216 protein-coding genes, 1 tRNA gene and 1 pseudogene (1 of these 218 cut by a window edge) are annotated in these 229,288 nt (G+C 61.5%); 96 read left to right on the top strand and 122 right to left on the bottom strand.

The window, feature by feature from the left end:
• On the bottom strand, nt 1–767 hold the 5' portion of the coding sequence (locus AC2ETI_RS16335; protein WP_483634129.1) for an LLM class flavin-dependent oxidoreductase. 586 nt of this gene lie to the left of the window's left edge; 767 of the gene's 1,353 nt are visible here — the first part of the coding sequence; its start codon is at nt 765–767; its stop codon lies beyond the left edge, outside the window.
• A 91-nt stretch (nt 768–858) separates the two neighbouring features.
• Between AC2ETI_RS16335 and AC2ETI_RS16330 the strand changes: the two genes are divergently transcribed.
• Entirely contained in the window at nt 859–1,857 is a 999-nt protein-coding gene (locus AC2ETI_RS16330) for a GNAT family N-acetyltransferase (protein ID WP_269578057.1), read from the top strand.
• Here the strand turns inward: AC2ETI_RS16330 and AC2ETI_RS16325 are convergent.
• The 5 genes from AC2ETI_RS16325 to AC2ETI_RS16305 form a co-directional block, all read right to left on the bottom strand.
• Entirely contained in the window at nt 1,820–2,527 is a 708-nt protein-coding gene (locus AC2ETI_RS16325) for an alpha/beta fold hydrolase (RefSeq protein WP_483634128.1), read from the bottom strand. The two genes, AC2ETI_RS16330 and AC2ETI_RS16325, sit on opposite strands and share 38 nt — an antisense overlap.
• An 11-nt stretch (nt 2,528–2,538) precedes the next feature.
• Complete coding sequence (locus AC2ETI_RS16320; protein ID WP_003944321.1) at nt 2,539–3,660, bottom strand: glycoside hydrolase family 76 protein; 1,122 nt, start codon at nt 3,658–3,660, stop codon at nt 2,539–2,541.
• A 57-nt stretch (nt 3,661–3,717) separates the two neighbouring features.
• Nucleotides 3,718–4,410: a TrmH family RNA methyltransferase gene (locus AC2ETI_RS16315; protein ID WP_019749442.1), complete on the bottom strand. Its 693-nt coding sequence runs from the start codon at nt 4,408–4,410 to the stop codon at nt 3,718–3,720.
• Nucleotides 4,410–5,009 carry a DUF6636 domain-containing protein gene (locus tag AC2ETI_RS16310; protein WP_020968805.1) on the bottom strand — a complete coding sequence of 200 codons (600 nt, stop codon included), beginning with the start codon at nt 5,007–5,009 and terminating at the stop codon, nt 4,410–4,412. Before AC2ETI_RS16310 ends, AC2ETI_RS16315 begins: the two co-directional genes overlap by 1 nt.
• 67 nt (nt 5,010–5,076) lie before the next feature.
• A complete protein-coding gene (locus AC2ETI_RS16305) occupies nt 5,077–5,859 on the bottom strand; it encodes an SDR family oxidoreductase (RefSeq protein WP_483634127.1) in 783 nt (260 codons plus the stop codon).
• A 34-nt stretch (nt 5,860–5,893) separates the two neighbouring features.
• On the opposite strand from AC2ETI_RS16305, the gene AC2ETI_RS16300 reads away from it, so the two are divergent.
• Nucleotides 5,894–6,337 (top strand): hypothetical protein, encoded by a 444-nt coding sequence (locus AC2ETI_RS16300; RefSeq protein WP_428691260.1) that lies wholly within the window; start codon nt 5,894–5,896, stop codon nt 6,335–6,337.
• A 4-nt stretch (nt 6,338–6,341) separates the two neighbouring features.
• On the opposite strand, the gene AC2ETI_RS16295 is transcribed toward AC2ETI_RS16300, so the two are convergent.
• Complete coding sequence (locus AC2ETI_RS16295; protein WP_021343244.1) at nt 6,342–7,055, bottom strand: lysoplasmalogenase; 714 nt, start codon at nt 7,053–7,055, stop codon at nt 6,342–6,344.
• Nucleotides 7,056–7,104: 49 nt separating this feature from the next.
• The gene (locus tag AC2ETI_RS16290) at nt 7,105–7,785 is read right to left on the bottom strand and encodes a lysophospholipid acyltransferase family protein (protein ID WP_003944312.1); all 681 of its coding nucleotides are present in this window, start codon (nt 7,783–7,785) and stop codon (nt 7,105–7,107) included.
• 63 nt (nt 7,786–7,848) lie between these two features.
• On the opposite strand from AC2ETI_RS16290, the gene AC2ETI_RS16285 reads away from it, so the two are divergent.
• Genes AC2ETI_RS16285 through AC2ETI_RS16275 form a run of 3 tightly spaced genes read left to right on the top strand, consistent with a single transcriptional unit; the run spans nt 7,849 to nt 10,169 of the window.
• On the top strand, nt 7,849–8,412 hold the full coding sequence (locus AC2ETI_RS16285; RefSeq protein WP_283384562.1) for a TetR/AcrR family transcriptional regulator: 564 nt from the start codon (nt 7,849–7,851) through the stop codon (nt 8,410–8,412).
• A gap of 33 nt (nt 8,413–8,445) precedes the next feature.
• Nucleotides 8,446–8,889 (top strand): MarR family winged helix-turn-helix transcriptional regulator, encoded by a 444-nt coding sequence (locus AC2ETI_RS16280; RefSeq protein WP_019749435.1) that lies wholly within the window; start codon nt 8,446–8,448, stop codon nt 8,887–8,889.
• A gap of 23 nt (nt 8,890–8,912) precedes the next feature.
• Entirely contained in the window at nt 8,913–10,169 is a 1,257-nt protein-coding gene (locus AC2ETI_RS16275) for an MFS transporter (protein WP_020906634.1), read from the top strand.
• 50 nt (nt 10,170–10,219) lie between these two features.
• Here the strand turns inward: AC2ETI_RS16275 and pyrE are convergent, their stop codons facing one another.
• The 6 genes from pyrE to AC2ETI_RS16245 all read right to left on the bottom strand — a co-directional run bounded on the left by pyrE (nt 10,220) and on the right by AC2ETI_RS16245 (nt 18,864).
• Nucleotides 10,220–10,753, bottom strand: coding sequence for an orotate phosphoribosyltransferase (gene pyrE / locus AC2ETI_RS16270; RefSeq protein WP_019749433.1), 534 nt, complete (start codon nt 10,751–10,753; stop codon nt 10,220–10,222).
• A 50-nt stretch (nt 10,754–10,803) separates the two neighbouring features.
• Nucleotides 10,804–11,604, bottom strand: a complete 801-nt coding sequence (locus AC2ETI_RS16265) for an SDR family NAD(P)-dependent oxidoreductase (RefSeq protein ID WP_029254745.1) — start codon at nt 11,602–11,604, stop codon at nt 10,804–10,806.
• Between the two features lie 46 nt (nt 11,605–11,650).
• A complete protein-coding gene (locus tag AC2ETI_RS16260) occupies nt 11,651–12,538 on the bottom strand; it encodes a type III secretion system chaperone family protein (RefSeq protein ID WP_020968800.1) in 888 nt (295 codons plus the stop codon).
• 86 nt (nt 12,539–12,624) lie between these two features.
• Complete coding sequence (locus tag AC2ETI_RS16255) at nt 12,625–13,596, bottom strand: hypothetical protein (protein WP_029254744.1); 972 nt, start codon at nt 13,594–13,596, stop codon at nt 12,625–12,627.
• 158 nt (nt 13,597–13,754) lie between these two features.
• Nucleotides 13,755–16,307 (bottom strand): ATP-dependent chaperone ClpB, encoded by a 2,553-nt coding sequence (gene clpB, locus AC2ETI_RS16250; RefSeq protein ID WP_020906630.1) that lies wholly within the window; start codon nt 16,305–16,307, stop codon nt 13,755–13,757.
• A gap of 718 nt (nt 16,308–17,025) precedes the next feature.
• Nucleotides 17,026–18,864, bottom strand: a complete 1,839-nt coding sequence (locus AC2ETI_RS16245; RefSeq protein WP_134998291.1) for a DUF262 domain-containing protein — start codon at nt 18,862–18,864, stop codon at nt 17,026–17,028.
• A gap of 249 nt (nt 18,865–19,113) precedes the next feature.
• Between AC2ETI_RS16245 and AC2ETI_RS16240 the strand changes: the two genes are divergently transcribed.
• Entirely contained in the window at nt 19,114–20,310 is a 1,197-nt protein-coding gene (locus AC2ETI_RS16240; RefSeq protein ID WP_046379818.1) for an FAD-binding oxidoreductase, read from the top strand.
• 16 nt (nt 20,311–20,326) lie between these two features.
• Nucleotides 20,327–21,073: an FAD-binding oxidoreductase gene (locus AC2ETI_RS16235; RefSeq protein ID WP_003944435.1), complete on the top strand. Its 747-nt coding sequence runs from the start codon at nt 20,327–20,329 to the stop codon at nt 21,071–21,073.
• Between the two features lie 3 nt (nt 21,074–21,076).
• Here AC2ETI_RS16235 and AC2ETI_RS16230 read toward each other — a convergent pair whose 3' ends face one another.
• On the bottom strand, nt 21,077–22,237 hold the full coding sequence (locus AC2ETI_RS16230) for a globin domain-containing protein (RefSeq protein WP_047888744.1): 1,161 nt from the start codon (nt 22,235–22,237) through the stop codon (nt 21,077–21,079).
• Nucleotides 22,238–22,472: 235 nt separating this feature from the next.
• Here AC2ETI_RS16230 and AC2ETI_RS16225 point away from each other — a divergent pair, with 235 nt between their 5' ends.
• Nucleotides 22,473–23,660, top strand: a complete 1,188-nt coding sequence (locus AC2ETI_RS16225; RefSeq protein WP_020906627.1) for a nitric oxide synthase oxygenase — start codon at nt 22,473–22,475, stop codon at nt 23,658–23,660.
• Between the two features lie 6 nt (nt 23,661–23,666).
• Here AC2ETI_RS16225 and AC2ETI_RS16220 read toward each other — a convergent pair whose 3' ends face one another.
• Nucleotides 23,667–25,052, bottom strand: coding sequence for a CitMHS family transporter (locus AC2ETI_RS16220; RefSeq protein ID WP_003944372.1), 1,386 nt, complete (start codon nt 25,050–25,052; stop codon nt 23,667–23,669).
• Between the two features lie 93 nt (nt 25,053–25,145).
• On the bottom strand, nt 25,146–26,153 hold the full coding sequence (locus tag AC2ETI_RS16215) for a Bug family tripartite tricarboxylate transporter substrate binding protein (RefSeq protein WP_483634126.1): 1,008 nt from the start codon (nt 26,151–26,153) through the stop codon (nt 25,146–25,148).
• A gap of 201 nt (nt 26,154–26,354) precedes the next feature.
• On the opposite strand from AC2ETI_RS16215, the gene AC2ETI_RS16210 reads away from it, so the two are divergent.
• Together AC2ETI_RS16210 and AC2ETI_RS16205 are read left to right on the top strand one after the other, a co-directional pair.
• The gene (locus AC2ETI_RS16210) at nt 26,355–28,007 is read left to right on the top strand and encodes a sensor histidine kinase (protein ID WP_483634125.1); all 1,653 of its coding nucleotides are present in this window, start codon (nt 26,355–26,357) and stop codon (nt 28,005–28,007) included.
• Entirely contained in the window at nt 28,004–28,687 is a 684-nt protein-coding gene (locus tag AC2ETI_RS16205; RefSeq protein ID WP_020906624.1) for a response regulator, read from the top strand. The genes AC2ETI_RS16210 and AC2ETI_RS16205 overlap by 4 nt, the downstream gene beginning before the upstream one ends.
• A gap of 24 nt (nt 28,688–28,711) precedes the next feature.
• Here AC2ETI_RS16205 and AC2ETI_RS16200 read toward each other — a convergent pair whose 3' ends face one another.
• On the bottom strand, nt 28,712–30,286 hold the full coding sequence (locus AC2ETI_RS16200) for an AMP-binding protein (protein ID WP_151531070.1): 1,575 nt from the start codon (nt 30,284–30,286) through the stop codon (nt 28,712–28,714).
• Nucleotides 30,287–30,508: 222 nt separating this feature from the next.
• Between AC2ETI_RS16200 and AC2ETI_RS16195 the strand changes: the two genes are divergently transcribed.
• The 5 genes from AC2ETI_RS16195 to AC2ETI_RS16175 all read left to right on the top strand — a co-directional run bounded on the left by AC2ETI_RS16195 (nt 30,509) and on the right by AC2ETI_RS16175 (nt 35,554).
• Entirely contained in the window at nt 30,509–31,054 is a 546-nt protein-coding gene (locus tag AC2ETI_RS16195; protein WP_021334254.1) for a hypothetical protein, read from the top strand.
• A gap of 126 nt (nt 31,055–31,180) precedes the next feature.
• Nucleotides 31,181–32,377 carry a 3-ketosteroid-9-alpha-monooxygenase, oxygenase component gene (locus AC2ETI_RS16190; RefSeq protein WP_020906621.1) on the top strand — a complete coding sequence of 399 codons (1,197 nt, stop codon included), beginning with the start codon at nt 31,181–31,183 and terminating at the stop codon, nt 32,375–32,377.
• Between the two features lie 51 nt (nt 32,378–32,428).
• Nucleotides 32,429–33,610 carry an acyl-CoA dehydrogenase family protein gene (locus AC2ETI_RS16185; protein ID WP_182261674.1) on the top strand — a complete coding sequence of 394 codons (1,182 nt, stop codon included), beginning with the start codon at nt 32,429–32,431 and terminating at the stop codon, nt 33,608–33,610.
• Between the two features lie 39 nt (nt 33,611–33,649).
• A complete protein-coding gene (bphC, locus tag AC2ETI_RS16180; protein ID WP_020968791.1) occupies nt 33,650–34,561 on the top strand; it encodes a biphenyl-2,3-diol 1,2-dioxygenase in 912 nt (303 codons plus the stop codon).
• Between the two features lie 210 nt (nt 34,562–34,771).
• Nucleotides 34,772–35,554, top strand: a complete 783-nt coding sequence (locus AC2ETI_RS16175; protein ID WP_020968790.1) for an IclR family transcriptional regulator — start codon at nt 34,772–34,774, stop codon at nt 35,552–35,554.
• 1 nt (nt 35,555) lies between these two features.
• On the opposite strand, the gene AC2ETI_RS16170 is transcribed toward AC2ETI_RS16175, so the two are convergent.
• Nucleotides 35,556–36,257, bottom strand: a complete 702-nt coding sequence (locus AC2ETI_RS16170) for a PadR family transcriptional regulator (protein WP_020968789.1) — start codon at nt 36,255–36,257, stop codon at nt 35,556–35,558.
• Between the two features lie 238 nt (nt 36,258–36,495).
• Here AC2ETI_RS16170 and AC2ETI_RS16165 point away from each other — a divergent pair, with 238 nt between their 5' ends.
• The 3 genes from AC2ETI_RS16165 to AC2ETI_RS16155 all read left to right on the top strand — a co-directional run bounded on the left by AC2ETI_RS16165 (nt 36,496) and on the right by AC2ETI_RS16155 (nt 37,743).
• A complete protein-coding gene (locus AC2ETI_RS16165; RefSeq protein WP_020906617.1) occupies nt 36,496–36,996 on the top strand; it encodes a flavin reductase family protein in 501 nt (166 codons plus the stop codon).
• A 115-nt stretch (nt 36,997–37,111) separates the two neighbouring features.
• Complete coding sequence (locus tag AC2ETI_RS16160) at nt 37,112–37,498, top strand: nuclear transport factor 2 family protein (RefSeq protein ID WP_020906616.1); 387 nt, start codon at nt 37,112–37,114, stop codon at nt 37,496–37,498.
• Complete coding sequence (locus tag AC2ETI_RS16155; protein ID WP_020906615.1) at nt 37,498–37,743, top strand: hypothetical protein; 246 nt, start codon at nt 37,498–37,500, stop codon at nt 37,741–37,743. Before AC2ETI_RS16160 ends, AC2ETI_RS16155 begins: the two co-directional genes overlap by 1 nt.
• On the opposite strand, the gene AC2ETI_RS16150 is transcribed toward AC2ETI_RS16155, so the two are convergent.
• Complete coding sequence (locus AC2ETI_RS16150) at nt 37,716–38,201, bottom strand: flavodoxin family protein (RefSeq protein ID WP_020906614.1); 486 nt, start codon at nt 38,199–38,201, stop codon at nt 37,716–37,718. The genes AC2ETI_RS16155 and AC2ETI_RS16150 overlap by 28 nt on opposite strands.
• A complete protein-coding gene (locus AC2ETI_RS16145) occupies nt 38,198–38,398 on the bottom strand; it encodes a hypothetical protein (RefSeq protein WP_483634124.1) in 201 nt (66 codons plus the stop codon). The genes AC2ETI_RS16150 and AC2ETI_RS16145 overlap by 4 nt, the downstream gene beginning before the upstream one ends.
• A 92-nt stretch (nt 38,399–38,490) precedes the next feature.
• Between AC2ETI_RS16145 and AC2ETI_RS16140 the strand changes: the two genes are divergently transcribed.
• From AC2ETI_RS16140 to AC2ETI_RS16130, 3 genes are all read left to right on the top strand, one after another.
• Nucleotides 38,491–38,925, top strand: a complete 435-nt coding sequence (locus tag AC2ETI_RS16140) for a nucleotidyltransferase domain-containing protein (RefSeq protein ID WP_084325722.1) — start codon at nt 38,491–38,493, stop codon at nt 38,923–38,925.
• The gene (locus AC2ETI_RS16135; RefSeq protein ID WP_483634123.1) at nt 38,922–39,533 is read left to right on the top strand and encodes a uridine kinase; all 612 of its coding nucleotides are present in this window, start codon (nt 38,922–38,924) and stop codon (nt 39,531–39,533) included. Before AC2ETI_RS16140 ends, AC2ETI_RS16135 begins: the two co-directional genes overlap by 4 nt.
• Before the next feature lie 404 nt (nt 39,534–39,937).
• Nucleotides 39,938–41,380: an FAD-dependent oxidoreductase gene (locus AC2ETI_RS16130; RefSeq protein WP_046378130.1), complete on the top strand. Its 1,443-nt coding sequence runs from the start codon at nt 39,938–39,940 to the stop codon at nt 41,378–41,380.
• A 1-nt stretch (nt 41,381) separates the two neighbouring features.
• Here AC2ETI_RS16130 and AC2ETI_RS16125 read toward each other — a convergent pair whose 3' ends face one another.
• From AC2ETI_RS16125 to AC2ETI_RS16110, 4 genes are all read right to left on the bottom strand, one after another.
• A complete protein-coding gene (locus AC2ETI_RS16125; protein WP_020906608.1) occupies nt 41,382–41,684 on the bottom strand; it encodes a hypothetical protein in 303 nt (100 codons plus the stop codon).
• Between the two features lie 82 nt (nt 41,685–41,766).
• Nucleotides 41,767–42,597 (bottom strand): mycofactocin-coupled SDR family oxidoreductase, encoded by an 831-nt coding sequence (locus AC2ETI_RS16120; RefSeq protein ID WP_020968781.1) that lies wholly within the window; start codon nt 42,595–42,597, stop codon nt 41,767–41,769.
• 4 nt (nt 42,598–42,601) lie between these two features.
• A complete protein-coding gene (locus AC2ETI_RS16115; protein WP_483634122.1) occupies nt 42,602–43,399 on the bottom strand; it encodes a mycofactocin-coupled SDR family oxidoreductase in 798 nt (265 codons plus the stop codon).
• The gene (locus tag AC2ETI_RS16110) at nt 43,396–45,021 is read right to left on the bottom strand and encodes a flavin-containing monooxygenase (RefSeq protein WP_483634121.1); all 1,626 of its coding nucleotides are present in this window, start codon (nt 45,019–45,021) and stop codon (nt 43,396–43,398) included. Before AC2ETI_RS16110 ends, AC2ETI_RS16115 begins: the two co-directional genes overlap by 4 nt.
• Nucleotides 45,022–45,239: 218 nt before the next feature.
• On the opposite strand from AC2ETI_RS16110, the gene AC2ETI_RS16105 reads away from it, so the two are divergent.
• Nucleotides 45,240–45,680, top strand: a complete 441-nt coding sequence (locus tag AC2ETI_RS16105) for a hypothetical protein (protein WP_019749394.1) — start codon at nt 45,240–45,242, stop codon at nt 45,678–45,680.
• 7 nt (nt 45,681–45,687) lie between these two features.
• Here the strand turns inward: AC2ETI_RS16105 and AC2ETI_RS16100 are convergent, their stop codons facing one another.
• On the bottom strand, nt 45,688–46,347 hold the full coding sequence (locus AC2ETI_RS16100) for a response regulator (RefSeq protein WP_019749393.1): 660 nt from the start codon (nt 46,345–46,347) through the stop codon (nt 45,688–45,690).
• Between the two features lie 176 nt (nt 46,348–46,523).
• Here AC2ETI_RS16100 and AC2ETI_RS16095 point away from each other — a divergent pair, with 176 nt between their 5' ends.
• A complete protein-coding gene (locus tag AC2ETI_RS16095) occupies nt 46,524–46,985 on the top strand; it encodes a hypothetical protein (protein ID WP_019749392.1) in 462 nt (153 codons plus the stop codon).
• A 91-nt stretch (nt 46,986–47,076) separates the two neighbouring features.
• On the opposite strand, the gene AC2ETI_RS16090 is transcribed toward AC2ETI_RS16095, so the two are convergent.
• The 9 genes from AC2ETI_RS16090 to dnaK form a co-directional block, all read right to left on the bottom strand.
• Nucleotides 47,077–48,252, bottom strand: a complete 1,176-nt coding sequence (locus AC2ETI_RS16090; protein WP_483634173.1) for an NADH:flavin oxidoreductase — start codon at nt 48,250–48,252, stop codon at nt 47,077–47,079.
• 132 nt (nt 48,253–48,384) lie between these two features.
• Nucleotides 48,385–49,104, bottom strand: coding sequence for an ABC transporter ATP-binding protein (locus AC2ETI_RS16085; RefSeq protein ID WP_020723665.1), 720 nt, complete (start codon nt 49,102–49,104; stop codon nt 48,385–48,387).
• Entirely contained in the window at nt 49,104–50,954 is a 1,851-nt protein-coding gene (locus AC2ETI_RS16080; RefSeq protein WP_355334015.1) for a branched-chain amino acid ABC transporter ATP-binding protein/permease, read from the bottom strand. Before AC2ETI_RS16080 ends, AC2ETI_RS16085 begins: the two co-directional genes overlap by 1 nt.
• Before the next feature lies 1 nt (nt 50,955).
• On the bottom strand, nt 50,956–51,813 hold the full coding sequence (locus tag AC2ETI_RS16075; RefSeq protein ID WP_019749388.1) for a branched-chain amino acid ABC transporter permease: 858 nt from the start codon (nt 51,811–51,813) through the stop codon (nt 50,956–50,958).
• Nucleotides 51,810–53,024 carry an ABC transporter substrate-binding protein gene (locus AC2ETI_RS16070; RefSeq protein WP_019749387.1) on the bottom strand — a complete coding sequence of 405 codons (1,215 nt, stop codon included), beginning with the start codon at nt 53,022–53,024 and terminating at the stop codon, nt 51,810–51,812. The genes AC2ETI_RS16075 and AC2ETI_RS16070 overlap by 4 nt, the downstream gene beginning before the upstream one ends.
• A gap of 334 nt (nt 53,025–53,358) precedes the next feature.
• A complete protein-coding gene (locus tag AC2ETI_RS16065; protein ID WP_003944355.1) occupies nt 53,359–53,769 on the bottom strand; it encodes a heat shock protein transcriptional repressor HspR in 411 nt (136 codons plus the stop codon).
• Nucleotides 53,766–54,938, bottom strand: a complete 1,173-nt coding sequence (gene dnaJ / locus AC2ETI_RS16060; RefSeq protein WP_019749386.1) for a molecular chaperone DnaJ — start codon at nt 54,936–54,938, stop codon at nt 53,766–53,768. The genes AC2ETI_RS16065 and dnaJ overlap by 4 nt, the downstream gene beginning before the upstream one ends.
• A gap of 22 nt (nt 54,939–54,960) precedes the next feature.
• Nucleotides 54,961–55,557, bottom strand: coding sequence for a nucleotide exchange factor GrpE (gene grpE, locus AC2ETI_RS16055; protein WP_019749385.1), 597 nt, complete (start codon nt 55,555–55,557; stop codon nt 54,961–54,963).
• Nucleotides 55,554–57,407 carry a molecular chaperone DnaK gene (gene dnaK, locus AC2ETI_RS16050; RefSeq protein ID WP_019749384.1) on the bottom strand — a complete coding sequence of 618 codons (1,854 nt, stop codon included), beginning with the start codon at nt 57,405–57,407 and terminating at the stop codon, nt 55,554–55,556. The genes grpE and dnaK overlap by 4 nt, the downstream gene beginning before the upstream one ends.
• Nucleotides 57,408–57,669: 262 nt before the next feature.
• Here dnaK and AC2ETI_RS16045 point away from each other — a divergent pair, with 262 nt between their 5' ends.
• Nucleotides 57,670–58,245, top strand: coding sequence for a hypothetical protein (locus AC2ETI_RS16045; protein ID WP_021343221.1), 576 nt, complete (start codon nt 57,670–57,672; stop codon nt 58,243–58,245).
• The gene (locus AC2ETI_RS16040; protein WP_021334267.1) at nt 58,242–59,246 is read left to right on the top strand and encodes a TIGR03617 family F420-dependent LLM class oxidoreductase; all 1,005 of its coding nucleotides are present in this window, start codon (nt 58,242–58,244) and stop codon (nt 59,244–59,246) included. The genes AC2ETI_RS16045 and AC2ETI_RS16040 overlap by 4 nt, the downstream gene beginning before the upstream one ends.
• Before the next feature lie 19 nt (nt 59,247–59,265).
• Here AC2ETI_RS16040 and AC2ETI_RS16035 read toward each other — a convergent pair whose 3' ends face one another.
• The 5 genes from AC2ETI_RS16035 to AC2ETI_RS16015 all read right to left on the bottom strand — a co-directional run bounded on the left by AC2ETI_RS16035 (nt 59,266) and on the right by AC2ETI_RS16015 (nt 67,380).
• A complete protein-coding gene (locus AC2ETI_RS16035; RefSeq protein ID WP_019749381.1) occupies nt 59,266–59,910 on the bottom strand; it encodes an FMN-dependent NADH-azoreductase in 645 nt (214 codons plus the stop codon).
• 23 nt (nt 59,911–59,933) lie between these two features.
• Nucleotides 59,934–61,517 carry an MFS transporter gene (locus AC2ETI_RS16030; protein ID WP_020968776.1) on the bottom strand — a complete coding sequence of 528 codons (1,584 nt, stop codon included), beginning with the start codon at nt 61,515–61,517 and terminating at the stop codon, nt 59,934–59,936.
• Nucleotides 61,518–61,621: 104 nt separating this feature from the next.
• Nucleotides 61,622–63,106: a dynamin family protein gene (locus AC2ETI_RS16025; protein ID WP_141487635.1), complete on the bottom strand. Its 1,485-nt coding sequence runs from the start codon at nt 63,104–63,106 to the stop codon at nt 61,622–61,624.
• The gene (locus AC2ETI_RS16020) at nt 63,103–64,971 is read right to left on the bottom strand and encodes a dynamin family protein (RefSeq protein WP_019749378.1); all 1,869 of its coding nucleotides are present in this window, start codon (nt 64,969–64,971) and stop codon (nt 63,103–63,105) included. The genes AC2ETI_RS16025 and AC2ETI_RS16020 overlap by 4 nt, the downstream gene beginning before the upstream one ends.
• A gap of 123 nt (nt 64,972–65,094) precedes the next feature.
• Nucleotides 65,095–67,380 carry an IniB N-terminal domain-containing protein gene (locus AC2ETI_RS16015; RefSeq protein WP_483634120.1) on the bottom strand — a complete coding sequence of 762 codons (2,286 nt, stop codon included), beginning with the start codon at nt 67,378–67,380 and terminating at the stop codon, nt 65,095–65,097.
• Nucleotides 67,381–67,715: 335 nt separating this feature from the next.
• On the opposite strand from AC2ETI_RS16015, the gene AC2ETI_RS16010 reads away from it, so the two are divergent.
• The 5 genes from AC2ETI_RS16010 (at nt 67,716) to AC2ETI_RS15990 (ending at nt 76,254) form a co-directional block, all read left to right on the top strand.
• Nucleotides 67,716–69,437 carry an Hsp70 family protein gene (locus AC2ETI_RS16010; RefSeq protein WP_483634119.1) on the top strand — a complete coding sequence of 574 codons (1,722 nt, stop codon included), beginning with the start codon at nt 67,716–67,718 and terminating at the stop codon, nt 69,435–69,437.
• A gap of 14 nt (nt 69,438–69,451) precedes the next feature.
• The gene (locus AC2ETI_RS16005) at nt 69,452–71,887 is read left to right on the top strand and encodes a LuxR C-terminal-related transcriptional regulator (RefSeq protein WP_021333823.1); all 2,436 of its coding nucleotides are present in this window, start codon (nt 69,452–69,454) and stop codon (nt 71,885–71,887) included.
• Between the two features lie 111 nt (nt 71,888–71,998).
• On the top strand, nt 71,999–73,270 hold the full coding sequence (locus AC2ETI_RS16000) for a hypothetical protein (RefSeq protein WP_483634118.1): 1,272 nt from the start codon (nt 71,999–72,001) through the stop codon (nt 73,268–73,270).
• Nucleotides 73,271–73,379: 109 nt separating this feature from the next.
• Nucleotides 73,380–74,720, top strand: coding sequence for a S1 family peptidase (locus AC2ETI_RS15995; protein ID WP_019749373.1), 1,341 nt, complete (start codon nt 73,380–73,382; stop codon nt 74,718–74,720).
• Nucleotides 74,721–74,943: 223 nt separating this feature from the next.
• Nucleotides 74,944–76,254, top strand: coding sequence for a S1 family peptidase (locus tag AC2ETI_RS15990; protein ID WP_483634117.1), 1,311 nt, complete (start codon nt 74,944–74,946; stop codon nt 76,252–76,254).
• A 95-nt stretch (nt 76,255–76,349) separates the two neighbouring features.
• Here AC2ETI_RS15990 and AC2ETI_RS15985 read toward each other — a convergent pair whose 3' ends face one another.
• Nucleotides 76,350–77,000, bottom strand: a complete 651-nt coding sequence (locus AC2ETI_RS15985) for a DUF8020 domain-containing protein (protein WP_092764958.1) — start codon at nt 76,998–77,000, stop codon at nt 76,350–76,352.
• Between the two features lie 359 nt (nt 77,001–77,359).
• Between AC2ETI_RS15985 and AC2ETI_RS15980 the strand changes: the two genes are divergently transcribed.
• The gene (locus AC2ETI_RS15980) at nt 77,360–80,542 is read left to right on the top strand and encodes a (Fe-S)-binding protein (protein WP_483634116.1); all 3,183 of its coding nucleotides are present in this window, start codon (nt 77,360–77,362) and stop codon (nt 80,540–80,542) included.
• 177 nt (nt 80,543–80,719) lie between these two features.
• On the opposite strand, the gene AC2ETI_RS15975 is transcribed toward AC2ETI_RS15980, so the two are convergent.
• Together AC2ETI_RS15975 and AC2ETI_RS15970 are read right to left on the bottom strand one after the other, a co-directional pair.
• Complete coding sequence (locus AC2ETI_RS15975; protein ID WP_031331720.1) at nt 80,720–81,175, bottom strand: hypothetical protein; 456 nt, start codon at nt 81,173–81,175, stop codon at nt 80,720–80,722.
• Nucleotides 81,176–81,243: 68 nt separating this feature from the next.
• On the bottom strand, nt 81,244–82,521 hold the full coding sequence (locus tag AC2ETI_RS15970; protein ID WP_483634115.1) for a DUF6745 domain-containing protein: 1,278 nt from the start codon (nt 82,519–82,521) through the stop codon (nt 81,244–81,246).
• Nucleotides 82,522–82,766: 245 nt separating this feature from the next.
• Between AC2ETI_RS15970 and AC2ETI_RS15965 the strand changes: the two genes are divergently transcribed.
• Nucleotides 82,767–83,699: a hypothetical protein gene (locus AC2ETI_RS15965; protein ID WP_477993619.1), complete on the top strand. Its 933-nt coding sequence runs from the start codon at nt 82,767–82,769 to the stop codon at nt 83,697–83,699.
• Here AC2ETI_RS15965 and AC2ETI_RS15960 read toward each other — a convergent pair.
• Complete coding sequence (locus AC2ETI_RS15960) at nt 83,689–85,629, bottom strand: S9 family peptidase (RefSeq protein WP_483634114.1); 1,941 nt, start codon at nt 85,627–85,629, stop codon at nt 83,689–83,691. The two genes, AC2ETI_RS15965 and AC2ETI_RS15960, sit on opposite strands and share 11 nt — an antisense overlap.
• 76 nt (nt 85,630–85,705) lie before the next feature.
• Between AC2ETI_RS15960 and AC2ETI_RS15955 the strand changes: the two genes are divergently transcribed.
• Nucleotides 85,706–86,959, top strand: a complete 1,254-nt coding sequence (locus AC2ETI_RS15955) for a pyridoxal phosphate-dependent aminotransferase (protein WP_019747413.1) — start codon at nt 85,706–85,708, stop codon at nt 86,957–86,959.
• A gap of 488 nt (nt 86,960–87,447) precedes the next feature.
• Nucleotides 87,448–88,710: a YibE/F family protein gene (locus AC2ETI_RS15950; RefSeq protein WP_030535944.1), complete on the top strand. Its 1,263-nt coding sequence runs from the start codon at nt 87,448–87,450 to the stop codon at nt 88,708–88,710.
• A gap of 9 nt (nt 88,711–88,719) precedes the next feature.
• On the opposite strand, the gene AC2ETI_RS15945 is transcribed toward AC2ETI_RS15950, so the two are convergent.
• Nucleotides 88,720–90,396: a DUF7159 family protein gene (locus AC2ETI_RS15945; RefSeq protein ID WP_483634113.1), complete on the bottom strand. Its 1,677-nt coding sequence runs from the start codon at nt 90,394–90,396 to the stop codon at nt 88,720–88,722.
• A 149-nt stretch (nt 90,397–90,545) separates the two neighbouring features.
• Entirely contained in the window at nt 90,546–91,865 is a 1,320-nt protein-coding gene (locus tag AC2ETI_RS15940) for a UDP-glucose dehydrogenase family protein (RefSeq protein WP_080910172.1), read from the bottom strand.
• A gap of 108 nt (nt 91,866–91,973) precedes the next feature.
• Here AC2ETI_RS15940 and AC2ETI_RS15935 point away from each other — a divergent pair, with 108 nt between their 5' ends.
• Nucleotides 91,974–92,498 carry an arsenate reductase/protein-tyrosine-phosphatase family protein gene (locus AC2ETI_RS15935; protein WP_020906582.1) on the top strand — a complete coding sequence of 175 codons (525 nt, stop codon included), beginning with the start codon at nt 91,974–91,976 and terminating at the stop codon, nt 92,496–92,498.
• On the opposite strand, the gene AC2ETI_RS15930 is transcribed toward AC2ETI_RS15935, so the two are convergent.
• The 24 genes from AC2ETI_RS15930 to AC2ETI_RS15815 all read right to left on the bottom strand — a co-directional run bounded on the left by AC2ETI_RS15930 (nt 92,470) and on the right by AC2ETI_RS15815 (nt 122,087).
• On the bottom strand, nt 92,470–93,894 hold the full coding sequence (locus AC2ETI_RS15930; RefSeq protein ID WP_019747418.1) for a tyrosine-protein kinase domain-containing protein: 1,425 nt from the start codon (nt 93,892–93,894) through the stop codon (nt 92,470–92,472). The two genes, AC2ETI_RS15935 and AC2ETI_RS15930, sit on opposite strands and share 29 nt — an antisense overlap.
• A 130-nt stretch (nt 93,895–94,024) precedes the next feature.
• Nucleotides 94,025–95,350: a UDP-glucose dehydrogenase family protein gene (locus AC2ETI_RS15925; protein WP_020906581.1), complete on the bottom strand. Its 1,326-nt coding sequence runs from the start codon at nt 95,348–95,350 to the stop codon at nt 94,025–94,027.
• Between the two features lie 53 nt (nt 95,351–95,403).
• Entirely contained in the window at nt 95,404–96,372 is a 969-nt protein-coding gene (locus tag AC2ETI_RS15920) for a GDP-L-fucose synthase family protein (protein WP_029254711.1), read from the bottom strand.
• The gene (gene gmd / locus AC2ETI_RS15915) at nt 96,369–97,400 is read right to left on the bottom strand and encodes a GDP-mannose 4,6-dehydratase (RefSeq protein WP_019747421.1); all 1,032 of its coding nucleotides are present in this window, start codon (nt 97,398–97,400) and stop codon (nt 96,369–96,371) included. Before gmd (AC2ETI_RS15915) ends, AC2ETI_RS15920 begins: the two co-directional genes overlap by 4 nt.
• Nucleotides 97,401–97,497: 97 nt before the next feature.
• A complete protein-coding gene (locus AC2ETI_RS15910) occupies nt 97,498–98,295 on the bottom strand; it encodes a WecB/TagA/CpsF family glycosyltransferase (RefSeq protein ID WP_019747422.1) in 798 nt (265 codons plus the stop codon).
• Between the two features lie 5 nt (nt 98,296–98,300).
• Complete coding sequence (locus tag AC2ETI_RS15905; RefSeq protein WP_021343206.1) at nt 98,301–99,467, bottom strand: glycosyltransferase family 4 protein; 1,167 nt, start codon at nt 99,465–99,467, stop codon at nt 98,301–98,303.
• The gene (locus AC2ETI_RS15900) at nt 99,464–100,360 is read right to left on the bottom strand and encodes a glycosyltransferase family 2 protein (protein ID WP_019747424.1); all 897 of its coding nucleotides are present in this window, start codon (nt 100,358–100,360) and stop codon (nt 99,464–99,466) included. Before AC2ETI_RS15900 ends, AC2ETI_RS15905 begins: the two co-directional genes overlap by 4 nt.
• Nucleotides 100,357–101,568, bottom strand: coding sequence for an MATE family efflux transporter (locus AC2ETI_RS15895; RefSeq protein WP_069146126.1), 1,212 nt, complete (start codon nt 101,566–101,568; stop codon nt 100,357–100,359). Before AC2ETI_RS15895 ends, AC2ETI_RS15900 begins: the two co-directional genes overlap by 4 nt.
• Entirely contained in the window at nt 101,565–102,776 is a 1,212-nt protein-coding gene (locus AC2ETI_RS15890; RefSeq protein WP_069146279.1) for a glycosyltransferase family 4 protein, read from the bottom strand. The genes AC2ETI_RS15895 and AC2ETI_RS15890 overlap by 4 nt, the downstream gene beginning before the upstream one ends.
• Before the next feature lies 1 nt (nt 102,777).
• Entirely contained in the window at nt 102,778–104,088 is a 1,311-nt protein-coding gene (locus AC2ETI_RS15885; RefSeq protein ID WP_021343202.1) for an O-antigen ligase family protein, read from the bottom strand.
• Nucleotides 104,075–105,598, bottom strand: a complete 1,524-nt coding sequence (locus AC2ETI_RS15880) for a sugar transferase (RefSeq protein ID WP_483634112.1) — start codon at nt 105,596–105,598, stop codon at nt 104,075–104,077. Before AC2ETI_RS15880 ends, AC2ETI_RS15885 begins: the two co-directional genes overlap by 14 nt.
• A gap of 835 nt (nt 105,599–106,433) precedes the next feature.
• Nucleotides 106,434–106,802: a GNAT family N-acetyltransferase gene (locus AC2ETI_RS15875; RefSeq protein WP_372461248.1), complete on the bottom strand. Its 369-nt coding sequence runs from the start codon at nt 106,800–106,802 to the stop codon at nt 106,434–106,436.
• A 418-nt stretch (nt 106,803–107,220) separates the two neighbouring features.
• A complete protein-coding gene (locus AC2ETI_RS15870; protein ID WP_019747429.1) occupies nt 107,221–108,666 on the bottom strand; it encodes a tyrosine-protein kinase domain-containing protein in 1,446 nt (481 codons plus the stop codon).
• Nucleotides 108,667–109,348: 682 nt separating this feature from the next.
• Nucleotides 109,349–110,674, bottom strand: coding sequence for a UDP-glucose dehydrogenase family protein (locus AC2ETI_RS15865; RefSeq protein WP_099698604.1), 1,326 nt, complete (start codon nt 110,672–110,674; stop codon nt 109,349–109,351).
• Nucleotides 110,675–110,726: 52 nt separating this feature from the next.
• A complete protein-coding gene (locus AC2ETI_RS15860; RefSeq protein ID WP_483634111.1) occupies nt 110,727–111,695 on the bottom strand; it encodes a GDP-L-fucose synthase family protein in 969 nt (322 codons plus the stop codon).
• Nucleotides 111,692–112,723 carry a GDP-mannose 4,6-dehydratase gene (gmd, locus tag AC2ETI_RS15855; RefSeq protein WP_042951020.1) on the bottom strand — a complete coding sequence of 344 codons (1,032 nt, stop codon included), beginning with the start codon at nt 112,721–112,723 and terminating at the stop codon, nt 111,692–111,694. Before gmd (AC2ETI_RS15855) ends, AC2ETI_RS15860 begins: the two co-directional genes overlap by 4 nt.
• A 48-nt stretch (nt 112,724–112,771) precedes the next feature.
• Nucleotides 112,772–114,124: a lipopolysaccharide biosynthesis protein gene (locus AC2ETI_RS15850; protein ID WP_019747433.1), complete on the bottom strand. Its 1,353-nt coding sequence runs from the start codon at nt 114,122–114,124 to the stop codon at nt 112,772–112,774.
• The gene (locus tag AC2ETI_RS15845) at nt 114,121–115,047 is read right to left on the bottom strand and encodes a glycosyltransferase family 2 protein (RefSeq protein WP_483634110.1); all 927 of its coding nucleotides are present in this window, start codon (nt 115,045–115,047) and stop codon (nt 114,121–114,123) included. The genes AC2ETI_RS15850 and AC2ETI_RS15845 overlap by 4 nt, the downstream gene beginning before the upstream one ends.
• The gene (locus AC2ETI_RS15840) at nt 115,037–115,828 is read right to left on the bottom strand and encodes a glycosyltransferase (protein ID WP_019747435.1); all 792 of its coding nucleotides are present in this window, start codon (nt 115,826–115,828) and stop codon (nt 115,037–115,039) included. Before AC2ETI_RS15840 ends, AC2ETI_RS15845 begins: the two co-directional genes overlap by 11 nt.
• Nucleotides 115,825–116,793 carry a glycosyltransferase gene (locus tag AC2ETI_RS15835; RefSeq protein WP_483634172.1) on the bottom strand — a complete coding sequence of 323 codons (969 nt, stop codon included), beginning with the start codon at nt 116,791–116,793 and terminating at the stop codon, nt 115,825–115,827. The genes AC2ETI_RS15840 and AC2ETI_RS15835 overlap by 4 nt, the downstream gene beginning before the upstream one ends.
• 77 nt (nt 116,794–116,870) lie before the next feature.
• Nucleotides 116,871–118,193, bottom strand: a complete 1,323-nt coding sequence (locus AC2ETI_RS15830) for an O-antigen ligase family protein (protein WP_019747437.1) — start codon at nt 118,191–118,193, stop codon at nt 116,871–116,873.
• Between the two features lies 1 nt (nt 118,194).
• Nucleotides 118,195–119,346 carry a polysaccharide pyruvyl transferase family protein gene (locus AC2ETI_RS15825; protein ID WP_308372105.1) on the bottom strand — a complete coding sequence of 384 codons (1,152 nt, stop codon included), beginning with the start codon at nt 119,344–119,346 and terminating at the stop codon, nt 118,195–118,197.
• Nucleotides 119,318–120,415, bottom strand: coding sequence for a glycosyltransferase family 4 protein (locus AC2ETI_RS15820; protein ID WP_031332980.1), 1,098 nt, complete (start codon nt 120,413–120,415; stop codon nt 119,318–119,320). Before AC2ETI_RS15820 ends, AC2ETI_RS15825 begins: the two co-directional genes overlap by 29 nt.
• A gap of 151 nt (nt 120,416–120,566) precedes the next feature.
• Entirely contained in the window at nt 120,567–122,087 is a 1,521-nt protein-coding gene (locus AC2ETI_RS15815) for a sugar transferase (protein ID WP_019747440.1), read from the bottom strand.
• Between the two features lie 872 nt (nt 122,088–122,959).
• Here AC2ETI_RS15815 and AC2ETI_RS15810 point away from each other — a divergent pair.
• From AC2ETI_RS15810 to AC2ETI_RS15800, 3 genes are all read left to right on the top strand, one after another.
• Nucleotides 122,960–124,429: a hypothetical protein gene (locus tag AC2ETI_RS15810; RefSeq protein WP_228117920.1), complete on the top strand. Its 1,470-nt coding sequence runs from the start codon at nt 122,960–122,962 to the stop codon at nt 124,427–124,429.
• A 29-nt stretch (nt 124,430–124,458) separates the two neighbouring features.
• Nucleotides 124,459–125,895, top strand: a complete 1,437-nt coding sequence (locus tag AC2ETI_RS15805) for a glycosyltransferase (protein ID WP_031332976.1) — start codon at nt 124,459–124,461, stop codon at nt 125,893–125,895.
• Between the two features lie 262 nt (nt 125,896–126,157).
• The gene (locus AC2ETI_RS15800; protein ID WP_223258030.1) at nt 126,158–126,484 is read left to right on the top strand and encodes a helix-turn-helix domain-containing protein; all 327 of its coding nucleotides are present in this window, start codon (nt 126,158–126,160) and stop codon (nt 126,482–126,484) included.
• Here the strand turns inward: AC2ETI_RS15800 and AC2ETI_RS15795 are convergent.
• The 4 genes from AC2ETI_RS15795 to AC2ETI_RS15780 all read right to left on the bottom strand — a co-directional run bounded on the left by AC2ETI_RS15795 (nt 126,478) and on the right by AC2ETI_RS15780 (nt 132,859).
• Entirely contained in the window at nt 126,478–127,401 is a 924-nt protein-coding gene (locus AC2ETI_RS15795) for a UTP--glucose-1-phosphate uridylyltransferase (RefSeq protein ID WP_019747444.1), read from the bottom strand. The genes AC2ETI_RS15800 and AC2ETI_RS15795 overlap by 7 nt on opposite strands.
• 571 nt (nt 127,402–127,972) lie before the next feature.
• Nucleotides 127,973–129,121 (bottom strand): beta-mannosidase, encoded by a 1,149-nt coding sequence (locus AC2ETI_RS15790; protein ID WP_483634109.1) that lies wholly within the window; start codon nt 129,119–129,121, stop codon nt 127,973–127,975.
• A 46-nt stretch (nt 129,122–129,167) separates the two neighbouring features.
• Entirely contained in the window at nt 129,168–130,901 is a 1,734-nt protein-coding gene (locus AC2ETI_RS15785) for a glycosyltransferase family 39 protein (protein ID WP_046378102.1), read from the bottom strand.
• Nucleotides 130,898–132,859, bottom strand: a complete 1,962-nt coding sequence (locus AC2ETI_RS15780; RefSeq protein WP_205907559.1) for a hypothetical protein — start codon at nt 132,857–132,859, stop codon at nt 130,898–130,900. The genes AC2ETI_RS15785 and AC2ETI_RS15780 overlap by 4 nt, the downstream gene beginning before the upstream one ends.
• A gap of 306 nt (nt 132,860–133,165) precedes the next feature.
• On the opposite strand from AC2ETI_RS15780, the gene AC2ETI_RS15775 reads away from it, so the two are divergent.
• The gene (locus tag AC2ETI_RS15775) at nt 133,166–133,888 is read left to right on the top strand and encodes a hypothetical protein (RefSeq protein WP_019747448.1); all 723 of its coding nucleotides are present in this window, start codon (nt 133,166–133,168) and stop codon (nt 133,886–133,888) included.
• 33 nt (nt 133,889–133,921) lie between these two features.
• Here the strand turns inward: AC2ETI_RS15775 and AC2ETI_RS15770 are convergent, their stop codons facing one another.
• The 9 genes from AC2ETI_RS15770 to AC2ETI_RS15730 all read right to left on the bottom strand — a co-directional run bounded on the left by AC2ETI_RS15770 (nt 133,922) and on the right by AC2ETI_RS15730 (nt 137,647).
• Nucleotides 133,922–134,119, bottom strand: a complete 198-nt coding sequence (locus tag AC2ETI_RS15770) for a CsbD family protein (RefSeq protein WP_019747449.1) — start codon at nt 134,117–134,119, stop codon at nt 133,922–133,924.
• Nucleotides 134,120–134,219: 100 nt separating this feature from the next.
• Nucleotides 134,220–134,483 carry a GlsB/YeaQ/YmgE family stress response membrane protein gene (locus AC2ETI_RS15765; protein ID WP_003943661.1) on the bottom strand — a complete coding sequence of 88 codons (264 nt, stop codon included), beginning with the start codon at nt 134,481–134,483 and terminating at the stop codon, nt 134,220–134,222.
• Nucleotides 134,484–134,892: 409 nt separating this feature from the next.
• On the bottom strand, nt 134,893–135,477 hold the full coding sequence (locus AC2ETI_RS15760) for a hypothetical protein (protein WP_020968732.1): 585 nt from the start codon (nt 135,475–135,477) through the stop codon (nt 134,893–134,895).
• Nucleotides 135,474–136,043 (bottom strand): DUF6286 domain-containing protein, encoded by a 570-nt coding sequence (locus tag AC2ETI_RS15755; RefSeq protein WP_020968731.1) that lies wholly within the window; start codon nt 136,041–136,043, stop codon nt 135,474–135,476. Before AC2ETI_RS15755 ends, AC2ETI_RS15760 begins: the two co-directional genes overlap by 4 nt.
• The gene (locus tag AC2ETI_RS15750) at nt 136,040–136,432 is read right to left on the bottom strand and encodes an Asp23/Gls24 family envelope stress response protein (protein WP_019747452.1); all 393 of its coding nucleotides are present in this window, start codon (nt 136,430–136,432) and stop codon (nt 136,040–136,042) included. Before AC2ETI_RS15750 ends, AC2ETI_RS15755 begins: the two co-directional genes overlap by 4 nt.
• Nucleotides 136,425–136,604: a hypothetical protein gene (locus AC2ETI_RS15745; protein ID WP_003943629.1), complete on the bottom strand. Its 180-nt coding sequence runs from the start codon at nt 136,602–136,604 to the stop codon at nt 136,425–136,427. The genes AC2ETI_RS15750 and AC2ETI_RS15745 overlap by 8 nt, the downstream gene beginning before the upstream one ends.
• Nucleotides 136,605–136,642: 38 nt before the next feature.
• Nucleotides 136,643–136,831 (bottom strand): hypothetical protein, encoded by a 189-nt coding sequence (locus AC2ETI_RS15740; protein ID WP_230544068.1) that lies wholly within the window; start codon nt 136,829–136,831, stop codon nt 136,643–136,645.
• A 70-nt stretch (nt 136,832–136,901) separates the two neighbouring features.
• The gene (locus AC2ETI_RS15735; protein ID WP_021343181.1) at nt 136,902–137,186 is read right to left on the bottom strand and encodes an Asp23/Gls24 family envelope stress response protein; all 285 of its coding nucleotides are present in this window, start codon (nt 137,184–137,186) and stop codon (nt 136,902–136,904) included.
• A complete protein-coding gene (locus AC2ETI_RS15730; protein ID WP_355335088.1) occupies nt 137,183–137,647 on the bottom strand; it encodes an Asp23/Gls24 family envelope stress response protein in 465 nt (154 codons plus the stop codon). Before AC2ETI_RS15730 ends, AC2ETI_RS15735 begins: the two co-directional genes overlap by 4 nt.
• 186 nt (nt 137,648–137,833) lie before the next feature.
• Here AC2ETI_RS15730 and AC2ETI_RS15725 point away from each other — a divergent pair, with 186 nt between their 5' ends.
• Together AC2ETI_RS15725 and AC2ETI_RS15720 are read left to right on the top strand one after the other, a co-directional pair.
• Nucleotides 137,834–138,412, top strand: a complete 579-nt coding sequence (locus AC2ETI_RS15725) for an RNA polymerase sigma factor (RefSeq protein WP_020968728.1) — start codon at nt 137,834–137,836, stop codon at nt 138,410–138,412.
• The gene (locus AC2ETI_RS15720; RefSeq protein ID WP_202023085.1) at nt 138,409–138,900 is read left to right on the top strand and encodes a hypothetical protein; all 492 of its coding nucleotides are present in this window, start codon (nt 138,409–138,411) and stop codon (nt 138,898–138,900) included. Before AC2ETI_RS15725 ends, AC2ETI_RS15720 begins: the two co-directional genes overlap by 4 nt.
• Before the next feature lie 219 nt (nt 138,901–139,119).
• Here AC2ETI_RS15720 and AC2ETI_RS15715 read toward each other — a convergent pair whose 3' ends face one another.
• Nucleotides 139,120–139,368 (bottom strand): hypothetical protein, encoded by a 249-nt coding sequence (locus AC2ETI_RS15715; RefSeq protein WP_019747457.1) that lies wholly within the window; start codon nt 139,366–139,368, stop codon nt 139,120–139,122.
• 165 nt (nt 139,369–139,533) lie between these two features.
• On the opposite strand from AC2ETI_RS15715, the gene AC2ETI_RS15710 reads away from it, so the two are divergent.
• The 4 genes from AC2ETI_RS15710 to AC2ETI_RS15695 all read left to right on the top strand — a co-directional run bounded on the left by AC2ETI_RS15710 (nt 139,534) and on the right by AC2ETI_RS15695 (nt 142,399).
• Nucleotides 139,534–139,722 (top strand): PI-type proteinase, encoded by a 189-nt coding sequence (locus tag AC2ETI_RS15710; protein ID WP_228117918.1) that lies wholly within the window; start codon nt 139,534–139,536, stop codon nt 139,720–139,722.
• Between the two features lie 259 nt (nt 139,723–139,981).
• Nucleotides 139,982–140,401, top strand: coding sequence for an STAS domain-containing protein (locus AC2ETI_RS15705; RefSeq protein WP_019747460.1), 420 nt, complete (start codon nt 139,982–139,984; stop codon nt 140,399–140,401).
• The gene (locus AC2ETI_RS15700) at nt 140,398–141,885 is read left to right on the top strand and encodes an alpha,alpha-trehalose-phosphate synthase (UDP-forming) (protein WP_019747461.1); all 1,488 of its coding nucleotides are present in this window, start codon (nt 140,398–140,400) and stop codon (nt 141,883–141,885) included. Before AC2ETI_RS15705 ends, AC2ETI_RS15700 begins: the two co-directional genes overlap by 4 nt.
• 136 nt (nt 141,886–142,021) lie before the next feature.
• Nucleotides 142,022–142,399, top strand: a complete 378-nt coding sequence (locus AC2ETI_RS15695; RefSeq protein ID WP_019747463.1) for a hypothetical protein — start codon at nt 142,022–142,024, stop codon at nt 142,397–142,399.
• Between the two features lie 24 nt (nt 142,400–142,423).
• Here the strand turns inward: AC2ETI_RS15695 and AC2ETI_RS15690 are convergent, their stop codons facing one another.
• Nucleotides 142,424–142,726 carry a MerR family transcriptional regulator gene (locus AC2ETI_RS15690; RefSeq protein ID WP_003943719.1) on the bottom strand — a complete coding sequence of 101 codons (303 nt, stop codon included), beginning with the start codon at nt 142,724–142,726 and terminating at the stop codon, nt 142,424–142,426.
• Nucleotides 142,727–143,084: 358 nt separating this feature from the next.
• On the opposite strand from AC2ETI_RS15690, the gene AC2ETI_RS15685 reads away from it, so the two are divergent.
• The 5 genes from AC2ETI_RS15685 to AC2ETI_RS15665 all read left to right on the top strand — a co-directional run bounded on the left by AC2ETI_RS15685 (nt 143,085) and on the right by AC2ETI_RS15665 (nt 145,303).
• Nucleotides 143,085–143,243, top strand: coding sequence for a hypothetical protein (locus tag AC2ETI_RS15685; protein WP_003943664.1), 159 nt, complete (start codon nt 143,085–143,087; stop codon nt 143,241–143,243).
• An 84-nt stretch (nt 143,244–143,327) separates the two neighbouring features.
• Nucleotides 143,328–143,873 carry a Dps family protein gene (locus AC2ETI_RS15680; RefSeq protein ID WP_019747464.1) on the top strand — a complete coding sequence of 182 codons (546 nt, stop codon included), beginning with the start codon at nt 143,328–143,330 and terminating at the stop codon, nt 143,871–143,873.
• A 73-nt stretch (nt 143,874–143,946) separates the two neighbouring features.
• On the top strand, nt 143,947–144,081 hold the full coding sequence (locus AC2ETI_RS15675; RefSeq protein ID WP_020968725.1) for a hypothetical protein: 135 nt from the start codon (nt 143,947–143,949) through the stop codon (nt 144,079–144,081).
• Between the two features lie 48 nt (nt 144,082–144,129).
• On the top strand, nt 144,130–144,801 hold the full coding sequence (locus AC2ETI_RS15670; protein WP_020968724.1) for an ANTAR domain-containing protein: 672 nt from the start codon (nt 144,130–144,132) through the stop codon (nt 144,799–144,801).
• Nucleotides 144,802–144,985: 184 nt separating this feature from the next.
• The gene (locus AC2ETI_RS15665; protein ID WP_020906545.1) at nt 144,986–145,303 is read left to right on the top strand and encodes a WhiB family transcriptional regulator; all 318 of its coding nucleotides are present in this window, start codon (nt 144,986–144,988) and stop codon (nt 145,301–145,303) included.
• Between the two features lie 9 nt (nt 145,304–145,312).
• On the opposite strand, the gene AC2ETI_RS15660 is transcribed toward AC2ETI_RS15665, so the two are convergent.
• Nucleotides 145,313–145,750: a hypothetical protein gene (locus AC2ETI_RS15660; RefSeq protein WP_029537813.1), complete on the bottom strand. Its 438-nt coding sequence runs from the start codon at nt 145,748–145,750 to the stop codon at nt 145,313–145,315.
• Nucleotides 145,751–145,986: 236 nt separating this feature from the next.
• Here AC2ETI_RS15660 and AC2ETI_RS15655 point away from each other — a divergent pair, with 236 nt between their 5' ends.
• The gene (locus AC2ETI_RS15655; protein ID WP_019747468.1) at nt 145,987–146,421 is read left to right on the top strand and encodes an ATP-binding protein; all 435 of its coding nucleotides are present in this window, start codon (nt 145,987–145,989) and stop codon (nt 146,419–146,421) included.
• Between the two features lie 95 nt (nt 146,422–146,516).
• Nucleotides 146,517–147,236, top strand: coding sequence for a SigB/SigF/SigG family RNA polymerase sigma factor (locus AC2ETI_RS15650; RefSeq protein ID WP_223258034.1), 720 nt, complete (start codon nt 146,517–146,519; stop codon nt 147,234–147,236).
• A gap of 15 nt (nt 147,237–147,251) precedes the next feature.
• Here the strand turns inward: AC2ETI_RS15650 and AC2ETI_RS15645 are convergent, their stop codons facing one another.
• Nucleotides 147,252–147,500 (bottom strand): modification methylase HgiDII, encoded by a 249-nt coding sequence (locus AC2ETI_RS15645; RefSeq protein ID WP_483634108.1) that lies wholly within the window; start codon nt 147,498–147,500, stop codon nt 147,252–147,254.
• 317 nt (nt 147,501–147,817) lie between these two features.
• Between AC2ETI_RS15645 and AC2ETI_RS15640 the strand changes: the two genes are divergently transcribed.
• The 3 genes from AC2ETI_RS15640 (at nt 147,818) to AC2ETI_RS15630 (ending at nt 149,839) form a co-directional block, all read left to right on the top strand.
• On the top strand, nt 147,818–148,255 hold the full coding sequence (locus tag AC2ETI_RS15640) for an STAS domain-containing protein (protein WP_269577938.1): 438 nt from the start codon (nt 147,818–147,820) through the stop codon (nt 148,253–148,255).
• 86 nt (nt 148,256–148,341) lie between these two features.
• Nucleotides 148,342–149,319, top strand: a complete 978-nt coding sequence (locus AC2ETI_RS15635) for a YihY/virulence factor BrkB family protein (protein ID WP_003943713.1) — start codon at nt 148,342–148,344, stop codon at nt 149,317–149,319.
• Between the two features lie 316 nt (nt 149,320–149,635).
• A complete protein-coding gene (locus AC2ETI_RS15630) occupies nt 149,636–149,839 on the top strand; it encodes a cold-shock protein (RefSeq protein WP_003943666.1) in 204 nt (67 codons plus the stop codon).
• A 128-nt stretch (nt 149,840–149,967) separates the two neighbouring features.
• On the opposite strand, the gene AC2ETI_RS15625 is transcribed toward AC2ETI_RS15630, so the two are convergent.
• Nucleotides 149,968–150,207 (bottom strand): CDGSH iron-sulfur domain-containing protein, encoded by a 240-nt coding sequence (locus AC2ETI_RS15625; RefSeq protein WP_113682265.1) that lies wholly within the window; start codon nt 150,205–150,207, stop codon nt 149,968–149,970.
• Between AC2ETI_RS15625 and AC2ETI_RS15620 the strand changes: the two genes are divergently transcribed.
• Nucleotides 150,208–151,257, top strand: coding sequence for an iron-containing redox enzyme family protein (locus tag AC2ETI_RS15620; RefSeq protein WP_046378098.1), 1,050 nt, complete (start codon nt 150,208–150,210; stop codon nt 151,255–151,257).
• Here the strand turns inward: AC2ETI_RS15620 and AC2ETI_RS15615 are convergent.
• Nucleotides 151,214–151,912, bottom strand: coding sequence for a HemK2/MTQ2 family protein methyltransferase (locus AC2ETI_RS15615; RefSeq protein WP_019747474.1), 699 nt, complete (start codon nt 151,910–151,912; stop codon nt 151,214–151,216). The genes AC2ETI_RS15620 and AC2ETI_RS15615 overlap by 44 nt on opposite strands.
• Before the next feature lie 110 nt (nt 151,913–152,022).
• Between AC2ETI_RS15615 and AC2ETI_RS15610 the strand changes: the two genes are divergently transcribed.
• The 5 genes from AC2ETI_RS15610 to AC2ETI_RS15590 all read left to right on the top strand — a co-directional run bounded on the left by AC2ETI_RS15610 (nt 152,023) and on the right by AC2ETI_RS15590 (nt 156,026).
• Nucleotides 152,023–152,790: an ANTAR domain-containing protein gene (locus tag AC2ETI_RS15610; RefSeq protein ID WP_483634107.1), complete on the top strand. Its 768-nt coding sequence runs from the start codon at nt 152,023–152,025 to the stop codon at nt 152,788–152,790.
• A 233-nt stretch (nt 152,791–153,023) separates the two neighbouring features.
• Nucleotides 153,024–153,728 carry a glycosyltransferase family 2 protein gene (locus AC2ETI_RS15605; protein ID WP_020968717.1) on the top strand — a complete coding sequence of 235 codons (705 nt, stop codon included), beginning with the start codon at nt 153,024–153,026 and terminating at the stop codon, nt 153,726–153,728.
• Nucleotides 153,725–154,663, top strand: a complete 939-nt coding sequence (locus AC2ETI_RS15600) for an acyl-CoA dehydrogenase family protein (RefSeq protein ID WP_019747477.1) — start codon at nt 153,725–153,727, stop codon at nt 154,661–154,663. Before AC2ETI_RS15605 ends, AC2ETI_RS15600 begins: the two co-directional genes overlap by 4 nt.
• A complete protein-coding gene (locus AC2ETI_RS15595; protein WP_030535919.1) occupies nt 154,657–155,415 on the top strand; it encodes a PIG-L deacetylase family protein in 759 nt (252 codons plus the stop codon). Before AC2ETI_RS15600 ends, AC2ETI_RS15595 begins: the two co-directional genes overlap by 7 nt.
• Nucleotides 155,412–156,026: a class I SAM-dependent DNA methyltransferase gene (locus tag AC2ETI_RS15590; RefSeq protein ID WP_483634106.1), complete on the top strand. Its 615-nt coding sequence runs from the start codon at nt 155,412–155,414 to the stop codon at nt 156,024–156,026. The genes AC2ETI_RS15595 and AC2ETI_RS15590 overlap by 4 nt, the downstream gene beginning before the upstream one ends.
• 52 nt (nt 156,027–156,078) lie before the next feature.
• Here AC2ETI_RS15590 and tatA read toward each other — a convergent pair whose 3' ends face one another.
• Genes tatA through AC2ETI_RS15575 form a run of 3 tightly spaced genes read right to left on the bottom strand, consistent with a single transcriptional unit; the run spans nt 156,079 to nt 158,546 of the window.
• On the bottom strand, nt 156,079–156,255 hold the full coding sequence (gene tatA, locus AC2ETI_RS15585; protein ID WP_019747480.1) for a Sec-independent protein translocase subunit TatA: 177 nt from the start codon (nt 156,253–156,255) through the stop codon (nt 156,079–156,081).
• The gene (locus AC2ETI_RS15580) at nt 156,255–156,926 is read right to left on the bottom strand and encodes a Rid family hydrolase (RefSeq protein WP_020968713.1); all 672 of its coding nucleotides are present in this window, start codon (nt 156,924–156,926) and stop codon (nt 156,255–156,257) included. Before AC2ETI_RS15580 ends, tatA begins: the two co-directional genes overlap by 1 nt.
• Nucleotides 156,927–156,965: 39 nt before the next feature.
• Entirely contained in the window at nt 156,966–158,546 is a 1,581-nt protein-coding gene (locus AC2ETI_RS15575; RefSeq protein ID WP_483634171.1) for a flavin monoamine oxidase family protein, read from the bottom strand.
• A gap of 238 nt (nt 158,547–158,784) precedes the next feature.
• Between AC2ETI_RS15575 and AC2ETI_RS15570 the strand changes: the two genes are divergently transcribed.
• Both AC2ETI_RS15570 and AC2ETI_RS15565 read left to right on the top strand, forming a co-directional pair.
• Entirely contained in the window at nt 158,785–160,296 is a 1,512-nt protein-coding gene (locus tag AC2ETI_RS15570; protein ID WP_151530598.1) for an APC family permease, read from the top strand.
• Nucleotides 160,296–161,048 carry an IclR family transcriptional regulator gene (locus tag AC2ETI_RS15565; protein WP_029254678.1) on the top strand — a complete coding sequence of 251 codons (753 nt, stop codon included), beginning with the start codon at nt 160,296–160,298 and terminating at the stop codon, nt 161,046–161,048. Before AC2ETI_RS15570 ends, AC2ETI_RS15565 begins: the two co-directional genes overlap by 1 nt.
• A 3-nt stretch (nt 161,049–161,051) precedes the next feature.
• Here AC2ETI_RS15565 and AC2ETI_RS15560 read toward each other — a convergent pair whose 3' ends face one another.
• The 4 genes from AC2ETI_RS15560 to dcd form a co-directional block, all read right to left on the bottom strand.
• Nucleotides 161,052–162,575 carry a hypothetical protein gene (locus AC2ETI_RS15560; RefSeq protein WP_483634105.1) on the bottom strand — a complete coding sequence of 508 codons (1,524 nt, stop codon included), beginning with the start codon at nt 162,573–162,575 and terminating at the stop codon, nt 161,052–161,054.
• Between the two features lie 29 nt (nt 162,576–162,604).
• Nucleotides 162,605–162,811 carry a hypothetical protein gene (locus tag AC2ETI_RS15555; protein WP_019747486.1) on the bottom strand — a complete coding sequence of 69 codons (207 nt, stop codon included), beginning with the start codon at nt 162,809–162,811 and terminating at the stop codon, nt 162,605–162,607.
• Nucleotides 162,812–162,902: 91 nt separating this feature from the next.
• Nucleotides 162,903–163,187, bottom strand: coding sequence for a hypothetical protein (locus AC2ETI_RS15550; RefSeq protein ID WP_019747487.1), 285 nt, complete (start codon nt 163,185–163,187; stop codon nt 162,903–162,905).
• Between the two features lie 25 nt (nt 163,188–163,212).
• Nucleotides 163,213–163,782, bottom strand: a complete 570-nt coding sequence (dcd, locus tag AC2ETI_RS15545; protein ID WP_019747488.1) for a dCTP deaminase — start codon at nt 163,780–163,782, stop codon at nt 163,213–163,215.
• 306 nt (nt 163,783–164,088) lie between these two features.
• Between dcd and AC2ETI_RS15540 the strand changes: the two genes are divergently transcribed.
• The 4 genes from AC2ETI_RS15540 (at nt 164,089) to AC2ETI_RS15525 (ending at nt 168,460) form a co-directional block, all read left to right on the top strand.
• A tRNA-Gly gene (locus tag AC2ETI_RS15540) sits at nt 164,089–164,162 on the top strand.
• 2,266 nt (nt 164,163–166,428) lie between these two features.
• The gene (locus AC2ETI_RS15535) at nt 166,429–166,791 is read left to right on the top strand and encodes a GntR family transcriptional regulator (protein ID WP_019747490.1); all 363 of its coding nucleotides are present in this window, start codon (nt 166,429–166,431) and stop codon (nt 166,789–166,791) included.
• Nucleotides 166,788–167,723, top strand: coding sequence for an ABC transporter ATP-binding protein (locus tag AC2ETI_RS15530; RefSeq protein WP_483634104.1), 936 nt, complete (start codon nt 166,788–166,790; stop codon nt 167,721–167,723). Before AC2ETI_RS15535 ends, AC2ETI_RS15530 begins: the two co-directional genes overlap by 4 nt.
• Nucleotides 167,720–168,460, top strand: a complete 741-nt coding sequence (locus AC2ETI_RS15525) for an ABC transporter permease (RefSeq protein WP_205907552.1) — start codon at nt 167,720–167,722, stop codon at nt 168,458–168,460. Before AC2ETI_RS15530 ends, AC2ETI_RS15525 begins: the two co-directional genes overlap by 4 nt.
• A gap of 142 nt (nt 168,461–168,602) precedes the next feature.
• Here the strand turns inward: AC2ETI_RS15525 and AC2ETI_RS15520 are convergent, their stop codons facing one another.
• Both AC2ETI_RS15520 and AC2ETI_RS15515 read right to left on the bottom strand, forming a co-directional pair.
• Complete coding sequence (locus tag AC2ETI_RS15520) at nt 168,603–169,094, bottom strand: FBP domain-containing protein (protein WP_019747493.1); 492 nt, start codon at nt 169,092–169,094, stop codon at nt 168,603–168,605.
• 225 nt (nt 169,095–169,319) lie between these two features.
• Nucleotides 169,320–169,937: a hypothetical protein gene (locus tag AC2ETI_RS15515; protein WP_029537817.1), complete on the bottom strand. Its 618-nt coding sequence runs from the start codon at nt 169,935–169,937 to the stop codon at nt 169,320–169,322.
• 182 nt (nt 169,938–170,119) lie between these two features.
• On the opposite strand from AC2ETI_RS15515, the gene AC2ETI_RS15510 reads away from it, so the two are divergent.
• From AC2ETI_RS15510 to AC2ETI_RS15495, 4 genes are all read left to right on the top strand, one after another.
• Complete coding sequence (locus AC2ETI_RS15510; RefSeq protein WP_019747495.1) at nt 170,120–171,784, top strand: hypothetical protein; 1,665 nt, start codon at nt 170,120–170,122, stop codon at nt 171,782–171,784.
• A gap of 46 nt (nt 171,785–171,830) precedes the next feature.
• Nucleotides 171,831–173,108 (top strand): wax ester/triacylglycerol synthase domain-containing protein, encoded by a 1,278-nt coding sequence (locus AC2ETI_RS15505; protein ID WP_483634103.1) that lies wholly within the window; start codon nt 171,831–171,833, stop codon nt 173,106–173,108.
• Nucleotides 173,109–173,387: 279 nt separating this feature from the next.
• Complete coding sequence (locus AC2ETI_RS15500) at nt 173,388–173,849, top strand: Hsp20/alpha crystallin family protein (RefSeq protein ID WP_031331751.1); 462 nt, start codon at nt 173,388–173,390, stop codon at nt 173,847–173,849.
• Between the two features lie 58 nt (nt 173,850–173,907).
• The gene (locus tag AC2ETI_RS15495; RefSeq protein WP_019747498.1) at nt 173,908–174,051 is read left to right on the top strand and encodes a hypothetical protein; all 144 of its coding nucleotides are present in this window, start codon (nt 173,908–173,910) and stop codon (nt 174,049–174,051) included.
• A 375-nt stretch (nt 174,052–174,426) separates the two neighbouring features.
• On the opposite strand, the gene AC2ETI_RS15490 is transcribed toward AC2ETI_RS15495, so the two are convergent.
• The 4 genes from AC2ETI_RS15490 to AC2ETI_RS15475 all read right to left on the bottom strand — a co-directional run bounded on the left by AC2ETI_RS15490 (nt 174,427) and on the right by AC2ETI_RS15475 (nt 179,082).
• Nucleotides 174,427–174,843, bottom strand: a complete 417-nt coding sequence (locus AC2ETI_RS15490) for a hypothetical protein (protein ID WP_030535916.1) — start codon at nt 174,841–174,843, stop codon at nt 174,427–174,429.
• A 13-nt stretch (nt 174,844–174,856) separates the two neighbouring features.
• Complete coding sequence (locus tag AC2ETI_RS15485) at nt 174,857–175,618, bottom strand: pentapeptide repeat-containing protein (RefSeq protein ID WP_021333876.1); 762 nt, start codon at nt 175,616–175,618, stop codon at nt 174,857–174,859.
• A 243-nt stretch (nt 175,619–175,861) separates the two neighbouring features.
• The gene (locus tag AC2ETI_RS15480) at nt 175,862–176,686 is read right to left on the bottom strand and encodes a peptidoglycan DD-metalloendopeptidase family protein (protein ID WP_483634102.1); all 825 of its coding nucleotides are present in this window, start codon (nt 176,684–176,686) and stop codon (nt 175,862–175,864) included.
• A 698-nt stretch (nt 176,687–177,384) separates the two neighbouring features.
• Nucleotides 177,385–179,082, bottom strand: coding sequence for a 3-ketosteroid-delta-1-dehydrogenase (locus AC2ETI_RS15475; RefSeq protein ID WP_020906521.1), 1,698 nt, complete (start codon nt 179,080–179,082; stop codon nt 177,385–177,387).
• Between the two features lie 187 nt (nt 179,083–179,269).
• Here AC2ETI_RS15475 and AC2ETI_RS15470 point away from each other — a divergent pair, with 187 nt between their 5' ends.
• The 5 genes from AC2ETI_RS15470 (at nt 179,270) to AC2ETI_RS15450 (ending at nt 183,794) form a co-directional block, all read left to right on the top strand.
• A complete protein-coding gene (locus AC2ETI_RS15470; RefSeq protein ID WP_483634101.1) occupies nt 179,270–179,728 on the top strand; it encodes a hypothetical protein in 459 nt (152 codons plus the stop codon).
• Nucleotides 179,729–179,792: 64 nt separating this feature from the next.
• Entirely contained in the window at nt 179,793–180,341 is a 549-nt protein-coding gene (locus AC2ETI_RS15465) for a hypothetical protein (protein WP_030535912.1), read from the top strand.
• Nucleotides 180,342–180,463: 122 nt separating this feature from the next.
• Nucleotides 180,464–181,858 (top strand): FAD-binding oxidoreductase, encoded by a 1,395-nt coding sequence (locus AC2ETI_RS15460; protein WP_080910141.1) that lies wholly within the window; start codon nt 180,464–180,466, stop codon nt 181,856–181,858.
• Between the two features lie 164 nt (nt 181,859–182,022).
• Nucleotides 182,023–182,445: a hypothetical protein gene (locus AC2ETI_RS15455; RefSeq protein ID WP_029537826.1), complete on the top strand. Its 423-nt coding sequence runs from the start codon at nt 182,023–182,025 to the stop codon at nt 182,443–182,445.
• A gap of 98 nt (nt 182,446–182,543) precedes the next feature.
• On the top strand, nt 182,544–183,794 hold the full coding sequence (locus AC2ETI_RS15450) for an amidohydrolase (protein WP_019747511.1): 1,251 nt from the start codon (nt 182,544–182,546) through the stop codon (nt 183,792–183,794).
• A gap of 57 nt (nt 183,795–183,851) precedes the next feature.
• On the opposite strand, the pseudogene AC2ETI_RS15445 reads toward AC2ETI_RS15450, so the two are convergent.
• Nucleotides 183,852–184,958, bottom strand: a pseudogene (locus AC2ETI_RS15445) (MFS transporter); the annotation flags it as partial.
• Nucleotides 184,959–185,084: 126 nt separating this feature from the next.
• Here AC2ETI_RS15445 and AC2ETI_RS15440 point away from each other — a divergent pair.
• The 10 genes from AC2ETI_RS15440 (at nt 185,085) to AC2ETI_RS15395 (ending at nt 197,499) form a co-directional block, all read left to right on the top strand.
• Nucleotides 185,085–185,534 carry a winged helix-turn-helix transcriptional regulator gene (locus tag AC2ETI_RS15440; RefSeq protein WP_197941431.1) on the top strand — a complete coding sequence of 150 codons (450 nt, stop codon included), beginning with the start codon at nt 185,085–185,087 and terminating at the stop codon, nt 185,532–185,534.
• A 23-nt stretch (nt 185,535–185,557) separates the two neighbouring features.
• Complete coding sequence (locus AC2ETI_RS15435) at nt 185,558–186,160, top strand: hypothetical protein (RefSeq protein ID WP_483634100.1); 603 nt, start codon at nt 185,558–185,560, stop codon at nt 186,158–186,160.
• Nucleotides 186,161–186,661: 501 nt separating this feature from the next.
• Nucleotides 186,662–187,888, top strand: a complete 1,227-nt coding sequence (locus AC2ETI_RS15430) for an aminotransferase class I/II-fold pyridoxal phosphate-dependent enzyme (protein WP_020968692.1) — start codon at nt 186,662–186,664, stop codon at nt 187,886–187,888.
• Nucleotides 187,885–189,084: an MFS transporter gene (locus tag AC2ETI_RS15425; protein ID WP_020968691.1), complete on the top strand. Its 1,200-nt coding sequence runs from the start codon at nt 187,885–187,887 to the stop codon at nt 189,082–189,084. The genes AC2ETI_RS15430 and AC2ETI_RS15425 overlap by 4 nt, the downstream gene beginning before the upstream one ends.
• A complete protein-coding gene (locus tag AC2ETI_RS15420; RefSeq protein ID WP_020968690.1) occupies nt 189,071–190,672 on the top strand; it encodes a carboxyl transferase domain-containing protein in 1,602 nt (533 codons plus the stop codon). The genes AC2ETI_RS15425 and AC2ETI_RS15420 overlap by 14 nt, the downstream gene beginning before the upstream one ends.
• Before the next feature lie 4 nt (nt 190,673–190,676).
• A complete protein-coding gene (locus AC2ETI_RS15415; RefSeq protein WP_151531403.1) occupies nt 190,677–192,644 on the top strand; it encodes an acetyl/propionyl/methylcrotonyl-CoA carboxylase subunit alpha in 1,968 nt (655 codons plus the stop codon).
• A gap of 61 nt (nt 192,645–192,705) precedes the next feature.
• Nucleotides 192,706–193,536, top strand: coding sequence for a sulfurtransferase (locus tag AC2ETI_RS15410; protein ID WP_042950994.1), 831 nt, complete (start codon nt 192,706–192,708; stop codon nt 193,534–193,536).
• Nucleotides 193,533–194,837 (top strand): NtaA/DmoA family FMN-dependent monooxygenase, encoded by a 1,305-nt coding sequence (locus AC2ETI_RS15405; protein ID WP_317558210.1) that lies wholly within the window; start codon nt 193,533–193,535, stop codon nt 194,835–194,837. Before AC2ETI_RS15410 ends, AC2ETI_RS15405 begins: the two co-directional genes overlap by 4 nt.
• A gap of 14 nt (nt 194,838–194,851) precedes the next feature.
• On the top strand, nt 194,852–196,462 hold the full coding sequence (locus AC2ETI_RS15400; protein WP_483634099.1) for an ABC transporter substrate-binding protein: 1,611 nt from the start codon (nt 194,852–194,854) through the stop codon (nt 196,460–196,462).
• A gap of 59 nt (nt 196,463–196,521) precedes the next feature.
• Complete coding sequence (locus tag AC2ETI_RS15395) at nt 196,522–197,499, top strand: ABC transporter substrate-binding protein (RefSeq protein WP_483634098.1); 978 nt, start codon at nt 196,522–196,524, stop codon at nt 197,497–197,499.
• A 30-nt stretch (nt 197,500–197,529) separates the two neighbouring features.
• On the opposite strand, the gene AC2ETI_RS15390 is transcribed toward AC2ETI_RS15395, so the two are convergent.
• The gene (locus tag AC2ETI_RS15390; protein WP_483634097.1) at nt 197,530–198,981 is read right to left on the bottom strand and encodes an APC family permease; all 1,452 of its coding nucleotides are present in this window, start codon (nt 198,979–198,981) and stop codon (nt 197,530–197,532) included.
• Nucleotides 198,982–199,137: 156 nt separating this feature from the next.
• On the opposite strand from AC2ETI_RS15390, the gene AC2ETI_RS15385 reads away from it, so the two are divergent.
• A complete protein-coding gene (locus AC2ETI_RS15385; RefSeq protein ID WP_029254655.1) occupies nt 199,138–199,758 on the top strand; it encodes a TetR/AcrR family transcriptional regulator in 621 nt (206 codons plus the stop codon).
• A gap of 23 nt (nt 199,759–199,781) precedes the next feature.
• On the opposite strand, the gene AC2ETI_RS15380 is transcribed toward AC2ETI_RS15385, so the two are convergent.
• The gene (locus tag AC2ETI_RS15380; RefSeq protein ID WP_483634096.1) at nt 199,782–201,395 is read right to left on the bottom strand and encodes an amidohydrolase; all 1,614 of its coding nucleotides are present in this window, start codon (nt 201,393–201,395) and stop codon (nt 199,782–199,784) included.
• 122 nt (nt 201,396–201,517) lie between these two features.
• On the bottom strand, nt 201,518–201,739 hold the full coding sequence (locus AC2ETI_RS15375; protein ID WP_019747515.1) for an RGCVC family protein: 222 nt from the start codon (nt 201,737–201,739) through the stop codon (nt 201,518–201,520).
• A 238-nt stretch (nt 201,740–201,977) separates the two neighbouring features.
• On the opposite strand from AC2ETI_RS15375, the gene AC2ETI_RS15370 reads away from it, so the two are divergent.
• The 3 genes from AC2ETI_RS15370 to AC2ETI_RS15360 all read left to right on the top strand — a co-directional run bounded on the left by AC2ETI_RS15370 (nt 201,978) and on the right by AC2ETI_RS15360 (nt 204,978).
• Nucleotides 201,978–202,322, top strand: coding sequence for a PNPOx family protein (locus AC2ETI_RS15370; protein ID WP_019747516.1), 345 nt, complete (start codon nt 201,978–201,980; stop codon nt 202,320–202,322).
• A gap of 234 nt (nt 202,323–202,556) precedes the next feature.
• Nucleotides 202,557–203,288 (top strand): response regulator transcription factor, encoded by a 732-nt coding sequence (locus AC2ETI_RS15365; protein ID WP_046379799.1) that lies wholly within the window; start codon nt 202,557–202,559, stop codon nt 203,286–203,288.
• Nucleotides 203,278–204,978: a sensor histidine kinase gene (locus tag AC2ETI_RS15360; protein WP_483634095.1), complete on the top strand. Its 1,701-nt coding sequence runs from the start codon at nt 203,278–203,280 to the stop codon at nt 204,976–204,978. Before AC2ETI_RS15365 ends, AC2ETI_RS15360 begins: the two co-directional genes overlap by 11 nt.
• Before the next feature lie 3 nt (nt 204,979–204,981).
• On the opposite strand, the gene AC2ETI_RS15355 is transcribed toward AC2ETI_RS15360, so the two are convergent.
• Nucleotides 204,982–205,362 (bottom strand): VOC family protein, encoded by a 381-nt coding sequence (locus AC2ETI_RS15355; protein WP_020906510.1) that lies wholly within the window; start codon nt 205,360–205,362, stop codon nt 204,982–204,984.
• A 198-nt stretch (nt 205,363–205,560) separates the two neighbouring features.
• Between AC2ETI_RS15355 and ctaD the strand changes: the two genes are divergently transcribed.
• Complete coding sequence (gene ctaD / locus AC2ETI_RS15350; protein WP_020906509.1) at nt 205,561–207,303, top strand: aa3-type cytochrome oxidase subunit I; 1,743 nt, start codon at nt 205,561–205,563, stop codon at nt 207,301–207,303.
• Nucleotides 207,304–207,536: 233 nt separating this feature from the next.
• Nucleotides 207,537–208,388: a universal stress protein gene (locus AC2ETI_RS15345; RefSeq protein WP_046378072.1), complete on the top strand. Its 852-nt coding sequence runs from the start codon at nt 207,537–207,539 to the stop codon at nt 208,386–208,388.
• Nucleotides 208,389–208,405: 17 nt separating this feature from the next.
• Here the strand turns inward: AC2ETI_RS15345 and AC2ETI_RS15340 are convergent, their stop codons facing one another.
• From AC2ETI_RS15340 to AC2ETI_RS15325, 4 genes are all read right to left on the bottom strand, one after another.
• Complete coding sequence (locus tag AC2ETI_RS15340) at nt 208,406–208,879, bottom strand: NUDIX domain-containing protein (RefSeq protein ID WP_020906507.1); 474 nt, start codon at nt 208,877–208,879, stop codon at nt 208,406–208,408.
• A 79-nt stretch (nt 208,880–208,958) separates the two neighbouring features.
• Nucleotides 208,959–211,181 (bottom strand): catalase/peroxidase HPI, encoded by a 2,223-nt coding sequence (gene katG / locus AC2ETI_RS15335; protein ID WP_047890138.1) that lies wholly within the window; start codon nt 211,179–211,181, stop codon nt 208,959–208,961.
• Between the two features lie 36 nt (nt 211,182–211,217).
• Nucleotides 211,218–211,661 (bottom strand): Fur family transcriptional regulator, encoded by a 444-nt coding sequence (locus AC2ETI_RS15330; RefSeq protein WP_483634094.1) that lies wholly within the window; start codon nt 211,659–211,661, stop codon nt 211,218–211,220.
• Nucleotides 211,662–211,777: 116 nt separating this feature from the next.
• Nucleotides 211,778–212,110 (bottom strand): hypothetical protein, encoded by a 333-nt coding sequence (locus tag AC2ETI_RS15325; protein ID WP_060938297.1) that lies wholly within the window; start codon nt 212,108–212,110, stop codon nt 211,778–211,780.
• A 73-nt stretch (nt 212,111–212,183) separates the two neighbouring features.
• Here AC2ETI_RS15325 and AC2ETI_RS15320 point away from each other — a divergent pair, with 73 nt between their 5' ends.
• Nucleotides 212,184–212,492: an amphi-Trp domain-containing protein gene (locus tag AC2ETI_RS15320; protein ID WP_024487387.1), complete on the top strand. Its 309-nt coding sequence runs from the start codon at nt 212,184–212,186 to the stop codon at nt 212,490–212,492.
• A 27-nt stretch (nt 212,493–212,519) separates the two neighbouring features.
• On the opposite strand, the gene AC2ETI_RS15315 is transcribed toward AC2ETI_RS15320, so the two are convergent.
• From AC2ETI_RS15315 to AC2ETI_RS15270, 10 genes are all read right to left on the bottom strand, one after another.
• Nucleotides 212,520–214,817, bottom strand: coding sequence for a serine/threonine-protein kinase (locus AC2ETI_RS15315; RefSeq protein WP_020906502.1), 2,298 nt, complete (start codon nt 214,815–214,817; stop codon nt 212,520–212,522).
• An 84-nt stretch (nt 214,818–214,901) separates the two neighbouring features.
• Nucleotides 214,902–216,314, bottom strand: coding sequence for an FAD-dependent oxidoreductase (locus AC2ETI_RS15310; RefSeq protein ID WP_483634093.1), 1,413 nt, complete (start codon nt 216,312–216,314; stop codon nt 214,902–214,904).
• A 76-nt stretch (nt 216,315–216,390) separates the two neighbouring features.
• Entirely contained in the window at nt 216,391–217,170 is a 780-nt protein-coding gene (nagB, locus tag AC2ETI_RS15305; protein ID WP_020968669.1) for a glucosamine-6-phosphate deaminase, read from the bottom strand.
• The gene (gene murQ, locus AC2ETI_RS15300) at nt 217,171–218,088 is read right to left on the bottom strand and encodes an N-acetylmuramic acid 6-phosphate etherase (protein WP_070797291.1); all 918 of its coding nucleotides are present in this window, start codon (nt 218,086–218,088) and stop codon (nt 217,171–217,173) included.
• Between the two features lie 71 nt (nt 218,089–218,159).
• Nucleotides 218,160–219,035 carry a MurR/RpiR family transcriptional regulator gene (locus tag AC2ETI_RS15295; RefSeq protein WP_042950990.1) on the bottom strand — a complete coding sequence of 292 codons (876 nt, stop codon included), beginning with the start codon at nt 219,033–219,035 and terminating at the stop codon, nt 218,160–218,162.
• Entirely contained in the window at nt 219,032–220,225 is a 1,194-nt protein-coding gene (locus AC2ETI_RS15290; RefSeq protein WP_020906499.1) for an anhydro-N-acetylmuramic acid kinase, read from the bottom strand. Before AC2ETI_RS15290 ends, AC2ETI_RS15295 begins: the two co-directional genes overlap by 4 nt.
• Before the next feature lie 46 nt (nt 220,226–220,271).
• A complete protein-coding gene (locus AC2ETI_RS15285) occupies nt 220,272–221,603 on the bottom strand; it encodes an MFS transporter (RefSeq protein ID WP_355334968.1) in 1,332 nt (443 codons plus the stop codon).
• Between the two features lie 104 nt (nt 221,604–221,707).
• On the bottom strand, nt 221,708–222,688 hold the full coding sequence (locus AC2ETI_RS15280; protein WP_019747534.1) for a linear amide C-N hydrolase: 981 nt from the start codon (nt 222,686–222,688) through the stop codon (nt 221,708–221,710).
• Nucleotides 222,689–222,705: 17 nt separating this feature from the next.
• Complete coding sequence (locus AC2ETI_RS15275) at nt 222,706–224,613, bottom strand: alkyl/aryl-sulfatase (protein ID WP_046378066.1); 1,908 nt, start codon at nt 224,611–224,613, stop codon at nt 222,706–222,708.
• A 96-nt stretch (nt 224,614–224,709) separates the two neighbouring features.
• Entirely contained in the window at nt 224,710–226,116 is a 1,407-nt protein-coding gene (locus tag AC2ETI_RS15270) for an MFS transporter (RefSeq protein ID WP_070385427.1), read from the bottom strand.
• A 110-nt stretch (nt 226,117–226,226) separates the two neighbouring features.
• Between AC2ETI_RS15270 and AC2ETI_RS15265 the strand changes: the two genes are divergently transcribed.
• Nucleotides 226,227–226,829 (top strand): helix-turn-helix domain-containing protein, encoded by a 603-nt coding sequence (locus tag AC2ETI_RS15265; protein WP_019747537.1) that lies wholly within the window; start codon nt 226,227–226,229, stop codon nt 226,827–226,829.
• On the opposite strand, the gene AC2ETI_RS15260 is transcribed toward AC2ETI_RS15265, so the two are convergent.
• A complete protein-coding gene (locus tag AC2ETI_RS15260) occupies nt 226,826–227,605 on the bottom strand; it encodes an IclR family transcriptional regulator (RefSeq protein WP_069146093.1) in 780 nt (259 codons plus the stop codon). The genes AC2ETI_RS15265 and AC2ETI_RS15260 overlap by 4 nt on opposite strands.
• A gap of 167 nt (nt 227,606–227,772) precedes the next feature.
• Here AC2ETI_RS15260 and AC2ETI_RS15255 point away from each other — a divergent pair, with 167 nt between their 5' ends.
• Nucleotides 227,773–228,540, top strand: a complete 768-nt coding sequence (locus AC2ETI_RS15255) for a CoA transferase subunit A (protein WP_153211317.1) — start codon at nt 227,773–227,775, stop codon at nt 228,538–228,540.
• Nucleotides 228,537–229,199 carry a 3-oxoacid CoA-transferase subunit B gene (locus AC2ETI_RS15250; protein WP_483634092.1) on the top strand — a complete coding sequence of 221 codons (663 nt, stop codon included), beginning with the start codon at nt 228,537–228,539 and terminating at the stop codon, nt 229,197–229,199. The genes AC2ETI_RS15255 and AC2ETI_RS15250 overlap by 4 nt, the downstream gene beginning before the upstream one ends.
• The last annotated feature ends 89 nt before the right edge of the window (nt 229,200–229,288 follow it).

The following is a 229,288-nucleotide window of genomic DNA, read 5'->3' as shown; positions in this document are numbered from 1 at the left end:
GCCCTCGACTTGATGTCGGTGTAGAACGCCTGCGCATCGGAAAGTCTCTGGTGCGCTGTGAAAATCGCCTCCGCATACTGACCGGCAAACGCGCGACCGTCGTTGGACGCCCCGGCCTGCACCAGCACCGGGTATCCCTGCGGCGTTCGCGGTGCGTTGAACGGCCCCCGCACCCGAAGATGCCGGCCGACGTAGTTGATCTCGTGAATCTTGTTTCTGTCCGCGTAGATTCCGTTCTCCCGGTCCAGACTGATCGCGTCGTCCTCCCAGCTGTCCCACAACCGCACCACCGCGTCGACGAATTCCCTTGCACGCGAATACCGGTCGCCGTGGTCCGGATGCTTGGCCAGCCCGAAGTTGGCGGCAGCCAGATCCGTACCCGTGGTGACGATGTTCCACCCAGCGCGTCCGTTCGAGATGTGGTCGAGTGAGGCGAACAGGCGAGCCAGGTTGTACGGCTCGTAGTACGTGGTCGACGCCGTCGCGATCAATCCGATCCGCTCGGTTGCCACTGCAATGGCCGTCAACAAGGTGATCGGCTCCAACGTCCCTGCGGGACCGTGCTCGACGTCGCTGCGCAACGCGGGACCGTCGGCGAAGAAGATTCCGTCGAACTTCGCCGCCTCAGCAGTGCGAGCGATCTCCTGGAAATACGTGACGTCGAACAGACGTTCCGGTGTTGTCCACGGATGACGCCACGCCGCTTCGTGATGACCGGCGGGGTGGATGAACGCGTTGAGGCTCAGTTGGCGCGGAGAATCAGACATGCCTGAATGCTGGCAACTGCCGCCGCAGTCCGACAGGGTTAGGGTTCGCGTGATTCCAACTCGGGGTTGGCAGCTCGGTATCGTCACATGGGTGAGCCGCGTAGTTGTAGCCGAGTTCGTACCGTCCGGATCGACAGCATCGGTTCTTCACCAGTGGTGTGAGGTCTTCGCCGAAGGCCAGCGTCACCTGTCCGGAACTGCGCCGACAGCGACGGCGCTGATGGAAATGATCGAGGCCGAGGACGGTTCGGCCGATGTATGGCGTTGGATCGCACGCGACGGCGGAACGGACGAGGTCCTCGGTATCGCCCAGGCGCGACGCAACTCGGCGGAACCTGATCTCGCAGAGTTTCGGATGTACGTGACACCCCACGCGCAGCGACGAGGGGTAGGACGAGCGCTTGCCGAACTCGCCGAAGTCGACATCGCCGGGTTCGGCGTGCGAAGAATCAGAGTGACGGCGCTCGTCGGAAGCGCAGCCGAGCATTTCCTGGGATCGTTCGACGGCCACCGTGTGTTGCTTCGGTTGGCCAACCAGGTTCAGCACCTCAGCCCTCCCACCGCACACAGCGCCCGCCCCGGCTATCGAATCGTCAGTTGGCGCAACCGAACCCCGGACGAGCTGGTCCACTCCTTCTCGGAGGCATTGAACCGACTCCTCGACGCGCCGGGCGCCGAACTGCAGATGCCCGAACGTAATTGGGGAGCCGACGAGGTCAGATCGTGGGAACAGAAGATGACGGGTGGCTCTCAAGTACTCCTGGTGTGCTGCGCGGTCGACGACAGCGTCGGCGAAGTAGCCGCAGCGACAGTGGTGACGGTGGACGAACATGACAGCACCCACGCATCACAGCACGACACCGTGGTACTTCCCCAGCACCGCGGACACGGTCTCGCTCGGTGGGTCAAGGAGCAACAAGCGTCTGTGTTGGCAGCTGAATTTCCCTCGCTGCAAAAGATTTACACAACGGTGAACGCGGAAAACCACCCGATGCTGACCGTCAATCGGAGCCTGGGATACCAGACCGTTGCGGAGCGGATCCTGGTGGAGATCAGGAGAGTCGAGAGTGCGTCGCACAAGCCTCGGTGACGATCTTCCTCCACAGGAGCGGGTGAGACTGCCAGAAGTTGTGCGCGACACCGTCGACGACCTCGAAACTACCGTTAGGCACGAGCTCGGCCAGTTGCTGCAACGGCCACGACGGGCGAATATCGTCGGCCGCCGCGAGAAATGTCATGGGCACGGGTGAGTCGGCCAACTGCCGAAACAGCTGTGGTTCATGGATCCATTCGATGAACGATTCTTGAAGCGATTGCCAGACAACAGGTTCCCAAGGTATCTGCGGGTCCGGCTCGATTCCCGCTTCGTACTGCTTCGACCAGGTCCGGTCCTTGTGGAGGCCGTGCCCCGCGATGCCGACGACGCCGGACACCGATTCCGGACAGTCGAGTGCGTACCGCACCGCCAAGTCGGATCCCCACGAGTGCCCCAACACGACCCAGCTGTCGATCTCGAACGTGCGTCGGACGAGTTCGAGGTCCGCAACCGCCTGCGCCATCGTATGAGCGCCGCCACCGGACCGGCCGACTCCGCGTGGCTCAGGGCACCACGCGCGCATTCCTTCCGGAACCAGCTCGTCGTGATCAAGATAGTGAACGCATCCCGGGCCGCCGGAGAGAACCAGAACGTCCGCCCCTGCCCCACCGGCATCGATGTGAAGACGTACGCCGTCCGTGTCGACCACGTGCCGGGATTCCATGAGGGAAAAGCCTAACGCTTACGCGGGTATCCAGCCGCCGAGACGACAAAGGCCGCCTCCATGAGCATCCACCCACCCACCTGCACCGAGAGGTCTCGCTCGGGCACGCTCGACGAGCGCACCGTTCCGGCGGCGAAGGTGGCGATGTCGCCGGACAGACTCGGCAACTGAGCATCCTTGGTCCAGTCGTGCCCGAACAGCGGCAGACCTTCGATCTGCAGTCTGTTGTTCCAGGCCGCTTCCGCGGAGGACAGAACGATCTGCGCTGCGAGTTCGCGCGCTCGCAGGTCCTCGTGAGTCTCCCAGGACAGGTTCACCACCACGAACGCCAGGTAGCGAGCCAGGATTGCGTTGAACAGCCCGCCGTCGCCTCCGCCACCGCCCGTGATGACTCCGTACTCGGTCATTCCGTCGTACACCGCGTCGACGAGTTTGTGGACTCGCTCGCGGTGACGCGGCTCGCCCAATCGCGTCGACAACTCGGTTTCCAACCCCAGCGTGACGCCCTGACAGTACGAATAGATCGCGCGCTCGAGGGTGCCGTCGCGGCGGATACCGTCGAAGATCAGTCCGGAGTCCGGATCCCGCAGCGTCTCGTCGATCCAGTCGGCCGTTGCCTGCGCGCGCCAGAGTTTTCCGGTGCGCGCCAGCATGATTCCGGCGGGTCCGTTTGCCGGGGTGTTGTAGAAATCGGAACCTTTGCACCACGGAATACCGCCGCCGTCGGCCGGGGACCACGAATCGAAGAGTTGCGATTCGAGCGCCTGGACCGCGGTCCGGTGATCGACCGAGAACATACGTTGAGCACGTTCGAGCGAGAGGCCCAGCCACGCCATGTCATCGTAATAGTTGTTGGTCCACGCCGAGACGTTGCGGACCCGCACACTGCGGGCGACCTTCGCCACCCGGCGACGACGCTTGGGCGTCGGGTCACGTTCGAGCGCGTCGATTGCAGTGTCGAGCAGGTGTGCTTGCCACCAGTAGTGCCACGGCTTGAACATCCGCTCGCGCCGAACAGCGGGCCAGGCAACCACGCCGAGTGCTGTCCGGGGCATTCCCCACAGGCGCCGAAGGTGACGACTGACTATCGCGCCCTCAGCCGCATCGGCTCGCTCTGCCCACACTTCCTGCATAACTACCTATCCTGTCTGGTCGAGGCGCTACGCGCTAGCCGGAATTCGCGAGCGAGATCAGCGGGAATCGGCGAGATCGGCATGCTCACGTACCCACGCGTGCATCGCAATGCCGGCCGCGACACCGGCGTTGATACTGCGAGTCGACCCGAATTGTGCGATCGAGACCGTCATGGACGCAACCTCTTTCGCATGATCGGTCACTCCGGGCCCTTCTTGACCGAACAGCAGGATGCACTCTCGCGGCAGGCTTGCCGTTTCCAGCGGCACCGACCCCGGGGTGTTGTCGACGGCAACGATCGTGAGTGAATTCTCACGGGCGTACTCGACGAGCTCGCTGATGTCGGCGTGGTGAACGATGTGTTGGTATCGATCGGTCACCATGGCGCCCCGCCGATTCCAGCGCCGACGCCCCACGATGTGGACCGCGGCCGCAGCAAACGCGTTTGCCGTGCGGACCACCGTGCCGATATTGGCGTCGTGCGCGAAGTTCTCGATGGCGACATGCATCGTGTGACGGCGCGAGTCGATGTCCTCGACTATCGCTTCCCGCGTCCAGTACCGGTACTCGTCCAAGACGTTTCGACGATCACCCTCGGCGAGGAGTACGGGGTCGTAGCGCTCGTCTGTCGGCGGTTCCGTGTCGTGCTCCTCGGCCCACGGCCCGACGCCGTTGGGGTTCTCGCCCCACTCGGTGGGTCCCGGTTCACCGGCCCCACCGGAGACGTCGTCGGCTGCGACTTCGGTCATCAGTACACCTCGTTGGAATCTGCAGCCACCGTGAAGCCGTGCGTGGTCTGATCGTTGACACACGAGACGTCTGTCGCGGTGGTCGTACAGGTGAAACCCAGTTTGCTCAGCGGTTGACCGGCCGCCAACACCGGATCGGCGTCGGGACCGCCCGAGGTGTACACCTCTCCGCCCGAACACATGAAAGCACCCTCACCCTCGTCGGTGACGCGAATACCGTTGCCCCAGTTGACCATGCAGCTCTCCGGCCGCGGCGGAACCGGAGTGGTCGTTCCCTCGCACCCGGCTTCGATTCTGGTGGGCAACTTGATGATGCCGCACTGGAAGTTCCCGTCGGGAGTGGTGAAGTAGTACGACTCGTTGCGCTCGAACTGCACGTCCGTGAGCGTCGTCGTCGGTGGCAGCGTCGTGGTCGGTGGTTCGGTGGTCGTGGGGACGACGGGCGCGACGGTGGTGGTTGTCGTCGGCACTGCGGTAGTGGTGGTCGAACTTGGCTGCGCCGCTACGGTCGGCGCTGAATCCGCCTCCCCGCCGCACCCTGCGAGCACGAGCGCCGACCCGACGCCCAACAAGACGAACCCCACCCGAACACGAACCACCCGACTACCTCCACACACGTCATCTTGGCCCAGCAACAGCCGACAGTGCACTCTATCGTGTGGTCGACTAAGTGCTGGTGACGCGCTTGTTCATCAGCCGTGAGAGCCACGCGGGCGAGAACCGCGACGCACTGAGAAAGAGCTTCGCCTGCGTTCCGACCGGGTAGTGAACCTTGTGTAAGCGTCCGGCGCCGCGTGTGGCCGCCCACAGTTCCTTCGCGACGTCGGTGGCAGTCAGCTTGATACCCAACGATCTGGTGGCTCCGGTGTCCATTCCAGTGACCATCGCGGTCTGGACGAACAACGGCCAGAGCGCGAGAACACGGATGTCGTGCTGTGCCCATTCCAGATCGAGTGCCTCGGTCAGGCCGCGGATCGCGAACTTGGTTGCACCGTACGTCGCCAGTTCGGGCTGGCCGTAGATCGCCGAAGCGGAGCACAGATTGACCACCTGAGCGCCGACGGTATCGCGGAGGTACGGGAAAGCCGTGTGCGTGCCGTTGAGGGTGCCGGTGATGTTGATGTCGACCATTCGGCGATGCGCCGCAAGAGAAATATCCTCGAACCGTCCCGAGGAGAGCACGCCCGCATTGTTGATCAGGATGTCCAGACGCCCGGACTCCCCGGCAAAATCGGCCAGACACTGCGCCCATCCGGCCGGATCGGTGACATCCAGGACACCCGTCACGACGCTGCCACCGAAACCGTCGATCTCGGCCTTCAAGGAGGCAAGGCCGGCGTCGTCGATGTCGAACGCGCCGACGCGGTATCCGTTGCGCGCGAACAACAGCGACGTCTCCCGCCCGATTCCAGCCGCAGCACCGGTGATGAAGACGTTCGGTTCGCTCATCCGGTCAGGCTATCCTGGATGTGGAGGAAATCTGATGAATCACCGTCGCGTCGTACACACCGTATGTTTCATCGCGGTGGGATATCTGATCGTGCTCGCGGTGTGGCTCGGATGGCTGGTCGAGCACACCCCACCCGGCACTCTGCCCTATCAGATCGGCGGACTACTCGCCGCCTTCGGCTCGGTACTCGGATTCGGAATGGCCTGGGCCAATCGACCGACCCGCGCCGAGCGCAAACTCGAAAAGCACGGCCTCGAAGGGTGGGCACGAATCGACAAGGTCACGCCCCTGCGCCGAACCGTCGACGGCGAGTTGGCCAAGCTCGCACTCCGCCTCACGGTTCCAGGTTCCGATTCGTACTCGGGCCGGATCGAGTACGAGATCCGACCCGAGTACAAAGACAAGATCACTCCCGGATCCACGGTCACCGTCATGGTGGACCCGAAGAACCGAGACCGAATCATGCTGTGCCCGTGAAAAACTAGACGCTCTTCTTGCGTCCCAGCGCCAACATGCCCTCCACCAGCATCAGTTGCGCTCCCGCGTACGACGCCAGGATCACACCCTCGGCAGCGGCACGGCCGGCGGTCCCGCGGATGAACAGTCGACGCACCACGATCAGCCCGTCGGACGCGGTGAAGAGCACTCCGCCCAATCCGAGCCAGGAGCGTCGATCCTTGTTCGGGACGACAACGTCGAGCACGGCCTTGGACTGCGGTGCCAGAGCGGGGTCCGCCGACAACGTCGAGGTGGTTCCCAACATCAATCCGTACCCGGTGAGCGGCGTCGACACGCTCGGTGCCTTGGCACGGAGCAGACCGGACGCCGTCGACCAACCGCTGATGCGGGGTTTGAGGGCAGCACGGGTCGGCCGTGCCCCGCGGCGCAGGAGAAGAGCCGAGTAACTGGCCTGCATCACCGCGAACGACGACGCGCCCTTGATCAGACGAGCATCGTTGTCCGGGTCGATCATGAACACGTCGCCGACGGTCGCAGCGGCGAGGCCGGCGAGAAGCAGTGCGGTATCGGCAGTTTCCGTCTCCGAGCGCTTGCGCAGCACTCGGGCGGCCAGGGCGGGTGCGATCAACGGCTTCGCGATCTGCTGAACCCGCTCGTTACCGACTACAGCCCCGACCACGGTCGCTGCCGTCGCCGCCGCAAAAACTGCGTGCTCGATGCCCCACTTGCCCGCCATCACAATCCTCCTGTTGGTTACACGTCCAACAGCGACCGTACTGGGTCACTCAGGCAGCGTCGCCGGATTTGACGTCCGCGCCGTAGACATCGACGTATTCCTGCCCCGACTGGTCACAGAGCACCGCCATCAATTCGTCCGTCGCCGCGCGCACGACGGCCTGGTAGCCACGAAGTTCGCGGTACCGAGAGAAGTCGATCGGCTCCCCTACCGTGATCCGGACCTTGCTGAAGCGCCACATCCGCGTACCCGGCGGGTTGACTGCGTCGCCGCCGTGCACGACGACGGGAATGACCGGCGCCCCGGTTTCCAAGGCGACACGAATCGCTCCGGTCTTTCCCTTGTACAGGCATCCGTCGGGCGATCGCGTTCCCTCGGGATAGATCCCCCAGACGCCGCCTTTGTCGAGAATTCCGATGGCCGTGTCCAATGCCGCACGGGAGGCATCGGCGCCACTACGGTCAATCGGCACCTGACCCGCCCCACCGAAGAACCAGCGCTGCATCGCGCCCTTCACACCGGTCCCCGTGAAATATTCACTCTTCGCGACGAAGGTGATGCGTCGGCGCACCATGAGGACCAGGAAGAACGAGTCGACGACTGCCCGATGGTTTCCGGCGAGAATCACCGGCCCTTTCTTGGGGATGTGGTGCTGCCCCTCGATCGTCGGCCGCCCGAACAGCCAGAGGACCGGGCCGATCAGAACGTATTTGAACAGCCAATAGAGCACAGGGCATCACCTTTTCCGTCTAGTAGACAGTGTCTACGTCCAGAATAATAGACACTGTCTTCCATGACTGTCAGCAGCCTTCGCGAAACACTCGTCGCCACCGGCGTCGAGATTCTCGATGCCGACGGCGCCACAGAACTGACGCTACGGGAGATCGCGCGTCGGGCGGGCGTGTCGCACGGCGCCCCGCGGAGATACTTTCCGACCCACAACAGCCTGCTTGCCGCAATTGCCTCACACGGCCTGCGCGATCTCACCGAAAGACTCCAACCGGCACTTGTCGGCAAACAACCCGCTCGTAGCCGATTGATATCGGCAGCAATCGAATACGTGTCATTCGCCCAGGAGCGGCCGGCGATGTTCGAGTTGATGTTTCGCCACGACCTCCTCGAAGCCACCGGCAGCAACCTCCGAGAGTCTTCACTCCCGCTCTTCGCCGCCCTGCAAGCCTTGACCGAAGAGGCCGACGCGTCCGATCCCACCACTTCTGCAGTGACCATCTGGACCGGAACCCACGGCATCGCAGTGCTGGCGGCAAATCGAAGCCTCGCGCTCGTTGCACCCGGCCTCGACATCGCGGCACTGGTCACCACGAGTGTGACGGACCACCTTTTACGGACTCGTTGATTTACATAGTTACCCTATGCAATAATATTTTTCGTGACAGATGAAGAGCAGCAACTGCACGAACTACTCGTCAACCTCGTGAGCAACACGCACCGCTTCGCGAAGCTGGCAGGTTCTTTCGCGTCCGATCAGTACCCACGCGCCTGGCTGCGCGCGCTCTCGCTCCTCGAGGAATACGGCGAAATGCGGATCAGCGATTTCGCTCGACTCGACAGAAGCTCGCAGCCCTCTGCCACTGCCCTACTGCGCAAACTCGGCGAGAACGGTTACGTCGAACGCCGCGCCGACCCGGAGGACGCCCGCGCAGTGCGCGTCGCCATGACCGAGAAGGGTCGAAAGATCCTGAACGACGGCCGAAACGAGATCGCCGACGCTCTAGTCCCCCACTTCGTCGAACTCGGGCCCGAGCAGATCAAGAAACTGGCCGACGGATTGGCCGAATTGCGGTCCATCATCAAGACTTCCGACCCCAGCTGAAATACCCACCACTGAAAAAGGAGGTGGCCGTGAGCAACACGACCGCGACATCAACGCACCAGAACGAGGCTCCGCCGAGCCTCCTGAAACAACCGAAAGCGGTGTGGGCGGTAGCCTTTGCCAGCGTCATCGCCTTCATGGGCATCGGATTGGTCGATCCGATCCTCAAGCCGATCGGCGAACAACTCGACGCCACACCGTCGCAGGTTTCGCTCCTGTTCACCAGCTACATGCTCGTCACCGGCGTGGCCATGCTCATCACCGGTGTGGTGTCCAGCCGCATCGGCGCCAAGAAAACACTTCTTGTAGGCCTTGCCATCATCATCGTGTTCGCCTCTCTGGCAGGCGCTTCCAGCACCATCGGCCAGATCGTCGGATTCCGTGCCGGCTGGGGACTGGGCAATGCACTCTTCATCGCAACGGCACTGGCGGCCATCGTCGGCGCGGCCAGCGGCGGCGTCGCACGGGCAATCATCCTCTACGAGGCTGCACTGGGCATCGGTATCGCGGTCGGACCGCTGGTCGGCGGCGTTCTCGGTGACATCAGCTGGCGCGCACCGTTCTTCGGCGTCGCAGCCCTGATGGCGGTTGCTTTCATTCTCATCGTCGTGATGCTTCCGAGCGCACCCAAGCCCGAACACCACACGTCCATCGCTGCACCGTTCCAGGCGCTGCGACACCGCGGGCTACTCACCGTTGCCATCACCGCGCTGCTCTACAACTACGGATTCTTCACGCTGCTCGCGTACACACCGTTCCCCCTCGACATGGGGGCGTACCCGATCGGATTCATCTTCTTCGGATGGGGCCTGATGCTGGCGATCTCGTCGGTCTTCCTCGCCCCTCGACTGCAACGACGCTTCGGCACACTACCGATGATGATGCTGGCGCTGACACTGTTCGCACTCGACCTCGGCATGATGGCGCTCTTCACCGAGAACAAGATCGTCTTGATCGTGGGTGTCGTCCTCGCCGGGTTGTTCCTCGGCGTGAACAACACACTCATCACCGAAACCGTCATGATCTCGGCTCCCGTGGAACGGTCGACCGCCTCGGCTGCTTACAGCTTCGTTCGATTCGTCGGCGGCGCCGCAGCTCCGTGGGTAGCCGGCAAGCTCGGTGAGTCCAACGTCCACATGCCGTTCTGGGTCGGCGCGGTGCTCACCCTCGCCGCCGTGTTCGTCCTGTCGAGCGGACGCAAGGTCCTCGCACACGTCGACGACCACGATCCCGCGCCGCACAGCGTCGACGAAGCACTCGCCGTCACCGTAGGCGACTGACCCTGTGAGTGGTTGAGGAGTGCAGGGACCCCTTAACCACTCACGGGGCGTCAGCTCAGGTTCAGATCTTCCAGGCCCAGCAGCGATCGGTACTCGACGCCCTCGGCGCCGATAATCGCGTCCGCACCCGTCGCGCGATCGACGACGGTAGCGACTCCGACCACTGTGGCCCCTGCCTCGCGCAGAGCCTTCACTGCTGTCAACGGAGAATTGCCCGTCGTGGTCGTGTCCTCGACAACCAGGACACGCTTGCCCACGATGTCCGGGCCCTCGATCTGACGCTGCATCCCATGAGCCTTCGCAGCCTTGCGAACGACAAACGCGTCGATCGGGCGTCCGGGAGCGTGCATCACCGCCATCGCAACCGGATCGGCGCCCATCGTCAAACCTCCGACGGCGTCGAAATCCCAGTCCGCGACCAGTTCACGCAGCAGCGAGCCGATCAGCGGCGCCGCCTTGTGGTGAAGTGTCGCGCGGCGAAGGTCGACGTAGTAGTCGGCTTCCTTGCCCGAGGACAACGTCACCTTTCCGTGTACAACAGCCAATTCGCGCACCAGCGCAGCCAAATCCTCACGATCGCTCATGAGTGCTCAGCCTACCGACCACTGGCTTATGTTCGGCTTCTGCCTCTGGGCTACGTGCGCCCGCGGCCTCGTCCGACGATGTTGGTCAACCGGCGAACCAGCCCCTTGGGAACCAGACGCCCAGCCGTCGTGAGGACCTTGTACTGAATTCCCGGAATGCTGATGACCTTGTCGTCACCGAGATCCTTCATCGACGCCGCAACCACCTGGTCGACGCTCAACCACATCGGCTTGGGGATCGTGGACATCTCGATGCCCGCACGCTCGTGGAACTCGGTGCGGATGAAGCCCGGGCACAGCGCCTGAACGCGCACTCCCGTCCCGGCCAACCCGCCGGAAAGCCCTTCGGTGAACGAGATGACATAGGCCTTGCTTGCCGAATACGTCGAACCCCGTCCGGACAGCAGGCCCGCGACGCTCGCCACATTGACAATCGTTCCGTGCGCCGACGCGATCATGCTGGGCAGCGCCGCGCGGGTCAGCCGCATCACGGCGGTGACGTTGACGTCGAGTTGAGATTGAAGAAGCGCCGGATCTGCAGTCCAGAACTCGCCGGAGGTACCGAATCCGGCGTTGTTCACCAACACCTCGACGCCCTTCTCCAGACGAAGCGCGACGGTGTCGCGTCCAGCCTCCGATGCGAGATCGGCAACCAGAATCTCCGACTCGGTGCCGAACATCGTCTTCAACTCGGACGCGAGGTCGTGCAATCTGACCTCGTCACGTGCGACGAGAACCAGGTCGTATCCGAGGGAGGCGTATTTCTTGGCGAAACCGGCGCCGAGACCAGAGGTAGGTCCGGTCACCAGGGCAACGGGACGCACAGGGCGATCCGAGTGGGAAGTCGACATACCGGCCACGCTAGTGGTTATCGCGGCTGGACGGGAACCTTAAAGGTCAGTCGACCGGGCGAATTGTGCCCGAGCGCTGCGACGCCGGACGCTGAGCCGGCTTGTCAGCCGCCTCGGGCTTGCGCAGCGATTGATCCGGACGTGGCGCAGATTCCCGCGGTGCAGGCTCACGCGGTGCGGACTCACGCGGGGCAAATTCACGCGGCGGAGCTTCACGGGGCGGCTGCTCTTGACGCGAACGGGGCTGTTCTACCGGATCCGGAGTTGGGCGAGACTTCTCGGCGCCCGGCCGCGGGCGGCTCGGATCGTGATCGACCTCGAGTTCGTTGGGATCGGTGACGGGAGGCAGGACATGCAGAATGCCGGACAGGCGCGCAACCGACTCGATTGCAGCGTCCCAATCCCGGCCGTTACTGGTCACCGGAAGCGAACCGAGTGTCCACTGCCCTTCGCTCCACAGCATGCTGATCGACGGCGGAACCGATTCGGTGAACGCCACCATGCGCTGATCACAGACACGACGTGCGATCTCGAGATCGGTCGCGAAGACGACTCGTGAACCGATCGCACCCAGCAGGTTCAGGTCGCCGTCCTTGGGCGGAGCCGTCGATTTCAACCGAAGATCGATGTCGACGTCCGACCCGATCTCGCGGCGAACGGCGACGATGGTTGCGGTCTCTTCCAGGTCGAACAGCACGAACTGCTCTCCGCGACGACGGCCTCGGACGACGTCGGTGGCAGTCAGGTAGTCCTGCTTCGCCATGACCGCGCGATGCCATTCGCCCGCCAGCTGATCGTCAGTGGCCGTGTACGTGTATCCCTGCGCCTTGGCCCAGATCTGACGCACTCGCCCGGATTGATCTCGCCTCGTCCTGTCGACGTACAGGAGCGCACCCGCGCCTGCGAGTGCAATTGCTGCCAGTCCGAACCACATTCCAGTCATCACCCTCCAGGGTAGCGACTCGCGGCCTCAACCTCCCGCGACACCCTGGTGGACTCGCCTGATGTGTCGTGAACGACTCAGTTGCCGAACTTCGGCAACGACGTACTCAGAATCGTGTTGGCGGTCATCGTGCCGTTCTCCACCGGAGTTCCGTCGACGACGATGTTGTCTCCCGGTTGCAGATCGGCAATCGTGGCGCGGTTGAGCGCGATGAGGGTGGTGTCGGCTGTGGTCAGAACCGTCACCTGCGATCCACCGATCGAATCGATGACCAACGTGCCGCCGTCGTTCGACTTGACGGTGCCGACGGCTCCCCCGGCGTCGCCGATGACTTCGCCGAGCCCGCCCGGGAGCTGGCTGAGCGGGGAATCCGTCGTCGGAGTCGGCGCCGTGGTGCTCGCCTTCGGCGGTGTGGTGGTCGGCGCCTGCGTCGTGGTGGTCGGCGGAACGAAAGCGGTCTGGGTTCCCTTGTCGTTCGAACCGAACGCCGAGAACGCGACGATCGCGATCACGGCGACCAGGATCCCGACCACACCGGCAGCCACCCACGTCGCGAGCTTGCGCTTCTTACCGCCGCCCGACGACCCGTCTTCGATGAACGGCTGTTCCGGCGGAACTCCCCCGCCACCACCGGCAACCGGATACTGCTGTGTGTTTCCGTACTGCTGTGTATTCCCGTACTGATCCGGGTTCCCGTACTGCTGGGCCGTGTACGGCGGATATGCCTGCGTCGCACCCGGCGGCGGGGCCTGCGGATCGAACTGCGGGTTGTAGGCGGGGAAGGCCTGCGTGGGATTCGGCTGCTGCCCCTGCTGCCCCAAGTACTCCGTGTTCTGATCCGGGCCACCGTAGGGATACTGCTGTGCCCCCGGGAACTGCCCCGCCCCCGGCTGCTGACCGAAGTACTCCGTCGGCTGGTTCGGATTCTGGCCGGACACCGTCCCGTACTGCTCTGTCGGCTGGTCGGGTGTACGCCCCCAGACCTCGGTGGCCTCGGGATCCTCACGGCGCGGCCCACCCGAGTTACGCGGATCGTTCTGATCGGTCATGCCTGGCTCACCTTCGGTTGGGACGAAAGAGCGTCGAAGTCGTTCGGAGAGGCGCGGGTGCAGACATCCCCGGTTCGAGCATCCAGCCATCCAGGGTAGAACAAAATGCGAATGCCCCGCCGATCCAAGTGGATCGACGGGGCATTCCGCTTACCGAATCAGGAGAGAACCAACTGATCCGCGTCCTCGCTGACACCGACGTGCACGGTGTCGCCGTCCTGGACCTTGCCGGCCAGGAGCAGCTTGGCGAGCTGGTCGCCGATCGACTGCTGAACGAGTCGACGCAATGGCCGAGCGCCGTACAGCGGGTCGTAGCCGCGCACCGCGAGCCACATCCGAGCCGCACCGTTCACCTCGAGGGTGAGACGACGCGCAGCCAGACGCTTCTGCAGCTGCTCGAGCTGAATGTCCACGATGTGCTCCAACTGCTCTTCGGAGAGCGAGTCGAAGACGACCACGTCGTCGAGACGGTTGATGAACTCCGGCTTGAACGCGTGGCGTACCGCGTCCATGACCTGCTCCCGCGTGCCACCGGATCCCAGGTTGGAGGTCAGGATCAGGATGGTGTTGCGGAAGTCCACCGTGCGGCCTTGACCGTCGGTGAGTCGGCCTTCGTCGAGCACGGCGAGCAGGACGTCGAACACGTCGGGGTGTGCCTTCTCGACCTCGTCGAAGAGGACCACCGAGTACGGGCGTCGCCGAACTGCTTCGGTGAGCTGGCCACCGGCTTCGTAGCCGACGTAGCCCGGAGGGGCACCGACGAGTCGGGCCACCGAGTGCTTCTCACCGTATTCGCTCATGTCGATACGGATCATCGCGCGCTCGTCGTCGAAGAGGAAGTCCGCCAAGGCTTTGGCGAGCTCCGTCTTGCCGACGCCGGTCGGGCCGAGGAACAGGAAGGAACCGGTGGGCCGATTGGGGTCGGCGACACCTGCTCGGGCACGGCGAACCGCATCCGAGACGGCGACGACGGCGTCGGTCTGGCCGACGACGCGCTTGCCGAGTTCGGACTCCATGCGGAGCAGTTTCTCGGTCTCGCCTTCCATCATCCGGCCGGCCGGAATGCCGGTCCAGGCTGCGACCACGTCTGCGACGTCGTCCGGCCCGACCTCTTCCTTGAGCATCACGTCACCGTCGGAGGCGGCTCCGGAAGCGACTGCTGCCTCTTCCAGTTCCTTCTCCAGCGCCGGGATGCGGCCGTAGCGCAACTCGGCTGCCTTGCCCAGATCGCCGTCACGCTCAGCGCGCTCGGACTCTCCTCGCAGGGTTTCGAGCTGTTCCTTCAGCACGCGCACCGAGTCGATGGCCTGCTTTTCGTTCTGCCAGCGGGTGCTGAGCTGATTGAGCTTTTCGCGGTCGTCGGCGAGTTCCTGACGCAGCTTCTCGAGCCGAGCCTTGGACGCGTCGTCTGTCTCCTTCTCGAGTGCCACTTCTTCGATTTCGAGTCGGCGAACAGTGCGTTCCACCTCGTCGATCTCGACGGGTCGCGAGTCGATCTCCATACGAAGTCGCGATGCGGCTTCGTCCACGAGGTCGATGGCCTTGTCCGGCAGGAACCGCGAGGTGATGTACCGGTCCGACAGCGCGGCAGCAGCCACCAACGCGGAGTCGGTGATGCGTACGCCGTGGTGAACCTCGTAGCGCTCCTTGAGACCGCGCAGGATGCCGATGGTGTCCTCGACCGAGGGCTCACCGACGAGCACCTGCTGGAAACGACGCTCGAGTGCTGCGTCCTTCTCGATGTACTTGCGGTACTCCTCGAGCGTGGTGGCACCGACCAGTCGCAGCTCACCGCGGGCGAGCATCGGCTTGATCATGTTGCCTGCGTCCATCGCGGATTCACCGGTGGCTCCGGCGCCGACGATGGTGTGCAACTCGTCGATGAAGGTGATGACCTGTCCGGCACTGTTCTTGATGTCGTCGAGAACTGCCTTGAGGCGTTCCTCGAATTCACCGCGGAACTTGGCACCGGCGACCATGGACCCGAGGTCCAGGGACACGACGGTCTTGCCTCGAAGCGATTCCGGGACGTCACCCGCGACGATGCGTTGGGCAAGGCCCTCCACGATCGCGGTCTTGCCGACGCCGGGCTCACCGATGAGTACCGGGTTGTTCTTGGTACGACGCGAGAGCACCTGCACGACACGGCGAATCTCGGTGTCGCGACCGATCACCGGGTCGAGCTTGCCGCTACGTGCAGCTTCGGTGAGGTCGGTGGAGTACTTTTCCAGCGCTTGGTAGGTGCCTTCGGGCTCCGGACTGGTGACGCGAGCGCTGCCGCGGACGGTGGTGAAGGCTTCACGCAATGCGTCCTGGGTAGCGCCATGACGTACGAGCAACTGCGCGACGTCGGAGTCGCCGCCGGCCAGTCCGTAGAGGACGTGCTCGGTGGAGACGTACTCGTCGTCCATCTCGGTGGCGAGGTGCTGAGCAGCAGTGAGTGCCGCGAGTGCCTCACGCCCGAGTTGCGGGGTGGAGCTTGCGCCGGTTGTCTTGGGCAGGCGATCGACGATTGCCTGTGCTTCACGGTGTACGACCGTGGGGTCGACGCCTACAGCTTTGAGTAGTGGGGCAGCGATGCCGTCGGTCTGGTCGAGCAATGCGACCAGCAGATGGGCAGGCCGGATATCGGGATTACCCGCCGACGACGCCGACTGCAGTGCAGCCGTCATCGCAGCCTGGGTCTTGGTTGTTGGTGTGAACGAGTCCACTTGTCACCTTTCTGGCGAAGTCGAACGGGAAGAGCCGCGACCGGTTGGTATTGCGACTGTGTCAATATGCTCAACGCGGACAAACTTGAGTCTATTCCGCTCAAGTTTGTTTTCGCCAGGCCGAGTTGGTTTCGTAGGTCACATTTTCGGTCTTAGTAGGCAGGACCCCGCAATCGAAACGGAAGTCCAGAATCGTGAATAATGTCGATCACAACTTGAAGACGTGTGAGATCCCGATCGAGTATTCGAGTCGCGGACTCTGAATATTTCAACTCAGTTCGGCAGCCGACCGGACCGGTATCACGCGTGTGTACGACCATGCACTGTTTCAGACAGGGGCCGGTTGACCGACGGAACTAATCCGACCGAACGAGCAGCCGACCTTACGTGCCCGCACCAGACGTCCAGGCTGTTAGACATAACTGACGGTTACGACATAGCTGAGTTTCACCTCAGCGCGGCAGCCCACCTCGAGCAAGGTGAGGTCCACCAGCAACGGGTCGGAGACGACGCTGATCCCCTCGACTTCAGCGACCAGATCAACGGCTATGCGGCCGTGAATACACCGCGCCAGCAGCCAACCAGAGGACAGCAAACAACACGAAGTAGGTCTATTCCAACCGAATATGCTTCGGCTAATGGTCTTTTCACAGATGAAAGAGGCCTGCATTCACATCGGGTGGTTCGCCAGGGCAACTCGTGTCATCGCCCACCCAGATCACTCGGCTTCTTCTGGGAGTTCTTCAATCTCCGCCAATTGGAACTGAGCCGAGTCCTCTCCGGCATCGTGACCGACGTCCCGAGGCACCGCCTTTCCCATGGCTTTCTCCACCATGTCGCACAGGCGCGATCGCCGCTCGACGAAGTAGGCGTCGAAGTCATTGGAGCGAAGATGGGCTGCGGGCACAAGGTGAGCCTCCACCAGTTCGTCGAGCTTCGCCGAACCGATCTGCGCCTTCTTCTCGATCTGAGCCAGGTAGGCGGAGGGCGCCGCTCCCCCGATCGTGCGATTGGTGACAGCCGAGATAGCGGTCTTATTTACCACGCTCTCGCGATGTTCGTCGTCGATCTTGTTGTCGTTGCACCACTTCTTCGGAAAAATATGATGAATGTCAACAGCGAGGCTGACGTACTGCACCTTGTCCAAGGCCTTGTCTTCCATCCAGTCTCGGGCTTCGTTACCAAGCAAGAGCGCATAAATGCCCTTGTATGCCGCAGCTTGGCGCGTGCGAAGTGAATGGAGTCGAGACTCGACAAATGTCGCGTCGTTCACGCTGTTCGGCGTTGCGGCGCTGTCCAGTCCGCGCGCCCAGGCCGGTACCTGTTCGAGGTCGCGGACGAACCGGGTCTCGATAGCCCCGCCGTAGAGTTCGCCGAGGATTCCACACCAGAACCACCGGACAAGCTTCTCGCGAGGGCCGAACAAGTCAGCGTCGCTGCCCATGACAACCCGAATCGCCGCAAGTGGAACGAGTTGCTTCGGGTAGGGAAGAAAACGGGTGTCGAAGATGTGGCGGTCGGCGAGAAAGTCCGATGCCCAAATGAACGCCTCACGTAGCGGCCCTACCCATTCCAGGTACTCATCCAACGTCAGCTTCAGCACGTCCTCGCGCTTGGCAGAGATTGCCGGAGGCCGTGTACTGGTGTCGGCAAGGTTCCGTTTCCGTGTTGCAAGTAGCGTGACGGCTTGAAGGAAGTCCGTGTTCTCCAAACCCGCGAGGACCGGATATGGCACGAACTTGGCCTTCGACTCCTTCCAATCGTCGTTCAGACGAAAGTCAGTCCCATGCTCGGCAAAGTACGCAGCGTCACCGGCAAACGTAGCGGTCAGCAGTTCGAAGACATTCAGGGGCAGACCACCCACATTGACCTTCTCGAAAACTGTCGCTACGGCCGATTTGCTGGTATCCCTTCCGAGCTCGATCGCAGGAATGTTGTAGGAACCAGCTGGTTTCAAGATATCTGCGTTGAACCTTTTCGCAAGTTCACGGTCATCAAGACCAAACAGCCACGACATTGCGTCTCCAAACAGGAGACGCACCGGAAACAGGCCGCCGGCCTGCTCTTTCTCAGGTGTGGAAACGTCGCGAACGATGTCTTTGCCGAAATTGGTCCGTTCGATGCCATCGCCAGGGACCGACAAGACCGCTTCATCGATGCGATCCTCGCCCTGCACGGCCAACTGCATGTCAATGTAATAGCGACGATTCATTAGCTTGCCGCGGCTGTCCATTGTGCGCACCACCCCATCCCCCGTAAGGGCCTGAGTGAGTGACGTCAATCGTTGTTGCCCATCGAGCAAAAGTAGATCAGCGGTGGTGCCGTCCGAAACGGACGTACCTTCGATCGGGCGCGGCTTGAAACGAATCTGATCGTTGCCGGTATTCAGCAGCATCACCACGCCAAGCGGGTGTCCACGCAAGATCGTCACGAGCAACTGACGGATCCGCTCGTCCTCCCACTTGTAGCCACGCTGGAAATCTGGGAGCTGAATCTTTCCGCTCGTGGTCCACTTCAGGTATTCGCTCAGCTCATACAGCGGTGTCTGAAATCCCATCGGCAAGTCTCCAACTCAGGCTAGGCGGCTATGTCATCGTCCCAGGGAGCGGGAGACAACCACCGAGAAGTTCAGGGAGGAGTATGTCATGACGCCTCCATTTGCTCGCCGATTCTTCGTCGACCAACGCTGCCTGCACGGCTGGTCGGTCAGAAACAGCAGCGTCGGATGCTCACCGAACACACTCGAAAAATAATGACTCAGGTCACATTTTCAGCCGTACTAGAATTGTGGCGAGAGTTGCAGCTGGTGCGAAAGGGGGATGGATTGGATCCGACAGTGATCGCCCGTCTGCAATCCAGCCTCGATTCTCTGACCGACGACGAAGAGAGCCGTGCGCACTTCTCGGCAGTGTTCTACACCGGCCTCTTTGCGGAACATCCTCTGTACCGCTCATTGTTCCCGGCCGGGATGGAATCGCAGGGGCACCGTTTCTTCAGAGCGATCGAGTTCGTCGTCAAGAACCTTCCCCAGCATCGTCGGATCCGGAAGTTCCTCACCCAACTCGGCCGCGATCATCGCCGCTACGGCGTCGAGCGTGAGCACTACGAGGCTGCCGGTGTTGCACTCGAGCGCGCGGTTCGGTCGATGTACGGAACCAGCGCGCACAGTCGCTACAAGTGGACGCCGGAACTGGAGGACGCCTGGTCTCAGTTCACCGACCTCGTCGTGAGCACGATGGCCGACGGCGCCGAGTCCGATACGACCCCGGCACTCTGGGGCGCAACCGTGGTCAGCCACGAACGAGTCCTCGACGATCTGGCGATAGTGCGCCTCGAAGCCGACCCACCCATTCCGTACGGGGCGGGACAGTACGTCGGCGTTCAGATTCCCCAGCGCCCGAAAATGTGGCGGTACTACTCACCGGCGATTCCGACCAACCCTTTCGGTCAGCTCGAGTTCCACATCCGCAAGGTGTCGGGAGGATGGGTCAGCCCCGCGATCGTCAGCGAGACCAACGTCGGTGACCGCTGGGTCATGTCCACTCCCCTCGGCGGTCTCGAGGTCGATTTCACCAGCGACCGTGACGTTCTCATGATCGGATCCGGCACCGGCATCGCCCCACTGCGGGCACAGGTGATGGAAATGTCCCAACGCGCGCACAATCCGCGCGTGCACCTGTTCGTCGGCGGCCGGTATCCGTGCGACCTCTACGACCTCGAAACGCTCTGGCACATCTCGCTCAGTAATCCGTGGTTGACCGTCGTACCGGTTTCCGAAGAACCCGAAAACCCTTGGTGGCACAACGGACCGGTGCTGGAGCCACCCTTCGGAATGCACAGCCGACTGATCGGACCGATCGGAAAAGTGGTCTCGCAGTTCGGCTCGTGGGCCGACCGTCAGGTGCAGATCTCGGGGTCACCGTCGATGATCAAGACCACCGTCTACGCCTTGCGTGCCGGCGGAACTCCGCTCGACCAGATCCGGCACGACCCGCTCTACTGACTACAGGAGAACTTTCATGGCCCAGCGAACCTGGTCGAGCACAGTCGTCGAACATCACCGCCTCCGTGAGGATCTGGCGGTTGTCCGCTTGGTCGGCGATGTCGTCCCCTTCCGCCCCGGCCAGTACGTCGATGTCAGCGTCCCGCAGAATTCGCGGTTGCTCCGTCGACTCTCCCCCGCACTGCCTCCCTCACACGACGGGAAGTTGGAGTTTCACGTCAAGACGGTTCCCGGCGGTTGGGTCAGCGGTTCGATAGTCAAGGACACCCAGCCTGGTGACGTCTGGCAGATCCTCGACCCGCGCGGCAACCTGTCCGTCGACGAGAACGGCCCCACCGTCATCATGGTCGCGGGCGGAACCGGCTTGGCCCCACTCCGGTCGATCATTCTCGATCTGGCTCAGACCCCGAACCCGCCGCAGGTGTACCTCTTCTTCGGTGGCCGAACGCTTCGCGATCTTTACGCAGCGGACATGTTGTGGCTGCTCGCCGACCAGTTTCCGTGGTTGCAGCCCATTCCCGTCGTCGAAGATCTCTCCGACGGCGGCCCGCCCGACGGGTGGTTCGACCGTTTGAACGTCGACATCGGATTCGGCGACGACCATCTCATCGAAGGCACGCTCGCCGACGTCGTCGCGTCGTACGGTGCGTTCACCGAACATCAGGTCTTGGTGTGCGGATCAGCGGCCATGGTTCGATCGACGCGTGATCGATTGATCGAGGCCGGAACGCCGGCCGAGGTCATTCAGTTCGATCCGTACTGACGGTCAGTACGTCGGATCATTGCGAACGGTGTCGACGTCGATGCCCACCGCGCGAAGCCTGAATTTGGTGCTGTTGACCATGGATTCACTGCCGACGACCTGGATGTCGTAGCCCGCCCAGTCCCCGAACGAGGTCACGACCTTACCGACCTTGCCGACGATGCGCCTTGCCATGCCGATCGGCGGCAGCGGTTCCGGTTCGGTGTGCCACCACGGATTCTCGTCTTCTTCCGAGACCGGGATGATCGTGAGCCACGGGTGCTTCTCGGCCAGCTTCCACAGATGCGGAAGGTCGTAGAGATCGCACGGATGCTGTCCGGAGTAGAACAGTTGGACCTTGCGAGTGTTGCCGCGTCGGATCAGTTCGAGGATCTGAGCGCGAAGAGGCGCGACACCTGTTCCCGACGCGATCATCAAAAGGTCCTTGGAGTTCTCCGGAATCCCCAGGGCGCCGATGGGCGAACCGACCACCCAGGTGTCACCGACAGCGGTTTGGTTCACCATGACCGGGCTGACCCACCCGCCGGTGACCTGACGAACGTGGAACTCGAGGACTCCAGTCCCGTCGTACGGCGTGGCCGGTGAGAGGTAGCGCCACATCCGCGGCCTCGCGGCGACCTGCACGCTGACGTACTGACCGGCGCGGTATTGCATAGTCTGGTCGAGTTGCAGCTTGACGACGGCGACGCCCTTGATGACCGGGCGGCATTCGATGACGGTGGCACTCCAGGCGGGCGGGCCGTCCTCCGCGTTGGCGGCGTCCATCATCGCTGCCGAGATGATCGCGAGCGCGTTGCGCCATGCGCTGTCGACCTCGTCTGTCCACATTTCGGCGCCACCGAAAGTCTCGAGTGCTTCGATCAGGGCATTGCCGACTGCCGTGTAATGCTCGTCGGTGACGCCGTACTTGCGGTGATCGCGGCCGAGCTGCGCGAGGTACTCGAGTATCGCGTCGGACTCGTCGAGGCGTTCGACGACGTGAGCGATAGCGCCGACAAGCCGGTCCCGCTGCACATCCATCGCTGCCGGAAAGAACTCCCGGGTTTCGGGCGATCGAGCGAACAGGATCGAATAGAAGGTACGGGCGAGCCGTTCCGGACCATCTTCTACCGCAGCGACGGATTTGAAGCTCGACCGGACCAGAGAGATTGCTTGCGAATCCACGCTCATCCTCGTCCCGACTAGACGCGGCAAGACCCGCCGCGGAATTTCGTCTGCAGCTTATGTCACAAATGTCTGACTCGTAAATCATTCTGGACAAGTGTCACAATGCGACCCCATTTCGCGGTGTGACCGTCCCTTTCTTATTCTTGCGTGCAAGATAAACAAGAGCTTCGACACTCTCAATCGCCGAGCTAACGTTCAGCGAAATCTCAACCAGCCAAACAGGAGTCGTGCCGTGGATTTTGTTCGACAGGACGAATTGCCCACCGATAGCGGGCTTACGTCCCAGATCGCCTCCACCACCCCGACGCTGACCGAGCTTCAACGTCGGGAACTCGAGTGCGTCGAATTTTTCGACTCTCCGGAACTGGGCCACCTCCCGACGTCTCGGCGGCGCGAGGCCTTGCGTGAGCTCCACCGGACCGGTACCTACACGCACACAGCGGAGGAATTGCTCGTCGGCGCCAAACTCGCCTGGCGAAACCACGCCAGGTGCGTCGGTCGCGCGCATTGGCGGACCCTCAAACTCATCGACGCGCGCGACGCCGTCACGGCTTCCGCTCTCGCAGAAGCGTGCTGGGAGCACCTGCGACTGTCGACCAACGGCGGCGCTCTGCAGTCCGTCGTGACGGTCGGGCCGCTTCCCCGCGAGGACGGCCAGGAGTACCGCATCCTCAGCCCGCAACTGATCCGCTACGCCGGCTACCGGCAACCGGACGGCACCATCCTGGGCGACCCGTGGCACGTCGATCTCACCGCTCAGGTCACCGCGATGGGATGGAAGGGCGCCGGCACGGCGTTCGACGTTCTCCCCGTGCTGATTTCGGTTCCCGACGAACCCCTGCAGTACTTCGACGTCCCGACCGACCTCGTTCTCGAGGTCGAGATCGAGCATCCCGAATACAGCTGGTTCGCTGATCTGGGGCTTAAATGGCATGCCGTTCCCGCGGTCTCGGACATGAACCTCGACATCGGTGGAATCGTTTATCCCTGCACACCGTTCAGCGGTTGGTACGTCAGCACCGAGGTCGGTGCACGCAACTTCAGCGACACCGATCGCTACAACATGTTGCCGACCATCGGGGCGATGATGGAGCTCGACATGAGCCACGACCGCACGCTCTGGAAGGACCGTGCACTGGTCGAACTGAACCGTGCAGTTATCCACAGCTACCGCAAGGCCGGCGTCATCATGGTCGACCATCACACTGTCGCAAAGCAATTCATCGATCACATCGCGCGTGAGGACAAGGCCGGGCGCAAGTGCCCGACCGACTGGTCATGGGTGAACCCGCCCATGTCCAGCTCGCTCACGCCGACGTTCCACCGCCTGTACGACGAGCCCGATCTCGACATCCGGCCCAACTTCGTGACCAAAAAGAAGAAGGGCACCGACCAAGGCCGGTGCCCCTTCCACAACTGATCGCACTCAGAAGGGGATCTGCCCCAATCCGACACCGACCACGAGCATCGTGATCGAGATCAGGCCTGCTCGCCACAGGACCTTCTTGTGGTGATCCGCCAGAGAAACACCGGCGAGCGTGACCAGCAGCAGGATCGCCGGGACCAGCGGACTCTGCATGTGCACGGCCTGCCCGGTGATCGAAGCGCGCGCCATCTCCACCGGCTCGATGCCGTACTGGGCTGCCGTCTCGGACAGCACCGGCAGCACACCGAAGTAGAACGCGTCGTTGGTCATGAAGAACGTGAGCGGAATGCTCAGGACGCCCGTGATGACGGCCAGATGCGGGCCCATCGCGTCGGGAATGACCTGGAGCAGCCACTCTGCCATCGCCTCGACCATGCCGGTTCCCTGGAAAACGCCGGTCAGCACCGCTGCTGCCAGGACCATCGCGACAACGGAGACGATGCTCGACGAATGGCGTGCGATTGCTTCGCCCTGATCCTTGACCGCCGGGAAGTTGACCGCGAGAGCGATCGACGACGCAATCATGAACAGCACCGGGATGGGCAGGATGTCCATCACGAGCACGACGAGAAGGATCGTCGTCAGCGCGGCGTTGAACCAGAGCAACTTCGGTCGCAAGGTGTCCCGCTTGGGGTCGAGGCCGTCGATGAATCGTCCGGTGTCGCCGCCGTCGTCTTCGGAGTCGTTCGAGCCGCCGGTGCCGGCGCTACCGGTGCTGGAACTTCCACCGTTTCCGACCTTTTCGAGGATGCGCTCAGAAGTCAGGACCAAAGTCCCGATCCTGCGACGCTCCATGATCCCGAGGTGAATCGCGAATCCGAGCACCATGATCAGGCCGACGATCAACGACGGCACCATCGGGACGAACACGTCGGAGGGCGAGAGTCCCAGCGCGCTAGCCGCCCGCACGGTCGGGCCACCCCACGGAATGATGTTCATCGTCGCGTTGGACAAGCCGGCGATCACCGTCAGTACAACGGGACTGACACCGAGTTTGAGGTAGAGCGGCAGCAGCGCGGAGGTCACGATGATGAAGGTCGTCGAACCGTCTCCGTCCAGCGAAACCACCATCGCGAGCACCGCGGTGCCGACCACGAGCCGCATCGGATCGTCTCGCACCATCCGCAAGATGAGTTTGACCAGCGGATCGAAGAGGCCGACGTCGATCATGATTCCGAAGAAGATGATCGCGAAGAACAACAGCGCCGCGGTGGGTGCGAGCGACTTGATGCCGTCGGTGATCATGTCGCCGATGCCGAGGCCCGCTCCGGCGAGTAGTCCGAAGGCCACCGGCACCAGGGTCAGTCCCACCACCGGGGTCGCGCGTTTGGTGAGGATCAGGAACATGAACACCGCAACCATGAGGAAGCCGAGTGTGACGAGCATGATGAACTCCTTTTGTGCTGAGTTGCCGAGAAAAACGGCACGGCAAATCGAGCCGGTGGCCTTCGTGGAGATGAAACGAAACTTCGGTTGTGCTCAGTTGGTGCCGGGCGGATCGAGTGTCGCGTCGACGAACCGGGATTGTTCGGCGAGGAAGGCAGAGAACTCGGGTTCGGTGAGAACTGCGCTGTTCCAACCATTTCGGTCGGACAGCTCGTTCCACCGTGGACTTGCCGCCAGATCCCGCACTAAATTCTGTAAATGCTGACGCTGGTCGTCACTCAATCCGGGGGGCGCCATGAGACCCCGCCAGTTGGTGAACGTGACGTCGACGCCCGACTCCGCCATGGTCGGTGCATCCACCGCCGGAGTGCGCTCCGGCGAACTGACCGCAAGGACCCGAACCGTGCCTGCCGCAATCTGATCCAGGTACTCACCGATACCGGTGGCGGCGACGTCGACCTGCCTGGTCAGCAGCGCAGGAAGCAGTTCTCCGCCGCCGTCGTAGATTCGGTAAGGGGACAGCGACGGATCGACGCCGACCGCCCGTGCGAACAGAAGGCGGAACAGCCCGTCCGGTCCGCCTTCACTCGAACCACCACCGATCGAGATCGACCACGGATCCGCCACCCAGGACTGCGTCAGATCTGCCAGAGTTTTGTAAGGCGAATCTGCTGGGACCAGTACAGCTTCCGGCTCTTCGACCAGTCTCGCGATCGGTGTCACGTCGGAAAGGGTGTGCTCGGACGGCAGTATCTCGAGCGACCCGAGAACGCCGAGTCCCATGACCATGAGTAGATCGGGATTTCCGCGTTCGAGAGCCAACCGGTTGAGTCCGACGATGCCACCCGATCCGGGCAGAACAACGACGTCGGCGTCGACGGTCCCTTCGTCGGCCAGTGCCTGCACCATGGTCCGGGCGGTCAGGTCGTAACCACCACCGGCCACCGAGGGCACCAGTACACGCAGTTCTTCGGAAGTCTCACCCGCTCGACCACCTGCGAAGAAGGACTCGACCGGAGTGCATCCGGTCGAGAGCACGAGAGCCATCGCGCAAGCACCGAGCAGGGCGATATGCCTGCTCAGTCGCTTCGATGTCCTCATGGCCTTGTCCTTGTCTGCTGGCTGTCTGCTGGCTGTCTGCTGGCTGTCTGCTGGCTGTCTGCTGGTACCGCTGTGTGAACAGGTTTCATACTGACGCACTTTGTGACTGGGGTCACCATTGGGAAAGCAAATTGATTTGTGCTCATTGTGCTCACGAACAACTGCTTTCCCGGCATCGAACCGAAGGCTAGGGTCTGGCTGGTGTCCTCAGGAAACGAGCAGGCCGAGCGAGAGCGCAAGTCGCCTCTGCGTGAGCGCCTGTTTCGGCGCCGGCACACTCTGGCGACCCAACTTCTCGAACTGCAACTTCTGATCGTCGTCGCAGTTCTCGTCTGTGTCACCGCCCTCTCCCTCGCTCAGTCGTCTGCGAGTTTCCAACGCGAGGAGGGACGTCGCGCACTCTCGGCAGCGGAATCACTAGCAGCCAATCCAGCGGTACGTGAACTACTCCCCCAGGCACAGACTCGTCTCCGCTCCGGACTACAAGGTTCGGTCGACTCGGTGCGCGCCATCTCGGGCGTCACCTACGTCTCGCTTGCCGACGCCGACGGCAGTGTCGTCATTTCGACGCGTCCCGGTGATGTCGGCGTCGACGCACGTCAGACACAGGATCGGTCATGGACGGGTTTGGTCGACACGTCCTCCGGCAAGGCAGTGGAAGCGCACGTTCCGATTCTCGGCAGCGAAGGAGGGATCACCGGAACCGCGATCGTCGGCATCGAGTACCCCTCGATCTGGACGCGGCTGCTGCAGTCTGCACCGAACCTCCTGGTATACCTCGCGGTGGCCTCGCTTCTCGGGGGCGTCGGTTCGATCCTGTTGGCCCGCAGGGTCAAACGGCAGACTCTCGGCATGGAGGCTCGCGAGATCCTGGACCTGGTTCGCCAACGTGAGGCGATGCTGCGTGGCCTCAAGGAAGGTGTCATCGCATTCGACGCGCAGAGAAAGGTGGTGCTGATGAGCGACAGTGCCCACCAACTCCTCGATATCCCACGCGGGAGTGCCGGTAGATCTGTGCGGGACCTCGGTCTCGACGACCGACTCCAGAGTGTACTGACCTCCGGCACAACCGAATCCGATCAGTTGGTTCTTGTCGGAGATCGACTACTCGTCCTCAACACCGTCTTGATCGAATCGAAAGGCCGCACCATCGGGTCGGTCACCACCTTCCGCGACCGCACCGAATTGCGCTCCGTGGAAGAAGAACTCGACGTGACCAAAACCAGCACGGACGCGCTACGCGCCCACATCCACGAGTTCGACAATCAGTTGCACACCATTTCCGGCCTCATCCAGCTCGGCGAGTACGACGAGGTGGTCGGCTACGTCGAGGGCCTGACCATGGAGCGCGCACAGGTCAGTGCAGCCGTGACCGACAAGATCGCCGACGTCGGCACTGCCGCACTCGTGATCGCCAAGATAGGTGCCGCTGCACAGGGATTGGTCACCGTGGAACTGACATCGGACACGCACCTGGACTCGGTTGATCGCCGACTCGGCCGAGACCTCGTGACGGTGGTCGGAAACCTCGTCGACAATGCCGTCGACGCTGTCGGTGAGATGCCGGAAGCGTCGCGCCGCAAGGTTCGATTGTCGATTCGGGGCCGTGGCACCGCCGTCGAAGTACGGGTCGAGGACGCCGGCCCCGGTATCGCGCCGGAGAATCGCGACAGGGTTTTCGGCCAGGGCTGGAGCACCAAGGGACAATCGAGCGACGGACACGGTTTCGGCTTGGCACTGGTACGCCTGACGTGTCGTCGACGCGGTGGCGACGTCACCGTGAGTAGTCGTTCGACAGAAGGCATCGAATGGACTGTCTTCACCGCAGTCCTACACGACGGAGAGGGCGCATGATCCGGGTACTGGTGGTCGACGACGACTTCATGGTGGCGAAGGTGCACAGCGGATTCGTCTCGCGGATAGACGGTTTCGAAGTGTGTGGCGTCGCCCATTCGGCCGAGGCCGCGCTGGCCGCAGTCGGTGAGTTCCAACCCGACCTGGTGCTTCTCGACGTCCACCTGCCTGGCACCACCGGACTCGATCTGATCGCCCCGTTTCGCGAGCTGGCACCGGAGCTGGATGTTCTTGTCATCACGAGTGAGCGCGAGGCCGGCTCGGTCAAGAAGGCGCTGCGCAGCGGCGTCGTGCATTACCTGATGAAGCCATTCACGTTCGAGGTTCTCCGTGAGCGTCTCGAGCGTTACCGATCGACATACGCGAATCTCGACAGCTCCGGCGAAGCAGAACAGACAGCAGTGGACGAGGCCTTCGGTGTTGCAGGTGGCGCACCAGGGGCGTCGTCCCACAAAGGTTTACCCAAGGGACTCAGTCCCGAGACTCTTCTGTTGGTCGAGACAGCTCTGCGAGACGACACCGAACCCGCCTCGGCAACAGACATTTCCGAGAGAGTCGGTATCTCGCGCGCGAGCGCGAGGCGCTACCTCGAGTACCTCTACGAGTCCGGGCGGTCCACCACCTCGCTGAAATACGGAGTGGTGGGCCGCCCGGAGCGTCGTTACGTCTGGAAACGCTGACCCTTCGCTACACGACGCTGGTTCCTAGACTGCGCGGGCGCTGGTCTCCCAGTACCGCGCGCGCAGTGCCTTCTTGTCCAGCTTGCCCAACGGCGTCAACGGGAGTGAATCCACGAAGTCGATGCTCTTGGGAGCGTGAACCGAACCCTTGGCTGCCTTCACCTTGTCGACCAGTTCCTCGGTGTCCACGGTCAGTCCGGCACGAAGCACCACGCAGGCCTTGACGGCTTCGCCCCACTTGTCGTCCGGCACACCGACTACCGCCACCGATGCGACGGACGGGTGCGCCGAGATCACGTCTTCGATCTCGCGCGGGAACACGTTGAAACCACCCGTCACGATCATGTCCTTCTTGCGATCGACGATGGACATGAACCCGTCCTTGTCCTTACGTGCGATGTCGCCGGTGTGCAGCCAACCCCCACGGAACGCCTCGGCGGTTTCGGCCGGCTTCTTCCAGTAGCCCTTCATGATCAGCGGGCCCCGCACGCAGATCTCACCGAGCTCTCCCTGCGGCACCTCGTTGAGGTCGTCGTCGAGCAACCGGACGTCGAGCCATGGCACCGGCCGCCCACAGGTCGCGAGGCGGGCCGGATCGTCGGCGAGGTGTTCTTCCTTGCGCAGCACCGAGATTGTCATGCCGCACTCGGTCTGACCGTAGAACTGGAAGAAGATCTGGCCGAACTTCTTGATGCCCTCTTGCAATCTGGCCGGGGACATCGCGGACGCTCCGTAGAACAGCGTTTGCAGACTCGATACGTCACGCTTGGGCAGATCGGGGTGGTCCATGAGCATGTAGATCATGGTGGGCACCAACATGGTTGCCGTGATCTTGTGCTTCTCGATCGCCTCGAGCACGGCCCCCGGTTCGAAGGCGGGCAGGACGATCAGAGCGCCGCCACGCAGCAAAGTCGGGATGAAGAACGCCGCACCTGCATGTGAGAGTGGCGTGCAGATGAGAAAGCGGTTGTCCTCGGGCCACTGCCACTCCGACATCTGGATCTGATTGAGCGCTGCACCCGAACGGAACGATCCCACAACACCTTTGGGCTTGCCGGTCGTTCCACCGGTGTAGACCATGCTGCTGGCGTCTTCGGCATCGACGTGCGCTGCCTTCAGCGGCGCAGGCTCGAATGTGGCAGCCAGCGCGAGGATGTCGATCCCCACTTCGGACGGACCCATCGAGAGCACGTTGGTCAGCGAAGGCGACGACGCCTTCAACTCGGCGGCACGCTCTTCGAAGGCATTGGGATCGAAGATGAGGGTCTCGATCTCGGCGTCGTCGACGATGTACTTGTGGTCGTCGAGCGATCCCATCGGGTTCAGGGCGCTCGCCCGGCAGCCGGTGATCATGGTCGCGCCCATGCTGATCAGCACCTCGGGGCGGTTCTTCGACAGCATTGCGGTGCTGGTGCCCTGACTGATTCCCAGCGACGCGAGAGCCTGGGCGAAGCAGCTGATCTGATCGCGCATCTGCCCTCCGGTGAGGATCACGTCTCCGAGGTACAGCGCAGGCTTGTCGTGATTGCGTTCCAGAGCGGTGATGAGCAGGTCCGGACCGTATACCGGTCGGTGCAGGTCAGCGAACTCGTCTGTCATCTGGTCTTCCTTCTGCTCGGCGCGTGCAGTCATCGAGATGTGCTCCCGGTCACGGATACGATATCCAGAATTGCACAAAACTGGAACAGGTTCCACCTCTTCGATCGAATCCGAGAATGCTCCCGATCAGCGGGAAGCCTGTCGTCACCCACGAGAGCGGTGGTTAGCGTCGATGTACCCACCGAGACGACAGCGTCTCGGTCGCGTCCAACGGAGAGTGTCATGACTACCAACCTCGGTACCGCCCACTTCACGGCATCTGCTCCCCGTACTGCCACCACGCTCCTCTCGGATTTCGACTCGCTGTACGGCACCGTGCGCTCGGCACCCGACGGGTCCGTCGTCGAACAGGACGTCGTGTTCTTCGGGCGCCCTGATCCGGGCGCACTGCTCACCGGATCCGTGAGGCCGCTGGGCTCGACTCTCGAGCGGATCACCGAATACCACGACCAGACCGGGCATCTGGTTGCCGAGGTCTTCGTCCGGGAAGCCCCGACAGCGGGCACCGGAACCGATTCCGTTGCTGCCCTTGCCGATTTCGCCGCTCGTCGTTACGGTTCGGCGTCGCTACGACGGTTCCGCGGACGTTGCACCGCAACTTCCGCGGGAGCAGATCTGAACTGCTCCGTGACGGTGCTCGCTACGTACGAGAAGGACCACGAGAGCGTCGCCGACGTAGCTCTGGTCGCCACCGATCCCACCGGGGTCGTCACCGCTCGGGCTTGGGCGACTTACGCGATCGACGATGTGGCGACACTCGCGAGCTGAATCTCTGCAGGTCACCGAGCGGGTGTTCCATCCAGCGGGAACTGCCGTATCTCCAGAGGACGCTTCGTCGTTGTATGAGACGGATCACATCACTGGAGCGTCGCAAGACGCGGCTCGGAGGAAGACATGGCACTCGGAACCGGCCCACTCACCACTACGGACGCCTCGACGCAGTCGGGCGCCGGCGAGGAAATTCGAGAAATCGAAGCGGCAGCGCCCCCGGCGCGGTTCGCGCGTGGATGGCACTGCCTCGGACTGAGCAATACCTATCGCGACGGTCAGCCCCACCAGATCGAGGCATTCGGCACCAGCCTTGTCGTCTTCGCCGACAGCAAGGGCGACATCAAGATTCTCGACGCCTACTGCCGCCACATGGGTGGCAACCTCGCTCACGGAACCGTCAAGGGCGATTCGATCGCCTGCCCGTTCCACGATTGGCGTTGGGGCGGTAACGGAAAATGTACGGCGATCCCCTACGCACGACGCGTTCCGCCGCTGGCCAAGACGCGGGCGTGGACCACACTCGAGAAGAACGGTCAGCTGTTCGTCTGGCACGATCCCCAGGGAAATCCCCCGCCCGCCGAGGTCACAATTCCCGACATCGAGGGCTTCGGAAGCGATGAGTGGAGCGACTGGAGCTGGAACACGCTCACCATCGAAGGCTCTCATTGCCGCGAGATCGTGGACAACGTCGTGGACATGGCCCACTTCTTCTACGTTCACTACTCGTTCCCCAAGTACTTCAAGAACATCTTCGAAGGTCACGTAGCGAGCCAGTACATGGAATCGGTGGGACGCGAGGACATCATCAGCGGCACCAACTACGGCGATCCCAACGCTGTTCTTCGTTCGGATGCTTCGTATTTCGGTCCGTCGTACATGATCGACTGGATCAAGAGCGAAGCCAACGGGCAGATCATCGAAACTGTATTGATCAACTGCCACTACCCCATCTCGAACAATGCCTTCGTGTTGCAGTACGGCGCGATGGTCAAGAAGCTTCCCGGTATGGACGACGAGTCCACTGCCGCGATGGCCGCGCAGTTCACCGAGGGCGTCGAGATGGGATTCCTTCAGGACGTGGAGATCTGGAAGAACAAGGCCCCGATCGACAACCCGCTGCTCTCGGAGGAGGACGGCCCGGTTTACCAGTTGCGGCGCTGGTACAACCAGTTCTACACCGATGTCGAGAACGTCACGGAAGACATGACGAAGCGCTTCGAATTCGAGATCGACACTACCCGCGCAGTGGAGAGCTGGAAGCGGGAAGTCGCCGAAAACGTTGCCGCACGTGACGCCCAGGCGCTCGAGACAACCTCCTGATTCGCAGTCGAAAACACTGCTGAGACAACCTGACTGAACGCAAGGAACAACATGACGTACGAAGTGCTCGAACAGATCAACGCGATGGCCGACGACATCTTCGCCGAAGGCATCGAGGCCGAGCAGATCGGCCGGGTGGCCGACGACACCGCCAAGAAGATGAAGGCAATCGGTTCCATCCGCATGCTCCAGCCCAAGGAACACGGCGGAATGGAGGCGCATCCTCGCGAGTTCGCCGAGACCGTGATGCGCATGGCTTCGCTCAATCCCTCGGCCGGCTGGGTACACGGGATCGTCGGAGTTCACCCGTGGCAGCTCGCGTTCGCCGATCCCAAGGTGCAGCAGGAGATCTGGGGATCGGATCCCGACACCTGGATGGCATCGCCGTACATGCCCGGCGGAATGTGTATCCCCACCGACGGCGGCTACAAGTTCTCCGGCCGCTGGCAGTTCTCTTCCGGCACCGACCATTGCGACTGGGCTTTCCTCGGTGCGATGGCGTGCGACAAGGACGGCAACATGGAGATGCCGCCGCGCATGCTCCATGTGATCATTCCGCGCACCGACTACGAAATCATCGAAGACTCGTGGGATGTCATGGGACTTCGCGGCACCGGCTCCAAGGACCTCGTGGTCAAGGATGCGTACGTCCCCGATTACCGCGTCATGGACTGCGACGAGGTCATCGACGGAACGGCGGTGCGCAAGTACGGGCGCACCGAGACGCTGTACCTGATGCCGTGGTCGAACATGTTCCCCCTCGGTATCACCGCCGCCACCATCGGCATCTGCGAGGGAATGCTCTTCCACGCCAACGAGTACCAGGCCGATCGCATCAACGCACAGGGCACGGCGGTCAAGGACGACCCGTACACCTTGTTCGCCATCGGTCAGGCAACTGCCGACATCCGGGCAGCCCGCGACACCCTGCTGGCCAACGTCGACCGCATGTGGGATCGAGTGGATGCCGGCAAGGAAGTCACCTTCGAGCAGCGCGCCGAGGGACGTCAGACTCAGGTGCAGGCAGCGTGGCGCGCAATCAACGCGATCGATCAGGTCTACCCGCGCTGCGGCGGCAACGCACTGCGGATGGACAAGCCGCTTCAGCGATTCTGGCGCGACGCCCACGCGGGACAGCACCACGCAATTCACGTGCCGGGCACTGTATTCCACGCCGCCTCGCTGAGCCGTCTCGGCGCAGATCCGCAGGGTCCGCTGCGGGCGATGATCTGATCAGACTTCGACACAAGAAATCGACAGGAACAGAACACGATGACACACACTGACATCAAGGGACTTGGCTACGTCAAGATCTCGACCAACGACATGGCACGTTGGCGCACTTTCGCTTTCGATGTTCTCGGATTCGCCAAGGGCAGTGGGCCGGACGAGAACGCTCTCTACCTACGACTCGACGAGCGTGCTGCTCGCATCGTCGTCGTCGAGGGTGAGCGCGACGAGATCGTCAACATCGGTTGGGAGGTCGCCGATCACGCCGCACTGCGCCGCGTTCAGGAGTCCCTCGAAAAGAACGGCACCGAGGTGGAGCAGCTTTCGCTCGCCGAAGCGGATGCTCGACGGGTCGAAGAGGTCATCGCCTTCACCGATCCCGGTGGAGCAGCCATCGAGGTCTTCCACGGCGCGATCCTCGACCACAGCCCCGTGGTGACGCCCTTCGGCGCTCGATTCGTCACCGGCGCACAGGGTCTCGGCCACGTCGTGCTCCCGGTGATGGACAGTGCTGCGAGCTTCGACTTCTACACCGAGGTGCTCGGCTTCTACCCGCGCGGCGCCTTCCGCCTGCCGGCCCCGCCCGAATTCGGGCCGCTGCGAATCCGTTTCATGGGCGTCAACGAGCGTCACCACAGCTTGGCCCTGTGCCCGGCACCGCACGGCGGCGCACCCGGCCTGATTCACATCATGGTCGAGGTCGACACCCTCGACGCTGTCGGCCAGGCTCTCGACCGAGTGATGAAGGACGGATTCTCCGTGTCGTCGACCTTGGGTCGCCACACCAACGACAAGATGATCTCCTTCTACGTCCGCGCACCCGGCGGCTGGGACATCGAGTTCGGCACCGAGGGCGCGAAGGTGGATCAGGACTCGTACTCCTCCGAGGAGATCACCGCTGACAGCTACTGGGGCCACGACTGGTCCGGAAGCGAACCGCTGGCAGCTATGTAGTACCTGCCGGTGACGATGTAGTACCCGCCGGTAGTAAACAGACGAAGGGGCTTGCGCGAGCATTCGCGCAAGCCCCTTCGTCGTTTCCACCGTGACGCGCCCGAAAACAGACCGGTGATCCACTTCACAAATCCGGAACTCTATGACACTATTTCTAATTGAAATAGCCAGTTCACTGGTTGTGGAGCTCTAAGAGAAGTGAGGTACACGATGACACTGCAGGCTGTGGATGCTTTAGGCGCCGATTCGGCCCCGACAGCAATTCTCGATCGCGTCTCGCTGGTTCTCGACGCCTTCGACGGTCCCGGCAGGTTGACGCTCGCTCAGGTCGTTCGGAGCACGGGCCTGCCACGCTCGTCTGCCCACCGCATGCTCGAACGTCTCGTCTCGATGCGTTGGCTGCGCCGCGACGGCCGCGACTACGAACTCGGTATGCGCCTCGTCGAACTGGGATCGCTCGCGGTTCATCAAGACCGCCTCCACGCTGCAGCCATGCCGCTCCTCCACGAGCTCTACCGCGTCACCGGCTTCGTGGTTCACCTCGGCATCCTCGACGGGCCCGATGTGGTCTACATGGAGAAGATCGGCGGACGCCTCGCTGCCGCGGTGCCGACGCGTGTGGGTGGTCGACGCCGGGCCGAGACCACCGCGATCGGTCAGGCACTGCTTGCATTCGGTTCGCCGAAGTCCTCGGGCTACGCACTGCCCCACCTCGCCAGGATTCGCGAATCAGGGGTGGCATTCGAAACCGGAAACGGCCTACCGGGATTCAGCTGTCTTGCGGCACCGATCGGCCCCATCGGCCGCGCTGTTGCCGCGGTATCCATCTGCGCGCCGTCGAAGGCTCTCCGACTCGACCACGTCAGCGCAGCGCCGGTTCGGATGGCGGCCGCTGCCATTTGGCGCGGCATCGACGGCGGATCGCTGAGCGTCACTCCGACGTTGCAGCGTCGTCACCTGTTGCGCAACATGCCGACCGCAGCCGGGGCCTGACTCAGATATTCGAGCCGTTGCCGGTGAGCCCGGCTTGCTCGAGTGCCAACACGTATTCCTCGACGTTCTTCCATCTGCCGGGCGTCGAGGGCAACGGCGATCCCAGTCGGTCGTGCTCGGCGACGTTCGCGAACTCGGCGGATGCACGGTCGATGTCTTCGAGTAGTTCGCGAGCAAGGTCGATCTCGGCTCGGAAGTACCGTTCCGACCAGCGCAGTGTCATGACCGGGAACGACCAGGCCGGCTCGTTCTCGGCATGATCTGCGTGAAGTTTCGCGCGTCGAATTTGCTCTTCGACGTTGGCGATATGGGCTTCGACCAGTGCCTTCAGTCGCTCGGGTTCGTTGAGGTGTCCCATCCACAGACGCAACATGACGCCGTGCTTGAGCACCGGGACTTCCACCGGCGCCTCCCGTGACCACGTCCGGACGGCGTCGGTTCCTGATTGGGTGATCGAGTAGAGGCGCTTGCCCCGCACCCCGGGCTCGGAAACGACCCGGGACTCCACGAATCCGATGCTTTCGAGCTTCTTCAGCTCTGCGTAGACCTGGCTGATGGACGGGCTCCAGTAGAAGAAGCCGACACTCCAGTCGGCCCACTTCTTCAAATCGTTTCCGGTCAGTTCCTCCCCGAACGTCAGCATCCCGAGCACTGCCCAGCTGGTAGCGGGAAGTCCTCGGGACACGTCATCAGGTTCGGACATGCCCGAAGTCTAACAATCACTGGTGATTTGCTGGTTTCGTAGAATCCGAACGGACCGCTGAGCGGGATCAATTTGCCCGAGACCCCTCCACCTGACACTCGGTCGGTCCGAACCCGTGGCGAGAAGCCATTGCTGCCATTGAGTGGGACTGCCGCTGGATTACGACCGCGGCGCCACACATCGTTGCTTCTGAAGCTGTTTGCAGAGTTTTGAACAGAGATTTGAACAAGGAGACGACATGACCGTGGAAAACGCCGAGCCGCCAGTTCTGGACGGACGCACACTTCGCAACGTGATGAGCAATTTCTGCACTGGCGTCACCGTCATCACCGCTCACGATGGAGATTCACCCCTCGGCTTCACCTGCCAGTCTCTGGTCTCGGTATCGCTCGATCCCCCGTTGCTTTCGTTCTGCCCGGCGAAGACGTCGACAAGTTGGCCGAAGCTTCGCGAATCCGGAACTCTCTGCATCAATGTTCTCGCCCACGATCAGCAGGACATGTGTTCGGCGTTCGCTCGCGGCGGGACCGACAAGTTCCTCGGCGTCGAGTGGGACGCGGCCGGCAACGGTGCTCCGGCGCTCAGCGGCGCACTCGCTCGCATCGAGGCCACCGTCGAGCAGGAGCACGACGCCGGTGATCACACCATCGTCGTCGCACGCATCACCGATCTGAACGTGCTGCGCCACGACGGTCCGCTTCTGTTCTACCGCGGCGGCTTCGGACGCTTCGACGCCTGAATTTCTTGCGGGCCGTCCCGCTGCGTGGGAGATTGCGACGCCGAATCGAGACGGCACCGATAGCGTCCGAAGTAGTTGTCAGACCCTGAACTTCTCGACTGATCGGACTAACTCGATGACCACTCTCGAACCAGACACCACGGCCGCGATCACGGCGACGGTTACCACCTACCTCGACGCCGTGGCTCGCGGATCGTCAGCGGACATCGCCGCCCTCTACGCCGAGAACGCGACACTCGAAGACCCGGTCGGCAGCGAACCCCGTGTCGGCAAAGCTGCGATCACCGAGTTCTACGGCGCTCTCGAGGGCGGTTCGCAAGAGACGGAGCTTCTCACCTTGCGGGTGAGCGGATCCAGCGCGGCCTTCCACTTCCGCGTCGTCACACCGGTGGGCGATCAGGTCTACGAGGTCGAACCGATCGACGTCATGACTTTCGACGCGGACGCCAAGATCACGAGCATGCGCGCGTTCTGGTCACCGGCCGATCTGATTGCACGCTGATGCGTCAGGTCAGCTGTCGGAACTGCGGAAACCGCGTTCTGGTCGAGAAATACAGCGAAGCGCACACCAGCGTTCAATGGCTCGAAGAGTCGCAAGTGGTGTGCCCGGAACTGGGGCGTGAGAACGGTCGAGCCAACGCTCAGCGGACGTGTGGCGCTCTGCGTCAGACGATCAACGACCTTGCCGACGCCGGTGAGCTGGAGATGAGCCTGCGCAGCTACCCGGTGCCGGGCAAGCTGTCCTGAACGCTACCGCGTAGGACTTCGGCGAACGTGCGCGCCGATTCCAAGTCGTCGGCGTTCGGCCGCCCCTTCCGGATACCTCCGAACGGCTTGAACGGAAAATACGTATCCCACGCGCGGGACGAGAAGGCTGCGACCACATCGAAGCCCTTCTGCTCGAGCAGCTGAACCAGTGGACGCGAGAAGCGATGAATCCCCTTGTCGGGAAAACCACTGGTGGCGAAGACAAAAGCCTTGGATCGCCGTTCTTCGGGGAGTGCCTCGATGAACGAGCGTAGATCTTCGTGGTACGAGCGTAGGTAGATGCCGGAGCCGAAGCCCACCAGGTCGTAGTCGGCGAGCTGCGCGGCGTCGATGTCACCGGGCTCGACCACGCGAGCATCGAGAACTTCTCCGATGACGTCGGCGATACGCTTCGTATTGCCATGGGAGACAGAGGTACACACGATGATTGCCTTCATCGACTGCCTTCTTTCGTCGCTGTGTATGGGACGCCATCTACGTTCTCGCGCAGGTAGATCCAGGTGATGAATCCCCCGCAGATTGCAAAAATCACGGCGACAACCGAATATGCGTCGAGCGGAAACCCAGTCCAGATCAAGCCTGCAACAAGGACCATCGCACCAACAGCCGGACCTGCCGATACTTCCTTGGACATACGCATCCCTCCCCTGGTTCATCACTGACAGTTCCAGGATAGAGGTACCAGCGAAGCTACGGACAGCGGTGACGGTGGGGAATGATGCCGGTATGTCAGCACGATTGAAGGGACGTAGGCGCGCGGTCAACGCTTTGCTCGTCGACGTCGAACAATGGGCCGGTGAACACGACGGAGTCAAGGCTGTAGCGCTGGTCGGGTCCTACGCGCGCGGCGCGGAGCGTATGGCGAGTGATCTTGATCTGATGATCCTGGCCGACGACGCGAACGCGCTCGCAAATGAAGACTGGTTCGTGCGGCTCCGCCCCGACGCGCGATTCATCGGAGCCGCAAACTGGGGGCCAGTTCGAGAACGACGCTTCCGCCTACGGTCCGGCCTCCTCGTCGAGCTGAATTTCGCGAGCGAGAGCTGGGCGGACGTTCCGCTCGACGCGGGCACTCGACGTGTTCTCGAAGACGGACACCGAATCCTGTACGACACGGGGCCTCTTCGTGTCGCTGCGAGTGCAGTAGGAATTGATCGATGAGCACTGCGTCGGTCTTCGAAACCTTAGCCGCCGAAATATCCGCGTTGCGCGGCTCGCCTCTCGTCGCGATCGACGGTGTCGATGGGATCGGCAAGACGACATTCGCGAAAAGCCTTACAGCGCAGCTGAATGCACGCACAGCCATCGTGATTCACGTCGATGCCTTTCTGAATCCGCCGGAGATTCGTCATCGTAGAGGTCGGCAATCACCGGAAGGCTTCTGGCTCGACAGCTACGACTACGACGCCCTCGAACGACATGTTCTCGATCCGTTGGGGCGGGGCGGGAGCAGAAGGTACCGACAACGGCGGGACAGCGACGCGTACCTGCATGCAGCCGATGGAGCGATAGTCCTTGTCGAAGGACTCTTCCTGCATCGAGACGAACTCGCCGAACGATGGGACTATTCGATCTTCCTCGATGTGCCCTTCGAGGAGACCGCGCGGCGAATGAACCTTCGCGACGGAACGAACGCGGATCCGGATCATCCTTCGATGAACAGATATGTGGGCGGGCAACGGCTTTACTTCGCCGCTGCAAAACCCTGGACCCGAGCCGACTGCGTCATCGACAACTCCGACCCGGGCATGCCGCGCATCCACTCCTGATATCGCGTCGAGATCGCGAGCGATACTAGTATTCCGCCATCCCTCCCGGCCTGGGAATTCTCCCGAACGGTCGCGAGAAGTCGCGTAGGGTTTCTCAATGACGTCACCAACTGCCTCCCGCATCAGAACTCTGAACTGGATCGCATTCGGGATCGGGATTCTGCTGACTGCCCTCGCAATTTACGATCTCGTTCAAGGCGAGCGTTCAACCAGTGTATGGATCGCCGTTGTGTGTTGGCCGATTGTCGCAACACTCAGTGCGGTCCAGCTATTCAAGTCGAGACCCAACAGCTGAGTACCTGATGTGCACCCACTGATCCTCAGGCGAATGTCCGGAACAGGCCTTCTCTCGCTCACCGGGAAGGCACGTATGAGGCGCCACCATCCGACCATAGCTTTGTGACATGGACAACAACGTCGATGTCATTGTCATCGGATCGGGCGCTGCCGGATCCGCCGCAGCACTCCAAGCACACGCTGACGGCGCGTCGGTGGTGATTCTGGAGAAGAGTGGACGCGATACCGCGGGCGGCAACACTCGACTGTCCGGTAGTGGATGGTTCGTCAACCAGGACCCGGCTGCCGCCCGAACCTTCCTGCGTTCGTTGAACGGATCGTTCATCGTTGCCGACGACGTCATCGACGCCTGGGCAGAGAATACGCAAGGACTGTCCGACTGGCTCCGCAGGCTGGGTGCAACTGTAGCGATGACCGGCGATTTCCATTCCACGGCGGAGTACGGCGAACTCGACGGAAGTTCTTGTTACGCAGGGATGGATACCATCGAAGGGAAGATGGGCAATGAACTTCTCTACCGCTTCCTCGTTTCCGCTCTCGCTGAACGCGGCATCACAACTCTTTTCGACACCGAAGCCACCAGACTCTTGACGGATGAATCCGGAGCGGTGACCGGAGTCGAGATCCGTTCGGGTGAACAAACTTCGCAGATCCATGCGCGCCGAGGTGTCATCCTTGCCACCGGAGGTTTCGAAGCAAATCCGGCCATGGTGCGCGATTACCTACGCCTGGAGAATCCGAAGATCTGGGGCTCACCTTCGGCAACCGGCGACGGCCACCGGATGGCACAGGCAGTGGGCGCGGATCTATGGCACATGAACAACATGATGACCATTACGGGAATCCCCGGCGACCTCGAAAATCCGACTGGATTCTTCCTCGCACTGTGGAACGCGCACAACTATGTGTTCCTCAGCCGGGAAGGTCGACGCTTCACCGACGAGTCAGCCGAAATGCGGCACGGTCATGTGTTCAGAGAGGGTTCCTACCAACACTTTCCGGTGCAACCGATGAACATTGTGTTCGACGAGACGATGAGGTTGGCTGGGCAGCTGAGCCCCGGTCGCGACGCACTGCCCGTCGGACACATGGTCCTCGACGAAGGGTACGAGTGGAGTTCGGACAATCAAGCCGAGATCGACAAGGGTTGGATCGTCAAAGCGGACACGCTTGCCGAACTCGCCGGGAAGCTCGGCTTGGACCCCGCCGTCGTGGAAACAAGTGTGCACCGCTACAACGAGGCGTGCGCGGACGGCGTAGACCATTCCTTCGGCCGCAACCCGGAAACTTTGGCCCCGGTGGCAACCGCTCCGTTCTACGCCGTCTCCGGGCCACCGCTGCTGGGATGGAGTAGCGGTGGGCCGCGCCGCGACGGTCATTCCCGCGTCCTCGACACCGCCGGTAGCCCGATTCCGGGGCTGTATGCGGCGGGCGCAGTGAGTTCCACCTACAGCGCGGCGAAGGACGGTGGATTCCATATTGCCGACGCCTTCGCGTTCGGTCGTGTTGCCGGCGCCCATGCTGCCGCGCGCGCGACAGCGGGCGACTGAGTCACGTACGAGCGGCCTTGACCTCGTCGAAGAACGCGACGACGGCGGCTTCGTTCTCCGGCGGAACGGTGAGCGATGCCCGTGGACCCGCTACCGCGATGGAGTCGTCGGCGAGCCGGTTTCCAATGGTGAGCTTCAATCCCGATTTCGACGGTTTCGCCTTCACCGCAATGTGTTCGACATGCCAGCGAGCCACTTCGCTCGTGCTCGCGGCGGTGCGGTCGAAGACCTCCACCGTGCGGTGGTCGAGGACCATGACGATGTTGGTCCCGACGGTGACTTCCAGATAGCGTCGTTCCGCCACGGTGTGCGCCTTTCGGTTAGGTGAAACCGACGCTACACACCGTGGCGGAACCCAGCGCGACAAACCTCAGCTATTCAAAACTTCAGCGGGACGAACTCCCCGCATCCACCGGCAGGGCGACCGACGTGATGTAGCGGGCCTCGTCGGAGGACAGGAACAGTGCCGCATTCGCTACGTCCACCGGTTCGATCCACGGAATGGCAAGCATGTTCATCGTCATCGCGGCCGCAGCGAATTCCTCGCGCGTCGGGTTCTCGAGATCGGGGCGGAACTTGCCGCGCACCAACGGGTTCTGAATCATCAGAGTGTCGACGTTGGTGGGATGAACGGTGTTGACCCGCACGTTGTGCGGCGCCAATTCCTTTGCCAGCGAACGCATCAGACCAACGACTCCATGCTTGGCTGCGGTGTAGTGCGCAACTCCGACCAGCCCCCGCAGTCCGGCGATGGAACTGGTGAGTGTCATCGATCCCCCACCTCGCGCGATCAAGTGCGGCGCCGCAACCGTCGTGGTGTGCCACACCCCGGTCAGGTTCACGTCCAGCATGGTCTGCCACATCGTTTCCGACATCGTCAGAGCCCCGTCGGAAGACGTGATACCAGCTGTAGCGCACACGATGTCGAGTCCGCCGAGCGCTTCGACCCCCGAGTCCACCGCGCTGCGTAGTGCCTCGAGATCCCGAACGTCCACTACCGCAGATTCGACCTTTCGCCCCAGTGCCTCGATCTGGGCTACCGTCTCGGCGAGATCGGATTCCGACGCGGGCGGGGTGACTGTCGTTTCCACCGACGCGCACACGTCGATCGCGATGATGTCCGCACCCTCTTCGGCGAATCGCACGGCCTGAGCCCTGCCGATTCCTCGTGCCGCACCCGTGATCAGCGCGATCTTGCCTTCCAATCGAGAAGTCATCAATTCACACTTTCTGGGTCAGGCCGGCGTCGACCACCAACTGACAGCCGGTCATGTAGCGGGACTCCACGGATGCGAGAAACAGGACGGCATTGCTGACATCCACCGGATCGACCCAGGGAACAGGCAGCAGGTTGCGTGCGCTCAGTACTGCAGCGGCGTCTGCTTCCGTGGGATTCTCGATGTCCGGGCACAGGTTCGCGAACACTCGCTCGTTGATGATCATCGGGGTACGTACCGAACCCGGATGCACGGAGTTGACGCGAATACCCTCCGCGCCCAACTCGTTGGCCAGCGTTCTGGCCAGGCCCACCACGGCGTGCTTGGCGGCGCTGTAATGACTCGCTCCGGCAATACCTTTGATTCCCGCTGTCGAGCTGACCAGAACGACGGATCCACCGTCGCCGAAGTGCGGAACACAGGCCTTGACGGTGTGCCACGCCCCGGTCAGATTGACGTCGAGCGAGCGGTTCCACACTGCAGGATCGACGGTCCACGACGGTCCCGGCGTGTCGTACACGCCTGCATTCGCGACCACGACGTCCAACCCGCCGAGTCCGGCGACACAATCGGCGACTACCGCGGCGAGATCTTCGAAGTCACGAATGTCCGCGACGCCGGTGACCGCCACGCCTCCACGCTCGCGTACCGCCTGGGCGGTCTCCTCCAGCTCGGACTTTGCCTGCACGACATCCAACGCGATCACGGACGCGCCTTCGTCGGCGAGACGCTCGCAGTGTGAGCGGCCCATCCCGCCGGCCGCACCTGTCACCAGTACACGAAGACCCTCGAGGCGACTCATGCGTGCACCGCACTGTTCAGTTCGAAGCCTCGGTATCCCGCTGCTGCCACGTCTGCACAGATGTCGGAGTAGACACCGAATCCTCCGATGAATGGCATGAATATCCTCGGCTTTCCCGGAATGTTGGCTCCCATGTACCAGGAGTTCGCGGATGGAAACAGCGTCGCCGACGCCCGGCATGAGCATTCGTCGAGCCAGTTGTCCACGGCTTCGGCACTCGGTTCGATGGTGTCGATGCCCGCCGAATCGAGGTGGTTGATCGCGCCCGCGATCCAGTCCACGTGCTGCTCGGCAGCGAGAATCATGTTGGACAGCACACTCGGGCTACCCGGCCCGGTGACGATGAACAGGTTGGGGAACCCGTGTACTCCGAGGCCTAGATACGTCCTTGGACCCGCATGCCAGTTCTCGCGCAACGTCTCGCCATTGCGGCCGCGGATGTCGATGCGATCGAGCGCTCCCGTCATCGCGTCGAACCCGGTGGCAAACACCAGCGCATCCAGTTCGTAGTGCGCATCGGCCGTCTTGATTCCAGCCTCGTCGATCGCCTCGATCGGTGCGGACTTGAGATCTACCAGGCTGACGTTGTCACGGTTGTAGCTCTGGTAGTAGTTCGTGTCCGTGACAATCCGCTTGGTTCCGATGGGGTGGTCGTTCGGAATGAGCAGGTCGGCGATCGCCTGATCCTGGACTTCCGAGCGAATCTTGCGTTCGGCAAACGCTGCCGCTGTCCCGTTGGCCTCGATGTTGCTCGTCTGGTCTGCGAAGGTCTTGGCGAACAGGACACCGCCGAGCTTCCACCGCTCCTCGTATGCCGCGTTTCTCTCGGCCTCCGAGACCTCGAGGGCGCTGCGAGGATCCGAAACGAACGGCGATCCACCGCCACTGCGCTTGGACAGCGCTCGACGCTCTGCGTAGCCGGCCTTGATCTCGGCGCGGCGCTTGTCATCGAGAGGCGTGTTTCCTGCCGGCACACTGTAATTCGCGGACCGCTGGAACACGTAGAGATGATCGGCCTGCTCGGCGATCAACGGAACGGACTGGATGCCCGAGGATCCGGTGCCGATCACACCGACGCGTTTGCCGGTGAAGTCGACGCCCTCGTGCGGCCAGAAACCGGTGTGGAACACATCGCCACCGAAGGTCTCACGGCCCGCAATGTTCGGAACGTTTGCGGTCGAGAGGCTGCCCGTGGCGCACACGACGAAGCGTGAGGTGACGTCGTGACCGCCGTCGGTCTGTACTCGCCACGTGGCAGTACCCTCGTCGAACTGTGCGCTCAGAACGCGTGTGTCGAAGGTGAAGCCACTGCGAAGGTCGAAGCGATCAGCCACGTGATCGAGGTACGAGAGGATCTCCGGTTGCGCGGCGTACTTCTCGCTCCAGTCCCAATCCTGTTGCAGCTCTTCGGAGAACGAGTAGGAGTAGTCGAAACTCTCGACGTCACAGCGTGCGCCGGGGTAGCGGTTGAAATACCACGTGCCGCCCACTCCGGAGCCCGCCTCGAAGCCGTGGACACGCAGCCCCTGCTCGCGAAGTCGGTGCATGGCGTACATGCCAGCGACGCCGGCGCCGATGACTACGACGTCGAGTGGTGCGGTGGAGAAGTCAGGATCGGTCATGGTGGTCACGCTACGAGTGGACTGGTTGGTAGAGGAACGGGTTCTCCCGCTGGGTGGGCTACGGCAGTGGAGAGCGTTGGTGTCCACCGATCGGGGGACACCGATGTCATCCAGCACTCGGACCCGTAGGTGGACAGACCCGAAGGGATTTCGGGGCCATAGTTGTCTCATCACCGAAACACACGGTCACCGAGACCGACAAATCGAGGAGAAACATCATGGCTACCAACACAATTCGACCCGAAGCAATTTCCTTCTCCGGCCTCAGCATGGCAGCTCTGGTCGCCCGCGCCGCCGGGGCGAACGCTGTGAAGTCGATAACCGACACTTCCGTCACGACGGCGATGATCAGCAATTCGGGCTTCGGGGCCCTGTATCTGGTCGACGCATCCAATCCGAACGGTGACTGGATCGTCCCGCCGGCCGACTACATCCTGCCGAACATGAACGTCAACGTGGTCGCCACGAGCAAGAATCAGAACGACTTTCCCGTCGTGCTGACGTACCGCTCCGACGACGGTGGAGTGTTTGTCTTCAGCGCCACCAACTCGAAGACCAGGGCGGATGCCGGCGGAACGTACGCCCCCGACGGCCACGACGTCACGGTGACGATGACCTCGGGTTACCCGGCCATGAACGTCACGTACGTACTGCGGTGACTCCCGTTCACTCCAACAGACCCTGCCGCATCGCGGCGGCGACGGCGGCGCCTCGATCGTTGACTCCGAGTTTCTCGTAGAGGCGCTGCACGTGGGTTTTGACGGTCGAAGGCGCAAGAAAGAGTTGGGAGGCGATGGTGGGGATACTGGCGCCCTGTGCGATCAATCCGAGGACTTCACGCTCACGGGCGCTGAGAGTCGGGCCGGACGGCTCGCTACGGCGACGCACCTCGCCTACCAGTCCGGCAGCGATGCTGGGCGGCAACACATCTCGGCCCGCGGCGCAGTCGAGCACGGCGCTCACGATCTCGGCCCTGGTGGATTCCTTCGGCAGGAATCCGGCAGCACCCGCCTGCAGAGCCTGATACACGACGGACGATTCGTCGTGAGCACTGAGCAGGAGCACCCTGGTCGGCAACTCGTCTCGAACCACTGCTGCTGCCACCTGGGTCCCGTCCAGGTGGGGCATCCGGAAATCGATCAGCGCCACCTTCGGACGTAATTCCCGAATCATTGCGAGCGCAGCTGCGCCGTCGTCGGCCTCGCCCAGAACGTCGATGCGGTCACTGCCGGTCAGGGCCCGAACCACGCCCTCACGAAACAACGGGTGATCGTCGCCGACCACCACGGAAACCTTGCCGACCACCGGCTTCGTGCCTTCTCGCATTGCTCACTTTCTCACGCCCGTACCAGCAATGCGAGCACTTGCGCCTCCCCCGATCGGGGGACACGCGATTCAACCCCGCCACGGCCCCGTCGGCGGACATACAGCAGCCCTGATTCGCGACAAGATTGATTCATCGCCGAGAACGGCAACCACACACCAGCCCAGGAGCAGACATCATGCGTACCAACACCACTCGCTTCGTAGCAGTCACCGCGATCGCCCTCGCTCTCGGCGGAACCGCACTGGGAACCGCGGCGGTCGCCAACGCCGGCACCATGCCGACGGACGGCCCGACGGTTGCCATGACCATCACCAACAACACCGACAACCCGATGCTGCTGGACAGCGCGTCCAACCCCTACGGACAGTGGATCAACGGCCCCCGCTCCTACCTGGCTCCGCACACGACCGAAATCGTCACCGCCTACAGTAGCGATCCGCGCGGCATCGGTGTCGACGTCACCTACAACGTGGCCGACGGAGTCCAGACCGTCATGGCGGCTAACAACTACGCCGGCAACCCCACCCTCGACGGGACCCGCATCATCGGTGACCCGACGCACGTCATCCTCACCGACTACATGGCTACCGGCTACCCCACGATGAACGCCTCCTACGACGTCTTCACGCAGAACTGAACCGAGCGTTGAAGCAACCACGAACTTGATCCGCTACGGCCCACGACCCGGTATCCGCATGGATGTCGGGACGTGGTGTGCGCTGACCAGCTCAGACGCGTTGGACCAACACGCAGCGGGCACCACTGAAGATCGTAGGCATGCACTTGTTGCAGTGGATGCACAGTGATTGGGTATCGGATTCGGCTGCGATCCGATTGATCAGATCCGGTTCTCTGAGCAGTGCCCGTGCCATGGCGACGAACTCGAACCCTTCCGCCATTGCGGTATCCATGCCCGCCTTGTCCGTGACACCGCCGAGCAGCACGAGCGGCAGCTTCACCGCAGCACGGATCTGCCGAGCCTCTTCCAGCATGAACAGCGGCTTGTACGGATAGGCATGCAACATGCTCTTGCCCACCAACTGCACACCGAGCCGAACAGGCTGCGGCATCGCGGCGGCAAACTCGCGGATCGGCGCATCGCCCTTGAACAGGTACATCGGGTTGAGCAGTGAGCTACCCATCGTCAACTCGAGCGCATCGACACTTCCGGATGCCTCGAGCCACTGCGCCACCTGGATTGCTTCGTCCACCCAGAATCCGCCTGGCACACCGTCGTCCATGTTCAGCTTGGCCAAGATCGCGATCTTGTCGCCGACGGCGTCGCGCACACTGCGCGCAGTTTCGAGTACGACGCGAGCCCGGTTCTCGAGCGATCCGCCGTAGGAGTCCTTACGACGGTTGAGTTTCGGACTCAGGAACGAGCTCGCGAAATAGTTGTGACCGAAGTGGATCTCGACGGCGTCGAATCCTGCCTCGACGGCAAGTCGCGCAGCGCTCCCGTGCGCCGCCGCAATTCTGGTGATGTCCGCTGTGGTGGCAGTGCGAATCATCCTCATGCTCAACGGATTGAACGAACTCGACGGTGCCAGCGCAGGCAGTCTGGTCGACTTCTGATTCGCGACGGGGCCGGCGTGCCCGAGCTGCGCCGATGCTGCTGCCCCTTCGGCGTGAATGGCATCGGTGAGTCGTCGCAGTCCGGGGAGGGCATCGGGCCGCATCCACAGCTGGCCGTATTCGGTGCGCCCTTCCGGTGCGACGGCGCAATACGCGACGGTGGACATCCCGACTCCGCCGGCTGCCGGGCGGCGATGGAACTCGATCAGCTCGTCGGTGACCAGGGCGTCGGGAGTTTTGCCTTCGAATGTCGCGGACTTGATGATTCGATTTCGCAAGGTCACCGGGCCCAGCTTTGCCGGGGCGAGCACGTCGGGAGCAGTCATCAAGTTTGCCTCTCGCAGGGGTTGTTTGCTGGACGGTAGATCGATGGTCCAGAGCTGGCCAGCCCCCGTGCCACGGAGCGGGAAAACAACTTCAGCCCGGCCTACGTGGCCGGGCTGAAGTGACATCGCTGCAGATCAGATGCGTCCGAAGTACGCGTCCTTGAGCACTGCCAGGTCGTCGATGTCCTTGGCGTCGGCGTCGAGGACCACCTTGCCGATGTCGAGGACCGTCACGTGATCGGCGACGCTCATCGCGGCCTCCACTGCCTGCTCCACCAGCAGAACAGCCAGGCCGGTTTCCTTGAGCTGCTGGACGCGGTCCATCACCTCACCGACGATCACCGGAGCCAGCCCGCCCGACGGTTCGTCGAGAAGGAGCAACCGCGGCTGCGCCATCAGCGCTGCGCCGATCGCGAGCATCTGCTGCTGACCGCCCGACATGGAACCGGCGGGAAGCGCACGCTTCTCCCCCAGGATCGGGAACATCTCGTACATGGACTCGACGGATTCCATCAGCTCGCCGCGCTTTGCCTTGCGGGTGTACCCGCCCAGCAGAAGATTCTGCTCGACGGTCTGCTTGTGAAAGACCCGCTTACCCTCCTGCACGTACGCCATACCCTGCCGCACCCGCTTGTGCGCGGGAACTCCGGTGATGTCGGCACCGTCCATTTCGACGGTTCCAGAGGCCACCTTGTTGAGGCCGGACAGAGCACGGAGCGTGCTCGTCTTGCCTGCACCGTTGCGTCCGAGCAGGGCTGTCACCTGACCGGGATAGACGTCGAACGAGACATCCCAGACGACGCGCAGATCGCCGTACCCGGTCTGCAGGTTACGGACCTTCAGAATCGGTTCCATCACTTCACCTCGCTGGTCTGATGGTCTACCGCGCCGATTTCTTCGAGCAGCGCATCCTCATCACCGGACTTGACTCCGAGGTATTCGCTCAACACGCGCGGGTGATGTTCGATCGTCGCCGCATCGCCGGTGGCGATCACCTGCCCCTGCGCCAGTACCACGATCTCGTCGGCCAGCGAGAGCACGAGGCGGAAGTTGTGCTCCACCAACACCACTGTGGCCCCGGCATCTCGCAGTACCCGGATCAGGTCTGCCAGGCGTTCGAGTTCGTCCTCGTCGAGTCCGGACGCAACCTCGTCGAAGAGTACGACCCTCGGCTCGGCGATGACGGCGCGAGCAACTTCGAGCATGCGACGCATCCCCAGGGGCAGCGACGTCGCGATCTCGTTGCGCAGGTGCGACATCCCCACGAGCTCGAGAACACGCTCGGCCTCGACGATGTCGGCCTTCGCGATCCTGCGGAAGCTGGGCAGGCGAAGCACAGCCGACGCCATCGACGCGCGGTGCACCGAATAACGTCCGGATGCAACAGCTTCCAGAACCGTGATGTTCTCCGGAATCGTCGGAGTTTGGAACGTGCGCGCCACACCCACGCGCGCTACCTTGTGCGGCGACGACTGCGAGACCACCGTGTCACCGATTGTGATCACGCCGGCGTCCGCGGTGTAGAAGCCGCAGATCATGTTGAGCATGGTCGTCTTACCCGAACCGTTTGGCCCGATCAACGCGGTGACCTTACCGGCCTCTGCGGTCAGGGTTGCCGCATTGAGAGCCTGGTTGCCACCGAATGCCTTGGACACTCCGTCGACCACCAACCGTGCACCGTTGATCGGCGCCAGTTCCAATGTTCCGCCGCTGTTTTCCTTTGCGGTGACTACGCCCAGGCCGGCCCTGCGATCGAGTTTCGAGACGATCGCTCGCCCGACCTTGGTCAGCCCACCGGAGAGCAGCACACCGCCGATGATCAGGAAGCCTCCGTAGAAGATCAGCGAGTATTCCTGAAATGCCGTCGACTGGTTGGGACCGAGCTGCATGATCGCGGCACCGACTACGGCGCCGTACACACTTGCCGCACCGCCCAGGATCGACGCCGCCAGAACCGCTGTGGCAAAGGTGAACCCGAAGGCTTCCGGCGAGATGAACAGGTCGGTATTGGCGAACAACGCACCCGCCAGACCGGCCGGGAACGCACCGATCGCATAGCCGAGCAGTTTCATCCGGAACACCGACACACCCTGCGACGACGCCAGCACCGGCGACTGCTTGAGCGTGCGGAACGCGATGCCGTGGCGCGAGACCACCAGGTTGCGCATCACCGCGAACCAGAGGACGGTCACCACGACAACCACCATGTAGTACTGCTGGGTGTCGAGTTCGGAGCCGAAGAGCGTCGGCGGCTCCATACCGGTGAGGCCGTTTCGGCCGCCGGTCTTGCCGCCGAAGATCGCCAGTACGTCCGGTACCAGCAGCACCAGGAAGAACGACGTCATCGCCAGGGACCAGTTGCCCAGTCGCAGACCGGGAACGCCAGTCAAGATGCCGACGCCCAATGCCACGGCACCGGCCGCAGCGAGCTGGACCAGGATGTCGGTGTGACCGGCCTGGGACATCAGACCCGCGGTGTATGCACCCGCCGCGTACATCGCGGCCTGGCCGAGCGCCAGTTCACCGGCAAAGCCGAGGCTCAGGTTCAGGCCGCTGACCACAAGTGCCAGGATGCAGGCCAATTGAATCTGCCGTGATGTCGACAGGTCGAGCCCCATCACGGGCAGCAGCAAGATCACTACCGCCAGGACCAGCGGGATGATCCAGCTCGGAAGGGAACGGAAAGTCCGCCACGCGCTTACCATTTCACACCACCCGTTCTCGGACGTTGCCGAACAAGCCGGCAGGTTTGACCATCAAGATGATGATCAGCACCGTGAAGACGGCGATATTGCTGTACTGACTTCCCGCCCACAGGGCGGTGAACGATTCCACCAGGCCGACGGTCAGGCCGCCGATCAAAGCGCCTGGCAGAGAGCCGAACCCGCCGATCGCCAACGCCACGAATCCCTTGAGGGCCAGCGCGGCACCCAACGTCGCAACTGCAAACGTCTTGGGGCCGACAAGGAGTCCGAGGACACCGGCCAATGCACCCGAGAAGGCAAACGCACCCAGCGCCAACCGTCGTACATTGACTCCTCGCAGCATCGCCGCTTCACGATCCTCGGAGATGCCGATCAGAGCCAGACCCGTCATGGTCTTCTTCGAGACGTAACTCAACCCGATGACCAGTGCAATAGCCGCAACAAGCAGAGCGATCTCTACCGGGTAGGTACGGCCGCCGAGTAGGGTGATCGGTTCGTTCGATCCGAAGAACGGAACCGTGAGAGGTTCACTACCCCAAATCAATTGAGTTGCACCATTGAGCAGAGTGGCAACGCCAAGCGTGGTGACCAGCTGGTTCTGGTGATCGGCCACCGGTCTGATCGCGACGATCTCCTCGACCGAGGCGAGGAGCATCACGGTCACGGTTGCCATGACGGCCACCACGAGAACGGGAAGTTTCAGGGTTACGAGACCCGTGTAGGCGACGAAAGTGCCCACCATCATCAGCTGAGCTTGAGCGAAGTTGAAAGTGTTGGAGGAAACGAAAACGATGTTGTACCCGATGGCAACCAGCACGTAGACCGCGCCGAGCGCCAATCCGGACCACAGAATGGTCATGACGCAGCCGGGTTTCCGAACTGACCGTTGAGGATCTTCGTCGGGCTGATGAACTTCAGCTCACTGGTATCCGGGTTCGGGCCGTGGTTGTCAGAGCTGAAGTTGTAGCGCGAGAGGAATGCGGTCTTGGCATTCTCCTGAACCTCTGCGGTTTCCAGTGCTTCGGCGAGCTTCTTCGGATCGGTCGAACTGCCGACCTTCTCCGCTGCTGCCGCGACGAGGGGGAATGCGTCGTAGTTGTCCGCGAGGATCAGCGTCGACGGGATCGAGCCCAGCGACGCCATCGTGTCCACCATCGTGTTGACGAGCGCGTTGTTCGGATCGAACACCGTGCTGGTGAACACCTGCGTCACCAGGTTCTTCACCTGCGGGGTGCCGAGCACACCGGCGGGCGGATCATTGGCGATGAGGTTGGTGGCAGAGACCGACGTGTTGCCGATCAACGGCACGTCCCAGCCGAGTCGCTCCAGGCTCTGCAACACGTATCCGAGCGGGGCGCCGTACGCGTCCAACGCGATTGCCGTTGCACCGGCATTCTTGAGGGACTGCAACTGCGCCGTCATGTCCAGAGCAGCGGCGTCGTACTCTTCGTTGCCGGCAGCCTTCAGACCGACCTTCTCGAGCGCACCGGTCATCTCCTCGCCGAAGAGTTCACCGTAAGCGGTACTACCGTGCAGGACTCCGACGCTGCTGTAGCCCTTGGTCTTTGCATACTCGGAGATGCCGCGAGCGGTGTCGGTCGCGCCCGGAGCCAGGTCGAAGTTCAGCGGGAACTTCGAGGGGTCCGTGGAATCGGGAGAAGGCGCCATGCTCAGCGAGAGGATGTTGTTCTGCTTGAGGATCGGGAGAACCGCAGCCGCGATCGACGAAGGACCCGAGTTGAGGTAGAGGTCAGGCTTGTTCCCCGAGTTGATGGCTTCGCGCAGCTTGGTGACGGCGATGGTTGCATCACCCGCGTCATCGACAGTGGTGAGCTCGATCTGGCGGCCGCCGATGCCCCCGGCCTCGTTCTGGACCTGAACGCCGGCCTTCGTGGCCAGCAGGGAAGTCTGCGAGTTCGCCGCGAGAACACCCTGCGCACTGATCCCGCCGGTCAGCAGGACGCGGTACGGCGAATCCGCGCCACCTTCGGACTCCGAAGAACCACTACACCCCGCGAGAGCCAGAGCCGTCACGGCAACTGCCGCAACAAGAATGGGCCGACGATTCATGTCTGCACTCCTAGAACACATGTATGCACCGAACGTCAGGCGAATACCTGACGAAAGAAGGATCGGCCGGTGGGAACGCCTGATTTCGAGCACCAGCCAACCAAGCACCCGCTTGATGATCTAGCAAGCAGTTGCTTGGGTTGGAGCATAGAATGTGATCTGGATAACGTCAAACGCACAAAAGAGGAGTCATGGAAGCGGACGCTATGCATATTCGGGCGGCCTCGACAGACCGATTCCCGCTGGGTGGAAACGCCAAAACGGCCCCACGCCCGGCGGGATTCGATGAGGTGAATCCGAGCAGGGCGTGGAGCCGTTTGCGTAAAGGTCTGAACTATCGCTGGTTTCGTGGCTTCCAAACCACCAACGCGTTGTTGCGTGGGATCGGAACGAGGTCCCGGCGATAGCCCGCATGGACTTTCGCGATTTCCTCGGCCAGTTCGCGGACGCGATGCTGCAGAGCCTCGACCTGGTTGGTCAGTTCGATGATCCGTTTGATTCCGGCGAGGTTGACGCCCTCGTCCTGCGAAAGCCGTTGCACTTCACGCAGAAGCGCAACATCACGCGGGGAGTAGCGTCGTCCGCCACCAGTGGTTCGGTGAGGGGTGACCAAACCGAGTCGATCGTAGTTACGCAAGGTCTGCGCATGCATTCCGGCCAACTCGGCTGCCACCGAGATCACGAAGATCTGGGCGTCAGGATCGACCGTCGCATCCCATTGATTCTGCGGTCGTTCGGTCATCATGCACCGGCCCACCCGGCCCGTGGATCGAACCCGCTCGCCTTCTCGGCTTCGAGATAGGTCTTCAGCGCTTCGATCGCCGGGTCGTCCAACTTCTGCGGGACGGATACCTTGACGGTGACCAGAAGGTCGCCTGCCCCCTCGGGACGCTTGGGGATGCCGCGTCCGCGAACTCGCAGAATGCGTCCGTCCACCGTTCCGGCCGGAACCTTCACTCCGACACGGCCGTCCAGGGTCGGCACGGACAGCGTCGTCCCGAGCACCAGTTCGCCGTAGCTCACCGGAACCGTCAGCGTCAGATCGTCGCCGTTACGGCCGAAGACATTGTCCGGCTTGACGCGGATGTTGACGAACAGGTCACCCGCCGGAGCTCCGCGGAGACCCGCTTCGCCCTTGCCCTTGAGTCTGATTTTCTGACCGTCGCTCACGCCTGCCGGCACGCGAACCGTGATGGTCCGTGTCCGGTTGGTGACGCCGCTACCGTGGCAGTCCTCGCAAGGCGAGTCGATGATCGAGCCGGTTCCCCGGCAGTCGTCACACGGCTCACTGAATCCGAATGCGCCCTGGTTGCGGCTGACCACGCCGGTTCCGTTGCAATGCGGGCACACTCGCGGGCTGGTGCCCGGCTTTGCGCCGCTGCCGTGACACGTGGTGCACGACGTCGGGCTGGTCAGACGAAGTGGGACGGTGACACCGAGCGCCGCTTCGCGGAAGGCGAGCGTCGTCTCGGTCTCGAGGTCCTTGCCTCGACGCGGGCGGTTGGGCGCAGCGGTGCGCTGGCCCGCTCCCCCGCGATTGAACAATCCGCCGAAGATGTCTCCGAGACCCGAGTCCTGCCCGCCGGCACCGCCGCCGAACAGGTCGTTGATGTCGAAACCACCAGCGCCGGGGTTGAATCCACCGCCACCTTGCGCACGGGGACCGAAGCCTCCGCTGGCAAAGAGACGCCTGGCCTCGTCGTACTCCTTGCGCTTGTCCGGATCAGACAGAACGGCATGAGCTTCACTGACGGACTTGAAACGCTCTTCGGCCTTCGCATCGTCAGGGTTGGCGTCGGGATGAAGATCCCGGGCCAGCTTGCGATACGCCTTCTTGATTTCGTCGGCCGTCGCGGTGGACGAGACGCCCAGCTCCTTGTAGAAGTCCTTCTCGATCCACTCCCGTTGACTCACTGGGCGTCTCCTCCTCTCACTCTTACTTCGCTTCTTGTTCTGAACCGTCTGCAGGCTTGTCGCCTACCCGGTCCGTCACGGCCACCATTGCGGTCCGAAGGACCCGGTCGCCGAGCTTGTAACCCTTGCGCATGACCGTCCCGAGTACGGGGTCGTGGCCTTCGCCTTCATGCTGCACCGCTTCGTGAAGTGCGGGATCGAAATCGTCGCCCTCGTTACCGAAGTCGGTCAAACCCAGACCCGTCAGGGTCGTGTTGAGCTTGTCCGCGAGTGCACGCAGTGGACCTGATTCGAGGTCACCGTGTGCCCGAGCGCGATCCAGGTCGTCGAGGATTCCGATGAGTTCGGTGATGACCGAAGCTCGCGCGGTTTCCTTGATGACCTGCTTGTCACGCTCGACGCGACGACGGTAGTTGGTGAACTCCGCCTGAAGTCGCTGCAGATCCGCAGTTCGTTCGGCGAGCTGATCGGTGGCGGATGCTTCCTCCACGATCGACTCTGCTTCCTGAACTACCCCTGTGTCTTCCGAGTCGAGCGGCGGCAGGGATTCCCCCGCCGCCTCTCCCTGTGCACCGGTCTCGGGGTCGACCGGGTTGTTCTCGGAGTTGTCCGAGGTCACTTCTTGTCCGAGTCGGTGGGCTCGTCGACAACCTCGGCGTCGACGACGTCGTCGTCATTGCCTGCGCCGTCGGTGTTTCCGGCCTCGTTTGCAGCGGAAGCCTCGTAGATGGCCTGGCCCAGAGCCTGCGACTCGGTGCCCAGCTTCTCCACTGCGGTCTTCACTGCAGCGATGTCGGTGCCTGCCAGGGCGTCGTTGACGTCCTTGACCGCTGCCTCGACCTTGGTCAGGATCTCCTCGGAGACCTTGCCCGCGTTCTCACCTTCACGCTGCTCCTTGACGAACTTCTCCGTCTGGTGGACCAGCGACTCGGCCTGGTTGCGGACCTCTGCCTCTTCGCGACGGGCCTTGTCTTCCTCGGCGTGAGCCTCGGCGTCCTTGACCATGCGCTCGATCTCTTCCTTGGACAGACCGGAGCCGTCCTGGATCTTGATCGTGTTTTCCTTGCCGGTGCCCTTGTCCTTCGCCGTCACGTGCACGATGCCGTTGGCGTCGATGTCGAAGGTGACCTCGATCTGCGGAACGCCACGCGGGGCGGGCGGCAGATCGGTGAGCTCGAAGGAGCCGAGCAGCTTGTTGTGCGAAGCGATTTCGCGCTCACCCTGGAAGACCTGGATCTGCACCGAAGGCTGATTGTCGTCAGCGGTGGTGAAGGTCTCGGAACGCTTCGTGGGGATGGTGGTGTTGCGCTCGATGAGCTTGGTCATCACGCCACCCTTGGTTTCGATACCGAGGGAAAGCGGCGTGACGTCGAGGAGCAGAACGTCCTTGACCTCGCCCTTGAGCACGCCGGCCTGGAGTGCGGCGCCGACTGCGACGACCTCGTCCGGGTTGACACCCTTGTTGGGCTCACGGCCACCGGTCAGTTCACGAACCAGATCGGAGACTGCCGGCATACGGGTGGAGCCACCGACGAGCACGACATGGTCGATGTCCTTGACGGCGATTCCGCTGTCCTTGATCACTGCCTGGAACGGCGCACGGGTGCGATCGAGCAGGTCCGAGGTGATCTTCTGGAACTCGCTGCGGGAGAGCTGCTCGTCCAGGAAGAGCGGGTTCTTGTCCGCGTCGACCGTGATGTACGGGAGGTTGATGGAGGTGCTCTGCGAGCTGGAGAGCTCGATCTTCGCCTTCTCCGCAGCCTCACGCAGACGCTGCAGGGCCATCTTGTCCTTGGTCAGATCGATGCCGTTCTGAGCCTTGAACTTGTCGACCAGCCAAGCGACGACGCGCTCGTCCCAGTCGTCGCCACCGAGGTGGTTGTCACCGGAGGTTGCGCGAACCTCGACGACGCCGTCGCCGATTTCGAGCAGGGAGACGTCGAAGGTGCCGCCACCGAGGTCGAAGACCAGAATGGTCTGCTCGGTGTCACCCTTGTCCAGTCCGTATGCCAGTGCAGCCGCGGTGGGCTCGTTGACGATACGAAGGACGTTGAGGCCGGCGATCTGGCCGGCTTCCTTGGTTGCCTGACGCTGTGCGTCCTCGAAGTATGCGGGGACGGTGATGACGGCGTCGGTGATGTCTTCGCCGAGGTAAGCCTCCGCGTCACGCTTGAGCTTCATGAGCGTGCGGGCGCTGATTTCCTGCGGCGTGTACTTCTTGCCGTCGATTTCCACGTTCCAGTCAGTGCCGATGTGGCGCTTGACGGAGCGGAGGGTGCGGTCGACGTTCGTGACTGCCTGGTTCTTCGCGGGCTGACCGACGAGAACCTCGCCGTTCTTGGCAAATGCGACCACCGAGGGGGTGGTACGTGAGCCTTCGGCGTTGGCGACCACTACGGGCTCGCCGCCCTCCAGCACTGCAACTACCGAGTTGGTCGTACCGAGATCGATACCGACTGCACGAGCCATAGTGTTCCTACCTTTCGTTCTGCGGTTCTCTGCCCGAGTGGTTGATCTCGAACATGACCGCGAGTTTTTCGCTTGGTGAGCGTCCTCCGCTCAAGTTTGCCTCCGACCGTGGCCGGGAGTCAACTTGAAGTTGAGCCGAGGGCGCTCAAGCTTGTCGAAATGGTCAACTACAGCCCACGTAGATTTGTTCCCGCCTTCCCCGAAAAGCCGAAAAAGTGCGCCACATCACGTCCGAATCTCTCCGAATGGCTACGATCGGCCGGTGACCGATCCCGACAATTCTCCCGTTCGACCTGCTCGACCGGCGCCGGCGCGCCCGGCACCCGAGCGACCCGACGTCTCGGTTCGGCCGCTCCGACCTGCAGCGAACGACGAGATACCCAAGGCCGTGACCTTGTCCACCTCTGCCTGGATCGGCTCGTTCGTCGTCCTGGCCGGTATCGCCGGAGTGGTAGTCACCAGCCTCGACGACGTCCGGTCAGCCCTCGAAGAATCGACTGCGCGCGACAATCCCGGATACTCGTCCACCGACATCTCCGATGCCGTGACGGTCGTCCTGGCCGGCAGTGGCGGCGGCGCTCTCGTCCTGATCCTGCTCGCACTCATGAGCCTTCAACTCCTCCGTGCCCGCAAGAACGCCGGGCGGGTGATGACGGCGATCGTCGGAGCCCTCAGCATCGCGGCCGGACTCGGCTTCATGTCTCTGGTCGACGGCGCCGCGGATATCGGCGCCGGAGTTCTGAGATGGGGTCCGATTCTCTACTGCGTCCTTGTAGCAGTGGCGGCGATCGCTCCGTTTGCTCCCGGTGTCAGCACCTGGCTGCGAGTACGCCGATGAAGGTTCACGTACAACTCGACTCCGCGCCGGGCGCGGGCGCTGCTCGCAGCCGTGAACTCGCGGACACCGGCGCCGGTGGCCTGTTCACCTTCGAGGGACCACACGACGTGTTCTTCCCGCTCGTCGAAGCGGCATCGGCCGTCGACCTCGACCTGATGACCAACGTCGCCATCGCATTCCCCCGCAGTCCCATGCATCTGGCGCATTCGGCCAACGACCTACAGTTGCTCAGTCGCGGCCACTTTCGCCTCGGTCTCGGATCGCAGATCAAACCGCACATCGAAAAACGCTACAGCGCAACGTGGTCGCGTCCAGCGGCCCGCATGAAGGAGACGGTCGCAGCGGTCAAGGCGATCTTCACGGCGTGGGAGAACACCTCGACGCTGAACTTCCGCGGCGAGTTCTTCACCCACACTCTGATGCCCCCGACGTTCGATCCAGGCCCCAATCCCTATGGACCGCCGCCCATCCTGATGGGTGCGCTCGGACCGGTGATGACCCGGACGGCGGCGGAGGTGGCCGACGGACTACTGGTCATGCCGTTCCACACGCAACGCCATTTCCTCGAACGCACACTTCCGGCCGTCGATGCCGGCCTCCGTGAATCCGGCCGCACCCGAGACGAATTCACGATCATCCCGCAGGTCATCGTCGGCGTCGGCCGCGGCGACGATCAACTTGCCGCGGCCGCCCGAGGCGTTCGAGCCCTGCTCTCGTTCTACGGTTCGACGCCCGCATACCGTCCGGTGCTCGACGTCGAAGGGTGGGGCGAGGTCCAACCGGAACTCAATGCCCTGTCGAAGCGAGGTGGTTACGCCGACATGGCATCACTGATCACCGATCCGATGCTGACAACACTCGCCGTCGTCGGCACCCCCGAAGAGTGTGCTGCCGAGATTCGGCGGCGGTTCGGCGAGCATGCCGACGAAGTGTGCTGCTACTTCCCGGGTTACGACGTAGAACCGTCAGACGTGGCGTCGATGATCTCGCTTCTCACCTGAACCTGGTCGAACTTCCTGATCAGGCCCCCAAGGTACGGGCCAGCTCGGTCAACGACTCCCGGGCAGCACGCAGGCTCGCGTCACCCTGCTCGATCAGCGGTGCCATCGCCGGAATACGCTGCGCCAAAGTCAGTTCCGCGGTGATGACGGAGACATCCATTCCCATCGACACCCCGAGCACCTGAACGAGTGGCGGGACGGTGTGATCGTTGGCCTCGTTCCCCGAGCCCGGCGCATAGGTGTTCCCACGGCTGGACACGATCACCACGGGCTTACCTGCGAGCGGCTGAGTGCGCGTGTCGAAAGGCACCGTAGTCCCCAGGACGTGCACGTAATCTATCCACGCCTTCAACGTGGACGGGATCGACCAGTTGTACATCGGCGCGCCGATCACGACTACGTCTGCAGCGGTAAGTTGCTCGATAACCCGAGCCTGTAGTGCTTCCGCGGCGGGATCCGGAATCTCTCCCTCGACCCGCAAGCGTGGTGCATAGTGCAAGGCCGCGTCCGCGAGGTGCGGCAAGGGATCCCGGTGCAGGTCCACCGTCACCGTCGTGTGATCCGGACTGTTGTTCGACCACTGCTGAGCGAACAGGGCGGTGAGATCACGAGAGGTCGAGTTGTGGAGTTCGGCAGACGAATCGATGTGAAGTAGCTGTGGCATCCTTCATCAGTACCAGAGCGCGCTCAACTCTTCTCCGCGGCGAGATCGGATTCTGCCGCGTACTGCGCCAGCAGGACACGTTCGCGCTCGCGGCGCGGATAGAAGAACGTCACCACCGCGGCACCGGCACACACGATGATGATCGCCGCGATGTAGGCGTTTGTATCCCCGTCCAGGAAGGCGCTTTTGGCGGCGGTCATGATTTGGTCCGCGTATTGCGGGTAGCGTTCCGCGAGAACTTCGGCGCTGGAGAAAGATTTGGTGAGCGCGGCCTGAGTTTCGGGAGTCACCTCGGATGCGTTCGGCGAGGACGAGATCGCATTCCCCAACGATTTTGCGTACCCGGCCGTGAGTATTCCGCCGAGAATCGACTGCATGATGGCGCCGCCCAGGTCGCGTTGCAGGTCCGAGGTTCCCGACGCCATACCAGCGCGGTGCACGGGAACGGATCCGGTCAGCGAACGCGATGCCGGTGTGCCTGCCAGGCCGACCCCGATCCCGACAAGCGCATAGGCCAGCGCGACCTGCCAATACTGTGTGCTTTCGTTCCACAGGAAAAGCGCGACAAACAACCCGAGAACCACGAACAGGTAGCCGGAGAGCAGCGTGACGCGGGCGCCGTACCTTTCGATCATGGTCGCCGAGCGCGGCGCAACGATCACCATCGCCAGCGCAGCCGGAATGATGGCCGCACCGGCTGCCAGCGTCGAGTAGCCGAGGACGTTCTGCAGGAACTGCTGGCCGATGAACATCGCGCCCATGAGCGAACCGAACACGACCAACCCGCCCACCGCCGCGACCCAGAAGGTCGGGCGCGCAGCTACGTGAAGATCGAACAGCGGATTGACCGCGCGTCGCTGTTGCAGGAAGAACCCGATACCCGCGACGACCGCTATCGCCCCGAGCACCAGAGCCAACGTGCCCGAACCCTTTACCGGCGCAAAGTTGATGGACAGCACCAGCGCCCCGATGAAGACGATCGACACTATGCCGCCGAGGTGATCAACTCGCTCGGTCGTCTCGTTGACGTGCGCGGGCACCAACACCAGCGAACAGATCAGTGCCACGAGAGCCAACGGAAGGGTGACGAAGAAGACCGAACCCCAGTGAAACTGCTCGAGCAGCGCCCCCGAGACGATCGGACCGAGTGCTGAAATCGCGCCACCGATTGCGGACCACATGGCAATCGCCTTGGTCCGTGCCGGTCCGGCCCACAGCGCCGTGATGATCGCCAGCGTGGTCGGGAATGCAAGACCTGCCGAGACGCCTCCGACTATCCGAGCAAGGAACAGCACTTCGAAGTTCCCGGCGAATCCAGCCACGATCGACGCCGGAATAGACAGCGCCATGCCGGTGACCAGCAGCATCTTGCGGCCGTATCGGTCTCCCAACGCCCCAAGGTAGAGCACCGTTCCGGCCAGGCCCAACGAGTACCCGACCGCGATCAGGTTCAGTTGCGTCTGGCTGGCGTCGAAGGCCCGCCCGATGTCCGGCAGCGCGACATTCGCGACCGAGAGATTGAGATTCGCGACCGCAGCGACCAGGATGAGCGTCCCCAGGACGAGGGTGGCTCGATCCGGTGAAGCGGACTTGATGTCACTCGCCATGCGCGTGCTCCCATCGAGGTGGGACCCGAACCTGGGAGTTATGTCCGGGTCATCCCGAACTCAAGATAGAACCCTCTCCAAGCGCTCGCACAGTGAACGGGTCCCTATTCGGGCACAATTTCAGCCAAGACGCCCTCGGCGCTGCGGGCAGCAACCAGGCAGGCGCGGGAGGTGAACCTGTCGAAGAGCGGATGCCTGGACAACTCGCGCCATCGCCGGACAGCCGCGGTAGCCCGCGCACGCTGCACCTCCGGCGATTCTTCCGGTTCGCAGCCCAACCGGTCACTGGCCCGGATTCCGTAGCCACCGATCAGCCTTTGCAGTTGTGCCAGGTCGTCGGGTGGCAGATCTGTGTGTACCGAACGAAGTCGCCCGAGCAGGCGAAGTTCGTGGAAACCGTGAACGTCGGCGAGCAACCGTTGTGCCTCCGCCGCGATCTGATCGCCTTCCTCACTCGGATCGGCTTCGAGGATTCGGCCCAACGTCACCAGCGCGGTGTGCGATTTCAGTTGATCCGCGCGCTGCCCGAACTGAACGTCGATCACCTGACGAAGTTCGTCCAGTCCGCTTCGCTCCAGCAATTCCGCGGCCAGAGACGGTGAATCAGTGGCCCCCAGCTTGATCGACGTCACGGCGAGGCGAATTCCGAAGAGCCCGAACCGATCGGCCAATTGCGCCCGCATCGCCGCGTCGACCGGGAGCGGACTGTCCTGCCTGGCAAAACGATCCGCGGAGAGCAAGGCCAGGCTCAGATCCTCGGATGGAACCTGCGCGAGCGCCGAGAAGGCAGCGAACTCGCTCTGCCGCATCGTCCGTGCGGCGAGTGCCAGCAGACCTGCCACGGGAACCACCGACTGGCACAGGCCGGTTCGCTCCAATTCCTCGGCAAATCGTGCCGCGACGTCCTTCGCCGAAGACAACGCGTCGAGCCTGCCTGCGCCGACCTCGTCGGCACGCGAGAGAACACCGATCACTCCGAGCGGGCCGGATTCTCCGCCGACATGATCAGCGATCTTCCCGAGGAACTGCATGTCACTGGCGTTCAGGGCGCGCAGCAGGTAGACCACCGCGTCCGCGCCGGGCGCACCACCATCGGGAACCAGCATGTCCCAGGTTCGGGCCGAAACCTCGGTCGAGAGCGACGACGTACCTGGGGTGTCGATGATCGTTGTACGAGCCAATGCCGAAGACGGCCAGTCGACGTCGATGCGGTCCACCGAGTCTGCGGTGTACTCCCCCAGATCGAACGTGAGCCTGCCGTCGCGGCGCGTCACCGGCACGTTGAACTCGGCACCGTTCTCGGCCGTCGCAGTCACCTGGGGCGTTGTCCCGTTCCGATACCAGGTGACGACGCGCGTGCACTCCGTCGCGTCGGTAGGCGCTATATCCTGTCCGACAAGCGAATTGAGCAGCGTCGACTTCCCCGCCTTGAGGGAGCCGGCGAGCGCCACCCGGAGTGGCTCGCCGAGTCGGGCAGCGCATTCGTCCAACTGGGCTCGCGTCTGCGGCTGGTCCGCGTAGACCCGTCTGGCCTGGTCGATCAGAGCATGTGCCGACTCCACAGCGGTCACGGCGGTCGTGGCACTCATGCGTTGCTCACCTTTGCCGAAGCAGGAGCCGGAGTTTCGCCGATCAGCTTTCCGGCAACGGTGTCAAGCTCTGCGACGACGCGCATGTCGGTCTCCAGACGCTTGATACGAGCGGCGTGTTCGCTCGACTCCAACTGCGCAGCTTCCTGCGTGGCGCGGAGGGATTCGTTGATCGAGCGCAGCGCCTGCTCGGCGATGTCGGTGAAGTGATCCCGCAGGAGCCGCTGCACCAGGCGGAGGCGGTCCTTCGACTCCTTGCCCACCTGGAAGCTGACGTCGTCGGCGAACCGTCGGATAGCCGCTTTCGCCTCGGCCCGACGCTTGAGCACCTGTGCTTGTTTGTCTTCGCGATAAGCCTTGGTGCCCAGCAGAACCCCGGCTCCGATGGAGATCGGGTTGACCAGTGCCATGCCCATCATCGTGGTGATCAAGCCGAACATCAAGACGCCGCCGTACGAGCCGCGCATGCCGACAAGGACCTTCTGAGTGATGCCGATACGGCCGGATTCGAGGTCCGACAACGCGCCAACCGGTTCCAGGAAACCGTCGGTGTCGGCGACGTCGAGATGCGGGAGCGCGACGTCGCCGGTCTCCGCAAAGTGCTGCGCCACAACTTCTGCCAACCATTGAGCTCGATCGTGAGCCCACACGAAGTTGTCACCGATAGCGGTGGCGATCTCCTGTTCGAGCCACTCCCCCACTACGTCCCAGTCCTTACCTGGATCGCCTTCGTCGACCGTCTCCTCGGCCTGGCGGGTGACTCGGCGCAACCGGTCCCGGAGGTCGTGATCGATGTCGGCGGCGAGGTCTGCAATGCCGTCGCCGAGGCTCTGTTGCCAGAGCGAGGTCTTCTTGTGCAGTTCCTCGGCCGCTGCCCGGGCACGCTGCAGGCCGGCGACCGCCGCTTGAGCGGTGGACGGATCCTTCAGCGCCGCAAGCTCACTGCCCATCTCCAACGTCAGATGTGCTGCCGAGGAACGCACGTCCATCGCAACTGCGCGTCGCGTGTTCGACTCGGCACGCGCAACCACGTTGTCCCGCAGGAACTGATAGAGGTCCAGAAATCCGGATTCCGCCTCGAGTTCCTTGTCCCCCAGCCTCAGTGCGTGCGACCGCAGTACCGAGGAGATCGGAATGAGCGGCAGGTCCAACCCGGCGCGCTGGAGATGTCCGCGATCGGCGTCGAGGATCTGTCGCCAGTGCGGGTACAGATCGGTCTTGCTGATCAGACCGGCCACCGCAGGACACAGATTGACGACCTGGCGGATGAATCCCAGCTCGGGTTCGGTGAACTCCTGACTGGAGTCCGACAGAACCAACACGGCATCGGCCGCAGTGATCAATCCCAATGTTCCTGCAGCATGCGGATTTCCATGACCACCGACACCGGGGGTGTCGATCAGAACCAAACCGTCGGCCAACAGCGGACTGGGAACACCCACTTCCACACGCAGAACTTCACGCCCTTCGGCGCGCGGCGTGGCCGGGGTGATCCCCATCAGTTCTTCGAGCGGGAGGGGCACCCGGATGGGCGCCGCACCCGGATCGGCGAGAATCAATTCGGCGACCGCGGTCTCCGCGTACTGCACGACCGTCGCCACGGCAGTGGTCTCGTCGTCACCGACCGAACACACGTCGATGCCGAGCAGAGAATTGACGAACTGGCTCTTGCCCTGTTTGAGGGGACCGACCACCACGATACGAATACGCGGATCATTGACTCTGACCTGAGCATTCTCGAGTCGGCGCACCAGATCCGTGCGCCCGAAATCCTTCGCCACGACGGCTGTTCGTTCGAGCAACGACGCCGTCGACGACGCGACGCGCGCCTTCCGACTGCTTACCTGACTCGCTGAATCACTCATGAGCTACGTTGACCCGCAATTCTTCCCGACTCGAATATCCGGCCCTGCGAACGCATAGCGCACGCAGGGCCGGATTTGTTACATCAGGTCATTTTGACCGATTTCAGTTCCTGCGTCAGCAGATCAGGGATGCAGGTGATCGACAACCGCAACCGGGTCGATGTGATCGACCGGTGCTGCAACCGAATCCTCGGCGAAGAGCGAGTGTCCGGTATCGGCGCTCAGTCCCGAATCGGAGCCCGCACCGAAAGCGTCGGTCGCATCGATCGACGACCACGGGTTCAGCGCACCCGTCAAGGAACTTGTCAGGTCGGACACGCCGCTGACTGCTCCACCGAGGGATCCACCCAGGTCAGCGACTCCGCCGCCGCCAACGGTACCGCCACCGTCGACGGTGCCACCGGCAGCCGCGGCTGCGTCGGCACCGATCGAACCTGTCACGTCGGTGACTGCTCCGACAGCCCCGCCGAGCGATCCACCGAGATCGGTGACGCCGTTCAGTGCTCCGCCGAGCGACCCACCCAAACCGGCCGCAGCGTTCGTGGCGGCGTCGAGACCTGCTGTTGCGTCGAGACCTGCTGTTGCGTCCAGAGCACCGCCCACCGTTGCTCCGAGGTCGCCGGTCACACCGCCGAGGTTCAGGCCGTCTGCCGCGATGCTTCCGAGGTCGACGGAAGGCAGTTCAGCGGAGATCGGGCCAAGGTTCACTGCGCCGAGGTCGACGGAGGGCAGGTCGGCGCCGATCGAACCGGTGTCGATTCCGCCGAGGTTCAGTGCCGTGTCCAGCGCTCCACCGAGTGCGCCTTCGGCACCGAGAACGCTGTCGAGAGAGCCCCCCAGCCCGAGGCCGGCGCCCAGCGCACCATCCAGCGCGCCGGTGAGGTCCGTGCCCACCGAACCGACAGCACCCAAGCCGCCTGCACCTGCGAGAGCGGTGTCGAGAGCCGCAGCCACACCGGCTGCCAAGCCTGCTTCGCCGCCCAGGCCGAGTGCACCACCGAGGTCGATTCCGGTAAGTCCGCCTGCGCCCAGCGCTGCGTCGAGTGCGCCGCCGAGACCGCCCGCCAGCCCGGCATCGACGCCGAGCGCCGAACCGAGGACACCTTCGAGAGCCGTCGACAGATTCGCACCGCCGCCCAGAGCCGCTGCGAGGTCTGCGCCGAGACCGCCTTCGAGGTCGAGTGCTCCCCCGAGCAGTCCACCGAGTGCGCCGCCCAGGTCGGCTCCGACCGTTCCGCCGACACCGAGGGCGCCGGAGAGTGCCGCGCTGAGCTGCGCGCCCAGGTCTGCACCCCCGCCGAGTACGGCGTCGAGGTCGAGTCCTCCGCCGAGGCCCAGTGCTGCGTCGAGTGCGCCGCCGAGTGCAGTTTCCAAGCCGCCGCCGACGCCGAGTGCGCCGCCGAGTGCGCCGCTCAGGGCTGCACCGAGATCGAGGCCGCCCGCGATATCGGTGAGAACGCTGACATCCGTGATCGCTCCGAGGACGCCGCCGAGTGATGCACCCAGATCGGCGCCGATCGTGCCGCCGGCTCCCAGGACACCGGAGAGCGCGCCGGACAACGCCGTGCTGAGGTCGCCCGTCAGAGCGCCGGCCAGATCGAGGCCGCCGCCCAGTGCAAGGGCGGATTCCAGTGCGCCGGTCAGGCTCGCGCCCAGTTCGCCGCCGATGTCGAGGAGTCCGCTGAGGTCTGCTGCGCCGCCGAGGAGTCCACCGAGAGCCAGTCCGAGGTCGGCTCCGAGGTCGCCACCGATGGCAAAGACCGGTGCGAGGGCTCCGCTGAGCCCCGCCGTCAGGTCGAGTCCGCCGACCACACCGATGGCGGCGTCGAGGGCTGCGCCCAGTTCCGCGGTCAGACCGCCGGTCACTCCGAGGGCGCCGCCCAGAGCCGCGCTGAGCTGTGCGCCCAGATCGAGAGCTCCTTCGAGATCGAGTGCACCTCCGAGGCCCAGGCCGGCTTCGATGACGGCGCCGAAGGCTGCGCCGAGGTCGGCACTGATCTCGCCGCCGATGGCAAGCGCAGCGCTGAGGGCTGCTGCGAAGTCGCCGACCAGGTCGAACTGGCCGCCGAGGGCGCCTCCGACTCCGAGGCCTGCACCGGCACCGAGACCCAGGCTGCCGCCGAGGCCGCCACCTAGTCCACCGGTGAGACCACCACCGATTCCGAGACCGCCGCCGATGGCACCCGCAGCGGACGCGCCGGCGTTGACGATCGCGGACAGGTCGGCGCCGCCACCGGCAAACAGTCCGGACTCGGCAACCAGCGGAGCGACGGCGACGATGTCGGCGGGGCTGACGTCGCACAGACCGGCAGCGTTGAGTGCCGCGGTCGGGTTGGCGCAGTAGTTGGCAGCTGCCTCGTCGTCACGAAGTAGCCCGAGGATGAATTCGAGTACGGCGTTCGTTGCCATGGCGGGTTCTCCTGAAGTTCGTTGACCGGGTTGTTGCCGGTGGGTTGTTGCCGGTGATCCGGAAACTGGTGCGCTGCCAGAGGTAGCGAGTGGAATCAACGCTAAGAACTTTTGCGACTGGGGCCAACGGGGAGCACCCCCCTCTTCTGCGTGGACAGACGGGGAAGCCCCCTACGGGGTACGCCCGCTCGGAATAGGGGGATTTGCTCCGATTAGGGGATCGGTCCCCTACTTCGCCGCGACGCCTCCGATCCGGTAACGATCTAGGTCCTGAAACCGACATCGCAGACAACCGCGACAGTCCTTCTGTCGCCCACGACCAGGGGAGTTCGTTCATGGCGGCAGGGCTCGGCATCAGCATCGGTTCGGCCACTCTCGTAGCTGTCACCGACGGCTCGACCGGTGAAACGCAACAGGTCCGCTTACCCAGTGCGCTGCAATTGGACGACGGAACCGTCATCACCGGATTTGTCGAGCGCGTCGGAGACCCGATCCCGATACTTGCCGCCGACGGTACCGAGTACCGCGGCGAGGCTCTCGCAGCGACAGCGGTAGGCGCGCTCGTCGGCCAGGCTGGCGGCGAAGAAGGTCCAACTGTTGTCCTGGCTCACCCGGTGGGGTGGAATCGTCACACAGCACGCACCATGGAGTCCGCGCTGGACGACGCCGGGGTTCACGGGGCTACTCTCGTCGCCGAACCCGCGGCCGTCATGGCGTGGCTCGCCGCTTCCGGAAACGCTGCCAACGACGGTCTGACCGTCGTCTACGACCTCGGCGCTCGCTCGCTCGACGTCACGATGATGTCCACGACCGGCGGACGAAGCGAGATCTTCGGAAAGCCACTGCGCAGCGAGGACATCGGCGGCGACGAATTCGATCACCTCGTCACCGTGCACCTGCTCGATGCGGTTTCCGACCACTTCGCAGCCCTTGATCCCTTTGCTCCCGAGACGATTGCAGCGCTGGAAACTCTGCGCGAGCAAGCCCGCGCAGCCAAGGAGGAACTTTCCACCGAGACGGAAACCGTTGCTCGCGTGACGCTTCCCGGCGCCGTCAGCGACATTCGACTGGTTCGTTCCGAGCTCGAGGATCTGATCAGGCCAGCCCTCACCGAATCGGTGGCCTTGGTTCGCGAAAGCCTGCGATCTGCCGGCGTCGAGTCCAGTGATGTCAATCAGGTTGTTCTGGCCGGCGGAAGCTCGTCCATTCCCCTTGTCGCCGAACTACTGTCCGCGGAGCTTCGTGTTCCGGTGATCGCCGACGCCGATCCCGCGTCGTGCGCGGCGTCCGGCGCCGCGGCACTCGCCCTCGACGCCCGAGACTCGCACGTGCCGGCCGCCGCCACTGCAGTGATTCCCGCCGAGCCGTCGCGCAAGCCCGCACCGGTTCCTGCCTTCTCCACTCCGTTGCTTGCCGAGCCGACAGAGGAAGAGAACACGGCGACTCGACGCTCGTCGAGGGTGGGCGTCGTTGCTGCGGTGGTAGGAGCGTTCATCGTGCTCGCCGCAGGCGGACTCGGAATCGGAACGGCCATGGACAAGATCAACGTTCCGTCCAGTTCGGCGGACACCACCAGTGAGTCCACCTCGTCCACCGCTTCGACCACGCCGGGCTCTACCCCCGGCAGCACCACGGCAGCCGAAGCAGCAGGCACCGGATCCACGACTGCGAACAACGTTACTCAGAACAATCAGCCCGGCTCTCCTGCTGCCGCAGGCGGTTCGACGACGGTACCAGGGGCAGTTCCGGTTGCCGGCGCACCAGCTGGATCTGCTCCCGCACCAGGTGAGACCGCCCAGTCGGCGCCTGCACCTGCCGCACCCGGCGCCCCGGCGCCCGCACCGGCTCCCGCCCCGGCACCGGCGCCCGCGCCCGGAGCAGGCGTCGGAACCGGTATCGGTGATGCTGCGACCGGCATCGGCAACGGTGTCGGCGGTTTGGTCGACGGCGTCGGGGACGGTGTCGGCGGCGTGGTCGGAGGTCTCGGTAACGTCGTCGGTGGTGTCGGAAACGTGGTCGGTGGTGTCGTCGGCGGCGTCACCGCGCCGATCCGCTGACCGGCAGACTTTCGATGAACCGTGACAGCGGCACCGAATCGTCTTACATTGCAGGACTTTTGCGCGGCATCGACCTGACTGCATCGCCACTGCGCCTGTTCGTCACCGGGACCGACGCCAGCGCTCGGCCCCAAGTGACGAGGGCGGTGCGCAAGAGGATCGAATCTGGTGACAGACCTGTGGTCACCGTCGTCACGCATGACGCCCCGGCCGATGCGATTGTGGTGATCGCAGACGCACAGGCTCTGACCTCCGATGAAATCCGTGCCCTGAACGAACTGGTTCAACGTGACGACCTCGGAGTTGTCATCGCCTCCGATCGGATCGATCCTCCACTCGCACCGATCTACTCGAACATCTCGAGTTTCGGTACCGTCCTACATCTGAACCCGTTGAACCGGTCAGATATTCGGAAGATCGCCGCGGAGCGAAGAGTTCCGCTCGACGATCGTGCCGTGCTGACGCTCGAGCATCTGGCCGGTGGTTCCTTCGGGGCCGTCGAAGCGTATTTCGCCGCCGCCTCGGCGGGCCGCCCGGAAATGGCGACAGCCGTACGCACACACATCCTCCATCAGGTCACCGCTCTGCATCCGATCGAGCGTGAGATCATCGAGGTTTCATTCGCCGTCCCGGACATCGACGCTTTCGAGCTCGATCTGGGACAGGAGAAGTTCAGCCTCACAGCGGCATTCGACCGAGCACTTGCCACCGGACTGTTCGGTTCGCGATCACCTCTCGTCGCGAGCGTTGTGGCAGAGTCGACCAGCACAGGACGTATCCGCAGCGAGCTGATCAGAATCGTCGAATCACGAGCGAACGCGAGAACCCTCGATATCGATACAGCACGAAGACTTTTCGACTCCGGCATCCGCCACCGCGATCTCACGGCTGTACTACGAGACGCAGTCGACGCGAGCACGCCGACGGTCGCGGCAGATCTTTTTCGTCGTGTGAATTCGATCGAGCCTCTCGGCGTGGCGGACACGCTGCTGTACGCCCAGGTTTCGGCTCGGAGTGGTGACCTCGACACTGCCTGCCGCCTGGCCGATTCCGTCATCGCCGAACCCGATCTCGACAACGCGAGACTGGCTGCGGCGGTGCGAATCCGCGCAGCTTCGTCCGCAGCATGCGGCCAACTCCGCGCCGCCGCAGATCTCTACACCTGGCTCGGGCCAGGGCGCACCGAAACCGAATCCCCCTTCGCCGCAATCACCTTCCTCGGCATCGGCAACGTCGACGACGCGAACGCGGCGCTCGCCGGGCATACTGGATCACCGTCGAGCTCCACGGTCGGCGCTGCCACACTGGCCAATGGACTGATGCAATCGGTCACGGGGAGTGCACCGAGTGCGCTCAACACGATGTCGCGCGCACTTTCGCTCCCCGGCGGCTCCGGCACATCTGAATTCCAGCCTGATTCCGCCCCGGCGCTGGTAGCTCTTGCACTCCTGCACAACGGCGCCCATGAACGGGCCGCCGCTGTCGTCGCGGCCGCGATCGCCGCCGACGACGCAAGCAGTCACACGTGGGCGCGGCTTCACCTTCTCGACGCGTGGATCGCGATGACCCGTGGGCACGACACTGCTGTCGAAGATCTACCGGAGGAGGTAGTCCGCGGCCCCCTCCGTGAGCGTGACGCACTGTTTCTGCATGCCATGATCGTGGGTCTCGCTCGACGCTCCGGCGATCTCGCCCAGCTGCGGCGCGCCTGGTCGGGCGCAGCCGGCACCCTCTCGTCCTGCAGCGTGGATCTCTTCAATTTGCTTCCCATCGGCGAACTGTGGCTTGCGGCAGTACGACTCGACGAGGCCGAGCAGGTCGAGCATCTGGTCGACGACGCACGCACGCTCCTCCGAGCACTCGGCGAGCCTCCGCTGTGGTCTTCGCCGCTGCATTGGTACGGCGTCCAGGCGTCGATCCTCTCGCAGTCACCGGCCGATCTCCTTCCACACGCCCATACACTCGCGGAATCAGCCAAAACCCACACTTACGCAGCCGGTTTGGCGACCGCCGGACGCCAGTGGCTTCTACTCATGCAGGGCAGCGTCGACGCAGACGACGTGGAAGCTGCAGCGCGAACGCTCAACCGCATCGGGCTGCCCTGGGACGCGGCCCGCTTGGCGGGCGAAGCAGCATTGCGCACACCGGACACCAAATCGGCCACCGCATTGCTCCACGTTGCGCGCTCGCTACGCACAACGTCGACGGCCGAGACCAATGCAACCGATTCGACCGACAGCGCGGCACCACCGTCGGTACTGACCGAGCGCGAACAAGAAGTTGCCGAACTCGTCGTCGTCGGCCTGACCTATCGGGAAATCGGCGAACGCCTCTACATCTCCGCAAAAACCGTCGAGCACCATGTCGCACGCATCAAGCGGCGCGTCGGGGCGCAGTCTCGTTCGGAACTACTCACCATCCTTCGCAGCATGACACCGCCGAACAAATAGTTAGCTGCATATTGTCCGGAGGGTTGCGTATATCCGTTTAAGTGATAGTTTTCACAGGAATCAGGACATGCATGCCGAGCAAAGTTCGGTAACTGCGAAACGGGGATCGCTATGAAGTGGGGAGTCGAACTCGCCGTCGGCAATAAACGAAGCATTGCTGCGATCGCGAAACCCGACTCGGAACCAGTGATCCTCGAACGCGAATCGGTGCTGCACCACGCTCCTGACGGCACCGTGCAGCTAGGTGAAACCGCGTTGGGGTCAACCGGCTTGCGCGGGTTCCTCGACAGGGTCGGAACTGACGATACCGACAACTTCTCCGAGCACATGACGCGAGGAGAGGAACTCGTAGCGACAGCAATGTATTGCCTGGTCAAGGAGGTCCGAACACTCACTGATCAGAACCTGAACATCTCTGCGGTGATCCCGGCAGGTTGGTCGAGCGATTCCGTCGACGCACTGCGCGGCGCACTCGACAGCATGGATCTCGACGGCGTCGAACTGATTCCGGAAGAGAAAGCCGAACTGATTCCGGAAGAGAAAGCCTCTGCGGCCTGGCTCGCGGATCCGGATGCCGACGACAGTGCAGCCCGCGGAGCCGCAGCGTTGGCCGCGCCTTACTCGATCACCTCTACCTGTTCCGAACCCGAGCCAACCGATCTTGCCGAGCCAGAGGACACCATCGAGGAGTTTCCGCCGTTCGTCCTGATCGAACCGGAGCCGGAATCCGGCGTGGAAGTACCGGGCACGAAAGCACCGAGCGTCGACGGTTGGCTGAATCGTCAGTGGCGATCGGAGCGCCGACCGATCATCGCCGCAGCCGCCGCCGCAGTCTTTCTGACGGTGTCGGGGTGCGCGGCCGCGGTCATCATCGGACACACTCCGACCATTTCAGCGCCCGGGATTCTCGACGCACAATCTCCCCTGCCCACCGGCACCACGCCCGCCACTGCGGCGAGTCAGCCCGGCACGGTTTCGCACTCAGCGACCTCGCTCCCGTCGGAAGTACCCGCTCTCGGCGCGCAGCCGACGGCGCAGTCGTGGTCATCCGACGCGGAATCGACCTCATCCGAATCCCAGCCCATCCCGGCGAGTCCGGGCACCGGTACCGAGAAATCCACTACGGCGAACGTCCCCGCGCAACAGGGATCGCCGATCACCATCCAGCTCGACCCCCTTCGGATCGAGAACCTGCCGCCGGTCGTCGGACCGCTGAATCCGGTCGATCCGGCTACCCCGGACACTCCCGCCGTGACCGACCCCACTGATACACAGACAACGCCGACGCAGCCCTCCAACCCGACCGACACAACCGATCCGGTGGTGCCGAATCCCGACATGCCCGTCATGCCATTGGCCCCGAGACCCGGAATGCCAAGTTAGACAGAAAGATTGAACAGCCAGACAGGAGGCGCATATTCCTCGTCGAAACTTTTCCCCTATGGTGGGTGCGGTACCTACCGGCTCGGTGCCGGGGACTTGAAGGGATTTCATGCGTAACTCGTTGGCGATCCGCACCGCTGTGGTCGGCGCCTCGGCACTACTGCTCGCAGCTCCATTCACCACGACGGCATCGGCAGAGCCCGCCTCCGACACGCATGTCGAACAGCTCGAAGCCGACCAGCTTCCGGCTGAGCTGGTCGAGGCGATCACACGCGATCTGAAGATCTCCCCACAGGAGTATCTCGACCGCGCTGCCAAAGCTCAGGAACTCGGCGCGTACGCCCAGGAATTCAAGTCCGAGCGCCCCGGCGACTACGCCGGATCGTGGATGGGACTCGACGGTCAACCCGTCGTAGCCGTCACCACCACCGAAGCTGCTCGAATCGCGGCCGACGACGGATACCGCACCCACGTCGCCCCCGTCTCCGCCGACACCCTCGAGAAGACGCTGGCCGACGTAAACGGATGGATCGCCGGGCTGCCCAAGGAAATATCACGCGCAGTCAATTCGGCGACCATCGACGTCTTGAACAATCAGGTCGTCATCGACGTTGCGAACAGCCCCGTCGGGCAGGCACTCAATCTTCCGACCCTGCTCGAGAACACCAAGATCGTTCTCAGCCCGGACGGTGGCGGATCGGTTGATCCCGGAGCGCTCGGCGGCGACACCTACATCACGTCGACGGGACCCATTCGCGAGACGCCGACCGAGAACATCTCGGTCTGCTCGTTCGGGTTCAACGCCGTCGACGATCAGAACAATGCACTCAATATCAGTGCCGGACACTGCAATCCGGCCGAGGGCTCGAAGTCGCCGGTCTACCTGCCGAATCACGCGAACGTCGACGACAGTCAGTTGATCGGCGCGTTCTCACAGTCTTCCGTCGGCAACAACGCCGGTGATCTCGATTACTCGGTCATCAAGTTCGACCAGTCGGGCATCGACGCGGGCCTCGACCGCGCTGCCGTCCGCGGTGCCAACGGGACCACCCTCGCGATCACCGGAACAGCACGTCCCGTGATCGGCGCTCCCATCTGCAAGTCGGGTCAGACGTCGTCCTTCACCTGTGGCGTCGTGGCAGCCGATCGCGTCGAAACACAACTGGTCATGGCTGACGGCGATTCACGAACCGTCCGCGGGTTCGCCGGTACCGCGTGCACCCTCGCCGGGGACAGTGGCGGCGCCATCGTCTCAGGAACCCTGGCGCTGGGCATCACCAGCGGTTCCAACAGCAGCGGCGCACCCAGTTGCAACGAAGCGAACCTGGTACTCGCGACCTCCGGTGGAACCTCGAATCTGGGTATCCCGGTCGGAGACATCCTCGACGCTGCAGATCGCGCATCCGGCGGCGGTGTCGGTTCCGGAATCCGCGTTCGCACTGCGGGTTGACCAACGCCTGATTCACGCACTGTGCCCGCCGATCTGTTCTGATCGGCGGGCACAGTGCTGTTGTCGGTCGGGGTCAGCGCTGTTTGCTCATGTAACGGGTGGGAATAGCGCGTTCGAACCCATATAGTCATGGTCGACTGTGATCGGCTCACCACAAGTCCGTGAGCCGTATCCGTGTGCTCCCAGGGGGGTGGTACGCGGTCAACGAAGTGGAAAGGCCCACATGCGAAGCTCCATCGCACGTCGCGCCGCAGTGTTCGGTTCGGCCGCGCTGCTGCTCCTCGGACCGATTACCGCGGTCGCGAACGCAGAACCGAATGAACCCGGTGTATCCGATCAGGCAGCCCATCTGCCCGTCGAACTCGCCGAAGCCCTACAGCACGACTTGGCGCTGACGCCCGACCAGTTCGTCTCGCGTTCCGAACTCGCGCAGAAGCTCGCAGAGTTCGCCGCCATCGCGCGCGTCCAGTTTCCCGACTCTTTTGCCGGCGTGTGGCTCGACGACCTCGGCAAGGGCATCGTCGCTCTCGCTGACGGTCGCGACAAGGATGCTGCCCGCGAGGCCGCCGAGAAGGCCGGCTTCGAGGTCAAGGACGTCGCGCAGAGCGAGCAGGCTCTGCAAGGTCAACTCTCGGCACTCAACACCTGGCTCGATTCGCAGCCTACCGAGGTCGCAGACCTCGTGCGTGGCATCGCCGTCGACGTGGTCGGCAACGGAGTCGCCCTCACCGCCGATCCTGCCGCCGGCATCGAATTGCCTGAGTTCCTGAAGCGGACCGTCGTCCACACCGCTGCTCCGCTACTGGTTCCCCCGATCGTCGCGGACCTCATTCCCGCAACCGGATCCGCAACCGGCGACGCTGCACTGGGCGGAGACGCCTTCGGCGCAACCTCCGGTAACACCGGACTGCGTTGTTCATTCGGCTTCAACGGCACCGACGGTTCAGGACGCACGGTCAACATCAGCGCCGGTCACTGCGATCCCAACCGTGCCGCTGCCGGCACCTCGAACTCCAGCCAGGTCTTCCCGATGGTGAACAACCAGACCGGGCCCCGCGTCGGATACTTCGCCAAGAGCAGCTTCGACGGGCGTGACTACTCGATCATCAACATCGACGACAACGCGAAGTACCGCTTCGAGAACAACAGCGTGCGGGTCCCGTTCAACCGTTCGGTCAACATCACCGGTACCGCCGATCCCATTGTGGGCGCCCCGGTCTGCAAGGCGGGATCGACCACCGGCTTCAGCTGCGGCGTCGTCACCGGCGTCAACCGCGTCGCCAAGGTCTTGGATCACACCCTCGACAACGGCTTCACCACCAACATCTGCGTCCTGCAGGGTGACAGCGGTGGCCCCATCGTCTCCGGAACGTTGGCAGTGGGCATCACGAGTGCGTCCAACGTCGCCACCTCTCCCCTGTGCGAGATCGCTCAGGCCGAGACGTTGTTCGGACAAGAAGCACCGACGCAGTACGCGACGCCGATCAACGACATCCTCGCCGCCAATCCAGGCCTGAAGGTTCGCGACTACTGATCGCACGCATTCCCCGAGACAGCAAAACGGGCGCCACACCTTTCGAAGGTGTGGCGCCCGTTTCGGCGTTCGTGACGTCTAACCGGAAGCGCTGCTTACTGGAAGAGAGTTGTTCCGGCCGGAGCGTTCAGGACCTGGATCAGGTCCATCCCCGCGACGATTGCGGTTCCGCCGCCGGCGAGGATCGTACCGGCGACTCCACCGATACCGGCACCGGTGACCATGCCGGGGAGGCAGCCGATAACCAGGCCGGGCAGACCCACGATGCAACCGATGACTGCTCCGACGATCGTGCCGGTGAGGCTACCGATCTGCGTGGCAAGCCCGAGCTGTGACTGGAACTTCTCGATTGCCTTCTGATCCTCGTCAGGCGAAGCAACCGGGGTGAACTCGGCAGCGACCGGCTTCGGCTTGGAGCTGGCCGGGTCCAGGTTCGGCTTGAGGGTGAGGGTCTTGCCGTCCTCACTGACGGTCTCGTCGAACGGGAACTGAACGTCCCCGAGGTTGAACGCGAGCGGCAGGCTCACGAGAGTTGCGCCCTGGCTGTTCTGCAAGTCGACGTGTGTGCCGTCACCCGATACCCGGAATGCCCCAGCATCGATGGTGGTGACAACAGCCTGGTCGACGACCTCGGCGGTGTACGAAACGTCGGGTGACGTCTCCGGAGCTGCGTAAGAAGTACCTGCAGCGATGCCCGTAGCGGCAATGGTCATCGCTGCGATGGCCGCAGCTTTACGAATGAACATTTTTGATCCTCCCCGGGAGCGAGCGGGCGCAAGTCGATGACTCACACCACCCGTTTCCCCTGTGCGTGACGGGCGTAACGATAACAGCCGGTCGGTTGTCCTCACCTGCCCGGAAACCGAGTTAGGGCTGCCTGACAGAAAGGAGCCCGACGGCCACCGCCTAACGTGACGACCAGACATGTCTGCGTTTGACCAAGCCCGTCCGACGCAGAAGATTGATCTCTCCAGGCCACGAGCGGTTACCAGTCGGTATCTACAGGCTGGTAATGCTAGTTACTGGCGGGTAACATAACGCAGGTTAGTATCAGTGGGCTGTCCCGAGGTGGCCGACGCGTCGCCCTGAAACGAAAGGCCGCGACATGAATGCCCTGACGATTACGTTGGGCACGATTGGTGCTCTGCTGAGCTTGGTGTGTTGGTACATCTTCCTCTCAGGCGCGCTGAGGATGTTCAACACCGTGCGCATCGGCCAGTCGGCACCCGATCGATGGCGCCCGTTCTTCCCTCGCTTCAAGCAGATGATCATCGAGTTCATCGCGCACACGCGCATGAACAAGTTCCGCAGCGTCGGCTGGGCCCACTGGCTCGTCATGGTCGGCTTCCTCGGCGGATTCCTGCTCTGGTTCGAGGCTTACGGCCAGACGTTCAACCCCGAGTTCCACTGGCCCATCTTCGGTAACACGTGGGCGTGGCACCTGTGGGACGAGATCCTGGGCCTCGGCACCGTCATCGGTATCACCACGCTGATCGTGATCCGTCAGCTCAACCACCCGCGCCTGCCTGCGCGCCTGTCCCGGTTCGGTGGCTCCAACTTCAAGGCCGCCTACGTCATCGAGGGCATCGTCCTGCTCGAGGGCCTGGGCATGATCATGGTCAAGGCCGGCAAGATCGCGACCTACGGTCACGCCAACCCGTGGACCGACTTCTTCACCATGCAGGTCGCCAAACTGCTTCCCGCCAGCCCCGTCATGATCTCGGTGTTCGCGTTCGTCAAGCTGATGACCGGCATGATCTGGCTCGCGATCGTGGGCCGCAACATCACCTGGGGCGTCGCCTGGCACCGCTTCTCCGCGTTCTTCAACATCTACTTCAAGCGTGAAGACGACGGCACCGTCGCGCTCGGCGCGGCAAAGCCCATGATGTCCAAGGGCAAAGTCCTGACGATGGAGAACGTCGACCCCGACACAGACACTCTCGGCGCCGGAAACATCGAAGACTTCTCCTGGAAGGGCTGGCTGGACTTCACCACCTGCACCGAGTGCGGGCGTTGCCAGTCCCAGTGCCCTGCTTGGAACACCGGAAAGCCGCTCTCCCCCAAGCTGCTCATCATGTCGCTGCGTGACCACGGCTACGCCAAGGCCCCGTACCTGCTCGCTGGTGGACGCAAGGACATGGGCGGCGACGAGATCGGACTCGTCGACAGCGAAGGCAACGTCAAGGAAGCCGCACTCGCAGCCATCCCCGAGGCCGCACGCCTCGAGGCCGACCGCAAGCTCGTCGGTGAAACCGTCGAAGGTGAGATGGCCCCGGTCATCGACGCCGAAACCTTGTGGAGCTGCACCAACTGCGGCGCCTGCGTCGAACAGTGCCCCGTCGACATCGAACACGTCGACCACATCATCGACATGCGTCGCTACCAGGTCCTGATCGAATCGGAGTTCCCCTCCGAGCTCGCCGGCCTGTTCAAGAACCTCGAGAACAAGGGCAACCCCTGGGGCCAGAACTCCAAGGATCGCCTCAACTGGATCAACGAGATGGACTTCGAGATCCCCGTCTTCGGCAAGGACGCCGACAGCTTCGAGGACTACGAGTACCTCTTCTGGGTCGGCTGCGCCGGCGCCTACGAAGACCGTGCCAAGAAGACCACCAAGGCTGTCGCCGAACTCCTCGCCACCGCGGGAGTGAAGTTCATGGTCCTCGGCGCCGACGAAACCTGCACCGGCGACTCCGCACGTCGTGCCGGCAACGAGTTCTTGTTCCAGCAGCTCGCAATGCAGAACATCGAGATGCTCAACTCGGTCTTCGACGGTATCGAGCAGAAGAAGCGCAAGATCGTCGTCACCTGTGCGCACTGCTTCAACGCCCTCGGCAACGAGTACCCGGAGGTGGGCGGCGACTACGAGGTCGTGCACCACACCCAGCTGCTCAACCGTCTGGTGCGCCAGAAGAAGCTGATCCCGGTTGCGTCCGTGAGCGAAGACGTCACCTACCACGACCCGTGCTTCCTCGGACGCCACAACAAGGTTTACGACGCTCCCCGTGAACTCATGGAAGCCTCAGGCTCCAAGCTGGTCGAAATGCCGCGTCACGGCGAACGTTCCATGTGCTGTGGTGCCGGTGGTGCTCGCATGTGGATGGAAGAGAACATCGGTAAGCGCATCAACGTCGACCGCGTCGACGAAGCGCTCTCCACCAACCCCAAGAAGATCGCCACGGGTTGCCCGTTCTGCCGCGTCATGCTCACCGACGGCGTCACTGCCCGCCAGGAGCAAGGCCAGGGCGAAGGCGTCGAGGTCGTCGACGTCGCGCAGTTGATGCTGAACTCCGTCACCCGCCTCGATCCCGCCCAGCTCGGCGAGAACATCAAGGTGATCCCGCGTGAGAAGGCCCCGGTCGCTGCTGAGGCAAAGGCTGAGACCGTCGAGCAGGATCGGGTCGCCGAAGTCGAGGAAGCCGCCGCGACTCCGGAAGCCAAGGCTGCACCGGCAGGCAAGGGTCTGGCCATGAAGGGCCTCGCCAAAGCACCAGGTGCAAAAGCTCCCGGTGCCAAGGCACCAGGCAAGGGCCTCGGAATGGCCGGCGGGGCAAAGGCTCCCGGCGCCAAGAAGGCGGCTCCCGCCGCAAGCGCGGAAGCTCCCGCCGCCGAAGCTGCTGCACCGGCCGCACCCGCGGCAAAGCCCAAGGGGCTCGGTCTTGCGGGCGGAGCCAAGGCTCCCGGCGGCAAGGGACTGCAGATGAAGGGCGCCGCCAAGGCACCCGGAGCAAAGGCCGCTGCCGCACCGGCAGCGGAAGCACCGGCAGCTGAGGCTGCTGCACCCGAAGCTGCTGCACCCGTCGCCAAGCCGAAGGGTCTGGGCCTGGCGTCCGGCGCCAAGGCTCCCGGCGGCAAGGGACTGCAGATGAAGGGCGCCGCCAAGGCTCCTGGCGCGAAGGCTGCACCTGCTGCTGAAGCACCTGCCGCTGCTCCGGCTGCACCCGCCGAGGCACCCGCAGAGGCTCCGGCCGCCGAGGCGGAAGCCCCGAAGGCTCCACCGGTCGCCAAGGCCGGCGGACTCGGATTCAAGTCGGGTGCAAAGGCTCCCGGCGCTCGGAAGGCAGCTCCTGCTGCAGCCCCGGCGCCAGCTGCGGCACCGGCTCCCGAGGCTGAACCCGTGAAGGCAGAACCCGCCGCCGAACCTGTGAAGGCAGAACCCGCCGCCGAAGCACCTGCTGAAGCGTCCGCACCCGCGGAAGCTCCGGCTCCTGCTGCCGCGCCGCCCGCCCCCAAGGCAGGTGGGCTCGGATTCAAGGCCGGCGCAAAGGCTCCCGGCCGCAAGAAGTAACCGCTCCACACGCGAATGCCCTCACCGTCATGGTGAGGGCATTCGTGTTTGTGTGGGGAGCCAATCCCGACCGAGCACCCTTTCCCTCGACTCAACACACCTTGCTCTACGCGGAAAGCGGTGCTCGCCGTGGACAAGTGGTGCTCACTCCCCCGCTGCCAAATCGAGGTCGCCCTGTCAATCTGCGACAAGCATCACCGCACCGCGCGCACGCCCGACGCCCCTTTCCTGCTGCCGTCCGATGACGTATCGCCCCGGAGCGATTCCGGTCGCGCCGTGCTCCGGATGGATCAGGTACGCGGTCACTCGGGTGTCGAGCATGCCGAGCGCAAGGCCCCGAGCATCTTTCACCGGCGTCGACCACGTGCACTCCCCTTCGTCTGCAACCAGACTGTGGGGGTTACCGCCCGCAGCGCTTCGCAGCAGCTCCACTCCCGAGAGCGGCACTCTCACAGAGCGTGTCCACGGCAGAGGCACCACGATATTTGCGAGCAGCGAAAACGGGATCACGATGAGATCGCCCTGCGCCTGAAGTCCGTCGATCACAGGAATGGACACTTCCTGGTCCAGGTAGTCGAAGACATCGAGGCCGGTGAGGGTGGTGAGAGCGGACAAGGTCATGTTCGAGTTCATAAGTATCACCAAGGGTTTGAGGATTGAGGGATTGAGGGTTTGAGGATTGGGGCTTGAGGGGTCGAGATTCAGGTTCGACGAACGAGACGGGAGTAATCGGCGCCGGTGATGCCGTAAGTCCAACCGGCGGCATCCAACGCGGAGGTAAACCATCCGGGTACGTGAAGGCCGTATCGACGCCGATGCCCGTCGCGTTCGAAAGAACCGTTGACCGCGAGGAGAATGCGTCCACTTCGGCCCCAGCCCTCCGGGGACGCGTAGAGCTGCAGCAGGCAACCGGCATTACCGGGATCGTCGGCTTGGTCGACCAGTGTCAGGCCGGCCAGCTCGATGTAGGAATCCCAACCGATCCGCTCGATTGCACATCGACGGATCTCTACATTGCGCTCGTGTGCGATGCGTTCGGCGGTCGGGTCGAGCACTACCCAGTCGGGAACGATCGCTCCGTGCAGAACGAACGCCTTTGTTCCGTCTGCGAATTCGAGTGCCGGGGAATCAGAGTGGTGGAGTCGGCGTTCTCCCCGCGCACTGCCCGGTATCCGCTCCGAGTGCAAGACCCTGGGTCGTTCCGCCATGATGCACACGTCGTCGAACGCCCACCACCACCCGGTCGAGTCAGCCAGTGCGGTCTGCACATCGAGAAGTTCACGGTCTTCCGAGCGGAAGGTCGCAAGACCGTATCGATGGCATGTGTCGAAGTACGCGATTCGATGGGCGTCCTGCTGCCCGTACCAGGTCACTCCACCCGCCACCGGGTTCGACATCGTTCGTATCGCAGCTGCGACGCCGTCGAACAGTGTGGTGTGCAACGATTCCCAGATTGCGGATCTGATGATCCGCGCTGGATTGACGCGGCGCTGAGTCGAACCCCGCTGAGTCGACCCCCGCTGATCCGACCCCTCGGACACGCTGGCACCAACGCCCCCGAACGCGCGACGTTCCATCTTCCAGCGTTCTATCTGCCAGTCAATGCTCCGACGTTCGATACGCGCGTTCATACGTCGGCGCGACGCCGAAAACATGCTCGCGATGTGCCCGCAAGCGCAGTCGAGTCCAGTGCCGTCGAAGGACATCTTGTTCGACAGACCTTCGGCGGCGATCAGATCCGATCCAGCAGAGGGCGACTGAACCCAGACGAACTCCGGTTTCGGGAGCCCGGATCGTCGGTATAGTTGCGCGACAGCAGATTCTGCAGTGGATCGATCGGCCGGACGTGTACACAGACCGCGTTCGAGCCATACGTCGCGGACTGCTTCCAAGGCCTGATTGTCTTCATCGAAGATATCGATGTTCTCGGTCGATGTCGCTCGACGTGACGTCGACGAGCGAAACGGTGCGGCGCTCACGCGACGGTGGCGGTGTCCGCCTTTCCTGTAGTCATAGTTCAACAGCCTGGCACGCAAACGCTCCGGACGCAAGGGTTGCCTAGAGTGCGACACCGAGAACCTGCCACCGTTTCCCCACACCCAACACCCTCTCCAGCGACGCGAAACCGGTTCGAACTGTGGACAAGTGGTGTTCACTCACGGCTATCCACAGCCCAGGGTTCACGGCTTCCTTTCCAGTGCCGGGCGCAGCAAGATCGATCGGTATGGGGGAACAAATACGCATCATCCGTCGGCCAGAGCAACTGTCGACAGGTCGTACCGATTCCGAGATCCGGCAGGCCTGCGCGAGTGGAAACTGGTCCAGAATCCATCGCGGTGCCTACGTACCCAGCGACCACCTGTCCCGCCTCGACGCCTACGGGCTACATCGATTGCGCGTCGAGGCTGTGGCCGGTACCGCTTCGGCACATGCAGCGGTCAGCCACATCTCGGCAGCGGTGGTGCACGGCTTCGAACTCTGGAACACTCCGCTCGAAGTTGTGCACCTCTCTCGGGACCGACGAGGCGGTGGCCGTAAATCCGCTCGACGACACGTGCACTCGGTATCGTTCACCGACGACGAGGTCACCCACGTCGACGGCCTGCGCGTCACGACTCCGGCACGAACTGTTGCGGATCTCGCGAGGACGCTCCCTTTCGAACCGGCTCTCGTGGTGGGCAATTCAGCATTGCACCGTTCAGCGTTGACCAAAGATGCAGTTGCGGCCTCGCTTGCACTCAGCCCGAACCATCCGCGCCATCGACATGCGCTCCACGCGCTCACCGCGATGGACTCGCGCATCGAAAGCGTCGGTGAATCACGGAGCCTCGCATTGTTCCTGCAGGAGCACTTACCACTCCCCGAACCCCAGGTCGAAATCCACGACGCCCGAGGGTTGGCCGGCCGCGTCGACTTCCTGTGGCGTGAGCAGCGCACCATCGGAGAGTTCGACGGCCGCATCAAATACGGCCGACTGGTGCCCGCCGGTCGCAGCGCCGAGGACGTGCTCTGGAACGAGAAGCTCCGCGAAGACCGACTCCGTGACGCGGGGTGGGAAGTCGCGAGGTGGACGTGGGCCGACCTGTCGACCCCGTCACTGGTGGTAGGCCGGATCCTCGCGGCCTTTGCGCGCAGCCGCGGGGCCGTCAGCTACTGATCGCAGGCTTCCACAGCTCGAGCGTCGCAATGCCGGGTGGGGTGAATCCGAGCACCTGCCCGTAGAAGGACAGCTCGGCGTTGCGTGAGCTGATGATGGTCGACTGCTTGCGGAATCCGTGAGATTCACCCTCGTAGGCCAGGTAGGCATGCGGAATACCCTTGGTCACCAGAGCATCCCGGAATCGCTCCGCCTGCGAAGGTGGCACGATCGGATCGTCGAGACCCTGGAGCAGCAACACCGGGCAGTTCAACCCGTCGACGTTGTTGAGCGGAGCACGTTCCGCGTACAGGTCGGCAGATTCCGGCAGCGGGCCGATCAAACCGTCGACATAGCGCGATTCGAAATCGTGAGTTTCCTGCACGAACAGGTCCAGTTCGGCCACGCCGAAATAGGAAGCACCACAAGCGAACACGTCGGACGTCGTCAGTGCGGCCAGAACGGTCCATCCACCGGCAGATCCGCCTTCGATGGCAAGGCGGGCCGGATCGGCAAGCCCTTGCTCAGCCAACCCGGTGACGGCGGTGACGACGTCCTGCACGTCGACGACACCCCACTGTCCGCGCAGCCGGTTGCGGTACTCACGTCCGTAGCCGGTCGACCCGCCGTAATTCACATCGACGACGCCGATTCCGCGGCTGGTGAAGAAGGCGTAGACGAGGTTGAGGGCCGGGGCGACGTGCGCCGTCGGCCCACCGTGAACAAACGCAACGTATGGCGGCAGTTCGCCGTCGAGTCCTTTGTATCGCGGACTGCGCGGCGGATACGCAACGGCGTGAACTTCTCGCCCGTGTCCGTGAGCCACGACAGCTCGCGCTTCCGGAAGGTATGCAGACTCGGGCAATTCTTCGACCGACGAACGGATTTCGGTGAGTTCGCCGGTACCGAGGTCGAACTCGCGTAGCGCGCCCGCCAGTTTCGCGCCTCCCGAGGTGAGCAGCAACCGATCGCCGCGAACCTGCATGAGGCCGATGCTGGTGACACCCGGGATCGCGATGTCGCGCAGTTCCCCCGACGCCGGATCGAGTACCGCCAGCGTGTCGGTTCCCACCGTGCGTGCGGTGAGAAGGTGCCCGTTGTCGAGTTCGACGAACCAGCGCGCACCGAAGCGCCACTGTGGGCCACCGAAATCCGCACTCACCGGGCAGATCGGGGTGATCTTGCCGCCGACTCGATAGATGTTCCACCAGCCGCTGCGATCACTGATTGCGTAGAGTTCGTCGTCGGTGATCCACTCCGGTTGCAGGACGGACTCTTCAAGTCCGCCGATCAGCACGGAGTAGTTCTGAGCGACGCCGTCGACGAGTGGAGCTACCCGCAGTTCGGTACCGTCCCAGGGCATTTGCGGATGGTTCCACGCGATCCAGGCTATTTTGGTTCCACTCGGCGAAAGCCTCGGTGACGAGAGGAAGTCCGAGCCGCCGACGATCGAGCGAACCTTGCCGGAACCGTCCAGCGGAATCGCGCAGATATCGCGAGTGATCGCCCTGCCCTCCGCGTGCGCTTCCCGAACCGCCCACACCTCACCGTTCACGATCTGCAGGTCTGCGTATCGCAACGCGGCCGGCGACGCGGGTTCAGGCGTCAGAGCCCGCGGAGTGACTCCTTCGAGGATGTACACCCGTTGATCGGAGAATTCACTGAAGACCAGTTTTCCGGACTCGGTGACGGTCCAGGCGCCACCGCCGTACTCGTGAACCCTGGTCCGCGCGTTCCACGGCGCAGGGAGGATGTCGACGGGTTGGTTGTCGAGACCGGATCGACGGATCGATGTCCGACCACCCTCGGTCGGACGAAGTTCAGCCCACCAGATCTCGTCACCGACGTATCGTCCACCCTCGACAGGGTGGCCACCTGCAGCCAGATCCGCTGCTCCGATCGGAGAAGTCCACGATCCGTACGGGGCTGCAATCTGCTCGCTGGGGGTCATCGCTCGACAATAGCCAACTGGTCGCGCGACACGGTCCCCGACAATGCACTTGCACAGTGGTGGAATCATGTAACTCGTGAGCACACCAGAACCCGTCCGCCATCGTCAGCCGCAGCGCGAGCTGGAGCAGTCGTCGAAGCTCCAGAACGTCCTGTACGAAATCCGTGGGCCGGTGCACGCGCATGCCGCCCGGTTGGAGGCGGAAGGACACCGGATCCTCAAGCTCAACATCGGCAACCCGGCACCGTTCGGATTCGATGCTCCCGATGTGATCATGCGCGACATGATCGCCGCCCTGCCCTATGCGCAGGGCTATTCGGAGTCGAAGGGCATTCTGTCGGCGCGGCGCGCAATCGTGACGCGTTACGAGCTGGTTCCCGGCTTCCCCGAGCTCGACGTCGACAACATCTACCTCGGTAACGGTGTTTCCGAGCTGATCACGATGACCATGCAGGCCCTCCTCAACAACGGCGACGAGGTTCTGATCCCAGCGCCGGACTACCCGCTGTGGACTGCGATGACGAGCCTGTCCGGAGGCACGCCCGTCCACTATCTCTGCGACGAGGCCAACGACTGGAATCCCGATATCGCCGATATCGAATCCAAGATCACCGACAAGACCAAGGCTCTCCTCGTCATCAACCCGAACAACCCCACGGGTGCGGTGTACTCCATGGAGGTTCTGCAGCAGTTGGTCGATCTGGCACGCAAGCATCAGCTTCTGCTGCTCGCCGACGAGATCTACGACAAGATCCTCTACGACGACGCAAAGCACATCTCGCTGGCAACGCTTGCCCCGGACCTGCTGTGCCTGACGTTCAACGGCCTCTCGAAGGCCTACCGCGTCGCCGGCTACCGCTCCGGCTGGGTGGCGATCACGGGCCCGAAGGATCACGCCGCCGGCTTCCTCGAGGGACTCGACCTCTTGGCGTCGACCCGCCTGTGCCCCAACGTCCCCGGACAGCACGCCATTCAGGTCGCCCTCGGCGGACACCAGAGCATCGAAGACCTGATCCTGCCCGGCGGCCGCCTGCTCGAGCAGCGCGACGTCGCGTGGGAGCGATTGAACATGATTCCGGGTGTTTCGTGTGTGAAACCCCGCGGCGCGCTCTACGCGTTCCCTCGTCTGGATCCGAACGTCTACGAGATCCACGACGACGAGAAGTTGGTTCAGGACCTGCTTCTCCAGGAGAAGATCCTGATGGTTCAAGGCACCGGATTCAATTGGCCGAACCACGATCACCTTCGGATCGTCACCCTTCCGTGGGCCCGGGATCTCGCCGTGGCCATCGAGCGATTCGGCAACTTCCTCACCAGTTACAAGCAGTGATTTCGGCCGGTCGAATCAGGCAAAATCAGGTAAACAATTCGTTGTACAAATACCCCGTAAACGTAAAAGTGCGGGGTATTTGTGAGACCTTCGTCACAACATTCGCATACCAGGCGGTTTGATTGACACTTTAACTATTTAGTGACCTGCCCTGATGCGAAAACGGTCCAACCGGTACGTGATTCGTCGTGAAATTGGTAGTTGGACAACGCGCCAAACCCGATTGAAATTGGGTACATTGGTTATCAGCACTTCGGTGCCGCGAGCACCTGGTATCCCTCCCCCCCCTGTGGATACCAGGTTGGTGGCGGGGACAACCCCCCCTGTTCCCCGCCACCCAGCTCGACCAATCCCAGTTTCGCCTCTTTCCCGGAAATCATCTGTGCCGACGCTGTCGTCGATCGACACTATCCGCAGAAGCTGACCATTCGCTTCGGAGCCGATAACATTGCACCGGTGCAAATCCCCAGTCCGACACTCAGTTTCCGATGAGTCACGGCCACGGCCACGGTGGCCCCATCCAGATCGGCCCCACCGCATCACGCGTCGTCATAGGCTTGCTCGTCGTCATCGGCATGGTTGTCGTCGCGGCAGCTGTCGCGCTGTGGCCGGACAAGAACACCATTCCCGTCCCGCTCCCCTTTCAGAATGCCGACGGCAGTTCGGTGGAGACCGAGGCGGGCACCGTCACGATGCAGGATCTCGGCGACTGCGGAAGTTCCTCCGCCGGAAGGGTATTCGTCGGTGCACCGCAACCGCCACCCACCTCCGCCTATCAGTGCCAGCGCAGTATCGTCGATATCGAGTCCGGGCCGAATGCCGGAACGAAGACACTCCTCGAGATCATCCCGGGTGCCGGACAACCGGATCTACGGGTCGGTGACCACATTCGCCTGGTGCGTCAGACCGACCCGAACGGAAACACGCAGTACTCCTTCGAAGACTATTCGCGTGGTCTCCCACTGGCGCTGATCGTCATCGCGTTCGCCGTCGTCATCATCGCCGTTGCGCGGTGGCGCGGACTACGCGCACTCGTCGGTCTGGTGATCGCCTTCGGCGTCGTCGTCGGGTTTCTCCTGCCCGCATTGCTCGACGGTAAGCCTGCGATACCGGTTGCACTGGTCGCCGGCGCGGTGATCTTGTACGCGGTTCTCTATCTGGCGCACGGTGTCTCACTCAAGACCAGTTCGGCTTTGCTCGGCACCCTTGCCGCGATGGTGCTCGCTGCCGTTCTCTCCTACCTCTGTATCGAACTGACGCACCTCACCGGGCTGTCCGAAGAGCAGAACACCAATGTGCAGACATACATCGAGCACATCGACATCACGGGCCTGCTGCTGGCGGGCTTCATCATCGGATCGCTCGGTGTTCTCAACGACGTCACCATCACCCAGGCATCTTCGGCGTTCGAGTTGGCCGAACTCGACAAGCACGCACCCCGCCGAAAGGTGTTCAGCGGGGCGATGCGGGTCGGACGCGATCACATCGCCAGCACGGTCTACACCTTGGTTCTCGCGTACGCCGGCGGGGCGTTGCCACTGCTTCTGCTTTTCAGCGTCAGCGGTCGCCCTCTTCAGGACGTCCTGGTCGGTGACGCTGTAGCGATCGAAATCGTACGGTCCGCGGTCGGCGGGATTGCTCTGGCGCTATCTGTTCCGCTCACTACTGCTATCGCCGTGATTCTGGCTCGCCCACCCGGTAGTGCGGTCAAGGCCGGCCCCACGTCAGGCGGCCGACACTCCAAACGCTGAAAGCGAGCCTCAGAGTCCGGGAATCGGTGGGAGAACCGGTAACAGAATCGGCGGAAGCCCCGGAATGTAGATCGCGGGCGGTGGCGGCGCGGGAGCGGGCGCGGGCGGCACGTAAGTGTCCTGCACGACTGGCGGAGCCTCGACGACCGGAGGGGCTTCCTCCGTCGTCGTCGGGGGCGGGGTCGTTGTGGTCGTAGGCGGCGGGGTAGTCGTGGTCGTCGGCGGCGGCGTAGTCACCTCGGTTGCCACAGGTCCGGCATCCTCGGAATCGAAGACCTTTCCTCCGTAGCCCAATCCCAACCCCACGATCACGATCGCCGCGATCACACCGGCGCCGAGGCCCGCGAACCGTAGCGGGTTTCTCGGCTCTTTGGATGTCGATTCGACGGGTTGTGTCCCGGCGAGCCAGGACGGGTGTGCGGTTCCTGCCCCGGGTGCCTCGCCTTCGTACATCGCCGAGTACGCCTGGGCGTCAACCATCACAGCCTCGGTGTCGGCGTCATGTTCTGTACCGAATCCGTCCGTGGCCTGGTCGCTGTCGGCGACCGCGAGATTTGCGGCCGGATCGAATCGTTGCTCGTGTCGGTTCGGTCGCGGCTGAGGCAGTTCCGCCGCGTAAGGGCTCGGCACCTGTTCCTGCGGAACGGACTTCGTGCCGGAAGCGGCTTCGGACAAGGCATTCGGCCGCTCCGATTCCGCGAGCGTTGCCACCCCTCCGTGGCTGAACGCCTGAACCGGAACGGGTACCTCCGCCGGGGTGTGGATCGGATACGGCGCAAAGATCGGCGCTACAGCCGGAACCTGAACCGGGGCAGATACCGCGCGCGCCGATGGCGTCATCGACGACTCCGCGATCAGCGCAGCGCCTTGCGCAGTCACGAGTTCCGGCTGCTCGGGCGCGATGAGGGGGCACTCCAGCCACGCGGCGAGGGTCGCCCGCACGATCGGAATGCGTGCACCGCCACCGATCAGGAGAATCGCGTCGGGGTTACGGCCGGACGTTGCGATGACCTCTCGTATCTCGCGTGCGAAGGCCTCCACCGACGTGACGACCAACGAATCGAAAACTTCCCGCGACAGCAGGAGAAGCCCACCGGGCCCGGGCAGGCACACCGCACTTCGTGAGGACAGCTGTTCCTTCGCGAGTCGGCATCGCGCCTGCAGTTCGGCATCGCCGCCCGGGTCGGCCGGCGTAGCTATACGGCGACGCACGGTCTGATCCGAGTAGACGAGTTCGTCGAAGTGATCTCCGCTGACCCGCGTCGACCGGGCGGTGACGACGGTAGACCGCATCTGCCTGTCCACAATGCTGATCGTCGATCCAGAACTACCGATGTCGACGACGACGAGTGTGCTCTGGTCGGTCAGCGCACCGGACACCTCGAGCATTCGAAGCGTCGCGACTACTTCGGGAACCAGCTCGAAGTTGTCGATGCCTTTCTGTTCGAACGCTGTTTGGAGTGCTCCGGCCTGCGCTTGATCCCGGTAGGCGACGACCGTATTGCTGCCGAGATCGGCATTCTCGGTCAAGGCCACGCCGGTTGCCTCCGCTGCGACTTCCTCCGGAATCTCACGACCGCGATCGACCGCTCTGGATCGGAACACCGGACCACTGTGGTCGGGCGTCCCCGGGCGCGCCAAACGCACAGCGCTGGCTCCCACCGTCACACCCAAAACCAAGTTCATGATCCACCTTCGTCGACCGGCGACGGGTTCCGTCAGCAGACCCCGTCATTCCCCGGCCGGAAGTCTACCCACTGGGCATGGTCTGCGAGGTTCGCGCATCTCACCTAAGGCCTTCTCGCAGCTATTTTTTCGCAACCTGGACGGTCGACCTACCGCCCCAATCCGCGGTAGTTCCAACCGGCGCCGCGCCACAGGTCCGGATCGAGGCAATTTCTGGCGTCAACGATCACCCGCCGACGAACGAGTGGTTCCAAATCGCCGGGCACGAGTGAGGCGAACTCGTCCCATTCCGTGGCGATCAAGACCACATCAGCATTTCTGCAAGCTTCTGACGTGGAGGTTGCATAGTGAAGGGTGGGAAACAGTCGGCGAGAATTGTCCATGGCCTTCGGATCGAAAACGGTGACCGCTGCCCCGTGCAACTGCATCATTCCTGCAACGTTGAGCGCAGGCGAATCACGCACATCGTCGGATTCGGGCTTGAACGCGGCCCCCAGAACCGAGACGTTAGCTCCCAGCAAACTGCCATCGCAGGCTGCCGTCACCAGTTCCACAGCTTTTGTGCGTCGTCGCATGTTGATGCTGTCTACCTCGCGGAGGAAGTACAGAGCCTGGTCGACACCCAATTCCCCGGCGCGTGCCATGAACGCCCGAATGTCCTTCGGCAGGCACCCACCGCCGAACCCCAAGCCCGCATTGAGGAACCGTCTACCGATCCGAGCGTCGTACCCGAGAGCGTCGGCCAACATCGTGACGTCGGCGCCGGTCGCCTCGCACACCTCCGCAATCGCATTGATGAAGGACACCTTGGTCGCGAGAAACGCGTTCGCAGATCCCTTGACCAACTCGGACGTCGCCAGATCGGTCACGAGGAACGGCACCCCCGCGCCCAGTATCTCGGCATACACCTCGCGAAGAACGCCTTCGGCGTTTCCCGGCCGGTCACGATCGATCCCCAGAACCAACCGGTCAGGGCTCAAGGTATCCGCGATCGCGTGTCCTTCACGCAGGAACTCCGGATTCCAGGCCACCTCTACCGAGCCACCCGCCGGCGAATTCGCTCGGAGTCGCTCGCCGAGAGCCGCTGCCGTGCCTACCGGCACCGTCGACTTCCCGACTATCAGCGAAGGCTTTCGCAACAACGGCGCCAACATGTCGATCACCGAATGAACATGACTGAGATCTGCGGCGTACTCCCCCTTCTTCTGGGGCGTCCCCACACCGACAAAATGGATGTCGGCAAAATCCGCGGCATCGGCGTAGGAAGTCGTGAACTGCAGCCGACCCGACGCCAGATTCTTCTCGAGCATGTCGGTCAGACCCGGCTCGAAGAACGGGACCTCCCCACGAGACAACTTGTCGACCTTGGACTGGTCGATGTCGACTCCCAGCACGTCGTGACCAAGTTCGGCCATACACACTGCGTGGGTCGCCCCCAGGTATCCCGTTCCGAACACGGTCATCTTCATGTGTAGTTGGTATGCGTCCGAACTTTCCGAAACGCGTACGCCAGGTGGGCGCGAAACCAACATCGGGCGTACGACGAGTGCGTCGCGCGTGCAACCTATGCTTCTGCCATGCACGTTCTCTTCGTTTGTACGGGAAACATCTGCCGATCACCCACTGGCGAACGCCTTGCACGTGCTTATGCCGCCGAAGCCGGAGTTTCCGGATTCACCGCGTCGAGTGCCGGAACCCGGGCGATGGTCGGACACCCGATCGAGCCGACTGCTGCGAGGGTTCTCGCGGGGCTCGGCGGCGACCCCACGGAGTTTCAAGCCCGACGCATGACAACAGCGCTGGCCTCGGACGCCGACCTCATTCTCACGATGACCGAAAGTCAGCGAGACAAAGTCCTGGCGATGGCTCCGGCGCGCCTCAAGCGCACGTTCACACTTCGAGAAGCCGCACGGTTGGGCTCGCTCGCAGATGCAGCAACTGTCGAGGACCTCGCCGCCGCCAGACCCCGATTTCGTGCCGCCGAACCCGAGGACGTCATGGATCCGATGGGTAAGGAAGAGAACGTGTTTCACGAAATCGGACTTGAGATCGCCGATCTCCTCGGCCCGCTGCTCAGCCGACTTCGCTTCGGTGAGCGCTGAGAGCGGGCACCGCGGTCAACTGCGGTAGCGACTTGTCCGACTCGTAGTAGTAGCTGTACTCGTACGCATTGCGTCCGCGAGACGGCGTCATCGTGATGACAGTGCCCAGGACGTGTGCACCCACACTCTGTAGGTTTCCGACCGCGCGCGCCAGTTGATCGCGCTTCGTGGAGCCGTGTCGGGCGATCACCAGGGCACCGTCCGACATCGCGGCCAGGACCGCGGCATCCGTGACGGGTAGCAACGGCGAGGCGTCGATGATGACGTAGTCGTATCGCGCCCGCAGTTCATCGAGAACATGTTTGGCCGTGTCGGTGCCGAGTAGTTCGCTCGGGTTCGGCGGGATCGGTCCGGAGGCGAGCACTGTCAGCCCGTCGAATTCGGTCGGCTGAAGCACATCGTCCAGCGTCGCTTGACCGGAGAGCACCGAACTGACGCCGACGCTTCCGATCAACCCCAGATACTTCGACACTCGCGGCTTCCGGAGGTCGCCTTCCATCAGGCACACTGATTTACCGGCCTCCGCCAAGACAAGAGCGATGTTCACGGCGGTCGTCGTCTTACCCTCGGAGGGAAGCGAACTCGTGACGACAATGACACGCGGTGGATGATCCACCTCGAGGAACTGAAGGTTGGTGCGCAATTCACGGAAGGCTTCGGCACTCACGGAATTTCCGTCACTGAAAGTGATCGCATGGTTGACTTCGACGACTTTGTCGAACGGGATCGTGCCCACCATTGCCGAACCCGCAATCTCTTCCACCGTTCGACGATCCTTCACCGTGTTGTCGAGTCGATCGCGAATCAACGCAAGCGCGATTCCCGACACCAGTCCCGCCACTGCTCCGAGAGCGAGATTGCGCGAAGTCTTGGGCGAAACGGGAACAGACGGCTCTTGGGCCTGTTGCTCGACGACCACACGTGCAGGCGGCGTTCCGCCGTTCTCGGGTGTCTCCAGTTCCTTTGCCAGTGCGACGAATTCGGACGACAGAGTATTTGCGATCTCTCGCGCGAGCTCCGGTGAAGGATCCTTGACTCCGAGGTCGATCAACACAGTGTCGGGCGCCGACGTCGCAGTGACCTTGGAGGCCAACTCTTCAGCCGACATCCCGCCGACCACCCTCGGTCCCAGTTCGTCGATCGTCCGCTGCGCAAGTGTCCGGCCGGTCAGGAGTTTTGTATAGGACAGAACTCGCTGCTGTGAAAGTTGACTGCCCTGCAGTGCCTCGTTGACCGAGGTACCCGCCGACGTCGAAACGAACAGCCTCGTCGAGGCCTGGTAAACGGGCGTCGAAAGAAGAGAAGCGCAAAGGGCTCCCAGGATTCCGAGCACGGTTACAGCAGCGACTATTCGCCATCTGGCTTGCAATATCTTCAGGTAGTCGACAATTTCCATCTTGATGTCTCCTTCGGCTCACGCATGTCCACTGCGGGTCTGAGCGGTCTTTGCCGGTCAGACCGCGAGGGCGAACCGGGCTTTCTCAATTTCGATATCGATCAGCTGCGACGGACGAAACGTCCTGTGCTCACGGGCGTCCCAGTCCGCGGTAATTCCAACCTGCGCCTCGCCACTCGTCGGGGGAAAGGCAATTGCGCCCGTCGACGATCACCTTCTTGCGAACGACTGCATCGAGATCGGACGGCTGCAACTTCAAAAATTCGGGCCACTCGGTCAACACCAGGACGACATCGGCGCCTTCGCACGCCTCCAACGCATTTGCCGAATAGGTCAACGTCGGGAACAGCGCACGCGAATTGTCCATGGCCTTCGGGTCGTACACGTTCACTGCTGCGCCTTGAAGCTGAATCTGACCCGCGACGTTGAGCGCCGGCGAATCACGAACGTCGTCCGAGTCCGGTTTGAACGCGGCACCCAGAACTGCGACTCTCGCACCGAGAAGCGATCCGCATGCCTCCCGCGCCAGTTCGACCATGCGTGTCCGTCTGCGCATGTTGATGTTGTCGACTTCGCGTAGGAACGTCAGTGCTTGGTCGGCGCCGAGTTCACCGGCGCGAGCCATGAAGGCACGGATGTCCTTGGGTAGGCAACCGCCGCCGAAACCAATTCCCGCGTTGAGGAATCGACGTCCGATCCGAACGTCGTACCCGATCGCGTCGGCGAGCACTGTGACGTCGGCGCCAGCAGCCTCGCACACTTCGGAAATCGCGTTGATGAACGAGATTTTCGTGGCCAGGAATGCATTCGCTGACGCTTTGACCAACTCGGACGTAGCGAGGTCCGTGACGAGAAAGGGAATTCCCTCATCGAGGAGGTCTGCATAAACCTCGCGCGCAGCAGATTCCGCGCGACCGTGTCGACCGCGGTCGACCCCGAGCACCAGACGATCTGGATGCAATGTGTCCTGGACGGCAAACCCCTCGCGCAGAAACTCGGGATTCCATGCGACTTCGACGCCGTCACCAACCGGTGCCAGTTCCCGCGCGCGCTTACCGAGCCGTTCCGCGGTTCCCACCGGCACCGTGGACTTCCCGAAGATGACCGCGGGTTTGGTGAGCAGCGGTGCCAGAGTTTCGATCACGGCATCCACGTAGACCATGTCAGCGGCGAACTCACCCTTCTTCTGCGGCGTACCGACCCCGAGGAAGAACACGTCCGCAAATTCAGCGGCTTCCTCGTAAGACGACGTGAACTTCAGCCTTCCTCGATCGATGTTTCGTCGTAGGACCTCGCCCAAACCTGGCTCGTAGAAAGGAACTTCCCCTGCTGCCAGTTTCTCCAGCTTTGCCGCGTCGACATCCACTCCGAGGACCTCGTGACCGAGTTCGGCCATACACGCCGCGTGTGTCGCGCCCAGGTATCCCGTGCCGAAAACTGCTATGCGAGTGCTCATGTTGCTCGATCTGCTTTCTCGACAGTGTGTGAAGTGTTGATGGGATGGGTAATTCAGGTGCGCACGGCACCGATGTTGTCTCGGTACCACGAGACCGTCGACGCGATTCCTTCGCGCAATCCGATTGTCGGCCGCCATCCGAGTTCACGAATCATGCTCACGTCCAGAAGTTTCTGCATTGTTCCGTCAGGCTTCGAGGTGTCCCACCGCGTCTCGCCGGTGTATCCGACCTCGTCGGCGACCATCGAAGCGATCTCACGAATTGTGTGGTCCTCGCCGGTTCCCACGTTGACGTGCGATGCACCGTCGTAGTTGTCGAGCAGATGCAGACACGCCGACGCCAGATCGTCGACATGCAGAAATTCACGTCGAGGATTGCCACTCCCCCAGTTGACAACCAACGGCACTGCGGATGACTGCGCCTCGTCGTAGCGCCGAACGAGGGCGGGAAGTACATGCGATCCACGCGGCGAGAAATTGTCTCCCGGGCCGTACAGGTTGGTGGGCATCGCCGAGATCCACGATCGACCATGCTGCCGCCTGGCAGCTTGAACATGGAGTATTCCCGCAATCTTTGCTATTGCATAGGCGTCGTTGGTCGGCTCGAGATGCCCGGTGAGCAGGTATTCCTCCTTGATCGGCTGCGGCGCCAATTTCGGGTAGATGCACGATGATCCGAGGAACAGGAGACGCTCGACGCCGTGTGCAAGGGCAGCGTCGAGCACGTTCACCTGGATACGAAGATTCTCCGACAGGAAGTCGACGAGGAACGTGCTGTTCGCCGCAATCCCACCAACTTTTGCTGCTGCAAGGATCACGTTGGTCGGCTTTTCGCGGGCGAAAAAATCGAAAACAGCTTCCCGCTCACGCAGATCGAGTTCGGCGGAGGTCTGTCCGAGCAACCGTGAGAAGCCGGCAGATTCCAGTTTTCGCCACACCGAAGAGCCGACCAAACCTCGGTGTCCAGCCACGTAGAACGGTGCGCCTCGATCGAGTGGTCGCGCTGCGAATGAATCACTCATCGCGTCGCCAACCAGTCGGGAAGTGCCGGAGTGTCGATCCACGGGCGCCCTTCATGTTCGAGCGCTTCGATGTCTGCCTCGACCATGATCCGAGCCAGTTCGGGTGTGTGCACGCCGGCCTTCCAACCGAGTTTGCGCTCGGCATGGCTCGGATCCCCGATCAGTGCGTCCACCTCGGTCGGCCGAAGATACCGTTCGTCGAATCGAACGTGGTTCTCCCAGTTCAGACCTGCGTGTTCGAAAGCGACTGTGAGGAAGTCGCGCACCGAGTAGTTGCCACCGGTGGCCAGCACAAAATCCTCAGGCTCGTCGACCTGCAGCATGCGCCACATTCCCTCGACATACTCCGGCGCGTACCCCCAATCGCGTATCGCATCGAGATTACCCATGTACAGATGATCCTCGATCCCGGCCTTGATACGTGCGACTGCCCGCGTGATCTTGCGCGTCACGAACGTCTCGCCGCGCCTGGGGGACTCGTGATTGAACAGAATTCCGTTCACCGCGAAGATTCCGTACGCCTCACGGTAGTTCTTGGTGATCCAGTACGAGTACACCTTCGCCGCACCGTAGGGCGAGCGTGGATAGAACGGTGTCTCCTCGTTCTGCGGTGGTGGTGTGGCACCGAACATCTCAGAGCTCGACGCCTGGTAGAACCGGCAGTCGAGTCCGGCCATCCGAACCGCCTCCAGTAGTCGGATCGACCCCACACCTGTCGTGTTCCCCGTGTGTTCGGGTTCGTCGAAGCTGACTCTGACGTGAGACTGCGCAGCGAGGTTGTATACCTCGTCCGGTTTGATCTGCGCGAGCAGCGTCACCAGGCGCGCTCCGTCACTGAGGTCACCGTAGTGAAGGAAAAGCCGTGCATCCGCATGGTGGGGGTCCACATAAATGTGGTTGATCCTCGAAGTATTGAACGTCGACGATCGACGGATCAGTCCGTGAACCTCGTAGCCTTTGGAGAGCAGCAACTCGGCGAGGTAAGAGCCGTCCTGTCCCGTGATTCCGGTAATCAGTGCGCGTTTCATCCTGCGTTCCTTCCGTTGCGGGACAGCCCGCCTGATAGTTGCGAAACCACGGTTGTGGTCCGTATTCCTCCGAATCGCCCGGCAGTCTTGATCTCGCTCATGTGCGTCCCCCCGAACGGCCGAGGAACTTTCGAATGTCACGCGATGCCAACCGAACGAATGTCGAGTTACCGAACAGGTAGCGCCGCCACAGACGTTTGGGTTCCGATGCAAGTCGATACAGCCACTCGAAACCCGAGTTCTGGACGAAAGATGGTGCCTCCGAGACAGTTCCGGCCAAGAAGTCGAAGGCCGCGCCGACACCGACGGCCACGTAGTCGGTTCGATCCGCTATCGCCTTCGTGACAAAATCCTGCTTCGGAGCTCCCAAGCCGACCCACACGATGTCCGGGGCCGACGGACCGACCTTCGTGATGATGTCATCGACGAACTCCTTGCTGAACGCGGCAAACGGCGGGGCATAAGTGCCAGCCACCTCGATGCCCGGGTATAACTCCTCGACTCGATCCGTCAAGAGGCTCAACGTCTCTTCTGTCGTGCCGACAAAGTGGTGACGGAGGCCGTAGCGGCGCCCCTTGTCCAGGGTGGCCTCGAAGAACGACGGACCCCGGACTGGTCGAACACCGACGTGATCGGAAGCGGTGCCGCCGATCAGGCGCATCACCCAGTTGACCGGGGTTCCGTCTGCGAAGTTCACACCGGGACCCTTCAAAACCGCGGAGTAGTCGCGATCGCTGTGCGCCGCCGACACGCAGTAGGAATTCGACAACCTCACGGAGACTCCGGTTCCCGCTCCCTCTCGTCTGTCGTTGACTACCCAATCGGTAGCTCCCTCGAGATTGGTCGCGGCAAACGGAATGCCACCCACCTCGATGACCTCGAACGGACTGCTCATCTGTCTCACCACTTCTTCGAGTTCGTTTGTTGACGTTCATTGCACTGGCCGTAACTGCGCGACAAGACCGATGTCAACCGAGATCGAGTCCAATCACGCTGTGGTTCAAAGAAAGAAAGTTCTGTCTCGACAACCGATCGAGCGATACGAGAGGCGAGAGTCGAGGCCGGAGCAACCGGGATCGCCACGGCGTTACTACCGGCCAGTGTCGGCACACCGCCGAGATCCAAACAGACCACCGGGAGGCCCACCGCAGCCGCTTCGGCCGCCACCCAGCCGCCCGAATCGTGCATGCTCGGGAAGAGCAGAACGGAGGAGGCCCCCATCTCGCCCACCACTTCCGATCTGTCGAGCCACCCGCGAAGCGTGACCTGACCGCGCCGATACGGAAGCGACTTCTCGATCCGCCCGCGGGCGGGTCCCTCCCCGACAAAGGTCATGGACCACTCGGCGCCCAAATGCTCGAGCGCGTCCAGAATCAGGTCGATTCCTTTGTACTGCAACAGTCTTCCTACGAACAAGAGCCTTCGTTTCGGCCTGGGTACCGCTTGCTTCTCGATTCCGTCGTAGTCCAGAACACAATTGGGTTGGATGACGACGTTGCGTGCCCGCGGTGCGCCACGCCCGCTGTCGGAGTTCATCGCGATGAAAGTGTCGACTCGTCCGGCCATGAAGACATGTGTCAGTGACCGAACGGCTTTCGTCGAGCAGGTTCGAACTGCCGTGGTTGCCAGATACCGCATACCGATGCGCTTGGCGAGCGGCATCGGCGGGTAGGTGTTGCCCCCGGCAGGCCCCCATACGAGTCGTGCGCCGCCGGCTCCACCGAACAGCACCGGTGGTGGCAGCCAGTCGGAGGCGAAAGTTGCATGGTGCAGGACGTCGAAGTTTGCCGCTTCACGCCGAACGAACAGTGAAGTGTGCCAGAGCCATCGGAGGTATCGACCGTACGATCCGGCTTCTTCCGCGGTCAAAGTCGCTATTCGCACGACACGAACTTCGCAACCGAGCTTTTCACACTCCGATTCCAAAGCAGGAGCCTCACCGGAGCGAGTCACCACCGTGATCGACTCACACAGTTCGGAAGCCGCCGAGAGAAGCGCCCAACCCGCACCGGATTCACTCCCCTGATTCGGATCGCAGGCGTATGCCGTCATCAACAACCGTGTCATCGCGCTACCACCAGCCTCTGTGCGCGCGGCTTCCGAGAATCGCGGCGGCTGAATCGCTCTGAGAACCAACCGATGTTGCGTGCACCGTGGTCGAGAACCACGCGTTTGATCCGTGGACTGATCAGGGCAACGGGGATCAACGTCGCCGACGCGAGTACGAGCAGAGCGCGTTTGGCACTCTGAGCCGTCAACAGTGGCAGGTCGAGCTGTCCTTGACAGACCGCGAGGATTCGTCCGTTGTTGACATACCGGGCGAAGAGCCAGGAGTCCCGACGCCGATCCTCGTCGACGGGTTCGTACGCAAGCGCCTCGTCGCACCACAACAACCGGACACCGCCGGCGCTCATCCTGAGCGTGAACTCGGTGTCCTCGCCGCCAGGTAGATCCCAGTCGTCACTGAAGTTCAAGCCGTTCAAAGTCTTCAGGTCCAACAACAGATTTCCGGCGCCTGCAGACGCAACCGGGGTGCCGGTCGAATGGCGAACGCGAGTGTGCAATGGAAGTTCTGAGGCAGGCAGACCCACCGGAATCACAGGACCGGCCACAGCACCTGCGTCGAAATCTGCGGCGCAGGTGAGGAGATTCGACAGCCAGTCGACATCGACGTACTCGTCGTCGTCGACGAAGACGATGTAACGACGATCTCGTGCACGGGCGAGATCGACCAGCGCACGTCGCGCCGGAGATACCCCGCCAAATCCGAGATGCAGTCGTTCGATCCCGTCGGCAACATACGTCGGTGTGGTGGATTCCGGATCATTGTCGCCTACTACGACCTGGGCGGAGACACCGGAAGCCTGGATCGATGCCCGGACGCTGTCGATGCATACAGCCAGTTCCGATTCGCGACGGAAGGTCAGAATCGCCACTATGACGCCGCTGGGATTCTTCATGAGAGGTCAACTTTCGGTCGGGCGCCACGGTTCATCGAGACCAGGAGTGCGACGCTCGCGCTGACGCACGCCGACGCGGCCAATGCTCCTGCGACGTGTACGGCGCTGTCGGTCAGTCCTGCCCCGAGAACGATCAGAAACTGCAGAGGCAACAGCAAGGCGCGAAATCTGTTGAGGTTTCCCGTCTTGTCCACGACGCGGATCGACGTGCCGACTCCCAGCAGAATCCCGTTGAACGCCACCGCCAACCCGCAGAGCAGAATGACCGGTATCAAGTTCGGAAAGTGCGGTCCGACCAGATGATCCATCAATCGCACTCCCGAGAGTCGAATCTCGAGTGTGAGACAGATCAGCGAAACGCAGATGATCGAAATCCAGAAGATCTGCAAGCCCACTCGGCGGCCGAGTGCCATGCACTCGCTCGCGCTCATCGCTTCGACACCACTGCCGAACTTACGCATCAGAATTGGCGAGATGCCCGCGAACATCAAGGACAGTGGACCGAGCAGTGTCTGGGCAGTTCTGATCTCACCGATCATCGAGATCGACGCCACCACGGTGAGTATCAAGAACATCGCCTGCTGCGCAGCTGATCCCATCAATATCTCGATCGCAAACGGCACGGATCTATATCGGTGAGTGCGCGAGTACCTGACCGACGGCACCGGCGGTACCAGACGCATGGATGCGTGACCGAGCGCGAGCGCGACGAAGACACCGACCGTATAGGTCACGAGTGCAAGTGTCAGATTCTCGACCAGGAAAGCTGCAATTAGGACGAACGAGAGTGTCACGATCTGTATCGACGCAGAGATCCAACTCGCTCCGTCGTGCATCAGCATCGTGCGTATCACGTCCAACACCACGAAACCAGCTGCAGCCAAGGCGTATACCGTGAGATTCATCGAGTCCGAGCCGGCGATCAGGAACAGTGCCCACACCGATGTCACCGATACCGCCGCCAGCACGATCGTGGGTGCCAACGCCGGTCCACGCTCGTCGGACACCGCCCCTCGCGACAGCCAGACGTCGACGCCGATCGCTCTCCCCAGTGCCAGTGCCAACAGACCCGCCGATTGAATCACGGCAACCTGGCCGACTTCGATCGGACCACCGAGTCGTGCCACCGAGGTGAGAACGACAAAAGTGAGGACGCTCGAAAGCCCTTGATCGGCCATGAATGTCACATACCGAGTGCGATCGTTCACGATCTCACCTCGTTGATGAGCTCACGCATCGACGTCGCCGCCTTGCGCGATGTGAAGCGATTCGAGTAGTGACGATAAGCGGATCTGCGTATCGCCGATCGGTCGTCCGCTCCGAAGATTCGGTCGAGGGCCTCGCGTATCGACGACTCTTCCAAGGTATGGAGAGGCGTTCCGCCCGGTCCGACGATGTCCGCGAGTGCACCGCTGGTTGCGTAGATGACCGGGGTGCCAACCGACATCGACTCGATCGCAACGCGTCCGAACGGTTCTGCCCACTGAGACGGCACCACGGACGCCGCACTGTCGCGGAGTATCTCGATCACATCTTCGTGTGAAGTGAATCCGGCCAGCGTGACGTTGTCGAGAGCTGCGCTTATGCTGGAGATCTCGCCGTACTGCGGTCCGTCACCGAGAACTGTGAGCGAGGGACTTCCAGCGCCCTGCGGCCAGTTGCGCACCAAGTCCAGGACGCCTTTCTCCGGTGTCAGTCGGCTGACGCACACGACCGAATCAGTGCTCCGGAACTCGGGTTCATTTTCTTCGAATCCGAAGTTCGGACGAACCACGACGCGGCCAGAATCGATCAGTCGTCCCTCGACCAGACGTGCTGTCATCGCGCTCGTTGCGACAAACCTGTGCTGCTTCCACCCCAAGACGCTGATCTTGACCGCCGCAGCGCTCAGGTAGCAGACAAGGCTCTGCAGTCGGCTGTTTCCGTAGCATCCGTTGCGGACACAACTCGTGAAGTAGTTGGTGGAACCGCATTCGGTGCACGTGCCATCTGCGCGCAACTTTGCTGACGGTGTGGCGAGGCGATAGTTCCGAACCGCCTGCAACGTAGGAATTGCGGCGGCTCGTGCGGCCACGAGCAACGAAGCCGAGAACGCCGGCCAGAGATTGTTCACGTAGACGATGTCCGGTCGCTCCGAACGAATGATGCGCAATGCATCGACGAGTACTCGAGGACTGAACACTGCGGTGACTGCCGCCCACGGTCCCCGGGAGATCTTGGAATTCTCGGTAGTGCACTGAACCGTCTCGTATCCGATCGATTCGAGGAGCTTGGATTCGTTCGCGAAGCTCTGCTCCTCACCACCCGGATTCCGATAGATCGCATGGAACATCAAGGCTTTCGGCGGCGTGGATCCACCGGCGGACGTCGGGTTCACTTCAGGCTTCGAACGCGCTACATCGAACGACTTGTACATCTCACTGACCTCCTCTTCGCTCCGGAGCGAACCCGTACGCACGACCCCTACGGATCGACAATTCGGCGTTGCCTGCACTGTGAGAGCGGTGCGTCGAGGGTCCGTACGGCGCCAGGAAGACCCATGCGATCAGCCACATGGCGCCGAAGAAGAGCGTCGACTCCGTCAAGTCCATCGAGAAGACGAGAACCATGATCGCGACGACGGCGATGTACTCCGTTCTGCTGCGAGCTCGCCCGAGCGCCGTGTTCAGAAGCAGGTAATAGCCGGCCAACAGCAGCAGGAATCCGATCCAACCGATCTGGAGACGAATGTCGAGCATTCCGTTGTGCGCGCTGGTCGCCGGAAAGGACAGCTTGGACCGGATCATCTGTCCGACAACGCTGTCAGGTGCCCAGACCGAGCCGAAGCCCCAACCGAGCAGGGGCCGCTGTTCGGCGTAGTACTCGGATACCGTCCAGAGATGTAGCCGGCCGGTCAACGTGACATCTCGCGAGAGTAGCGCTGCGACATCGGGTCCGAGCACCTTCATCGCGCCGGACACCCCGATGTACAGCCCGATGATCACCGTCGAGGCAAGGCGAGCGTTAGGTGTCCGTCGAAGGCACTTCAGAGCAAGCACTGTCGCCAGCGCAATCCCTGCAGCGACGAGACTGGTCTGGCTCCGGGCTTCGAACAACACGATGCCGGCGACAGCCAGTGCCGCCACCCACGGAATACGCTTGACGTCGGGAAGCATGAGCATGACAGCAACAAGGACAACTTCGATCGCAGCCATTCGGCCCAAAGTATTCTTGTGCGTGAAGATTCCGCGGTAGGCAACAGCGCGGGTATCCACATCGATGCCGGTCGAAGGATCGAGGACCACGACCATCAGCGACAGCACCAGTAGTACCAGCAAGGTGACGGCCACAGTCCGCACTCGCACCGGGAAGGTCAACTCGCGGGCGACCATGATTCCCGTGATCGCCAGGCACACGATGACGATGCCGGCGACGGCGGAGTTCCGGGGCAACGTCGACCAGTACCAGCTGGTTGCCGGAACGCCGGCCGCGATCAGAAGCGTGAAGACAGGCCAGGACGCGTTGCGTGAGTATCGCCGGTCGAGGAAGTAGACCAACGCGAGTGTCGCCGAGAGAACGGCCGAACCGTGTACGAGCAACGATCCGAGCGCTGTCTTCTGCGTGTAGGCCTGAAAGGCTCCGCTCGCGCCGATGACCGCGATCACCAATGCCGTTCGCAAGATCAGCGGATTGTTCGGTGCCTCATTTTCGCAAGGCGCCGGTGCCGCATTCTTGTCAGTAGGCGCCATCACTTCCCACCACCGCCTTGAGCGTCTTCGCGACGATCATGACGTCACCCATCATCGACCAGTTGTCGACGTAGGAAAGATCAAGGCGGACAGTGTCTTCCCACGAAAGATCAGAACGTCCGCTGACTTGCCACAGGCCGGTGACACCGGGCTTGACCAGTAGCCGGCGACTGACCGCACCGTCGTACATCTCGACCTCGCGCCGAAGCGGTGGCCGCGGTCCGACGACGCTCATCTCGCGCCGAAGAACATTGACGAACTGGGGCAACTCGTCGATCGAGTACCGACGCATGAAGCGACCGACCGTCGTCACACGCGGATCATCTCGCATCTTGAAAAGCACTCCGGCGCCTTCGTTCTCCTTCATCAGCGCCGTGACTTGAGAATCCGCATCCTGGACCATCGAGCGGAACTTGAGCATGGGGAACGGCTGCCCGTCCAGCCCCATCCGCTCGGACTTGTACAGAACCGGCCCCTTGCTCGTGAGCTTGACTGCGATCGCAGCCGCCAGAAGCACCGGACTGATCACGGCGAGTACCGCGGTCGAGAAGACGATGTCGAAGGTCGTCTTCGTGAACTTCTGCGCGCCGTGATAGCGCGGACGCTCGACATGGATCAGCGGAAATCCTGCGACCGGGCGCATCGACAGCCTCGGTCCGGACACATCCAGAATCCCTGGTGCAACAACAAGGTCCACATGATCGCGCTCGAGATCCCAGGCCAACGTCCGCAGCCTTTCCGGTCCGAATCGCTCCGACGCCGTCACTGCCACCGTGTCGGCACCGACCTGTTCGATTGCGTCCGTGACACTGTGCTCATCTCCGAGCACCGGAATGTCCCGACCGTTCACTGTGACAACTTCGCCCACGTCTCCTCCGTAGCCAGGTACGCAGACTCCGACGACTCGGTATCCATGGGCATCGTCTCGCTCGAGGTTGCGTGCAAGATCGACAACCGCCCCTCGCACACCGACCACAAGTACGGCAGTTCGAAATTCACCTCGGGCTCGCTCACGAGCAATCACCCGTCGCCAGATCCAACGACTCGCGATCAAGGCGGTCAATCCCATCGGAAACGCCACGGCGAGGTACAGGCGCGCGATCTCCAGGTGAAGGAGAAGGCTGGCGATCGCAATCAGTCCGAACAGGCGGAGCGTTCCGACGGCGATCAATCGGTACTCTTCAGGGCCGCTTCCGATCACGCGAGGAGATCTGGTGCGAAATACTCTCAATACGGCGAACCAGCCGATAATCAGGGCGAAAGACAGTGCGGTGTAGCTGAAATGGCCGAATGCTTCACCGTCTACGACATCCGCGTCGCTACCGAATCGCCACCATTGAGCCAGAAACACAACTGCCGCAACAATGATCGTGTCGGTGATCGCCAGACGACGAAGATACGCAGATTGCCATTTCCTGCGTGCGGAAACTCCACCAGCCCTCTCCGGCGCTACTCGTCGGTGTTGTTGTGGCCGTTCTTTCGTGGGCGCGGCCATCTCGAGAACCGTCATGTGTTCAGAAACCTTTCCCCATGCACAAAATTCGGCCTGAAGCTGTTCGCCGGCCGAGGTCCATCGGACCGCCTTGCCGAATCCCGAAACTTCGACAGCGAAGCAACTGCTCCGCATTGCTGCGTTCAGTGCGAATGGTCGCATTACGTGCGCCTTGCAGTTAACCCGGCGACTGTTGTCAGGCCTCGGCCCAACTGTCGATTATTGCGGCATTGCCGCAGCTCACACCCCATGATTGAAGCAGAGTCCACTAACGACCCAAACACAGGACGATCGGCGATTTCTCATCGCCCGCTGACGTCGCCAGCCTCGATATTGTCAGGACTCACGTCTTGGCAATTCTTCGGCTAGCTGGTCAGTACCAGTGAGGAGTTTGCCACATTCCGGACAGTGTGGCAATAGCGCTTTCCGAACTTCTTCCGAACGCCAGCATTGAGGTCAGTTATTCACCCTCTAAGCAGGAGGGTGCGAACATTCCTCACCATTACCATTGCGTACCTATAGTTTTCATCGCCTTGATCAATTGGACTCCACGTTTGGACGGAAACCAGCACGCAGTTGGTAATCGCTCTGCAAACCATACTTTGATGCGTTCGGCGTCGCCTCAGACCTGGACGATTGTCCGGCACTTGGCCTCTGCGCGCTTTACTTACGACTGGCCGGCAATGCGCGAACCTACGGTCGGGCGACACCGAGAATTTAGACATGCGAAAGGAGGAGCCTGGACCGCCACTGACCGTCCATGCGGTGCAGAAAGATTTGCAGCACAATCCAATTCGAGAAGGGGGAATTGAGCAGCCGTTCGACTACAAAGCGGGGCGACCGCTACCGACGGCTATGTCCATGGCAAGCATGCACGGCCATGGCAAGAGTGCGTGGCCGCGTATAGGTCAACTGACGCTCGACATGCTCGTTGGCGCCCAGTAGCGGATCGTGTCTCTCGAACAGCCGAGGTTGCGGTCGACTGATCAGCTGGGCGCACGCTCGCGAGTAGACCCCCGCAAACCTCGATGGCCTTGCGTGAACCCACGTTCATCTCGTTGCGGGCAATCAGGACTCGACCGAGGCCCACCGGTTGTGTGGCATACGTGAGCATCTCCTGCAGCGCCGTCGACGCGATACCTTGCCGGCGTTCCGGCGGCCGGATTCCATAGCCGATATGACCACCGAAATCGGCCAAGATCTCGTTCATGCTGTGCCGCATCTGGATAGCACCGAGATACCGGCCGCCGCGAGCGATCCACCAGTTGGTTGCCGGGACAATGTCGGGCCCCGTCCACGACTCTGGCTGCGCCAACAGCTACTGCACCCACTGCCTGAATCCAGCACGGGATGCCAGACCGAGATCTAGACGTTGCGCAACTCCAATCGCCGAACCGTGCTGGTCCGCCTGCGGTCAGCCACACTCGTCACACGACTCCAACAGGAAGCTCACAACGGCTCGTCAGGCGCAACCAGATCGAAAGCCGTAGCGGCACCGGTCAAGTAGGACAGGTCAGACCGCAGCGTCGCAGACTCAGAGGACCCGACTAAAGAATTGCGTCCGATTCACCACACGCAGAAGGGCCCTCGAGCATTGCTCGAGGGCCCTGTGAGGCGTCGGGATTTAACGTACGACCAGATCAGTTGACTGTCGACGTTACCCTTCGTTCGCCGACTGGATTGCTGTCCACGGAACCTCCCACGGCCACGTCAGCGACAACCGGATCGGAATCGTAGTAGTACTTGTACTCGTAGACACCACGACCGTTCAGCGGGGTCATCGTGATGACAGTGCCGAGAATTGTCGCGCCCACACTGTGGAGATTGCCGACCGCCCTGCTCAGCTGATCCCTCTTCGTCGAGCCGTGACGAGCAATCACGAGCGCACCGTCCGCCAGCGCTGAAAGCACTGCAGCATCCGTAACCGGAAGCAACGGCGAGGCGTCGATGATGACGTAGTCGAACCTTCTGCGGAGATCGGTAAAGACTGCATGGGCAGTGTCAGTCCCCAGCAGTTCGCTCGGGTTCGGGGGAATCGGACCTGAAGCAAGGACCGTCAGGTCAGCATTGCTCGTGACTTGAAGTACGTCGTCGAGATCTGCTTGCCCAGCCAAGACCGAGCTCAGACCGACGCTTCCGATAAGTCCAAGGTACTTCGAAACGCGAGGCTTACGGAGGTCACCTTCGACGAGACACACCTTCTTGCCTGCCTCGGCCAGCACGAGTGCGATGTTCACCGCAGTCGTGGTCTTTCCCTCGGAGGGAAGAGAACTCGTGACGACGATGACACTCGGTGGACGATCCACGGCCAGGAACTGCAGATTGGTTCGCAGTTCGCGGTACGCCTCGGCACTTGCGGAGTTGCCCTCGTGGAAGTTGATCGCTTGATGAACTTCACGTTCCTTGTCGAACGGAATTGTTCCCACCATCGCCGCGCCGGCGATGTCTTCGACCACCTTGCGCTCTTTGACGGTGTTGTCCAGGCGATCACGCACGACAGCCAATCCGATCCCCAGCAGAAGCCCGATCGCGGCACCGAGCGCCACGTTCCGCGAAGTCTTCGGCGACACCGGTTCCGCGGGAGTTTGTGCTCGCTGCTCGACAACGACGCGCGCCGGCGCTGTGCCACCATTCGCGGGCGTACCCAGATCTTTGACCATCACGACAAACTCGTCCGACAGCGCATTTGCGATTTCGCGTGCCAGTTCAGGCGACGCATCTTGCACGCTCAAATCGAGAAGTACAGTATCCGGCGCCGATGTGGCGGTAACCTTCGACGAGATCTCCGCCGCGGACAGCCCACCCAATCGATCTGACCCCACTGCATCGATTGTTCGCTGCGCGAGCGTCTCCCCAGTGAGGAGCTTGGCGTAGGAGGTGACCAACTGCTGTGAAAGCTGGTTGCCTTGGTAAGCCTCGTTCACGGTCGTTCCAGTGGAAGTCGACACGAACAGGCGCGTGGAAGCCTGGTAGACCGGTGTCGCAATCAACGAGGCACCCAAAGCGCCCAAGATCACAACCACGGTGACGACAACGACTATTTTCCACCGTGCCTGCAAGATCTTCAGGTAGTCCCGTACATCCATCGTCGAATCTCCTTCGGCTCGAGCACGTAGCACGTATTCGAGTAGTAATCGACAGCCGCTTGTCGAGCCGCTGCACTCAATCCAGGCTGAACGAGGCAGCCAATCTTTTTATCGCGCGTCCCTGCGTCACAGAGAGGTCGATCCCGAAACAGGCAGGGACAAGAAACCTTCGTGGCATCTCACGCATCTCAGTTCGTGGTCCACACTTGACGGCACGACTACATGTTGACGCAGCGGCGAACCTGCGACACGGACATCTGGTCCAGTTCTCTTCGTCAGCCTCATCGGCCGACACCGCCACCTGGAGTTCACTGCACATCGAAGAGAGCGGACGTAACGTGCAGCCAGGCTGAACTCTACTGTGTCGTGGTTCTTTTCACCACCGCAACGCAGCATCGAAACCCCTCGATTTCGCCAGCCGAATGTGCTGACCACGCGAAGATCACACACCCTCAGCCGGCCGTAGGACCAAAGTCCGCGAACATCCAACAACGCCCGCCGCCACCGGAAGCCGGTGCACACCAATCGAACAGGGCAAACACCACTCGCCCCGAAATCGACGGGCGGCGATCGAAGTTTCCACACCGGAATAGTTCATCTACTGACGGACCTTCGTCCCAGACACGCGGGCACTCCCCTCGACGCCATGCAATAACCATCCCTCACTGAGGGTTTCATCGATCTACGGCCTTCCAAGACCTCGATAGGTCCACCCTGCGTCGCGCCAGGTGGTCGGTTCCAGGCAGTTACGTCCGTCGATGATGACCTTCTTGCGGACGACCACTTCGAGATCCGACGGCAACAACTTTCGAAACTCGGTCCACTCGGTCAGAACCAAGACGACATCAGCTCCTGCACACGCGTCAAGTGCACTCGAAGTGTAAGTGAGGGTGGGGAACAACGCCTTCGAGTTTCCCATGGCCTTCGGGTCATAGACATTGACGGCAGCGCCTTGGAGCTGAATCTGGCCGGCAACGTTCAGCGCAGGTGAGTCGCGCACGTCGTCGGAGTCAGGCTTGAAGGCTGCACCGAGAACCGCCACATTGGCTCCGAGTAGAGAACCACACGCTTCTCGAGCCAGTTCGACCATCCGAGTACGACGACGCATGTTGATATTGTCGACTTCGCGTAGGAAAGTGAGTGCTTGATCTGCTCCCAGCTCACCCGCACGCGCCATGAAAGCACGGATGTCCTTAGGTAGGCAGCCACCACCGAAACCGATTCCGGCGTTGAGGAATCGCCTACCAATTCTCTCGTCGTGGCCGATGGCATCGGCAAGAACGGTCACATCCGCGCCCGACGCCTCGCACACCTCCGAGATCGCATTGATGAACGAGATCTTCGTCGCCAGAAATGCATTGGCTGACGCTTTGACCAACTCCGAAGTCGCAAGGTCGGTCACAACGAAGGGAATACCTTCGTTCAAGAGCTGCTCGTACACTTCACGCGCAACCGATTCCGCACGTCCGGGTCGATTACGGTCGACCCCGAGCACAAGCCGGTCCGGGTGAAGTGTGTCTTTCACCGCGTAGCCTTCCCGGAGAAATTCCGGGTTCCACGCCACCTCGACGTCTTGTCCGGCAGGCGCCAGTTCCCGTGCCCGCGCACCCAATCGCTCTGCTGTACCAACTGGCACTGTTGATTTCCCGAAGATAACGGTCGGCCTGGTCAAGAGGGGTGCAAGCGTCTCGATCACCGAATCGACAAAACGCATGTCGGCCGCGAACTCCCCCTTCTTCTGCGGCGTACCGACGCCGAGGAAATGGATGTCGGCGAACTCTGCGGCCTCCTCGTAGGAAGCCGTGAATCGAAGACGTCCCGCGGCTATGTTGCGGCGCAGCACTTCCTCGAGTCCCGGTTCGTAGAAAGGAACCTCCCCAGCTTCGAGCATCGCGAGCTTGTTCGGATCAACATCCACCCCGAGAACCTCGTGACCCAACTCGGCCATGCAAGCTGCATGTGTCGCCCCGAGGTAGCCGGTGCCGAATACCGCAATACGAGAAGTCATAACGATGTCTGCCTGTCGAAGTCGGGTTTACGTCGAATAATGCTGTAGTACTTCATGTCCTGATCGAATCGACGTTCTGTCGATACCACTCCACGGTCGATGCGATTCCCGCACGAAGATCAATCCTGGGCTGCCACCCCAAATCTCGAAGCTTCCCGATGTCAAGCAACTTCCGCGGCGTCCCGTCAGGTTTCGAATGATCCCATTCGATCTCGCCGTCGAACCCGATCTCGTCCGCCACGATCGCGGAGATCTCCGCGATACTCTGGTCCTCGCCCGTACCAACATTGACGTGTTCTGCTCCGTCATAGTGGTCGAGCAAATGAAGGCAGGCATCCGCCATGTCGTCGACGTGGAGAAACTCGCGCCTCGGCGTCCCGCTGCCCCAGTTAACGACTGACGCAGCTCCATCACGGCGTGCGTCGTCGAAGCGCCTGATGAGGGCTGGCAGCACATGAGAGCCCTTGGCAGAGAAGTTGTCACCCGGGCCGTAGAGGTTCGTCGGCATCGCGGAGATCCACGGTCGCCCGAACTGCTTGCGAACAGCCTGTACCTGCAGGATTCCCGCGATCTTTGCGATGGCATAGGCATCGTTCGTCGGTTCCAGATGACCGGTCAGCAGATATTCTTCGCGAATCGGTTGAGGTGCGAATTTCGGGTAGATGCAGGATGATCCGAGGAATAGAAGGCGATCTACGTCGAATTCGGCCGCCGCGTCCATCAAGTTCACCTGGATGCGAAGGTTGTCGGAGATGAAGTCCACCGGCAGTGTGCTGTTCGCCAGTATCCCGCCCACTCTGGCTGCCGCGAGGACCACGTTCTTCGGCCTCTCAGCTGCGAAGAATTCGAACACGGCACCGCGGTCGCGAAGATCGAGTTCGGCGGACGTGCGACCGACAAGGCGATTGAAGCCGTCGGCTTCCAACCGACGCCAAATCGCTGAACCAACGAGTCCACGATGGCCCGCAACGTATACCGCGTCGCTCCGATCGAGGGACTTCTGCGTGTACTCCCCCGTCATCGAGCGTGCTCCCAATCCACCAGGTTCGGACGGTCGATCCAGGGCTTGCCCTCACACGTCAGAGCCTCGATGTCCGCATCGACCATGATTCGAGCCAGTTCGGGGGTATGTACAGTCGCCTTCCATCCGAGCTTCTGCTCCGCCTTACCGGCGTCTCCGATCAACGCATCTACTTCCGTCGGCCGCAGATAGCGCTCGTCGAAGCGCACGTGATCTTCCCAGTTCAGGCCGGCGTGCTCGAAGGCCACCGTCAGGAAATCCTTGACCGAGTAGTTACCGCCTGTCGCGAGCACGTAATCGTCCGGTTCGTCGACCTGAAGCATTCTCCACATTCCCTCCACGTACTCCGGCGCATAGCCCCAGTCGCGGATTGCATCGAGATTGCCCATGTACAAATGGCTTTCCAGACCGGCCTTGATCCGCGCCACCGCTCGCGTGATCTTGCGAGTGACGAATGTTTCGCCTCGCCGGGGAGATTCGTGGTTGAACAGAATTCCGTTCACGGCAAAGATCCCGTACGCCTCGCGGTAGTTCTTGGTGATCCAGTACGAGTACACCTTCGCCGCACCGTACGGCGATCGAGGATAGAAGGGAGTCTGCTCGTTCTGCGGAGGCGGTGTCGCACCGAACATCTCGGAACTGGATGCCTGGTAGAACCTGCATTCGAGACCAGCCATCCGGACTGCTTCGAGCAACCTGATCGACCCGATTCCGGTCGTGTCACCGGTATGTTCGGGCTCGTCGAAACTCACCCGTACATGGGACTGCGCTGCAAGGTTGTAGACCTCGTCCGGGCGTATCTGTGCGAGAAGAGTGACCAAACGCGCCCCGTCGCTGAGATCTCCGTAATGAAGGAACAGTTTTGCATCCGGCGTGTGGGGATCCACATACATGTGGTCGATTCGAGCTGTATTGAACGTGGACGATCTACGAATAAGTCCGTGGACCTCGTATCCCTTGCTCAACAACAGCTCCGCAAGATAGGAGCCATCTTGACCGGTAATGCCTGTGATCAGTGCCTTCTTCATTTCTCTCCTTGATGTGGATGTACGACTTCACAATTTTCTGGCATCTATTCACACGGCCACGCCCGTCTCCACCGCCTTCTCCATGCTTGAAATTCGCCGTGTCGAAATATAGATGCACGGAATGACTTGGAGTACAACCATTCCTGCGGATAGCCCCAGGTAGAGTGCGGCGGGTCCGAGTTCAGGAATCAGAGATATTGCCAATACCATTCCGACGAGGCCGCTCAGCCAGACGCACAGGACCTGCACCCATAGTCCTCGCGGGTCCATGAGGAACATTGCTGCCGGTTGATGCACCGAAACAACAAGGATGTAAACACTTCCAGCCAAAACGGTTGCCAGTGGGACGACAAGACTTCCACCCGAGACAAACCGTATTCCCGGATAGCTGATGACGATCAGAGCGAGCGCAAATACGGCGCCTACTGTGCCGAGAAGTACTATATGCTGGGCGAATTCGCGTACCCGAAGCGTCCCGATTCGGAATCGTTCGCGATACCTTGACCACAAGTTCTGGCCCATCACTCCCAAGATCGCCAATAGCGGTCCAGCGAATTGCGCCACTACCGAATATTGTGCGACGTCTTCGACCGTTCCGAAAGTGGAGATCAGCAACCTGTGGCTCTGAAAGCCGACAACCATACCGATCGATATCAGAAAAAACGGGACCGCAGTTTCAGCTATGCGAACTCGCACCGGGCTTGTAAGACTCCAACCGATCAACGAACCCTCATCGCCGGAAATCGACCGAAGCGCGAGAGCGAGGGTAAGAAATCCGACGGCGAGGTAGCCTGCGCACGGTGCCAGAACAAACAGGTAGGCCGGCGCGTGAGTTGTCCAACAGACCACTATCACGATCAGTTGAATGATCGGACCGATCAACGCTGCGGTAACGACAACGCGCATCTTTCCGCAACCCTGCAGGATGCGGGACCCCAAACCCAATGGAATACCAACTGCCGCAGATATAATCACCACTGTGGCCAGCGCCGACGCATGATTCATCTCACCGACCGCGCCTAGTATCGGCACCCACAGCCCCATCTGGTACAACAGGAACGCGAGGCTTGCGACAGCGAGGGAAACCAGAACTGTGACCAGACTCGCCCGACGAAAATGGGATTGGAACGACATCCGATCGAGTGCACCACTTCGGTAATCTGCTGTTGCGTTCACCATGGTCGCGCCGATACCGAAGTCCGCGAAGGGAAGTAGATTCAACATGGACGCCATCAGCGCGTAGAAGGCGTAGTACTCAACGCCGTAGTCACGAGACAGAATTGCTATTACGGCGAAGTTCGCACAAGCTCCAGCCAGCAGACCTACCAGTCGAAAAAACCCGGTCCCGCCCAGGTCGATCGACTTCGCCGACCTCAGGTAGGAGCTGACGACTGTGTTCACCCTCGTGCCTCCGAGGTCCCAGCACCAGAGACGATTGTGGACTGCTTCAGACCGCTGTTACCGAGCCGAGAAAGTACCTTGTAGCACGCGGCAACTACTACCTTTGTGCAGCCTCGCCAGTACAAACCTTGCGCGAACGACGCTCGTCCCATACGTGCATTCGCAGCTGCGGCAACCGCCGATGCGTTCATCAGCCGAACATTGATCCCTAGATGTCGCGCGTAGTGGCCCCTGATCGACTCCTTGCACAACAGCGATTTCTCAGGAGAACCAATGGATTTACCTGCGTACATCGAATACACGAGGGAAACAGTGTTGTGCTGAACGATTCGGCCGACGACGGATAACCGAATGAACATCTCGTAGTCGTCGGCGTAACGCTCGACGATCTCAGGTACGTCCAGCGCAATCGCCGCTTCGTAATCGGCACGCCGAACCAGCGCAGCTCCCGGTGGAAACGGACCGTACCCTTGTGCCAACAGGGTTCGAGTATTGATCTCGGAGTACGACTGATTGTTCAACCGACTACGCCCACGCGGGAGGCTCGCCATCACACGTCCAGCGACGACTGCGCAGTCCGCCTGCGCAGAGAGAATACGCAAGGACTCGTGAACGCCGGATGCGACCAGAAGATCATCCGCGTCCAGGAACACGATGTACGGTGCCGTGACAAGCTCGGCCCCCCGCCGTCTCGCGAGGTATGCACCCGCATTTGGCTGCGTCAGAACACGTATATCGTGGGCGCGACATAGCGCGGCAGTACTGTCGGTGGAACCGTCGTCTACCACGATGACTTCCGAAGCGCCCGCACTGTGCGCGCTCTCGATTGACGCCATAAGTGTGGCTTCCGCATTGAAAGCTGGTATGACAACTGCGAATTCCGCACTCAATTGCGTTGTGGGTTCCAAATAGTCATCGGACACGAGGAGTCACCCCTGCTAACACACGTCTTTGGACACGATCGGTTTTTGCCAGAAGCGCAACTCCCAAGGACACTGCATAATCAAGCCACTGCGCCCTGAAGACTGTGACACCGGTCAGGGCGCGTGATCGCCGCATGTCCCGGTAATGATCCATCATGCCCCGCACCGAACCGGCGCCGGCCGAATCAAAATCACAGAAAAACTCGGTCCACACCCGCGGTTGCGATCGAACCGCCATCTTCAGCAGATAAAGTTGGTCGGCACTGAGCCCGAATTCGGTATCGTAGCCGCCGATCTCAACATGCAGCGACTTCTCGATCACACATGCTTGATGGGGAATTATGTTTCCGCCTAGCGAGAATCGGGACAGACTGAACGGGATTCGGCCACCGATTCCGATGGAACTTCCGGAGTCATGGATGTTGCTCAGCCCGTAACCCCACCGCCAAGAGACATCCCCTCCTTGATACTCCCGAGAGACTCTCTCCAGAACGTCACATGAATGGAACACGTCGGACGAGTGCATGAACCACAGCAACTCGCCACTCGCCAGTTCCGCGCCGATGTTCATTGCGTCATAGCGACCGCTGTCGAGACCTGAGTTCCACACTAACGAATCACCCAACGAATCAAGGTATTCGACAGTCCCATCGGTCGAGCCACCATCGATCACGATGTGTTCGACTCCTTGTGCACTCTGAGCCCGGACGCTCTCGATCGTGCGGATCAGCCCCGAAAGATCGTTCCTGGTGATGGTAATGACGGTGACCGATGAAGTCATCGAGAAGCCCCTATCGCGAATGCATAGGCGTCGATGAGCGCTGTACGCGAACTCACGACGTCCACTGTTCGGTTGAAATATTGTGTCTTGGCTTGAACCGTCGATCGGTAGTCCAGGCAGTCGAAGTAATGTGTGACGGCCATCGACAGAGACTCGGCGGTATTGCCAGCGACTGGATAGCCAAGCGAGACCATACTTTTGATGTCACGACTGATTACGGAGACACCGACCGCGGCGGCTTCCGCAGCGGAAATCGGAGCGCCCTCCCAGGCCGCAGTATGGAGATACAGCGAACTGGCGCGCACTTCGTCCAGCACCTGTTCAGCTGGAATCCAACCCGTCACCCGAACCCCTGATTCCACGAGACTCTCTTTCAAGACGGCTTCGCCATCTCCTACCCACACGAACTCGAACCTGCTCGACAGCCTTGCTGCAATATCGGCGAACAGTTGGGGATCCTTTTGGGGAAATATCCTTCCCACCATCACTACTCGGCTTCGTTCAGCCGGTACCTCCGCTGTCCGAGAGCTGCTTGCGCGCAAATATTCGCCGTGATCGGTCGGTGATACGTTGCCGACCACGATGGAGGTGGAGGAGTTCGACAACTCCGTAGTCAACTCGGCTTCTCGTCCACTCACTGCAACAACACACTGACGCCGAATCGAAAGTAGCCCACGCTCAACAGACTTGTAGAGTACCCGCGCTAGGGGACTGACGTCGGTGCGCTCGAATGCGTAACAGTGTGGGGTGTATACGATCCCAGCTCGGTGCCCAGGGATGATCCGGGCGAGACCGGCAAGACTGGAATGCAGGTGCAGAATATCGAAATCTCCTCGGCGCACCATACGAATCGCGGATAGCAATAGTGCGGCCAGACTTCCAGGTACCAATGTCACGCTGAGTTCGGAGGGGAAGCTGTATGTGCTCTGCCCGACCCGTTCGCGAGCGATCACGCAGTGATGCATTTCTGGCGTCAACGCCTGATAGTTCAAGATCGCGGTGCTTACACCTCCTCCGAGTGCTTCCGTGACGTGCAGAACCTTCATCGCGCACCATCCCTCGTAAGGCCGGCAAGAACATTTTGGTTTCGAATAGCTTTCATCGCAAGGTCTTCCGTCTCCGAAGTATCAACTGATCTTTTCCGCATGCCTGAGGAGCACAAGAGAAGAATGAGAGGGCACAGGAAGGGAAGCAGACCGGTTCGATACGGCTGGATCGGTGCCTCCAGGAAACCCACAGCGACCGTGGTTACGATCAGCGCCGATGCCAAGTATCGATTTTCGACATCCGTGGTCAGCAGCGCCCAGACGGCAGCGACGACAAGCACGGCAATTCCGAAAAACCCGACGGCGACGCCGAGTTCTAACCAAATGTTGTGCGCGGCATAGTTGGAGGAGAAGCGATACGCGTTATGCTCCGTCCAATAGTTCGCACCGTGACCAACATTCGGGCTCTCCGAAATCAGCTCCTTCGCCCGCATCCACAAAGCACCGCGATAGGTGTAATCACGGAGTCCGTAAACTCGGAACACTGGCACAAAAGAAATCACCAACGCAACCATCGCAGCTGCCAGTGCCACAACCCGCGACATGCGGTTTCCGATTCCGAGGACTACCAGGTAGCCGAGAACCAGACCGATCATCGCTGTTCGACTGCCAGAAATTTCGATCACGATCAGGCTCGCCAGTCCAACCGCCGCGACTGTGATCCAGTGTTGCCGATACACCGCAATGACGCTCAGCAGTGCGACACACAGCCCCAGGAAGTTGCCATTGCCTGTGATCGACGACGTGAGCACTTGGCCGGCCACAGTGCACTTGTCCAGCCGACAGGTCTCGACCACAGCCTCAGGCCAGACGACGAAAACCACAGCCATACTCAGACAAAGCACGAGCAGACCCTGGTAACAAAGACGGGGCCAGTTCAGTACATCAACCGAGAGCGCGCGGCACCACAGAAGCGTAGGCACAATCATGAATATCGCTCCGACGACACCGATGTCCACGACCCCGAAGATGAGGATCGGCATGATCACCACCGCCATGACCAGTATCGCGGGGACATAGGGGAATGATTCTCGGGATCCGAGCGCGACGATGAAAATCGCGATTCCGATGACAATCGAAGGCACGTAGGAGATCACGAAGACCGCGGAGCCAGAAACTGGAAGGTATAGGGCAAGGACGCTGCCTAACACCGCTTTGAAAAGGACCGGCCATACGAGCGATACCCAAAACCAGATCCCGATCAACCCGCTTCTGGTGCTTGTCGAGGTTTGTCGTCGGGGTTGCAACACCGTGACCACACGTAAACGTGCGATCAGCAAGAGAAAAACACTGGCAAACAACAAGATCGAGAGATTCATGTCATTGGCCAACCGTCGGCAGGTGGCATGGCACAGCCAGGGAGTCGAGCAGGCATTCCCTCTGGGATGCGACGGCCTCGATGCGTGAATCGATCAGGCTCCAGTAAGCGGCTGGATCGTCTCGAATCGATTCCACCGCGTCGAGAACGCGAGTTGCCGAGGTCCTTCGGGCATCGAGAACGTACTGTTCCAACCCCAGATCATGAAATGCTCCCCATGATTTTCGTTCGTAGCCTAGGTGCACACTCGGCTTTCCGGCGAGCAATGCAGACAACGATCCGTGGAGGCGCGTACTGACAACGACGCGATTCTCCGTGCTTTCCAAATAGTGCTGCAATGGCTTTGGGGTTCCCGGAGAGTATTTGACGGTGAGGGGCGTGTCATTGTTTCCGCCACCGGTGGACTGAATCGCCCATACAACATGATCTGACCGAGCCAAGTCGGACAAAGTGTTCTCGTAGGATCCAGGGCGGGACAGCTCACGTGCCACGACTACCGGGCCATGCGTGATCTCGATATTGCGAGGTGTACGGACCTCCGCCATCTTCAGAACCGCCAGATCCGAGATTCGTTCGACATTGGTCAGGTCGGCGAACAAATCGCGTGATCGATCGTCACGAACGAGCACCTGGTCCATCGCCTTCAGTGAACTCGCGATACGGCGACGGAGAATGTTCGGGAACGGGCCGATACTCTGCGGCAGATAGATCTTGCGCGCACGACTTCGTGCGGCAAGATCGAGTTGACCGAAATGCGCCCCCGCAGTCTTCAGGGCCTCGGAAACAGACGAGCCCCGAAGGTATCCGCCCCCGACAGCGACTATCAAGTCCGCTTGTTCGAACAGTATCTTGACAGGTGCTGGCCCGCCGGTGACGGAACTAGCCAGCATGGAAACACGTACGGACGCCTTCTTTTTCGGGTTCGGAAGCCATGCCGACGCCCACTGATGAAACTTGACATGATTTGCCATCGGATGGTGGCGGAACGATTCGGCATCAGTGGCAATCACGTCGACGACAGAATCCGGCCACACCGATCTCAGCAATTCGAGTGTTTCCTCCACCAACAACCGGTCGCCAGAGTTTTGAGCACTGTATGCGTGAATGACCAGGATGCGCGGGTGGTCACGATTGTATTCGGGCAACGATCTCACTCCTGGTCGTCATGGTTCGGGACGCCTGCAAACCCATTGAATAGGCAAAATCTCGGTACTCGTCACTCGATACGACGCCGAGGGCGGACCGAAGGCTGGGCGCGCCGGCAAATGTAAGCACCGGCCCGGAGGTGCGCAGATCCTCGAATGCAGGTAGATCGGCAGCAACAACCGGCCGGCCGCGCGCCCACGCCTCCCATACGAACACAGGATTGAGTTCGTTTCGACTGGGCATAAATGCTGCATCTGACCAATCCAGGTAGGGCACAACATCGTCGACGCGTCCCACCAGTTCCACCGTATGCGAAGAAGGCTTCGCACTGTCGAACCGCTGTCTCAGGTCTTCTTCTTCGGGCCCTGAACCCAAAATCTTTATTTCACAGGGAATCTCGATATCCGACAGAAGTTCGGGAATACGATCGAAGCCCTTCTGCTTGGATAGACGGCCACAGGCCAGCAGCCGTAGGGGTGCCCCCGAAGATTCACGACGAGTGGTTTCTCTCGAGTCAACTCGGATCAAGTTCGGCTCGTACACAAGGCGAGCGTGCGGTCCGTAACGTCGTTGACGAATCTGACTCACGGCTAATTCCGAAGGCGCAGTGATCAGCTTTGCGTGCCGAAGTGCATTACGAACGAGCACGTTCTCGACCAGGGAGACAACGCCAGTTTCATCCGCACTCGGCAACTGATGGAAGGTCGCAATCAGCTCACCCGGAAGACGTTTGAACATACTCGAAACACCGAGGGCGACATGGCTACCCCTCATCAGTGAATAGACCACATCCGAACGCTGCAGATGTGTTGCTACTGCACGACTGGCTCCGACCAGTCCGCCAGGGCTTCTTGGATAGTCGAGCATGACGAACTCGTCTGCGAGGTCGGCAACCTCGTTGAAGTCTCGGCAGCCTGCGAACAAAGTGACCACGGTCGTATGTGTGTCGGTAAGCCCGCGCAATAACCCGCACAAGGATTTCTGTGCACCCCCACCTTCCAACCAGGGCGCCACAACAAGCAACGACTTCAACTTTGGCGGTTCCGACACAAACTTCTCCTGGTCAATTTGCTCCATCACTTCCCAACATCGCCTTGAGCGCCCTCGCGACGATCGTGTTCTCGCTCGTCATCGACCAGTTGTCGAGGTACGAAAGATCAAGGGGAGCTGCGCCTTTCCACCGATAACATCACGAACTGAAGTCGGTCCAGACATCCTTATTCACGTCTCAGTACGCGCCGTCACTGGCCAATACCGCTTTCAACGTTTTGCCGACGATCAAGACATCCCCCATGAGCGACCAGTTGTCGACGTACGAGAGATCCAGTCGTACAGTCTCTTCCCAGGAAAGATCCGAGCGTCCGCTGACCTGCCACAGCCCTGTGATTCCCGGCTTGACGAGGAGTCGGCGACTGACTGTTCCGTCGTAGGCCTCGACCTCGCGACGCAACGGCGGCCTGGGGCCTACAACGCTCATCTCGCGCCGAAGAACATTCACGAATTGAGGCAGTTCATCGATCGAGTATCTGCGCAGGAAGCCCCCGACCCGTGTGACGCGCGGGTCGTCGCGCATCTTGAAGAGCACACCGGCGCCGTCGTTCTGGGCCATCAAGGACGCCACCTGCGAGTCTGCGTTCTGGACCATCGAACGGAACTTGAGCATCGGGAACGGTTTGCCGTCCAGCCCCATTCGCTCTGCTCGGTACAACACCGGGCCCGGGCTCGAGATCTTGACCGCCACAGCTGCCACCAGGAGAACAGGTGCGATGGCGACCAAGATAAGCGAAGCAAAAATCACATCGAACGATGATTTCGCAAAGCGTTGCGCACCATGATATTTCGGACGCTCGACGCGTATCAGAGGCTGACCGGCCACCGGCCGCATCGACAGGCGCGGCCCCGACACATCGACGATGCTGGGCGCAACGACCAGATCTACGTCCCGCGATTCCAGATCCCAGGCGAGCGCACGGATGCCATCCGAGCCGAGATGCTCGGTTGCCGTCACGGCAACGGTGTCTGCGCCGACAAGTTCCAGCGCTTCGACTACCGATGTCTCACCGCCGAGGAGCGGTATGTCACGCCCGTCGACCGCGATGGACTCGTCCGCGCGCCGAAGGAACCCCGGCACACACACTCCGACCACACGGAAACCGTCTGCGCTACCTCGCTCGAAGTTTCGTGCGAGTTCAGCGCCGGCATCCTTGCTGCCCACCACCAGTACAGATGTGAGGCACTCACCACGAGTACGCCTCCGCACGATCACCCCGCGCCAGAGCCAACGGCTCAATAGCAGCGCGAGAAGGCCGACAGGAAACGCGAATGCAAGGTAAAGCCGGGCGATATCGAGACGGAGCAGAAGGCTTACGATCGCAATGACGCCGAACAATCTCATCGCGGACACCAGGATTCGTCGATACTCCTCCGGACCGCTTCCGATCACACTCGCAGATCTCGTCCTGAATATCTGCAACGTCGCCAGCCACGCGACCACCACACCGATGGACAAACCGGTGTAGCTGAACTGCCCGAGCTCACGAGCGTCGACGGCGGTCGGCGCTGCGCCGAATCGAAGCCACTGAGCTGCCGAAACCGCACCAACGACAATCAGCGAATCCGTCACTGTCAGAGCACGTATGTATCGATGCTGCCACGCTGCACGCGAGGAAAACTCCGCACGGGAGTCCGGCACGATGCGCGGACGCCGATACCCGAGCGACGGCGCCATGGACATGTCCAATGCCGACATCTGACCAACCTTCCCGTTTGCGAGCCGCCAGGCCCCGACCGTTCTTCGGAATTCCGGTTTGCACCCGAAAGCCCCAGGCGCAACTAAAAAGATGGAGAAGAGCAAATGTTCCGCTTAGGTGTCGGCAACGTTGCAACTCGATAATCCGGAGGCATTGCACGTGCCGCGTGAGTACTATGAGAACATCTCGAAGGCCGGAGTTCAATTCGAATAATGTTGCAGGTCAAGACTCTAACCGGCAATTCTTCTTCCCAGCAGACACCCGAAGAATGTTGGACGATCGTTCACGTTCGATCGCCGTAAAGCCACGGCGCCATTTGCGATGTAGTTACCAATTGGTAGCTATAATTCAGCTATTCAGCAAATGCACGGAAACCTCCAGGGCTTAGGTCCCGACGACCGCAATAGCTCACAAAGCGGACATTGCCTCTCACTGCTGACCACAGTTCTTTCGCATGGGTAACTGGACCCACATCCACGCAACCGAGAACCGTCCCTGCACGCTGGGGACCTATGTCCCCGTAGGTCGAATCCGCGGAACTTGATTGAACTTTCTGCAATCCGAAAGTGAATTACCCTTCGATACGGAGTAATTCGGCAGACCGAAAATCTTGTCATGCCATCCGGCCGGCCAAGGCCCGCACTGGGAAGCGAAAAAAAGATTTCAAACTTCCCACTATGTGAGATTCGAGCGCGTGAGACCTCCGGCCGGACTGCTCAGAGACCGGCGCCTCGACGTGGCGAGGGCGATATGTCTTGATCAAGTAATGTCTGCATGTGGCGCCGGACCGACGGCGATGGTCGGCAGTCCCTAGCGGTGCGCAGCCTCGAATCGCACGCAGACGTCGGGTAGCAAGCGAATGGAACTGGAAATGTTGAAGATTCGTGAGATCCGCTCCGAGTCCGGGATCATTCCTCGACTCGCAGTGCGGTGGTTGATGATCGCGCTCGCCACGATCTTTGCATTCTGGCCCACCTGGACCAAGCTTTGGCAGAGCACGGCCAGCGGAACTGCCATCGGCTACGTCTTCGCTCTACCGCTCTTGTGTTTGGTTGCCGCCGTCGGAACAGACTTGAGGCGCGGCCCGGAGCTTCCTATTCACGATCGCGAGACCGACAAGATAGTCGGCTGCATCGGTCTCTTCGTCGCATTGGGACTCCAAGCGCTCCTGCTACCGCGTTTTGCCGAGACCTACGAATTGATGCATATCGACGTGATCGCAGCGTGGGTATTCGTCTGGAGCGCAGCGGTTCTGATGTTCGGCCTCCGTCCGGTCAACCGGTATTGGGCAATCTGGGTGGTCCCGGTCATCTTGGCGCCGCTACATTACCGCGCCATCGCGACCGAAATGGGCGGGACCCGTTTCGACTACAGCGTCCTCATGGTGCTGGTCGCGTCTGCCGCGACCACGATCGCCGTCAGTAGAACGTGGAGGCGAGGGGCGATCGCCTTTGTCGCCGCAACGGTGCTCGGTGTGGTGGTTCTCTACGTCACGATTCAGAAGTATCCCACTGCTCCGCTTTTCGCCGTGCAGTTGTTTCCGGCGCTCGGAACCGCAATCGTCGTCGGTGGCGCCTTCTATCTGTACGAACGCCGGGGAAAGTCGCTCAAACCGTTCGATCGACCACTCCGAAAGCCTTCGACAGCCACGAGCAACTGGACCATCCTTGCGGTGTTTGCCGCCGCAGTGCTGATGTTCTTCACACCGCTGCCACCGACAAGTTTGACCGTCAACGTCGGTCCGCCTCCGGCTACGGCCGATCCTCGACTTATCGTTCCACTGGGCTGGCATCAGATTGCAGCATCCGAATACGACTGGCCCCGTCGGTACTTCGGCAGCACCTCCGAACTGAGCCGTCAGACAATTCGGGCCGACACTCCGAATCCCGCTTGGGACGCGCAGATGCGGCCTCGCACGGTACAGCTTGACGTCGTCCAGGTCCGGCGGCCCTCCACGCTCGCCGTGTACCCCAGCAAGACCACCTACGACCTGGAGAACGCGAGAGTCAGCCCGACGGTCACGGTGGAGTTGCCGCACGGGATCGTCGCCGAGATGTACACGATCGTCGACGACGCTCTCCTTCTCACATGGAGCAATCTCAATTTCGTCTGGACGCGGGGCGACGGAGCCGCGCAGCGAGTCAGCCTGATCAGCGTCGACAATCACGATCCCGACGCCTACTTCCCCGAACCGAAGCCGTCGATGGCGTCCAACGGTAGCAATACCCTCGCCGTTCTACTGCGTGGTGAAACCTCGACCGAAGACACCGAATCCGAGTACAAGGACCTGGACATGCTCGAAGCACTCGCTCGACTTCTCGTGGAGGCTCAGACGTGGTGAACGAAAACCGAAGCCAGTCCAACAGTGTTGTGGTCAGCGGCGACCCGGATACAGCGGAGTACCGCGAGGCCGCCCTGCACGATGCAGTGAACGGTCTACGCGAGCGCCATCCGATCTCGTCCGCCTCCGTGGCCTTCTATCCGTGGCAGCGAAATACGTTGTTGGCAGGCTTCGCACTAGTCGTCGTCAGCCTCGTGTTCTTCCTCGTCCCAACTCTCATCGCGCTGACACTGATCTGCACCGTTGGATACATATGGGCGATGGTCGACCGTCTGATCTTGTTCACGAGGGGCCTCGATGCGTCCTCGATCATGACGATCAGTGACGAAGAGGCACTGGCTCTTTCATACGACGACCTTCCCACCTACACCATTCTGGTCCCCGCATACAACGAGCCTGAAGTCGTCGGCGACCTCATCGCAGCCATGCGAGCGATCGATTATCCGGAAGACAAGATGCAAGTCCTTCTCCTATTGGAGGAAGATGACGCCGTCACTATCGAAGCTGCTCTTGCCGCCGGCGTGGACGAGGTCGTCAGCATTCTGAAGGTGCCCGCGGCCGATCCACGCACCAAACCGAAAGCATGCAACTACGGTCTGCATTTCTCGACGGGCGAGATCGTCACGATCTACGACGCCGAGGATTCCCCCGACCCACTCCAATTACGGCGAGTAGTTGCAACTTTCGCGAAACTTCCCGAGAACACTGCTTGTGTTCAGGCCAAACTTGCATTCCACAACGGAACTCAGAACCTGTTGACCGCGTGGTTCACCGCCGATTACGCGCTGTGGTTCAACTTCATCCTCCCTGGATTGATGCGGAGCAATTCACCGATTCCTCTCGGCGGTACCTCGAATCACCTACGACGTAGCGTCCTCGACGAGATCGGTGCGTGGGATCCCTTCAATGTCACGGAGGATGCGGACCTCGGGGTACGGATTGCCGAGAGCGGATACCGCACCGCGGTGTTGAATTCCACCACGCTCGAAGAAGCCAACAGTGACACGATCAACTGGATCAGACAGCGCTCGCGTTGGTACAAGGGCTATTTGCAGACGTGGCTCGTCCATATGCGCCAACCCGTGAAATTATGGCGAGGATTGGGCTCGATCGGCTTTCTCCGCTTCACGATTCTCATGGCCGGCACACCTTTGGTCGCCACTTTGAACATGGTGTTCTGGCTCATCAGTCTGGACTGGATTCTCGGACAACCTGAAGTGATCCACCAGGTCTTCCCCAACTACGTCTATTTCCCCGCGTTGATCTCTCTGGCATTCGGTAACGCCGCTGTTCTCTACATGAACCTCGTGGCGTGCCGAGAAACGCGAAACGCGATGCTCCTCCTCGCCTGCCTGACTGCTCCGTTGTACTGGGTGCTGATGAGCATCGCGGCGATCAAGGGGACCTACCAATTGATTCGCAACCCGTCCTACTGGGAAAAAACCTTCCACGGTCTGAACACGTGACAACGCAATCCTTCACGTTCTACACAGGTGTGAGTTATGTCTACTGGTCCGCCTCACCCACAATTTCACCCGATTTCGGGTTTCAACGGAAAACACACAGCTAGATGGTCGCGGTAAACACACAATCCAGTCACAAAACTTAACTACCGGTACGCGAGAACCGCGGTGATTGGTTGCCGAATGATCACAGATCGGCCGTCGAGCGCCTTAAGTGCCGAGACGGCACTGGCTTACCGCGCAGCACTCAGGCACTATGACCGGTATGAGCGGTTTTTCGGAATGGGTGAAGCATCAACTGGAACTTCGCCAAGAAACAGACGTAGCCGATGCTGCGCGTGCGCTGGGAATACGCCCCTCCGAGCTCGGTCGGTGGCTGTCCGCGAAACGCCCTCCCACGCAGGACACGATCAGAACTGCTTGCCGCGTCTTCGACGTCCACGTACAGGAAATTCTTGTCGCGGCGGGCTACATGACACCCGACGAGTCGGGTCTGGACGACAAGCCGATTTCACTGTCGTCACTCAGCACCCGAGATCTCCTCGATGAACTGGCGAGACGCTCCGCGTCGCATAGCCTCGCAAGTCAGTAGGTCAGCTGCGGATCCGGCTGATCCAGTCGTTCCTTGAGCCAGACTCTCAATTCCGGTCCGTACTCGGTGCGACTGAGCGCATGGTCGAGAGAGGCCCGCAAAAATCCGCCCGGGTTTCCCAGATCGTGACGCGTTCCGTGATGGACGACGACATGAACCGGATGCCCCTCTGCAATCAGCAGCGCTATCGCATCCGTCAGTTGCAGCTCGCCACCCTGCCCTGGCGAGATTCGTCTGAGCGCGTCGAACACGGCGCGATCGAGAAGGTAGCGTCCGGCCGCAGCGAGAGTGGATGGAGCATCCGCTGGTGCGGGCTTCTCGACCATGCCGACGACGGCAAGCACATCGGGATCACCGCCCTCCACAGGCGCTTGGACGTCGAATACCCCGTAAGCACCAACACGATCCGGCGCGACGTCGAACGCGCACAACACGGAACCGCCTCGCTCGGCACGCACCTTCGCCATCGCGTCGAGAACACCGCAGGGGTGGACCAGATCGTCCGGAAGCAGCACCGCGAACGAGTCCTCGTCCGCATCCAGCACCGATTCGACAAGACCGACAGCGTGCCCCAATCCCAGCGGAGACTCCTGCACAACCGGCTCCACCGAGATCAGGCCTGGAGCCCGACGCACACGCTCGAGTAGATGATGCTTCCCGCTGGCGGCGAGCTTGCCCTCGAGCACCAGATCCTCGACGAAATGCCCGACGACCGATGCCTTGCCCGGCGCAGTGACGATCACCAGACGTTCCGCGCCTGCTTGCGCCGCTTCGCTTGCGACCAGCTCGATCCCGGGTGTATCGACCACGGGGAGCAGCTCTTTCGGAACCGTCTTGGTGGCCGGGAGGAAGCGAGTCCCCATCCCGGCAGCCGGCACCACAGCAGTCTTGAAAGCCCGTTCAGCGCACCCAGTCATCGTTCACCTCTCCGCTCACGCGATGTTTTACACAATTACCGTTACGCGCATGCAGCGATCGTCCCCTCATTCCGACGACCGAAGCTCACACCGCATGTACAGCCTGCGCACAAGGTCTACCGGGCGACCGATGCCGTCGCAAGTTGACCCGAACTCGGAATTCGTTGCGCGCGAGAGCTACACAGCACCCCTCGATGTCACTTCCACGAAGGGCACACGGCACTCCGCGCACTGCCCGTTACCGCAGCGAACGGTTGAGATCCTTTTTCGACGTTGACCACGGCGGGACGTAGTAACTGGCCAAAGAGACAGGTACGACACAACTTCCGAACTCAGCGCCTCAACCGGACCGTCCCCAGCCGACCCGGACGTAGGTCCTGGAGGCGTCGCATCGATGGTCCCGAGCGACTCCACAAGCCTTCAAGTTCGGTTATCCACAAGTGAATGCCACTGAATACCATTGGATGCAAACGAAATAGGGTCATCACGTCACAACGCCAGGTTCAGGTTGTTATCAGATCGTGACCATACTCCCACTGGGCGGAACTCCTAGTGGACTACCAGCAGTGTCCTAACTTGCCAGTGAAGCGATCACGTCGAAGAGTGGATCATCGGGCCCGATGTCCATTGTGCACTCGTTCGGCCGCGGATCCGGTACGAAGGCCCACAGGAGAGCTCCGGCCGTGCCGGCCGCCTTCTGCCCCGTCAGCTTCGTCTCGATATTCGTGGCTCGGGTTGCCAATGATTCACAACTGCCCGCCAATTCGCCTGTCTCAGCGACCAACAACGGCTTCGAGACGTTCGTGGCCTGTTCGATGCGACGCGCCAGTCCGTTCCACTGGTCGCCCGGAAGCGGAACCCCGTCTGCTCCGTAGTCGTGATACTGCAGAATGTCGACGAAGTCGGACTCGCTCACGTATTGGTAGTCGTCACCAGCAGTGCCGCACTGACCGCCCCCGACGTATCCGGCCGTGATCAGGGTGTTCGGATCGATCGCCCGAAGTTCGGCGCCTGCCGTGTCGAAGAACTTCCGCAACACCTGCGCGGAATCAGACGGGCACGTTCTTGTCCACCAATTGCAGGCGGCGTCGGTACACAGGCTCGGTTCCGGCTCCCCCACCAATTCCCACGCCGCGACGGAAGGCTCGTTCTTCCAACGGTCGACGGCGGTGTGCATCCAGTCCTGAAAGCTCATGGTGGCTCGACCTGGGATCAGGTTCGCAACCTTCCAGTCGTCGGTGTACCAGTCCCTGGATTTGAACAGCCCGTCATCACACCCGCTGTCCTGTGGTGAGAGCACCGGAATCGTCAACTGGTTGTGTCGCGCCGCAGCGTCGAACACCGCGTCCATCGGTCCGAAATCCATCTGCCCGGACACCTTGTTCACCGCGAGCGCTTGGAAGGCGTTGAAACGCGTGACGGAATTCGGTGGCAGAGAACCGAAGTAGGCATCGAGATCGACCATCGCGCCACAGCCGAAGTTCACCGACCAATCAGTGGCCAGTTGATAAGCATTGAGCCCGGTGGGCCACCACGGCTGTCCGTCGAGTGTCAGTCCGCTCGACGACGCTCCGACCCGAACCGTCTTGGGCGAATCGGCAACCACCGGCGTCGTGAACATTCCTGTCACGACCGCGACGGTTGCAAAGCTGACTACAGCGGCAGCGATACGGCGACGCACTGTGCCACGCACACGCGGACGCGCTTCTTCAGAAGACATCTACAACCATCCACGTCATACGGACAATCCTCCCACACGAATTCCCTCATCGACCCGTTTGACGTTCACCGGTCACGCGATACAAACGCCAGGCCGAAGGGTCCATGCCGCCGTCGTTGGGCACCTCGAGCACCAGTGCTCCCACACCGCCGGCACCGGTGTCGTACATCGTCGGATAACGCCGATTGACCGCGTCCGACACACCGCGACCGGTGTTCGGAACCGACAGGATGTACTCGACGTGATGTTCGGCCGGGTTGTTCAGTACGCGCACGAAGTCCGCATCGGAAGGCACGACGAATTGCCGAGGGTTGTTCGACGACGCCACGACGGCATAGCTCTGCACGGTGTCGAGCAGAACCGACCCCTCCGGCAGAGCCAAGTCGTCCAGGTACCTGGCGATGCGACGCTCGGCCGCAAACGTGCGTAGATTCGTCTGCTCCTCCAGGTTCTGGCGGCCCGGAATGATCGCGCTGGCAATGGAATGCTCGAGCACTGCGATCCGCGCACTACCCATCGCGACAAACGTGACCAGCGTCGACCCGACCAGCAAGCACAGGGAGATCACAAGAGGTAGAGACGGTCCCGCCTGCTCGGGGTACGTCGACACCGAGCGCGACGCAGCAGCCCCTGGTCGACGCGTGATGACCGGCGCTCCGCGAGGAGCGATCAGGACGACCAATACGAAACACAGCGGAATGATCGAAATGTAGAAGCGCAGAAGAGGAAACGTCGATCCCATCAGGTAGAGCAACGTCTGCGCTCCGAGGATGGCGCCGAACAGCACAAGAGGCACCACCACTTCGGTGTCGCGCCGCCGAAGTGCGTAGATGACTGCCAGGACCACGAACACCGGGAGCGCCGGCCCGAGTACCGCCATTTCGGTGATCGAGAACGCAAGGCGGGCAACCGGTGAGTCGGTTCCGGCACCAGCCTGTTCCAGGATGGAACTGTTCCCGTACACCGACGAGAACTGTTGGAACGCTTGACCCGTGATGAGCCAACTGGCAAACGACCACAAGGCGAAGGCCAGGAAACCCGGCATCAGCACGACGGCGCCGTCGAGCGCTGCTGCCCAGAGCCGCAAGCCAGGTCCTGCGCCCTCGCCCCGCTCCTCCGCTGTCGGTTGAAAACGAAGCCAACTCACCACGGTCACCAGCACCACCGCGACAGACAGAGGTGCCAATGCGTCGTATCGAGTGAGGTACGCCAGAGCGAACGCGAGGCCCGCACCGATGAGGTCGTGTACGTCGTCGCTGCGCATCCACCGAATCAGTCGACGTGTCGCCCACAGAACGAAGAAAAGGAACGGAGCTTCGCTCATTCCGCTCGCCGCGTACATGACGATCATCGGATTGACAGCGAACAGCACGGTAAGGACGACGGTGACCCATCGCGGACACCCACGGTCGCGGCTGATCCCGCGTATCTGAATCACCGCGCCAGCCATGAAGGCCGCGGACATCACGACCGCAGTGATGTTCCACCGCAGCAGATCCGGCCACCAATGACCCATCAGGCCCATCGGAATCTGGACTGCCGCCGTCAACGGGGTGAACACGAATCCGATCGCCGCGAAGTGCGGATCACGGCTGAGCAGCATCGCCGACACCGCGGCGACACGACTGAGCGAATCGGTGAAGATGAACCCGATACCCGCGTTCATCCATACGCCCAACGCGGTGTAGATCGCGAAGAGCACGACGAACATCCGCCATGGCTTCCGGCCCGGTAGATCGTGGACCGCGACGGACAGGGCCGGGCGATCGGTGACGGTCACTGTCCGCGACGCCGAGCCACGAGCACACCACCGACGGCAACAGCGATCAGAACCACGGTCCCGAATCCGATCCAGCCGATCGTGACCGCGCTCAGTCCGGTCTCTTCTTCGGCCGAGGTCGCAGTGCCCAACGGGGCGACGTCGACTCCGACGTCGAACGGCTCACCTCCGCGAGGTGCGACCAGTAGATCGCCGGTCAGTTCTGCGAACCGGTCTTTCCCACCTTCCAACCAGTTGAGCAGACCGTCGGCATCGGCCGCATCACCCTCAGACGTCAGCGCCACTACTTCGTTGTGCGAACCCGAAACCACCTGCAAGGCACCGTATTGTCCACCGAATTCCAGACCCTGCAAGCGCAGGAGACCTTGATCTGCCGTGTCCATGGGTAGAGCCACCGGAGTGGGCAGCGTCCCGTCCGCCGCGATCAACAACGCCGGCAGCGAACTGGTCGCCGCGTCGCCGAACGGGAGCACGCGCGGTTGCAGCGGCAGATAGCTCAACCGCTGCATCGCGACAACGAGGCGCTGGGCTCGAACGAGATCTGCGAAATCACCGTGACTCAAACCGACATCGAGTGTGGGCAGCATCGACTGAGGCAAGGACTGGAATCCTCCAGGCGTCGGCGGGAATCCGGTAGTGGACGTGATGGTGCTGGCCGGATCCACAGTGAGCGAAGAAGGGCTACTGGTGCCGCACTGGAAGTCGCCGGTCACATCCATCGAGACCTCGAACGTCAAGTCGCGACGCAGGAGTTCGTTCGGAACATCGACGCCGATGTCGAAGCGCCCTGTCTCGTTAACCGTCTGCGAGGCGAGTCGTCTATCCCCGAGTGAGATCGACAGTTCTCCGTTACGCGAATTCGGTAGCGGGACATAGGAACCAATCATTCGCACCGAGACATCCTTCATCGGACGCCCCAGTTGCGACTGACTGAACGGGACGCCGACCTCGATGTGATTGAGACCGGAAGCCGTCAGCGTTCCGAGCTTCAGCTCACCGACGGTGATGGCGTCCTGGGAAATCTGGGCAACCGCGTTGTCCGGTGACGCCAGCGCTCTGCTCGCCGCCCAGTAGCCGTCGAAGTTCGCCGCCAAGAGACTGACCTGAGGAACGAGCATCTTGTCGTCCCCTGAAATCCGCAGCACGGGTGAACCATTCGGCGCCGTCGCGAGATCGATGCCGGCGTCCCCACTGTTACCGAGCACTACAGCTCTCTCGAACAGTCCCGGCTCAGCGGAGGGCAGACTCTGGCCGTTCGGCAGCTGCTCCACCACCACGGCACCAGGCTGACTTCCGTACTTGTTGACAATCGCTGCACTCAGTTGCAAAGCCGCACTCTGCTGCGCCCCTGACGAACCATCCGTGACGTAGATGGTTGCCTTCCTCAAAATCGGTGGGAAGAAGGTTGCAACAGTTGTGGGCTGTCGCTCTGCACCGTCGTAGGCGACAAAGGCATCCCGGAGCGCGAGGGGCTGGTATCTCGTTCGGTCGTAGCAGCGGTCGTCGACGGGAACTAGGTGAGCGATCATCGATACGGTCACACTACGGTCGACCACTTCGAGACCTTGCAAGGGAACCGAAATCGGTAACCCGGCCCCGGCCTGCCCGGCGTCGAAGTCGACGCGGCTCACCAATCTGCCGTCCGAAGTCACTTCGAGCCAGCCCCTACTGAAGTCGGTCGGGGCGGTCAGGATTCCGGTCACGGCTGTTGCGGTGAGTCCGTCCGGCACCGGCACGGTCACCAACACTGGTGCGTCATCGGAAGAGAACACGATGTCCGTTCCTCGGCCGAGTTCGGTGAAGGAGATCGGAGTTGTGGCTGCGGCGACCACCGAAGTATCTGCGTCGTCCTCGAAATCCTGGGCCGAGGCGACACTGCCGAGAGGAAGCAACAAAGTCACCGCGACAGCCACCGGCATTGCCAGCGCGCGCGTCAGCCAGGTTCGAGAGTGGCCCATCAGCGTGTCTCCTCGACATTTCTTGTTTCCGCGCAATCACCAAACACAAATCACGAGTAGCAATCTCGCCAGTTCGCGACGGTCGCAGGTCCGATCGCACCGTTACGGACAAACGAACCATAACGACCAATTTGTGCGTTTGGCTAATTATCCCGACCGGCGAGACTTTTGTTACGGCGCGTCACATGATTAGCAATCGCTGCCGCTGGGAAGCCGAAAGAAACCGTCCGCAAGCCCGTCAACACGCCTGAACGTCCGTCCAGTCTGGGCGCTTCGGGGGGCGGAGAATTCTCAGACAAGGAAGCTGTGACGCTCAATTCGATCATCCCCGCCGGCAAGAGCGCGATCGGAAAGCTGGTCGGCGCACCGTTCCACTTCGCATCATCGCTGCGCATGGCCAGGGTTTTTCACCCGCACGGGATCGAACTGAAGGGAACATTGAAGCCGGCCACCCCGTGGTGGCCGGTAACGGAGTCGTCGACGATTACCGTCACCGCTCGAATGTCGAAAGCACTCGGAATTCCGGGAGACCTACCCGACATACTTGGCCTGGCGCTTCGGTTGCACGATGTCGGCGCAGATGAAAACCCGTGGGACATTCTTCTCGCAACATCAGGACTTTCTACCTTCTCGAAAATGTTTCCAGCTCCGGCTTTCTCGTGGAACGGCGCGAGATACAGCACACTGGTTCCTTACTCACGCGCGGGCGGGGCCGCGGCGTGGCTGATCGTGACACCGCGCGGCGTCCACCCGGCCGGCACTTCTTTGTCTGCATTAAAAGCTGCGGTCGATCATTCCCCGCTGCACTTCTCCGTGTACCTCGCGAGAATTCAACTTCAGTTGATACCGATCGGACATCTCTGTCTCGACGAAGTCGAGGACCACCCGGATTGCCTCCAGCCGTCCTTCGATCCGATCCTGAACAGGCCGGCACACATGCGCATGCTTCCGGAGTGGCTCGCGGAAACGCGGAAGCTAGCGTATCGCGGTAGCCGCGACGGCCGAGGAGACACACAAAAGCGCGGTTGACCGGACATGCCGGTCAACCGCGCCGAAACTCATTCAGCTTGTGAACTTGTCCTTGATATCCGAGACCTTGTCACTGACAGTGTCGCCGGCCTTCTTGACCTTTGCCTCGCCCTGATCGGCAACACCTTCGGCAGCCAGATCGTCATTGCCCGTGGCATTTCCGATCTTTTCCTTGGCTTCGCCGATGAGATCCTCAGCGCGGTGCTTTGCCTTGTCGATGAAGTCAGACATGTGTTTCTCCTTCTTGAATTCGGTGTGGATTCGGTCGTGCGTTCGGCCGTGGGATTCGGCCGTGGGATTCAGTCGAACTCGAACTGCGTGGACAAATGTGTCAGCGCTTTCCGGTGACTGCCTTGACCAGGAACAGCAAGATGACTGCACCGAGAAGGCAAGTGAGGAAGCTGAAGATCCAGCCTGCACCCTCGACATCGACGCCGAAGACTCGAAGCAGGAAACCACCGATCAGGCCGCCGATCACACCGACAACGATGTTGAGGAAGATCCCCTGCTGCGCATCGGTTTTCATGATCTTACTGCCGATCCAACCCGCCAGCCCACCGATGATGATCCAGGCGATGATACCGAGAGGAAGCATTTGAACTCCTTAGAGTAAAGAGGGACGGCGCAATGAGTGACTGCCGGTGAAGGGAGAGTTCCGAGCGATCGGCCCGCGCAACTAGACCGTGATCGCGGGTTGTGTTTGCACACAACCAGACTCTCCGCCGCACGACGCGGGGGATCGTGCACTCAGTAGCAGCCACATTGTCTGCTTACCTTTCTATCAGGTGTTCACGACAGAACCAAAATGACTGGCGATTCACCACATACGAGAAACGACACTCACCGACGCGCACATGATCAGCGTCACTACGATCGCGATCGCCATCGAAGTGACGGTCGCAAGGAGCACCGTGACACACAGTGCCACAGCAACATCCATGACTCTGTGCACGATCGGGAGGTCTACCAATACCCGGTCACCGGGAGGCTCAAACCTCGATTGATCAGAGAGTTCTCGGCTCATCGCGTTTCGCGCTTTCCACGGCGATGTGAGTTCTGGTCGCGACGGATGGATCACCGACCATCGACTCGACTTGATCCCCCGTGTCAGTGACGCGAGAAATCAACTCGGACAACGTTTCCGATCCGGATACGACGCTACGTCTCAATGTCACTCGCAAATCGATCGTGCGAACTCCACGATCGAGCAACGCTTTTCCTCGGACACGCGACACTTCGTCGAAGTCCTCCAGTGATGCGCTCGCCCCTTCCGCCACCGCACCCAGATCCGCGGTGATGGAATTGTGTGAGTTCGACCCAGGGACCGTGATCTCCTTCACCCGACGCAGCGGCACATGCGCGATCAACCACCGCAACGCGAGGAGGACTAGCAATACTCCCCCAGCTCCGACAGCCCATGGCCACCACGAGTGATCGACAAGATCTTCAGCCCACGGGATCTCGATACGCGCCGGGAAATCCTTGATCGCGTCGAGATTCCACAGGATCGCTGCAACTCCCAGCGCTACCGCGAGCATCCCCACCACGCATGTCGCCACGCGATCCATCGCCGTCGCCGTCCGAGTCATGACATCGATCCCGTCTGGATACGAACCTTGATTCGCGGCGATGGTGACAGCGACCCGGCCAAGTCCCCCAGCACCGCACGGATCTCCGATTCAGCGGTCGCGGCTCCATCGGGCGTGACCGAGGCCTTCACTTCCAGCTTGCGCCGGGTCGCGTGTGACGAAGCGGATCGAACCTGGGCCAGTGACTCGACGCGAACAGACGCTATCGCCGCTACATCGGCGGGATCGATCCATGTATTCGCGACTCCGACCAAGGCATTGGCAGTCTTTCGTCGCGGTTTGAGTCCGAGGATGACGAACCACAGGCCGAGAACGACGGCTGCGATCCCCGCCGGCAACATCCAACCCTGGTACGCGAGCCCGTCCACATATGCGGCAGCACTTGGTATCCACTGCGACCCGGTGATCACGCCGGTATCCACCAGCGCGTCGCGGACGCCGACCACGCCGAGCGCGAGTAGCGCCGCGGCGATGAGGAATCCAGTGACGGCCGATCCGGGCGCCGCAAGGGGAACAGGAGCAGCAGCCCTCGAGGCAGTGGGTGGTGCGACCTTGTCGGCGGTCATCGCACTTTCCTTCCCGCGTCACGCTTGGTCGATGCCGGGAGAACGCTCACGATCGCCACGTCCACGCCGTCTACGTCCAGGCCCGATACAGACTGCAACTGGGTTGTCACGTTCTCTCGCACCGCGGTACCGATGACCGACAAGGATCCGGGCCACTCGATCGCGATGTCCACCTTGGCCCGTACCCGCTTGCCGGATACCAGCACTCGCGCCCTCGGCAATTCGCGCCCGGTCAGTTTGTCCATGCCGGCGGCGTGATGGCGCACCCCCGGGGTTCCGCGCGTCGCCTCGAGAACCAACTTCTGCGCGACTCTGTCTCGAATCGTCAGCGTTCCGCGATCGCCCGGCTCACCAAGCACAGACGACTCCGGTCGAGCTGTCTCAGCCACGTCCGCGACCCTTCAGCATCACACCGAGATCGAACTCGCCGTCACGCTGACCACCGACGAGGTATCCAATCACACCGAGAACCAGAGCGATGAGGAATCCGGTGAAACCGCCTGCAGCAGCTGCGACTCCGAGAAGTAGTCCTGCCAGTAGGCCGACAGTCGAGGTGGTCATGTGAATCCTCCGTTGTGGATGATGTTCGATGGTGCCTGTCAGATCTCGGTGTAGGTCTTTGCACCCGGAAACCGAGCGCGCACCCGCGTGTACTGGGCCCGAACGGGTTTGGCTATCTGTCGCATCGTGCCGCGCAGCGACGTGCGCACAACCACACCGATCGGGGATGCGAAGTCCCGGTCGACGCGTTTGAGTGCTCGATTGAGCGCGTCGGCAGATCCGCCCACGTCGGGGTGGTAGTTCCTGATCGCCTCTCGGCGTGCGGATCGTCGATCGGGAACTGAACCCCGAGAGTGCTCAGGCATCGCGTCCACGACCGACTACGTCTTCCACTGTCACGTTCACGGGGCCTGTAACGAGTCCTGAAACCGCTTGGCGGATACGTAAAGCCGTGTCTCGAACGGCGGCGTCGGCGAAGATGCACACATGGATGTCTGTCGACGACTCCGTCACCCGCACGCCGACGACGCGGCGACCGGGGAGGTACGTGCCAACCTCGCCGAACATTCCGGCATGAAGCGAGGCGACCCCAGGTACCCCCGTCACAGCCGCCGCGATGGTGTCAGCGATTTCGGAACTCACTGCACCCGTGCAGTCTTGGGCTCGCCGGTTTCGTCGTCGCTGCCCTCGTCGAGGTGGACGTCGTGAACTGTGATGTTCACCTCGGTCACTTCGAGACCCGTCATCCGTTCGAGCGCCGCAATGACGTTGCGGCGAATGCCGGTGGCCAGATCGGCGAGCGATACGCCGTACTCGGCCACGATATCGATGTCGACCGCTGCCTGCTTTTCGCCGACCTCGACCGATACTCCCTGGGAGTGGTTGACACTCGCGCCGGGGATCCGCTCGCGCAGTGCCCCGACAACCCGGGACGCTCCGCCGCCGACGTCGTACACACCGCTCACCTCTCGCGTGGCGATGCCGGCAATCTTCGAGACAACGGTGTCGGCGATCGACGTCTTTCCTTGAGAGCTCTCGAGAGCCGAGTCGTTCGATGATGCAACATCCTTCGTAGATGCTGTCGCAACCTGTGTGCTGACCATTGTCATCTCCTCCTGTTGATCGATCTACCTGTGTAGTCGTCACTCGAAGGCAAAACCGAATGCCCCAGTCAGGTGACGTGCATCACTGACACTTGTTAGTTACTGTCCGTAACATTCAACGCCCCGGCCGGGCGAACAATCTTCGAACGCAGCCGAGTTTTCCGCATTTCCGCGAGAGGAGCGACTGTGGCGTTACCGCACACACAGGGGCTCACCGAAGCACCTGACGGCTTGGACACCGCAACGGTGGACGCTGCGATACTCGGCGACCGAGAAGCATTCGAGTCACTGGTGCACTACTACGGACCTGCACTTCACCGCTATGCGCGTCGAATGCTCGCAGATGAAGGCGACATTCTCGAGGTAGTCCAGGACACCTTCGTGGCCGCGTGGCGCCGACTCGATTCATTTCGTGGCGAATCGTCGATGCGAACATGGCTTTTCGCGATCTGTTCCCGAAAGATCGTGGACAGCTATCGAATCAAGAGAGCGCAACCGATCGACGACAAGCTGCTGGATCCTCTCGTGCCGTCTCCCGAGGCCGGCCCGTTCGACACGACCTCGAACGCCGCGTTCCTGGAGGCACTGGAAGAAGCGTTGGGTGAATTGCCTTATCGCCAGCGTGCGGCCTGGACGCTGCGAGAGGTGGAGATGCTCACGTTCGTTCAAATCGGCAAGATTCTGAGACTCACTCCGGATGCAGTGCGAGGGCATCACCATCGTGCACGGGCTAACCTGAGTGAACGAATGACGAGGTGGCGATGACTGAATCACGAACCGACGCATTGATGGCGCACGCATCCGACGTCCTGCGGAACGCTCCCGAGCCAGGCTGGGATCGAATCAGCGACAAGGTGATCCGGGCGCTACGGTCGACCTCGGCGTCCGGTTGGCCGCTCGACGCACACGCGTCCGAAGGTCCACGTCTAGGCACGGTGTCGGTGAGCGATCACGTACTCCGCACCCATTTGGCCGCCGAGATACGTTCTCGACACCACTGCTCGCCGAGCAGTATCGAGTTCTTCGTCGACGGCCACGAAATACGTTCACTACGTATCGAACTGGCAGCGCCATACGGAGTGGATCTGGCCGAACTGTCGGACCGGGTTCGATTCACCGTCGTCGATGTCGTTCACCTGATCCTCGGCGACATGGACCCACCCGTCTCTGCAGAGAACGTCCACATCGCCGTAGTCGACATCGTGGATGATCTACCTGCCGAGGAGAACACCAAAAGCCACTCCGAGCACTAGGTGTTTGTTCGGCAAGTGTTTGGGAACCCGGCACTCATGACCACTCCCCCACCACCGGATCCGGGCCCCGTCCCCGACCCGGGGTCGCCGACACCACCCGCGCCGGCACCACCCGATCCGCTGAATCCCCCGCCCGTGCCACCGACTCCGACGCCACCGAACCCGTATCCCCCGGATCCGATCCCGCAGATCTGAAGTCAGCTGCCCCGAACACAAACTTCAGCCGCCGAGTTCGGCGATCATCTCGCTCAACGATTCTGCGGCGATACGTAGTTCACCTTCGTCGGGGTTGTCGGGCGAGGATGGTAGGCGCTCGGCCAACTGCTCGCGAGTGACAAGCGAGATACCATCGAGGCCGAACCCTTCTTCATCGGGGACGTAGATCTCGATCTCACCCCCAACCGCTACCAATTCCGAATGGGGCCCGCTGCCCAGCAGTGCACGCAGGTGTTCGGTCGTCACGGTCATATGGTTCACGTGAAATCTCCTGCTTCGGTGACAGCTGACTTTGCTGGTATGGCTCGACGTGACGTACTGGCTCGACGTGACGTACTACCCCTATTGAGTACCCCTCGCGGGTGAGCAAGAAACGACAAGTACATGAACACCAACCTTCAGAGAGACGCAGCCACCATGAGTGAACGAAATTCCACCGACCGCACTGATCAGACGGACGAGCCGCAGACCACCGGCACCGACCACGGTCCCGGAACCGGGGCCGATGCCGCACACAAGGACGTTCAGACCGATCCGTCGGGCGAGCGTACGTGGGCCGACGAGGGTGGAGCCTCGAGTACCGGCCCGGCAACCGACACCGACTGATCGCGCAAGAGCTCAGTCATCGGGACCAAGGTCCCGTGGGCCGACGCTCACGGGTCCTTGAAATCCTTACGGATCTAACGCTTTTCACCTGGGTTTTCGCGATGCGGTAAGGTAGGCACTCAGCACGGTTGAGTACCCAGCCGTTGAAGACGAGCACGGTTCGTGCGTTGCTTCCCGTGCCGTTTCCCGGTTTCGAACGAAACCGTTTCGAACCAGACCGTTCGAACGAACCGTTTCGAGCAATCCGTCAGGAGTTTCGATGAACGAGTTTTCGAGAACTACAGATGAGCGTACGGACAGTCCCCCCACATTCACCACGACGTGTGCGGAAAACATTCAATCACTCGTGGTCAGCGGCGAGATCGACGTCCGGTCCCGAGCTGATTTCGCTGCCTGCGTCGACGACCTGATCGGTGAGCGTCACCCGTTCGTACTCGACTGCTCGGACGTCCAGTTCATCTCCGTCGGAGGTCTTTCCATCATCGAGACTCTGTCGGCCAAGGCACGAAGGCTCGGCGTTCCTTGGACGCTCGTCGCAGCGCACCCCGTCAGGCGCCCGCTGTCTCTTCTGAAGATGGACGCAGACATCGTGTTCACCGACTCGACAGCCGAGGCGGTCACATACCTGTCCTCGACCACCGTGCTGGACGAGACCCTGGCGGAGCCGATGTCGGCGTGAGTACCGATCTCGAAAAGCTCTCCGAATTCGTCGTCGTCGCAAACCGACTACCCGTCGATCTCGAAACCGACGAGGACGGTGGCAAGAACTGGAAGCGAAGTCCGGGTGGACTCGTCACTGCTCTCGAACCCATCCTGCGACAGCGAGACGGCGCTTGGGTCGGCTGGCCGGGCGTCGCGGACGAGAAGGTAGATCCCATAGTGGTTGACGGCCTTCGTCTGTTTCCCGTCGAGCTGACCTCTCAGGACCTCGCCGAGTACTACGAGGGGTTCTCCAACGACACGCTGTGGCCGCTCTACCACGACGTCCTGGTGGCACCGACGTTCGAACGGTCGTGGTGGCACACGTACGTCGCGGTCAACCAGCGGTTCGCCGAGGAAACCGCCCGTTGCGCCGCGGACGGAGCCACCGTCTGGGTGCAGGACTATCAATTGCAACTCGTGCCGGCAATGCTGCGCGAACTGCGTCCGGACCTGACGATCGGGTTCTTCCTTCACATTCCGTTTCCTCCGGTCGAGCTCTTCATGCAGCTTCCGTGGCGCAAGGAGATCGTCAAGGGAATGCTGGGCGCCGATCTGATCGGCTTCCACTTGCCTGGTGGCGCAAACAATTTCCTGTTTTTGGCCCGAAAACTACTCGGACTCAAGACAACGACCGCGGGCGTCGGTGTTCGAAGTGCGCTCGGGCATGTGGATTTCGACTCTCGCGTCGTCAAGGTGGGGGCATTTCCCATCTCCGTCGATTCGGCCGAGCTGGAGCGCCAGTCGAAGAGCGAATCGGTCCTGCGCCGCGCACGCGAATTGAAGGAAGAGCTCGGAAATCCCGAAAAAATCCTGCTGGGAGTCGACCGCCTGGACTACACCAAGGGCATCGACCTGCGACTGCAAGCCCTCAAGGAACTCCTCGACGAGGGCCGCTTGGATCCGGAGAAGTACACGATGGTGCAGCTCGCCACGCCCAGTCGTGAACGCGTGCAACACTATATCGACCTTCGCAGTGTCATCGAGGAACAGGTGGGCCGCATCAACGGCGACCACAGTCAGATCGGCCGCCCCGTAGTTCACTACCTGTATCAGCCGGTCGACCGCGAAGAACTGATCGCACTGTTCGTCGCTGCCGACGTCATGCTCGTGACGCCGATGCGTGACGGGATGAATCTGGTGGCCAAGGAGTACGTGGCCTGCCGAGGCGACCTCGGAGGCGCTCTCGTTCTCAGCGAGTTCACCGGTGCTGCAATGGAATTACGACAGTCATACCTGGTCAACCCGCACGATTTGGACGGCGTGAAAAATACAATCCTGACCGCAGTTCATCAGGATCCGAAAGAGGGCCGTCGCCGTATGGCTGCGCTGCATCGCCAGGTCATGACGCATGATGTGCATCAGTGGGCCGAGTCGTTCCTGACGGCACTTTCGCCGCCCGAACCGCGCCCGGACAATCAGTTCGTCACGGAGCGCGAGTCTGACTTTGCACGCAACAACTGACCCCGTGGGCTTGCGTCAAGGGTGAGCGGAGACTCGAGCTAGGATTGGTTTCAGTTCATCGTCAAGCAGCGGCTGCGAACTGATCTCCTCAACATAGCCGTGCAATGCTGCATCGGCCCAGAAAGACAGGCCGACCATGCCCCTCACGGTGAAGTACTCCGAAACCTACAACGACGCTCTCATCGCGCTCGCTGCTGCTACTCATCGGCCGGCCAATGTGGTGAACCTGTTCGGCGAGTACGCCATTCGTGTCGATCTCGAATACAACCGTTATCTTCTGGCGACCAATACCGCGGCCGGACTCTCCGATCGACCCGACAACGGAGAATCGTGGCTGGTGCGGTTCTTCCAATCCGAAAACACCGACACACCGGATCGCCTCCTCGCGGAAGCGTCGCATCAATGGTTGGTCGATGCTTTGGACGCCGCGCTCGAACAGATCGAAGCGGCAGGCAACAAGATCTCCGCCGACGCGGACTTCGGCGACCCTACCCGCACCGAAACTCCATCCTGAACGGCATCGTATGGAGCAACGCTACTAGTCACCCTCGGCGGTCAACTGGCTGATTCGAGCCGCCAAGACTGCATTTTCGGCCTCCAGGGACAGAATCAGACGGATACCGACCAGATTGACTCCGTCGTCGATCAGCGCGGTGATTCGTCCGAGCGTATCCAGGTCGGCCTCGCTGTAACGGCGTGTACCGCCATCCGTGCGGGTTGGTGTGAGCAGGCCCCTTCGCTCGTAAAGGCGCAGCGTCTGAGGTCCTACCCCGGACAGTTCTGACATCACTGAGATCCCGTATACGCCGCGCAGCGCCCGGGTCTGGGATTCCGACGTCACTGGAACCTCCTAGTTCGGTGTCGGCTGTCTCAATCGGCGTCATCCGACCTTAGCATCATCACGCAGTGAATCTGACGCCCAGGACATAGATTCAAGCGTGTCCAGGGCCACTCATGACAAAAATCGTCGAGCCGAGAAGGCATGTAATGGCAGATCAAAGCCGATTTCGGCAAGATCGCACAGGGAGCTTCCCTTAGCCGTCGAATCGAAGTAGCCTTGCCAATTATCTACATCGGCTGATATAGATTTTGTAGCACTTGAAAGCGCCATAACCGGCACTCGAAGGTGTAGAACACCCAGACGTCGGAGTCGGTGGTTCAGCCGACTCCCTCACGGCACACTCTTCACCGGGAGCAAGATGACGACGATCGACATCCCGCCCACACAGGGCGAGAGCACCACCGGCATCGGAATCACTGTTGCAAGCGCGACTTTGACAACCGAAGAGGTCAAGCGCCGAATCGCGATGATGTACGGCGACCCGGTGACAGAGGAGCCAGTAGCACTCGCGCACTGAACCTGACCGACACGCGATCCGATTGACGATGGCGCGAGACCGCCCCGTTCGCGGGCGATCCCCATCAAGACGAGAGGAAAACATATGTCCGAGTTCACCGTACCGGGACTGAGCAGCGCAGACGGTTCGTCCGTCGCCGATATTCTGCAGGAACGCCTCAGCGCCTACAACGACCTTCATCTGACGCTCAAGCACGTCCACTGGAACGTCGTCGGACCCAACTTCATTGGCGTGCACGAGATGATCGACCCACAGGTGGAGCTGGTTCGCGGCTACGCCGATGATGTGGCGGAACGTATCGCGGCACTGGGCAACTCCCCCAAGGGCACAGCGGGAGCGATCGAGCGCGATCGGACTTGGGACGACTACTCCGTCGGCCGCGACGACGCTCGCGCCCATCTGGCTGCGCTCGACCTCGTCTACACCGGGGTCATCACCGACAGCCGCACTGCAATCGACAACGTCGGCAAGATCGATCCGATCACAGAAGACATGCTGATCGGCCAAACGGCACAGTTGGAGAAGTTCCAGTGGTTCGTTCGTGCGCACCTCGAGAACTCCGGCGGCAGCCTCGTACACGAAGGCGCGTCCACCGAGCAGGATGCCGCAAACGAGGCGCGTCAGAACTGACGCTCCGTCCGCGATTTCGGCCGATCGGGGGTCGGCCGAAATCGCGATCCCCACAACAGGAAAGGGCAAGAGCATGTCTGCGGACTCGCGCGGCACGTCGGCACAAACGCGTCGCGAGTATCAGATGTTCGTGTTGCAACAGCGTTTGTTGTTCGGATCGATCGTGGCAGGCACCGCCCTTGGAGTTCTCGCGATCAATTACTTCTGAAATATCAGGGGCCGCAGCCGTCGAAGACAGGACAGAAACGACACAATCATGAGTTCGAGCACTCTCCGCTCGATCGTTCGAAGCGATCGATTTGCGGCAAGCACTTCTTCTCTTCTGCTCGTGGACAGCGATTTCCGTATCCAGGGCGCAAACGACGAATACCTTGCCGTGTCCGGCCGCAGCCTCGATCAGTTGCACGGAGTGGAAGTGTTCGAAGCCTTCCCCGACAATCCCGACGACTCGTTTGCCGACGGAATCTTCTCGTTGACAGCGTCATTCGAGCGCACGATGCACTCCAGAACTCGGGACGCACTGCCGACTCAGCGTTACGACGTGCGCGATGAGCGAGGTAGTGGGCTGTTTGTCACGCGCTATTGGAATACGGTCAATTCCGCCGTCACCGATGATGACGGCAGGGTGATCGGAGTGCTTCATCGTGTGTACGAGGTTCAACGACCCCAGGCTCAGCAGTCCAGTTCAGCGTCAGACGTCCTCACCCGCCTTCGCGCGGAAAACGACGAACTGAGAAGAGCTTTGGATTCTCGGCCCGTGATCGAGCAGGCCAAGGGATTACTGATGGCCGAGCGCGAGTGCTCGGCCGACCAAGCCTTCGACCTTCTGGTCGAGATGTCGCAGGAATGGAACGTCAAGGTGCGCGACATCGCCGGTGGTCTTGTCGCCGCAGCAGAGAGACGTGCCGTCGATCAAAAGAATTCCTGACGACCGGGATTCAAAGGTTGTACGGCTGGGTAATGACCGACCAGAGGTACCCCCGAAATCTTCCCCTCGAGGGAGGAGCCTCGAAGGTCCCGCCGGTTCAGGCCGGCGGGACCGAGCTTTGCCTTAACACCCGACCTGGATCCCCGATCCGAGTCGAGTTCGTCACGCAGCGAAGGGAACGTCCATGTTCATGCGCTCCTACACATCTCCCAGGCCCCTTGCCGACGAGTGGGATTGGCAGCTGTCCGGCACCTGCCGCGACACCGACCCCGCCCTGTTCTACGACGACACGAACGAGCGCGGCTCCAGGCGAGCGAAACGCGAGAGTTCGGCGAAGCTGGTGTGCGCCAGGTGTCCTGTCGTGCAGAGATGCCTCGTGCACGCCATCCAGACCGGGGAACCCCACGGTATCTGGGGCGGCATGACCGCGACCGAACGAGAATCGTTGCGTAAAGGTCGAACTGAACCACTGATCAGTGCCGCTGCGAACTCACCGGAGTAGGTGGCAACCTCAAGGCCTGGCCTCGTGATGTCGTAAACCGTGCGTGCGGCGTCGCTCCTTCATCTCGGCTTCGAAGAGGTGCGGCACTCCGCCGGCCAGCTTGTCACGCACCACCTGTTCGCATTCCCGAAAGAAGGACCAGTAGTTCTCGTCGAACTCCTCGACCAGCTGGAAGGTCCAGCGCCCTTCGACCACGTTCCGGCCCATCAACTCTTTCTCGACCTGATCGGCCAGCTCGTCGTTACCGCTGGTTCGCAGTAGCTCTACGACCTCGTCGAGCATCAGATCTGCATGTCCGATCAGCTGATGGAAGTCGTACAGAGCGCCTCGCGCCCGCTCCACCGTTTCGAGGGCGTTCGACAACACCCCCGCTGCCTTCACCTCGTCGTCCGTGACGCCTTCCGGTCGTGTGTGTACGGGGATCTGCCTGTCCGCCTGAGTGCCCATGAAACGGACGTACCCGAACGGGTCACAAATGAAAGATGGGATTCGGTACGAGCGCACCACAGGTGATGTGTCTCACAATTCATCCTCTAGTTCGGGTAAAGAGGATTACTTCGCCGGGCGAAGGGTAATCGAAGGCCATGAATACTTCCGGGGTAGAGATGGCTGGCACGCATGGCCGGTACCGTTCCTTGCCTCGGTCCGCCGGAATTACGCCACATCTACCTACAGGAAGCCCCTTGATTCCTCTGTCGAGTCCGACCGAAGCCGAACTTACTCACGACTCCATTGCCTCGCTCCGCGTCCGAGCGTCGTACTCCCAACTGCCGACTCTGCGCGGAATCACCCGCACGGTTGCCAACAACACCGGATTGGACGTCGACGGGACAGCCGACCTTGCTCTGGCGATGGACGAAGTCGCGAGCATCCTCATCGGCCATGCGATACCGTCCAGCGACTTGACCTGCCGATTCGAGACCTACGGTCGCACTCTTCGGATCGTCGTGTCGGTGATCGCGCACTCCGAAATACCCGACAAGTCCCACAGCTTCGGATGGTTCGTTCTCGAAGCACTGGTCGACTCGGTCCGTTTGGAGCAATCGGAAATCGACGCGGACGGTCACATCACCCTGACGATGACGCTTGAAAAGGGCTTGCTCCAGGAGCGTGCGTGACCGCTGTCCCACCGGACGATACTGTCCCACCGGGCAAGGCTGTACCAACGGACAAGAAGGACCAGTACGAACTAGCTGTCGAATTGTTCGTCTCGATGGCCTCGCTTCCGCCGGATGATCCGACCCGGGAAAAGATCACCAACTCGATCATCGAACTGTGCCTACCGCTCGCCACCCACGTTGCACGTCGCTACCAGGGGCGCGGCCAGCCTTTCGAGGACTTGGAACAAGTTGCGCGCGTGGGGTTGGTACAGGCTGTGCAGCGATTCGACGTAGACAAAGGATCGGATTTCCTGTCGTTCGCAGTCCCCACCGTAATGGGTGAGGTACGCAAGCATTTTCGCGATCACGGCTGGTCCGTACGCGTACCTCGCAGCCTTCAGGAACGACATCTTGCCCTCAACCGGGCGCTCACGTCGTTGTCGCAGACGCTCGGCCGTGCACCGACGGTAGCGGAACTTGCCACGGAGCTCGACATCGAGCCGGACGAGGTCGAACAGGGGTTGACCGCCGGAAATTCATATCGAACCACACCGCTCGACACCGCGTCAGCCGGCGACGGGAGCGGACTGACTCTGATCGATACTTTGGGACAGTACGACGAAGCGATCAGTCGGATCGACAATCACGAAACCCTGCGACCCGCGCTCCTTGCACTACCGGAGCGCGAGCGCACGATCGTGGTTCTCAGATTCTTCGGTCATCTCACCCAGTCCCAGATTGCCGAAAAGATCGGCATCTCTCAGATGCATGTATCCAGAATCCTCACTCAGACACTGAAGCAGCTGCGCACCGAGATGGGTGAAATCTTCTGAAGTAGGTCCCCAGGATCAGATGTATTCCTGCGCAAGACGTTCCATCTCGTCTCGGTCAATGAGCCCGGGCTGGCCGATGTCGAGAGCCTCGAGATACTTGTTGGCGAGACGGTAATCGTGCCCCCACCGGCCGTGCTCGCCGTCCTGCTCGGTGCGCTGAACACTGGAACCGGGCGGAACCTCGTCCTGCAGACCGTTGGCCTCCGCGCCGATCAGTGTGTCGAGCTTGGTCGAGATGGCCGTGAGTGCATCGCGGTCGTTCATCTGAAATCCCTTCGTCAGGTGGCGCTGATCCCCAACCATACCGAAGTGTCGAGCCAAAAACATTGCACCGCTTAATGTTCGACTACAAGCCTGGACCGATCCAAGCCCTCGAGCTACACTGAGCGATACCGAGGTTGAGAATACAGCCGGGGCTGAAGCCGCTGGCGCTCGGTTCGCATCAGGACTCTGGATTCAGGTCACAACTTCCTGCGTACATCCATTGGGCTCAATGCTTTCCACACCTGGACTCTTCCACTTTCCGTGCCGCCAGGTCGGTCGTCAGCCTTTCGACGAAAAGCACACAGACCGGATCTGCCATGAATCTGAATGAACTCGACCACACAGCGATCGATTTCGTCGATCCCTCAACACAATTGGGTCCGATCGTGGACACACATGGCTTCGCGGCCTGGCGGATAGCACCCTCGACAGTCCTGATCCAGGTCGACGTCGACCTCGATAAACTGTCCGCCCCAGAACTGAGAGAACTTCTCAACTCGTACGCTGCGGAGTGGTCCCGCGTCATTCTCGACCTGTCAAACTCACTGTTCGTCGGTGCGGTCTGCCTCGAACTGTTCGCCGAACTGAACTCCCGTTCACGAGCGCACGACTTCCACTGGTCCGTCATCGGGTCACACCCGCTTCGACGCTTGCTTCGGGCCGCACGGGCGGAAGAGGAATTTCCGGTCACCAACTCTGTCGAGGGAGCAATGCGCGCGCTCGCCGAAGCAGAAAAGTCACTCGAAGCCTCCTGACGCCAAGCCTGCACCGGCGTCGAGCGCCGCGCGCTCGCAGCGACTAAGGTTCGTCGGGCTGTCCGACGAGCTGAGAGAGACCGAGAATGACAATCGCCAAGCGCCTCGATGCCTTGCAACAGAAGCATCCGGCCCTGGGGTTCCCGATAGCGGTCCTCTACAAGTTCCTCGACGATCAAGGTGTTTATCTCGCCGCGCTGATCGCGTACTACGGCTTCGTCTCGCTCTTCCCTCTTCTTCTGTTGCTCTCGACCATTCTCGGCTTCGTGCTCTCTGGCAACCCCGAGCTTCAGCAACAAATCTTGGACTCCGCTCTGCATCAGTTTCCGGTGATCGGTGACGATCTGGGCAATGCGCAACAGATCGGCGGCGGTGTCACAGGGCTGGTGATCGGAATCGTCGGTGGTCTCTACGGTGGCCTCGGTGTCGCTCTGGCTTGCCAGAATGCGATGAACACGGTGTGGTCGGTGCCCCGAAACATGCGACCGGATCCCATCCGCGGGCGTCTTCAAGGGTTACTGCTCCTGGGCACCATCGGTCTCGCGATCTTGGGGACCACCGCTGTCTCCAACATCGGCGGTGCGCTTCATCTGGGCGGTTCGTTCAGCTTCCTGTTGACCCTTGCGGTAGTCGTCTTGAATGCAGGCATCTTCATCGTCGCTTTCCGGCTCACCTGCGCCCGCCCGCTCTCGGTAGCCGATGTGGCGCCTGGAGCGATCGCCGCTGCTGTTCTCTGGCAAGCACTTCAGTCCTTCGGTGCCCTCTACGTGACCTCCGTGGTGCGGGGTGCCTCCACCACCAATGGCGTCTTTGCCATCGTTCTGGGTTTGTTGGCCTTCTTGTTCCTCGCTGCCGCCTCGATCGTCATGTGCGCGGAAATCAACGTCGTGCGAGTCGACAAACTCCATCCGCGGGCGTTGTTGGCTCCGTTCACCGACAACACCGAACTCATCGAAGGCGATCGGCGCACCTTCGCCGATCAAGCAAAAGCCCAACGCGCGGTTCCCCACGAGAACATCCATGTGACGTTCGACGGGCACACCAAACCCGACGATTCGGACTGATCTCGACCCCGATCGAGTTGGGTATTTGGTCCCCTCCTGGGTATCGGGGTGGCATTCTGCGCCGCGAATCCAGATTTAACACAGGTGTTGTCATTTCGCGCTACATCGAAGCGACGAATACATCACAGCAGGTAAACGCGCATAGTTGAACAATCACCTGCTTCCGACGTGGTCCCGGAACGGGACAAACCCGTCAAATACTGCAACTCGCCATGCATGTAATTGGAGACAGAAAAAGAAGAGCATGGCAGGATCAGGTGTGAGACCGGACTCTCGATGGGAGGGCTCGGCTCGATGGATCCAGGAGAATTTGGTTATGGCTCAGGGCAGTGTCAAGTGGTTCAACGGTGAAAAGGGCTTCGGATTCATCGAGCAGGAAGGTGGCGGACCGGATGTGTTCGTTCACTACTCGGAGATCCAGGGCAGCGGCTACAAGTCCCTCGACGAGGGCCAGAAGGTCGAGTTCGAGATCGGACAGGGCCAGAAGGGCCCCCAGGCTCAGAACGTTCGCGCCATCTGAGTTCGATCCCAGTCTGACTTCAGACTGAAAAGGCTGGACGCTGCACCGCACGGTGCCGGCATCCAGCCTTTTCTTGGTTTCAGGGCCGTCTTGGTTTACGGGTCCGGCTCGTTCCGAGTTGGCCCCGGTTACGTCGCTCGCGCCCGCTTCTTCTTGTGGGAGCTGTCGCAGAACGGCGCGATGCCGGTCCGCCCGCATCGACACAAAGCAACCGTAGAGCGCTTGTTCTCTATCGGAGTGCCGTCGTCACGGAGCAACTCGAAGTCACCACGCACCAGCAGCGGGCCGTCCGAGCAGGCGATTATGGTGGTGTTGTTACCGGCAACACTCGGTGTTTCGGCAGATGACGATTCGGGAAACGCGGTCATATGTCCTCTTCACTTCTCGATTCGGCCACTGGCGTGCCCACTTCCATGCCTGTTCCACAGGCTCGCGGCCCATTGAGCGCCACTCTCGTTTCCATTCTGCGCTCCTCGGCCGATCCGAGGGAGCTTACGGCTGCCGCTGACGCGTACGACGTTGCACGGTCCATCGACCCCACCTACGACATTCTTCGAGACGACGACGCTCAGTTGACTCTGACGCTCCTCTACGAGCTTCATTTGCAGGGAATCGAGAACGTCTCGGACGCGTGGGAGTGGAATCTGGACCTGCTCGCGGCGAGGTCGCGTCTCGAGACGAATTTCGAGGCCGCCATCGTGGAACTCGTGGGAAAGGTTCCGTCGTCCGGTGACGTCGTAGCCGATTTGTGGGCGATGACGGCTCCCAGTGCAGGCCCCGGTCTGGCGTCCTTTATGGCGAAGGACGCCACAATCGATCAGTTCGCGGAGGTGCTGATTCACCGTTCGCTCAATCAGCTGCGTGAAGCGGATGTGCACACCCTTGGAATTTCGCGCCTCTCCGGTGCCGTCAAAGCAGCCCTCGTCGAAGTGCAGAGCGACGAGTACGGAGGGGGCAGCGCAGAACGAATGCATTCGCGTCTTTTTGCCGACACCATGCGGGCTGTCGGCCTTTCGGACCGCTACGGCCACTACATCGATGCTGTTCCCGCGGTAACCTTGGCGTCGTTGAATGCTCTCTCGCTCTTCGGCTTTCATCGCCGACATCTCGGAGCGCTGGTCGGGCACCTGTGCGCCGTCGAGACCACGTCGGCGCTGCCGAGCAAACGGTACAGTGCCGGCTTGCGCCGACTCGGATTCGGTTCGGACGCGACACTGTTCTACGACGAGCACGTGGAAGCGGATTCCGTTCACGAACAGATCGCTGTTCGGGAACTTGCCGGCGGTCTTGCTTCTTCGCAGCCGCACCGCACTGATGACATCTTGTTCGGCGCTGCAACGTGCCTCGCGTTCGACGACCTTCTCGGCGATCACCTCACATCGAGTTGGGAGAAGGGCGAGACTTCGTTGCGCGAATGATCACGAGTTGTTCGATTTCCTGACCGGTGGTGATCAACCCTCGTGCCTCGAGCATGGTGCGCCTCTCGCGCATCACGGGCCCGAAGGGAATGTACTTCCGGGCCGAGATCTCCACGGCCATACCGTGTTCCTCGAGTATCGCCTCGGTCTTGTCGACCCCACACAGTACCGACTGCAGAAGAAGTAGTGTGCCGCCGGGGACGAGTACTTCGTGAACGGTGGCCGCGATCCTGTCGATGAGGGCGCGTCCGTCCTTGCCTGCGTCCCAAGCCCGTTCGATTCCAGCGGTAGGTAGATCGTCTGCCAGCGCAGGGACGTACGGCGGGTTGGAGATCACCAGATCGAAGAGTTCGCCGTGTACCGCCTCGGTGAGGTCGCCGCGACGGGAATCGATCAAGGTTCCGTTGAGGATTCCGTTGAGACGAGCATTGGCGCACGCTCGGCGAGATATGTCGACCGCGACGACGTGGCCTGCACCAGCCGCCGATGCCGCGACGGCGAGGGCGCCGGTCCCCGTGCACAGATCCAGGACCCGGCTGCGAGCGGTGAGGTGCTCGAACAGCAGCGCATCCGCCAGTAACGACGTGTCGTGTTGCGGTCGATACACACCAGGTAGACGCAGGATCATCATCGGCTCCTCTTTTTCAGGCGACATCGCACATCGCTGCGTGCGGCTACCCAGGAACCTCGGATTTCATGCGAACATCGCAGCATCGACTGCCCGGAACGGTTACATCGTCGCAGTTTGCGGAGTAGACCTGAGTCATGACAGGCAATGCGGACGCTCCTCAGGTAGCCGCGGCGTTTGCTTCCGCAGCAGATTCGCTCGACACACTCGCCGAAGCGATTGCCGGACTCCGGTCCAATCTGAACACGGACGAGCATCTCGACTCCATGCTCCAACGTCTGGCCGAGACCGCGGTCAAAGCACTGCCTGACGCCGATGCTGTCAGCGTGACGGTGTTGTCCACCGATGGCCCACGAACTGCTGCGTCCACCGCGGACTACCTTTCCGAGATAGATGACGCCCAGCACGCCGCTGATCGTGGTCCGTGCGTTGACGCCGCGCGCACGGTGTCCTCGGTTCGGGCAAAGGTGGGTGATCACGTCGACGAATGGCCGGAATTCACCGACGAAGCCCGCAAACAAGGCGTCCGGTCCTACTTGTCCGTGCCGATCACCATGGGCGAAGGGAACACCGAACTGCTCGGCGCTTTCAACGTCTACGGATTCGCCTCGACAGAGTTCAAGGCCTTCGACGAAGAGTTGATGAAATTGTTCACCGCCGGTGCGGGCGCGGCGATCGCAGATTCACGACGCTGGCGTCAAGCACACGAGCACATCGAACAGTTGCACTGCGCCATGGAATCTCGGGCCGAGATCGAACAAGCCAAAGGTGTCCTGATCGCCGTCCACGGCATCGACGCCGAGGAAGCATTCAGCCGTCTTGTGCAGCAATCGCAGAACACCAACGTGAAACTGCACGAGGTTGCCCGGATGCTCATCGATTCGGTGCGCCACCGCCGGTTCTGAAGATTCTTCGGTGCAAAACCCCGTTTTGCACCTTAAAGCACAGTCGCAAAACCCCGTCTTGTACCCCGAAGTCACAGTTCCCAAACGCATCCAGAGATGTTTCACCGAAACAGTTTTCGACCTGCGTGACTGCTGGCGGTCGAGCGGCGGCCCTCGTCCGAAATGTGGTTATCTGTTGAGAACCGGGACGAAAGAAGACCCGACCGTACCAGGGTGAGGAAAGGATCGTCACTGTGCCAATCGACCAGGTTCTTGTCGTAGTTCCCGCCCACAACGAAGCCGAAGACCTCCCCAATTGCCTTCGCGCACTCGCAACAGCGGCGTCGGCTTGCGTTGTTCCCGTCCGACTGGTTGCCGTCCTCGACAACTGTTCGGACGGAACCGCCGGTGTCATCCCCGACGGGGTCGAAGTACTCCGCGTCGAGCACCAGAACGTCGGACGTTCGCGAGCGACGGGCTTTTCCGAGTTCGGCCGAGGGTTGGGAGCTTCGGCGTGGTTCACCACCACCGATGCAGATTCGGTGGTCGGCCCCACCTGGATTGCGCGCCAATTGGAGTATGCGCGTACTGCGGACGTCGTCGCGGGAACCGTACGCATCGCGGATTGGGAAGGCCATCCACACTCCGTTCGCGAACGATACGAACGTATGTACCACGCACATCCATATGGTCGACACGGTCACGTCCACGGGGCCAACCTCGGTGTCCGCGCGGATATGTACTGGAGCGTCGGAGGATTCTCCGATCTCGAAGAAGACGAGGACGTCGATCTCGTCCGGCGGTTGAGCGAGGCTGGTGCCTGTATCGCGTGGGCAGAAGACATTGCGGTCACCACGTCTGCGCGTCTCGACGGCCGAACTCCGGGCGGCTTTGCCGGACATATCCGTAACCTGGGTTGTACGACCGCCGATAACGAAGAAGCGGAGCTGGCACGATGAAACGACTACACACACTCCTGGATGCAGGTGGACTGTACTTGCCGCTTCCCGGCGGCGGCGCGACAGCCGCGCGGTGGACCTCCCTGGCAGAGCTCACGCGCGAGAATGTGGTTCTCGGGCGGATGGCTGAGGCTCACACCGATGCCGTCGCGATACTCACCGAACTCGACGGGCCGGATCCCGAACCCGGGCAGCTGTGGGGAGTGTGGGCGGCCGAGCCACCCGAACCTGTGGTGAATGCGTCTGAGCACGTAGGGATCTGGACGCTCACCGGCCGCAAATTGTGGTGTTCCGGCGCCAACACCTGCACGCATGCACTGATCACCGCCTTGGTCGACGGAGTACCCTCACTCTTCGCAGTTGAGCTCGGACTACCTGGGGTGCATCCCGTTCCCGATTCGTGGAAGGCCGTCGGTATGGCCGAAAGCGACTCCAGCGCGGTCGACTTCGACATGGTTCCGGCGATACCGGTCGGGACGGCAGGCGACTACCTGAGCAGGCCGGGGTTCTGGCACGGCGCGATAGGCGTGGCTGCATGTTGGTACGGCGGTGCCTGCGGCGTTGCAGATCCGTTGTACGACAAGGCTGCAAGCAGCGACGATCCCTACCTACTCGCCCACCTCGGCGCGGTCGATGCGGCGCTGGCCGCAGCGCGCAACGCGCTCGCAGTCGCGGCGGCGGAGATCGACGCCGATCCTTTCGACGAAAATGCCGAGGCCATGCAGCGGGCACTCCGTGTGCGGGCAATTGTCGAGCGCGCCGCCACCGAGACCCTGGATCGGGTGGGACGCGCTCTCGGCGCCGCACCGCTCTGCATGGACGCCGAGCATGCCGCGCGGGTAGCCGACCTCACCGTCTACTTGCGGCAGAGCCACGCCGAGAAGGATCTCGCCGAACTGGGCCGGATTGCGGCCAAGGGGAAACGGCCGTGGTGAACTCGAAACTGTTCGCGCAGAAGCCTGTCGACGATGGCGGCACTCCCGAATCGACATGGCAGGAGTGGGGACGCAGCTTTCCGGAACTGGATCTCACCGGGTGCTCGCGATTGATCGTCGTCGCTCCCCATCCCGACGACGAAATACTCGGACTGGGTGGAACTGCTCTTCTCGCAACGCTTTCCGGCATCGACGTTCACGTGGTGTCTGTCACCGACGGTGGAGCCTCACATCCCGATTCACCAACAGTGACTCAGCCTGAGATGGAACATCTCAGGCGGTCCGAGTCGGATCGAGCAGCGCGTGTACTCGGAATTCCCGCACCGGTTCGATTGAGCCTTCCAGACGGGAAGATCAGGGAGAACCGACAGGAGTTGACCGACCGTCTCAGCTCGATTCTCGGTGATTCCTCGACGGGTACCTGGTGCGCCTCGACATGGCGCGGGGACGGCCACCCCGACCATGAAGCCACCGGGGAGGCAGCGGCGAAGGCCTGCGCGGACACTGGATCACGATTGATCGAGTACCCCATCTGGGCGTGGCATTGGGCTGAGCCGGATCATGCAGCAGTCCCGTGGGAAAGGGCCAGAAGAGTGGCCTTGCCCTCCGACGTTCAGGCTGCAAAATCCGCTGCTGCCAATGAGTTCACTTCACAGATCGCCCCGCTTTCCGACCATCCCGCGGATGCACCCATCCTCCCCCGACATGCGATGGAACGACTACTGCGACCGTACGAAACGGTGTTCGTATGACCGATCGTGAGCTTCCCGCGGACTACTTCGCCAAGATGTATGCGGCGCAATCCGATCCGTGGGACTTCGAATCCCGGTGGTACGAGCAGCGAAAGTACGCGCTCAGCGCCGCGATGCTCCCCAAACCTCGATACCGTCGCGCATTCGAACCAGGATGCTCGATCGGGGTTCTCACCGAGAAGTTGGTAGAGCGCTGCGACAGCGTTCTCGCCACCGACATCGTCCCGGCCGCACTCGAGAGCGCCCGTGCGCGGCTTACCGGACGTGATGCCGAATTTCGTCTGTGGGCGTTGGGTGACGACTGGCCCGACGAGACTTTCGACCTCGTCGTCATCAGCGAGGTCGGCTACTACCTGACCTTCGAAAAGCTGATCGAGGCAATGCTGCACGTCGTCGAGCATCTCGAGACTGGTGGAACGCTGCTGTGCGCCCATTGGCGTCACGTCGTACCGGAGTATCCGCAGAACGGTGACGCCGTTCATTCGGCTGTGCGCCAGACACCGGGGTTGGCGCAGTTCGCGTCGTACCAGGACGAGGACGTGCTGATCGATGTCTTCGTGAAGGGTCCGCCGTCACCACCATCGGTAGCGCGTTCCGAAGGTCTGATCTAGAAGACCTGTGCGCGGTTGAGGAGTGTGGGGACTCCTCAACCGCGCACAGGGGTCAGTCTCGCTTCTCCAACGCGAGGTCCGTATCCGAGTGCAGTTCACCGACTTCGGTCTTGAGGATCCGCATCGACCTGCCAAGGCCGCGGGCCGCGTCGGGCAGCTTCTTCGAACCGAACAGCACCACGAGCACTACTGCAACGATTGCCCAGTGGGTCGGGCTGAGCGCGCCCATCAGGCGGGTTCCTTGCCATCGGGGTACACCGCGTCGACCTCTACCTCGACGAGCCAACCGGCAACGGGCAGTCCGGCAACCTCGAGGGCGAAGCGGGTGGGCCGAGCGCTGTTGCGCTCGATCGGAGCGATCGGCTCGGCAGTGCCCATCGGCACCAGCTCCGTATCACCGGTGTCGAGATTGGTATTGGCGAAGAACTGGCGGTACGCGCGATTCCATCCTGTGTAGTCGGCCTTGTCCGACCCCGGCGCGTTGTCCAGGAAGACGCGCATCGTCACGACGTCTTCGAGACTCAATCCCTGGGCTTCGAGGTTGTCGCGGATCTTCTTGAGTACGTTGATGCCCTGCGCCTCGGTGACGGTGACCCCGGCAGGCAGAACTCCGCCGGAGAACTGGCCGTCGATGTACGACTCCGGCGAACCTTCCGGCGCCGCCTTGTTTCCTGCCGACGGGCCGATGCCGCTGGTCTTGTAGATCGCGGTGTCGCCGCCGATCGCGACACCCTGAGCGATCATCGGGTTTGCCTGCCCCGCTTCGAGAATCGATTTGGAGACGAACGAACTCGACGTGGTTTCGGCGTCCGCCTCATCGGACGAGCAGGCCGTGGCGAAGCCCAGTAGCGCGGTGGCGGCGAATGCCGCTGCAAGGACCTTGGTGCTGCGAGATTTCATGATGTGACCTCCAGAGAAAGTGATGGAAAACGAAGCACGTCAGGCAGATTGCGCAACACGCTGATGCAGATGGGTGACGACGTCCTGCGCGGACGTGAAGGCCCCGTGCTGCCAGGCGATGGCGTTGGAGAGGTGATCGCCGGCGAAGTAGATCCGGTCGACGGGGTCGAGCAGCTTGGTGTACTCGGGAGTTGCCATGCCGCCGTGGGAATCTCCCGCGCCGGCCCATGATGCCCAGGCGGATTCCGAATACTTGGTGCGACGCCAGCTTCCGGAGAAGGACGACGAGATGTCGCGAGTGTATTTGTCGCCGTGGATTTCTGCGCCTTCGGCGATGGCCTTTGCCAGCCGCTGACGGTGGGTGAGCGATTCGAAAGCCTGTTGACGCTTACCCGAGCTGTAGTACGCGACCACGACGCCGCGGTCGGAGTTGTAGTGGTCGTAGGGGAACATGATCTGGGAGATGTCGCGGTCGGTGTTCGACGCGCCGCCGTAGATGCGGTCCTCCGTCTCCCACCACCGACGCGAGTATTCGATACCGAGCTTGCCCGACGACGACGGCTTGGCTGCATCCAATGCGAGCAGGATGTCGGAGGGCAGGTTGTTGTTCAGCCGCTTGATCAGGTGCGGTGGGATCGTGCAGATTGCGTAGTCGGCGGTGATCGACTTGGTGTTGCCGTCGACGACGTAGTCGACAGTGACGCCTTCCGGCACGTTCTTCATGCCGCTGACCTCGGCACCGAACTCGATGTTGTCCATCCCGATCGCGTCCTGGAACTTGTAGTAGATCCGGTCCATGCCGCCGACGGGGGTCATCATCGTCATGGCCTGGTCGTAACCGAACTCGAAGGAGAATGCACGTCCGATGCCGCCCTGGATGACATCGCTCATCCCGAATGGTTCGATCTCGGTTCCGAAGTTGAGGCCGGCGCCCGGCTCGGCGGAGTGCCCTCGACGCGAGGATCCGACATAGCGGCCGTCGCTGGAGAGATCGCCGAAGTCGGTGAGGAAGGACGAGAGTGCTTCTTTGTCTTCCTTGCTCAAGACCTGGTCGAGCGCGCCCTGATTGGTGGCCTTCTGCAGCAGCTCGGACATGTATCCGTAGGTGTCGGCTTTGGCTGCTCGGTAGGTGATCGACTGATTCGCCAGCGGCTTGTTGCCGGTGTAGTTGACGAAGGTGTTCGCATTCTGGTTTCCGAACATCTGCAGTTCGACGCCCAGTTCGCGGCAGTAGTCGATGGTGTTGTGATTTTGCGGAATACGCGTCGCACCGAGGTTGTAGAAGTGCCCCTCGGAGAACGTACAGGTCTGTGTCTCACCGTTCAGGTCGGTTTCTTCGGTGCCGTTGCGGATCGACCACACCCGACCACCCGGCCGGTTGCGCGCTTCGAGGACAGTGACCTTGTATCCGGCCTTCTGCAGTTCGTAGGCGGAGCACAGACCGGACGGTCCACCGCCGAGGATCACGACGGAGTGATTTCCCTTGACCTTTCCGATCAGGTCACCCGCGACAGGTGCCTGAAATCGCCTCGGCGTCGACGCCACCGCCGGCGCCAGGCCGATGGACGACATAGCACCGAGTGCCAGGCCGGCGCCGCCGGTGATTCCCAGACTGCGCATGAAAGATCTACGTGTGTATGGCATTCGAGCTCCCCAGTGTGCTCCCGGTGACCCGGGTGGTTGGTGTTGAACACAGACTTCAGGAGCGTTGGGTCCGGAACTTGACGCGCAGGAAACAGTCAGTGGGGACCGAGTGAGAAACCTGCGAGCATCAGCATCGGGCTCTCTCACCCGAGTGCGATCAGCGGAAGCATGTCCGCAATATCCGCGTTACAGAACCGGACTAGCGTGACGCGACATGTCCGCTCTCACCGAAGCTATCGCGCGGTCCTTCACCACGCGCGAGAAGCAGCCCCCGGCGCGATCACCGCTGCGCGCGTTGGGCCGTCGGCAACTCTCGGGCGCCGAAGTGCTGGCCCAGTCGGTGGCAACCACCGCCCCTGCTGTGTCGATGGTCGTTCTGCCCGTCACCATGCTGACACACGGCCGATTGTTGAGCGGGATGATCACCATCATCGCGGCCACCGTGCTGGTGACGCTCATCGCTTTCTGCGTTTCGCAGTTCACGCGCCGAATGGCAGCATCGGGCGGGCTGCACAGCTTCGTCTTTCGTGGCCTGGGCACCCGGGCAGCATTGACCACCGGCATCGCCATGCTGGTCAAGTACGTCGGCAGCGCGGTGATGACGCTCTATCACGGAGGACAGGTCGCAATCGCATTGCTCGGCTTCGCGGGTGTGCACGTGGACAAGACTTTTCACGTCATCGCGCTCTATCTGGGGATAGCCCTGCTGATTCTCGGTGCCCTCGTTCGAAGTGTCAGATTTGCTGCTCTCGCGATCCTCGTCGTCGAAAGCTGTTCACTTCTGTTCATCGTCGGGCTCATGATTGTGGGCGGTTCCGGAAGTCAACAAGCACAGATCGTTCCGCCCACCTCCGGCCACGGGCTGTTACTCACCGCCCTGGCTGCCGTGTTCGCTCTCGCCGGATTCGAGAGCGCGGCCTTCTTCGGCCCCGAAGCTCGTCGTCCGCTGGTAACCGTCACCCGCACAGTCCTTCTCACCCCGATCATCTGTGGATCGCTCTTCATCTTTGCGGGCTGGGCCGCTTGGTCGGGACGTAGCGACACCCTCGTCAACGCCTATCTCCACGGAACAGCGACGGGTGTGAGTCCAGGTGTCGTCATCGCGCTCAACGTCGGTCTGGGGTGCTCGTGGCTGGCGTCGTCGATGGCGTCGTCCAATGCTGCGTCGCGACTGGTCTACTCGTTCGGCGTCGAACGCCTACTCCCCCGCCGGTTCGCCTCGGTTCACAGCGCATTTCGCACGCCCTACTTCGCGCTGACCGTCGTCGTCTGCACAGTTCTGGTGGGCGGCGGAGCCTTTGCCATCCTTGGACGCGGAGAGATTTTCGACGACGTTCGACTGACGGTTCGCGGTGCCGTCATCGTTGCCTATGCACTGGTGGCGATCGCATCGGTTGTCTTCCTGACGCGTATCGGAGAGCACACTCCCGGCGTTCTCGCAGCCGCGTCGTGTGGAAGTGGTGCCGGTGCGATAGTTCTCGGTTACCTCGTTTACGCCAACACGATCGACCATGCGTACGTTGCACCGATCGCTGTGCTCGTGATCCTGACCTCGGGCACGCTCTGGCAGTTCTACCTGCGACGCCGAAGCCCCAAGAGCCTGCTGCACGTCGGCGCGTTCGACAGTCCCGAAACCGAGGACGTACTACCAGGAGCTGGGGTGTTCGCCACCGACGCAGCCGGAAACATCGTGCTGGTGGGCGAGCCGACTGCCGGCGCCCGCTGATGGTGGGCCGACCACGCGACCTCGGTGGGCACGAACCCCGAGCGGTTCAGCGCGCCCTTGCCCTCCTCGAGTCGGCGGCCAGGCTCGGATCGGGAGCCACCGCCAAAGACATTGCTGCCCTGGCCGACATCCCACCTGCCACTGCGTATCGGTTGCTCAACATCCTTGTCGCCGACGGTTACCTGGTTCGGATCGCCGACCTCTCCGGCTTCGCGCTGGGCCGGCGCACACGTGAATTGGCCGGGGCTGCCGCCGAACCCACCCCCGTCGACAACTCGGTGCTCCTCGAAGAACTTCGCGAGCAGCTACGGTTCGGCGTCTACCTCGCGTCGTTTGCAGAGAACAGAATTCGACTGGTCGATCGCGATCCAGACCACGAGCTCAGCGGCGAACGGACGCTGGTCACAGCCGTTCACGCGTCGGCTGTCGGGAAGCTGCTCCTCGCCAGCCGACCCGAATTGGCCGAGGCCCCATTGCGAAAGGTCACCGCACACACCATCACCGACGGCGACCAGTTGGAACTCGAACTCTCTCGGATCCGGCGCGGCGAGCCCGCCCGTGAGGTCGACGAGATCCGTGTCGGACGCTCCGCCGTCGCCGTCCCGATCCACGACGCGGAAAGGTGTGTCGTCGGTGCCTTGGCTGCGATAGGTCCGACCGGCAGACTTTCCGTCGACGACGTAGACTTGGTCGTGCTGTTGCGGGAGTACGCGGAACGCATCGTTGCACCGACGATGTCGAAGGCAAGCTGAAAATCAGAGGCCGAACACACGTTTGGCAAAGCCGAGATGCTCGTCAGCCCAGCCGATGACGCCGAGCGTGGAATCGAGATTCTGCGGCGGAGTGCGCACCAAGGTGTCGCGTCGGACGAGTCGGTCGAAATCGACCTGAGCGCGGTCGAACTGGACCCCGGCCGTGACCATGATGTTCGCCAGTTCTTGCGCCATCACCCCGTACGCGACTGTCGTGGGATGAACGCCGTCGAGCGAGAAGAGGCCGCCCGACGCGCGGCCGCCGCGACCGTCGGCGGAGAGGAACAGCGAGTCCGGCACGGGTTGCAAGTCGGTCAGTGCTTTGGGGAGGGGGTACGGCGTCCACCATGACGGCCGCGCATTGACGTCGGTGACGTAGCGCCGTGAGGCCACGCGCTCGAGCAACCCGGCAATATCGCAGAGGTACCAGTCCTTCCCCACCCGACGGGCATTCGCGACGGCTTGCTCGATTCCGTCGTTGTACACATCGATTGCGGTATCGACGGCCCACGCCTGCGCGCCGGTGATGTGTTGATCGCGCTGTGGGTCGAAGTCTGTGTCGCGCACCCACGGTCGCGCGTAGTACGGGAAATAGCGGGATCCGATTTCGATCTTGCCGCCGAGCCCGTGGGCGATCGGTGCGATGGTCACGTGTGGGACGGTGCAGAGGATGACGTGCTGGGCGTTGATCTTGCGGATCGCGGCCAGCACCTCGGCGTACTCCGACGCGAAGTGCTCGGGCTGCCACACCGTGTATTCGCGCTTGCCGTCCGGGTCACGGAAGTTGTTGCCGCTCCAATCGACTCGGAGTTCGGTGACGGTGCGGAGCGCATTGTTGGCCCCGAGAAAGACGATCAGAGTTTCGATGCCTTCCTTGCCCAGTTCCGCTGCCGCGTCGAACGCCGTCATGCGCTTCTCTGCCTCGGAGCCTCGCGGCAGAACTCTCAGTGCGGCGCGTTCGCCGTTGTTCTCGACGATCTGGCTGATCAGGTCGTCGTGCGGTTCGTGCAGGGCTGCCTCACACCCATGTGCGGTCTTGGTCAGAGCGTCACGAAGATCCCACCCGTAGACCGAAAGGCTGTGATTGATCGCCGAGAACGTCGGCGCTTCGCTGCCCGGCCCACGCTCCCAGTAGTCCTCCACCTGGTCCATGAACTCGCGTGCAGCAAAGAGTGCGAGCGGAACCTCCCAGAGGTCGAGCCGTGGGCCGAAGCGCTCTTCGAGGGTGCGGAGCAGCAGTTCGATGTTGAGTGGGAGCCCGCCCGGACCGCCGTATCGGGGAAAGCGGAACCGATCGAGCCAGCCCAACTGGTGAGCAATGATCGACGGATACGACAGCTCGGTATTGAAGACCGCCCCGCTCTGAAATCCCTGCGACAGCGAGTCGCCGATGACCACCAACCGGTGTGGAGCATCTCCCGCAGGCGGAACTACCGGAATCCCGACTGTGGGATCGAACTGCGGAATCCTGGGTCCTCCGGCGGCTGCGGCCACGACGTCGTCGGGAGTATCGGATGGAAGTTCCACGCCCACTCACCTCCGGAAAGTCCAGCTGGTCAGCTGATCAGTGGTGGCTTACGCCGATCGGCATTGTCCTGATCCGATTGCTTCTCTATCGACCTGACAACCTCGTCGGCCCACTGTTGATTTCGGCCGTCGAATTCTGCGCGGTCCCGACGCGCGATACCGCGTCCGACCAGGATGGCAATCGGAATGGAACACACGACCCATACGAGTAGTACGCCTCCGACAATCCACCACATACTCAGTAATTGTGCCCGATTCGCCGACCGTTGTGCTCCAGGTCGAAACTTCTGCCCGAATCGTGGCGTTCAATTGAGGTGAGCTCGCAGGTCAGTAACGATCGGCGTCGACGGTTTCGCGGACCTTACGAACCTGATTCCAACCACGAGCGGCGATGCCGAAGGCAACAAGCGACATCAGATCCGAGACCGTCAGACCGTGTTCTCGATTCAACGACCACAAGACCTGACCTTCCAGCGGGCCGTTGAAGAAGAGCCACGCCACTCCTGCGCAGACGGTCGCAACAACACTGGCCTTCGACGGCTTCATCAAGCACACGGTGCTGGTCACGAACAACAAGTTCATGAACACCAGACCGTAGAAAATTCCGATCATGCGACTCCCCCCGAAGTTGGTTCGTTCAGCTGCGGTTGAAGTTCAGGTACGCCTTCGACGGAGTCGGGCCGCGCTGACCCTGGTACTTGGATCCGGCCTCGGAGCTTCCGTAGGGGAACTCTGCAGCGCTCGACAGCTTGAGCAGGCAGAGCTGCCCGATCTTCATTCCCGGCCACAGCGTGATCGGCAGGTTTGCGACGTTGGACAGCTCCAGTGTGATGTGGCCGCTGAAACCCGGGTCGATGAAGCCGGCAGTGGAGTGCGTCAAAAGGCCCAGGCGCCCGAGGCTCGACTTACCTTCGAGGCGGCCGGCCAGGTCGTTCGGCAGTGAGCACACTTCGAGAGTCGAACCGAGAACGAACTCGCCGGGATGAAGCACAAACGGCTCGCCCTCTGCCGGTTCAACCAGGCTGGTCAGCTCGTCCTGGCGCAGTGCCGGGTCGATGTGCGTGTACCGCGTGTTGTTGAACACCCGAAACAGACCATCCAGGCGCACGTCGACGCTCGACGGTTGCACCATGGAATCGTCGAAAGGGTCGATACCCAGACGTCCAACGGAGATTTCGGCACGGATGTCACGATCGGAGAGCAGCACAGGTAGAGGTTACCGGTTCTGCGGGCAGTGCCGACCCATCGATGGGTGCGATCACACCGTGGTTACCGAACACGATGCGCGGGTTCTGGACTCCCACGGCAGAGCCCAGCCCCACCTGTCTCAAGTTCTCCATGCCGAAAGGCTTTCCCGCGCAGAACTTGTGGGCAAATCATTTACCGATGGCGCCGACTTCCACACGCCTGTGTTGATCAATGACGGCCGGGGACACCGCTGCTTGAAAGCTCGTCTGATAATGTTCGGACAGCACGTTGATCGGCGGTGAAAACACGTCCGGTCGGCTGCGACGCCGATGTAGTTCAATGGTAGAACATCAGCTTCCCAAGCTGAATACGCGGGTTCGATTCCCGTCATCGGCTCCACAGATTCTCCGCAGTTCAGAGTCCTTTTTGGGGCAGACGAACTTCGCTTGTTTGGGTCCCAAATCCTGTGACAGGTACACGGCAGGTACACAACCTCCTCCATTCAGTGATCAGTTAACGTGTATCCAACGCAAATGGGGGTGCTAAAGGACCGGATCTCGGAATTCTGCAGTTCATCGATGCCGTCCGACTGGTCGTGCCCCGGCCTAAATCGGTGTCCATTGCGCGCACTGTCAGGAGAGTGCTGTCGACCTCGAAGCCGATGGTCGCCGGTACCTCGGTTCGTTTGCCGTCCATCAGTGATTCGAGCGCGACTACCAACCGATGGGGTTGGAAACTGTCTCTGCTCGGGCACCGCGCGCTTATCAGTTTTTAAAACCGATCTGCCGTAGCGCACCCGGACACCGGGGACCACAACTCACGCAAGAATGCAGGTCTTCTCACAATCACAACTGTGAAAATACCCAAGTCCGTCAAAAATCACCTTCGAAAAGCATCAAGTACGTATTCTTCCTCAGTATCGGACAGCCCTAACCGTAAGTCCCAATGCACGACCATCGGTCTGCACATTAAAAACCCTCACCGACCTACATCTTGTGCCTGCTCGGATCATCCGTGGTTCGACTCATACACTCCGGATCCGGAAGAGCCGGATAAATCTCGAAGAAATACCCCAGTTTGGAGGACTGTCACCTTAGCGTCGCGCTACCTTCCCGAAGATCTTAAAAAACCGGCAGGTTGGCCCCAATTCGATAGAGGGCCGTAGGTGTCCAGAGTCGAAACCTTATTCCTCGCAAGCATTGCGGCGCCTTCCCTGGTTATGACGTTCGGAGCTACGGCTTCTCACGCAACTCCCAAACCGGGCAACTTTGGCGGAGGCGATTCTGGTGGACCTTGGTTGGTGGACTACAACTCCTCGAATGGCCTCGGATATATCAGGACAGCCACCTCATTCGGTCCAGGCTCGCCCGCTTACATTGCAGTCCCAATTTCGATAGCAGGGCCTCTGCCCTGTATGCAATAGCGAATGCTGCCGGGCTCTAGACGGAGAGAGGAGGTGAATTTGAAATGAATAACGTCCTCTTTGCTATCGTCAACGTGATCGTGGCGATGGCGAACGGTTCCACGATCCCCTTCTCATTAGAAGGCGCAGGGCCACTAACCGCACCCGACTTGTAGAGAAGATCGGCCGACCGCATGTGAATGACAGTTTCAGCTCTGCCTGAAACCTGCATATCAGCAGATGCGTGGATCGTGCGGTGGTCACAAACACAATCTCCCCTACCTGTCCAGGAAGGGGAGATTGTGTTTGACAGGTCCCATGCCACGGTGAGGCAGCTACCGATCTCGGACGCGAGCGGGAGCTGTCTCCGATGTTGACCACGATGGACCTGTACCTAGTTGGCACAGAACCTAGTTGGCACAGACCACTTTAAGTCGTCGACCAGGTAGCCGGTGGAAGCGCTTCGGTCTTCGGCCTGATCACGGGCGGCCGCACTATTTGGTGAGGATCGGTCGGTCGCCTCTTGAAATGTAATTGGCGAATCGTTCAATTCCTGCTTGTGAGAAGCTCCCTCGGCCTGCGCGTTTCAGTGCGGCTTCGACGAATGGGAGCGGTTTCCTGCGGTATGTGCGGTAGATGCTGTCGAGTACTGGTTGCAGTGCCCGGCGTGCGAGGTCTGCTGTTTCCGGGTCTGAACCCCCGAACTTCACTGTCACATTCGGCATAAATACCCCTGTTGGTCGAGTGTCCGATTCCCTGGTCGGAAGCGTACGTATCGGGATTGCGAATCAGTACAGAAACACCAAAACGGGGCGCTAAGTCCCTACTTGCGGTGGATGCGATTCCGTCTTTGGGTTGACGAAAGGGGCCCGACCGCGGCGTGCGGTCCGGCTTCTGTTCTACGACTCCGGGTTACGCCCCGAAGCCGAGGCTGCGGTTTCGCCTGCTTCACGTTGGGTGGCGAATTGCCGATGCTGACGGGTGTTTCGGTCAACCCCGTCCCGTGGTCGACCACCTAGATCGGCGGTTCCACGGTTCCGCAGAAGCTCAATGCCTGTGCGCAGCGCCCCGGGGATCTGGAAGTCGTAGCTGGTCTGCATCCAAGCTGTTCCATCAGCCTCTGCGATGAATATCCCGATGGGTAGCGCTCGGAGACCCAAGGCATCGGTGCCAGATTCCGCGATCTCATTGCCAACATGCCCCACGACGTTCTATGGTTCATTACATGAGTAATGAACCAGTGAACACCGGGCGTCGATCATCGTGATCGACGACGGACGACCACTGTTCCAGCAGATCGCCGAGCAGATCGAAGGCTCGATCATCGACGGCTCACTGCCGGAAGACGGGCAGGTGCCCTCAACCAACGAACTGGCGGCGTTCCACCGAATCAATCCGGCGACGGCAGCCAAGGGCCTCAATCAACTCGTAGGCGAGGGGCTCCTCTACAAGAAACGGGGAATCGGAATGTTCGTCACCGTCGGCGCCCGCGACGCACTCAGGTTCAGACGACGAGAAGCGTTCGCGCGCCAATACATCGAGCCGTTGGTCATGGAGGCCGACCGCCTTCAGATTTCCCTCGACGAACTCAAATCCATGCTGGACGACAGGAAGGCGGACCGATGAACTCAAGCACGACAACGACCAAGTCGCACGTCAGGCGTTTCGACGAAACTGAACTCGTCGCCTCGATGCGAGCAGTGAACAGAAGCTACGGGGACGTCGATGCGCTCTCGGACGTCTCGTTCGAGATCGGCCAGAACAAAATCTACGGCCTGCTCGGACGTAACGGCGCAGGCAAGACCACGATCATGCAGATGCTGACCGGACAGGACCTGCACACCAGCGGCGACGTCGAGGTATTCGGCGCTGCCCCTTTCGAAAATGCCGACGTCTTGGCGAACGTGTGCTTCGTCAAGGAAAGCCAGACGTACCCCGAGGACCTCAAGGTCAAGCATGTACTCGTCGCCGCCGGCCATCTGCTCCCGAATTGGGACCACGCGTTCGCCGAGACACTGCTCGACGATTTCCAACTTCCACTGTGCCGCAAGGTGAAGAAGCTCTCGCGCGGCATGCGGTCAGCGTTGGGAGTGATCATCGGACTTGCCTCCCGTGCACCGCTCACGCTCTTCGACGAGCCGTATCTCGGCCTCGATGCCGTTGCACGCCAACTCTTCTACGATCGTCTGCTTGCCGATTATGCCGAACATCCTCGCACTGTAGTGCTTTCGACTCACCTTATCGACGAGGTAGCCAATCTGCTCGAGCACGTGATCGTCGTAGACAGCGGCCGGATTGTCGTCGACGAGGACGCAGACGCACTGCGAGGTCGCGCCGTAGTGGTATCCGGCCCCCTTGATGCGGTGGATGCTGTTGCCGCGTCCGGCAGGGTCCTGCGCCGGGAGACACTAGGCTCCCACAGCCGAATCATGTTGCAGGCCGATGTGACCGAGACCGAGCGAATCCGACTGCGGGAGGCGGGAGTCCAAGTGGAACCGGCATCTTTGCAGGAACTTGTCATCGCGACTTCGACGCAGCGCAAGGAGATCACCGCATGAGCATCGCAACGACAGCGCCCCGGACGGTCCCGAAGGCGCCCACCCGGTCCAGGATCGGTTCCGTCCTCCAACTGCACACGGTCGCGTGGCCGTTGCTGATCGCCTGGCCGGTGGGCATCCTTTTGATCTCTTTCCTCATCAGCTTCACCATCTACGCGATCGTCGGAAACGAGCAGGGTGAGGGATTCACCGGCAGTGTGTTCTCCGTTTACGGTTTCGTGCTGGCGTTCTACCTCCAGTCGATGACCCAGACGTTCCCGTTCGCGCTCGGGCTGAGCGTGACTCGCCGCGAGTTCTTCACTGCCACCACGATAATGGCGTTGACACAGTCCGCAATCTTCGCAATCGCGCTACAACTGCTGTCAGTGGTGGAGTCCGCCACCAACGGCTGGGGTGTGCACATGCGCATGTTCGGCATCGCACGCTATTTCACCGACAGCGCAGCCGTTCAGTTGCTCGCGCTGTTCGCGACGCTGCTGCTGACCAGTTCGATCGCAATGCTGACAGGTGCGATCTACCAGCGATGGAGGACCACCGGTCTGCTCGCCTCTCTCACCGGTCTCTTCGGTGTGCTCGGCCTGTCAGCGATCGTAATCACCTGGGCCAGCTGGTGGCCGGCGATCGGTTCGTGGTTTGCCGATACTTCCCGAGTGGTGCCGATGGCACTACTTCCATTGGCCCTGGCCATCGCCTGCATAGCCGGAGCCTGGGTCACTTTACGTCGAGCAACGCCCTGACCGAGTAATCATGTGCGACGCCAGATGTCGCACCGTGTCCGAGTGCCCCTCGGATCGACACCGTCCAGGCAGTTCGGCCCCTTCCTCAGCCCAGGGAGGGGCCGAACTTCACAACAGGGATATCGCGTCCCCGGGGTCCCCTCTACTGCCGAGCCACTCGCTCGACAAAACTCGAAGCACGCAGCACCAGTTCATCTTTCCGGTCCTGGCGCGCAGCGGCGGCATCGTAGCCGGCGTATGGGAGCGGGGGGTCGTTACGAACATTGGCCGAGCACTGGAAATCTCGGCAGATCAGTGTTCCGACTGTGCTGCCGCGTCGACCGGCCGGGCCGGCCAACTTGGCGCCGTAGAAGACGACCTCGTTGGGAAGGCGCGTGTCACGGCACCAGGAACACTGGGCGCGCGACCGTGGAGTGGCTTGCGCTTGAACGAGCAAGACTCCGATGATCTCCCCGTCGAGTGTCGGGACGATCGCGTAGGCGCGTCGGCCCATTTTGGGATCTCGCCAGCCCAGATAGTCGAGAGCGTCGAAGTCGATGGTGTCGAAGCCATCCGGCAACGTGAGATCAGTCTTCTCCTTACGGCTCGCGTTGACGAGGCTGGAACGGGTAGATGTATCGGTCAAAATGATCATGGGTGTATGCCAATCGTGGATCGGTGAAGGTGGGTACAGCTCATGGCCCGACCAGCACCTAGTGCTGTCGGGTCCGAAATGCGCTATCTGCTGCCGGCGAAGACGACGCCGACAACCCCCTCACGCCCATGGGGCATCACGATGTCCACACCCCGATGGTAGCCACAGGTCCTCGACACGGGCCACTCGATTTATCGACGCACTTCATGCGTGAAATGGCGCGAATCAGTCACGCCAGACCGCCGTGAACTCGTACCAAGGTCCGCCGAGGTGCTTTGCGGAGAAATCGTCGAACCCCGTAGGTGCGCCGCTGGGCGAGTACACCCATCCACTCGTGGTGGTGAACATGCTGTCGTTGTCGATGAAGTAGACCTCATCGGGACGTACGACATGGGCACTGCTGATCTCGAACTGGCCGATCTCGAGCTCTTCCACAGTCGATCCAGGCTGCTCCAGGAGAGCAATCGCGATGGTCTCGAACTCTCCGCTCTTGTCGAGGAAAGTTGCCGGCGGCATCAACAACACCGCAGCGACCGCGGCGATAACGGCAACCGGAGAGGGCAGGATCCACCACGACCACCGTCGGTCCTGGCCGAGAACGTAGAGCGTACGAACCGCCCACACCAGACCAACAACGATCAAGGTGAGCAGAGCCGCAGCGCTGACGAGGAGAGGATCGAACCACCTGAAGTCACCGAATGGCGAAGGCCACCATCCGTAATGCCGGCAGACCAACGCAATAAGCGGAACAACGGTGAACGCCAAAAGAATCGGCCCCGGTGGCTTGGACGACTCCGGAGGGTCAGCTACCAACCATTCACCCAGCGACTTCGGCCTTCTCATCACCCCACCGTATCTGCAGGTCATGGCAAACTCAGATACACGGCGAATACTTTTGCAGTACAAGCACTCTCGTTCCACTCACAACAACCAACGCAGCGATCGGCACTCTCGCCGCAACCGACACAGATGGACAAACCTCACAATCCGCAGATTCAACGTGCCGATCATGCGACAATCGGACGGTGAACGAGACCGCGAGTGGAGTTTCGCACCCGTACCGATCGCGACTGTCGACCGTCGGCATCCTCTTCGCCGCCGGCCTGCTGTGGTCCACTCCCCTCTCCGCAGCCACGCCCACCGAAACCGGGCCGGCCAGTTGCGTACCATTCGGAACCGCCCAACTGCCACCCGGCGCACCCTCGGGAGGCGGACGAGTCGGGTTGGAAAACCTTCCGTTGTTCAACGGCACGGCCACCCCGTCTTCCATCGAGATGCGCACGCCAACAACCCAATTCAATCGATTCTGGGACTTTGCACTGGTCGACCACGACTTACTCGCTCGTCCGCGGGCACCCGGCGAACCAACGACCGAGCCATGGCGTTTCGTGCCGATGCCCGAATGCCTACGTGGACGACTGGTCGGGATATCACTGGACGACGACGAACTCGTCGCAGTCGACGACAACGGCTGGGTTTACACGATGGACAACGCCTCCCAGGACCCGCTCGTGTGGAACTGGACTTCCGCGTGGGGCGCGCCCCTCTGGAGTGGTCCAGGCCGACAACTTCCGGGAGACCGGCCGAACGGGTGGGCGCTGAGCGTCTCGTCGCCTTGGGACAATCAAACTTTCACCGACATCGCAGGACGGATTCACTTCGTCGGACTCGCCAAGATGACGATGATCCCCACGCTGACCGCGGACGGCAGCCGAATAACTTACGCAGACCCGTGGCTGCCCAACGACGACAGCTACGAGATCGGCGGCCCGCTCGGCGGGCGATTCCAGGCGGACTCGCTGTCGGCGGCCGGATCAACCACTTTCGTGATGAACAAGTACGGCGACATGTACACCCGCACATTTGATTTCGATTCTTCGGGATCGGACTCGATCTTCTTCCGCTACAGCTGGGAAGATCAGTCGGACAAGCCGTCGGCACCCAACCTCGTGGCCGAAACGCTGGACCGCAGCACCGCCGCGATCCAACTTCCGGCACCGGACTGGGTGCACCAGCCCAAGATTCCCGGTGAAGTCACATCCGCGATCAGTGTGCACTCACTCGGCCCCGGCCCGAACCGGCGGGAGTTGCGTGTCGAGGGCCGCCGCGGCGCCGAATCCGGTTTCTGGCACAAGGATCTCGTCGGGGATGCTTGGGAGTTCACGCCGACTGGCGCGTCCCTCCTCGGCACACTGATCGAAAACGCGCCGACAGACCGGTCGACGGATACCCTGTCCCCCGCTGCCCCCTGGCACTTGTCCACGACCTTGCCCGCCCGCGACGGCGCCATCGACGGCCAGACTCTGATCGACATCGGGTTTCCGTACTCTGTGGTGGATCCGCGCATGCTCGACGCGATCGGCCAGTACGCACAACCGTCCGGATACCGACTGGACGTGGACCATTTCGACCCGGTCGCCACCACCCGGACCGCGACCGTGACTGCACCGGATGGCACGGTTCTTCCGGTCGTCCTGCACACCGCCGACGGACTACGGATGACTCCCCGCGCATCCGGCCTCGATGCCGATCCGCGCCACCTCGTCGGGGCAATCGAGATCCCGTCGGACGCGTACGCGGATCGGGCATCGAACCCCGCTCTGAACGCGTTCGTGCAGGACTGGATGCGCGGAAACCACATTGCCGCGATCACGCTCAGCGCCACCGACCACGACTTGGTGATCCGCTAGCCGAAACCAGCGCCGTCCACCGTGTCGCCTCGATTAGGCTCAGCAGATGGTCGACACCACACCCGACGTGCCGATATCACCCGTCGACGCTGCGAGCTTCCAGCTCGGTGTGGATGTCCAGCCGTACCTGGTCACTATTGCCGGTCTGCTCTCTCCGGGCGGCTTTGTCGACAGCGACGGTCGACCGGATCCAGCGCATCTTCACCGAACACTCGCCGCGCAGATCGCGCAGGAACCGTTGTTGCGGCAACGACCGATTGTGCGGCATGGGTCATGGTGGTGGACGGAAAGCAACATAGAGGTCGACCTCCATGTCTCACTGGAGGAACGCGGTCCCACCGAACCCGACTTCGAAGCGGTTTGTGGTCGACTTGTGATGCAACCCCTTGACACCACCCGACCGTTGTGGCACATCGCATTGATTCCTGTAGCTCGAACTGGTCAGTGCGGCATCGTCATTCGAGTGCATCATGCGGTTCTCGACGGCGCCGGTGCCAGCGACCTTTTCGAGCGCTTGTTCGCCTCGCCTGATTCGAAAAAACCCGACCCAGGGGCGCCACCAACGGCGAAAACCGGCCACTCCCCCGAGCCACACATCCCCCAGAAGGCCAGTTCCCTGGACCTCCTCCGATTTCGAATCGGGACGTTCCTACATCGGCCGATCCGATCACGGGTACTGCTCGGCACAATCGGCACCACGAGATCCATCGCTTCCGTCAGCACCCGGACCGCTCCGGTCGTGCGCGGTGCGCAAAGTGTGGGAGGCACATTGAACGATGCCTACCTCGTTGCAGCGGGCACCGGACTGCGATTCATCCTCGAAGATCGTGGCGAGTCCATTCCGAAAACGATCGCCGTATCGGTCCCCGTCGCAGTCACAGCGATCGGAGACGCACGCAACGCCGTCGGATTCATGATCATCGACCTCCCACTTCAAGAAACAGACCTGGAACGTGCCGTCGCAATCGTCGCGAAGCAAACTGCGGCCGCAAAACCGTCCGCACGTGCGGCAGGAACAACATTTCGGTCGCCGCGTGTAGCCGGCATCTTCGACAAATTCGCGAAGCGACAGCACATGATCGGTGCAGTGGTGTCCAATGTTCACGGACCACGCGGTCCGCTCACGCTCGACGGGGCAGCGCTCGTCCAACTCTGGCCGCTCGGCCCGTTGGCGGGCAATGTTCGAATCGGCTTCACAGCAGCGTCCTACAACGACAAATTCTGGATCGGAATCCAGACCGATGCCGAGCATCTCCCTCCGGCAAGCAAGATCGCGCAAGCCGTAGAACGAGCTCTCAACGAAATAGCCAGCACCACAAGCTGACTGGTACTTCATCACACTCGTTCGAGTCGGATCGAACCGAGGCATCTGCGGATTTCTCAACCCGGGTGTCCTGATCCAGCAGGACTCGAGTGATCGCGTGATCACCGAACAGTCACGCCCCCAGATGCTCCCGAAAATCTAGCCGAAGTTCAGTCGAAGAATCTGGCACTCAAGGTTGCAGAGTGCCAGATCGGTTGGTTATCATGTTCTCGCACAGTGAGTTCGGTCGCCGTCGAGGTGACGGTGGCCTTTCTTAGACGATACGGGAGGTGTGTTGCTGTGCTTCGTTTCGATCCCTTCACCGACATCGACGCGATCACCAAGTCCTTGCTTGCTACCGAAACCGGCAGCAACCGAAGTCCACGTTTCATGCCGATGGACCTCTACAAGATCGATGATCACTACGTCCTTCACGCCGATCTTCCCGGCGTCGACCCGGGATCGGTGGACGTACAGGTAGATGGCTCGACCCTGACCTTGACCGCGCACCGCAGTGCTCTCTCCGAAGATGGAGTGACGTGGCTGGCCAGTGAGCGTTTCACGGGAACGTATAGAAGGCAGCTGTCCATCAGTGAGGACATCGACTCCGAGCGGATCGTCGCCTCGTACGACAACGGCGTGTTGACCGTGAGCTTGCCGATCGCAGAGAAGGCGAAACCGCGGCGGATCGAAATCGCGTCGGGGCCGCCGTCCAGCACTGCCAACTCCGAGGCAGAAACTCAGGGACAGATCGAAGCCTGACCTGAACGGCTTGGCACGAAATCGACTGTACAAGAACCTTTCATCCAGGAGGTCCACTATGCCCGCGCCAATCATGGCCCCCGCCGCAGCTCTGGCTGAACCGGTCGTCTGGAACGAAGATCCGCAGCGACAAAGGTGGTGGACGCGCATACTCGCGGCCGGCTCGCCGGAGAATTCATCCAACGACGAATTTCAACCCTGACAAGACCCGACCGCGATCGCCGAGTGCGTTCACCCGCAACTGAATTGAGGTCTTCCGTCCGCCTATTCGGGCGGACGGAAGGCCGTATTCAGTCGTCAAGCCCGGGCGAAGCCTGAGGATCGTTCCACGACGCAAGCCGAAGATTCACCAACCTCAGCTAGATGAAGAATCGCCCGAAATGGGCGGAGCGGGACGAAACACTCACACAACAAGGACGAAGCGCGCCGACACCGGCCACCCGTGACACGTACGGTTACAACGCATACACACATCGTATAGCCGGAATGTCCGGATTCATTGGGCCCACCGCAGTGTTTGATGCCAGAAAGTGACAACAGCCTGACGAATTTGGGAGCGCAGCATTTGTCATTGCCTTCACAGCTTTGATTCGCACTCGCCACTGTCATCGAGGATCAAGAACTCGATCTTCGCCCGCTCCCCGTCCGCATCGAAGACGTTGTCGCGGTCTGAGACACGCGCGATCAGTTCCGTCAGTGCCGCATGGATCGTCGTGTACAGAAATGTGCGGGGATCGGACACCCCCATCACGTCGTCAGTGTTCATCTGAACCTGCGCCGTAGCGGTACGCCTGCCCAGAAACACACGTGGAAGCCGGATCCCGGTCGGATCGGTCACCACGGTGATGTCGCCACCAACGACAACAAACAGATCGAAGTCGTACTGCATCGCGATGCCCCTCAGCCGGTGTCTGAGCCGAGTCAACTCCTCAATGAAGTCGAGCGGCACCGACGGTCCACCGAATACTGTTCTGAACGTGACCCCGCGAGTCATCGATCTGCCCCCTTTACGAATCATCCATTTCAGGATCGAGGGCCATACCCTCTGTGTCCCCCACGCCGAGTGCTCGGGCATATCGACCGGCATACCGCTCCAGTGCGACTGCTGAATCAGCCTCACCTGCCCATTGATCCGGAATCGCGGTGCCGTCACATGTTGTTCGCGACACTCGCGCCTCGGAGAACTCGACAGCGGTCCGGGTGAAGGAACACCGCACAAAACTCGTGGCCGCCGAGAATCGTGCGCCGCCGAAAGTGCACTCCACGAAAGAGGTATCGGCGAACTGCGCACCAGGCAGGTCTGTGTCGTCGAATGCACATCGTTCGAACACAGTATTGGGCACGGAGCGGAGCCCGCGTGCTTTGGCTCCAGTGAAATCGCAATCGACCACCCTCGGTCCGAGCGCCAGACGCGAGAGCGTGGCACCCCGGAAACTGCACCGTTCGAATCGGCGATTGAAACGGGGTTGTCCGGTCAGTGCAACGAAATCGAAACGGCAGTCGAATAGTTCGGATTCGAAGACGGAGATCGCACCCCGAGCGAAACTCAGATCAATCCGTTCCAACGTGAGATACCGGATGTCCAATCCACCGCTACCCGCTGTCAGGCCACGCACGTCGATCAGCCCGTCATCGGTCTCCGCCCATGGGGAGACGAGAGTGTGGGGCGGCTTGACGATCCGCGACTGATCGAGCAGCTGCGCCCGTAAATTGTCGACGCCCTCATCTGACCAACGTCGACGTAGGGAGGTGATCGCGGACCGGTTCACGGGCTCAATAGTATCGGCAAGATCCCCCGCGATTGGCCGTGGCTGCCCAAGAAGCGAACCGCCACGCATCAGCACTTCGGTAGGAATCACTTCTCGGAGCGCGCAAACAGCCGGACCGTGAAATGCACGGCCCGGCTGCAGCGCTCACGCGCACCAACTGGAACTCGGAGTTAACTCGGGTACTGGAACCGGTCGTATACGAATCGTTGACTCATCCCAGGATCAGTATCGAATTATCCACTCTCACAGATTGATTACGTCGCCCACAAAGATCTGGTCGGGATCGGCGATCTGTGGATTGATGTCCCACAGCTGCTGCCAGGTGAGACCTCGCTCTGCAGCGAGGTCGAACAACGTATCACCGGCCGCAACGACTACCTCTTCGCCAGACACTGGAGCCTTCGACTCCGGAATGCTCTCTACCGGTGCAGATTCGGCTGCCTCAGAGTAGACAACGGGAACTGGCGCCGGTTCCGGTGCGGATTCGGGTGCTACTTCCGGTGCCGGCACGGGTGCGGGTGCGGGTGCGGGTGCGGGTGCGGGCACGATACTCGACCCGGTATCGCACGCCCCGATCGAACTCAGGAAGGACATGGGATCGACGGCGCCACCACTGTGAATGCGGAGGTGCAGATGTGGACCGGTGGAGCTACCGGTGTTACCCGTTGCCCCGATCTGGTCGCCTACCTCGACGTGCTGCCCCACACCGACCCAGGTTTCGGAGAGGTGGCCCATCTGAATCTGCTCGCCACTGTCCGCTTCCAACTGGATGTACGTTCCGTATCCACCCGGATCATTGGGTCCGGCAACAGAAATCGTGCCCGATGTCGGCGCGTGAAGCGCGGTGCCGACGTTGACAGCGAAGTCGACTCCGTCATGTCCCGCGTGGTACCCCTGCGAAAGTGATCCGCTTACCGGCCACTCCCAACTGCAACTCGCCGACCAGCCCTGCGCACCGGCGGTACCTGCATTGACAACTGCTCCGGCCCCCACAAGGGCGCCCAGTCCTGCAGTTACGGCGATGAATCGTTTTGTGCTGGAAGGCTTGTGTTTTCTGTGCTTACTCATATTTTCCTTGACTGATGTGCTCGGAGCCGGCGCAGGCTCTACCGCCAGACAGCACTCAGTACGTGCTGAGCTACGCGGTGCATCGCACCGAGACTCCGTTGGAGTGAAATTTTCGGATTGCGCCATGGAGAGAAGTACGGTGACCACTCTCGAACGCGATCGCGCGCATAGACCCGCAGGTCTGTATCTCCTGGTGACAGCACAGGAGATACGGGTTTTACATCGAGGCAGTGCCTGAATCGATCGTTGATCGAGGACTACGAATGCCGGACCGAACTGAGGGCATTTCGTTCGAAGATCGACAGGGTGGGTGTCTACCCGGATGGTCGGAAATGGGGTGGAACATGGAGATCCTTGCGTTGCGGATGAGGAATCACCTCATACGCTGTCGCTTCACGACGCTCCACGCCACGGTTGAATTACCTGGGTACGTACCTGTTTTTGCGCTTTCGACCCGACCGGTCGATATCAGGCGCCACTTCATTCCACGGCATCTGGTGAAAAAATCAGTGCCTCACATCACTTCTGGAGACGATACCGCGCCTCGGTCACCCGGCACGTCAGCGTTACCGAGATGGGACATACAGCTGGCATTGCTGCTACACGCCGAACGGGAGACCAGTGCACGTTCCGGCATCGGAAACGCGCGCTGATCTCCCGTCAGGTCGATCTACTAGCTAGTGCATCTACGGTTTGAGCTACTTCTCTGCTGCGTGATGGGCCGCGATGTATCCGTAAACCAGCCCCTGGCCGATCGTCGCGCCGGCGCCTGGGTAGGTGTGACCGAATGCGTTGGCCGCGGTATTGCCGATCGCGTACAGGCCGTCGATGACGCTGCCGTCCTCACGAAGCACGCGTGCATGCTCGTCCGCCTGCACACCGCCGCAGGTGCCCAGGTCGCTGAGCGTCATCTTCACCGCATAGAGGGCGCTCTTGTCGAGCTGGCGCAGATTCGGGTTCGGGGACACTGTCGGGTCGCCGTAGTACCGATCGTATGCACTGCCGCCGCGACCGAACTCCGCATCGCTACCTGCAGCAGCGGCCTCGTTGAACTTCTGGAAGGACTCGGCAAACGCATCCTCGGGGAGACCGACCTTTCGGGCGAGTTCGGCCGGACTGCTCGCCTGGTGCGCGATGCCCGACTCGAAGAACGCCTGCGGAAGCGGCTGGCGGGGGAAGATACCGCCTGCGAACACGTAGCTGTTGCGGTACTCCTGGTCGAAAACAAACCACATCGACTCGGCCGGATCGCCAGCCTTTTCCCGTTCGAGCACGCGCTGGCCGAACGACATGTAGTCCGTCGCCTCGTTCACGAATCGACGACCGGTCTGGTCGACGATGAAAGAGCCGGGCAGCGCACGCTCTGCGAGCATCACCATCGGCGGGCGGCCCTTGATGCTTGCCACCGCGGGGAACCACCAGGACTGATCCATCGATCCGATACCTGCACCGAGCTCTTGTGCTGCCTCGATCGCTTCGCCGGTGTTGCCCTCTGCGCCCAGGCTCTCATGCTCACCGAGGCTCTCCGACTGGTACTTGTGGCGCCACTCCATGTTGTGGTCGAACCCGCCGGCTGCCAGGACGACACCGCGCCGAGCGGTCACCGTCACTTCACGTCCGTCTTGCACCACAACTGCACCCGTTACGCGGCCATCTTCGGTGATGAGGCGAACCAACGACGTTTCCGTCCACACCGGGATACCGGCCTGGACCACACCGGCGAACAGTCCGGCGGCGAGCGCCTGACCGCCCGCGATGTATTCACGCTTGAGGACGTACTTGCCGTAAACGCCTTGCGCCAGGCGGCGGATGATGCGGGGAAAAGCCTTGCTCGGCTTCTTCACCATCAGGTTCATCCACTTGTAATCCGCACCCGTCACCGGCATCGGCAGTCCGGCTTCCATCAAACCGGGGCGCAGACGACCGCGTTCCGCTCCCAGTACCGACGCGTCGAACGGCAGGCACTCGCAGGTACGTCCGGCGGCGCTACCGCCCGGCAGTTCGGGGTGGTAATCGGAGTATTCCTTGGCCCAGAAGAACTTCATGGGCGTCGTGCGGTAGAGCATGTCGACAGTGGCCGCACCGTTGTCGACGAATGCTTCTCCTCGTTGGGCAGGGGCAGTATCACCGACCACCGAACGCACGTATGTCTTCGCTCGCTCAACGGTGTCGCCCGCACCGGCTTTCGCCAAGATCGGGTTGGCAGGCATCCAGAACGCCCCACCGGACCGCGCCGTCGAACCGCCGACGTACTGCGTCTTCTCCACGATCAGCGTGGACAAGCCGAGTTCGTTCGCGGTGAGGGCGGCAGCCATGCCGGTACCGGACCCGATCACCAATAGATCGACAACGATGTCCTTGGCTTGTGTCGCGGGGGGTGCCTGATTCTTAGCCATTGAACAAATCCCTTCACGTGGTTATCGACGTAGAACGCTAAGGCAGTCGCGGCGCAGAAGGTTCCGGATGCCCAGTCAGCGGGACATTGCGAGTGGATTGGCGAAAAACAGCTCCTGCCACGGTTCGGACGTTGTGGCCGTCTCAGCAGAACTACGCCTTGCCCTCGTCGACCTTTAGGCTGCTCTCGTGACGACAGACTCCGGCTTCGGCATCACTGACGAAGCGCTCGGCACCCTTGTCCGCGGGCACTACATCTTGTCCGACGGTGAGCGATTGGACGACGACTTCTACAGCCTGACCTGCAACCTCGACGGGCGAGCCGTCGGATTTATCGCCCACTCACTCGAGCCTGACACCGTACGCGGCATGCTGCCCCGCTTACGCCACGTCTTCGACCAGCACGAGGCTCTTCATCGTCTGGCTGTCGAAGCGATTGTCAACGAATTCAGCGAAGAAGCTCCGTCACGAGGCGAAGTGATCGATGCACTGCGCGATTTGGTGCTCGAGTCCGTCGAGGTCTTTCCCGACAACCACGTCGTCCTTGGTCTGACAGACTCGTGCGGTTTGCATTTCATGGACGGGTACTGGCCGGCGGTTCGTTTCAACGGCGACGATGGCGTCGTCGAGGTGACTGTCGAATCCTGACCGCGATCCTCGTCTCGGACTATCTGCTGATGATCCTCGGCACCGATGAAGAATAATCATCTACATGAAATGGAACACCCCTACAGAGACCGGCTGGTTCGTGAACCTTGCCGAAGGTGGTTCGGCCGTATCGATATTCGATCCGTCGGGGAGCGTCCAAGGCGAACTGATTCCCGCACCCGACGACGAATTGGAGAGCGTTTCCGGCGGGCGGAAGAGGAAATCGTCAACAGCCGAGCAGGATCGACCAAGGCTCACATTCCGCAAAGGCCGACCTGCATCACTTCGATTGTCCGACGGAACGATCGGGACTCTGATCGACCAGAGACCCAAGGCCATGCGCCGCAAGAACAAGCTGTGCGAAGTCGATATCGCGGGCAGAAGATACCTCTTCGTTCATTCATCGGGCCGAAAGGCAACAGCCCGACGTGACGGAATCGCATTGGCTCACATGGAACGTGGGCGATGGTCCGGTAGAAGTATCGTCACCAGAAGAACCCTCACAGCAACGGACACCCTTGACGAGTGTGTCCTGACTCTGTTTCAGAAGGTAGTGACACCTGGACGTACCGGTGCCTTCGATCAGGTACTGACCGACCTCAGCAACATATGACGTACGCCACATTCGGTGGATCTCAACCGCACTCGAGATACTAACTTTCAACTCTTAGGTCCACGGACATGCCCTGGACACAATGAGTTTCACATCTCGGATCGGAAGGCTGAAGCCAGATCATGGTCAATGTCGACGCTTTGAACACGCTCGCCCGACGATTGTCGCCGGGTGCGATGATCACAGATCCAGATCTACTCCAGTCCTATCGGCAGGACTGGAGTTTCGATCCCGCAGCCGGCACTCCGATCGCCGTCGTACGTGCTTCGACGACGGCAGATGTCCAGGAGACCTTGCGCTTCGCCAACAGTCACAATGTCCCGGTCATTCCACGGGGCGCCGGCACGAGCGTCGTCGGCGGATCCACCGCCGTCGACGGCGCTATCACCCTCAGCCTCGAGCGAATGAAATCTATTCGAGTGGACGTCTCGTCACGAACCGCGATCGTCGAACCAGGGGCAATCACCAATGACGTCAAGGCTGTTGCCGCGCGCGAAGGTTTGTACTATCCACCAGACCCGTCGTCCTATGAAATCTGTTCCATCGGCGGTAATGCCGCCACCAACGCAGGCGGACCGTGCTGCATAAAATACGGCGTCACCAGTGATTACATCCTGGGCATGACGGTTGTGCTGCCTGATGGATCCGTCGCCGAACTGGGCGGAAAACGGATCAAAGACACCCCAGGGCTTGCGTTGACCAAGCTATTCGTCGGCAGTGAAGGAACGCTCGGTGTGATAACCGAACTGACGCTGCGACTCATCCCTCAGCCTCCGACTCCCCACACATTGGTGGCCTTCTTTCCACTCATGGCCGACGCAGTTGCCGCTGCCCGAGATATCACAAGTTCAATACGCCCTTCAGAACTCGAAATCCTCGACAACGCAGCGATCAAGGTGGCGGAAGAATTCCTCAACATGGAACTGGACACCGATGCCGGAGCACTCCTGATCGGGCGATCCGACGCCGGTAACGGCGCAGAGACAGAGATGAAATTGATGAGCACTCTCTGCGAAAAGCATCGAGCCACAGCTACATACGCTACCGACGACCCTCACGAAGGCGAACTGTTCATCCGCCCCCGCTATGCCGTTTACGAAGCCTTCGAGCAGAAAGGGGTGGTCATCGGCGACGACGTCGCGGTACCCATCGACAGACTCCCCGAGCTCACCGACGGTATAGCCGACATCGCGAAGCGCTACAGCACCACCATCGTCAGCTACACCCACGCAGCCGACGAGCTCACGCACCCAGTCCTCAACTACCCCATCGGAGACGTGGCCGCCGCTGAATCCGCCTCCGCGGCGCGACAAGAAATCTATCAACTCGTGAGCACTCTGGGCGGATTCGCAGCGACAGAATATGGTGTAGGACAAGATAAACGAGATCGCTTGTCGAACTCGCTCGATCCCGTCGTCAGCAAACTGAACAGGACCATCAAGAACGCTGTTGACCCCAACAACATCTTGAATCCGCGCGTTCTGATCCCCTCGAGCGGTTCGACGGACGGCATCTGAGGCCGCTACAGGTATCGAATAGCGACGAGTACCTGAATTCTCCTGTGCAACCGGATATGGTGAGGCTGTCGTCTTCAATGCGGCGGTGCAAGAAGGGAAGTTACGACCAAGACGTTATGTCGGGGAATAAGCAAATCGCCTGGATATGGCTGGAGGCCTCCGTGATGAATCTCGTTCGCCGACTGAGCGTCTGCACATCCGTCGTGATCACGTCGGCTCTGACGTCGGTAGCGCTCGCATCCGCTGCGGTGACCATTCCATTCCAGATCAACCCTGCGCCGTACGGCAACCCGAACGGCAGCTTCGACGCGCCGGCGGTCCGCTGCGTAGCTGTAGTCGGCGAACTACCCGGCACAGTGACGATCACCGGGGGCAAGGAAGACCGCTGGGGATGCCTGCTCTCGTCCGAAGTGCGCTGGCTGAACCTTTCGACCGGGGTCTCCGGCTCCGCTCGTCTCTCGGACGGTCTGAACGGAGTCCCGGCAGGGGCGATCGTGCAGACCGGGACCGGTCAAGTCGCTGTCGCCGTGACGTCTGTGGCCGGATCCATCATCACCCCAGGTGTCGCATCGTTCTACGTGCCGTAGCACCAGAACTCCGCATCGCGGACGCGGTGGGGCCTAAGGTCCTGTTTACCGACCCGTCATCCCGGTTAGCCTGAAAAGACGCTACCGAGAGGACTCTCATGACCTCGTCAGTGCACGAAACGATCGCAGTGGATCTGGATTTGATCGACCTGTACAAAGACCTCCACGGCAACCCGGAACTTGGATTTCACGAGCATCGAACATCCAGTCTGGTGGAAGGACATTTGACAGCACTGGGATTCGACACGACTACCGGCGTCGGGACAACCGGAGTCGTCGGAGTCCTGAAGAACGGAGCGGGCCCCACAGCGCTGCTGCGTGCGGACATGGACGCCCTCCCGGTTCGGGAAGAAACCGGATTGGACTACGCCAGCACCGTGACAACGACCGACGATCAGGGGAAGACCGTCTCGGTCAGCCACGCGTGCGGCCATGACCTGCATACGACCTGCTTACTCGGTGCAGCCCGGATCCTCTCGCAGGACACGACGACCTGGTCCGGCACTCTTGTCCTCGTCTTCCAACCGGCGGAGGAACTTGGCGCGGGTGCGCAAGCCATGGTCGACGACGGACTGTTCGAGCGATTCCCGAAGCCCGACATCGTTCTCGGCCAACACGTATCGCCGCTACCGGCAGGCACGATCGCCGGGCACGCCGGCCCCTCGTATGCGGGATCGGACTCACTTCGTGTGAGACTGGTCGGAAAGGGCGCCCACGGATCTATGCCGGAGAACTCGGTCGATCCCGTGGTCATGGCGGCCGAAACCGTGTTGCGTTTGCAAACTGTCATCTCACGCGAGGTCCCGAGTACTGCAACAGCTGTCCTCACCGTCGGCTCCATCCATGCTGGAGATGCCGCCAACGTCATTCCCGGCGAAGCAGAACTGCAACTCAACATCCGCAGCTACGACGCAGTTGTGCGTCAGCGCATCCTGGATAGCGTCGACCGCATCGTCCAGGGCGAAGCGGCCACCGCCGGCGCTCCCACCCCACCGACCATCACCGAGACGGAGCACTTTCCGATCGTCGTCAATGACCCGGCGGCGCTGGACAAGACACTCGATGCCTTCGCCGAATGGTTGGGGACGAACAAGATTCTCGATCCCGGTGCGGGAGCAGGTAGTGAAGACGTCGGCATTCTCGCGACCAGTGCCGGTGCGCCACTGTCGTACTGGTTGTTGGGCGGTACCGACCCTTCACTGTTCACGACAGGTGACATGACCGATCCGGCTTTGCGAACCGTGCCGTCGAACCACTCCCCGCACTACGCTCCCGTGATCGAGCCGACCCTGACCATCGGCGTGAACGCCTTGGTCGTCGCGGCCAGGACGTGGCTCCCAACTCCCTAGGGTGTTGCGGGTCCGCAATCGATCGACCGTCCACACGATCAAGGCTGCAAACGCGTAGGCGCCGCCGAGAATACTTGCAGCGCCCCACCCTGCCGCGTCGAAAACCATAGTGGTGGAAACCGCCCCAGCCGCGCTGCCCAACGAATAGAACACCATGTAACTACCGATGGTCCGCCCGGCCGATTCCGGTTCATCCGCGACGATCAGGTTCTGGCTCGAGACATGAACAGCCTGCACGGCGAAGTCCAAAGCAACAACACCGACTACGAGTAACACCAGCGAGTGCGTCGCCTGCGCGTTGAAAACCCACGACAGCAAGAGAACGACCAACGACGCCCCGGTGACGCGTTGGGCTTTGCCTTGATCGGCCCAACGTCCGGCACCGATCGCGCCCAATGCTCCGACCAATCCGGCGATTCCGAAGAGCCCGATCTGTGTGGTCGACAATCGCCATGGCTCCTCGCTCAGTGGTAATGCCATACCGCTCCAGAGCGCACCGAAGGACGCGAACAGGAACAGGGTGATCAGAGCCCTCGTGCGAAATAGTCGGTTCGTAAGAGTCAATGTCACGACCGATCCCATTGCACCCACGTACGAACCCCGATCCGAGTGCGAACGAGGGTCTTTCGGCAGCATCGTCAACGCGAGCGCCGCGATCAGGACCGAAATCAAGGTGGATCCCGCGTAGACAGCCCGCCAGCCTGCCAGATCCGCAACTGCGCCGGCGACAGTTCGAGCGAGGATGATGCCGACGACAACGCCGCTGGTGATCACACCGATGTTTGCGCCCCGCTCATCTGGGTCGCTGATTGCCGCAGCGTAGGCGACTACGACTTGAACGACGACCGAGAACGTGCCTGCGACAGCCATCCCGATCAGCAGTTGCAGATTCGTGGTGGCAAGAGCAACAAGCATCGTTCCTGTTGCAGCAGAGACGATCTGGATTGCGATCAATTTTTTGCGATTCACGAGATCGCTCAGTGGCACCAACACGATCAACCCCACCACGTAACCGAGTTGGGCGAGTGCCACGACGAAGCCGAGGCCGGCCGGAGCAATGGAAAGATCTGAACCGATTTGCCCGAGGAGCGGCTGTGCGTAGTAGATATTGGCTACCGAGACCCCGCAGAGCACCGCAAGCAACAAGCGAAGTCCACGAGGCATTTTGAACTTGCCCCGTGCGTTCTCGACAGCATGACGTGCAGTCACTTCCACCTCAATTCGGTTGCGTTTTGATACCATTTGGAGACTACGTCAATACAGTTTCAAAACGCAACCAACGAGGACCCGATGCCTGATCGCACACAATGGACGGACCCGCACTGCCCGACAGCCCGAGCGGCCGACATCATCGGCGACAGATGGTCGCTGTTGATCGTGCGAGACGCCTTCGACGGGTTGTCGAGATTCAGTCAGTTTCAGCGAAACCTGGGCATCGCAAAGAATATCTTGACAGACAGGCTGAAAACCCTTGTCGAGCAAGGAATTTTCGAAGTCCGACCGAACGAACAAGGGACCCGCAACGAGTACATCCTGACCGAACGCGGTATGGATCTGTTCATCGTGATCACGAGCCTGCGGCAATGGGGAGAGCGCCACGCCTTCGATGACGGTGAGCCACACTCGATCTTGATCGACGACACCACGGGCGATCCGGTGCCCAGGCTTCGACTGATCAACGCACGGAAAATCGACCTGGACCCGACAAGTACACATGTGGAGAAGGTCGAGGAGGGTTGACCCGCAACTCGCCAGATCGGTAGATGGGCGCACAGGATTCGAAGTTCGCGCATACTCCGATCATGACTGTCGATCTCGAGTTTTCCTGGCCGCAGTTTCTCTGGATTGCATTCATCTTCGTCGGCGTGCCCACAACTATCGGCGCGAGCATCATCTGGACAATCTGGCGTTCGGAACGAACTGGCGTGGAGCACTCCACGACCGCCCTCGACCCCGGGCGCACGGGATCCGGCCCACTCGGACTGTGGCGCACCGGTCTGTTGGCCTTTGCGCTGGGCTTTCTGTCTTGTGTGGGCTGGCTCAGCTGGTCAGCCGACTACAAAGGCGGATTCCGCGGCCCCGGCCTGCCTGCCCCGACGCAGTTTCCTCCCTGGCAGGTGTTTGCCTGCGGATTAACGGTGATCCTCGCGTGTTTCGTTTCCGCGCATCGGTCGCGGTGGATGAAGGCAGGCGGCCTGACTGCAGCTGCCGGCACGGCTGCGGGATTCACCACAGCATGCAGTATCGACGCCAGTACTGATGTCACCGGACAGGCAGGCGTCGGCGTCGCACTGTCCACGATCGGATGGGGCCTCACCCTTACCGCACTGATGCTTCTGCGCGGCAAGTGGTCGCGACGAGAATGAATCATTGCCGGATCATCCATCCAACGAGTAAAGAATTCGATAAGCGAACCTAACACGTCTTGAAATTCATTAACAAGAAAATCGATTCCAGATACACGATCGCCTAATTGCCTGATTGCCGAACCTCCACGAGATCCTCGAAAAATATGAGACAGAAGCCTTATCGCTTCCGTGCCAACCCTTTGACGCATGCGGATCATAATATGCTTCGGACATCACGTGGAAGCGCACACAAGCCTGTGACTCACGACATTATCCGATTTATCACGGGAAATCGTGATAAATCATCACCGTCACTGAACTGCAACAACGCCTTAAGTTACAGATTCAACTAGTTCCAAACCATGGGGTTTCTTCCTTTTTCTCGGCGTCTCGAATCCGTAATGCTTGACATCGAATTGTCTTTCGTTCTCAATGAGCGATGTCAACTGACGATGATGCATCTCAGCGCATCAACGCAGTAATTCCGCTATCGAATCCAGTGAAGGGACCAGCCGCGAAATGACGGTTGCCGAGAGCTTGAAAGATAGGAATCTGTACTCCAACCTCAGGCGTGCTGCTGATTTGAGCAACCCATTCTGGGATCGCGCAGTCAGTGAGGGTCTGGCCGACATCACCGCCGATCGCGTCGCAGGTTTCGAACACCGGACGATCCAAGGATACGAATTCGAGAACTTCTCCACGTACTCGTATCTGGGGCTCGACACCGACGACCGAATTCGTTCGGGTGCGATCGCCGCTCTCGAGCGCGAACGAACGTTGAACAGTTCCATCTCGCGGATGAGAGTCCACTCCAGCCTTCTCGACGACACAGAGGCCGCGTTGAGCGAACTGCTTGACGCACATGTGCTCACCCTCGGATCCGCCGCAAACGCTGCGTGGAGTTTGCTCCCCCTCGTTGCGTCCGGGTTGCTCACCGGCGGTGAACCTCCCCTCATGGTGTTCGACAAGAACGCACACTTCTGCCTCAATGCCATGAAGGCGAGCGTCGCCGACGAAACGACGATCGTGACCATTCGGCACGACGACGTCGATGAACTCGAAAGTCTCTGCCGAACAAATTCTCAGGTGGCATACGTGGCGGACACCGTCTACAGCACAGGCGGGAAGGCGCCCCTGAACGAACTGTTTGCACTACAGGCCAAATACGGACTGATTCTCGTTCTCGACGAGGCGCACAGCACCTCGGTCATCGGACACAACGGGCGTGGCGCGGTCCTGGATCTCATCGGCAGCCTCAATGATCGAACATTCTTGCTGACATCACTGAACAAGGGATTCGGTGCTTCCGGCGGCGCGATCGCACTCGGTCGGAACGGGGGCAGTCGAAATCGTGATCTCGCACTTCGCTACGGCGGCCCGTTGACGTGGTCGCAGCGTGTGAACGTAGCCGGGCTGGGTGCTATTGCGGCGTCCGTGGAGCTCCACCGCAGCGGAGAGGTCGACAAGCGGCAGCGGCAACTCCGCACGGTTGTCGAACTGTTCGATTCGCTCGTCGACACGCCGGCATCGGGCGATGGACTCCCGATCCGCTTCGTCACGCTCCACGAGGAAGAACAAACCATCACCGCAGCACAGAAACTGCTGGCTAGCGGTTTCTACACATCGGCGGTCTTCTTCCCTGTCATCGGCCGGGGCAAAGCCGGGCTGAGACTGATGCTTCGGGCGGACCTTCCACATGCAACGATCGAGCGCTTCGCCGACGTCCTACGAAGAGTCACGGAATGAGCGACGACCGCACTGTCGCAGTGACACCTCTGGCTTGTGCCGTCGTGTTGACAGCACAAATGGCCACGACCATCTACCTCCCTTCACTGCCGAAGATCGCGACGGATCTGGGCATCGAAGATTCCGTGGTGAAGTGGTCTGTGACACTCTTCGTGATCAGTGCCGCACTTCCAGTGGTCGTGTGGGGGCGGTTGGCAGATCGACTCGGACGCAGGACGGCACTGTTGTCCAGCTTGGTATTGTTCGTGATCGCCTGCGTTGCATTGGCTTTGGTCCAGAGCGCCGCCGTACTACTGATCGGCCGGATCGTTCAAGGCATCGGAGCAGGGGGTGCGGCCATCATCGTGCGAATGATGGTGAAGGACAAGTTCACCGGTTCGGAGTTGGCTAGTCGATTGTCGCTGTTGTCGATGGCATTTGTGGTGGCACTGGGCGGTGGCCAACTGATCGGCGGCGCTCTTGCGTCGTTCACCTCGTGGCGAACCGGCTTCGGCGTGCTCGGAGTACTCGGAGCAGCACTCGCTGCGGTGGCACTGAGGACCGAGAACACCACAGTCCGCGACAACAACGAACGCGTTGTTCGGTGGAATGCCATAGTCCTGACACCCCAGTTCTACAAACCAGCCATTGCGGGGGGCCTGGGTTTCGGCGCGATAGTCCTGGTGCAGCAATCGAGTCCCTTCCTGTTCAGCGATCGATTCGACTTGCAACCGTGGGCATTCGGAGCCTTCGGAATCCTCTACGGAACCGCCTACTTCAGCGGCGCGCTTTACGTCAATCGAAGGGCCACAGCCGTCGGTTCAGAGAAATTGATGCGTCGAGGTGCGCTGTGCATGCTGCTTGCCGGCCTCGTCCTCATGCTCTGCTGGTATCCCCCACTCGGTTCCACGCCGTTGCTCGCGGTCTTCCTGCTCGGATACATCGCACTGACATTTGGGCAATCACTTCTCTTCCCGAACTCGGCAGCATCAGCAGTGACGCATTTTGCTGAAGGCGGAGCCATCGCCGTCGCGTACTGCGGACTCGTACAGCAGGGGATTGCCGGCATCGCCTCTGTAGTCGGACCTCTCGCATCCGATGAACGCGTGTGGTCGGCAATCGTCGCACTGATCACTGCAGCAGCGACTGCGCTCGTATTCTCCCTCCGCACAGCTTCCTCCGAACCGACAGTAGGTACGTCCCATGCCCGTCATTGAACGCACCGCACAACTCGACCCCGGTACCCGCGAGCAGAACTTACTGGCATACAAGGAAATTCGCGAGCGAGTTGCGGACGCGCAACACTTGTCCGTTCACGGGGCACCCGAGCGGTCGGTCGCCAAGCACCGGGCTCGCGGCAAATTGCCCGCTCGCGAACGCATCGATGCTCTTCTCGACGTGCAGTCCCCGTTCTTCGAGATCGGACAACTTGCCGGATTCGAGGTGTACGACGAGCAACTCCCGTCGGCTGGTCTGGTCACGGGCGTAGGGCTCATCCGCGGCTCACTCTGCGCCATCTTCGCGAACGACGCCACCGTCAAGGGCGGCACCTACTACCCGCTGACCGTCAAGAAGCAACTGCGATTGCAATCCGTCGCTCGTCGGCTGAGGCTGCCGTGTGTCTATCTCGTCGATTCCGGAGGTGTTTTCCTTCCGATGCAGGACGAGATCTTCCCCGACGAGCACCATTTCGGCGAGATGTTCAAGAACATCGCCGAAATGTCGGCGGACGGCATCGTTCAGATCGCAGCGGTCATGGGTTCCTGCACGGCTGGAGGTGCATACATCCCAGCGATGTGCGACGAGACCGTCATCGTCCGCGGTACCGGCACCGTTTATCTGGGCGGCCCTCAGTTGGTCAAGGCTGCAACCGGTGTCGACGTCGAACCGCAAGAGCTCGGCGGCGCCGACGTGCACGGGGTGATCAGCGGCGTCGTCGATCACATCGCCAACGACGACATCGAGGCTCTGAGCATGATCGCCGACATCGTCGCCCGCGGTGATCGACGGGAGGTACGGGCGCCGTCACGATCTCCGCGACCACCTCTTCACTCCCCCGAATCGCTCGACACGGTGATCCCGGCTTCCTCGAAAACCCCGATCGTCGCGCGCGACGTTCTGGCCCACCTGCTCGATGCCAGCGAATTAGTCGAGTACCGAGCGAATTACGGCCGAACCATCGTCTGCGGGACCGGCCACATCGAGGGGTACACCGTCGGGGTCATCATGAACGACGGTGTGCTCTTTTCGGAGGACTCCCTCAAGGCCGCGAACTTCGTCGAACTGTGCTCACAACGAGACATCCCATTGTTGTTCCTGCACAACGTCAACGGATTCATGGTCGGGAAGCAGTACGAAGCGGAAGGTATCGCCAAACACGGAGCGAAACTGGTCAATGCCGTTGCTTGCGCCAGGGTTCCCAAGCTCAGCATCGTCATCGGCGGAAGCTACGGGGCGGGAAACCTCGCGATGTGCGGACGCTCGATAGGTCCTGACTTCATGGCCGTGTGGCCGAACGCGAAGACCACCGTGGTCGGTTCCGAGCAAGCAGCGTCGGTGATGGCATTGATGAAGATCGAATCTGCGCGCACACGCGGAACTCCGCTCACGGAAGAGGAAATCGAGGAAATCAAACGGCCGATACGCGAAGGTTACGACCGGCAGGGCGAGTCGGTGTACGTCGCATCCAGGCTATGGGTGGACGCGATCGTCGACCCGGTCGACACGCGATCCTGGGTTTCACTCGCGCTGTCCATGCTTCCCCGCAATCACGGAACTACGCGCTTCGGCGTCTTCAGGATGTGAGAACATGACTCGACTTCTCATCGCCAATCGGGGCGAAATCGTCACGCGCATCGCGCGCACGGCCCGTCGTCTCGGCATGTCGGTAGTGACGATCTCCTCCCCCGTCGATTCACACGCACAGTGGCATCGCCTCGCCGATCACACCGTGCTTCTGGACGGAGACATCCCCTCGGAGTCCTACACCAATTCGGATCAAATCATTGCGGCCGCGCTGGCCGCGGATTGCGACGCCGTGCACCCGGGTTACGGATTTCTCTCCGAAGACTCCGATTTCGCTGAAGCCGTCGTCGCTGCAGGTCTGACATTCGTCGGTCCTGCCGCTGAATCCATCGCTCTACTCGGAGACAAGGCAAGAGCGAAGAAGGCCGCCGCTGACGCCGGCATCCCGACTCTCACCGCGTGGGGCGAGGCAAGCGCCGATCCCGATACCGTCCTCGGTCACGTTCGATCTCTCGACGTGCCGGTGCTGCTGAAACCGGTGTTCGGGGGCGGCGGCAAGGGGATGGTTCGACTACATCCGGGTGATGACGCACGAGAGGTCATCACCTCTGCAATCGGTTTGAACGAAAGGAACTTCGGCCGCGGCGACCTGATGATCGAAACGCTGGTGGAGCGTCCGCGTCACATCGAAGTTCAGGTCCTCTTCGATTCCTTCGGTACAGGAGTTCACTTCTTCACCCGTGAATGCTCCCTACAGCGTCGGAACCAGAAGATCATCGAGCAGGCACCGGCAAGTTCTGTCCCCGAATCGGTCCTGGGAGCCATGCAGCACGACGCTCTGCGACTACTCGGAGGCGTCGGCTACGTGAATGCGGCAACCGTCGAATTTCTGGTTGACGCCGAAAACCGCTACTACTTCCTCGAAGTCAACACGCGCCTGCAAGTCGAACACACGGTCACCGAGGAAGTGACCGGCGTCGATCTCGTCGAACTGCAACTCGACATCGCCCTCGGCGCCCGTTTGCCGTTACAGCAGCGCGATATCGCGCTGCGGGGTTTCGCGGTGCAAGCCAGAATCTACGCCGAGGATCCGTCGAACGGATTTCGGCCCGCACCTTCACATTCCGTGGACGTAACCTGGCCGTCGACGGTTCGCATCGACAGTGCTTTCGAGGGTGCCGGCAGCATTGCGCCGTTCTACGATCCGATGATCGCAAAGGTCATAGCAAGCGGTCCGACTCGGTCAACCGCACTGGAATCATTGGACCGAGCTTTGGCCGACTCCAGTTACTTCGGTGGAACCTCGAATATCGGTTTCCTCCGACTTCTCTTGGCGACACCGGCTGTGCGCGCGGATGACATTCACACTTCCTTCGTCGACGAGCACCTCACTCGGTTGATCCCGGATTCTGCAGAGCTCCAGGCCACCGCCGCTGCTGTTGCGATGGTGTGGACTTCCGTCGAGGAACAATCGCCGGTCACCGGGTCGTCATGGACCGGCCCCCACGGACTACATCGAGAGACATTGCGCAAGGTGGGATCCGACCCGATCGGACGCGAACTCATTGCCGACGGCCGCGTCGTGCCGACCACGGTCATCTCACAACGAAGCAACCACTGGATTGTCGCCGCCGACGGCCGGAACATTTCGGTGGTCGTCAGGGGCGGAACCGACGAAGTGACACTCAGCCTGGTCGCCGATGGTTTGACAACCACCGCTGGACGCCTCGGAGTCGGCACCGGTACATGGGTGTGCGTTGGTGGCTGGACCGTGAAGGTGATCGAGAAAGTCTATACAGCAAAGGATTCCGATCTCAGCGACGGAGAGATCACATCGAAGATGCCGGGAACCGTGCTGGCAGTGCTGCAGACTGGAACGCGGGTGTCGGAAGGTGATGTCGTCGCGGTCGTAGAAGCAATGAAGATGGAGACTGCCCTTCGTGCTTCCTCACCCGGAATCGTCTCGGCGGTGACAGTAGCGGTGGGAGATGTCATCGATGCCGGACAAGTGCTGGCAGCCGTGTCGCCATGAGTAAAGATTGCCACGATCTTATCTCTTTCTTGACTGAAGCAATTGTTACACAATATCTTTCATGCCAGAAGCAGGGGGAATCGAGCGTCGCGCAGTCATTGTTTCCGCAACCGAACTCCGCGAACTCCTTCGTTCCGATCGGACGCTCGTCGTCGTCAACGTGGTACGAGACAACAGCGAGGGCGGAGCCGGAATCATTACTGCGCCGCAGTCCATCACATTGTCGATCAACGACTTTCAAAGCAGTGGCGGCGGGACTGAAGGGAATCGACCACTGCCAGATCTCGACGCATTCGGAAGAACACTGAACGATCTGAAAGTATCCGCCGATGCTCACATCGTGGTCTACAGTTCGGACAGCCCCCTGCTTGCGGCCCGCGCGTGGTTCACGCTTCGCTGGGCGGGACGTTCAGTGCGGTACTTGGACGGCGGATCGTCCGCATGGGCTTCATCCCGAAAACCCATATCGACAAACGATTCGATGCCCGTACCACCTTCCACCGCTAGCACGACACTCGCCGACGCAGAAGGCGCCCTGCGCGCGGCATCGGCCGGCAGATTGCTCGACGCCCGAGGATCGAGCAGTTTCCGCGCCGGCCACATCCCCGGATCTATCTCAGCGCCGGCAACTGACCTACTCGACGACAACGGATTCCTACTTCCCGACCGCGAGTTACGAGAATACTTCCACCAGTTCGGAATAGAGCGTGGTGGCACCGTCGTGTCCTATTGCGGCGGCGGAGTTGCCGCGTCGCACAACGCACTGGCGCTTGCAGCGGTCGGCATCAGCTCCGCGGTCTACGTCGCGTCGTGGTCGGGGTGGAGCGCCGACCCCGAACGACCCGTCTCCACTGACATCCATCACACACCAAGGAATCCGGACCAGCGATGACACGACAGATGATCCTCGGCGCCTACATGGTGTTTCCGAGTATGCACAGTGCCGGAATGTGGCGACATTCGTACTCGGAGAATGCCTTCGAGGACAGAGCGCTCTACGAGCGATACGCGCAAGCCGCGGAACGAGCGAAATTCGACCTGATATTGATACCTGAGCGTGTGCACTACGTCGACGGCCACACCAAATACGGTCTGCTGACCGGCTTTCAACATGATCCGACGCAGTTGGCTGCAGTGGTGGCCGGCGCAACAAATCGTATCGGTCTCGGCGTAACCCTTTCGGCAAGCTTCAACAGCCCGTACAACCTGGCGAGAACTCTGGGCAGCCTCGACATACTCAGCGGTGGGCGCGCGGCCTGGAACATCGTGATGACGGCGCCCGGTCCGGCAAACGACAACTTTCCCGAAGTCGATCGGCTTCCGAGAGAAGAACTGTACGAACGCGGCGACGAGGTTCTCGAAGCAACCACCGCACTCTGGTCATCGTGGGACGGCGACGCCGTATTGGCCGATCGCGACAGCGGAATCTACGCAGACACAAGCAAGATTCACGCGGCCGACTACAAGGGCAAATACTTGTCGGTGCAGGGTCCACTCACCTTGCCACAATCACCTCAGGGCCGCCCGGTCTTCATCCAGGCAGGTGAATCGGCGCGAGGGCGCGAGTTCGGTGGGCGGTGGGCAGATCTGGTCTTTGCGATCGACCCGTTGGAGGAAGATCTTCGAGCGAAGCGCCAGGCAATTCGCGGCTACGCGGAAGAGGCTGGACGCGACCCCGATTCGGTGCGCCTCGTCGCCGCCGTGCAACCGATAGTCGGCGAGACGACGAGCATCGCGAAGGAACGGCAGGAGTATCTGCGATCCCTGATCCATCCGGATGCAGCAATCGAGTGGGTCTCCCACTCCGCCGGACTCGATCTGTCGCAGTTCGATCCGACAACTCCGATCAACGACGTCGTCGATCAGGGAAAAGGTCCGTCGCGTCGTCTGGCGCGGCTGATCGACGCCCAGGATCTCACTATCGCCGAAGCCGCACAGTTGTTCGCGCGTAACGATCTCACTCCCGAGATTGTCGGCTCGCCGCAAGAGATAGCGGACGAGTTGACCCATCTCTTCGAATCGGGAGCAGCTGACGGTTTCATCCTGACGGCTACCCACTTCCCCAGGGGGCTCGACGACTTCGCCAGTTCCGTTGTGCCACTTCTGCAAGATCGGGGCGTGTTCCGGCGCGAATACACCGGAACGACCTTGCGGTCCAACATCTTCGATTCCACTCGCACTTCCACACGATGAACGGAACTCAGTCCATGACGACGTCGCGGCTTTCATCCACACCGATCCGAGTCGCCATCCTGGCGTCGACGCTTGCAGTTGCGGCTGGTTGCAGCACTGCAACACCAACTGCCAGCGCGGACTCCGAGCCCGCGTCCGGGGGCGATCTGACCTTTGCCATCAATACGTTTCCACCGTGCATCGACAAGACCCTGAACGGTCAAACCGCCACGGCGTTCCATCCCCTCTACGACAAACTCGTCGACCAGAATCTCGACACCGGGGAGATCGTGCCTTGGTTGGCGACGTCCTGGGAGGTCCAGAACGACGGTCGACGATTCGTCTTCACTCTCCAGGACGGAGTTACCTTCAGCAACGGCGAACGTCTGGATGCACAGGTCGTGGCAGATAACTTCGAGAGCCAGAAAAGACTGGGAGACAGCGGCTTCGCAACCACTGCGAAATCTCATCTCGCGACCTTCATCGGGGCCGAGGTACTCGACCCCTCGACTGTCGCACTCGATTTCTCGGAACCATCGGCAGGATTCCTTCAATCCGCCCGCTCCGACACGCTCGCCATCATCGCACCGGAATCCTTGAAGAAGACGCCCGAAGAACGCTGCGCCCAGGGCGTTATCGCTTCAGGTCCGTTCGTACAGAAAGAACTGGAGACCAACGCGAAGGTCGTACTCGCCCGCCGGGACGGGTACCACTGGGGATCCTCACTCAACAAGAACAAGGGAGAGGCATATCTGGATTCGATCACCTTTTTGGTGGTCCCCGAATCCTCGGTGCGAATCGGCGGTTTGACGTCAGGACAACTGGACGCCGCGATCGACATTCCGAGCACAGACGTCGACCGCGCACAAAGCGCCGGACTCACTGTCATCCCGTCCATTGCTGCCGGCATCAACGACTCGCTCTTGCTCAACCCCACGTTCGCGCCGGTACTTGCGGACCTGAACGTGCGGCGTGCTTTGGTGAAGGGCATCGATACCCAACAGATCATCGATACCACCTACACACCGAGTGACGAGAAAGCACGCAGCATCCTGTCTGTGAAAGCGCCCGGCTACACCGATCTCTCGTCCGAGTACACCTATGATCCGTCGGGTGCGAAGTCACTGCTGGACGCCAGTGGATGGACAGTCGGCGGTGACGGATTCCGAACCAAGGATGGTGAGAAACTGACCGTTGAATTGGCCTACCGCAACCACCTCCCACAATCGCAGTTCGAACTGATCCAATCTCAGCTGCGCGACATCGGAGTCGCGGTGAACTTGCAACCTCGCTCGACTGCCGAGGACAACGCCGCGAGAACCGACGGCACGTGGGAATCGATCTACTTCCAGAGCTTGCGCGCCGACGGTGACGTACTGCTGGTGTTCAGTCCCACTCTCGGCTCGACCAAAGGCATCGCCTCGACTCCCGAGCTGAATGCGTTGCTGGTCAAACAATCTCAGACCGTTGACATCGATGCGAGAAACGAAGTGTTGAAGGAGATTCAGGAGCTGATTGCCGATCAGGCACTGGCGATCCCGTTGCACGCCTCTTCGTTGATCTACGCGACGACTCCCGCGGTTCACGACCTGCGCATCCAAGCCGATCTCTACTCGGTGGACTTCGTGGATGCGTGGAAGAGCTAGTTCACACTTCCTCAACTCGACAACCTGCTTCGACAAACCCTTTTCTCGGAAGGAACCCGATGTTCACCCGTCCTCGCACCGCGACGCTTCTGATCTCTGCCCTGGCCACAGTTGCCCTCCTTGGTACCGCTTGCGGAAGCCCAGATGAAGAATCGACCGAGCAACACTCCGGTGCAACAACATCCGGTATCAACTTGTCGGCCGAGCAGAACCGCATCGGTACCGACAAGGTTGATTCGATCGCAGCGAAGGTCCCTCAGGAGTTCCGCGACCGGGGCACGATCCGAATCACCGGCAACGCTGGAACCGCGCCGCCGTTGCGCTTCTATGCCGACGACGACAAGACGGTCATCGGTTCCGAGACCGACTTCGCGTATTTGATTGCAGAGGTGCTCGGGTTGAAAATCGACCTTCAGGTCGCGGATTGGGCGCAGAATTCAGTGCGGATCGATTCGGGAGATGCAGATGCGTTCATCTCCAACGTGACGGTCACCGAAGAGCGTAAAGAGAAGTACGATTTCGCGACGTACCGCCTCGACACTCTCGCATTCGAAGTCAGAAAGGACAAGAATCTCTCACTCGAGAAGCCGGAAGACATCGCCGGACTGAAGATCGGAGTCGGCGCTGCCACCAATCAGGAGGCATTGCTTGTGAAGTGGAACGAGGACAACGTCGCGGCCGGGCGTGCTCCCGCTGAAATCACCGTGTACCAGAAGACCACTGACTACTACCTGCCGCTGTCTTCCGGTCGAATCGATGCTTACTTCGGCCCCAACCCGTCATCGCAGTTTCACGCTGCACAGACTGGCGAGAACGAAGTGATCGGTCAGTTCTCCGGGGCCGGTGAGGCCGCGTTGGGCCAGATCGGTGTACTGGTCAAGAAAGACAACGGCTTGGTACAACCGATCAGCGAAGCGATAGATCATCTCATCGAAAACGGCACATACGAGCAAGTTCTCGAGCGGTGGAAGATCACCAACGAGGCAGTCGACAAGTCGCTGGTCAATCCCCCTGGCCTCCCGAAGACGAACAAATAGGAGAACACCACTGGTGGAGTAAAAGCCGAGTCAGGCCGAAGGACCGGCATCGACGTCGGTAGTTCCCAGCCGTGCGAACTGCGCCGGGTCACGTCGTTCGAGTCGGGAGCCGAGTAGCCAGCCGACAGCCAAGCTGACCGGTGTGACGGCAACGAGCACCACGTTCACTGCCGTGCCGGCGGCAGTGATCAGCTCCATCTGATCAACGATCAAATACGTTGCGTAGACCAACATCAGGAGAGCGGATGCGGGCGCGATCAAGACTCTCCACACCGAATGCCCACGGCGATCTTTCCAGAAGAATGCGATGACAGCCGCGGCCGCCATGACCTGAAGCACGACGATGCCGACAATGCCTGGCGAGTTCACCCACAGCAGGAGTTCGAGGTACGGGTCTGCGCCGATGATCACGAACACGACGATCACCACCATCGCGAGGAAACTCTGGACTGCGCTGGCAACGTAGGGCGACTTGTAGACCGGATGTAGTTTGCCCAACGCTCGGGGCAGCACGCGTTCACGCGAGAGCGCAAAGACGTAGCGGGTGATCGCGTTGTGGAACGCGAGCAGACTGGCGAGAATGCTCGTGATGATCAACAGTTCCATCAAGGTGCTCGCCCAACCGCCGACGTACTGCTCGATCGCGTTGAAGTACATGCCGGCGGGATCGGAAGCAGCAAGCGCGAGAGCCTGATCCGGGCCGTACGCCTGAATGATGATCCACACCATGAATGCGTAGAAGAGTCCGAGGAACGCGACGGCAATGTACGTTGCCCGCGGAACCGTCCGAGCGGAATCTTTAGCTTCCTCCCGATACAGGGCGGTGGCTTCGAATCCGATGAACGCAGCGAAGGCCAGAGTCAACACCCCGCCGAGGCCTGGACTGAAAACATTGGAAGGAGCAAAGGATTCGACATCGATTCCGACGGCTCCGCCTTGAAAGAGGACCGCTCCTGCGAGCAGAACCAGAATCCCTGTCTCCGCGGTCAGCAAAAGGATCAAAAATCGCGCCCCGAGGTGTACCGATCGAGATCCGAGGAACCACACCAATCCAACACCCAACAGCGACCACAATCCCCACGGCAGATCTACCCCGACCAGGTCCGCCATAGTGGTTTGGGCGAAATATCCTAGAGCCCCGAAGATTCCGATCTCGAGAGCGTTGTAGGACACCAACGCGAGTACTGCTGCGGCGAGCCCCCAGCGAGGCCCGAGTCCAACTGAAATGTAGGCGTAGAAGGCGCCTGCATTGTGGATGTACTTGCTCATCGCAGTGAAACCGATTGCGAACACTCCCAACGCGAGCCCCGCCAAGATGTATCCGCCCGGAGCCCCGATGCCTGCAATGTTCAAGGCCAGCGGCGCGACCCCTGCCATCACCAGCAATGGAGCCGCGGCGGCCACGACGAAGAAGACGATCCCGGCAGTGCCCAGGACGCCTCCTTGCAGCTGCACGGTGGGCGAGGTTTCAGATTTCTTCATGAGGCACTTCTCCAGTGAAGGAAGGGGCATGACGAGGAGAAAACAGGAACGGGAATCACCGACCGGATTAATCGAATCAGTTTCGATTATGATAGATCCTTGTGACCGGCGCCACAAGGGCATAATCGAATCAACTTCGATTAGAGAGGTGGGACCGTGGGTAGACCTCGTATCGCACGCCTGGACCGCGAACGGATCGCAAAGGCTGCACTGGAACTAGTCGACCGCGACGGCGACTTCACGATGCCTGACCTGGCGAAACACCTGAATGTTCAAGTCTCGTCGATCTATCACCACGCCAAGGGCCGCGCCGCGGTCGTAGACCTGGTTCGTGATCGCGTCGTACGTGAAATCGACGGGTCGTCGTTTGAGCGCTTGCCATGGGACGAAGCGTTCTCCGAGTGGGCGAGGTCGTATCGAGCCGCGTTCAGTCGCCACCCCACTTCCATCCGCCTCCTCGCCACGGAGACGGTGCGCGACCCCACGTCACTGTCGGTGTACCGCGCTCCCGCTGCGGGTCTGTGCGAGGCGGGATTCCCGGACGACCACATCTTGGCCGTCATCACTGCATCGGAGAATTTTCTGCTCGGAGCGGCACTGGACGCGGCCGCACCGGAGGTCATGATCGAAGCGGACGCGACAACACCCGACGACGCCCTGACTCGGGCACTTGCCGCGGCACCGAGGGGACCGGCCAGGGCCGAGCAAGCCTTCGAACTCGGCTGGACGGCATTGCTTTCAGGTTTTCGACGCCTCTTGCATGAGGTGCACGAGTAGCCTTCGCGAATCCGGCCGGGAGGTCAATGAACGCGCTTACCCGCCAACCAGGTTCGGGACACGACCAGGTCACTGAGCTCCTTGGACGAAGCAAGGTGGCGGGGATCGACGGGCAGCTGGATCATGTCGGCTCGCATGCCCGGAAGGAGGCGACCCCACGAGTTCTCTTCGAACCCTTGATAGGCGATACCGGCCGAATATGTCGCGAGGGCCCAGTCGAGGCCGACGCGTTCACGAGGCAGCCATCCTTCGCTCGGAACTCCTGCAGACGTCTGGCGGTGAATTGCGGTGGCAATTCCCTTGATCGGTTCGTGGGCCGTGATGGGCCAATCGCTGCCGAATGCCACTCGCGCGCCTCGCTCGGCGAGACTTCCGATGCGATATTGCAGCTCACCGCGGTCGACGCCGATACGCGGAATGGTCAGTTCCGTCATCAGAGGATCGAGCTGAGCCCAGAGCGGCTGGAAATTGGCAATCACGCCCAATGATTCGAACCGGTCGAGGTCGTCGCCGTCAACCAATTGCAGATGCGCGATCGTGGCGCGCCGATCACGCGGGCCATTACAGCGATCGACGTATTCGATCGCGTCGAGCGCCATGCGTACACCTGCATCACCGATGGCATGGATATGGATCTGAAAGCCCAACCGGTCCACTTCAGCTGCAACCCGACCGAGTTCATCCGTCGTCCAGTTACTGATTCCGTGCGAATGCGGGCAGTCCGAGTACGGCGCAAGGAGCGCTGCCGTGCCCGCCTCGATGACACCGTCGGCGAAGAATTTCACCGTTTCGGCTCTGACTGTGTCACCGCCCCGTTCTGCAACTTTCTGCCGAGCCTCGACAAACGCCGGTAGGTCGGCTTTCCAGCTCTCAGGTGTTGCTCGGAAGGCAAGATTCACTCGCGTCGACAGGCGCCCGCTTTCAGCGGTGGCCAACCAGATCTCGACATCGTCCAACTCGGTCCATGCATCCTGAACCCAAGTGATACCCGCTGCCGCAAGCATTTTCGATGCCGCAGCGAGCGAATCGACTCCGTCGTGAAGTGTTACTTCGGGAAGAAGAGCCAGTACCGGGTTGATCGCTCCCCATTCACGCAGCGTCCCCAGCAACTCGCCGTCAGCTGTTCGCACAATTTCCCCGCCGACCGGATCCGGGGTATCGCGCGTCAGACCGGCGCTCCGAAGCGCGGCGCTGTTGACCCACACGGTGTGATAGTCCATCGTGCGCAAGACGACGGGCCTGTCCTGCACTACATCGTCGAGCCAGTGGGCGTCGAACAGTCCGCCCGGCGCCAGAGTGGGAGAGACGCCCTCTCCGAAGATGCACTCGGCGTCCGGATTCGCGTCCGCCCAGCGACGCACTTCCCGCACTACCTCGTCGATGCTGTCGCAATCACGAATCTTGGCGCCGCGCATTTCCAGGCCAGCCATCAACGGGTGAACATGGCCGTCGCCGAACGACGGTAGAAGCGCTCCCCCTGCCAAGTCGACAACTTCCGTACGGGCCGACTCCAACGCCCTGGCCGCATCCCCCAAAGCAACAACTCTGCCGCCTGCAACGGCCAATGCGTCACTGACACCGCGGGCCGAATCCCCCGTACGAATCGTGCCTCCGACGAACAGAAGTTCGGCCTCCACTTCCAGCACCTCCACAATTAATCGAATTTGATTCGATTAATCTAGACCGCGTTTGTACCGCCGTCAATAGCGGTTCAGGCGTTGCGAATTGAAGGATCTCGGGCGCTGTTCAGCCCGAAAGCTCAGTATCGCGAATAGTGCTGCATCTCCTCACGATCGGCAGCGCAGATGCACTTTCGATCGAGACCGCGGTCGGCTGTCACTGCGCAGAACCGAACGCCGAGCGGATCGTGGGATTCCATACTGTGCTGACACGCAGGGCAGATGGACGGCGTTTTCTGATCCGCGTCTGTCGACTCGGCTTGCCCTGGTGCATTCGACACATCGGACGGGTTCGACGCCATACAGGCGCTCCAGTTCTCGGCCGTTCGATCACAGACCGGGTTGGCATCGAGGACGACATGGCTTGACCGCGCATATACGAATGACCCTCGACGTACCCCCACGCTACTCGCTTCGGCGCACCGGTTTGTACCAATTTCTGCCACGCGACAATCGCCGTCGAGCAGGATAGAACTACAGCACGCACCATTTCCGTGCAGCGTTCGAATCCGTGCAGCATCCGAAGCGAAAGGGCTTCTTGTGAACACTTTCCAACGTGTATCCGCCGCCGTCAACGTAGTGGTCCAACCACTGATCGGCGCTCCGATCGTGGGCAAATTACTCGGCCGTTCAATGACCGTCATCACCTACGTCGGCCGCAAATCGGGACGTACCTTCAGCGCGCCCGTGTCCTACAAAAGAAAAGGCGACCATGTGACGATCGGAGTTGCCATGCCGGACAAGAAAAGCTGGTGGCGCAATTTCTATCCGGAACAAGGCCCCATCGTTCTCCAACTGGACGGTATCGATCGTCCTGGCGAAGCCCTCGCACATCGAAAAGGCAAGGGAGTTTACGTTTCGGTCGAACTCGCGCCTACGGACTGAAACGATCGAAACGGCACCGGCGCAATCACATTCACTTCACACTGATCGCCTAGCCGAACCTCGGTGATCCATATCTCGTCGCGATCGGGACCTTTGACTCTGTGCAATCGACACTCGGTCTCGCACCGTTCGACGCGGGTTTTTTGTCGACCGTTTGACGAACAACCCGTCCTTGCCAGTACATTACCGTCCGGTAACATCGATGGCAGGCGCGAGCTGGAAGAGGTGACCACCGTGACGATCGGCATCTATCTGGTCGACGACCACGAGATCGTCCGTCGTGGATTGGCAGACCTGTTGAATCAGGTATCGGGACTCAACGTTGTGGGCGAGGCGTCGTGTGTTCGCGAAGCTTCGGACGGAATACCCGAATGCCGACCCGACGTGGTCGTCATGGACGTCAGACTTCCCGACGGCAACGGTGTGGAACTGTGCCGGGAACTGGCGTCGACCTGCCCGGAAGCGGCCACGTTGATGCTCACGTCGTACTCCGACGACGACGCCCTACTCGACGCCCTGATCGCCGGCGCACGCGGATTCGTCCTCAAGAACATCCGCGGCCACGACCTGGTATCCGCGATCCATACGGTCGCCACCGGCAAATCGCTGTTGAACACTCAGGCGGTGGTCGGTTTGGTCCGGCGCATCCGATCCGAGCAGGAGTCGGGCACTGCGGCAGCACTGTTGACCGATCAGGAACTGTTGATCTTCGAGTTGATCGGCAAGGGGCTGAGCAATCGAGAGATCAGCACGCACGCGGAACTCTCGGAGAAAACAGTCAAGAACTACGTCTCACGCATCCTCGAAAAACTGGGTCTCGAACGTCGAACGCAGGCTGCAGTTCTGGCGACCAAGCTTCGTGCGGGCACTGCTTACCCGGATCCATCGGGACAGGCGACCACACACCTACTGACGCCGTCCGGTTCACCATTCTCCGCCACTACAGGCACACACCATGCCAGGTAGCCGCGACGCGCTCATGCTCAGCCTTTTCGGCGACATCGCCGGAAGCGCAGAGCTGACTGCCCTCAACCCGACTGCAATTCCCAAGCTGCTCAGTGCCGTATTGACAGTCGGGTCCACCCTCCAACTCGACGAAACGCTGCAACAGATAGTCGACGTCGCAAGACATGTGCTCGAAGCGGACTACGGTGCGCTCGGCGTGAAGTCTCCCGACGGCCGCTTGTCGCGCTTCATCCATTCCGGTTTGAATCAGGGGCAGGTTGCCAAGATCGGGCATCTTCCCGAAGGTCACGGACTGCTGGGCCTGGTCGTTCAAGAACCTTGTCCGGTTCGAACCGACCGAATCGCCTCACACCCGTCCTCGGCGGGGTTTCCAACCAATCACCCACCGATGGACACGTTTCTCGGTGTTCCGATCTTCGTCAGGGGCGAGGTGTTCGGCAGCATCTACCTCGCGGACAGCTCGGAACGGACTGCATTCGACGACCGTGACGAGGCCGTACTCCAGATTCTGGCAAACGCTGCGAGCATCGCCATCGACAATGCGCGTCTGTTCGAGGAATCCCAAACGCGGGAAGCGTGGCTCAAGGCCGTCGCCGCCGTAAACGCACGCCTGCTCAGTGGAGGATCTCGCGACGAGACACTGGCCGAACTGGTTCGCACGACGCGCCGTCTCACCGACGGCAATCTGGTGTGCATAGTTCGCTACGACCTCGGCGAAGGGCCGGGTGTTCACGTCGCAGAATCCCGGACTCGCGGGATGACCGTCTCGGACGGCACAGTTCTCGATCTTTCCGGAACCGTGATCGACGAAGCTGCCCGCAGCCGGCGAACGATTTCCGCCCCCAGCGCCAGTGCTGTTCCGGCACTGCATGTTTCCAGCGAGGAATCCGTCGTCGCACTCCCATTGTCGGGAACCTCGTTCGGCGGCGGCGTCCTCTTCGCATCACGCCGCAGCGATCGTCCGTGGGGCGTCGATGAGATCGAGCAGCTGACGGCAATGGCCGACATCGCCGCTGTCACTGTCGAATTCGCCGAACAGCAACGAAAAGAGCGACTGGTCGACGTCCTCGAAGATCGAGACCGAATCGCGCGTGATCTTCACGACCACGTCATTCAGCAGTTGTTCGCCACCGGATTGAGTTTGCAGGGGGCATTGCAACGTCCCGGCGACGAGGAAACCATTCGCACGGTGTTGGACAACTCCGTTGATCAACTCGATCGAACGGTCCGCGAAATCCGCACCGCAGTCTTCGACCTCCACACGAGCGAGATGTCGACTCCCACAAGCCTGCGACGCCGATTACTCGACGCCGTCAACGGTCTGTCCGGTCACTCGTCGATCACTCCCAGCGTCACTTTCGAGGGGACCATCGACAGTTCCGTCCCGGCTCGACTCGCCCCGCACGCCGAAGCCGTTGTGCGCGAAGGGTTGAGCAATGCTCTGCGGCACGCCCATGCCAACGCCATCGACGTCACCATCCGGGCAACGGAAGATCTTGTCATCAGCATCGTCGACGACGGTGTGGGAATCGACCAGGCAACCAGAATCCACGGTCTCGACAACCTGGCGACCCGCGCTCGTCAGTGCGGCGGCTCGAGCAACATCACCCGCGAGAACGGCGTCACCGAATTGGTGTGGCGAGTTCCGCTGAGCCCCAGGCGAAGTCCGTTGTCAATCCAGCACCGTTGAGCGTCAGAGCGGATCCAGTTGGGCCTTGAGCAGGCAGAACTCGTTACCTTCTGGATCGGCCAGGACATGCCATTGTTCCTGCCCCGTCTGGCCGATGTCGGCCGGCCGCGCACCAAGGCCCAATAGGCGTTCCAGTTCGGCTTCCTGATCGCGGTCGGTGGCGTTGACGTCGATATGCAGGCGGGGCTTACCCTTCTCCGGTTCGTCTCTGCGACTGAGGATGATCGTCGGCTGCGGACCGCCGAACCCTTCGCGCGGGCCGATCTCCAGAGAACCGTCGTGCATTCGATCGAGCACGACGAAGTCCAGGACCTCGCACCAGAACCGCCCCAGAACCTCAGGATCCCGGCAACCGAGCACCAATTCACTGATACGACATGCCATGACAACTCGCTTTCCATCCGCAAGGACAATTGTCTTTCGACCGTACCGGACCACGTGATCTACGCCATGCCGCCCTGTCCGATCCTCGGGACCTTTTCCCCTCGTCCGAGGTCGTGGCCGCCGCGATCATTGCGTTTATGTTCCACAGTCCCAAGAATTCTCGGTATTTCGTCACGTCGATGCGCACAGGCGGCCGTCGTGGTTGATCTCGCGCCCCGGCCGGTCGACGAGGTCGATATCCACGTCGGCGCAACTCCCCGGACCGCTCCGAAGGGTTCGAAACTGGTCGAGATCCTGAGGACCACCGATCACAAGATGATCGGGCTGATGTACATCGTGACATCGTTTGCCTTCTTCCTGATCGGCGGACTGATGGCGCTGCTCATGCGCATGGAATTGACTGTCCCGGGAATGCAATTCCTGTCAAACGAGCAGTACAACCAGTTGTTCACCATGCACGGCACGATCATGCTCTTGCTGTACGCGACCCCGGTCTTCTTCGGATTCGCCAACTACCTCATGCCGCTGCAGATCGGCTCGCCGGACGTGTGTTTCCCGCGGCTCAATGCGTTCAGCTACTGGTTGTATCTCTTCGGCGGCCTGATCGCCTCCGCCGGGTTCGTAACACCCGGTGGTGCAGCAGATTTCGGCTGGACCGCTTACGTGCCACTCACCAGCGAACTCCACTCCCCCGGTATGGGTGCCGACCTGTGGATCATCGGGCTTACTCTCGGCGGCGTCGGCACCATCCTCGGCGCAGTCAACATCGTTTCGACGATCGTCTGCCTACGGGCCCCCGGGATGACGATGTTCCGCATGCCGATCTTCACGTGGAATGCGCTGGTCGCCAGCATGCTGATCCTCCTCGTTTTTCCGCTGCTCGCTGCTGCCTTGATCGGGCTGTGGGTGGACCGGCACCTGGGAGCGCATTTGTTCGACCCCGCGACAGGTGGAGTCATGTTGTGGCAGCACCTGTTCTGGTTCTTCGGCCATCCCGAGGTCTACATTCTGGCGCTTCCGTTCTTTGGCATAGTCTCCGAGATCTTCCCTGTCTTCAGCCGCAAGCCGATCTTCGGATACACCGGATTGGTCTACGCAACACTGGGAATTGCAGCTCTGTCGATCGCTGTGTGGGCGCACCACATGTACGCAACCGGCGCCGTTCTCCTCCCCTACTTCTCGTTCATGACCTTCTTGATCGCAGTTCCCACCGGAGTCAAGTTCTTCAACTGGATCGGCACGATGTGGAAGGGGCAGTTGACTTTCGAGTCGCCGATGCTGTTCTCCGTCGGCTTCCTGGTCACATTCCTGTTCGGCGGACTCTCCGGCGTAATTCTCGCAAGCCCGCCCCTGGACTTTCATGTCACCGACTCGTACTTTGTTGTCGCGCATTTCCACTACGTCCTCTTCGGAACAATCGCGTTCGCGACATACGCCGGAATTTATTTCTGGTTCCCGAAAATGACCGGCCGGATGTTGGACGAGAAGCTCGCCAAGATCCATTTCTGGTTGACTCTGATCGGCTTTCACGCGACATTTCTCGTCCAGCATTGGCTCGGCGCTCAGGGTATGCCTCGGCGGTACGCGGATTACCTGCCGTCGGACAATTTCACTCTTCTCAACACGATCTCGACCGTCGGCGCGTTTGTGCTCGGAGCCTCGACGATTCCGTTCATCTGGAACGTTTTCAAGAGCTATCGGTACGGACGGATCGTGACGGTCGACGATCCCTGGGGATTCGGAAACTCACTCGAATGGGCGACGTCCTGCCCTCCACCACGACACAACTTCACCGAACTCCCCCGAATCCGCAGTGAGCGGCCGGCATTCGAACTGCACTACCCCCACATGGTCGAGAGGATGCGCGACGAGGCGCACGTCGGACTGCTTGGTCACAAGCCGGTTTCCACGGTAAGCACAGAGGTGAAACGACATGAATGACGGCACGAAGTATCGAGCTTGGGCAGAAAGTCAGCAGGTTGAACGCCGAGCGAAACCCGGCCATCTCCTGATGCCGTTGCTCTTCCTCATGTTCGCAGTCACGACGCTCGTGTGGTTGCCCCTGACAACTGCCGCTTGCTCGATAGTAGTTGCAGGATTGCTGTTCGGCACTGTCCTGCAAGCCAGTTCGCATTCAGCAGAACCTTCGACAGACATAACGCGAGGAGCTCGGAATGACCTCCCAACTTTCGACTGACGTCTTCACCTCGGAGTGGTCCGCAGACGGAGCGGTCGTCGTGTGCATCGATGGATCCCCGCTGCGCACCGACGTGATCACGTGGGCGGCCGAGTTCGCGCATCGCCACAGTCTCTGGATGCGAATAGTTTTCGTAGCTCCGAACTCCGCAGATCCGAACACCGGCGATCCGAATACCTCGGCATCACCGACCGGCCTGTTCATGGAAGCCATTCAAATCGCAGAGTCGGTGTCGCCAGATCTTCGGATCCGGACCGATCTGATCTCCGGGGAGAACACCGCAATCCTCACCGCGTTGACGTCCGAGGCTGCCTTGATTGTCAACCCGTTGATCGTCACACCACAGGACGATCTCACTGCACCCGCCCCGGCATGTTCATTCGCAACAGTCGGAACTTCGTGTGAAAGCCAGGCTACGGCTGATCTTCCCGTTGTCGTCGGTTTGGACGGAAGCGCCTACAGCGAAAGCGCTTTGGCCATTGCATTCAAGGAAGCCGAGGCGGCGAGCACCGAACTGGTCGTCGTGCACGCCGCCCCGCCCGAGGCCGAGCTGAGTCGAAACTTCGCAGCCGGGCACGCGCCCCAGCATTCGACGCCGCTGACGTGGCAACTGTCAGGTTGGGCCACGCTCTACCCCGGCGTCACCATCCGACAGATCGAGTACGACGGCCCCTCGGTTGCCATTCTGGAACAACTCTCCACCGAGGCACGGCTTCTCGTCGTGGGCCGGCGCGGCCGAGGTTCGTTCGACGACACCGCTCTCGGCACCACGAGCAGTGCAATGATTCGAAAAGCTCACTGCCCGGTCATCGTTGCGAGCGAAGCCTGAATTGGATCCTCGCTCGGTCAGAACCCGTAACTGTGGATGGGTGCGAGCTGACCGGCGTGGTGGGCTTCGATCACGAAACGCTCGTGGTCGACCAACTTCTCCGGGAGTTCGTCAACCGGCCACCACCGCAGATCTGCAGATTTCAACGGCTCCATCCGGCGTGGTTCACCCGACCACGTGCGGCATTCGTAGAAGAAGTCCACTCGATGATCCACCGGGTCGACCCCTTCCGCATGTCGGCGATGCAACACGGTGAGTGGCTTCAGTTCCGAGGAAAGCAGCTCCACGCCAAGTTCTTCCGCGGCCTCCCTGACAGCCGCATCGAGTGCCGACTCCCCCAGTTCGACGTGTCCCGCAGCAGCGTGAGCCCAGTATCCGTCCATGAAACCGGTGCCCTCACGCAACTGCAACAGCACCTCCGGCCGTTGCGCCGGGTTGCTTCGACGAAACATCACGTACACCGCTGGTACCAGCGCAAATTGATCGGCCACATGACCACGCTATCGTGCGGGAAACGGCGGCGCCCCGCGAGAACAAAGCTCGCGGGGCGCCGTCGGCTAATCTGCTGAATCAGTTGACGTCGAACCTGTCGAGGTCCATCACCTTGGTCCAGGCGGCAGCGAAGTCCTCGGCGAACTTCTGCTTCGCGTCTTCGCTGGCGTACACCTCGGAGAGTGCGCGCAGTTGCGAATTCGATCCGAAAACAAGGTCGACCGCAGTTGCCGTGTACTTCGGATCTCCAGTCGCCCGATCAACCCCGTCGTAGACGTTCTCTTCCGTCTTCGACGGCTTCCACTCGGTACCCATGTCGAGAAGGTTGACGAAGAAATCGTTGGTCAACGTCTCGGGACGGTCGGTGAACACCCCGTGGCCGGTCTTGCCGAAGTTCGCGTTCAGCGCGCGAAGTCCGCCGACCAGAACTGTCACCTCGGGCGGGGTCAGCGACAGCATGTACGCGCGGTCGACCAACAGAATCTCTGCCGGAATCTTCTCCCCTCCCTTGAGGTAGTTCCGGAATCCGTCGGCCCGGGGTTCGAGTACCTCGAACGAGTCGACGTCTGTCTGCTCCTGAGTTGCATCCGTACGTCCCGGCGTGAACGAGACCGTGATGTCTTGTCCGGCGTTCTTCGCGGCCTGCTCGACTGCCGCTGTACCACCCAGAACGATCAGGTCGGCAAGTGAAACCTTGGCTCCACCAGCCTGGTTGAATTCCTGCTGAACTCGCTCGATGGTCTGAAGCACCGCGGAGAGGGCTGCGGGCTCGTTGACTTCCCAGTTCTTCTGCGGCTCCAGGCGAATTCGAGCACCGTTGGCGCCGCCGCGCATGTCAGTGCTGCGGAAGCTCGCAGCCGACGCCCACGCGGTCGACACCAACTGTGAGACGGACAGCCCGGAATCGAGAAGTCGACTCTTGAGGATCGCGATGTCCGCGTCCCCGATCAGTTGATCATCGGCCGAGGGAACCGGGTCCTGCCACAACTGCGGTTCGGGAACCCACGGTCCCAGGTAACGCGTGACCGGTCCCATGTCGCGATGCAGGAGCTTGTACCAAGCCTTGGCGAACTCTTCAGCGAATTCTTCGGGATGATCGAGCCAACGCCGTGTGATTTTCTCGTACGTCGGATCCAGGCGTAGGGAGAGGTCGGTGGTCAGCATCGTCGGAGTACGTCCGGCCGTCGAATCGAACGGATCCGGGATCGTGCCGGCCCCCGCGCCATCCTTCGGGATCCACTGCCACGCACCCGCCGGGCTCTTGGTCAGCTCCCAGTCGTATCCGTACAGAATCTCCAGGAAAGTGTTGTCCCACTTCGTCGGAGTGGGAGTCCACACGACCTCGAGACCACTGGTGATCGCGTCCTTACCCACGCCCGTACCGAAGGCGCTCTTCCAGCCCAGTCCCTGTTGCTCGACGGGTGCGCCTTCCGGTTCGGGTCCGACGAGGTCGGCCGGACCGGCACCGTGTGTCTTGCCGAAGGTGTGGCCGCCGGCGATCAGCGCGGCCGTTTCCACGTCGTTCATCGCCATGCGAGCGAAGGTTTCTCGGATGTCGCGGGCGGCCGCTACCGGGTCCGGTTGTCCGTTGGGTCCTTCGGGATTGACGTAGATCAGGCCCATCTGAACTGCGCCGAGCGGTCCGGACAGCTCACGGTCTCCGCTGTAGCGCTCGTCGCCGAGCCAGGTGTCCTCAGGACCCCAGTAGATCTCCTCGGGCTCCCAGATGTCTTCTCGGCCGAAGCCGAAGCCGAAGGTCTTGAACCCCATCGACTCCAGAGCGCAGTTGCCTGCGAACACCAGCAGGTCGGCCCAGGAAACCTGCTTTCCATACTTCTGCTTGACCGGCCAGAGCAGGCGACGTGCCTTGTCGAGGCTGGCGTTGTCCGGCCAACTGTTGAGCGGGGCGAAACGCTGAGCGCCCTGACCGCCACCGCCGCGGCCGTCTGCGATGCGATAGGTGCCGGCAGCATGCCAGCTCATACGCACGAAGAGTCCGCCGTAGTGTCCGTAGTCGGCTGGCCACCAATCCTGCGACGCCGTCATCAGCGCGATGACGTCACGTTTGAGCGCCTCGACGTCGAGCTTGGCAAATTCCTGCGCATAATCGAAGTCGGCTCCCATCGGATTCGACTTGGACGAATGCGCATGCAAGACAGAGAGATCCGGCTGATTCGGCCACCAGTCCCGGTTGGTTCTCGGACGATTCCCGGTCGGTGTCGGAGACGGGATCGCGGGGTTTTCACTTTCGCTGGTGCTCGCGGTGTTTCCATCGTGAGCAACCGGGCAACTATCGGACACGGTAATCCCTCCATGAGCGAGTAGAACGGACTTCGATCACGGGTGTGATCGCCAACTCTGAGTTGTCGAACAGTCGGCACACAGGCCCCAGTAGATGACCTCGGCTTCATCGAGGACGAAGCCGTTGTGCGCCGACGGCGTCAAGCACGGTGCCTCTCCGACTGCACAGTCGACATCTGCAACGACCCCGCAGGACCGGCAGACGACGTGATGGTGGTTGTCACCGACGCGAGACTCGTACAGCGCCACCGATCCGGACGGTTGGATCCGCCTGATCAGCCCGGCGTCGGTGAGAGCGTGCAACACGTCGTAGACCGCCTGCCGCGACACTCCTGGCAGAACAGCCCGCACAGCATCGAAGACAGTCTCGGTGGCTGCGTGTGGGCGTGCATGCACAACCTCGAGCACCGTGACTCTGGGACGAGTCACGCGAAGCTCAGCGTTACGCAGTTGGGCTGCATAATCCGGCGTCGAAGGCACCTTTCCACTATTGCGCAATCTTCTGGACTGAACCCAGACTTTCGCGAAAATCCTCGCCTACGCGGATTTGCCGACCGATTCGTCAGCGCTCCGAACAGGACGGACGGGGCCGGGAATCATGGGAGATGAACTGGGGGTATGTCTTGTTGTGCCAGTCGCAGTTCAGCGGCGGCGATGACGCCGGGGAAGTAGTAGTGCCCCTCCGGCGACTGAACAAGAGATGCAGCGTCGATACCGTCGACTTCCCATACGTCAACCGCGCCGCCGGTGTTGTTCATTCTGACAAACCAGTCCCGTTCGCCCTCGTCGCTGGCGAGGAAGCATCCCTCCTGCTCTGCTCGTAGACTTCCTGCGATTCCGCGAGCTGAGCCCATTCGGCGCCAGTCCAATCCATACCGCTGGATCGACGCACGGTTCAAGGCGGAGGTGACGTGGTAGCGGGTCGACATCGTCCAAAGGTAACAATCTTCCGTTTGTTCCAACTACGGTGAAGGGGAGAATCCGCCGAGGTCAGGAGTGATCGTGCCCAAATTGGAGATCAAGAGGAAGTCACAACTCTCACGGCAGGAAGTCGCCGACCGACTCATCGCCCTCGGCCAGGCCCTCGCCAGTGGATCGGAAGTGGAACTGGGGTCGGGTGGGGACTCGATCGAAATCAGTGTTCCGGAACAGGTTCGGTGGGAACTCGAGATCGAAGTCGACGGCAACGAGGTCGAGATAGAAATCGAGATTCACTGGCGCGACGACCCTCAGGAAGAATCAGAAGAGAAGTCTCCGCCGCCCACCAAAGCAGTTCGTCGCAGCCGACCGCGCAAGAGCACTGCCAAATAGGCCAACCCGGGTGCGGTTGTCAGGCAATTACGGAGACGCCGACACCTCGAGAGACACAACGCGCAGCAGTGCTCGGAGATCACTTTCGATCCGTCGAAACAGTTGATACACAACGATGAAGCCCGCGATCCCGCCCAGACACAGCGCACGGACGGTTGCGTTGAGTTCCTCCCCTGCCCCGGAACCGACAAAACTGAGTCCCGCGATTCCCACCAGTGGAACCGACGCCGCGACTGCGAGGTAACGCGTGCTGCTCCGACCCAACGAGCGAATATCGCGTCCGTCGTCGCTTCGTAACTCGCCGTGTGACAACAAGATCGGATACAGACATCGAACCGAGTAGTACGTCAGGATGAAGAACGGATACGCGACTGCGACGGCGCCGCACACTGCCAGCGACGACATCAGGTGCACGTATGCTCGTTGCGGAATACCTCCGGCGGCAATCTGCAACGCAACTGGATATGCGATACCGGCCAGGACCCACAGACCGAATGCGATCACCACCGCGCGGTGTCCGACGTTCAGCGTCGCGGTACGCGCTTTGTTCAAGACCTCCGCGTTGTACGTCTGACCGTGACGCAGTCCGTGAGGCACAGTGAGCGCAAGCCGGCACCAATACAGGATCGCCGCGGCACCGAGCGAGAACGCGGCCACCCCGATGACCAGATGAACCTGCTCGAGGTGCTGCTGAGCCTGCGGCGAGAGTCCCGAGATGATCAGCATCTTGTTGTAGTAGTAGTTGTAGCCCGCCGCCAGGAGATTCGGAATTCCGATCGCGGCCAGAAGAATCGGCAGTGCCCACTTCCACAACGTCGAACGCGGGCTCCCTTCCGGTGGGTCCACCAGGTTCCGGGCAGACCGGTCCAGACACAGTGCGAACTGACGGGCAAGCTTTCGTCCGCCAGACCACCTTCCGTCTCTCTCGGGCGAAAGAGACTTCACCAGTACTCGGCGCAGCGCCGGCGGGCAGTCGTCCGGTAACCGGGCCTCGGCCGCGGGATCCACTCCACGCCGGCGTGCCTCGAGCGCCTTCTTGGGCGACGGTGGGTTCTGCCCCGTGCCGTCGTCCGTGAAAGGCCTACTCCCGGTGAGGAGTTCCCACAGCATCACGCCGAGTGCATAGATGTCGCTGCGGGTGTCGAGTGTGCCGGGAGACCCCACGGCACAGGCCTCCAACTGCTCTGGAGACATGTAGGCAAGCGAGCCTCCGACAAAGCAGGCAGCATCCTCGGTCGAAACCTCCTCGCTCGAACTGACGTTGAAATCGGCGAGTTTGGGAATGCCTTCGACACTGAGAAGTACGTTCGCCGGCTTGATGTCCCGATGTAGTACGCCGTGCTCACGCGCGTACTCGAGGGCGTCGGCCAGTCTCATTCCCATCCAGGCCACGGTCTCCGGCCACGACATCGCTGCGATCTCGTTACGTAAACTCGTCTCGCTCGGTTTCATCTCCCCCTTCTTCGCCAGGGTCTGATCGATGGCGTCGAGAAGTAGTTGTCCGGACCGCTGAGCCTGCGGTGTCACGCGGACAAGTTTGACCACGTCGAGCAAGGTCCCGCCTGGCACGTATTCCATGAACAGAACTCGCAGTGCGCGTTCCTCGAGCAGCCGTTGATCGAAGACACGAACGATGTTGGGATGGTCGAGTTGGGCGAGAGTCTGCGGCTCGACCCCGACGTTGCGCGAGATTTTCAACGCAACCCACCGCTGCATCGACAGTTGCCGTGCCAGGAACACTCGGGCGAATGCACCGTGCCCGAGTTCCAACACCAGTTCGAAATCATCGAGGCGCTGCCCGATCTCGAACTCGTCGAAACCCGAGAGCCCCAACATCATCACGTCTTCGCGGCCGGCCATCGAATCACGGTCGAACAACCGCTCGAAACCCTCTGCCTGCAAAGGGAACTCGCTGAGGTACTCGGCCGCTACGACGTCCTCCCCGCCCTGCTTCCGCAGCCGGAACTCCTCGTACAGAAGCTCGGCCGGTAGTGGCTCTTCGAGCAATTCCGGGTACTCGGCGCAATACTCCGTGAGTCGTTTCGGACCGTCATTCTTCAGCCAGCGGTACTCCATGTCGATTCCGACCAGTTCGATCAGCGCGCCCCGACGAATCTTGGCTGGATCGGGCAGATATTCACTCAGGTCGGACGGGGTTCGTCCCGCCTCCCAGTCCCCGACCAGGCGCCCGAGACCGTCCGCATCGTTCGATTCGCCGCGCACTACCGGCAGTGCGGACAGGCGCAACTCGGTGACGGTGCCCCGTTCGGTCAGGGGCCCGCTCGCGACTGTCGCGTCACTGGCCTGCGCACCACGTTCATTCATGAGTTCTGCTCCGCACCTCGAGCACGATGAATCGAGGCGACTCATTTCAGCGTAACCCCGGCGGTACCTCTGACCCCAGCGAATCTATTCGGCGTGAACTGCCGACTTCGTGCCGATACGAAGGAGTTCTTCGCGGTCACCGATCTTGACGCGTGGACGTCCGTGCTCGACACCGAGGTCCTTCTCGGCGGCGTCGATACGAAGCCATCCTTCCCAATCGACGGGCAACAGATTGCCGGCCGCGAGGACCTCTTCGATCCGGCTGCGATCTACCCGACGCCCGCCGAACGAATCAAGTTGGCGCAGCATCGTTTCGACTGTTTGGCGAGCGTCTGGCCGCGCCGCACCGATCAGCCCCGCGGCACCGCGCTTCATCCAACCGGTCACGAACAAGCCCGCGATCGGTAGACCGCTCTCGTCGACCACCGAGCCGCTCCGGTGCGAAACTATGCCGCGCCCGTGATCGAAGGGCACCCCGGCAAGTGGCGTGCCGAGAAATCCGATTGCCCGGTACACAGCTTGAACCGGATAGTCGGTACAGACACCCGAGGCGGTGACGTGACCGTAGCCGTCGGGGTCAGTCCGTTCGACGCGGAGTGCCTCGACTTTCCCGTTACCGAGAATCTCCACGGGCTGTCGGTAGAAGTGCAGGTGAACTCGACGCTGGGCAGTTCGGTCGGCAGGTGCAGTGTCCGCGAAACCACGGAGTGTCTCGACTGCCAGTCGGGCGTGCACCAACTGTTTTGTCATCCGCTCGATATGCCGGTCCGGCGCGACATCGGCAGCATCGACGACAACATCTACGCCGGGTAGTTCACCGAGAGCGCGCAACTCGTTCGGGGAGAATCGAGCGTCGGCGGGTCCGCGCCGGACAAAGATGTGTACTTCACGAACGCGACTGCCGGCGATCCCTTCCCGAACTTCGTCGGAGACGTCCGTGGCCTGCAGCGGTTGCGCCTCGGCGAGGAGCATCCGCGTGACATCGAGCGCGACGTTGCCGCCGCCGATCACTGCCACCGACTCGGCGTGCAGGGGCCAATGTTGGGGGGCGTCGGGGTGATCGTTGTACCAACCGACAAAATCGGCGGCCCCGAATGAACCGGGAAGCTCGACGCCTGGAATGTCGAGTAGTGCATCCCGCGGCGCACCGGTTGCAATGATCACCGCGTCGTAGGAAGAACGTAGGTCCTCGACGGAAAGGTCCTTTCCGATCTCTACGTTGCAGAACAGCCGGAAGTCACTGGCGACCAGCACGGTGTGTAGAGAATCGACGAACTTTTCGGACTCGGCGTGCCCTGGGGCGAGACCGTAGCGCACGAGTCCGTACGGCGTCGGTAGACGCTCGAACATGTCTATCTTGGTGCCAGGAGCCAGTTCAGCGAGAGCGCCGGCAGCGTGGATTCCCGCCGGCCCCGCTCCGACGATCGCGACCCTGAGCGGTGGTGAGAAAATCCGGGGCGCCGGCGGGGATACCGCTGAACCTCTAGCGTTGATCATGCCCCGAGGCTAGGACCTCAACTGCGCTGGAGATCAAGTCCGCTTTTCAGTAGCCCGCTTTTCAGTAACCCGCTTTTCAGTAGCCCTGCTCGGCCGGCTTGTGCTCGGTTGTGTAGCGGTAGAAGTCCGCCAGTTGGAGTTCACCGGCCGCTGCCTCGTCGACGACGACTGTCACGTGCGGATGCAACTGAAGTACCGATGCCGGGCAGAACGCCGACACCGGACCTTCAATCGCAGCCCGGACCGCGGGGGCTTTGCGCGCCCCCTCCGCAATCAGCACAAGATGCTTTGCATCACTGATGGTTCCGAGACCCTGCGTGATCACGTGATGCGGCACATCGGCTGGGTCTGCGAAGAACCGCGCGTTGTCGGCGCGGGTCCTTTCGGTCAAGGTCTTCACTCGGGTACGCGATGTGAGTGAGGAGGACGGCTCGTTGAAGCCGATGTGCCCGTTGAGACCGATGCCGAGAATCTGCACGTCGATGGGACCGTTGTCGACGATGGCAGCGTCGTAACGCCGTGCAGCTTCACTGGGATCGGCGGCTCCGCCATCGGGGCTGAACACTCGCGCATTGTCGATGTCGAGGTGATCGACGAGTTCCGTGCGGATGGTGTGCGCGTAGGACTGCGGCTGATCGGGCGTGAGACCTACGTACTCGTCGAGAAGATACGCGCTCATCGCCGCGAACGACACTCCCGATTCTCGATGCCGCTTGATCAGCTCCCGATACGTGTGCAGCGGTGACGATCCCGTCGCGAGGCCGAGCGTCCGGGCTCCGTTTTCGATTGCGCCGCAAACGATGTCGGCAGCGATTCGCCCGCCGTCTTCCGGACTGGGAACTATGACGATTTCCATTCAGGCTTCCTCTCTGCTCTTGCCGGCTCCGACGATGGCCTCGCGTACGGAACCCGAAGCGCGATCCAACAATTCGGATGCTTCGGCGAAGTCGCATTCGGCCAACAACATGACGACCGCTGCCTTCACATGACCGTCGGCATTCTCGATGGTCTCCGAAGCGATCTCGGTATCCACTCCGGTGGCTGCCGCGACGATCCGGTTTGCACGATCGACCAGTTTGGCGTTGGTAGGCCGAAGGTCGACCATCAGGTTGTGAAACGCCTTGCCGGAACGGACCATGCTTGCCGTCGAAAGCATGTTGCACACCATCTTCTGTGCAGTCCCGGCCTTGAGCCTCGTCGATCCGGTGAGGATCTCGGGGCCGGTCTCCACTTCGATGGCCACTCCGGCGTGCGAACTCATTGCCGCATTTCGGTTGCACGAGACTGCCACTGTTGCGGCGCCGAGTGCGCGGGCATGATCAAGTCCCCCGATGACATAGGGAGTACGACCACTCGCCGCCAGACCCACCACGACGTCCGTGGCGTTCAACGAGATTGCGTCGAGGTCGGCCCCAGCCGCTCGCGGATCGTCCTCTGCTCCCTCGACGGCGTTCAGAAACGCTCCCGGGCCACCGGCGATGATTCCGATCACCTCGCCTGGATCGGTCCCGAAAGTCGGAGGGCATTCCACCGCGTCGAGCACTCCCAGACGCCCACTGGTCCCAGCTCCCAGGTAGATCAGCCGACCACCTTGTGCCCGAGCGGTGACGATCGAATCGACTGCGGCTTCGATGGCCGGTAACACCGCCGCGACCGCGTCGGCCACGATTGCGTCCTGCTGGTTCATCACCGTCAGCAGATCCGACACCGACATGACGTCGAGATCGCGGGTGAGAGGGTTCGGTCTCTCGGTAGACAGCATGTCCAATTGCATTGTGGCGAGTCCTCCTCGATCAAATTTCACTACGACGACTCCTCGTCAGTAATCACAGCGACGACTCCTCGTCAGTGACGCTTCGAAGCAATGGCATCATGACTGCGTTGCAGCGCAGACAGGGCGCTCGGCAGCGAGTGCGCGACCATCGCAAAAATTGTGTCGACTACCAACAGCTGGCCGGTGCGGCTTGCCATTGCTGCCGACCGGAAACCGAATTCTCTACCGGCAGTGAGTAGAACGTGGTGTGACTGCACAGCGAGCGTCGACCGCGCCCCGCCGGTGATCGCGGCCGTCGACGCCCCGGTACGACGGGCAAGGGCAAGCGGTTCGACCACATCAGAAGTCTCGCCGGAATGCGAGATTCCAACTGCTATGTCGTCCGGTCCGAGCAAACTGGCGCTGACCATCGCCGCGTCTCGGTCGAGATGAACCCGGCAGTTGACGTCGATACGCGAGAGCTTCAACGTGAGGTCTTGCGCGACGATGCCTGACGCGCCGATGCCGTACACCTCGACCCGGCGGGCGGATCGAATCCGCGACACCACTTCTTCGAGTGCAACAGGGTCAGTCAATTGTGCTGTGCCCTTGAGTTGTTCGGATTCGAACTCGGCGAGTTTGGCCATGACTTCACTGGCAGAGTCGGCGGCAACGATGTCCACACCGAGTGGAATCGAATCACTTGACGCGGAACCGCTGATGGCCGCCAATGCCAGACGAAGCTGGGGATACCCCTCGAAACCGAGCCTTTTGGCTGTGCGGACCACTGTCGCCGTGCTTGTCGACGCTCGTTCGGCAAGATCGTTGACCGTCAGTGTGGACGCCAGGCTGGGGTCGGCTTCGATGATTTCGGCGATCCGCAGCTCGGCAGGTGAGAGGCTGCTCAGTGATGCGCGAATACGAGCAAGCAGGTCGACGGACGCCGGAGCACTCCGGTCCAAAGTCATAACGCCTCGATTCGCATCGTTTTCGGAGCTGACGGCACCGATGTGATTCTAGGCAGCCCACGGCTTCCTGGCGTCAAAGATCCGAGCACACTGGCGTGACGCGCACCGGTGCACGACGCAATACTGCCGGGCAATCCGTGTGCGGTGAGGAAGCCGAGAACCGCGAAAGCCAATGCTTCCTTGATGTCGGAGGTGACTCCGAGTTCGTCCGAAGAGACAAGCGCGATGTCGCCCAGTTCGTCACGGAGCATCGCCATCAACGTCGGATTCTTGGTGCCACCACCTGACACCACCACTTCGGTGGCCGCGAGTGCTTTGACGGAATCGGCGACGGTCCGGGCCGTAAGTGCAGTCAGAGTCGCGACGATGTCTGCCAGAGACAACGACTCGTAGCCCCGCAGAGCGGCGAGCAGATAGTCCCGATGAAACAATTCTTTGCCCGTGCTCTTGGGAGCGGGCTGCGTGTAATACGGTTCGCTCAGTAGATGTGCGAGCAGATCGACGTTCGGCGTGCCGGCTGCACCCAGAGCGCCACCGAGGTCGAACCACTGCTCCCCCGCAGTGAATTCGCTTACCGCCGCGTCGATCAGCGCATTTGCCGGGCCGGTGTCGAAGGCAATCGGTACTGCGGGACCATCTGCCGTCGTACCGCCGCCACCCGGAGCAGTGACGTTCGCGATGCCACCGAGATTGAGCGCGACGGAACCCGAAGTTCTTCCGTTGAGCCACAATACGTCGAACGCGCTGACCAATGGTGCACCCTGACCACCCGTCGCCACGTCGCGAGAGCGCAGGTCCGACACGACGGTGCATCCGGTCTTCTCGGCTATCCAGGCCGGCTGCCCGAGTTGGAGAGTGCCCTTTACTTGCGCTCCTTCGACCCAGTGAAACATCGTCTGCCCATGTGAGGAGATCAATTCCGCACTGCCGCCACACAGTTCCGCGTTCGCCCGCGCAGCCACGGCCGCGAATGCCTGCCCGATCTCGGTGTCGAGTTGGCAGATCTGACCGACAGTGGTGGACGCAGGCGGTACCGCAGCGGCCACCGCTGCCCGCAACTCACCGGAGTATGGTTCGCTGACCATCCCCAGTGGGGTCAGCACAAGAGTGTCCCCGTCGATCCGGATATCTGCTGCGGCAGCATCGATAGCGTCGTACGAAGTACCGGACATCAGGCCGATGACTCTCATGAAATTTCCCTTACTCGGATCGTTTCGGCATTCGGGCAAGCTGCGGTCAGTCGACGAGTGCCCGCTTGTGGGCATTTCCTCGCAAGGTACTCAAAGCGATCGCGCTGACGGCGCACGTTGCCATCACGAAGTAGGCCGGAATATCGAGATTGGAAGTTTCCTTGATCAGCCACGTGATTATCAGACCGGCGCAGCCCGAAAAGACCGCGTTGGACAGGGAGTATGCGAGTCCCAATCCGGTGTACCGGACCGAGGTGGGGAACATCTCGGAGAGCATGGCGGGTCCGGGTCCGGCGACAAGTCCCACTGCGGCGCCGGCGGCAAACACTGCAAATCCCTTGGCGGTCAGAGACGTCTGCTCATTCTGCAGGACGTTGAGCAGCGGCAACGCAAGGACCAAGATCAAAACGGTGCCGGTGAGCATGACCGCGCGTCTCCCGATGCGATCACTGAGCCCGCCCGCAAGCGGAATCGTCACTGCGAAGCCGGCATTGGCAAGTACCGAAGCAACCAGTGCCTGATGGAATGTCGCGTTGAGTGAACTCTGAAGATAAGTCGGCATCACGACGAGGAACGTGTAACCCGCCGCAGACCAACCCATCAACCGACCGATGCCGAGCAGGATCGCCCTGGCGGTCTCGCCGACGGTCGGCTGCACTATCGGCGTCGCCGCATCAACTGTCGGTTCGGACTGGACTGCGCGGGCACGCTCGAACGACGGCGTTTCTTCGAGTCGGAGCCTGAGCCACAGGGCGACCAGGCCCATCGGAAGTGCAAGGAGGAACGGGATGCGCCAGCCCCAGTCGTTGAGCTGACCGGAGTCGAGAACTGTCGCGAGGAGCGCCGCGATTCCGGCACCGGCGAGCAATCCGAGCGCGACCGTGAACGACTGCCACGACCCGTACAGTCCGCGTCGTCCCGGGGGCGCAAACTCGGTCATCACCGACACCGCGCCGCCGAACTCGCCTCCGGCCGACAGTCCCTGGAGGATCCGAAGAACCGTCAAGAGCAGCGGTGCCAGAATTCCGACGCTCTCGTAGGTGGGGAGCACACCGATCAGGGTCGTCGCACCCGACATCAGCAGAAGAACGATCACCAAGGTGGGGCGTCGGCCGATGCGGTCACCGAGTCGGCCGAACAGCGCGGCCCCCACTGGGCGGAAGAAGAAGGCCAGCGCAAACGACGCGTAGGTCTTGATCAGGCTTTCGAGGTCGCCGGAGCCGTCGGCGCTGAAGAAGTTCGACGCGATGATCGTCGCGAAGAACCCGTACACACCGAACTCGTACCACTCGATGAAATTTCCGACGGAGCCGGCGACGAGCGCCCTGCGCCGTTTGAGCTGCGCACCATCGTTCCGTGTCTGCACTGTGATGCCCATGCCGTCCTCCGTTGACGAAACCCGAATATGCAACAAAGTTTCATCTGAACGGAGTAGAAATGTCAAGAAGTTTCACAATTAGGTTTTCGCGGGTCCCCGAATCCCTACGCTCCTGCGAACGTGAATGCCTCCGCCCGTTCGAACTGGTCGGTGGAGTCTCCGGAGTAGACCGTGCTCTCGTTCGGGCCCAGCCCGAGCTTGCGGACGGGCGTCCCCTCCCCGAGATCCATCGACGCCACATCCACCCAGAACGTATTCGGGGTCATCGCAGACTCGAAGAAATAGAGCGCGCGTTTGTGATCGACCACCGTACGCCAGCGGGTCGACGAGATGTTGGGCTCGTCTGGAGTCGAAATACCCAGCGGCACCGAGACATTGCGAATGACACTGAACGTCGACGCCAACGCGGACCGCGGATCGTCCGTCTGCGGTATCGCATCCACGTAGAACGACGCGCGGGCGAATCTGTCAGCGGCACGGTTCGTTCCGGGCAGCATCACAGTCCCGTTGATCTGCTTCCAGTACTCGTTGACCGCGAGTTGCTGATCGAAGATCGGAGAATTTGTCATCACCTGGTACTCACGGCTGTGATGAATAGTCGCGCGTCCACCGACGTATTCGATGATCGCACTGTCTCCCCTGGCGTCCGAGAGTGACATGTGAAGGGTAGCGAGACGGTCTTCACCGGGAACAGCAGCAGTCACGACGGTGAACGGTTCCGCTGCCAACACCTCGACTGCTTCCTGAACTGTCGCAAAACAATCCAGAACATACTGCGCCCACGCTGCGATGGACAGACCCGGAGTCGAGCCGTCGTATGCCGGGTACTCGGACTCGACCAACCACAAGAGATTTGCAGACAGTCCTGCCTCGTTGACCCCATCGGTTGTGCACATGTCGTAGGCCGTTGCGACAACACTTCCGTATTTCGACGTCCACTGAATCGAGTTCGGACCCGCGCAACCCTCTCGCGTCATGCCCCGCGGAAATGCCCAGAGATTGGTTCCGAGATCGACCTTCCAATCCATCGATCGAGCAGTGATCACAGTGTCGTTGGGCCCCAAGTAGACCAAGCGTGTACACATCGAAAACTATCCCTTCCTCACGGCGTGACGATATTGAAACTGGGATCGAAGGTATCCAGCAGCCCTCCCAATGTCTCCAGCGCCGATTCGTCTCCGGTGAGCGAAATCTTCCCGGCTTTGGCAAGTTCCGCAGCCGCGCCCGGTTGCAGAAGTGCGCCGATCAGTGCAGCTTTCGGCCCGGACACCGTCAGTTGCGTGTTCGACGCCGCTCCCCGGCGGGCATTGAGGACGCCGCGCCTGACCCAGGCCGTCCAGGTCTCGTCGTCGTGATCGGTGAACACGAAATCGATGTGGAGGTCGACGTCAGTTGCCTTGTCTCCGATGAGATGCACTGCTACGAAGTCGAACAAGATATCGATGGGCATCGCGAGGACGCTGTCTTCGCTCGCAGTGATGTACGGCGGGGGTTGCGAGCCCTCACGCAATTCCAACGCTGCCGAAAGGTAGATACCTCGCCACTGAGGTCCCTCGGCTTGATACCCCATCTGCTCGTAGACGTCAGCCTGAAGGTTCTTCGCCTCGGTGTTCTCCGGTTGAGCGAACACCAACTTGTGCAGGATCTCTGCCGCCCACCGGTAGTCTGCGGCGTCGAATGCTCGCTTACCCTCATCCAGGATCTTCTGCGCCCCAAGGAGATCGACGAACCTCTTCGCCGACTCGACCGGTGGATGTGGATGAAGCGTCACCGGATCGCCGTCCCACATTCCCAATTCCTTGGTGTACACGGCACGCACGTCATGATGCAAAGTTCCGTGGTAACCGCGGTTGTGCCACTTGCGGCCGAGTTCCTCGGGTAGCTCGATCACCTCGGCAGCTTCGAGCGGCGTGTATCCCTTGTTCGCCAGCCGGAGCGCCTGGTCGTGAATGTATTTGTAGGTATCCCTTTGTGATTCGATGAAGCCAACGAGGTTCTCGTTGCCCCACACCGGCCAGGTGTGCGGTCCGTAGTGAACCGCCGCGTCGTCGCCCCACCGTTCCAAAGTCTCGTCCAGGTATCGCGCGAAATTACGGGCATCGCGGGTACGCGCACCGCGCAGGGTCTGGATGTTGTGGAGTGAATGATTTGCGTTCTCCGCACACGTCAGTGCGGCGAGTTCGGGGATCCAGATGTGCATCTCCTCCGGAGCCTCGGTATCGGGTGCATAGAGGAATTCGAACTCCAGACCCGCAATTTCTCGCTTCGTTCCGGTTTCGGTGATGCCGTCGGTGGGGGAAATATACGAGATCTGAGGGCCTTTGGTGCTGAGCACGCCGATCCCGCACGAGACCGCCCCTTTCGGACCGAGGTCGAGCAATCCGCCGAAGGCATAGAACGACCGCCTCGCCATGGCATTGCCGGCGACAACATTCTCGCCGATTGCGAACTTGTCGAACGATGCGATCGTGCCCGGCGCGATGATCGGCACCTTTCCCGACGCAACGTCCTCGACGTCGATGATGCCTTTGACTCCGCCGTAGTGGTCGATATGGGTGTGCGTGTAGATGATCGCTGCAACCGGCTTGTCGCTGACGTGCTCGCGAATCATCTTCATGCCCTGGCGCGCTGATTCGACTCCCGCCATGCAGTCGATGATGATCAGGCCTTCATCACCCTCGACGACCGTCAGGTTTGCGATGTCGTTGTTTCTCACCTGGTAGAGGCGATCCGTCACCTGGTAGAGCCCACCCCGGCGAATGACCTGACTCTGGCGCCACAAACTGGGATTGACGGTGTCCGGCGCCGGAACGTCGTCACCGATGTACGCCAATGCCTCGGGGTCGAAGACCACATGCCCGTCGTCGCCGAGAACATTGCCAGGCAACGGTGCGATCAAGCCACGATCCGCGTCGACAAAATCTTGCCGGTCATCCATGGCGTACCGCGTGACCGCTTCGCGGTTCACCGCCACGGTGGCCGGTGTTGCGTCCTTAGGTGTCTGGCACATGGCTCTCCCCGCTCGGATACGACGATCAGATACCCCATAATCTCTATCCGGCGGCAGCGGCGTTGGAATCACCCGCGCAGGGTGAACTCACGCTCCTCACCCCTTCGTCTTCTCGGAACCTCCCGACGCCAGGGCGATGACAAGAACCACGAGCCCACAGGCGACAACAAGGATCCAACCCGCTCTCGATGCCTCGGCGATGTCTGATTGTGCGCTGCCTGCGATCATGCCGCCGGCCAGCGCCACACCGAGAGCAGCGCCGAACTGCCTTGCACTGGAGGTGATCCCGCCGGCAAGGCCTGCCTGCGATCTCGGTAGTCCGTTGACGGCGGTGTTGGTGATCGGAGCATTCGAGAAACCGAAGCCGATACCGAGGAACAGGTACGCGACGAGCAACGTCGAAGTGCCTGTGCTGTTGTCGAGAGAGACCAGGCACAGTCCGCCGAGCGCGGTGAAGCTTCCGGCGATCAGCAACGGCAATCGTGCACCGAAGCGCCCGACGAGAATCCCCGACAACGGCGCACAGATGGTTGCCGCGACTGCCATCGGTAGTGTCATCGCGCCCGCGGCGGCGGGAGTCATTTCACGCGCCTGTTGAAGGTAGAAGGTGCCCAGAAGCAGCGTCGCGTTGAGAGCCACGAACACCACGATCGCGCCGAGGACTGCCGCGGTGAACGGCCGGTGCCGAAACAGCGAGGGGTCCATGAGCGGCTCGCTCTTTCTCGATTCGACGCGGACGAACGCTGCCAGCGCGGCAGCGACGGCGACGTAACCCGCGATTGCACCGGAGGCCAGCCACCCGATTCGTGGGCCTTCGATGAGCAGAGCCACGGATCCGCCCACGACGACCATCAGAAGCACCTGCCCCGGTAAGTCGAGACGTCGAGGTTGTTCAGCCCGGGACTGCGGTACGAACACCGCGGTCAGCACGAGAACGACTGCGATGACGGGCACATTGATCCAGAAAACGGATCTCCAGCCGAAGCTCTCGATGAGGACTCCGCCGACTATCGGTCCTGCTGCCATGCTCAGACCGAAGACCGCAGCCCACACGCCGATCGCCTTGGCTCGCTCCTTCGGGTCTGTCATCACGTTGACGACGATCGCCAGGGCCACCGGACTGAGCATCGACCCACCGACTCCCTGCGCGATCCTCGCCGCAATCAGAACTCCCACCGACGGGGCCAGCGCGCAGACGATCGACGCCACCCCGAAAACGACCAGTCCGATCTGGAAGATCCGCCTTCTACCAAACCTGTCGGCCAGGGCGCCGGACGAGATCAGCAAGCTCGCCAAGACGAGTGTGTACGCGTTGACGATCCATTCGAGACCAACGGTTCCGACACCGAATCCCTCCCCGATCGCGGGGAGAGCGACGTTGACGATGGTCGTGTCCAACCCGACGACGAACAAGCTCGTGCAGCAGATGGCCAGAATGCCCCACCGGCGGCGTGCGTCAAGTCCGATCACTTGCGGTTCGTCGATCCCGCTCGAAGGTTTCATCTCGGACTCCATCTCTCGAAGTGTTCTGCCGTGCTCGCCAGTCGAAAGGATCGTCGCAACCCGGCCCGCGAAGCCGGTAAGAAATTTGCAGAAACTGCAAAGATGAGCGCATGGACGCCGAACTCGAGCAGTTGCTTACCGATATCGGACCGAGACTGCGCACACTTCGTCGGGATCGCGATTTGACCCTCGAGGCCCTGTCCGACGCCACCGGCATCTCCGTCAGCGCATTGTCGCGACTCGAATCGGGTAAGCGTCGTCCCACCCTCGATCTGCTGTTACCGCTCGCGCGTGCTCACCGGGTCGCGCTGGACCAACTCGTCGGCGCTCCCGCCACGGGCGATCCTCGGGTCCATCTCACCCCGAGCCGACGCAAGAACGGCAGTGCCGTCGTTCCGTTGACGCGCTATCCCGGACGCGTGCAGGTGTTCAAACAGGTGATCGGTCCACGTCCACCGAAGCTCGTCACCCACGCCGGCTACGAATGGCTCTACGTCCTCGCCGGGGATCTGCGTCTCATTCTGGGTACGAACGAGGTTGTCCTGCACCCCGGTGAAGTCGCGGAGTTCGACACCGCCGAGCCCCATTGGTTCGGGCCCGCCGATGAACAGGTCGTGGAGATCTTGCATCTGTTCGGCCCGCAGGGCGAAAAGGCGCACGTACGCACGAAGGCAAAAACTACTACTGCGCACGAACCGGTACCCGAAAGTTAGACCACTGCATGCGTTTTCAGTCGGTTCGACAGCGTATGAGCGTATTCGAGAAGTAGCGTTCCCAACTCGGCATGACGCGCGGGCCGAAAGCGGGTTTCCACTCCGGTCAGGCTCAGCGCCCAGTCCGGGCGCCCGTTGCGGTCGAACACCGCGGCACCCATCCCCCAGCTTCCCTCGACGATGAGGGCTGGATTGACGGCATAGCCGGTGACACGCGTCGACTCGATTCGCTCGCGGATTGATGCCTCACTGTGGATCTCACCCCATTCCGACTCCAGATTCACTCGGGCGAAATAGTCGTCGACGTCCCGCGTCGGTAGGTGACTCAAGATGGCAAGCCCCGCCGACGCGACCCCCAACGGGAATCGCTTCCCCTCGTGCAGCACGTGAGATCGCAGCGGAAAACTGCCTTCCTGACTCAAGATGCAGACGGTCTCGTCGCCGCGACGTGCCGAGAGGAATGCACTCTCCCCCGTGACCCGGGCGAGGTCGTCGACGATGTCGCGAGCGCGGTCGGTGATGTCGTACCGATTTCCGGCCGCGGCGCCCAGGAGGTACAACTCCGGGCCGAGAGACCACCGACCGGTTCGTGCGTCACGGTCGACCAGTCCTTCGGCAGCCAAAGACGTGAGCAGTCGGTGCGCGGTGGGCCGAGCGAGGCCGGTGACCTTGCCCAATTCAGTGGTGGAAATGCCCGTTGGCTCAGAGGCGCCGAGGGCTCGCAGAAGTGCCGCCACCCGCGCGACCATGGCCGGTGATTGCTCGTGAGTAGGCATGAGTTCATCCTAGCGTCCATTCAGTGAACGAATTTTCTTCAGATGGTCAGCAGTCGATCAGTTCTGTCTTGATATTCAAGATCCCTTGAACCTGTGAACTGGAGATAGTTCACTGGATAGCGAAGTGAGTGAGTGTCTACTCAATGAACGCCTGGCAGGGAGAAAACATGACAGCAAAGGTGTACGAGTCCGCGGCGGACGCGGTCGCCGACATCGTCGACGGAGCAACGCTGGCCGTCGGCGGATTCGGTTTGTGCGGCATCCCCGACGTATTGATCGACGCGATCGCAGCAACGAGTGCAACCGACCTCGAGGTGTTCTCCAACAACTGCGGCGTCGACGATCACGGTCTCGGAATCTTGCTGAGCGCCGGACGTATCCGACGGGTGACAGCGTCGTACGTCGGTGAGAACAAGGAGTTCGCCCGGCAGTACCTGGCCGGCGAACTCGAAGTGGAACTGACACCGCAGGGCACGCTCGCCGAGCGTCTGCGCGCCGGCGGAACCGGAATCCCCGCATTCTTCACACCGGCCGGAGTGGGTAGCCCCATCTCCGACGGCGGAATGCCCTGGCGCTACGACGCCGACGGCTCGATCGCTATTGCATCGCCTCCGAAGGAGACTCGCGTCTTCGGAACCAAGCGTTACGTGATGGAAGAGGCGATCAACGCCGACTACGCACTCGTGCACGCTGTTCTCGGTGACACCGACGGCAACCTCGTGTTCGACAAGACCGCGATGAACTTCAACCCGCTCGCCGCGATGGCGGGACGGGTCACCATTGCTCAGGTGGAACGTCTGGTCGAGCCCGGTGAAATCGACCCGGCATCGGTACACCTGCCCGGAGTCTTCGTGCAGAGAATTGTGCACACCGGCCCTCAGAACAAGCGAATCGAAAAGCGAACCGTCAGCGCTTCGGAAGGAACCTCACGATGACCGCACCAGTGACAGTGACGGGTTGGACGCGCCAGCAGATGGCAGCGCGGGCGGCTGCAGAGATGATCGACGGCGAGTACGTCAATCTCGGAATCGGTCTTCCCACACTGATTCCCGGATACCTGGGCTCGGACGTTCGTGTGGTCCTGCACTCGGAGAACGGAATTCTCGGTACCGGACCGTATCCCGCCGAGGACAACGTCGATCCTGACCTCATCAACGCCGGCAAGGAGACCGTGACCGTCAATCCCGGTGCGGCATATTTTGATTCGGCCCTCTCGTTCGGGATGATCCGCGGCGGCCACATCGACACCGCCGTTCTCGGCGGCATGCAGGTGTCGAAGACGGGTGACCTCGCAAACTGGATGGTCCCCGGCAAGATGGTCAAGGGAATGGGCGGCGCAATGGACCTCGTCCACGGTGCCCGGCGTGTCATCGTCGTCATGGAGCACAACGACCGCGACGGCAACCCCAAGATCGTCGACGCATGCACCCTGCCCCTGACCGGCCAGGGCGTGGTGAATCGGATCATCACCAACCTAGCCGTCATCGATGTGAGCGACGAAGGCCCACTCGTCCTGCGTGAACTGGCCCCCGATGTCAGCGTCGAAGACGTTGTTGCCGCGACCGGCACCGAACTGAAAGTTGAACTGGCATGACCGACACGACCACTGTGATTGTTGCGGGAGCTCGTACCCCGATGGGTCGACTCCTCGGATCGTTGAAAGACCTCTCCGGGTCCGACCTC

This window comes from Rhodococcus sp. MurmanLake-1 (assembly GCF_056945715.1).
This window is presented reverse-complemented; position numbering and strand designations above follow the sequence as displayed.

What these genes read in the sequence shown, in the direction of transcription:
- AC2ETI_RS16325 (WP_483634128.1), bottom strand. Translation starts at nt 2,527, where the DNA reads ATGGAATCCCGGCACGTGGTCGACACGGACGGCGTACGTCTTCACATC.
- AC2ETI_RS16320 (WP_003944321.1), bottom strand. Translation starts at nt 3,660, where the DNA reads ATGCAGGAAGTGTGGGCAGAGCGAGCCGATGCGGCTGAGGGCGCGATA.
- AC2ETI_RS16315 (WP_019749442.1), bottom strand. Translation starts at nt 4,410, where the DNA reads ATGACCGAAGTCGCAGCCGACGACGTCTCCGGTGGGGCCGGTGAACCG.
- AC2ETI_RS16305 (WP_483634127.1), bottom strand. Translation starts at nt 5,859, where the DNA reads ATGAGCGAACCGAACGTCTTCATCACCGGTGCTGCGGCTGGAATCGGG.
- AC2ETI_RS16300 (WP_428691260.1), top strand. Translation starts at nt 5,894, where the DNA reads ATGAATCACCGTCGCGTCGTACACACCGTATGTTTCATCGCGGTGGGA.
- AC2ETI_RS16295 (WP_021343244.1), bottom strand. Translation starts at nt 7,055, where the DNA reads ATGGCGGGCAAGTGGGGCATCGAGCACGCAGTTTTTGCGGCGGCGACG.
- AC2ETI_RS16285 (WP_283384562.1), top strand. Translation starts at nt 7,849, where the DNA reads ATGACTGTCAGCAGCCTTCGCGAAACACTCGTCGCCACCGGCGTCGAG.
- pyrE (WP_019749433.1), bottom strand. Translation starts at nt 10,753, where the DNA reads ATGAGCGATCGTGAGGATTTGGCTGCGCTGGTGCGCGAATTGGCTGTT.
- AC2ETI_RS16265 (WP_029254745.1), bottom strand. Translation starts at nt 11,604, where the DNA reads ATGTCGACTTCCCACTCGGATCGCCCTGTGCGTCCCGTTGCCCTGGTG.
- AC2ETI_RS16260 (WP_020968800.1), bottom strand. Translation starts at nt 12,538, where the DNA reads ATGTGGTTCGGACTGGCAGCAATTGCACTCGCAGGCGCGGGTGCGCTC.
- AC2ETI_RS16255 (WP_029254744.1), bottom strand. Translation starts at nt 13,596, where the DNA reads ATGACCGATCAGAACGATCCGCGTAACTCGGGTGGGCCGCGCCGTGAG.
- AC2ETI_RS16245 (WP_134998291.1), bottom strand. Translation starts at nt 18,864, where the DNA reads ATGGGATTTCAGACACCGCTGTATGAGCTGAGCGAATACCTGAAGTGG.
- AC2ETI_RS16235 (WP_003944435.1), top strand. Translation starts at nt 20,327, where the DNA reads ATGGCCCAGCGAACCTGGTCGAGCACAGTCGTCGAACATCACCGCCTC.
- AC2ETI_RS16220 (WP_003944372.1), bottom strand. Translation starts at nt 25,052, where the DNA reads ATGCTCGTCACACTCGGCTTCCTCATGGTTGCGGTGTTCATGTTCCTG.
- AC2ETI_RS16215 (WP_483634126.1), bottom strand. Translation starts at nt 26,153, where the DNA reads ATGAGGACATCGAAGCGACTGAGCAGGCATATCGCCCTGCTCGGTGCT.
- AC2ETI_RS16205 (WP_020906624.1), top strand. Translation starts at nt 28,004, where the DNA reads ATGATCCGGGTACTGGTGGTCGACGACGACTTCATGGTGGCGAAGGTG.
- AC2ETI_RS16200 (WP_151531070.1), bottom strand. Translation starts at nt 30,286, where the DNA reads ATGACAGACGAGTTCGCTGACCTGCACCGACCGGTATACGGTCCGGAC.
- AC2ETI_RS16195 (WP_021334254.1), top strand. Translation starts at nt 30,509, where the DNA reads ATGACTACCAACCTCGGTACCGCCCACTTCACGGCATCTGCTCCCCGT.
- AC2ETI_RS16190 (WP_020906621.1), top strand. Translation starts at nt 31,181, where the DNA reads ATGGCACTCGGAACCGGCCCACTCACCACTACGGACGCCTCGACGCAG.
- AC2ETI_RS16185 (WP_182261674.1), top strand. Translation starts at nt 32,429, where the DNA reads ATGACGTACGAAGTGCTCGAACAGATCAACGCGATGGCCGACGACATC.
- bphC (WP_020968791.1), top strand. Translation starts at nt 33,650, where the DNA reads ATGACACACACTGACATCAAGGGACTTGGCTACGTCAAGATCTCGACC.
- AC2ETI_RS16175 (WP_020968790.1), top strand. Translation starts at nt 34,772, where the DNA reads ATGACACTGCAGGCTGTGGATGCTTTAGGCGCCGATTCGGCCCCGACA.
- AC2ETI_RS16170 (WP_020968789.1), bottom strand. Translation starts at nt 36,257, where the DNA reads ATGTCCGAACCTGATGACGTGTCCCGAGGACTTCCCGCTACCAGCTGG.
- AC2ETI_RS16165 (WP_020906617.1), top strand. Translation starts at nt 36,496, where the DNA reads ATGACCGTGGAAAACGCCGAGCCGCCAGTTCTGGACGGACGCACACTT.
- AC2ETI_RS16160 (WP_020906616.1), top strand. Translation starts at nt 37,112, where the DNA reads ATGACCACTCTCGAACCAGACACCACGGCCGCGATCACGGCGACGGTT.
- AC2ETI_RS16155 (WP_020906615.1), top strand. Translation starts at nt 37,498, where the DNA reads ATGCGTCAGGTCAGCTGTCGGAACTGCGGAAACCGCGTTCTGGTCGAG.
- AC2ETI_RS16150 (WP_020906614.1), bottom strand. Translation starts at nt 38,201, where the DNA reads ATGAAGGCAATCATCGTGTGTACCTCTGTCTCCCATGGCAATACGAAG.
- AC2ETI_RS16145 (WP_483634124.1), bottom strand. Translation starts at nt 38,398, where the DNA reads ATGTCCAAGGAAGTATCGGCAGGTCCGGCTGTTGGTGCGATGGTCCTT.
- AC2ETI_RS16140 (WP_084325722.1), top strand. Translation starts at nt 38,491, where the DNA reads ATGTCAGCACGATTGAAGGGACGTAGGCGCGCGGTCAACGCTTTGCTC.
- AC2ETI_RS16135 (WP_483634123.1), top strand. Translation starts at nt 38,922, where the DNA reads ATGAGCACTGCGTCGGTCTTCGAAACCTTAGCCGCCGAAATATCCGCG.
- AC2ETI_RS16130 (WP_046378130.1), top strand. Translation starts at nt 39,938, where the DNA reads ATGGACAACAACGTCGATGTCATTGTCATCGGATCGGGCGCTGCCGGA.
- AC2ETI_RS16120 (WP_020968781.1), bottom strand. Translation starts at nt 42,597, where the DNA reads ATGACTTCTCGATTGGAAGGCAAGATCGCGCTGATCACGGGTGCGGCA.
- AC2ETI_RS16115 (WP_483634122.1), bottom strand. Translation starts at nt 43,399, where the DNA reads ATGAGTCGCCTCGAGGGTCTTCGTGTACTGGTGACAGGTGCGGCCGGC.
- AC2ETI_RS16110 (WP_483634121.1), bottom strand. Translation starts at nt 45,021, where the DNA reads ATGACCGATCCTGACTTCTCCACCGCACCACTCGACGTCGTAGTCATC.
- AC2ETI_RS16105 (WP_019749394.1), top strand. Translation starts at nt 45,240, where the DNA reads ATGGCTACCAACACAATTCGACCCGAAGCAATTTCCTTCTCCGGCCTC.
- AC2ETI_RS16100 (WP_019749393.1), bottom strand. Translation starts at nt 46,347, where the DNA reads ATGCGAGAAGGCACGAAGCCGGTGGTCGGCAAGGTTTCCGTGGTGGTC.
- AC2ETI_RS16095 (WP_019749392.1), top strand. Translation starts at nt 46,524, where the DNA reads ATGCGTACCAACACCACTCGCTTCGTAGCAGTCACCGCGATCGCCCTC.
- AC2ETI_RS16085 (WP_020723665.1), bottom strand. Translation starts at nt 49,104, where the DNA reads ATGGAACCGATTCTGAAGGTCCGTAACCTGCAGACCGGGTACGGCGAT.
- AC2ETI_RS16080 (WP_355334015.1), bottom strand. Translation starts at nt 50,954, where the DNA reads ATGGTAAGCGCGTGGCGGACTTTCCGTTCCCTTCCGAGCTGGATCATC.
- AC2ETI_RS16075 (WP_019749388.1), bottom strand. Translation starts at nt 51,813, where the DNA reads ATGACCATTCTGTGGTCCGGATTGGCGCTCGGCGCGGTCTACGTGCTG.
- AC2ETI_RS16070 (WP_019749387.1), bottom strand. Translation starts at nt 53,024, where the DNA reads ATGAATCGTCGGCCCATTCTTGTTGCGGCAGTTGCCGTGACGGCTCTG.
- AC2ETI_RS16065 (WP_003944355.1), bottom strand. Translation starts at nt 53,769, where the DNA reads ATGATGACCGAACGACCGCAGAATCAATGGGATGCGACGGTCGATCCT.
- dnaK (WP_019749384.1), bottom strand. Translation starts at nt 57,407, where the DNA reads ATGGCTCGTGCAGTCGGTATCGATCTCGGTACGACCAACTCGGTAGTT.
- AC2ETI_RS16040 (WP_021334267.1), top strand. Translation starts at nt 58,242, where the DNA reads ATGAAGGTTCACGTACAACTCGACTCCGCGCCGGGCGCGGGCGCTGCT.
- AC2ETI_RS16035 (WP_019749381.1), bottom strand. Translation starts at nt 59,910, where the DNA reads ATGCCACAGCTACTTCACATCGATTCGTCTGCCGAACTCCACAACTCG.
- AC2ETI_RS16030 (WP_020968776.1), bottom strand. Translation starts at nt 61,517, where the DNA reads ATGGCGAGTGACATCAAGTCCGCTTCACCGGATCGAGCCACCCTCGTC.
- AC2ETI_RS16025 (WP_141487635.1), bottom strand. Translation starts at nt 63,106, where the DNA reads ATGAGTGCCACGACCGCCGTGACCGCTGTGGAGTCGGCACATGCTCTG.
- AC2ETI_RS16020 (WP_019749378.1), bottom strand. Translation starts at nt 64,971, where the DNA reads ATGAGTGATTCAGCGAGTCAGGTAAGCAGTCGGAAGGCGCGCGTCGCG.
- AC2ETI_RS16015 (WP_483634120.1), bottom strand. Translation starts at nt 67,380, where the DNA reads ATGGCAACGAACGCCGTACTCGAATTCATCCTCGGGCTACTTCGTGAC.
- AC2ETI_RS16010 (WP_483634119.1), top strand. Translation starts at nt 67,716, where the DNA reads ATGGCGGCAGGGCTCGGCATCAGCATCGGTTCGGCCACTCTCGTAGCT.
- AC2ETI_RS16005 (WP_021333823.1), top strand. Translation starts at nt 69,452, where the DNA reads ATGAACCGTGACAGCGGCACCGAATCGTCTTACATTGCAGGACTTTTG.
- AC2ETI_RS16000 (WP_483634118.1), top strand. Translation starts at nt 71,999, where the DNA reads ATGAAGTGGGGAGTCGAACTCGCCGTCGGCAATAAACGAAGCATTGCT.
- AC2ETI_RS15995 (WP_019749373.1), top strand. Translation starts at nt 73,380, where the DNA reads ATGCGTAACTCGTTGGCGATCCGCACCGCTGTGGTCGGCGCCTCGGCA.
- AC2ETI_RS15990 (WP_483634117.1), top strand. Translation starts at nt 74,944, where the DNA reads ATGCGAAGCTCCATCGCACGTCGCGCCGCAGTGTTCGGTTCGGCCGCG.
- AC2ETI_RS15985 (WP_092764958.1), bottom strand. Translation starts at nt 77,000, where the DNA reads ATGTTCATTCGTAAAGCTGCGGCCATCGCAGCGATGACCATTGCCGCT.
- AC2ETI_RS15980 (WP_483634116.1), top strand. Translation starts at nt 77,360, where the DNA reads ATGAATGCCCTGACGATTACGTTGGGCACGATTGGTGCTCTGCTGAGC.
- AC2ETI_RS15975 (WP_031331720.1), bottom strand. Translation starts at nt 81,175, where the DNA reads ATGAACTCGAACATGACCTTGTCCGCTCTCACCACCCTCACCGGCCTC.
- AC2ETI_RS15965 (WP_477993619.1), top strand. Translation starts at nt 82,767, where the DNA reads ATGGGGGAACAAATACGCATCATCCGTCGGCCAGAGCAACTGTCGACA.
- AC2ETI_RS15960 (WP_483634114.1), bottom strand. Translation starts at nt 85,629, where the DNA reads ATGACCCCCAGCGAGCAGATTGCAGCCCCGTACGGATCGTGGACTTCT.
- AC2ETI_RS15950 (WP_030535944.1), top strand. Translation starts at nt 87,448, where the DNA reads ATGAGTCACGGCCACGGCCACGGTGGCCCCATCCAGATCGGCCCCACC.
- AC2ETI_RS15945 (WP_483634113.1), bottom strand. Translation starts at nt 90,396, where the DNA reads ATGAACTTGGTTTTGGGTGTGACGGTGGGAGCCAGCGCTGTGCGTTTG.
- AC2ETI_RS15940 (WP_080910172.1), bottom strand. Translation starts at nt 91,865, where the DNA reads ATGAAGATGACCGTGTTCGGAACGGGATACCTGGGGGCGACCCACGCA.
- AC2ETI_RS15935 (WP_020906582.1), top strand. Translation starts at nt 91,974, where the DNA reads ATGCACGTTCTCTTCGTTTGTACGGGAAACATCTGCCGATCACCCACT.
- AC2ETI_RS15930 (WP_019747418.1), bottom strand. Translation starts at nt 93,894, where the DNA reads ATGGAAATTGTCGACTACCTGAAGATATTGCAAGCCAGATGGCGAATA.
- AC2ETI_RS15925 (WP_020906581.1), bottom strand. Translation starts at nt 95,350, where the DNA reads ATGAGCACTCGCATAGCAGTTTTCGGCACGGGATACCTGGGCGCGACA.
- AC2ETI_RS15920 (WP_029254711.1), bottom strand. Translation starts at nt 96,372, where the DNA reads ATGAGTGATTCATTCGCAGCGCGACCACTCGATCGAGGCGCACCGTTC.
- gmd (WP_019747421.1), bottom strand. Translation starts at nt 97,400, where the DNA reads ATGAAACGCGCACTGATTACCGGAATCACGGGACAGGACGGCTCTTAC.
- AC2ETI_RS15910 (WP_019747422.1), bottom strand. Translation starts at nt 98,295, where the DNA reads ATGAGCAGTCCGTTCGAGGTCATCGAGGTGGGTGGCATTCCGTTTGCC.
- AC2ETI_RS15905 (WP_021343206.1), bottom strand. Translation starts at nt 99,467, where the DNA reads ATGACACGGTTGTTGATGACGGCATACGCCTGCGATCCGAATCAGGGG.
- AC2ETI_RS15900 (WP_019747424.1), bottom strand. Translation starts at nt 100,360, where the DNA reads ATGAAGAATCCCAGCGGCGTCATAGTGGCGATTCTGACCTTCCGTCGC.
- AC2ETI_RS15890 (WP_069146279.1), bottom strand. Translation starts at nt 102,776, where the DNA reads ATGTACAAGTCGTTCGATGTAGCGCGTTCGAAGCCTGAAGTGAACCCG.
- AC2ETI_RS15885 (WP_021343202.1), bottom strand. Translation starts at nt 104,088, where the DNA reads ATGGCGCCTACTGACAAGAATGCGGCACCGGCGCCTTGCGAAAATGAG.
- AC2ETI_RS15880 (WP_483634112.1), bottom strand. Translation starts at nt 105,598, where the DNA reads ATGACGGTTCTCGAGATGGCCGCGCCCACGAAAGAACGGCCACAACAA.
- AC2ETI_RS15875 (WP_372461248.1), bottom strand. Translation starts at nt 106,802, where the DNA reads ATGCGGCACAGCATGAACGAGATCTTGGCCGATTTCGGTGGTCATATC.
- AC2ETI_RS15870 (WP_019747429.1), bottom strand. Translation starts at nt 108,666, where the DNA reads ATGGATGTACGGGACTACCTGAAGATCTTGCAGGCACGGTGGAAAATA.
- AC2ETI_RS15865 (WP_099698604.1), bottom strand. Translation starts at nt 110,674, where the DNA reads ATGACTTCTCGTATTGCGGTATTCGGCACCGGCTACCTCGGGGCGACA.
- AC2ETI_RS15860 (WP_483634111.1), bottom strand. Translation starts at nt 111,695, where the DNA reads ATGACGGGGGAGTACACGCAGAAGTCCCTCGATCGGAGCGACGCGGTA.
- gmd (WP_042951020.1), bottom strand. Translation starts at nt 112,723, where the DNA reads ATGAAGAAGGCACTGATCACAGGCATTACCGGTCAAGATGGCTCCTAT.
- AC2ETI_RS15840 (WP_019747435.1), bottom strand. Translation starts at nt 115,828, where the DNA reads ATGACTTCATCGGTCACCGTCATTACCATCACCAGGAACGATCTTTCG.
- AC2ETI_RS15835 (WP_483634172.1), bottom strand. Translation starts at nt 116,793, where the DNA reads ATGCATCACTGCGTGATCGCTCGCGAACGGGTCGGGCAGAGCACATAC.
- AC2ETI_RS15830 (WP_019747437.1), bottom strand. Translation starts at nt 118,193, where the DNA reads ATGAATCTCTCGATCTTGTTGTTTGCCAGTGTTTTTCTCTTGCTGATC.
- AC2ETI_RS15820 (WP_031332980.1), bottom strand. Translation starts at nt 120,415, where the DNA reads ATGGAGCAAATTGACCAGGAGAAGTTTGTGTCGGAACCGCCAAAGTTG.
- AC2ETI_RS15815 (WP_019747440.1), bottom strand. Translation starts at nt 122,087, where the DNA reads ATGTCGGCATTGGACATGTCCATGGCGCCGTCGCTCGGGTATCGGCGT.
- AC2ETI_RS15810 (WP_228117920.1), top strand. Translation starts at nt 122,960, where the DNA reads ATGTTGAAGATTCGTGAGATCCGCTCCGAGTCCGGGATCATTCCTCGA.
- AC2ETI_RS15800 (WP_223258030.1), top strand. Translation starts at nt 126,158, where the DNA reads ATGAGCGGTTTTTCGGAATGGGTGAAGCATCAACTGGAACTTCGCCAA.
- AC2ETI_RS15795 (WP_019747444.1), bottom strand. Translation starts at nt 127,401, where the DNA reads ATGACTGGGTGCGCTGAACGGGCTTTCAAGACTGCTGTGGTGCCGGCT.
- AC2ETI_RS15790 (WP_483634109.1), bottom strand. Translation starts at nt 129,121, where the DNA reads ATGTCTTCTGAAGAAGCGCGTCCGCGTGTGCGTGGCACAGTGCGTCGC.
- AC2ETI_RS15780 (WP_205907559.1), bottom strand. Translation starts at nt 132,859, where the DNA reads ATGGGCCACTCTCGAACCTGGCTGACGCGCGCGCTGGCAATGCCGGTG.
- AC2ETI_RS15770 (WP_019747449.1), bottom strand. Translation starts at nt 134,119, where the DNA reads ATGTCTGACTTCATCGACAAGGCAAAGCACCGCGCTGAGGATCTCATC.
- AC2ETI_RS15765 (WP_003943661.1), bottom strand. Translation starts at nt 134,483, where the DNA reads ATGCTTCCTCTCGGTATCATCGCCTGGATCATCATCGGTGGGCTGGCG.
- AC2ETI_RS15760 (WP_020968732.1), bottom strand. Translation starts at nt 135,477, where the DNA reads ATGACTCGGACGGCGACGGCGATGGATCGCGTGGCGACATGCGTGGTG.
- AC2ETI_RS15755 (WP_020968731.1), bottom strand. Translation starts at nt 136,043, where the DNA reads ATGACCGCCGACAAGGTCGCACCACCCACTGCCTCGAGGGCTGCTGCT.
- AC2ETI_RS15745 (WP_003943629.1), bottom strand. Translation starts at nt 136,604, where the DNA reads ATGACCACCTCGACTGTCGGCCTACTGGCAGGACTACTTCTCGGAGTC.
- AC2ETI_RS15730 (WP_355335088.1), bottom strand. Translation starts at nt 137,647, where the DNA reads ATGGTCAGCACACAGGTTGCGACAGCATCTACGAAGGATGTTGCATCA.
- AC2ETI_RS15720 (WP_202023085.1), top strand. Translation starts at nt 138,409, where the DNA reads ATGACTGAATCACGAACCGACGCATTGATGGCGCACGCATCCGACGTC.
- AC2ETI_RS15715 (WP_019747457.1), bottom strand. Translation starts at nt 139,368, where the DNA reads ATGACCGTGACGACCGAACACCTGCGTGCACTGCTGGGCAGCGGGCCC.
- AC2ETI_RS15710 (WP_228117918.1), top strand. Translation starts at nt 139,534, where the DNA reads ATGAGTGAACGAAATTCCACCGACCGCACTGATCAGACGGACGAGCCG.
- AC2ETI_RS15705 (WP_019747460.1), top strand. Translation starts at nt 139,982, where the DNA reads ATGAACGAGTTTTCGAGAACTACAGATGAGCGTACGGACAGTCCCCCC.
- AC2ETI_RS15695 (WP_019747463.1), top strand. Translation starts at nt 142,022, where the DNA reads ATGCCCCTCACGGTGAAGTACTCCGAAACCTACAACGACGCTCTCATC.
- AC2ETI_RS15685 (WP_003943664.1), top strand. Translation starts at nt 143,085, where the DNA reads ATGACGACGATCGACATCCCGCCCACACAGGGCGAGAGCACCACCGGC.
- AC2ETI_RS15680 (WP_019747464.1), top strand. Translation starts at nt 143,328, where the DNA reads ATGTCCGAGTTCACCGTACCGGGACTGAGCAGCGCAGACGGTTCGTCC.
- AC2ETI_RS15675 (WP_020968725.1), top strand. Translation starts at nt 143,947, where the DNA reads ATGTCTGCGGACTCGCGCGGCACGTCGGCACAAACGCGTCGCGAGTAT.
- AC2ETI_RS15670 (WP_020968724.1), top strand. Translation starts at nt 144,130, where the DNA reads ATGAGTTCGAGCACTCTCCGCTCGATCGTTCGAAGCGATCGATTTGCG.
- AC2ETI_RS15665 (WP_020906545.1), top strand. Translation starts at nt 144,986, where the DNA reads ATGTTCATGCGCTCCTACACATCTCCCAGGCCCCTTGCCGACGAGTGG.
- AC2ETI_RS15660 (WP_029537813.1), bottom strand. Translation starts at nt 145,750, where the DNA reads ATGGGCACTCAGGCGGACAGGCAGATCCCCGTACACACACGACCGGAA.
- AC2ETI_RS15650 (WP_223258034.1), top strand. Translation starts at nt 146,517, where the DNA reads ATGGCCTCGCTTCCGCCGGATGATCCGACCCGGGAAAAGATCACCAAC.
- AC2ETI_RS15645 (WP_483634108.1), bottom strand. Translation starts at nt 147,500, where the DNA reads ATGAACGACCGCGATGCACTCACGGCCATCTCGACCAAGCTCGACACA.
- AC2ETI_RS15640 (WP_269577938.1), top strand. Translation starts at nt 147,818, where the DNA reads ATGAATCTGAATGAACTCGACCACACAGCGATCGATTTCGTCGATCCC.
- AC2ETI_RS15635 (WP_003943713.1), top strand. Translation starts at nt 148,342, where the DNA reads ATGACAATCGCCAAGCGCCTCGATGCCTTGCAACAGAAGCATCCGGCC.
- AC2ETI_RS15630 (WP_003943666.1), top strand. Translation starts at nt 149,636, where the DNA reads ATGGCTCAGGGCAGTGTCAAGTGGTTCAACGGTGAAAAGGGCTTCGGA.
- AC2ETI_RS15625 (WP_113682265.1), bottom strand. Translation starts at nt 150,207, where the DNA reads ATGACCGCGTTTCCCGAATCGTCATCTGCCGAAACACCGAGTGTTGCC.
- AC2ETI_RS15620 (WP_046378098.1), top strand. Translation starts at nt 150,208, where the DNA reads ATGTCCTCTTCACTTCTCGATTCGGCCACTGGCGTGCCCACTTCCATG.
- AC2ETI_RS15615 (WP_019747474.1), bottom strand. Translation starts at nt 151,912, where the DNA reads ATGTCGCCTGAAAAAGAGGAGCCGATGATGATCCTGCGTCTACCTGGT.
- AC2ETI_RS15610 (WP_483634107.1), top strand. Translation starts at nt 152,023, where the DNA reads ATGACAGGCAATGCGGACGCTCCTCAGGTAGCCGCGGCGTTTGCTTCC.
- AC2ETI_RS15600 (WP_019747477.1), top strand. Translation starts at nt 153,725, where the DNA reads ATGAAACGACTACACACACTCCTGGATGCAGGTGGACTGTACTTGCCG.
- AC2ETI_RS15590 (WP_483634106.1), top strand. Translation starts at nt 155,412, where the DNA reads ATGACCGATCGTGAGCTTCCCGCGGACTACTTCGCCAAGATGTATGCG.
- tatA (WP_019747480.1), bottom strand. Translation starts at nt 156,255, where the DNA reads ATGGGCGCGCTCAGCCCGACCCACTGGGCAATCGTTGCAGTAGTGCTC.
- AC2ETI_RS15580 (WP_020968713.1), bottom strand. Translation starts at nt 156,926, where the DNA reads ATGAAATCTCGCAGCACCAAGGTCCTTGCAGCGGCATTCGCCGCCACC.
- AC2ETI_RS15575 (WP_483634171.1), bottom strand. Translation starts at nt 158,546, where the DNA reads ATGCGCAGTCTGGGAATCACCGGCGGCGCCGGCCTGGCACTCGGTGCT.
- AC2ETI_RS15570 (WP_151530598.1), top strand. Translation starts at nt 158,785, where the DNA reads ATGTCCGCTCTCACCGAAGCTATCGCGCGGTCCTTCACCACGCGCGAG.
- AC2ETI_RS15565 (WP_029254678.1), top strand. Translation starts at nt 160,296, where the DNA reads ATGGTGGGCCGACCACGCGACCTCGGTGGGCACGAACCCCGAGCGGTT.
- AC2ETI_RS15555 (WP_019747486.1), bottom strand. Translation starts at nt 162,811, where the DNA reads ATGTGGTGGATTGTCGGAGGCGTACTACTCGTATGGGTCGTGTGTTCC.
- AC2ETI_RS15550 (WP_019747487.1), bottom strand. Translation starts at nt 163,187, where the DNA reads ATGATCGGAATTTTCTACGGTCTGGTGTTCATGAACTTGTTGTTCGTG.
- AC2ETI_RS15530 (WP_483634104.1), top strand. Translation starts at nt 166,788, where the DNA reads ATGAACTCAAGCACGACAACGACCAAGTCGCACGTCAGGCGTTTCGAC.
- AC2ETI_RS15525 (WP_205907552.1), top strand. Translation starts at nt 167,720, where the DNA reads ATGAGCATCGCAACGACAGCGCCCCGGACGGTCCCGAAGGCGCCCACC.
- AC2ETI_RS15520 (WP_019747493.1), bottom strand. Translation starts at nt 169,094, where the DNA reads ATGATCATTTTGACCGATACATCTACCCGTTCCAGCCTCGTCAACGCG.
- AC2ETI_RS15515 (WP_029537817.1), bottom strand. Translation starts at nt 169,937, where the DNA reads ATGAGAAGGCCGAAGTCGCTGGGTGAATGGTTGGTAGCTGACCCTCCG.
- AC2ETI_RS15505 (WP_483634103.1), top strand. Translation starts at nt 171,831, where the DNA reads ATGGTCGACACCACACCCGACGTGCCGATATCACCCGTCGACGCTGCG.
- AC2ETI_RS15495 (WP_019747498.1), top strand. Translation starts at nt 173,908, where the DNA reads ATGCCCGCGCCAATCATGGCCCCCGCCGCAGCTCTGGCTGAACCGGTC.
- AC2ETI_RS15490 (WP_030535916.1), bottom strand. Translation starts at nt 174,843, where the DNA reads ATGACTCGCGGGGTCACGTTCAGAACAGTATTCGGTGGACCGTCGGTG.
- AC2ETI_RS15480 (WP_483634102.1), bottom strand. Translation starts at nt 176,686, where the DNA reads ATGAGTAAGCACAGAAAACACAAGCCTTCCAGCACAAAACGATTCATC.
- AC2ETI_RS15475 (WP_020906521.1), bottom strand. Translation starts at nt 179,082, where the DNA reads ATGGCTAAGAATCAGGCACCCCCCGCGACACAAGCCAAGGACATCGTT.
- AC2ETI_RS15465 (WP_030535912.1), top strand. Translation starts at nt 179,793, where the DNA reads ATGAAATGGAACACCCCTACAGAGACCGGCTGGTTCGTGAACCTTGCC.
- AC2ETI_RS15460 (WP_080910141.1), top strand. Translation starts at nt 180,464, where the DNA reads ATGGTCAATGTCGACGCTTTGAACACGCTCGCCCGACGATTGTCGCCG.
- AC2ETI_RS15455 (WP_029537826.1), top strand. Translation starts at nt 182,023, where the DNA reads ATGAATCTCGTTCGCCGACTGAGCGTCTGCACATCCGTCGTGATCACG.
- AC2ETI_RS15450 (WP_019747511.1), top strand. Translation starts at nt 182,544, where the DNA reads ATGACCTCGTCAGTGCACGAAACGATCGCAGTGGATCTGGATTTGATC.
- AC2ETI_RS15440 (WP_197941431.1), top strand. Translation starts at nt 185,085, where the DNA reads ATGCCTGATCGCACACAATGGACGGACCCGCACTGCCCGACAGCCCGA.
- AC2ETI_RS15435 (WP_483634100.1), top strand. Translation starts at nt 185,558, where the DNA reads ATGGGCGCACAGGATTCGAAGTTCGCGCATACTCCGATCATGACTGTC.
- AC2ETI_RS15430 (WP_020968692.1), top strand. Translation starts at nt 186,662, where the DNA reads ATGACGGTTGCCGAGAGCTTGAAAGATAGGAATCTGTACTCCAACCTC.
- AC2ETI_RS15425 (WP_020968691.1), top strand. Translation starts at nt 187,885, where the DNA reads ATGAGCGACGACCGCACTGTCGCAGTGACACCTCTGGCTTGTGCCGTC.
- AC2ETI_RS15420 (WP_020968690.1), top strand. Translation starts at nt 189,071, where the DNA reads ATGCCCGTCATTGAACGCACCGCACAACTCGACCCCGGTACCCGCGAG.
- AC2ETI_RS15415 (WP_151531403.1), top strand. Translation starts at nt 190,677, where the DNA reads ATGACTCGACTTCTCATCGCCAATCGGGGCGAAATCGTCACGCGCATC.
- AC2ETI_RS15410 (WP_042950994.1), top strand. Translation starts at nt 192,706, where the DNA reads ATGCCAGAAGCAGGGGGAATCGAGCGTCGCGCAGTCATTGTTTCCGCA.
- AC2ETI_RS15405 (WP_317558210.1), top strand. Translation starts at nt 193,533, where the DNA reads ATGACACGACAGATGATCCTCGGCGCCTACATGGTGTTTCCGAGTATG.
- AC2ETI_RS15400 (WP_483634099.1), top strand. Translation starts at nt 194,852, where the DNA reads ATGACGACGTCGCGGCTTTCATCCACACCGATCCGAGTCGCCATCCTG.
- AC2ETI_RS15395 (WP_483634098.1), top strand. Translation starts at nt 196,522, where the DNA reads ATGTTCACCCGTCCTCGCACCGCGACGCTTCTGATCTCTGCCCTGGCC.
- AC2ETI_RS15390 (WP_483634097.1), bottom strand. Translation starts at nt 198,981, where the DNA reads ATGAAGAAATCTGAAACCTCGCCCACCGTGCAGCTGCAAGGAGGCGTC.
- AC2ETI_RS15375 (WP_019747515.1), bottom strand. Translation starts at nt 201,739, where the DNA reads ATGGCGTCGAACCCGTCCGATGTGTCGAATGCACCAGGGCAAGCCGAG.
- AC2ETI_RS15360 (WP_483634095.1), top strand. Translation starts at nt 203,278, where the DNA reads ATGCCAGGTAGCCGCGACGCGCTCATGCTCAGCCTTTTCGGCGACATC.
- AC2ETI_RS15355 (WP_020906510.1), bottom strand. Translation starts at nt 205,362, where the DNA reads ATGGCATGTCGTATCAGTGAATTGGTGCTCGGTTGCCGGGATCCTGAG.
- AC2ETI_RS15345 (WP_046378072.1), top strand. Translation starts at nt 207,537, where the DNA reads ATGACCTCCCAACTTTCGACTGACGTCTTCACCTCGGAGTGGTCCGCA.
- AC2ETI_RS15325 (WP_060938297.1), bottom strand. Translation starts at nt 212,110, where the DNA reads ATGTCGACCCGCTACCACGTCACCTCCGCCTTGAACCGTGCGTCGATC.
- AC2ETI_RS15315 (WP_020906502.1), bottom strand. Translation starts at nt 214,817, where the DNA reads ATGAATGAACGTGGTGCGCAGGCCAGTGACGCGACAGTCGCGAGCGGG.
- AC2ETI_RS15310 (WP_483634093.1), bottom strand. Translation starts at nt 216,314, where the DNA reads ATGATCAACGCTAGAGGTTCAGCGGTATCCCCGCCGGCGCCCCGGATT.
- nagB (WP_020968669.1), bottom strand. Translation starts at nt 217,170, where the DNA reads ATGGAAATCGTCATAGTTCCCAGTCCGGAAGACGGCGGGCGAATCGCT.
- murQ (WP_070797291.1), bottom strand. Translation starts at nt 218,088, where the DNA reads ATGCAATTGGACATGCTGTCTACCGAGAGACCGAACCCTCTCACCCGC.
- AC2ETI_RS15295 (WP_042950990.1), bottom strand. Translation starts at nt 219,035, where the DNA reads ATGACTTTGGACCGGAGTGCTCCGGCGTCCGTCGACCTGCTTGCTCGT.
- AC2ETI_RS15290 (WP_020906499.1), bottom strand. Translation starts at nt 220,225, where the DNA reads ATGAGAGTCATCGGCCTGATGTCCGGTACTTCGTACGACGCTATCGAT.
- AC2ETI_RS15285 (WP_355334968.1), bottom strand. Translation starts at nt 221,603, where the DNA reads ATGGGCATCACAGTGCAGACACGGAACGATGGTGCGCAGCTCAAACGG.
- AC2ETI_RS15280 (WP_019747534.1), bottom strand. Translation starts at nt 222,688, where the DNA reads ATGTGTACACGCTTGGTCTACTTGGGGCCCAACGACACTGTGATCACT.
- AC2ETI_RS15275 (WP_046378066.1), bottom strand. Translation starts at nt 224,613, where the DNA reads ATGTGCCAGACACCTAAGGACGCAACACCGGCCACCGTGGCGGTGAAC.
- AC2ETI_RS15270 (WP_070385427.1), bottom strand. Translation starts at nt 226,116, where the DNA reads ATGAAACCTTCGAGCGGGATCGACGAACCGCAAGTGATCGGACTTGAC.
- AC2ETI_RS15265 (WP_019747537.1), top strand. Translation starts at nt 226,227, where the DNA reads ATGGACGCCGAACTCGAGCAGTTGCTTACCGATATCGGACCGAGACTG.
- AC2ETI_RS15260 (WP_069146093.1), bottom strand. Translation starts at nt 227,605, where the DNA reads ATGCCTACTCACGAGCAATCACCGGCCATGGTCGCGCGGGTGGCGGCA.
- AC2ETI_RS15255 (WP_153211317.1), top strand. Translation starts at nt 227,773, where the DNA reads ATGACAGCAAAGGTGTACGAGTCCGCGGCGGACGCGGTCGCCGACATC.
- AC2ETI_RS15250 (WP_483634092.1), top strand. Translation starts at nt 228,537, where the DNA reads ATGACCGCACCAGTGACAGTGACGGGTTGGACGCGCCAGCAGATGGCA.